This is a genomic window from Agarivorans gilvus (genome assembly GCF_001420915.1).
Taxonomy (GTDB): Bacteria; Pseudomonadota; Gammaproteobacteria; order Enterobacterales; family Celerinatantimonadaceae; genus Agarivorans; species Agarivorans gilvus.
Map to the genome: position 1 here is coordinate 10,001 of NZ_CP013021.1, position 230,686 is coordinate 240,686.

204 protein-coding genes, 5 tRNA genes and 10 pseudogenes (2 of these 219 cut by a window edge) are annotated in these 230,686 nt (G+C 45.5%); 114 read left to right on the forward strand and 105 right to left on the reverse strand.

The genetic code is table 11. The annotated features are described in order from the left end of the window. The 10 genes and pseudogenes from galU to AR383_RS00115 form a co-directional block, all read right to left on the reverse strand. A pseudogene (galU, locus tag AR383_RS00070) lies at window positions 1-848 on the reverse strand (UTP--glucose-1-phosphate uridylyltransferase GalU) (it extends 60 nt beyond the left edge of the window). A 146-nt stretch (window positions 849-994) separates the two neighbouring features. Further along, on the reverse strand, window positions 995-1,276 hold the full coding sequence (locus AR383_RS00075) for a ComEA family DNA-binding protein (protein ID WP_055731280.1): 282 nt from the start codon (window positions 1,274-1,276) through the stop codon (window positions 995-997). Window positions 1,277-1,403: 127 nt separating this feature from the next. Further along, on the reverse strand, window positions 1,404-1,703 hold the full coding sequence (locus tag AR383_RS00080; RefSeq protein WP_055731281.1) for a YciI family protein: 300 nt from the start codon (window positions 1,701-1,703) through the stop codon (window positions 1,404-1,406). Between the two features lies 1 nt (window position 1,704). Further along, window positions 1,705-2,268, reverse strand: a complete 564-nt coding sequence (locus AR383_RS00085; protein WP_055731282.1) for a septation protein A — start codon at window positions 2,266-2,268, stop codon at window positions 1,705-1,707. Between the two features lie 71 nt (window positions 2,269-2,339). Then, window positions 2,340-3,145: pseudogene (trpA, locus tag AR383_RS00090) on the reverse strand (tryptophan synthase subunit alpha). Continuing rightward, window positions 3,145-4,335 carry a tryptophan synthase subunit beta gene (trpB, locus tag AR383_RS00095; RefSeq protein WP_055731283.1) on the reverse strand — a complete coding sequence of 397 codons (1,191 nt, stop codon included), beginning with the start codon at window positions 4,333-4,335 and terminating at the stop codon, window positions 3,145-3,147. Before trpB ends, trpA begins: the two are co-directional and overlap by 1 nt. A 50-nt stretch (window positions 4,336-4,385) precedes the next feature. Continuing rightward, window positions 4,386-5,689, reverse strand: a pseudogene (gene trpCF / locus AR383_RS00100) (bifunctional indole-3-glycerol-phosphate synthase TrpC/phosphoribosylanthranilate isomerase TrpF). 74 nt (window positions 5,690-5,763) lie between these two features. Continuing rightward, window positions 5,764-6,768, reverse strand: coding sequence for an anthranilate phosphoribosyltransferase (trpD, locus tag AR383_RS00105; RefSeq protein WP_055731284.1), 1,005 nt, complete (start codon window positions 6,766-6,768; stop codon window positions 5,764-5,766). Then, a complete protein-coding gene (locus AR383_RS00110; RefSeq protein ID WP_055731285.1) occupies window positions 6,768-7,364 on the reverse strand; it encodes an aminodeoxychorismate/anthranilate synthase component II in 597 nt (198 codons plus the stop codon). Before AR383_RS00110 ends, trpD begins: the two co-directional genes overlap by 1 nt. Then, on the reverse strand, window positions 7,354-8,937 hold the full coding sequence (locus AR383_RS00115) for an anthranilate synthase component 1 (protein ID WP_055731286.1): 1,584 nt from the start codon (window positions 8,935-8,937) through the stop codon (window positions 7,354-7,356). The genes AR383_RS00110 and AR383_RS00115 overlap by 11 nt, the downstream gene beginning before the upstream one ends. 241 nt (window positions 8,938-9,178) lie before the next feature. Here AR383_RS00115 and rnm point away from each other — a divergent pair, with 241 nt between their 5' ends. From rnm to rluB, 5 genes are read left to right on the forward strand one after another with little or no spacing between them, the layout of a single operon-like run. Further along, complete coding sequence (rnm, locus tag AR383_RS00125; RefSeq protein WP_055731288.1) at window positions 9,179-10,003, forward strand: RNase RNM; 825 nt, start codon at window positions 9,179-9,181, stop codon at window positions 10,001-10,003. A 41-nt stretch (window positions 10,004-10,044) separates the two neighbouring features. After that, entirely contained in the window at window positions 10,045-10,665 is a 621-nt protein-coding gene (locus tag AR383_RS00130) for an L-threonylcarbamoyladenylate synthase (protein WP_055731289.1), read from the forward strand. Then, window positions 10,665-11,480, forward strand: a complete 816-nt coding sequence (locus AR383_RS00135; protein WP_055731290.1) for a segregation and condensation protein A — start codon at window positions 10,665-10,667, stop codon at window positions 11,478-11,480. The genes AR383_RS00130 and AR383_RS00135 overlap by 1 nt, the downstream gene beginning before the upstream one ends. Beyond that, on the forward strand, window positions 11,477-12,028 hold the full coding sequence (scpB, locus tag AR383_RS00140; protein WP_055731291.1) for an SMC-Scp complex subunit ScpB: 552 nt from the start codon (window positions 11,477-11,479) through the stop codon (window positions 12,026-12,028). Before AR383_RS00135 ends, scpB begins: the two co-directional genes overlap by 4 nt. A 26-nt stretch (window positions 12,029-12,054) precedes the next feature. After that, complete coding sequence (rluB, locus tag AR383_RS00145; RefSeq protein ID WP_055731292.1) at window positions 12,055-12,915, forward strand: 23S rRNA pseudouridine(2605) synthase RluB; 861 nt, start codon at window positions 12,055-12,057, stop codon at window positions 12,913-12,915. 58 nt (window positions 12,916-12,973) lie between these two features. Here the strand turns inward: rluB and AR383_RS00150 are convergent, their stop codons facing one another. The 3 genes from AR383_RS00150 to AR383_RS00160 all read right to left on the reverse strand — a co-directional run bounded on the left by AR383_RS00150 (window position 12,974) and on the right by AR383_RS00160 (window position 15,012). Further along, a complete protein-coding gene (locus tag AR383_RS00150; RefSeq protein WP_055731293.1) occupies window positions 12,974-13,570 on the reverse strand; it encodes a Yip1 family protein in 597 nt (198 codons plus the stop codon). Window positions 13,571-13,758: 188 nt separating this feature from the next. Then, the gene (gene lpxH, locus AR383_RS00155; RefSeq protein ID WP_055731294.1) at window positions 13,759-14,508 is read right to left on the reverse strand and encodes a UDP-2,3-diacylglucosamine diphosphatase; all 750 of its coding nucleotides are present in this window, start codon (window positions 14,506-14,508) and stop codon (window positions 13,759-13,761) included. 6 nt (window positions 14,509-14,514) lie between these two features. Then, window positions 14,515-15,012, reverse strand: a complete 498-nt coding sequence (locus AR383_RS00160; RefSeq protein WP_055734926.1) for a peptidylprolyl isomerase — start codon at window positions 15,010-15,012, stop codon at window positions 14,515-14,517. A gap of 153 nt (window positions 15,013-15,165) precedes the next feature. Here AR383_RS00160 and cysS point away from each other — a divergent pair, with 153 nt between their 5' ends. Continuing rightward, window positions 15,166-16,545: a cysteine--tRNA ligase gene (gene cysS / locus AR383_RS00165; RefSeq protein WP_055731295.1), complete on the forward strand. Its 1,380-nt coding sequence runs from the start codon at window positions 15,166-15,168 to the stop codon at window positions 16,543-16,545. Between the two features lie 3 nt (window positions 16,546-16,548). Here cysS and AR383_RS00170 read toward each other — a convergent pair whose 3' ends face one another. The 3 genes from AR383_RS00170 to AR383_RS00180 form a co-directional block, all read right to left on the reverse strand. Further along, entirely contained in the window at window positions 16,549-17,250 is a 702-nt protein-coding gene (locus tag AR383_RS00170; protein ID WP_055731296.1) for a substrate-binding periplasmic protein, read from the reverse strand. 161 nt (window positions 17,251-17,411) lie between these two features. Then, window positions 17,412-18,269, reverse strand: a complete 858-nt coding sequence (gene folD, locus AR383_RS00175) for a bifunctional methylenetetrahydrofolate dehydrogenase/methenyltetrahydrofolate cyclohydrolase FolD (RefSeq protein WP_055731297.1) — start codon at window positions 18,267-18,269, stop codon at window positions 17,412-17,414. A 173-nt stretch (window positions 18,270-18,442) separates the two neighbouring features. Next, complete coding sequence (locus tag AR383_RS00180) at window positions 18,443-20,107, reverse strand: putative transporter (RefSeq protein ID WP_055731298.1); 1,665 nt, start codon at window positions 20,105-20,107, stop codon at window positions 18,443-18,445. A 436-nt stretch (window positions 20,108-20,543) separates the two neighbouring features. Between AR383_RS00180 and AR383_RS00185 the strand changes: the two genes are divergently transcribed. The 5 genes from AR383_RS00185 to AR383_RS00205 all read left to right on the forward strand — a co-directional run bounded on the left by AR383_RS00185 (window position 20,544) and on the right by AR383_RS00205 (window position 21,100). Beyond that, window positions 20,544-20,620, forward strand: a tRNA-Pro gene (locus AR383_RS00185). Between the two features lie 45 nt (window positions 20,621-20,665). Beyond that, window positions 20,666-20,742, forward strand: a tRNA-Arg gene (locus AR383_RS00190). A 32-nt stretch (window positions 20,743-20,774) separates the two neighbouring features. Further along, a tRNA-His gene (locus AR383_RS00195) sits at window positions 20,775-20,850 on the forward strand. Window positions 20,851-20,892: 42 nt separating this feature from the next. Then, a tRNA-Leu gene (locus tag AR383_RS00200) sits at window positions 20,893-20,977 on the forward strand. A gap of 46 nt (window positions 20,978-21,023) precedes the next feature. Beyond that, window positions 21,024-21,100 (forward strand) — tRNA-Pro (locus AR383_RS00205). A gap of 160 nt (window positions 21,101-21,260) precedes the next feature. On the opposite strand, the gene AR383_RS00210 is transcribed toward AR383_RS00205, so the two are convergent. Further along, window positions 21,261-21,629: a hypothetical protein gene (locus tag AR383_RS00210; protein WP_083481439.1), complete on the reverse strand. Its 369-nt coding sequence runs from the start codon at window positions 21,627-21,629 to the stop codon at window positions 21,261-21,263. A gap of 419 nt (window positions 21,630-22,048) precedes the next feature. Here AR383_RS00210 and tig point away from each other — a divergent pair, with 419 nt between their 5' ends. From tig to clpX, 3 genes are all read left to right on the forward strand, one after another. Continuing rightward, the gene (gene tig / locus AR383_RS00215; RefSeq protein ID WP_055731299.1) at window positions 22,049-23,350 is read left to right on the forward strand and encodes a trigger factor; all 1,302 of its coding nucleotides are present in this window, start codon (window positions 22,049-22,051) and stop codon (window positions 23,348-23,350) included. 89 nt (window positions 23,351-23,439) lie between these two features. Beyond that, window positions 23,440-24,063 (forward strand): ATP-dependent Clp endopeptidase proteolytic subunit ClpP, encoded by a 624-nt coding sequence (gene clpP, locus AR383_RS00220; RefSeq protein WP_055731300.1) that lies wholly within the window; start codon window positions 23,440-23,442, stop codon window positions 24,061-24,063. A 113-nt stretch (window positions 24,064-24,176) separates the two neighbouring features. Continuing rightward, entirely contained in the window at window positions 24,177-25,457 is a 1,281-nt protein-coding gene (clpX, locus tag AR383_RS00225) for an ATP-dependent protease ATP-binding subunit ClpX (RefSeq protein ID WP_055731301.1), read from the forward strand. Between the two features lie 83 nt (window positions 25,458-25,540). Here the strand turns inward: clpX and AR383_RS00230 are convergent, their stop codons facing one another. From AR383_RS00230 to AR383_RS00255, 6 genes are read right to left on the reverse strand one after another with little or no spacing between them, the layout of a single operon-like run. After that, complete coding sequence (locus tag AR383_RS00230; protein ID WP_055731302.1) at window positions 25,541-25,909, reverse strand: Na+/H+ antiporter subunit G; 369 nt, start codon at window positions 25,907-25,909, stop codon at window positions 25,541-25,543. 9 nt (window positions 25,910-25,918) lie between these two features. Continuing rightward, window positions 25,919-26,188 (reverse strand): K+/H+ antiporter subunit F, encoded by a 270-nt coding sequence (locus AR383_RS00235; RefSeq protein ID WP_055731303.1) that lies wholly within the window; start codon window positions 26,186-26,188, stop codon window positions 25,919-25,921. Next, window positions 26,182-26,658: a Na+/H+ antiporter subunit E gene (locus AR383_RS00240; protein ID WP_157051608.1), complete on the reverse strand. Its 477-nt coding sequence runs from the start codon at window positions 26,656-26,658 to the stop codon at window positions 26,182-26,184. The genes AR383_RS00235 and AR383_RS00240 overlap by 7 nt, the downstream gene beginning before the upstream one ends. Before the next feature lie 19 nt (window positions 26,659-26,677). Continuing rightward, window positions 26,678-28,195 (reverse strand): monovalent cation/H+ antiporter subunit D, encoded by a 1,518-nt coding sequence (locus AR383_RS00245; protein ID WP_055731304.1) that lies wholly within the window; start codon window positions 28,193-28,195, stop codon window positions 26,678-26,680. Further along, window positions 28,195-28,548 (reverse strand): Na+/H+ antiporter subunit C, encoded by a 354-nt coding sequence (locus tag AR383_RS00250; RefSeq protein ID WP_055731305.1) that lies wholly within the window; start codon window positions 28,546-28,548, stop codon window positions 28,195-28,197. Before AR383_RS00250 ends, AR383_RS00245 begins: the two co-directional genes overlap by 1 nt. Then, window positions 28,548-31,343, reverse strand: coding sequence for a monovalent cation/H+ antiporter subunit A (locus AR383_RS00255; RefSeq protein WP_055731306.1), 2,796 nt, complete (start codon window positions 31,341-31,343; stop codon window positions 28,548-28,550). The genes AR383_RS00250 and AR383_RS00255 overlap by 1 nt, the downstream gene beginning before the upstream one ends. A 193-nt stretch (window positions 31,344-31,536) precedes the next feature. On the opposite strand from AR383_RS00255, the gene AR383_RS00260 reads away from it, so the two are divergent. The 7 genes from AR383_RS00260 to AR383_RS21650 all read left to right on the forward strand — a co-directional run bounded on the left by AR383_RS00260 (window position 31,537) and on the right by AR383_RS21650 (window position 39,428). Then, window positions 31,537-31,938 carry a DUF5329 family protein gene (locus AR383_RS00260; RefSeq protein ID WP_055731307.1) on the forward strand — a complete coding sequence of 134 codons (402 nt, stop codon included), beginning with the start codon at window positions 31,537-31,539 and terminating at the stop codon, window positions 31,936-31,938. A 192-nt stretch (window positions 31,939-32,130) separates the two neighbouring features. Next, entirely contained in the window at window positions 32,131-33,306 is a 1,176-nt protein-coding gene (locus tag AR383_RS00265) for a glycoside hydrolase family 5 protein (RefSeq protein WP_083481440.1), read from the forward strand. Between the two features lie 212 nt (window positions 33,307-33,518). Beyond that, window positions 33,519-34,217 (forward strand): AsmA family protein, encoded by a 699-nt coding sequence (locus AR383_RS00270; RefSeq protein WP_198150193.1) that lies wholly within the window; start codon window positions 33,519-33,521, stop codon window positions 34,215-34,217. 2 nt (window positions 34,218-34,219) lie between these two features. After that, window positions 34,220-37,528: an AsmA family protein gene (locus tag AR383_RS00275; protein ID WP_055731310.1), complete on the forward strand. Its 3,309-nt coding sequence runs from the start codon at window positions 34,220-34,222 to the stop codon at window positions 37,526-37,528. A gap of 137 nt (window positions 37,529-37,665) precedes the next feature. Beyond that, window positions 37,666-38,856: an MFS transporter gene (locus AR383_RS00280; RefSeq protein WP_055731311.1), complete on the forward strand. Its 1,191-nt coding sequence runs from the start codon at window positions 37,666-37,668 to the stop codon at window positions 38,854-38,856. Window positions 38,857-38,898: 42 nt separating this feature from the next. Further along, on the forward strand, window positions 38,899-39,225 hold the full coding sequence (locus tag AR383_RS21645; protein ID WP_198150194.1) for a hypothetical protein: 327 nt from the start codon (window positions 38,899-38,901) through the stop codon (window positions 39,223-39,225). Beyond that, window positions 39,183-39,428: a hypothetical protein gene (locus AR383_RS21650; RefSeq protein WP_198150195.1), complete on the forward strand. Its 246-nt coding sequence runs from the start codon at window positions 39,183-39,185 to the stop codon at window positions 39,426-39,428. Before AR383_RS21645 ends, AR383_RS21650 begins: the two co-directional genes overlap by 43 nt. Before the next feature lie 42 nt (window positions 39,429-39,470). On the opposite strand, the gene AR383_RS00290 is transcribed toward AR383_RS21650, so the two are convergent. Both AR383_RS00290 and AR383_RS00295 read right to left on the reverse strand, forming a co-directional pair. Next, window positions 39,471-39,824: a HopJ type III effector protein gene (locus AR383_RS00290; protein ID WP_055731312.1), complete on the reverse strand. Its 354-nt coding sequence runs from the start codon at window positions 39,822-39,824 to the stop codon at window positions 39,471-39,473. A 61-nt stretch (window positions 39,825-39,885) separates the two neighbouring features. Further along, complete coding sequence (locus tag AR383_RS00295) at window positions 39,886-40,824, reverse strand: DMT family transporter (RefSeq protein WP_083481442.1); 939 nt, start codon at window positions 40,822-40,824, stop codon at window positions 39,886-39,888. 108 nt (window positions 40,825-40,932) lie between these two features. Between AR383_RS00295 and AR383_RS00300 the strand changes: the two genes are divergently transcribed. After that, window positions 40,933-41,838: a LysR family transcriptional regulator gene (locus tag AR383_RS00300; protein ID WP_055731313.1), complete on the forward strand. Its 906-nt coding sequence runs from the start codon at window positions 40,933-40,935 to the stop codon at window positions 41,836-41,838. A gap of 543 nt (window positions 41,839-42,381) precedes the next feature. Next, window positions 42,382-43,077: an SHOCT domain-containing protein gene (locus AR383_RS00305; protein WP_055731314.1), complete on the forward strand. Its 696-nt coding sequence runs from the start codon at window positions 42,382-42,384 to the stop codon at window positions 43,075-43,077. Window positions 43,078-43,146: 69 nt separating this feature from the next. Here AR383_RS00305 and AR383_RS00310 read toward each other — a convergent pair whose 3' ends face one another. From AR383_RS00310 to AR383_RS00320, 3 genes are all read right to left on the reverse strand, one after another. Then, a complete protein-coding gene (locus AR383_RS00310; RefSeq protein WP_055731315.1) occupies window positions 43,147-43,842 on the reverse strand; it encodes a type 2 periplasmic-binding domain-containing protein in 696 nt (231 codons plus the stop codon). A gap of 256 nt (window positions 43,843-44,098) precedes the next feature. Then, window positions 44,099-44,692 carry a type 2 periplasmic-binding domain-containing protein gene (locus AR383_RS00315; protein WP_157051609.1) on the reverse strand — a complete coding sequence of 198 codons (594 nt, stop codon included), beginning with the start codon at window positions 44,690-44,692 and terminating at the stop codon, window positions 44,099-44,101. A gap of 179 nt (window positions 44,693-44,871) precedes the next feature. Then, window positions 44,872-45,369: a GNAT family N-acetyltransferase gene (locus AR383_RS00320; RefSeq protein ID WP_198150196.1), complete on the reverse strand. Its 498-nt coding sequence runs from the start codon at window positions 45,367-45,369 to the stop codon at window positions 44,872-44,874. A 129-nt stretch (window positions 45,370-45,498) separates the two neighbouring features. Here AR383_RS00320 and AR383_RS00325 point away from each other — a divergent pair, with 129 nt between their 5' ends. The 11 genes and pseudogenes from AR383_RS00325 (at window position 45,499) to AR383_RS00370 (ending at window position 52,066) form a co-directional block, all read left to right on the forward strand. Continuing rightward, window positions 45,499-45,684 carry a hypothetical protein gene (locus AR383_RS00325; RefSeq protein WP_055731318.1) on the forward strand — a complete coding sequence of 62 codons (186 nt, stop codon included), beginning with the start codon at window positions 45,499-45,501 and terminating at the stop codon, window positions 45,682-45,684. Window positions 45,685-45,722: 38 nt separating this feature from the next. Then, window positions 45,723-46,115: a hypothetical protein gene (locus AR383_RS00330; protein ID WP_055731319.1), complete on the forward strand. Its 393-nt coding sequence runs from the start codon at window positions 45,723-45,725 to the stop codon at window positions 46,113-46,115. An 87-nt stretch (window positions 46,116-46,202) separates the two neighbouring features. Next, complete coding sequence (locus AR383_RS00335) at window positions 46,203-46,646, forward strand: GNAT family N-acetyltransferase (RefSeq protein WP_055731320.1); 444 nt, start codon at window positions 46,203-46,205, stop codon at window positions 46,644-46,646. A 367-nt stretch (window positions 46,647-47,013) separates the two neighbouring features. Continuing rightward, on the forward strand, window positions 47,014-47,991 hold the full coding sequence (locus tag AR383_RS00340; RefSeq protein ID WP_055731321.1) for a sensor domain-containing diguanylate cyclase: 978 nt from the start codon (window positions 47,014-47,016) through the stop codon (window positions 47,989-47,991). An 82-nt stretch (window positions 47,992-48,073) separates the two neighbouring features. Further along, window positions 48,074-49,234 (forward strand): pepsin-like aspartic protease, encoded by a 1,161-nt coding sequence (locus AR383_RS00345; protein WP_055731322.1) that lies wholly within the window; start codon window positions 48,074-48,076, stop codon window positions 49,232-49,234. A gap of 9 nt (window positions 49,235-49,243) precedes the next feature. Beyond that, the gene (locus tag AR383_RS00350; protein ID WP_055731323.1) at window positions 49,244-50,014 is read left to right on the forward strand and encodes an avidin/streptavidin family protein; all 771 of its coding nucleotides are present in this window, start codon (window positions 49,244-49,246) and stop codon (window positions 50,012-50,014) included. Window positions 50,015-50,055: 41 nt separating this feature from the next. Then, window positions 50,056-50,307, forward strand: coding sequence for a hypothetical protein (locus AR383_RS00355; protein ID WP_157051610.1), 252 nt, complete (start codon window positions 50,056-50,058; stop codon window positions 50,305-50,307). A gap of 105 nt (window positions 50,308-50,412) precedes the next feature. After that, window positions 50,413-50,784 carry a VOC family protein gene (locus AR383_RS00360; RefSeq protein ID WP_055731325.1) on the forward strand — a complete coding sequence of 124 codons (372 nt, stop codon included), beginning with the start codon at window positions 50,413-50,415 and terminating at the stop codon, window positions 50,782-50,784. A 65-nt stretch (window positions 50,785-50,849) separates the two neighbouring features. Continuing rightward, window positions 50,850-50,984 carry a hypothetical protein gene (locus AR383_RS22420; protein ID WP_257720930.1) on the forward strand — a complete coding sequence of 45 codons (135 nt, stop codon included), beginning with the start codon at window positions 50,850-50,852 and terminating at the stop codon, window positions 50,982-50,984. 134 nt (window positions 50,985-51,118) lie between these two features. Beyond that, a pseudogene (locus AR383_RS00365) lies at window positions 51,119-51,589 on the forward strand (aspartate/glutamate racemase family protein); the annotation flags it as partial. A 24-nt stretch (window positions 51,590-51,613) separates the two neighbouring features. Beyond that, window positions 51,614-52,066 (forward strand): DUF2059 domain-containing protein, encoded by a 453-nt coding sequence (locus AR383_RS00370; protein WP_055731327.1) that lies wholly within the window; start codon window positions 51,614-51,616, stop codon window positions 52,064-52,066. 121 nt (window positions 52,067-52,187) lie between these two features. Here AR383_RS00370 and AR383_RS00375 read toward each other — a convergent pair. From AR383_RS00375 to AR383_RS00415, 9 genes and pseudogenes are all read right to left on the reverse strand, one after another. Further along, a pseudogene (locus AR383_RS00375) lies at window positions 52,188-53,398 on the reverse strand (urate hydroxylase PuuD). Next, entirely contained in the window at window positions 53,379-54,701 is a 1,323-nt protein-coding gene (gene guaD / locus AR383_RS00380; RefSeq protein ID WP_055731328.1) for a guanine deaminase, read from the reverse strand. Before guaD ends, AR383_RS00375 begins: the two are co-directional and overlap by 20 nt. 1 nt (window position 54,702) lies before the next feature. Further along, window positions 54,703-55,029 (reverse strand): hydroxyisourate hydrolase, encoded by a 327-nt coding sequence (gene uraH, locus AR383_RS00385; protein ID WP_055731329.1) that lies wholly within the window; start codon window positions 55,027-55,029, stop codon window positions 54,703-54,705. Then, window positions 55,026-55,535: a 2-oxo-4-hydroxy-4-carboxy-5-ureidoimidazoline decarboxylase gene (gene uraD / locus AR383_RS00390; protein ID WP_055731330.1), complete on the reverse strand. Its 510-nt coding sequence runs from the start codon at window positions 55,533-55,535 to the stop codon at window positions 55,026-55,028. Before uraD ends, uraH begins: the two co-directional genes overlap by 4 nt. Beyond that, window positions 55,528-56,421 (reverse strand): xanthine dehydrogenase accessory protein XdhC, encoded by an 894-nt coding sequence (xdhC, locus tag AR383_RS00395; protein ID WP_055731331.1) that lies wholly within the window; start codon window positions 56,419-56,421, stop codon window positions 55,528-55,530. Before xdhC ends, uraD begins: the two co-directional genes overlap by 8 nt. Then, window positions 56,414-58,778: pseudogene (gene xdhB / locus AR383_RS00400) on the reverse strand (xanthine dehydrogenase molybdopterin binding subunit). Before xdhB ends, xdhC begins: the two are co-directional and overlap by 8 nt. Then, window positions 58,771-60,186, reverse strand: coding sequence for a xanthine dehydrogenase small subunit (xdhA, locus tag AR383_RS00405; protein WP_055731332.1), 1,416 nt, complete (start codon window positions 60,184-60,186; stop codon window positions 58,771-58,773). Before xdhA ends, xdhB begins: the two are co-directional and overlap by 8 nt. Window positions 60,187-60,254: 68 nt before the next feature. After that, a complete protein-coding gene (locus tag AR383_RS00410) occupies window positions 60,255-61,208 on the reverse strand; it encodes an isopenicillin N synthase family dioxygenase (RefSeq protein WP_055731333.1) in 954 nt (317 codons plus the stop codon). A gap of 61 nt (window positions 61,209-61,269) precedes the next feature. After that, entirely contained in the window at window positions 61,270-62,349 is a 1,080-nt protein-coding gene (locus AR383_RS00415) for a BMP family ABC transporter substrate-binding protein (protein WP_055731334.1), read from the reverse strand. 406 nt (window positions 62,350-62,755) lie between these two features. On the opposite strand from AR383_RS00415, the gene AR383_RS00420 reads away from it, so the two are divergent. From AR383_RS00420 to AR383_RS00430, 3 genes are all read left to right on the forward strand, one after another. Further along, on the forward strand, window positions 62,756-64,156 hold the full coding sequence (locus tag AR383_RS00420; RefSeq protein WP_055731335.1) for a uracil-xanthine permease family protein: 1,401 nt from the start codon (window positions 62,756-62,758) through the stop codon (window positions 64,154-64,156). Between the two features lie 164 nt (window positions 64,157-64,320). Further along, window positions 64,321-64,824 carry a hypothetical protein gene (locus tag AR383_RS00425; RefSeq protein ID WP_055731336.1) on the forward strand — a complete coding sequence of 168 codons (504 nt, stop codon included), beginning with the start codon at window positions 64,321-64,323 and terminating at the stop codon, window positions 64,822-64,824. 104 nt (window positions 64,825-64,928) lie between these two features. Beyond that, complete coding sequence (locus AR383_RS00430; RefSeq protein WP_055731337.1) at window positions 64,929-65,279, forward strand: putative quinol monooxygenase; 351 nt, start codon at window positions 64,929-64,931, stop codon at window positions 65,277-65,279. Between the two features lie 10 nt (window positions 65,280-65,289). Here AR383_RS00430 and AR383_RS00435 read toward each other — a convergent pair whose 3' ends face one another. Then, window positions 65,290-65,778, reverse strand: a complete 489-nt coding sequence (locus AR383_RS00435; protein WP_055731338.1) for a GNAT family N-acetyltransferase — start codon at window positions 65,776-65,778, stop codon at window positions 65,290-65,292. A 158-nt stretch (window positions 65,779-65,936) separates the two neighbouring features. On the opposite strand from AR383_RS00435, the gene AR383_RS00440 reads away from it, so the two are divergent. Beyond that, window positions 65,937-66,425 carry a 2-thiouracil desulfurase family protein gene (locus AR383_RS00440; protein ID WP_055731339.1) on the forward strand — a complete coding sequence of 163 codons (489 nt, stop codon included), beginning with the start codon at window positions 65,937-65,939 and terminating at the stop codon, window positions 66,423-66,425. Window positions 66,426-66,452: 27 nt separating this feature from the next. Here AR383_RS00440 and AR383_RS00445 read toward each other — a convergent pair whose 3' ends face one another. The 5 genes from AR383_RS00445 to AR383_RS00465 all read right to left on the reverse strand — a co-directional run bounded on the left by AR383_RS00445 (window position 66,453) and on the right by AR383_RS00465 (window position 71,828). Beyond that, window positions 66,453-66,836: a 5'-nucleotidase C-terminal domain-containing protein gene (locus AR383_RS00445; protein ID WP_055731340.1), complete on the reverse strand. Its 384-nt coding sequence runs from the start codon at window positions 66,834-66,836 to the stop codon at window positions 66,453-66,455. Continuing rightward, the gene (locus tag AR383_RS00450) at window positions 66,826-68,133 is read right to left on the reverse strand and encodes a bifunctional metallophosphatase/5'-nucleotidase (RefSeq protein ID WP_055731341.1); all 1,308 of its coding nucleotides are present in this window, start codon (window positions 68,131-68,133) and stop codon (window positions 66,826-66,828) included. Before AR383_RS00450 ends, AR383_RS00445 begins: the two co-directional genes overlap by 11 nt. Window positions 68,134-68,262: 129 nt before the next feature. Next, window positions 68,263-69,192 carry an ABC transporter permease gene (locus AR383_RS00455; RefSeq protein ID WP_055731342.1) on the reverse strand — a complete coding sequence of 310 codons (930 nt, stop codon included), beginning with the start codon at window positions 69,190-69,192 and terminating at the stop codon, window positions 68,263-68,265. 1 nt (window position 69,193) lies between these two features. Then, the gene (locus tag AR383_RS00460) at window positions 69,194-70,300 is read right to left on the reverse strand and encodes an ABC transporter permease (RefSeq protein ID WP_055731343.1); all 1,107 of its coding nucleotides are present in this window, start codon (window positions 70,298-70,300) and stop codon (window positions 69,194-69,196) included. Then, window positions 70,293-71,828, reverse strand: coding sequence for an ABC transporter ATP-binding protein (locus tag AR383_RS00465; RefSeq protein WP_055731344.1), 1,536 nt, complete (start codon window positions 71,826-71,828; stop codon window positions 70,293-70,295). Before AR383_RS00465 ends, AR383_RS00460 begins: the two co-directional genes overlap by 8 nt. A gap of 278 nt (window positions 71,829-72,106) precedes the next feature. On the opposite strand from AR383_RS00465, the gene AR383_RS00470 reads away from it, so the two are divergent. The 7 genes from AR383_RS00470 (at window position 72,107) to AR383_RS00500 (ending at window position 77,636) form a co-directional block, all read left to right on the forward strand. Continuing rightward, window positions 72,107-72,742, forward strand: coding sequence for a TetR/AcrR family transcriptional regulator (locus tag AR383_RS00470; RefSeq protein WP_055731345.1), 636 nt, complete (start codon window positions 72,107-72,109; stop codon window positions 72,740-72,742). Window positions 72,743-73,199: 457 nt separating this feature from the next. Further along, complete coding sequence (locus tag AR383_RS00475; protein ID WP_055731346.1) at window positions 73,200-73,796, forward strand: DJ-1/PfpI family protein; 597 nt, start codon at window positions 73,200-73,202, stop codon at window positions 73,794-73,796. 143 nt (window positions 73,797-73,939) lie between these two features. Then, entirely contained in the window at window positions 73,940-74,479 is a 540-nt protein-coding gene (locus AR383_RS00480) for a GrpB family protein (protein WP_055731347.1), read from the forward strand. 60 nt (window positions 74,480-74,539) lie between these two features. Beyond that, on the forward strand, window positions 74,540-75,412 hold the full coding sequence (locus AR383_RS00485) for a PhzF family phenazine biosynthesis protein (RefSeq protein ID WP_055731348.1): 873 nt from the start codon (window positions 74,540-74,542) through the stop codon (window positions 75,410-75,412). 134 nt (window positions 75,413-75,546) lie between these two features. Further along, on the forward strand, window positions 75,547-76,089 hold the full coding sequence (locus AR383_RS00490; protein ID WP_055731349.1) for a GNAT family N-acetyltransferase: 543 nt from the start codon (window positions 75,547-75,549) through the stop codon (window positions 76,087-76,089). 41 nt (window positions 76,090-76,130) lie between these two features. Beyond that, window positions 76,131-77,054, forward strand: coding sequence for an arginase family protein (locus AR383_RS00495; RefSeq protein WP_055731350.1), 924 nt, complete (start codon window positions 76,131-76,133; stop codon window positions 77,052-77,054). Between the two features lie 147 nt (window positions 77,055-77,201). After that, window positions 77,202-77,636, forward strand: coding sequence for a GNAT family N-acetyltransferase (locus tag AR383_RS00500; protein WP_055731351.1), 435 nt, complete (start codon window positions 77,202-77,204; stop codon window positions 77,634-77,636). 313 nt (window positions 77,637-77,949) lie between these two features. On the opposite strand, the gene AR383_RS00505 is transcribed toward AR383_RS00500, so the two are convergent. Beyond that, a complete protein-coding gene (locus tag AR383_RS00505) occupies window positions 77,950-78,342 on the reverse strand; it encodes a hypothetical protein (RefSeq protein WP_055731352.1) in 393 nt (130 codons plus the stop codon). A gap of 318 nt (window positions 78,343-78,660) precedes the next feature. Between AR383_RS00505 and AR383_RS00510 the strand changes: the two genes are divergently transcribed. Then, on the forward strand, window positions 78,661-80,043 hold the full coding sequence (locus tag AR383_RS00510; protein ID WP_257720931.1) for an 8-oxoguanine deaminase: 1,383 nt from the start codon (window positions 78,661-78,663) through the stop codon (window positions 80,041-80,043). Between the two features lie 52 nt (window positions 80,044-80,095). Here AR383_RS00510 and AR383_RS00515 read toward each other — a convergent pair whose 3' ends face one another. After that, window positions 80,096-80,359 (reverse strand): DUF5062 family protein, encoded by a 264-nt coding sequence (locus AR383_RS00515; protein WP_055731354.1) that lies wholly within the window; start codon window positions 80,357-80,359, stop codon window positions 80,096-80,098. A gap of 250 nt (window positions 80,360-80,609) precedes the next feature. On the opposite strand from AR383_RS00515, the gene AR383_RS00520 reads away from it, so the two are divergent. After that, window positions 80,610-80,975, forward strand: a complete 366-nt coding sequence (locus AR383_RS00520; RefSeq protein WP_055731355.1) for a SpoIIAA family protein — start codon at window positions 80,610-80,612, stop codon at window positions 80,973-80,975. Between the two features lie 64 nt (window positions 80,976-81,039). After that, window positions 81,040-81,450, forward strand: a complete 411-nt coding sequence (locus AR383_RS00525; protein ID WP_188407512.1) for a hypothetical protein — start codon at window positions 81,040-81,042, stop codon at window positions 81,448-81,450. Between the two features lie 76 nt (window positions 81,451-81,526). On the opposite strand, the gene yjfF is transcribed toward AR383_RS00525, so the two are convergent. From yjfF to ytfQ, 4 genes are read right to left on the reverse strand one after another with little or no spacing between them, the layout of a single operon-like run. Beyond that, on the reverse strand, window positions 81,527-82,525 hold the full coding sequence (gene yjfF / locus AR383_RS00530) for a galactofuranose ABC transporter, permease protein YjfF (protein WP_055731356.1): 999 nt from the start codon (window positions 82,523-82,525) through the stop codon (window positions 81,527-81,529). Continuing rightward, entirely contained in the window at window positions 82,522-83,544 is a 1,023-nt protein-coding gene (ytfT, locus tag AR383_RS00535) for a galactofuranose ABC transporter, ATP-binding protein YtfT (RefSeq protein WP_055731357.1), read from the reverse strand. The genes yjfF and ytfT overlap by 4 nt, the downstream gene beginning before the upstream one ends. A 7-nt stretch (window positions 83,545-83,551) precedes the next feature. Continuing rightward, window positions 83,552-85,060: a galactofuranose ABC transporter, ATP-binding protein YtfR gene (gene ytfR, locus AR383_RS00540; RefSeq protein ID WP_055731358.1), complete on the reverse strand. Its 1,509-nt coding sequence runs from the start codon at window positions 85,058-85,060 to the stop codon at window positions 83,552-83,554. Window positions 85,061-85,117: 57 nt separating this feature from the next. Then, the gene (gene ytfQ, locus AR383_RS00545) at window positions 85,118-86,077 is read right to left on the reverse strand and encodes a galactofuranose ABC transporter, galactofuranose-binding protein YtfQ (RefSeq protein WP_055731359.1); all 960 of its coding nucleotides are present in this window, start codon (window positions 86,075-86,077) and stop codon (window positions 85,118-85,120) included. 511 nt (window positions 86,078-86,588) lie between these two features. Here ytfQ and AR383_RS00550 point away from each other — a divergent pair. Both AR383_RS00550 and AR383_RS00555 read left to right on the forward strand, forming a co-directional pair. Then, window positions 86,589-87,221 carry a LysE family translocator gene (locus tag AR383_RS00550; protein ID WP_055731360.1) on the forward strand — a complete coding sequence of 211 codons (633 nt, stop codon included), beginning with the start codon at window positions 86,589-86,591 and terminating at the stop codon, window positions 87,219-87,221. 24 nt (window positions 87,222-87,245) lie between these two features. Continuing rightward, window positions 87,246-88,421, forward strand: a complete 1,176-nt coding sequence (locus tag AR383_RS00555) for an MFS transporter (RefSeq protein ID WP_055731361.1) — start codon at window positions 87,246-87,248, stop codon at window positions 88,419-88,421. 381 nt (window positions 88,422-88,802) lie between these two features. Here the strand turns inward: AR383_RS00555 and AR383_RS00565 are convergent, their stop codons facing one another. Continuing rightward, window positions 88,803-89,387 (reverse strand): hypothetical protein, encoded by a 585-nt coding sequence (locus AR383_RS00565; protein ID WP_055731363.1) that lies wholly within the window; start codon window positions 89,385-89,387, stop codon window positions 88,803-88,805. 157 nt (window positions 89,388-89,544) lie between these two features. Between AR383_RS00565 and AR383_RS00570 the strand changes: the two genes are divergently transcribed. The 6 genes from AR383_RS00570 to AR383_RS00600 all read left to right on the forward strand — a co-directional run bounded on the left by AR383_RS00570 (window position 89,545) and on the right by AR383_RS00600 (window position 97,441). Beyond that, complete coding sequence (locus tag AR383_RS00570) at window positions 89,545-89,892, forward strand: YajD family HNH nuclease (RefSeq protein WP_373869483.1); 348 nt, start codon at window positions 89,545-89,547, stop codon at window positions 89,890-89,892. A gap of 282 nt (window positions 89,893-90,174) precedes the next feature. Next, window positions 90,175-92,259 carry an elongation factor G gene (fusA, locus tag AR383_RS00575; protein WP_055731364.1) on the forward strand — a complete coding sequence of 695 codons (2,085 nt, stop codon included), beginning with the start codon at window positions 90,175-90,177 and terminating at the stop codon, window positions 92,257-92,259. Between the two features lie 424 nt (window positions 92,260-92,683). Continuing rightward, window positions 92,684-93,792 (forward strand): IS3 family transposase gene (locus tag AR383_RS00585; RefSeq protein WP_157051611.1). Its coding sequence is split into 2 segments (ribosomal slippage): window positions 92,684-92,933 and window positions 92,933-93,792, totalling 1,110 coding nucleotides; the frame shifts between segments, so codons are not numbered across the junction. A gap of 117 nt (window positions 93,793-93,909) precedes the next feature. Continuing rightward, window positions 93,910-96,159 carry a hypothetical protein gene (locus tag AR383_RS00590; protein WP_055731367.1) on the forward strand — a complete coding sequence of 750 codons (2,250 nt, stop codon included), beginning with the start codon at window positions 93,910-93,912 and terminating at the stop codon, window positions 96,157-96,159. A gap of 7 nt (window positions 96,160-96,166) precedes the next feature. Beyond that, complete coding sequence (locus AR383_RS00595) at window positions 96,167-96,628, forward strand: hypothetical protein (RefSeq protein ID WP_055731368.1); 462 nt, start codon at window positions 96,167-96,169, stop codon at window positions 96,626-96,628. A 243-nt stretch (window positions 96,629-96,871) separates the two neighbouring features. Then, window positions 96,872-97,441, forward strand: coding sequence for a hypothetical protein (locus tag AR383_RS00600; RefSeq protein ID WP_055731369.1), 570 nt, complete (start codon window positions 96,872-96,874; stop codon window positions 97,439-97,441). A 227-nt stretch (window positions 97,442-97,668) separates the two neighbouring features. On the opposite strand, the gene AR383_RS00605 is transcribed toward AR383_RS00600, so the two are convergent. Beyond that, on the reverse strand, window positions 97,669-98,055 hold the full coding sequence (locus AR383_RS00605; RefSeq protein ID WP_055731370.1) for an RNA-binding S4 domain-containing protein: 387 nt from the start codon (window positions 98,053-98,055) through the stop codon (window positions 97,669-97,671). A gap of 405 nt (window positions 98,056-98,460) precedes the next feature. Between AR383_RS00605 and AR383_RS00610 the strand changes: the two genes are divergently transcribed. Genes AR383_RS00610 through AR383_RS00620 form a run of 3 tightly spaced genes read left to right on the forward strand, consistent with a single transcriptional unit; the run spans window position 98,461 to window position 103,048 of the window. After that, on the forward strand, window positions 98,461-100,473 hold the full coding sequence (locus tag AR383_RS00610) for a TonB-dependent receptor plug domain-containing protein (RefSeq protein ID WP_055731371.1): 2,013 nt from the start codon (window positions 98,461-98,463) through the stop codon (window positions 100,471-100,473). Further along, entirely contained in the window at window positions 100,473-101,009 is a 537-nt protein-coding gene (locus tag AR383_RS00615; RefSeq protein ID WP_055731372.1) for a YfiR family protein, read from the forward strand. The genes AR383_RS00610 and AR383_RS00615 overlap by 1 nt, the downstream gene beginning before the upstream one ends. Continuing rightward, a complete protein-coding gene (locus tag AR383_RS00620; protein ID WP_055731373.1) occupies window positions 101,006-103,048 on the forward strand; it encodes a putative bifunctional diguanylate cyclase/phosphodiesterase in 2,043 nt (680 codons plus the stop codon). The genes AR383_RS00615 and AR383_RS00620 overlap by 4 nt, the downstream gene beginning before the upstream one ends. Before the next feature lie 30 nt (window positions 103,049-103,078). Here the strand turns inward: AR383_RS00620 and AR383_RS00625 are convergent, their stop codons facing one another. From AR383_RS00625 to AR383_RS00635, 3 genes are all read right to left on the reverse strand, one after another. Continuing rightward, on the reverse strand, window positions 103,079-104,695 hold the full coding sequence (locus AR383_RS00625; protein WP_083481445.1) for a methyl-accepting chemotaxis protein: 1,617 nt from the start codon (window positions 104,693-104,695) through the stop codon (window positions 103,079-103,081). Window positions 104,696-104,877: 182 nt separating this feature from the next. Next, entirely contained in the window at window positions 104,878-106,179 is a 1,302-nt protein-coding gene (locus tag AR383_RS00630) for an inosine/guanosine kinase (protein WP_055731375.1), read from the reverse strand. A gap of 150 nt (window positions 106,180-106,329) precedes the next feature. After that, complete coding sequence (locus AR383_RS00635; RefSeq protein ID WP_055731376.1) at window positions 106,330-106,998, reverse strand: tRNA (adenine(22)-N(1))-methyltransferase; 669 nt, start codon at window positions 106,996-106,998, stop codon at window positions 106,330-106,332. 305 nt (window positions 106,999-107,303) lie between these two features. On the opposite strand from AR383_RS00635, the gene AR383_RS00640 reads away from it, so the two are divergent. From AR383_RS00640 to AR383_RS00645, 3 genes are all read left to right on the forward strand, one after another. After that, window positions 107,304-108,176: a porin gene (locus AR383_RS00640; protein ID WP_055731377.1), complete on the forward strand. Its 873-nt coding sequence runs from the start codon at window positions 107,304-107,306 to the stop codon at window positions 108,174-108,176. 41 nt (window positions 108,177-108,217) lie between these two features. Continuing rightward, window positions 108,218-108,352 (forward strand): hypothetical protein, encoded by a 135-nt coding sequence (locus AR383_RS22425; protein ID WP_257720932.1) that lies wholly within the window; start codon window positions 108,218-108,220, stop codon window positions 108,350-108,352. Between the two features lie 83 nt (window positions 108,353-108,435). Then, the gene (locus AR383_RS00645) at window positions 108,436-108,708 is read left to right on the forward strand and encodes a hypothetical protein (protein WP_055731378.1); all 273 of its coding nucleotides are present in this window, start codon (window positions 108,436-108,438) and stop codon (window positions 108,706-108,708) included. A 52-nt stretch (window positions 108,709-108,760) separates the two neighbouring features. Here AR383_RS00645 and AR383_RS00650 read toward each other — a convergent pair whose 3' ends face one another. Together AR383_RS00650 and AR383_RS00655 are read right to left on the reverse strand one after the other, a co-directional pair. Then, the gene (locus AR383_RS00650) at window positions 108,761-110,689 is read right to left on the reverse strand and encodes a sensor histidine kinase (protein WP_157051612.1); all 1,929 of its coding nucleotides are present in this window, start codon (window positions 110,687-110,689) and stop codon (window positions 108,761-108,763) included. A 15-nt stretch (window positions 110,690-110,704) separates the two neighbouring features. Then, entirely contained in the window at window positions 110,705-111,538 is an 834-nt protein-coding gene (locus AR383_RS00655) for a substrate-binding domain-containing protein (protein WP_188407252.1), read from the reverse strand. A 535-nt stretch (window positions 111,539-112,073) separates the two neighbouring features. Between AR383_RS00655 and AR383_RS00665 the strand changes: the two genes are divergently transcribed. The 4 genes from AR383_RS00665 (at window position 112,074) to AR383_RS00680 (ending at window position 115,055) form a co-directional block, all read left to right on the forward strand. After that, complete coding sequence (locus AR383_RS00665; RefSeq protein ID WP_055731382.1) at window positions 112,074-112,325, forward strand: DUF4212 domain-containing protein; 252 nt, start codon at window positions 112,074-112,076, stop codon at window positions 112,323-112,325. Continuing rightward, complete coding sequence (locus AR383_RS00670; protein WP_055731383.1) at window positions 112,326-114,062, forward strand: sodium:solute symporter family protein; 1,737 nt, start codon at window positions 112,326-112,328, stop codon at window positions 114,060-114,062. It abuts the gene before it with no gap. Window positions 114,063-114,211: 149 nt separating this feature from the next. After that, window positions 114,212-114,652: a hypothetical protein gene (locus tag AR383_RS00675; protein ID WP_055731384.1), complete on the forward strand. Its 441-nt coding sequence runs from the start codon at window positions 114,212-114,214 to the stop codon at window positions 114,650-114,652. A gap of 142 nt (window positions 114,653-114,794) precedes the next feature. After that, complete coding sequence (locus AR383_RS00680; protein ID WP_055731385.1) at window positions 114,795-115,055, forward strand: hypothetical protein; 261 nt, start codon at window positions 114,795-114,797, stop codon at window positions 115,053-115,055. 3 nt (window positions 115,056-115,058) lie between these two features. Here the strand turns inward: AR383_RS00680 and AR383_RS00685 are convergent, their stop codons facing one another. Next, on the reverse strand, window positions 115,059-115,454 hold the full coding sequence (locus tag AR383_RS00685) for a SufE family protein (protein WP_055731386.1): 396 nt from the start codon (window positions 115,452-115,454) through the stop codon (window positions 115,059-115,061). Beyond that, the gene (locus tag AR383_RS00690; protein ID WP_055731387.1) at window positions 115,447-116,658 is read right to left on the reverse strand and encodes an aminotransferase class V-fold PLP-dependent enzyme; all 1,212 of its coding nucleotides are present in this window, start codon (window positions 116,656-116,658) and stop codon (window positions 115,447-115,449) included. The genes AR383_RS00685 and AR383_RS00690 overlap by 8 nt, the downstream gene beginning before the upstream one ends. A gap of 107 nt (window positions 116,659-116,765) precedes the next feature. Here AR383_RS00690 and AR383_RS00695 point away from each other — a divergent pair, with 107 nt between their 5' ends. After that, the gene (locus AR383_RS00695) at window positions 116,766-117,920 is read left to right on the forward strand and encodes a GGDEF domain-containing protein (protein ID WP_055731388.1); all 1,155 of its coding nucleotides are present in this window, start codon (window positions 116,766-116,768) and stop codon (window positions 117,918-117,920) included. Between the two features lie 54 nt (window positions 117,921-117,974). Then, on the forward strand, window positions 117,975-119,390 hold the full coding sequence (gene nhaD, locus AR383_RS00700) for a sodium:proton antiporter NhaD (RefSeq protein WP_055731389.1): 1,416 nt from the start codon (window positions 117,975-117,977) through the stop codon (window positions 119,388-119,390). A 45-nt stretch (window positions 119,391-119,435) separates the two neighbouring features. On the opposite strand, the gene AR383_RS22750 is transcribed toward nhaD, so the two are convergent. The 4 genes and pseudogenes from AR383_RS22750 to AR383_RS00715 all read right to left on the reverse strand — a co-directional run bounded on the left by AR383_RS22750 (window position 119,436) and on the right by AR383_RS00715 (window position 124,163). Beyond that, window positions 119,436-119,735: a hypothetical protein gene (locus tag AR383_RS22750; protein ID WP_470207130.1), complete on the reverse strand. Its 300-nt coding sequence runs from the start codon at window positions 119,733-119,735 to the stop codon at window positions 119,436-119,438. After that, a pseudogene (locus AR383_RS00705) lies at window positions 119,721-121,003 on the reverse strand (SpoVR family protein); the annotation flags it as partial. The gene AR383_RS22750 and the pseudogene AR383_RS00705, both read right to left, overlap by 15 nt. Next, entirely contained in the window at window positions 120,954-122,222 is a 1,269-nt protein-coding gene (locus AR383_RS00710; protein WP_055731390.1) for a YeaH/YhbH family protein, read from the reverse strand. The pseudogene AR383_RS00705 and the gene AR383_RS00710, both read right to left, overlap by 50 nt. An 18-nt stretch (window positions 122,223-122,240) precedes the next feature. Then, on the reverse strand, window positions 122,241-124,163 hold the full coding sequence (locus tag AR383_RS00715; RefSeq protein ID WP_055731391.1) for a PrkA family serine protein kinase: 1,923 nt from the start codon (window positions 124,161-124,163) through the stop codon (window positions 122,241-122,243). A 768-nt stretch (window positions 124,164-124,931) separates the two neighbouring features. On the opposite strand from AR383_RS00715, the pseudogene AR383_RS00725 reads away from it, so the two are divergent. The 6 genes and pseudogenes from AR383_RS00725 (at window position 124,932) to AR383_RS00750 (ending at window position 132,442) form a co-directional block, all read left to right on the forward strand. Continuing rightward, window positions 124,932-126,604: pseudogene (locus AR383_RS00725) on the forward strand (sodium:solute symporter family protein). Window positions 126,605-126,770: 166 nt separating this feature from the next. Further along, the gene (locus AR383_RS00730) at window positions 126,771-128,183 is read left to right on the forward strand and encodes an esterase/lipase family protein (RefSeq protein ID WP_055731394.1); all 1,413 of its coding nucleotides are present in this window, start codon (window positions 126,771-126,773) and stop codon (window positions 128,181-128,183) included. 22 nt (window positions 128,184-128,205) lie between these two features. After that, the gene (locus tag AR383_RS00735; RefSeq protein ID WP_055731395.1) at window positions 128,206-128,586 is read left to right on the forward strand and encodes a hypothetical protein; all 381 of its coding nucleotides are present in this window, start codon (window positions 128,206-128,208) and stop codon (window positions 128,584-128,586) included. A 128-nt stretch (window positions 128,587-128,714) separates the two neighbouring features. Beyond that, window positions 128,715-129,695 (forward strand): acrylyl-CoA reductase (NADPH), encoded by a 981-nt coding sequence (gene acuI, locus AR383_RS00740; protein WP_055731396.1) that lies wholly within the window; start codon window positions 128,715-128,717, stop codon window positions 129,693-129,695. Between the two features lie 535 nt (window positions 129,696-130,230). Then, window positions 130,231-130,944 (forward strand): FadR/GntR family transcriptional regulator, encoded by a 714-nt coding sequence (locus AR383_RS00745; RefSeq protein ID WP_055731397.1) that lies wholly within the window; start codon window positions 130,231-130,233, stop codon window positions 130,942-130,944. A gap of 676 nt (window positions 130,945-131,620) precedes the next feature. Continuing rightward, entirely contained in the window at window positions 131,621-132,442 is an 822-nt protein-coding gene (locus AR383_RS00750; RefSeq protein WP_055731398.1) for a substrate-binding periplasmic protein, read from the forward strand. Between the two features lie 120 nt (window positions 132,443-132,562). Here the strand turns inward: AR383_RS00750 and AR383_RS00755 are convergent, their stop codons facing one another. Further along, window positions 132,563-134,185: a phospholipase A gene (locus tag AR383_RS00755; RefSeq protein WP_055731399.1), complete on the reverse strand. Its 1,623-nt coding sequence runs from the start codon at window positions 134,183-134,185 to the stop codon at window positions 132,563-132,565. Window positions 134,186-134,397: 212 nt separating this feature from the next. Between AR383_RS00755 and AR383_RS00760 the strand changes: the two genes are divergently transcribed. Both AR383_RS00760 and amt read left to right on the forward strand, forming a co-directional pair. Further along, window positions 134,398-135,573: a GNAT family N-acetyltransferase gene (locus AR383_RS00760; protein WP_055731400.1), complete on the forward strand. Its 1,176-nt coding sequence runs from the start codon at window positions 134,398-134,400 to the stop codon at window positions 135,571-135,573. A gap of 373 nt (window positions 135,574-135,946) precedes the next feature. Next, window positions 135,947-139,027, forward strand: coding sequence for an ammonium transporter (amt, locus tag AR383_RS00765; protein WP_055731401.1), 3,081 nt, complete (start codon window positions 135,947-135,949; stop codon window positions 139,025-139,027). Between the two features lie 46 nt (window positions 139,028-139,073). On the opposite strand, the gene AR383_RS00770 is transcribed toward amt, so the two are convergent. The 3 genes from AR383_RS00770 to leuC form a co-directional block, all read right to left on the reverse strand. Continuing rightward, window positions 139,074-140,579, reverse strand: a complete 1,506-nt coding sequence (locus AR383_RS00770; protein WP_229711072.1) for an alpha-isopropylmalate synthase regulatory domain-containing protein — start codon at window positions 140,577-140,579, stop codon at window positions 139,074-139,076. Between the two features lie 92 nt (window positions 140,580-140,671). Then, the gene (gene leuD / locus AR383_RS00775; protein WP_055731403.1) at window positions 140,672-141,289 is read right to left on the reverse strand and encodes a 3-isopropylmalate dehydratase small subunit; all 618 of its coding nucleotides are present in this window, start codon (window positions 141,287-141,289) and stop codon (window positions 140,672-140,674) included. Between the two features lie 48 nt (window positions 141,290-141,337). Then, window positions 141,338-142,741: a 3-isopropylmalate dehydratase large subunit gene (gene leuC / locus AR383_RS00780; RefSeq protein ID WP_055731404.1), complete on the reverse strand. Its 1,404-nt coding sequence runs from the start codon at window positions 142,739-142,741 to the stop codon at window positions 141,338-141,340. Between the two features lie 385 nt (window positions 142,742-143,126). Here leuC and AR383_RS00785 point away from each other — a divergent pair, with 385 nt between their 5' ends. Further along, on the forward strand, window positions 143,127-145,268 hold the full coding sequence (locus tag AR383_RS00785) for an alpha-amylase (protein WP_083481446.1): 2,142 nt from the start codon (window positions 143,127-143,129) through the stop codon (window positions 145,266-145,268). A 72-nt stretch (window positions 145,269-145,340) separates the two neighbouring features. Here the strand turns inward: AR383_RS00785 and AR383_RS00790 are convergent, their stop codons facing one another. Next, the gene (locus AR383_RS00790) at window positions 145,341-145,784 is read right to left on the reverse strand and encodes a dCMP deaminase family protein (protein WP_055731405.1); all 444 of its coding nucleotides are present in this window, start codon (window positions 145,782-145,784) and stop codon (window positions 145,341-145,343) included. Between the two features lie 174 nt (window positions 145,785-145,958). Between AR383_RS00790 and AR383_RS00795 the strand changes: the two genes are divergently transcribed. Next, window positions 145,959-146,315 (forward strand): MerR family transcriptional regulator, encoded by a 357-nt coding sequence (locus tag AR383_RS00795; RefSeq protein WP_055731406.1) that lies wholly within the window; start codon window positions 145,959-145,961, stop codon window positions 146,313-146,315. Between the two features lie 60 nt (window positions 146,316-146,375). Further along, a complete protein-coding gene (locus AR383_RS00800; protein WP_055731407.1) occupies window positions 146,376-146,750 on the forward strand; it encodes a carboxymuconolactone decarboxylase family protein in 375 nt (124 codons plus the stop codon). Window positions 146,751-146,792: 42 nt separating this feature from the next. Here the strand turns inward: AR383_RS00800 and AR383_RS00805 are convergent, their stop codons facing one another. Together AR383_RS00805 and AR383_RS00810 are read right to left on the reverse strand one after the other, a co-directional pair. After that, a complete protein-coding gene (locus AR383_RS00805; RefSeq protein ID WP_055731408.1) occupies window positions 146,793-147,425 on the reverse strand; it encodes a DUF2959 domain-containing protein in 633 nt (210 codons plus the stop codon). Beyond that, window positions 147,422-147,652, reverse strand: coding sequence for a hypothetical protein (locus tag AR383_RS00810; RefSeq protein ID WP_055734930.1), 231 nt, complete (start codon window positions 147,650-147,652; stop codon window positions 147,422-147,424). The genes AR383_RS00805 and AR383_RS00810 overlap by 4 nt, the downstream gene beginning before the upstream one ends. Window positions 147,653-147,872: 220 nt before the next feature. On the opposite strand from AR383_RS00810, the gene AR383_RS00815 reads away from it, so the two are divergent. Genes AR383_RS00815 through AR383_RS22760 form a run of 3 tightly spaced genes read left to right on the forward strand, consistent with a single transcriptional unit; the run spans window position 147,873 to window position 152,067 of the window. Further along, window positions 147,873-149,012 (forward strand): exonuclease SbcCD subunit D, encoded by a 1,140-nt coding sequence (locus AR383_RS00815; protein ID WP_055731409.1) that lies wholly within the window; start codon window positions 147,873-147,875, stop codon window positions 149,010-149,012. Continuing rightward, window positions 149,012-151,915 (forward strand): AAA family ATPase, encoded by a 2,904-nt coding sequence (locus AR383_RS22755; protein WP_055731410.1) that lies wholly within the window; start codon window positions 149,012-149,014, stop codon window positions 151,913-151,915. The genes AR383_RS00815 and AR383_RS22755 overlap by 1 nt, the downstream gene beginning before the upstream one ends. Further along, window positions 151,861-152,067 (forward strand): P-loop NTPase family protein, encoded by a 207-nt coding sequence (locus tag AR383_RS22760; RefSeq protein ID WP_157051614.1) that lies wholly within the window; start codon window positions 151,861-151,863, stop codon window positions 152,065-152,067. Before AR383_RS22755 ends, AR383_RS22760 begins: the two co-directional genes overlap by 55 nt. 61 nt (window positions 152,068-152,128) lie before the next feature. Here AR383_RS22760 and AR383_RS00825 read toward each other — a convergent pair whose 3' ends face one another. The 6 genes from AR383_RS00825 to dinG all read right to left on the reverse strand — a co-directional run bounded on the left by AR383_RS00825 (window position 152,129) and on the right by dinG (window position 157,559). Continuing rightward, entirely contained in the window at window positions 152,129-152,965 is an 837-nt protein-coding gene (locus AR383_RS00825) for a nucleoside-specific channel-forming Tsx family protein (protein WP_055731411.1), read from the reverse strand. A gap of 205 nt (window positions 152,966-153,170) precedes the next feature. Further along, window positions 153,171-153,365, reverse strand: coding sequence for a pleiotropic regulatory protein RsmS (gene rsmS / locus AR383_RS00830; RefSeq protein WP_055731412.1), 195 nt, complete (start codon window positions 153,363-153,365; stop codon window positions 153,171-153,173). 59 nt (window positions 153,366-153,424) lie between these two features. Then, a complete protein-coding gene (locus AR383_RS00835; RefSeq protein ID WP_055731413.1) occupies window positions 153,425-154,156 on the reverse strand; it encodes a YccT family protein in 732 nt (243 codons plus the stop codon). A gap of 3 nt (window positions 154,157-154,159) precedes the next feature. Continuing rightward, window positions 154,160-154,768, reverse strand: coding sequence for a primosomal replication protein PriC (priC, locus tag AR383_RS00840; RefSeq protein ID WP_055731414.1), 609 nt, complete (start codon window positions 154,766-154,768; stop codon window positions 154,160-154,162). Continuing rightward, window positions 154,756-155,535: a TSUP family transporter gene (locus AR383_RS00845; RefSeq protein WP_055734931.1), complete on the reverse strand. Its 780-nt coding sequence runs from the start codon at window positions 155,533-155,535 to the stop codon at window positions 154,756-154,758. The genes priC and AR383_RS00845 overlap by 13 nt, the downstream gene beginning before the upstream one ends. Before the next feature lie 2 nt (window positions 155,536-155,537). Beyond that, window positions 155,538-157,559 carry an ATP-dependent DNA helicase DinG gene (gene dinG, locus AR383_RS00850; protein WP_055731415.1) on the reverse strand — a complete coding sequence of 674 codons (2,022 nt, stop codon included), beginning with the start codon at window positions 157,557-157,559 and terminating at the stop codon, window positions 155,538-155,540. Between the two features lie 347 nt (window positions 157,560-157,906). Between dinG and AR383_RS00855 the strand changes: the two genes are divergently transcribed. Next, window positions 157,907-158,893: a porin gene (locus AR383_RS00855; RefSeq protein ID WP_055731416.1), complete on the forward strand. Its 987-nt coding sequence runs from the start codon at window positions 157,907-157,909 to the stop codon at window positions 158,891-158,893. 389 nt (window positions 158,894-159,282) lie between these two features. Next, complete coding sequence (locus AR383_RS00860; RefSeq protein WP_055731417.1) at window positions 159,283-160,335, forward strand: porin; 1,053 nt, start codon at window positions 159,283-159,285, stop codon at window positions 160,333-160,335. Between the two features lie 63 nt (window positions 160,336-160,398). On the opposite strand, the gene AR383_RS00865 is transcribed toward AR383_RS00860, so the two are convergent. Together AR383_RS00865 and AR383_RS00870 are read right to left on the reverse strand one after the other, a co-directional pair. After that, window positions 160,399-160,773 (reverse strand): TraR/DksA family transcriptional regulator, encoded by a 375-nt coding sequence (locus AR383_RS00865; RefSeq protein ID WP_055731418.1) that lies wholly within the window; start codon window positions 160,771-160,773, stop codon window positions 160,399-160,401. Window positions 160,774-160,928: 155 nt separating this feature from the next. After that, window positions 160,929-161,864 carry a tRNA-dihydrouridine synthase gene (locus AR383_RS00870; protein WP_055731419.1) on the reverse strand — a complete coding sequence of 312 codons (936 nt, stop codon included), beginning with the start codon at window positions 161,862-161,864 and terminating at the stop codon, window positions 160,929-160,931. A gap of 427 nt (window positions 161,865-162,291) precedes the next feature. Between AR383_RS00870 and apt the strand changes: the two genes are divergently transcribed. The 4 genes from apt (at window position 162,292) to AR383_RS00890 (ending at window position 165,979) form a co-directional block, all read left to right on the forward strand. Beyond that, complete coding sequence (gene apt, locus AR383_RS00875; RefSeq protein ID WP_055731420.1) at window positions 162,292-162,837, forward strand: adenine phosphoribosyltransferase; 546 nt, start codon at window positions 162,292-162,294, stop codon at window positions 162,835-162,837. A gap of 8 nt (window positions 162,838-162,845) precedes the next feature. Beyond that, window positions 162,846-165,080: a DNA polymerase III subunit gamma/tau gene (gene dnaX / locus AR383_RS00880; protein WP_055731421.1), complete on the forward strand. Its 2,235-nt coding sequence runs from the start codon at window positions 162,846-162,848 to the stop codon at window positions 165,078-165,080. Window positions 165,081-165,151: 71 nt separating this feature from the next. Further along, complete coding sequence (locus AR383_RS00885; protein WP_055731422.1) at window positions 165,152-165,478, forward strand: YbaB/EbfC family nucleoid-associated protein; 327 nt, start codon at window positions 165,152-165,154, stop codon at window positions 165,476-165,478. A gap of 78 nt (window positions 165,479-165,556) precedes the next feature. Beyond that, window positions 165,557-165,979 carry a DUF3010 family protein gene (locus AR383_RS00890; protein ID WP_055731423.1) on the forward strand — a complete coding sequence of 141 codons (423 nt, stop codon included), beginning with the start codon at window positions 165,557-165,559 and terminating at the stop codon, window positions 165,977-165,979. Window positions 165,980-166,047: 68 nt separating this feature from the next. On the opposite strand, the gene asnB is transcribed toward AR383_RS00890, so the two are convergent. From asnB to AR383_RS00905, 4 genes are all read right to left on the reverse strand, one after another. Next, the gene (gene asnB, locus AR383_RS00895; protein WP_055731424.1) at window positions 166,048-167,712 is read right to left on the reverse strand and encodes an asparagine synthase B; all 1,665 of its coding nucleotides are present in this window, start codon (window positions 167,710-167,712) and stop codon (window positions 166,048-166,050) included. A gap of 195 nt (window positions 167,713-167,907) precedes the next feature. Beyond that, window positions 167,908-168,501 carry an NAD(P)-binding protein gene (locus AR383_RS22555; RefSeq protein WP_335338371.1) on the reverse strand — a complete coding sequence of 198 codons (594 nt, stop codon included), beginning with the start codon at window positions 168,499-168,501 and terminating at the stop codon, window positions 167,908-167,910. Next, window positions 168,399-169,499: a cation:proton antiporter domain-containing protein gene (locus tag AR383_RS00900; protein ID WP_335338372.1), complete on the reverse strand. Its 1,101-nt coding sequence runs from the start codon at window positions 169,497-169,499 to the stop codon at window positions 168,399-168,401. Before AR383_RS00900 ends, AR383_RS22555 begins: the two co-directional genes overlap by 103 nt. A 15-nt stretch (window positions 169,500-169,514) precedes the next feature. Further along, complete coding sequence (locus tag AR383_RS00905) at window positions 169,515-170,264, reverse strand: HAD-IIA family hydrolase (RefSeq protein ID WP_055731425.1); 750 nt, start codon at window positions 170,262-170,264, stop codon at window positions 169,515-169,517. A gap of 135 nt (window positions 170,265-170,399) precedes the next feature. Here AR383_RS00905 and AR383_RS00910 point away from each other — a divergent pair, with 135 nt between their 5' ends. The 3 genes from AR383_RS00910 to lpxM all read left to right on the forward strand — a co-directional run bounded on the left by AR383_RS00910 (window position 170,400) and on the right by lpxM (window position 172,849). Then, window positions 170,400-171,416 (forward strand): adenosine deaminase, encoded by a 1,017-nt coding sequence (locus tag AR383_RS00910; RefSeq protein ID WP_198150197.1) that lies wholly within the window; start codon window positions 170,400-170,402, stop codon window positions 171,414-171,416. Window positions 171,417-171,482: 66 nt separating this feature from the next. After that, window positions 171,483-171,812, forward strand: a complete 330-nt coding sequence (locus AR383_RS00915) for an antibiotic biosynthesis monooxygenase family protein (RefSeq protein WP_055731426.1) — start codon at window positions 171,483-171,485, stop codon at window positions 171,810-171,812. Window positions 171,813-171,901: 89 nt separating this feature from the next. Then, entirely contained in the window at window positions 171,902-172,849 is a 948-nt protein-coding gene (lpxM, locus tag AR383_RS00920; protein ID WP_083481447.1) for a lauroyl-Kdo(2)-lipid IV(A) myristoyltransferase, read from the forward strand. Between the two features lie 3 nt (window positions 172,850-172,852). On the opposite strand, the gene AR383_RS00925 is transcribed toward lpxM, so the two are convergent. The 6 genes from AR383_RS00925 to AR383_RS00950 form a co-directional block, all read right to left on the reverse strand. Further along, complete coding sequence (locus tag AR383_RS00925; RefSeq protein WP_055731428.1) at window positions 172,853-173,539, reverse strand: DUF2982 domain-containing protein; 687 nt, start codon at window positions 173,537-173,539, stop codon at window positions 172,853-172,855. Window positions 173,540-173,616: 77 nt separating this feature from the next. Further along, window positions 173,617-173,922 carry a DUF1244 domain-containing protein gene (locus AR383_RS00930; RefSeq protein ID WP_055731429.1) on the reverse strand — a complete coding sequence of 102 codons (306 nt, stop codon included), beginning with the start codon at window positions 173,920-173,922 and terminating at the stop codon, window positions 173,617-173,619. A 91-nt stretch (window positions 173,923-174,013) separates the two neighbouring features. Further along, window positions 174,014-175,003, reverse strand: coding sequence for a DUF2333 family protein (locus tag AR383_RS00935; RefSeq protein ID WP_055731430.1), 990 nt, complete (start codon window positions 175,001-175,003; stop codon window positions 174,014-174,016). An 805-nt stretch (window positions 175,004-175,808) separates the two neighbouring features. Beyond that, window positions 175,809-176,354: a phosphodiesterase gene (gene yfcE / locus AR383_RS00940; protein WP_055731431.1), complete on the reverse strand. Its 546-nt coding sequence runs from the start codon at window positions 176,352-176,354 to the stop codon at window positions 175,809-175,811. A gap of 41 nt (window positions 176,355-176,395) precedes the next feature. Next, on the reverse strand, window positions 176,396-177,043 hold the full coding sequence (locus tag AR383_RS00945; RefSeq protein WP_157051615.1) for a GDSL-type esterase/lipase family protein: 648 nt from the start codon (window positions 177,041-177,043) through the stop codon (window positions 176,396-176,398). 165 nt (window positions 177,044-177,208) lie between these two features. Next, a complete protein-coding gene (locus AR383_RS00950; RefSeq protein WP_055731433.1) occupies window positions 177,209-177,550 on the reverse strand; it encodes a zinc ribbon domain-containing protein YjdM in 342 nt (113 codons plus the stop codon). 645 nt (window positions 177,551-178,195) lie between these two features. Between AR383_RS00950 and AR383_RS00955 the strand changes: the two genes are divergently transcribed. Together AR383_RS00955 and AR383_RS00960 are read left to right on the forward strand one after the other, a co-directional pair. Beyond that, a complete protein-coding gene (locus AR383_RS00955) occupies window positions 178,196-180,091 on the forward strand; it encodes a DUF294 nucleotidyltransferase-like domain-containing protein (protein WP_055731434.1) in 1,896 nt (631 codons plus the stop codon). Next, complete coding sequence (locus AR383_RS00960; RefSeq protein ID WP_055731435.1) at window positions 180,088-180,825, forward strand: 3'-5' exonuclease; 738 nt, start codon at window positions 180,088-180,090, stop codon at window positions 180,823-180,825. Before AR383_RS00955 ends, AR383_RS00960 begins: the two co-directional genes overlap by 4 nt. A gap of 20 nt (window positions 180,826-180,845) precedes the next feature. Here AR383_RS00960 and AR383_RS00965 read toward each other — a convergent pair. Then, window positions 180,846-182,416: pseudogene (locus AR383_RS00965) on the reverse strand (BCCT family transporter). A 495-nt stretch (window positions 182,417-182,911) separates the two neighbouring features. On the opposite strand from AR383_RS00965, the gene leuE reads away from it, so the two are divergent. Next, window positions 182,912-183,547 (forward strand): leucine efflux protein LeuE, encoded by a 636-nt coding sequence (leuE, locus tag AR383_RS00970; protein ID WP_055731436.1) that lies wholly within the window; start codon window positions 182,912-182,914, stop codon window positions 183,545-183,547. Between the two features lie 8 nt (window positions 183,548-183,555). Here leuE and AR383_RS00975 read toward each other — a convergent pair whose 3' ends face one another. Both AR383_RS00975 and AR383_RS00980 read right to left on the reverse strand, forming a co-directional pair. Continuing rightward, window positions 183,556-184,254, reverse strand: coding sequence for a type 2 periplasmic-binding domain-containing protein (locus AR383_RS00975; RefSeq protein WP_055731437.1), 699 nt, complete (start codon window positions 184,252-184,254; stop codon window positions 183,556-183,558). Between the two features lie 50 nt (window positions 184,255-184,304). Beyond that, on the reverse strand, window positions 184,305-185,252 hold the full coding sequence (locus tag AR383_RS00980; RefSeq protein WP_055731438.1) for a sensor domain-containing diguanylate cyclase: 948 nt from the start codon (window positions 185,250-185,252) through the stop codon (window positions 184,305-184,307). Window positions 185,253-185,622: 370 nt separating this feature from the next. Between AR383_RS00980 and AR383_RS00985 the strand changes: the two genes are divergently transcribed. Next, on the forward strand, window positions 185,623-186,498 hold the full coding sequence (locus AR383_RS00985) for a DMT family transporter (protein ID WP_055731439.1): 876 nt from the start codon (window positions 185,623-185,625) through the stop codon (window positions 186,496-186,498). 79 nt (window positions 186,499-186,577) lie between these two features. Here AR383_RS00985 and fruA read toward each other — a convergent pair whose 3' ends face one another. The 3 genes from fruA to fruB are packed head-to-tail and all read right to left on the reverse strand — an operon-like array spanning window position 186,578 to window position 190,422. Next, window positions 186,578-188,323 (reverse strand): PTS fructose transporter subunit IIBC, encoded by a 1,746-nt coding sequence (gene fruA / locus AR383_RS00990; RefSeq protein ID WP_055731440.1) that lies wholly within the window; start codon window positions 188,321-188,323, stop codon window positions 186,578-186,580. Between the two features lie 19 nt (window positions 188,324-188,342). Continuing rightward, the gene (gene pfkB / locus AR383_RS00995) at window positions 188,343-189,284 is read right to left on the reverse strand and encodes a 1-phosphofructokinase (RefSeq protein ID WP_055731441.1); all 942 of its coding nucleotides are present in this window, start codon (window positions 189,282-189,284) and stop codon (window positions 188,343-188,345) included. 1 nt (window position 189,285) lies between these two features. Then, entirely contained in the window at window positions 189,286-190,422 is a 1,137-nt protein-coding gene (fruB, locus tag AR383_RS01000) for a fused PTS fructose transporter subunit IIA/HPr protein (protein WP_055731442.1), read from the reverse strand. A 230-nt stretch (window positions 190,423-190,652) separates the two neighbouring features. On the opposite strand from fruB, the gene cra reads away from it, so the two are divergent. Beyond that, window positions 190,653-191,636 carry a catabolite repressor/activator gene (gene cra, locus AR383_RS01005; RefSeq protein WP_055731443.1) on the forward strand — a complete coding sequence of 328 codons (984 nt, stop codon included), beginning with the start codon at window positions 190,653-190,655 and terminating at the stop codon, window positions 191,634-191,636. Window positions 191,637-191,700: 64 nt separating this feature from the next. On the opposite strand, the gene AR383_RS01010 is transcribed toward cra, so the two are convergent. After that, window positions 191,701-192,837, reverse strand: coding sequence for a BamA/TamA family outer membrane protein (locus tag AR383_RS01010; protein ID WP_229711076.1), 1,137 nt, complete (start codon window positions 192,835-192,837; stop codon window positions 191,701-191,703). 651 nt (window positions 192,838-193,488) lie between these two features. Between AR383_RS01010 and AR383_RS22505 the strand changes: the two genes are divergently transcribed. Continuing rightward, a complete protein-coding gene (locus AR383_RS22505) occupies window positions 193,489-194,208 on the forward strand; it encodes a FadR/GntR family transcriptional regulator (protein WP_055731445.1) in 720 nt (239 codons plus the stop codon). An 89-nt stretch (window positions 194,209-194,297) separates the two neighbouring features. Here AR383_RS22505 and AR383_RS01020 read toward each other — a convergent pair whose 3' ends face one another. From AR383_RS01020 to imuA, 4 genes are read right to left on the reverse strand one after another with little or no spacing between them, the layout of a single operon-like run. Further along, window positions 194,298-194,915: a CDP-alcohol phosphatidyltransferase family protein gene (locus AR383_RS01020; protein WP_055731446.1), complete on the reverse strand. Its 618-nt coding sequence runs from the start codon at window positions 194,913-194,915 to the stop codon at window positions 194,298-194,300. A gap of 35 nt (window positions 194,916-194,950) precedes the next feature. After that, on the reverse strand, window positions 194,951-198,007 hold the full coding sequence (locus AR383_RS01025; RefSeq protein ID WP_083481449.1) for an error-prone DNA polymerase: 3,057 nt from the start codon (window positions 198,005-198,007) through the stop codon (window positions 194,951-194,953). After that, window positions 198,007-199,389: a DNA polymerase Y subunit UmuC family protein gene (locus AR383_RS01030; protein ID WP_055731447.1), complete on the reverse strand. Its 1,383-nt coding sequence runs from the start codon at window positions 199,387-199,389 to the stop codon at window positions 198,007-198,009. The genes AR383_RS01025 and AR383_RS01030 overlap by 1 nt, the downstream gene beginning before the upstream one ends. A 14-nt stretch (window positions 199,390-199,403) precedes the next feature. Then, window positions 199,404-200,030, reverse strand: coding sequence for a translesion DNA synthesis-associated protein ImuA (imuA, locus tag AR383_RS01035; RefSeq protein ID WP_055731448.1), 627 nt, complete (start codon window positions 200,028-200,030; stop codon window positions 199,404-199,406). A 211-nt stretch (window positions 200,031-200,241) separates the two neighbouring features. On the opposite strand from imuA, the pseudogene fbp reads away from it, so the two are divergent. Next, window positions 200,242-201,245, forward strand: a pseudogene (fbp, locus tag AR383_RS01040) (class 1 fructose-bisphosphatase). A gap of 65 nt (window positions 201,246-201,310) precedes the next feature. On the opposite strand, the gene AR383_RS01045 reads toward fbp, so the two are convergent. Continuing rightward, entirely contained in the window at window positions 201,311-202,030 is a 720-nt protein-coding gene (locus tag AR383_RS01045; protein ID WP_055731449.1) for a DUF5020 family protein, read from the reverse strand. A gap of 415 nt (window positions 202,031-202,445) precedes the next feature. On the opposite strand from AR383_RS01045, the gene AR383_RS01050 reads away from it, so the two are divergent. From AR383_RS01050 to AR383_RS01060, 3 genes are all read left to right on the forward strand, one after another. Next, entirely contained in the window at window positions 202,446-202,649 is a 204-nt protein-coding gene (locus tag AR383_RS01050) for a DUF2517 family protein (protein ID WP_055731450.1), read from the forward strand. A 75-nt stretch (window positions 202,650-202,724) separates the two neighbouring features. After that, window positions 202,725-203,477 (forward strand): Nif3-like dinuclear metal center hexameric protein, encoded by a 753-nt coding sequence (locus AR383_RS01055; protein ID WP_055731451.1) that lies wholly within the window; start codon window positions 202,725-202,727, stop codon window positions 203,475-203,477. A gap of 74 nt (window positions 203,478-203,551) precedes the next feature. Continuing rightward, a complete protein-coding gene (locus tag AR383_RS01060) occupies window positions 203,552-203,743 on the forward strand; it encodes a bacterioferritin-associated ferredoxin (protein WP_055731452.1) in 192 nt (63 codons plus the stop codon). On the opposite strand, the gene AR383_RS01065 is transcribed toward AR383_RS01060, so the two are convergent. Genes AR383_RS01065 through cdd form a run of 3 tightly spaced genes read right to left on the reverse strand, consistent with a single transcriptional unit; the run spans window position 203,740 to window position 207,122 of the window. Continuing rightward, window positions 203,740-205,089, reverse strand: a complete 1,350-nt coding sequence (locus tag AR383_RS01065; RefSeq protein ID WP_055731453.1) for a hypothetical protein — start codon at window positions 205,087-205,089, stop codon at window positions 203,740-203,742. The genes AR383_RS01060 and AR383_RS01065 overlap by 4 nt on opposite strands. Next, a complete protein-coding gene (gene purT, locus AR383_RS01070) occupies window positions 205,089-206,267 on the reverse strand; it encodes a formate-dependent phosphoribosylglycinamide formyltransferase (RefSeq protein ID WP_055731454.1) in 1,179 nt (392 codons plus the stop codon). The genes AR383_RS01065 and purT overlap by 1 nt, the downstream gene beginning before the upstream one ends. 15 nt (window positions 206,268-206,282) lie before the next feature. Further along, the gene (cdd, locus tag AR383_RS01075) at window positions 206,283-207,122 is read right to left on the reverse strand and encodes a cytidine deaminase (RefSeq protein WP_055731455.1); all 840 of its coding nucleotides are present in this window, start codon (window positions 207,120-207,122) and stop codon (window positions 206,283-206,285) included. A gap of 167 nt (window positions 207,123-207,289) precedes the next feature. On the opposite strand from cdd, the gene AR383_RS01080 reads away from it, so the two are divergent. Continuing rightward, the gene (locus tag AR383_RS01080; RefSeq protein WP_055731456.1) at window positions 207,290-209,020 is read left to right on the forward strand and encodes a glycoside hydrolase family 36 protein; all 1,731 of its coding nucleotides are present in this window, start codon (window positions 207,290-207,292) and stop codon (window positions 209,018-209,020) included. Window positions 209,021-209,045: 25 nt separating this feature from the next. Here the strand turns inward: AR383_RS01080 and AR383_RS01085 are convergent, their stop codons facing one another. Together AR383_RS01085 and sbcB are read right to left on the reverse strand one after the other, a co-directional pair. Further along, window positions 209,046-209,588: a hypothetical protein gene (locus tag AR383_RS01085; protein ID WP_055731457.1), complete on the reverse strand. Its 543-nt coding sequence runs from the start codon at window positions 209,586-209,588 to the stop codon at window positions 209,046-209,048. A 77-nt stretch (window positions 209,589-209,665) separates the two neighbouring features. After that, on the reverse strand, window positions 209,666-211,078 hold the full coding sequence (sbcB, locus tag AR383_RS01090) for an exodeoxyribonuclease I (protein ID WP_055731458.1): 1,413 nt from the start codon (window positions 211,076-211,078) through the stop codon (window positions 209,666-209,668). A 193-nt stretch (window positions 211,079-211,271) separates the two neighbouring features. Here sbcB and AR383_RS01095 point away from each other — a divergent pair, with 193 nt between their 5' ends. The 7 genes from AR383_RS01095 (at window position 211,272) to AR383_RS01125 (ending at window position 222,974) form a co-directional block, all read left to right on the forward strand. Further along, window positions 211,272-212,042 (forward strand): dienelactone hydrolase family protein, encoded by a 771-nt coding sequence (locus tag AR383_RS01095; protein ID WP_055731459.1) that lies wholly within the window; start codon window positions 211,272-211,274, stop codon window positions 212,040-212,042. 202 nt (window positions 212,043-212,244) lie between these two features. After that, window positions 212,245-213,279, forward strand: coding sequence for a dihydroorotase (gene pyrC / locus AR383_RS01100; RefSeq protein WP_055731460.1), 1,035 nt, complete (start codon window positions 212,245-212,247; stop codon window positions 213,277-213,279). 723 nt (window positions 213,280-214,002) lie between these two features. Then, window positions 214,003-216,330 (forward strand): glucose/quinate/shikimate family membrane-bound PQQ-dependent dehydrogenase, encoded by a 2,328-nt coding sequence (locus AR383_RS01105; protein ID WP_055731461.1) that lies wholly within the window; start codon window positions 214,003-214,005, stop codon window positions 216,328-216,330. Window positions 216,331-217,442: 1,112 nt separating this feature from the next. Beyond that, complete coding sequence (locus tag AR383_RS01110) at window positions 217,443-218,030, forward strand: hypothetical protein (RefSeq protein ID WP_157051616.1); 588 nt, start codon at window positions 217,443-217,445, stop codon at window positions 218,028-218,030. A gap of 299 nt (window positions 218,031-218,329) precedes the next feature. Beyond that, window positions 218,330-218,749: a CBS domain-containing protein gene (locus AR383_RS01115; protein ID WP_055731463.1), complete on the forward strand. Its 420-nt coding sequence runs from the start codon at window positions 218,330-218,332 to the stop codon at window positions 218,747-218,749. A gap of 41 nt (window positions 218,750-218,790) precedes the next feature. Beyond that, on the forward strand, window positions 218,791-222,681 hold the full coding sequence (gene hrpA / locus AR383_RS01120) for an ATP-dependent RNA helicase HrpA (protein ID WP_083481451.1): 3,891 nt from the start codon (window positions 218,791-218,793) through the stop codon (window positions 222,679-222,681). Continuing rightward, window positions 222,678-222,974: an Rdx family protein gene (locus AR383_RS01125; protein WP_055731464.1), complete on the forward strand. Its 297-nt coding sequence runs from the start codon at window positions 222,678-222,680 to the stop codon at window positions 222,972-222,974. The genes hrpA and AR383_RS01125 overlap by 4 nt, the downstream gene beginning before the upstream one ends. A gap of 53 nt (window positions 222,975-223,027) precedes the next feature. Here AR383_RS01125 and sodB read toward each other — a convergent pair whose 3' ends face one another. Next, the gene (gene sodB / locus AR383_RS01130; RefSeq protein WP_055731465.1) at window positions 223,028-223,609 is read right to left on the reverse strand and encodes a superoxide dismutase [Fe]; all 582 of its coding nucleotides are present in this window, start codon (window positions 223,607-223,609) and stop codon (window positions 223,028-223,030) included. Between the two features lie 212 nt (window positions 223,610-223,821). On the opposite strand from sodB, the gene AR383_RS01135 reads away from it, so the two are divergent. The 5 genes from AR383_RS01135 to pepN form a co-directional block, all read left to right on the forward strand. Further along, on the forward strand, window positions 223,822-224,160 hold the full coding sequence (locus AR383_RS01135; protein ID WP_055731466.1) for a Grx4 family monothiol glutaredoxin: 339 nt from the start codon (window positions 223,822-223,824) through the stop codon (window positions 224,158-224,160). 152 nt (window positions 224,161-224,312) lie between these two features. Further along, complete coding sequence (locus AR383_RS01140) at window positions 224,313-226,028, forward strand: DEAD/DEAH box helicase (RefSeq protein ID WP_055731467.1); 1,716 nt, start codon at window positions 224,313-224,315, stop codon at window positions 226,026-226,028. A gap of 91 nt (window positions 226,029-226,119) precedes the next feature. Then, the gene (gene dacB / locus AR383_RS01145) at window positions 226,120-227,499 is read left to right on the forward strand and encodes a D-alanyl-D-alanine carboxypeptidase/D-alanyl-D-alanine endopeptidase (RefSeq protein ID WP_188407259.1); all 1,380 of its coding nucleotides are present in this window, start codon (window positions 226,120-226,122) and stop codon (window positions 227,497-227,499) included. Between the two features lie 197 nt (window positions 227,500-227,696). Continuing rightward, window positions 227,697-229,076: a sodium-dependent transporter gene (locus tag AR383_RS01150; protein WP_055731469.1), complete on the forward strand. Its 1,380-nt coding sequence runs from the start codon at window positions 227,697-227,699 to the stop codon at window positions 229,074-229,076. Between the two features lie 144 nt (window positions 229,077-229,220). After that, window positions 229,221-230,686, forward strand: the 5' portion of a protein-coding gene (gene pepN, locus AR383_RS01155) for an aminopeptidase N (protein ID WP_055731470.1). The gene runs 1,159 nt beyond the window's last position; only the first 1,466 of its 2,625 coding nucleotides appear in the window; the start codon lies at window positions 229,221-229,223; its stop codon lies off the right edge, out of view.

Consider the following 230,686-nt stretch of genomic DNA (forward strand, 5'->3'; position numbering starts at 1 on the left):
TGGGTGTCGAAGTCCAAATTCAACAATGGCTTTCATGTAGCCGAACTTACTGCCGCAGTCATGACTTTTACCAACCATGTAATAGGCTTGTGTTGTTTCCTTTTGCATCAAGCTGGCGATCGCGTCGGTTAGCTGTATTTCATCGTCTGCCCCTGGTGGGGTACGTGCTAGCTCTTGCCATATTTGCGCAGACAATACATAGCGACCAACCACTGCGAGGTTGGAAGGTGCTTCTTCTACATTTGGCTTTTCAACTGTGCCTATCATATCGGCTGATTGGCCTGGTGATAGCTGGCTACCATTAATATCGACAATGCCAAACTTACTTACATCTTGCTTTGCAACTGCTTCTACCATTATCTGGCTGGCACCGCTTTGGTTAAACTTTTCCACCATATCGGCTAGGTTGTCCTTGCTCAGATCTGCACTAGCATCATCAAGAATCACATCGGGCAGTAGTACGGCGAATGGCTCATCGCCGATAAGCGGATGCGCACATAGAATGGCATGGCCAAGGCCCTTAGCTACCCCTGACGGACGTGCATGATGGTGACATCTTTAGGGCAAATCGAACGAACTTCGTTAAGTAACTGGCGTTTTACCCGTTTCTCTAGGGTTGCCTCGAGTTCAAAACTGGTATCAAAGTGGTTTTCTATAGAATTTTTACTCGAGTGGGTAACTAGAATGATTTCTTTAATGCCTGCAGCAATCGCTTCTTGTACTACATATTGAATCAAGGGCTTATCCACAATCGGGAGCATTTCTTTAGGGATGGCTTTAGTAGCCGGTAGCATTCTGGTTCCCAGCCCTGCTACGGGTAATACTGCTTTACGTACTTTGGCGCTCATTTCATTCTCTTGAAGCTAGGTCTTATTTGCTTGGCACTTTAGCACGTGAACATGACATTTTAAATTGAGAGGGTAAATATTAGTGAAGTGTAAGGGTCTGTTTTAACATCCTTTCTTAGAAAGGATGTTAAATTTTCTGTTAAAGTTTACTGCTTAGGTTCTACGAATAACTTGTCTTTATTGTCTAGGTAAATTTTTTCACCAATGCCCGGGACCAAAACGATCTGCTCAACATTTTGAAAATTGCCATGTTCGTTTCGGTATTGGACGATTGCTAGTGATTTGGATGCGCCTATACCTTTTAGGCTATCTAGTTGTTCAGCTGTCGCGGTATTTAAGTTAAGCTGTTGCCCGCTGTCTGCAGCAAACACGGGCTGGTAACTTAGCAGGGTGAATAGCACTATCAGAACATATTTAGACCATTTCATAACTCACTTTCCTTTTTTTGATGAAATACATATTAAAAGTAGGTGAGTTTCATTATTTATAAATGACTCATTTGGGTGAAATTAACTAAACAGTGAAGGAAGGGCGAAGATATCGCCCAATTTTTTATTAAGGAAAAACCTTTTTAAAAGGCTTAACGGTGACTTTGGCATACACGCCTGCAGCCACGTAAGGATCTGCATCAGCCCAGCTTTGGGCTTCTTCTAAGCTATTAAACTCCGCAATAACGGTTGAGCCTGAAAAACCTGCTTCTGCTGGGTCTTCTGCATCAATCGCAGGCATTGGCCCTGCTACTAATAAGCGGCCTTCATTAAGCAAAGCTTGAAGTCGCTCTAGGTGAGCAGGGCGTGCTTGTTTACGCTTTTCTAAGCTATCAGCCACATCCTCGGAGAAAATGACATACCACATGCTAATTGTCCTTTTTTTGTGATAATGATTGTTGTTGCTCTTTGGGTAGGTGTTTATAGAGGTATAGCACTGTCGCTACAGTAAATACCAAAGTGAGGCCCAGTAAGCCGAACACTTTAAAGTTGACCCAAAAAGCTTCAGAAAAACTAAATGCAATATAAAGGTTTAAACAACCACATAAAATAAAAAACAAGGCCCAAGCCACGTTTACTTTTGACCACACCTGATCAGGCAAGGTCATTTCTTTACCTAACATTTTCTTTATTAGTGGACTATTGAAGGCAAATTGACTCACTAAAAGTACAAGACCAAATAACCAGTTGATAACGGTGGGCTTCCATTTAATGAAATGGTCATCGCGTAAAACTAGCGTTAAGCCACCGAACACTAAAATAAGCACAAAAGAGATCAGGTGCATTTTTTCAACTCTTTTGTTCTTAATGTAAGAAATTGCCAGTAGCAGGGCGGTAGAGATGATTAATGCTAAGGTGGCAGCATAAATGTCTTGCATCTTATAAACCGCGAAAAAGATGATTAATGGGATAAACTCGAAAAATTGTTTCATAGTTCCTCAGTAGGCGCGTCAACTAAAAAAGCCGCTAATTAGGCGGCTTTTGATAGTAGCAAGATCTTCAGTTAAACGGTAGCGGCTTTCATCGAGCGAGTAAACTCTCGTAGTTCAGTTAGCATTGTCTCTGGCTGCTCTAGGTGTTGCTCAATCAACTTAACTACGGCTGAACCAGAAATAGCGCCCGCCGCACCAGCAGCGATGGTCTCTTTAACTTGTTCTGGGTTAGCTATACCAAAGCCGAGTAATGCGGGGGAGCGTTATACTGTTTAAGTTTGTCCAGTAATTTGCCCACCGGAGCACCGGCTTTGGTTTCTGTGCCGGTGACACCTGCGCGGCTTACTAGGTAGGTATAGCCCTGACCATATTCTGCGACTTTGGCCAGAGTGGCTTCATCGGCGTTTGGTGGCGCGATGAAAATGCTTTGTAGGCCATATTTGTTTGCCGCTTCTCTAAATGGAGCAGATTCATGGATAGGCACATCCGCTACCAACACCGAGTCAACGCCCGCTGCGACCAATTTCTGATAGAAGGTATCGATTCCGGTAGAGTAAATAAGGTTGGCGTACAGCAATAAACCAATCGGCACTTCTGGATGTTTATTACGGATCGTGCTGAGCATCTCTAAACAACGCGGCGGGGTAACGCCGGCGGCTAGCGCTCTAACATTTGCTCCTTGAATGGTTGGGCCATCGGCCACTGGATCTGAAAAGGGGATACCAAGTTCTAGGGCATCGGCTCCGCCTTCAATCAATGCATCTACAATCGCTAATGATTGTTCATAGTTTGGGTCACCCAGAGTAACGAAGGGAACAAAGGCGCCTTGTTTATCTGCTGCCAAGCGTTCAAATAAATTAGCATAGCGTTGAGTCATTATAGGCTTCCTTTTTGTTCGAAAATATCGGCGACGGTGAAGATGTCTTTGTCGCCACGGCCAGACAGATTCACTAGCAAAATTTGCTCTTTCTCTTTGTCTTGTTGTGCCAGCTTGAGAGCATAGGCTAAAGCATGGGCTGATTCTAAAGCCGGAATAATCCCCTCGCTTTCGGCTAATGTTTGAAAGGCGCTCAAGGCTTCCTCATCGGTTGCCGACTCATAATCAGCCCGACCAATGGAATTTAAATAGGCATGTTGCGGGCCAACTGAGGGGAAGTCTAAGCCGGCAGAAATCGAGTAAGACTCTTCAATTTGGCCGTTTTCGTCTTGCATTAATAGCGAGTGCATACCAAAGAACATGCCTTTGCGGCCATGTTTCAACGGAGCGCCGTGCTGGTCGGTATCGATCCCCTTACCTGCGGGCTCTACGCCAATTAACTGAACCCCTTCTTCATCAATGAAGTCGGCGAACATGCCAATGGCGTTAGAGCCGCCACCCACACAAGCGATGACGGCGTCGGGTAGACGACCTTCCGCTTTCAAGATTTGCTGTTTAGCCTCTTCACCAATCATTTTCTGAAATTCACGAACGATGGTGGGGAAGGGGTGAGGCCCGGCTGCGGTGCCCAATAAATAGTGAGCGGTGTCGTAGCTGGCAGCCCAGTCGCGCAAGGCTTCATTACAGGCATCTTTTAAGGTGGAGGAACCGCTATGCACTGGAATCACTTCGGCACCCATCAAGCGCATCCGGAATACGTTGGGTTTTTGTCGCTCACAATCGATGGCGCCCATGTATACACGACACTTAAGGCCTAATAAGGCACAGGCTAAGGCGGTGGCCACGCCATGTTGACCCGCACCAGTTTCGGCGATGATTTCTTTTTTGCCCATGCGTTTAGCTAGCAGAGCTTGACCTAATACTTGGTTGGTTTTATGAGCCCCGCCATGCAGTAAGTCTTCTCGTTTTAAGTAGATTTTCGTCTTGGTACCGGCGGTCAAATTACGGCACAACGTGAGAGGCGTTGGACGCCCGGCATATTCACTTAGTAGCCCATTGAACTCATCCAAGAACTCGGGATCTTGCTGGGCATCGATAAAAGCTTGCTCAAGTTGGTCGAGAGCTGGGACGAGGATCTGTGGCACAAACTGCCCGCCGAACTCTCCAAAATAGGAATTTAATTTACTCATTGTTGACTCTTATTCGTTAAAAAATGTAAGTACGAATCGTTTCGTTACGACTAGTACTGTCTAATTTGTTGAAACGCAGCTGTTATTTTGGCTGGGTCTTTTATCCCCGGTGTTTGTTCTACACCTGAGTTCAAATCTAATCCGGCTGCAGCATAAGTTAAGGCGTCTTGAATATTATCTAAGCCTATGCCGCCTGCCAGCATCGCACCTTGACTGTGCTCATCTAATAATTGCCAATCAAAGCTTTTCCCGGTACCGCCGTTTTGCCCAGCAACCTTACTGTCAAACAAAATCTTATCGGCGTTACTCGGCGCCTGTGGTAGAGAATCGCTTACGCCAAGGGCTTTCCAAACAAGGCTGGTATTTAATTTGGCTTTGAGTTGAGTGATGTAGTGCTCGTCTTCATTGCCATGCAATTGAACTGCATGTAATTGCAGTTGGTTGGCAACCTGGGCAACTTCATCTACCGAGCCATTCACAAATACCCCAACAAAGTTAAGGGGAGCCGCTTGGGTTAGTTTTTCTGCTTGGGCTAGGCTGACACAGCGCGGTGATTTTTTGGCAAAAATTAAGCCGCCGTATACCGCGCCGGCTTGATAAGCCGCTTGCACATCTTGCTCTTGAGTTAATCCACAGACTTTATTTTCGCCTAAGATGAGCTTACGGCAAGCCATGTCCACATCATCTTGGCTCATTAGTGAACTGCCCACCAAAAAGCCGTTGGCATATTGAGCTAATTCCCGTACTTGCTGGTGTTGGTAGATCCCTGACTCGGAGATAATAATCCGGTCTTCCGGGATTTGCTTGGCCAGTTCGGGGGTTCTTTCTAAACTAATAGAGAGATCGCGTAAGTTACGGTTATTAATGCCGATGACTTTAGCGTTCAGCGCAATGGCGCGTTCTAACTCTGCTTGATTGCTTACCTCGGTGAGTACGCCCATGTTGAGTTTGTGGGCCACTTCCGCTAGCAAGCGGTATTCGTTGTCATCTAATACCGATAGCATCAGCAAGATGGCATCGGCTTTGTGATAACGGGCGAGGTAAATTTGGTATTCATCGATGAAAAATCTTTACATAATACCGGTTGCTCAACTTGTTCACGCACTTGAGTCACGTAAGCAAATTCACCTTGGAAATACTTGTTATCGGTAAGCACCGAAATGGCGGCAGCATAGTTTTTATAAACACCAGCGATTAGGTCTAGATCAAACTCCGGGCGAATAAGTCCCTTTGATGGAGATGCTTTTTTACATTCAAGAATAAACTTGGCAGGTTTTCCCGACAACGCTTGATAAAAATTACGCTCGGTGGGCCCAACTTGCTCGATAAAGCTGTCTAATGGCTGGCTTTGCATCTGCTCGGCTAACCATATCTCTTTGTCGGCAACGATTTTATCTAAAATAGTGGCTTGTTTCGGTTCTACTTGGCTCACTGGCTCATCTCCGCCAATTGGTTTGCTAAGGTGAGTGCTCGACCTGATGCCATCTCTGTTAGCGCCATCTTCACTCCTTCTGCTAGCTCATCGGTTTTGCCGGCTAATTTTAGTAACAAGGCAACATTCACTGCAACCGCGGCTTGTTGAGCAGGGCTGGCCTGGCCTTGTAGCAGTTGTAAGGTGATGGCTTTATTTTCTTCGGGGGTGCCGCCCTTTATCGCATCTAGCTCTGCAAGTTCGACTCCGAAGTCGACTGGGTTTAGGCTGTATTCGATAATGCTATCACCATTGACTTCGGCCACTTGGGTTTCACCATGGATGGCTACTTCATCTAAGCCTGCGCCATGAATGACCATGGCCTTTTTCATACCAAGTTGTTGTAAGGTTTTAGCAATGGGAGCAATTAGCGCTGGGTCATACACTCCCATAATTTCCATGGTGGGGTGGGCCGGATTAATCAGCGGCCCGAGTACATTAAAAATGGTACGCGTTTTTAAGGTTTGGCGCACCGGCATGGCGTGACGGATCCCCGCATGATATTGCGGGGCGAACAAAAAGCACAGGCCTAGCTCATCTAAACAACGGCGCGCTGTTTCTGGGCTCATTTGAATATTGATACCCAATGCGGCCAGTAAATCGGAAGAGCCTGATTTACTTGAGACACTGCGGTTGCCGTGTTTGGCCACTTTCACCCCTAGGCTTGCTGCAACAAAAGCCGAGGTGGTCGATATATTGATGGTATTGTGACCATCACCGCCGGTGCCCACAATGTCGGCAAACTCATAATCTGGGCGAGGGAAGGGAGCAGCGTTGGCTAATAGGGCTTTAGCGGCACCAGCAATCTCTTGCGGTTGCTCACCTTTGATTTTTAAGGCGGTGAGTAAAGATGACAAGATAATCGGGTCTACCTCACCTTGAACTACTTGACTAAACACCAGTTGTGCTTGCTCTATGCTGAGATCTTGTCCTTGAAATAGCTGCTCTAAAATAGCCTGCATTACGCGTCCTCCTTTTGGATTGCCCATTCTAAGCTGCGGGCGAGAAGTGTGGCCCCTTCGCTGGTTAATATGGATTCAGGGTGGAATTGAAAACCCACCACTTTGTCCTGTTCATTAATAATCGCCATCGGCATAGTTTGGTAGTGAGCGTTCACAGTTAAGCCCTCTGGCATCGATGTAGCCACTAACGAGTGGTAGCGCGCCACTGGCAAGGGATTACTCAAACCTTCAAACATTAAGCGGTTATCGTGTTCAATGGCAGAGGATTTTCCGTGAACGATTTCTCCGGCTTTACCGACCACGCCGCCGTAGCTTTCGACTAGCGCTTGATGACCTAAACAAATACCAATGATGGGTACTTCACCTTTACATAAATTAATCAGTTCCAACATACAGCCTGCTTGCTGAGGGTTGCCCGGTCCTGGCGACAATACCAATACCGCTGGGTTGGGGCAGTCATCGATATGCTGTTTAATTTCTTGTGCGCTTAAATGATTGCGATAAATACGAACATCTAAACCTTGGCTACGAAATTGGTCCACTAGGTTGTAAGTGAACGAGTCAAAGTTATCGAGTAGAAAGACACTATGAGTCATGACTAACATCCTTTAAAGTTGAACCGTGAGCACGGGCGATGGCGTTTAATACCGCGGCGGCTTTATTGCGAGTTTCATCCGCCTCCGCTTGCGGCACAGAATCATACACCACCCCGGCGCCGGCTTGTACATGGGCCAGCTGATCTTTAACAAAGGCTGAGCGAATAACAATACAGGTATCCATATCGCCATTGCCCGCCAAGTAGCCTACGGCGCCGCCATAACTACCACGGCGTTTTTGTTCTACTTGACGAATTAACTCAGACGCTCGAATTTTAGGTGCGCCAACCAGTGTGCCCATATTCATGCAAGCTTGATAAGCGTGCAGAGCGTCAAGGTCATTACGTAAAGTGCCAACAACGCGAGAGACTAGGTGCATTACATGGCTGTAGCGGTCAACTTTAAGTAGGTCTGCAACATGGCGGGTGCCTGGCTCGCTGATCCGTGCTACGTCATTACGTGCCAAGTCTACTAGCATGATGTGTTCGGCAGTTTCTTTTTTATCTAAACGAAGCTCTAGCTCAAGGCGTCCATCAAGGTCTTTATTAATTGAACCATCGGAATTAAAGCCTCGTTTACGGGTGCCAGCAATGGGGTAAATTTCTACATCACGACTGGTTGCTGAGTACTTAATAGCGCTTTCGGGTGATGCGCCAAAAATCACAAAGTCGCTGTCTTTAAGGTAGAACATGTAAGGGCTGGGGTTAGTGAATTTTAGCTCTCGATAAGCGGCCAGTGTATCAGGGCAAGCAAGGGTAAAACTGCGCGACGGAACGACTTGAAAGATATCGCCTTGGCGAATGTAATCCTTCATAATTTCCACATTATTGCAGTAGTCTCTATCGCTTATATCTGCTTCAATTCTACCTTGATAGTCGTCAATCTCAGTGGGGGGCTGTTGATGGTTTTTGTGTTCGCACAGTTCAGCTAAATGGGCTAATCGCTCTGCAATCCGAGTGGCTTCTTGTTGTTCATAGACCGAGCCGATAATGTGGGTGATTTGTTCTTGATGGTCTATTAATAGTAATGTTTCGGCTAAGTAGAATTGGAAATCTGGGCAACTATTAGTGCTTTGGGCTACCTCTTGCAACTGCTCAAAGCTAGCGATGAAATCGTAGGCGAACACCCCGCCTAAAAATACCCCTTTTTCATGGTAGGCCAAGTCGCCGTAAAGCTTAACGATGATGCGCAGAGCATCAACTGGAGAAGCAGCTTTTAATCGAGAATCTTCATCTAAGTTGGCGGTGGGGAGAGGGAAGTTTAAAACGAGTTGCTTGGTACTATGGTTGGTGATTAGGCTGTGGTCGGTATGCTCTGCTATGCTGGCTATAACCGCCTCACCATTTGTCGATAACGCGTTAAATTGAACTTCGCGCCCTTGGCAGATTATCTTCACTGCGGCATCGGCTAAGATTAAGCTTTGTAAGTTTTCTTTACTGTCTATTTCACAAGACTCTAATAACAGGTTGTGTTGAGTCTCCTTACACAACTCTTGATATAAGCTTAATGGGTCATCGACATAGCTGGCATCGATGAGATCGTTTTTTAGGTGCACCCTAGGGTGGTTACTCATTGTTCGTTACTCCTAATTAAGGCCGTAGCGCAAATAAAAAAAAGCCCGCGTTTAGCGGGCTTTTTGTTGTTCTGTTTAATGATTTGGAAATACAACAACTCACACCCGCTTATTTCGGAGTGCGCCACCACCAAGTTTTGTTGGTTAGAAGAAAAGTTGTCATGTTTATTCCTAGTCATTTTGGTAAACTTAGTTAACTGTAAATGACATCACTAAGTCAAGAAAAAATTTAGGAAATTTAATGCGATTTGATTTGCATTGCCATACTACTGCTTCCGATGGCGGTTTAAGTCCCAAAGAGCTTGTTATGCGGGCAGAAAATATGCAAGTCGATGTGTTGGCCATCACCGATCACGATACCACCGCCGGTATTGAACAAGCGCAGGCCAGTGCTAAACATTTGCAAGTGATTCCAGGTACAGAAATCTCCTGTGCTTGGCATGCCTTTGATATTCACGTCGTTGGTTTAAATCTTGATATTGCCCATCAAGGCCTACAGCAACAGTTAAGTTTACAACGAGAAAAGCGCGAGCTACGCGCTCAGGAAATGGGGCGGCGCTTAGCCAAGGCGGGTATCGATGGTGTTTATCAGCAAGCTAAACAGCTGGCAGGAAGTGCGCCTATCACTCGTTCTCATTTCGCCAATGTCTTAGTTGAAAGAGGCCTTGCCACTAGTTTTAACAAAGTGTTTGATAAGTACTTAAGTCGTGGCAATATCGGCTATGTACCCAATAACTGGATGAGCATTGGCGAAGCCATAGAAACGATTCATCAGGCCAAGGGATTTGCGGTGTTGGCTCATCCTACTCATTATGATTTATCCAATAAATGGATCCGTAAGTTAGTCTCCGAATTTGCTGAGCTTGGTGGTGATGCCATTGAGGTAGCAATGCCACAAATGTCAAAAGATCAGCAACAATGGTTAGCGAGTCTTGCACAGCAACATCAGTTATGTGCTTCTCAAGGCTCTGATTTTCATCATCCTTCTACTTGGCGAGAGCTAGGCCGAGGATTACAATTACCTGACCAGTGCCAACCAATTTGGCTGCGCTGGCAAGCACTTTAGTCTGCAGGGCCTTTTAGGCGTACGCATTAGCAGGGATAGTAATGAGCCAATTTTTTTATGTACATCCAGATAATCCACAGTCGCGTTTAATGAAGCAAGCGGCCGCACTGATCAAACAAGGTGGGGTGGTTATTTACCCCACCGATTCAGGCTATGCCATTGGCTGCCATATTGGTGATAAAGCAGCCTTAGAGCGTATCTGCCGCATTCGTCAATTGGATAAAAACCACCACTTCACCCTAATGTGTCGAGACTTGTCGGAGCTGTCTGAATACGCTCGAGTGGGTAACCAAGCCTTTCGTCTGTTACGTAATAATACTCCAGGGCCGTATACCTTTATTTTTAGAGGCACCAAAGAGGTACCTCGGCGGCTGTTAAACCCTAAGCGTAAAACCATCGGCATTCGTATTCCGGATAATCGTATTGCACTAGATATGCTTGAAGCGTTGGGGGAACCCTTAATGTCATCGAGTCTTATTTTGCCGGGGAATGACTTCACCGAGTCCGACCCAGAGCAAATTCGTGATGCATTAGAGCAGCAAGTCGACTTGATTGTTAATGGCGGATTTTTAGGTGAACAGCCGACAACGGTAATCGACTTGTCGGAGGACGAACCTGAAATTCTACGTTATGGCTCTGGTGATACGAGTCCTTTTGAGTAATGTTAGATAAGGCATCGCCCTCCCAGCAGTTAACGCTTGCCAGTGTCAACGGGGAGCCCTGGTTAGAGCTACCCGAAGACTTATTTATTCCACCCGATGCCATGGAAGTGATTCTTGAGCAATTTGAAGGTCCTTTGGACCTGTTGCTTTATTTGATCCGTAAACAGAAACTCGATATTGAGCATTTACCAGTATTGGCGATTACCCAGCAATACATGGATTATATTGAGGCGATGCAGCAGTTAAAGCTGGAACTGGCAGCAGAATACTTAGTGATGGCTGCGTTGTTAACGGAGATTAAATCACGCACCTTATTGCCGGTGCCTGAGTTAGAGCAAGAAGAAACGGATCCGCGGGCAGAGCTGATTCGGCGTTTGCAAGAGTATGAACTCTATAAAGATGCCAGTGAGAAAGTCGACAGTTTACCGCGCCTCCAGCGAGATACCCATGCCGTGGTCATTGCCAAGCCCGAGGATATGCCAGTTAATGTGATATATCCTGAAGTAGCCATGGATCAATTGCTGGAGGCTTTACGCGGCATTGCCCAGCGGGTACAAAATTTTGAGCATCATGAAATCAAACGAGAAAAGTTGTCTACTCGGCAACGGATGAGCGATATTTTAGCAAAACTGCAGGCACACCGCTTTGTTGAATTTAGTCAGTTGTTTAGCTTGAGTGAGGGACGAGCGGGTTTGGTGGTAAGTTTTTTGGCTATTTTGGAGTTGATCAAAGAAGGCTACATCAAATGTGTGCAAAGTCAGCCCTTAATGGCCATTCAGGTTCTGTTGGTGGCCAATGAAGAGGCCGAATCATGAGTAAACCAAATTTAGTGAAATTAGTTGAGGCCGCTTTGTTTGTGGCTGGTCGTCCTTTAAGCGTGAAAGACTTGCAAACTACGGTACTGGCCGAGGTGGGCTTGGCTCGCACTCAAGTTAACATGATTCTGGATGAGTTGAGTCAGCGTTATCAAGATTCAGCCATTGAGCTTGCCGAAACCGCATCGGGTTACCAGTTCAGAGCTCGCCAAGAGTATGCGCCTTATTTGTCTATGTTATGGGCTGAAAAGGCGCCGAAGTTTAGCCGCGCCATGTTAGAAACGCTTACCTTGATTGCTTATCGCCAACCGATTACTCGCGGTGAAATTGAAGCGATTAGAGGGGTGGCCGTAAGCAGCCATATTATCGGTGTATTAAAAGAGCGTAATTGGATCCGCAGTGTCGGTCATAAGGAAATTCCAGGGCGTCCGACCTTGTTTGCCACTACTTCAGAGTTTTTAGATTACTTTGGTTTGAAAGATTTAAGCGATTTACCTGAATTAGACCAAACTTTACTTGAAAAACTGCCGCAAGACTTTCAGACTTAGCGCACTTTACCATCCGGATTTGTAAAATGAGTGAAAAACTTCAAAAAGTCCTAGCCCGCAGCGGTTTAGGCTCTCGTCGTGAGATGGAAGCTGTAATTGATGCAGGGAGAGTCAGTGTCGATGGAGAAAAGGCCAAATTAGGCGATCGCATCGAAGAAGGGGCTGAAGTCAGGGTTGATGGCAGGCTCATCGACATTCAAAAAGTCGAAGATAGCATATGCAGGGTACTTGCTTACCATAAAGCAGAAGGGGAAATTTGTTCTCGAAATGACCCTGAAGGACGCGAAACGGTATTTGACCGCCTACCTCGTTTACAACATGGCCGATGGATTGCGGTAGGGCGTCTTGATATTAATACTTCGGGTTTGTTACTTTTCACCACCGATGGAGAATTGGCGAACCGTTTAATGCACCCTAGCTTTGAAGTAGAGCGCGAATATGCGGTGCGGGTTTTTGGTGACGTAAATGACGAGGTGATTCGAAATCTACGCCATGGGGTAGAGCTAGAAGATGGCCGCGCTGCTTTCACTTCAGTGAAACGTCAGGGCGGAGAGGGCATCAATCAGTGGTATTCGGTTACCTTGAGTGAAGGGCGCAACCGTGAGGTGCGCCGTATGTGGGAATCACAAGGTATGCAGGTGAGTCGACTGATTCGGGTGCGTTATGGCTTACTTCCCTTGCCAAAAGGCCTACCACGCAGTGGTTGGCAAGAGTTGCCTTTGGAGCAAGTAAATTACTTACGCCAATTGGTTCAGTTAAGTAAGGAAGAGAATACCGTGATTAAAGTGGCCGACAGGGTTCGCAGTAGTCAACGTATACGAAAATCAGTGCGTAAGCATCGCTCCCGTGCGCAAAGCCAAGCGGCTAAGAGACGACGCTTGAAGTAAGTGCCAAACAACTAAAAAGCTCGCTAAGGCGAGCTTTTTAGTATTTGTAGTATGAGCCTTAATGGGAGAACACCGGCCCGGTGCCCGTCGACCATAGAATCACTGTGGCTATCAGCACGGTAACCAGCATAACTAGACCTACGGTAACGAGGCTACTGGCGAAGATAAAACCGCGTTCTTCGGGAATGTGCATAATGATGGGGACACCGGTATACAGTAGATATACGGCATAGGTTACCCCAACTAAGCCCGCTACCATCACGAACCAAGGTTCGGGATAGAGTGCTGCGAAACCTACCATGTACAGAGGAGTGGCCACGTATGCTGACAACTCTAGGGTTTGCTGGTAAGTGGTTTCGGTATTAAAGGTCTTTGCCATCCACAATGCGGCGTAGGCCAGACAAAGTACCACGGTGACCATTGCCGCATACATGGCAATAGACATAAAGATGGCGCTTTCATGGGTGAGAGAGAAACTATTATTGCCAATATGCCAGCCAATGTGCACGCTGGAAAAATAGCCACAAATAGCGGGTATTAAAGCCATTAATAATAAATGGGCCAAGCTTGAACCTAAGCCTTCATGGTGCTTATCAATGTCTTGCCACTCTTCCTTGGTGTGAGAAGCTAGTCCCCAAACATGACTGAATAACATAACCTTGCCTCGCTTTGTTAACATTAATGCAACATTCGCTATAAGTTATGCGCTAAGAGTCAGTAATCGTCAAGTGCTTAATTTTTGATGTAAATTATTTGTTTCTTCGCTTAGTCACTGATAGCTAGCCATTTTATTAAAAAATGGCTGGCATTTATTGGCTCGCTGCTGGCTATCAAAAAGTCAATTTATTGAGCTAGTTCAAGCTTCTCGAGCTGGTGGTTGGCACTTAAACTTAGCCCGTCTGGCTCGATTTTTAGTACGCTCATCTGTTGGTACCAGTCGCCCAATACTACGCGGTATTTGGTTTGGCCTTGAGCTTGCCCAAGTGAATGGATTTTGGGACGGTGAGTATGGCCGTGAATCATGTAATCAATGGGGTAATCGGCAAAACGTTGTTCAACGGCTTGTTGATTGACATCCATGATCCCTAACGATTTGCTGGTATTGGCTTGTTTGCTTTTGCTACGGATCTTATTGGCTATTCGCTGACGAACAAATAAGGGAAGCAATAGAAATAGTTTTCTTAGCCAGCGCTTTTGGGTAACCGCACGGTATTCTTGATAACCTACATCGTCGGTACATAAGGTATCGCCATGTAAGATCAGTACTTTTTTACCATAGAGCTCGACGAGTTCTTCTTCTTCTAGTAGTTGCATGCCACAACGCTTGGCATAGGCTTTACCTACCATGAAGTCACGGTTGCCGTGAATGAAATAACAGGCCACGCCGGAATCGGTGAGGATTTTTATGGCTTGTTCAACTTGCTTGGCTACCGCAGTTTTGTCGTCGTCACCAATCCAAAACTCAAATAGATCACCTAATATATAGAGCGCATCGGCCTGGCTGGCCTGTTGTTGCATGAAATCAAGAAAAGCCCGAATAATATCGGGCCTGTCTTCACTGAGGTGCAGATCAGAGATGAAGTAAGTGGGCACTAGGGTTTATTCCGTAATGCTCACAGAGTTAATCACCACTTCTTCTAAGGGTACGTCAGCATGAACATAACCAAAGTTGCCAGTGTCTACACCTTTAATTTTGTTCACTACATCCATGCCTTCAACAACTTCACCAAAGACACAGTAGCCCCAACCTTCAGTGGTTTCGGTTTTAAAGTCTAAAAATGTATTGTCGTTAACGTTAATGAAAAACTGCGCAGATGCTGAATGAGGATCCATGGTGCGCGCCATGGCTAGCGTACCGGTTTTATTCGATAAACCGTTATTGGCTTCATTTTTGATTGGCGCTTTGGTGGATTTTTCTTCCATGCCAGATTTAAAACCGCCACCTTGAATCATGAAGCCGTCAATCACGCGGTGAAAGATAGTATTGTCGTAAAAGCCTTCTTTGGCGTAAGCCAAGAAGTTTGCCGCTGTTTCTGGCGCTTCTTCAGTATTGAGTTTAACCACGATATCGCCAAAGTTTGTATGTAAAGTAAGCATTTTTTCACCCTTTTTTGCTAAGTGCATCGATTCTAAACGTTCCCATGCACACTGACTAGTCAGCAAGCTTAATTCGGCTGTTTTTCCTTTACGGCAGTGGTAGAATAGCCGACTTTAGCTCCCCCCTAGTAAATGGAACAGGAAACCAATTAGATGTTGCAGATATACAATACCTTAACCCGCAAGAAACAAGCGTTTAAGCCTTTAGTGGAAGGTAAGGTGGGAATGTATGTGTGTGGAGTCACCATTTACGATTATTGTCATATTGGTCATGCGCGAACCTTCGTGGCTTTTGATACTGTTGCTCGCTACCTGCGCTGGTCGGGCTATGAGCTGACCTTCGTGCGTAATATTACCGACGTAGACGATAAAATCATTAAGCGTGCAGCGGAAAACGGCGAAAGCTGTGAAGCGCTAACCGAGCGCTTTACTGCAGCCATGCACGCAGATTTCGATGCCTTGAATATGCTACGTCCCGATATCGAGCCGCGTGTGACTACCCATATGCCAGAAATCATTCAAATTATTGAGAAGCTGATTGCCAATGGACACGCTTATGTAGCAGATAGCGGCGATGTTTTGTTTGAAGTCAGCAGTTTTGCTGATTATGGCAAGTTAAGCCTGCAAAATTTAGAGATGCTGCAGGCGGGAGCGCGCGTTGAAGTGGAAGAAGAAAAACGTAATCCATTGGATTTCGTGTTGTGGAAAAGTGCTAAGCCCGGTGAGCCTATGTGGGACTCGCCATGGGGTAAAGGCCGTCCAGGTTGGCATATCGAGTGTTCGGCGATGAATATGAAGCACCTAGGAGAGGTGTTTGACATCCATGGCGGGGGTTCTGACTTAGCTTTCCCGCACCACGAGAACGAGATTGCTCAGTCTTGCTGTGCCCATAAAACCAATTACGTAAATTATTGGATGCACTCGGGCATGGTTCAGGTGAACAAAGAAAAAATGTCTAAATCTTTAGGTAACTTCTTTACCATTAAAGATGTGCTAGAAGTTTATGACCCTGAAACGGTGCGTTATTTCTTATTGTCGGGGCATTACCGTAGTCAGCTAAATTACTCGGAAGAAAACTTGAAACAATCGCGAGCTGCTTTGGAACGTTTATATACGGCCTTGCGTGGAGTTGAGTTGGTTCCGATTGATGAGCAACTAGCAAGCGCCTATCGAGAACCTTTCAAAGCGGCAATGGATGATGATTTTAACACGCCTGAAGCGCTACCTGTGCTGTTTGAACTGGCTAAAGAGCTTAATCGTGTCAAAGATAGTGACACTCAGCAGGCCGGACAATTGGCTAGCTTAATGTTAGAGCTGGGTGGGGTATTAGGTATTCTTGCTCAAGACGTGGAGAGTTTCCTGCAAGGTGAGCATGATAGTGAAACCGCCGAGATCGAGGCCTTAATTGCCGCTCGCAATCAAGCGCGTGCCGATAAAGACTGGGCTGCTGCCGATGTAGCTCGAGATAGATTGAGCCAAATGGGTATAGTGCTGGAAGATGGTGCTGGTGGTACCACATGGCGTAAAGCTTAGCGTTTAAGGTTCATTTGAAAGCAGCTTCGGCTGCTTTTTTTGTAGCTGATATTTTTCTAATAAGTCGAGGTATTGCTCACTCTTAGTTACTTTGTCTAAGGCAGCTCTAAAGCGTTTTAAATAAGCCGCATCGCTGCCTTGGCTGAATGCATAGCAGCCCTGCAAGTTTCCCAGTTTATAAACTATTTCAAATTGTTCCACGTTATAGCCCATTGAGTTGGCGGTATTCATAATGGCCTCAGGCTCAGAGGGAATCGCATCCACTCGTCCGCGAACTAACAATTGCAGCGCTTTATCTAATTGGTCTGTGGTGATGATACGGCTGTCTTTGATGCCCTTGCTAAGCAATAGTTGTTCACCAACGCCAGCTTTCATCGCGGCAAATTTTAGTGGGCTGTTCGGTGTTAAATGGCTGACTTGTAGCTTCCGCGAGTTTAAGGCAATTAATTGAATATTAGAGCTAGTAATTGGGCAGGCCCATTCAAATAAATGTTCTCTTCTTGGGCTACGTATGGTCAAAAATAACACCATATTAGGGCGATGTTGTAGCAGGTAATAGGCCTCGCTCCATGTTTTTACTTGAATGCTTTGAGCCGGTTCGCCCATCGTCTGCCAAACCAGTTTTAATAGCTCTACAGAAATGCCAGTGAGGTGACCATCTTCTAAGTAATTAAAAGGGCGTAGATTTTCTGTTACAAAGCTCATATTCTCTGCTCGGGGGAAGCAGGGCAAAGTGAGTAAAGCGAGCAGTAGATAACGGTGCAACATTGAGTAGCCTTGATGACGTTCTATTGTTTAAGCTAGCTTAATTTTGGCTACGTTGCAGAGAAACAGGCGAATACTAAAGACAGTATTCGCCAAATTTCTTATTGGTCGTGAAACTCTTCGCAGGCTTCTAGGGTGTTCTGAATGAGGGTAGCCACGGTCATAGGTCCAACGCCGCCGGGGACAGGGGTGATATAAGCCGCATGTTGACGAGCAACTTCATATTCAACATCGCCAGCAAGTTTACCGTTATCGAGGCGGTTAATCCCTACATCTATCACCATTGCGCCAGGTTTAATCCACTCACCAGGAATAAATTGTGGTTTGCCTACTGCCACAATCACTAAATCTGCGCGGCGTACATGGGCTTCTAAGTCTTTAGTAAAGCGGTGGCAAGTTGTAGTGGTGCAGCCTGCTAGCAATAGTTCTAAAGTCATGGGGCGTCCCACGATGTTTGAAGCGCCAACTACCACAGCTTCTAAGCCATAAGGGCTCACACCCGTTGACTCGATTAAGGTCATAATGCCCTTGGGAGTACAAGGGCGCAGTGCTGGAATTCGTTGGGCCAAACGACCGATGTTATAAGGGTGAAAACCATCAACATCTTTATCGGGCTGAATGCGTTCAATAACTTTGGTTTCGTCTATACCTTCAGGCAGCGGTAGTTGCACCAAAATGCCGTCAATCAATGGATCGGCATTGAGTTTATCAATTTCAGCCAAGAGCGTTTGTTCATCGGTATCTTCGTCTAAGTCGATAGACTTAGAAACGAACCCCACAGCCTCACAAACGCGGCGTTTACTGCCAACATAAACTTGTGATGCGGGATTATTCCCAACTAAAATCACGGCTAAACCTGGAGCACGTTTCCCTTCAGCAATTCTTTGCTTTACTCGCTCAGCGACCTGTTCTTGAACTTGCTGGGCTATTTTTTTTCCATCAATAATTTGTGCAGACATTGATTCTTCTTTAACTAGTGATTGACGAGGCTAGAGCGGGCTATTTTCGCATGATAGACGAATAAATGTCAGATTTTTTTGAAGTGAAATTCGACAATCTGGTGATGTTTGTAACTAAAGGCGGTAGTTATTGGTAAAAATGGATAGCCTGCCGCGGCAGGCTAAGGTTTGTATTACGCGGCGACCCACAGTAGTACTGCAATAATTTGTGGCGAGAGGATCCGCAAGCACATCACTAAGGGATAAACGGTGGCGTAGGCTAAGGCCGACGCACCATTGGTGGCGTGAATGGAGTTAGCAAAGGCCAGTGCTGGTGGATCGGTCATCGAGCCGGCCATTAAACCACATAGGCTTAAATAATTAACTTTGAAAATATAGCGTCCAACAATACCAATCACTAATAAAGGAATTAGAGTGATAAAGGCGCCATAAAACATCCAGCTAAGTCCGTCTCCATCAAACAAGGTTTCAATAAAATTGGCGCCAGAGTTAATGCCTACCACGGCTAAAAACAACACAATGCCTAATTCGCGTAGCGCTAAGTTGGCACTGGGGGGCATAAACCAATATAGGCGACCGATGCTACCAATTCGCGCTAAGATAATCGCCACAATTAAGGGGCCGCCAGCTAGCCCAAGTTTTAATGGGGCGGGTAGGCTTGGAATGGCTAAAGGTAAAGAGCCGAGTAGCACCCCTAAGCCGATACCAATGAAAATGGGTAACATTTGTACGTGTTGCAGCTTACTGCGCAGGTTGCCAAGGCTTTTGGCCACTTTGTCGATGTCTTCGCTTGGGCCGACGATGTTGAGAATATCACCAAATTGCAGAATGGTATCTTTGTTGGCAATAAGCTCTACCCCGGCGCGGTTTAAGCGAGAAACAACCACATCAAAGTTACGTTTTAAATCCAGCTCACTTAGCTTTTTACCTAATATGCGCTCTTCTGTAACGACTATTCGTTCACTGCGCAATTGTGTTCCTTTAGTAGAAAGAGATGCGTTAACTTCTTTACCTATAATTAAGGTAGCTTGCTCCAACTTGATTTTATTGGGGCCAACTAAGTGTAGGTAGTCGCCAAGTTGCATTTGCATATCAGGAGTGGGAACTTTCAATTCGCCGTTGCTTTTAATTCGAGAGCAGATGACTTCATCGCCAATTAATTTGCTAAGTTCAGCGAAGGCCAGTCCTTTGAGGTTGGGGTTTTCAATAATAACGTTGATATCTTGTAAGCGCTGTTTCTTCTTCCCCTTCGCGTTATCAAACTTGGTGGCTTCATCATCCACGTTAATACGAAATATAAAACGAATGATCCACATGCTTAGTAAAATACCAAGAATGCCAAAAGGGTAGGCCATCGCATAACCCAAACCTAGCACCGAGGTTTGGTCAATGCTCATACCCAGCTCTTGTAAGATTTGCTGTCCGGCTGCCAGCGAGGGCGTATTGGTTACCGCGCCACTATAAATGCCCAAAAACACATTTAGAGGAAGATCGAAAGCGTAATGCAGTACCACGGCGGTGACGCCACCAAGAAATACGATACCTACGGCCAGCAGGTTAAGTTTCAAACCACTGGCTTTCAGTGAGGCAAAAAAACCAGGACCAACTTGAATACCAATGGTGTAGACGAAGAGAATAAGCCCAAACTCTTTGATGAAGTGTAAGGCATGAGGGTCGAGGTGCCAGCCAAAGAGTTTGATGAAGTGCCCAATAAACAGGCCTCCAAACAACACGCCTCCAATACCTAAACCAACGCCGCGAATTTTGAGACCACCAAACCATAGCCCGATTACAGCTACTGCTGCTAAGGCTAATATGGATAATGCTACATCGCTCATAAGAATCCTTTCTATATTGAAAAATGAAGATAATTTAACAAACTAAAACAAGCCTACTACTTTAGTATTACTATACTTTTGATTTGGATTAACAAACACTTGGGCTTTATGAAGATGTTTGCAAACTTATGATCTACTAAACAGTTTGTTGCGTAATTATGCCTATTGGCGATTAATGAAAGAGTTTGTTTGGGGGGTAATTGCTGATTTTTGCAGCAGACCATTGTCGAAAAGTCAGCAATTTGTTTACGCTGTGAGCAATTGGAAAATATCATTAAAAAACTGTTTGACGCTGACCTGCCAAGTGGGTAGTATTCGCCTCCGTTGAAGGGCACAAGGTTGTCGTTGAACAGTGATGAATAACGTAGCTTGATAGCGTATCATCTCAGCGCAAATTTGCGCTTGACCAAGTTAGGCTTGGTAATATCAAGAGCATCGGTGATTAGCGCAGCTTGGTAGCGCATCTGGTTTGGGACCAGAGGGTCGGGAGTTCGAATCTCTCATCACCGACCAAATTTTAAGTTTAGTATTTATACTGAACTATTTGACGCTAAAGATGCGCCCTTAGCTCATCTGGATAGAGCAACGGCCTTCTAAGCCGTAGGTAGTAGGTTCGAGTCCTACAGGGTGCGCCAAATACATGCTCTATGTAGCATAAAAGTTTGTGGTGGGTATAGCTCAGTTGGTAGAGCCCCGGATTGTGATTCCGGTTGTCGTGGGTTCAAATCCCATTACTCACCCCATTATTCGACTCCATTGCCCTAGCAATGTAGCGAAAAAAGTTTGCGGAAGTGGCGGAATTGGTAGACGCGCTAGATTTAGGTTCTAGTATCGCAAGGTGTGAGAGTTCAAGTCTCTCCTTCCGCACCATTATTGGTGTAAGCGTGGGTAGCGCTTTAAAAATACCTCATAGTTTCGGTGATTAGCGCAGCTTGGTAGCGCATCTGGTTTGGGACCAGAGGGTCGGGAGTTCGAATCTCTCATCACCGACCACTATAAAAAGCCTCGTCAGTAATGACGGGGCTTTTTTTTATTTGCGTGCTTAAGCTAGTTACTGCCGCTTAGCCTGCGGTTTGCAGAGTTGATAACATTCAATAAGCTAACAGCTAACACTTACTCATTTGTTGCGCGGTGGTGTATTAACGTCAGCGGCTTAGGTGTATCTAAGATAACAAGCGTCATCGCTAACATTGCCGCTAGCATTTCTGTCATAGTTCAAATAGGTGAAGTTGATACCTTGTTCTTCTACTGCAGTGCTGTCGTCTATATTAATGCGCTTGGTAAAGTCAGCATTATCTAAATAACGCCATTTTAAGCTTAGCTCTGGGCTATCGAGATTAAACTCCTCAAAAGTACCATTTGGGTCGATGTCTACATCAATAAGTTCTTCGCGCTCAGGAATAGGGCGAGACACGTAACCGGGTATATAGAACTTTAAGGTTAATAAATCCTTGGCTGCTTTAACGCTGACACTAATTTGCTCGATGCTTTGGCTTCTCACATCGCTTGAGAGCGCTAACAAATTGGGTGCAGCAGTGACGGCCAGTAAAGCTAAAATGATGATAACAACTGCCAGCTAGACTAATGTAAAACCTTGATTTTCATCGTTCTTTATTTCAATTTCTTTATGGCCGCGGAGTATAGAATTTTGTGTTTCCGGCCTCGCTTAGATTTTATCAAGCTAGTTCTGAATGGGCTGGCTTTTGCCCTCTTTCGCGACAAAATGAAGCATCTAAGTATGCTTAACAGCAAATATTTACTCTATATCGGCGATTATCTGGTGATCAGTCTCGACCTTGGCTAAATCCATGGCTATAATGCGGCGTTTTGAAATTATGGGCCCTTAATCAAGGACAGCTGTTTGCTAAGGCAATCCGCTAATTCCCATTGTTTACGTAAGTAAATTGTCAGCAGGGTGCTGACTATAGCCGAGGTAATAAAATGCAGGTTTCAGTAGAAACAACTCAGGGCTTGGAGCGTCGTGTTACGATTTCGATTGACGCTGCACAAATCGAACAGCAAATTGATCAAGCGCTAAAGCAAGAATCACGTCGTGCCCGCATCGACGGTTTTCGCCCTGGTAAAGTGCCAGTAAGCGTGATTAAAAAGCGTTACGGCGCGGCTATTCGTCAAGATGTGACAGGCCAAGCGATGCAGCGTTCATTCTACGAAGCAATCATTCAAGAGAAATTGAACCCAGCTGGTGCTCCAGCACTTCAACCTGGTGAAACTAAAGATGGTGAGTTCAGTTTCAGCGCAACTTTTGAAGTTTTCCCTGAAGTAGAAGTAGCTGGTTTAGACGCTATTGAAGTAGAGAAAAAAGTTGCCACAGTTAGCGATAAAGATGTTGATAACATGATCGACACTTTACGTAAGCAACAAGCTACTTGGAAAGAAACCAAGGGCATGATCAAAAACGAATTCCGCGTTAACTTAGACTTCTTAGGTAAGATTGACGGTGAAGAGTTTGAAGGCGGCAAAGCAGAAGGTTTTGACCTAGCTATGGGTGCTGGTCGTATGATCCCTGGTTTTGAAGACGGTATTCTAGGTAAGAAAGCGGGTGAAGAGTTCACCATTGAAGTGAACTTCCCTGAAGACTACCACGCTGAACACCTAAAAGGTAAAGCTGCTACGTTTGATATTAAAATCAACAAAGTTGAGAAGCCTGAACTTGCTGAAGTAAACGAAGAGTTTGTAAAACTTTTCGGTATTGAGTCTGGTGAGCTAGACGCGCTTAAAGCTGAAATCCGTAAAAATATGGAGCGTGAGCTAGAGCAAACCTTAAAAGCCGGCGTTAAAGAACAAGTGCTTGCGGGTTTATTAGAGCAAAACCAAATTGATGTTCCTGCGGCCTTAGTTTCTCAAGAAATTGAGCAACTACGTAAGCAAGCAATGCAACGTTTTGGTGAAAATGCTCAAAACGCTCCTGCACTTCCTGATGAATTATTCACCGAGCAAGCAGAGCGTCGTGTACGTACTGGTCTATTACTAGGTGAGTTAATTAAAGTTAATGAACTTAAAGCTGATGATGAGAAAGTAAATGCACACATTGCTTCTTTTGCTTCAGCTTACGAAGATCCAAGTGAAGTGCTTGAGTATTACGCTAAAAACGAAGAGTTAATGAATAACGTTCGCAACGTGGTACTTGAAGAGCAAGCGATTGAGTTTGTTCTTGATAAAGCAAAAGTAACTGAAAAAGAAGTGGCTTTTGATGAAATTATGAACAAGCAAGGGGTAAACTAAGTTCTAATTTGACTTAGCTACCTTTTTCTCGCATATAATGGCTCGTATGTAACTCATACGAGCCATTTTTTTTAAGGAAGAGCGCATCAATGTCTAAAGAAGTAAATCAGTCAGCATTCGATCCCATGGCGGCTTTGGTGCCAATGGTTATTGAGCAAACCTCTAAAGGGGAGCGCTCTTATGATATCTACTCTCGCTTGTTAAAAGACCGAGTCATCTTTTTAACTGGCCAAGTTGAAGACCATATGGCAAACCTAGTGGTTGCTCAGTTGTTGTTTCTTGAGTCAGAAAATCCTGAAAAAGATATTTTCATTTATATTAATTCACCCGGTGGTTCGATTAGTGCCGGCATGGCGATTTACGACACCATGCAATTTATTAAGCCACAAATTAGCACTGTTTGTATGGGTATGGCCGCCAGCATGGGAGCCTTCTTATTAGCGGGTGGTGCTAAAGGCAAGCGTTATTGCTTACCTAATGCAAAGGTGATGATTCACCAACCTCTAGGTGGTTACCAAGGTCAGGCTTCTGATATTGAGATCCATGCAAATGAAATAATTAAAACAAAACGTCGTATGAACGAGTTGTTGGCCGAGCATACTGGACAAAGTTTTGATACTATCGCTAGAGACACTGATCGCGATAACTATATGACAGCAGAACAAGCTAAAGAATATGGTATCGTCGACGATATCTTTGCGCGTCGTGCATAACACTTTTTATGGCACGGTCTGTACGGATAGAGCATAGAGAGAATAGCATTCTGGGCAGTTTGTTTTACACTGTAAGAAGAGCTTAAGATTGCTACAAAGTTTGAGGTTAGCGAATGACAGATAAGCGCAAGGGTGATGGAGATAACAGTAAGCTGTTGTATTGCTCCTTCTGCGGTAAAAGCCAGCATGAAGTGAGAAAGCTGATTGCCGGTCCCTCCGTCTATATTTGTGACGAATGTGTGGAGTTATGTAACGACATCATTCGAGAAGAAATAAAAGAAATATCGCCAAACAAAAAAGAAGGCAATGCCTTACCGGTTCCTAAAGAAATTAGAGAACACTTAGACGATTATGTGATTGGCCAAGACCACGCTAAGAAAGTATTGGCGGTAGCGGTATACAATCACTATAAACGTTTACGTAATGGTGATGTTGCTGACGGTATTGAGTTGGGCAAGAGTAACATTCTGCTAATCGGCCCTACCGGTAGCGGTAAAACTTTACTGGCAGAAACTTTAGCTCGCCTGCTTGATGTGCCGTTTACCATGGCCGATGCTACCACCCTAACCGAAGCCGGTTATGTGGGTGAAGATGTAGAAAACATCATTCAGAAATTGCTTCAAAAATGTGATTACGACGTTGAGAAAGCGCAGCGTGGTATTGTTTACATTGATGAAATCGACAAGATTTCTCGTAAATCTGATAACCCTTCAATTACTCGAGATGTATCGGGTGAAGGTGTACAGCAGGCCTTATTGAAGCTGATTGAAGGTACCGTTGCCTCGGTTCCTCCTCAAGGTGGCCGTAAGCATCCGCAACAGGAGTTTTTGCAGGTTGATACCTCTAAAATCTTGTTCATCTGTGGTGGCGCATTTGCTGGCTTAGATAAGGTGATTGAGCAACGTGCCACAACCGGTACCGGTATCGGTTTTGGTGCCGAGGTGAAAGGTGAAGCCGATAAGAGTACTTTGAGCGAAACCTTCTCTAAAGTTGAGCCTGAAGACTTGGTTAAGTACGGTTTAATTCCAGAGTTTATTGGTCGTTTGCCGGTGGTAGCGACGCTAACTGAGCTGGATGAAGACGCACTTATTCAAATTTTGAGTGAGCCTAAAAATGCCCTTACCAAGCAGTATGGAGCCTTGTTTAAGCTTGAAGATGTTGAGTTAGAGTTCCGTGAAGATGCGCTGCGCGCTATTGCTCATAAGGCGATGGAGCGTAAAACTGGCGCCCGTGGTTTGCGCTCTATCGTAGAAGCGGTATTGCTCGATACTATGTACGAGTTACCTTCTATCGACAACATCAGTAAAGTGGTGATTGATCAAACCGTCATTCAAGGCGAAAGTGATCCTATCATGATTTACACTAGCGAAGATAAAGCGGCCAGCGCCGATTAATTAGTCGCTGGTTTAACGATAAAAAGCCAGTCTTTTGACTGGCTTTTTTGTGTCTGTTCGGCGAACAAAATTAAAACTATTGGTTATTCATCGTCTTTAGGGCTTTGATGTTGGTAGGCCCGTTGGCTTAAGACTTGGTTTTGGGTATTGTCTTTCAGTTTCACTTTATAGTGTAAGCCGGCCTTGGCTAACATGTGAGCGGCGATGGGTGCGGTAATTAGTAAAAACACCGAGATTAATAGCTCTTTTAAGGTGAGGTGACCTAAGTCGAAGCTGAAGTAAATCATCGAGGCAATTAGGATACAACCCACGCCTAAGGTACTGGCTTTGGTAGGGGCGTGCAGACGCGTAAAAAAATCAGGAAACTTAGCGAGTCCAATAGAGCCAATCAACATCACAATTGCTCCCAATACCAAAAATAGACTCACTATTAGTTCAACTAAACCGGACATTATGATTCCTTACTCAATTATATCGCCGCGTAATAGGTACTTACAAAAGGCCGCAGTGCTAACAAAACCTAACAGGGCAATCAGTAAGGCGCTTTCGTAATAGCTCTCAGAGCCCTGATACAGGCCTAATAGAATGATTAAAGCGATACTGTTGATATACATGGTATCCACCGCAATGATTCTGTCAGGCGCGCTTGGTCCAACAATTAAGCGCCAAGTGTTTAAGGCCAAAGCACAACATAACAAGGCGCTGGCAAATACAATGGCATAACTTAGCATTGAAAAATCTCCTTAAGCGGGGCTTCATAACGTTGTTTGATTTGAGTTATCAAGGCTTGTTCATCGTCCATGTGTAGAACATGAACATACAGCCATCGTTTATCATCCGATAGCTCCACACTGCAGGTACCGGGAGTAAGAGATACACTGCTGGTGAAAATGGTTAGAGGTAGTGGTTCTGTAATGTTGATAGGCACGGCAATAAAGGCCGGCTTGAGATTACGATTAGGCTGTAAAACCCGTATTGCCACATCAAAGTTCGAGATAATGATGTCGTATAACAGGCGGCTGGTGTAAAGCAGCACTTTTAGTGGGCTTTTCGCTATAGCTTCTTTTTCAGATAAGGGAGCTACAATCCAAGGAATGACTACCGCCAGTACTGCGCCTAGTAGCATTTGTCCGTGGCTGAAATCGTGTAAAATCAACCACACTATCCACAGTAATAAACTGTGGTAGGGGTAGGAAACCATTGGAAGCTTCTGGATTTTCTCATCGCTGACTTACCTCATGAAGTTGTTGCAAGCTGAGGCCTGAATTGAGTTGCTCAGCGGCAAGCTCGGCGTATTCAGTAACGGCTCCACCGAAAATGACCATAACTGGCAGCAAACTAACTAATATGGCTAGCGCCAGAAACTGCGCAGGGTGAGCTTGTAATGCGCTGCTGTTTTTCTCGCCGTTACTTCGCCAAAATAATGAGCTGCCGGCGCGAGATAATGCAACTAATGAAATTAAGCCTGATACCAAAATAGCGGGCCATACCCACAGCATGTGGCTGCTACTGTACACCGACTGCAAGATCAGTGCTTTGCCAATGAAACCCGACAAAGGTGGCATGCCAATTAAGGCAATCGCCAGCAACACAAAGATAAAGCCCAGTTTCGCCGCCTGAGGCATGGCTCTAGCACTGACAAAACGGTCTTCCGCCTTACCGCGCTGTTGCTGTATTAGGCCCGCTAGCAAGAACATGGCGGCGCAGGCGATGGTGCTATGCACTAAGTAATATATTCCTGCACTGGTGGCTTGTTGGCTATTTAAACAAATGCTAACCAATAAGGTGCCTACCGATACAATCACTAAGTTGCTACACAGCACTCGTAAGCTTTTACTGGCTAGAACGGCTATCGCGCCAATAACAATGGTGAGTATCGCAATTGGCCATAACCAAGGTAGAGCGATATTGGCCAGTTCTCCTGCTTGGTCACCAAACATTACGCCGTGTACGCGCCAAATACTGTAAATACCGACTTTAGTCATAATGGCAAACAAGGCGGCCACTGGTGTACTGGTAGTTGAGTAAGCCTTAGGTAACCAGAAATGTAGGGGCAGCATAGCGGCTTTTAAGCCAAATACGGCTAACAGTAATAAGGCTCCGGATTTAGTCAGCAGTAGCTCGTTGGCTCCTAGTTGTGGGATCTTATCCGCCATGTCAGCAAAGTTCAGTGTGCCTAAGGTGCCGTAGAGCGTGCCTAGGGCAAATAAGAACAGCGAAGAGCCAATTAAATTTAAAAATACATAATGAATATTAGCCTGAACCCGTTGTTTGCCACCGCCGTGGATCATCAACGAGTAGGAGGCGATCAGCAGCACTTCAAAAAATACAAATAAGTTGAAGGCATCGCCAGTCAAGAAGGCGCCGTTAATCCCCATCAGTTGAAACATAATCAGCGGATGGAAGAATACGCCGGTTTTGTCTTCTCCTGCACAGGCGTATAAGGTCACAGCCAGCCCCAATACCGCACTTAAACACACCATTAGCGCAGAAAAAGCATCGGCAACTAGCACTATACCAAATGGGGCAGACCAGTTTCCTAGCGCATAGACTTGTACGCCTTGCTGGCGAATGGTGAGCAGTAAACTTAAGGCGACCAGCAGTAGCAGCAGATTTGCGCTAAGCGTAACAGCCCGTTGTAGTGGCAGCGATGCGCTGAAACGGGGAAATAACAGAATGACCGCCACAAAAAACGGGATGAGTACCGGTAAAATGATTAAGTGATCGAGTAGGCCCATTAGGCTTTTTCCTCCCGAGCTAGAGGATCAACGGGCTCTTCGCCGTCGACGTGGTCATTACCTAAATCGGCTCGTCCACGCATGGCCAATATCACCGCAAATGCGGTCATCGCAAAACCAATTACAATCGCGGTAAGCACTAAAGCCTGAGGGAGGGGATCGGCGTAGTGTTCGCTGCCATTTAATACCGCTGGCGCACCAATGCTTAGCCCACCGCTAGCAAATAGAAACAAGTTAACCGCATAAGACAATAAGGTTAAACCGATAACTAGGGTAAAAGTATGACCACGCAGCATCATGAAAATGCCACAAGCGCTCATGAAGCCGACACACACGGCGTAGATTAACTCCATTATCTTTCTCCTACAGTGAGTCGTTCTTTGGTGGTGAGTTTGCCTAAATTAGCCAAAATCAGCAGGGTGGCGCCAATCACTGTTGAGTACACTCCTAAGTCAAAAATCATGGCACTAGTGAGCTCAAACTTACCTACCCAAGGGAGGTAGAAATAGTCAAACCACGAGCTTAAGAAGGGATAGCCAAAGGCCCAACTGCCAAGGCCGGTTAAGGCGGCGGTTAATAAACCAAAAGCGATGAAGTAGTGGTAACTCATGCTGACACGTTTGCTCATCCACTCTACGCCGTGAGCCAAATATTGCTGGATTAAGGCAATAGAGGTGATTAATCCGGCAATAAAACCACCTCCAGGTAGGTTGTGGCCGCGCATGAAAATATAGATAGAAACCAATAAGAACAAAGGCAATAGGCTTTGTGATACCACCGCCAACAATAGTGGGTGTTTATCTTTAGCCCAAACCCGCCCTTCGTGGTCTTTAGTGCGTATCGATAAGCGCATACGAGCAATCAGTTTGTAGATCCCCAAGGCGGCAATACCTAATACGGTAATCTCACCAAAAGTATCGAAGCCCCTAAAATCGACCAATATCACGTTCACCACGTTGGTACCACCGCCTCCGGTTTTAGCATTGGCAATAAAGTAATCGGAAATGCTATCGAGCGGGTGAGTCATCAAGGCAAAACACAAGCTGCCTATCACGCAGCCCAAGAAAGAGGCTAAGGCCAAGTCTCGTACAAAGTGGCTGGGACGGCTTTTACTGGTGGGGCTTTGCTGGGGGAAGAAGTATAAGGATAACAGCAGCAAAATAACCGTAACCACTTCTACCGATAGTTGAGTGAGTGCTAAATCTGGTGCCGAGAAATAGGCGAAGGTAATCGATACCACTAAGCCCACTAAAGACAACATTAATAAGGCAATCAGTCGTAAGTGGCTCCAAATCAATGTAGCCAAAGAGCCCGCGATTAATAAAATGGCAGCGATAATAATGGCGCCATTAACCGGCATTTCGGCGATGGGGCCTTGGCTGGATTCAAGCTCAAACAGCGGTGGGGCACTTAGCAGTAAGGCGAAGAAGCACAGCCAAAATGCATAGCGTTGCAAGGAGCCCGATTCCAAATAGTCATTGATTTTTTGAGCTGCTCGAACAAGGGCTTGAATGGCGCCTTCAAACTCTATTTTGGCGTCAACTACCGGGAATAAGGCCGCAAATCTAAACAGTGGCTTACGGTTTAGATATATAGCCAAGCCACCAGCAATCGCCAGTGCGCTCATTAACAAGGGGACGTTAAAGCCATGCCAAATCGCTAAGCTAAAGTACGGTAGCGGATGGTGTAATACCGCTAGCGATGCGCTATTTAGTAGTGGTCCAATGGTCACACTAGGGGCGATGCCGAGCAATAGACACAGTGCCACTAAAATTTCTACTGGTACCCGCATGTAGCGCGGCGGTTCGTGCGGCGTTTTGCTTAAACCTTTGGGCTCGCCGTTAAAAAATACATCGTGAATGAAACGCAGGGAGTAGGCCACCGCAAAGGCACCGCCAATAGTGGCCAACACGGGAATTAACCAAGATAGCGAACCCAAAATGCTTTGGTCTAGGGTTTCGGCAAAGAACATTTCCTTAGATAAAAAGCCGTTGAGCAGTGGCACTCCAGCCATTGATGCCGAGGCCACCATAGCTAAGGTGGCAGTAATGGGCATGTACTTCCAAAGGCCGTTTAGCTTACGCATGTCGCGCGAGCCTGATTCATGGTCAATAATGCCCGCCGCCATAAATAACGAGGCCTTGAAGATGGCGTGGTTAATGATGTGAAACACCGCGGCAATGGCGGCTAACTGGGTATTCAAACCTAGCAGCAAGACAATTAAACCAAGATGGCTAATGGTGGAGTAAGCTAGTAGGCCCTTTAAGTCATGTTTAAATAAGGCGGTATAAGCACCCAGTAGCAGGGTGAACAAGCCAGTTAGTGACACTGCCACAAACCATACTTCGCTACCCGCCAACACCGGATAAAAACGAGCCAATAAGAAAATGCCGGCTTTTACCATAGTGGCCGAGTGCAAATAAGCGCTCACTGGGGTGGGGGCCGCCATCGCATGGGGTAGCCAAAAATGGAAGGGGAATTGTGCCGACTTGGTAAAAGCACCTAACAGAAATAAAGCCAGAATGGCATAGTAATAGGGGTGTTGCTGCACCAACGTTTTACTGTCGAGCACTACATCTAACTGATAGCTGCCCACCACTTGCCCGAGTAGAATAATTCCCGCCAGTAGCGCTAAGCCGCCAGCGCCGGTAATAGTCAGTGCCATGCGCGCACCTTTGCGTGCTTCACTGCTATGGGACCAAAAACTGATCAACAAGAAGGAGCTGATGCTGGTGAGCTCCCAAAAAAACCATAACTGCAACATATTGTTAGACATAACAATGCCGAGCATGGCGGTCATAAACATGATCAGGTAACAGTAAAACCGCCCCATGTGGTCTTTTTCAGAAAGATAATAGCGAGCATATAAAATTACCAACAAGCCTATGCCCAAAATGAGCAAACTAAACAACACCGATAAGCCGTCTAGGCGAAAGGAAAGGCTTAGCCCAAGTTGTGGGATCCATTCTATGCTATCGACAAAGGCTTGCCCTTGTAGCACCGACGGCATATCCAACAAAATTAAAGCCAGTGCCAGCGCCGGAAGTAGCGCGGTGGCAAAGGCACAGGCACTGCGACTGAGTCGATTGCTTAGCAAAGGAACAATAATCCCCAACATGGGTAAAAAAGGTACCCAAAAATAGTGCATTTCAGCTCTGCTCCATCAGCTAATTATTTGGTTATTATGAAAAATCATAGCTAGTATTGGCTTGAATATCCACGCTTTAGTGAGATTAGTTAATGGGCTTATCCTTGAATAAAATAAGGGTAATTGCTGTATTGAGCTAATCCCAGATCGGTTTACACTTGTAGACTTAGCCGATATGGAAAAAGAGGAAAGCATGAGCATAAACCGTTTATTCGTTGCAGCCCTATTGGTGTGCAGCTGCTGGTTACTGATTCTGCCGTTTAGTCAAGCTACCGAATCCAATTGGCCGCAACAACAGCAGCGGATAAACTTTTTAATAAGCGCCATTGAAAATGCCCAATTGCGGTTCATTCGAAACGGCACCGAGCATAGTCCACAAGAAGCCGCTGCTCATCTCAGAATGAAATTGCGACGAGGTCAAAACAGCTGGTTTGCCCCAGCTAAAGAAAAATGGACTGCAGAGATGTTTATTGACAAATTAGCCAGTAAATCCTCGTTTAGTGGTAAGCCTTACCAAATAGAATGGCCAAACGGCGAACGTGTAGACGCTGCGGTTTGGTTGTACCAGCAATTGGCCATTTATGACCAACAGTAGCCTTAGTGCTTGTAGAGTGGCTAGTCAATCCTAGTGCGCTCACAGAATCGGTTATCGAACTTGAAATAAATTTGACCTTATTTTCATGCCTTTAGCTTTGTTGTGAGGAGCAACAAAAGCTTTTCATTTTGTCCTCAATGAGGCTAGCCGAGCTAGCACTTATCCCTTAGCCTAGCAGGCATTAATTAGCCTATGAAGAAGAATATTATGGACGTATCGAGATCATTGCTAGTGGCATGTTTATTAAGTGTGCCCAGTTTGTTGTTAGTTGCGTGTGGAGGCGGCAGTTCCACCGGCGCCCCGAGTGACGCTCAAGTTCAACTTGACGATGTTTATTACACCGACATGTATGAATGGAACGCCAGTGGTGGGCTGACTCAAACAAAACTGGGACGTGGTATTAATTTAGGTAATTATCTAGAAGCGCCTAGTGAAGGGGAATGGACCGAAGGACGGGTGATAGTTGAAGAAGATCTACATAGAATTGCTGAGGCCGGTTTTAAAACAGTACGGATCCCGATTCGTTGGACAGCACATGCCGCTGCCAATGCGCCTTATCAAATTGACGCTGATTTCATAGCGCGAGTTAAACAAGTGGTGGACTGGACTCTAGCCGAGCAGCTTAAAGTGGTGATTAATGTGCATCATTATGAAGCCATGATGAACGACGGTGAGGCTATGCAAGAGGTGCATATCAAGCGTTTAGTCGGAATATGGCAACAAATAAGTCAAGCCTTTCCGCTTAGCGAATATGGTCAAGAGCAAGTCATGTTTGAATTGCTCAACGAGCCTAATGGCAGCATTGGTTATGATGATTGGAATGATATTGTTGCTCGCTTAACTGATTTAATTTGGACTAACATGGCCGATCAGCAAAACAATGGCGACCAGCAGCGCAAAATAGTGATTGGCACCGCCAATTGGGGACACCCCGACGGTTTAACTCATTTACAGCTGCCCGCCAGCGTGAATGCTAACAATACCATTATCACTGTTCACTATTACGAACCGTTTCATTTTACTCACCAAGGGGCGAGCTGGGTGGCTGGCGCTAATGATTGGATAGGTACTCCATGGTTGGGCACGCAATCTGACCAGCAACCCCTGATTGCCTTGTTTGACAGAGTGAGCGCTTGGAACGAGCAGCCAGGGCGTGGCTTTGAAATATATATGGGGGAATTTGGTGTTTACTCCGGATACGCTGCTGCCGAGTATCAACGTGCATGGACGGCGTTTATTGCCCGCGAAGCAGAAAAACGCAATATTAGCTGGGCGTATTGGGAGTATGCTTCTGGTTTCGGTGCCTATAATGCCGAGGCTGGCGAATGGCGTCCAGCATTGATGCAGGGCTTAATTCCTCAATCATAAGCTTTATTGAGGGAAGTCCTGTTCAAAGGCTGCTTGGCACTAAACTGGGTTTATCCGGTGATTATGTTATTGCTAATCAAACCAGCTAGCATCTATTAGTCCGTCTACAATATAAATATTAAATTCAAGCTATTAGCCATACGTTAATAGCTTTTTTCTTTATATGCGCGGTGCGGGTTGTGATAACTATGAAGCCTTGGTTAAAGCGAAGTATGATTGTTCTAATGGTGGTGCTGGCGATTTTGCTGCTACCTATTATGGCTCTCATGATTGGTTTAAAGGTTGAAATAGGTGACAGCCGTGAGTTAGTCACTACTTTACTGAGCCAACAGCTGCAACGCGACGTGCGTATCACTGGGCCTATTCAACTTGAGTTATCGTTCAGCCCGGCGATTAGCGTTGAGGGGGTGGAAATAGCCAACCCACAAGGCTTTAGTGAGCCAATATTTGCCTCGATCCGCAAGGCGAGCGCACAGATTCATATACTGCCACTCATCTCTAGGCATTTAGAGGTAGAGCAGATCTTGCTCGATGGTTTCCACCTAGACTTAATCAAAACACCTGCCGCTGAAAATAACTGGCAATTGTGGGGCTCTATAGCGGCCAGTCAGCCGGCGTCTGGCGAGCCCCATAGCCAGAAGACTGAGCGCCAAACTTTGGCTTGGCAGGGGATGAACTACAGTTTTAACATCAAGCAGCAGATCCTAATTAGCGACGCCAGAATAAGCTACAGCGACCAAGCCGCAGAAGCCGTGTTGAACTGGCAGCTTGAGCAGCTCATCTTAGTTTCTCTAGACAGCGATACTCTCGCCATGAAGGCCAATGGCAGTATGTTGAACGAGCCTTATGAATTGGATTCTCGCTGGCAACTAGAGCCCTTACTGCAAGGGCACGCGGGGCTATTCAATTAGCCATGCAAGTGGCGGATGCCAAGTTAGCATTAAACGGGCAACTGGCTCCACAGCCACAAGACAACAGCTATTTAGAATTAGAGCTTGACTGGCAAAATGGTGATTCTATTACGCGCCTATTAGGAGACGATTTTGCCCATCTTGCTCCAATTAAATTGGCTACCCGCCTCGACGGTAAGCCGGGAGCGTACAGTCTTTCCCCCATACAGGCCAGTTTGGCGGGGAGTCAGTTATCGGGAAGTGTGGCGCTTAATGGGCACTCACCGGTGGCGATAAACGGTAAACTTGAGATAGACCAATTAGACTTGAGCGCTTGGTTAAAACAGGCCGACGTTGAACTCGCGCAAAGCGATAATGTGGCAAGCCAGCAGCCGCGTCGACCGGTGGCCCAAACACATACCCCTGAAGCTGAAGAGTTACCGTTGTTGCAGATTATTCGGTATTGGCTCAACCAAGCAGATGCTGATTTGTCTTTATCGATTGGTGAAGTGAGCGGCTTAGCCCAACAGGTATCGGAGCTAAGTGTGGGTTTGAAAATTGAGGGTGAACAGCTTAAAGCCCCCTTGCAAGCGGTGATCGATGACATCCGTTTTAGCGGCAATCTGAAAGCAAATATCAAAGATGAACGTTTAGTTGGCTCGGTGCGCTTAGTCGCTAAGACATCCCCTCTAGACAAGTTGGTGAGTCATATTCCTATGTTAGCGGGAAGCTCCGGCAGTATTGGCCGCTCGGTATTACGGATCAATGCCGAAGGAAGCAAACTGGCCGAGCTGATAGAGACTAGTCGTTTACACTACCGCATTGAAGATGCGCGCTTAACACTACCTAAGGGGACTCATTTAGATATTAATAATGCGACCATTGAAGCGAGTATAGCTACAGAGCTGAAGCTTAATGTTGACGGGGTGCTGCTGGATGTACCGCTAAGCGCGCAGATTTATACCAGTCCCTTGCAGGCCTTAATACAACAGCAAGCTTGGTTGGTGCGGATGCAAGTAAACTCGCCAGCGGTTCAGCTTAACCTAAATGGTGAACTGCCCAGTGGGCTTTGGCAGCAAGGCGCTAGTTTACAGCTTAGTGCCGAGTCTCCACGTATTGGTTTGTTGGCAGCATGGTTGGGCGTGAATAACAGTGCTCAGGGTGAAGCAAAGCTAAAGCTTGGCTTAAAGGCGGTAAAGGGCGGGTCTGAGCTAGATGTTAGTCAGTTACAGGTGGCCGACAGTTTGGGCAAGCTATACGTCAGTTGGGCTAACCAGCAGAGCGAGCAAGGCCTGCTGAATATTCGCTCTGATTGGCAGCGCCTCGATCTTAGCCAGTTGTTAGCTTTATTTCCTGAGCAGCAGACTAAGCCCGCCCCAAGTCAAACTGTCAATGCTACTAAGACTGACGACACCTTCGATATACATTTGCCGCTCTTGCCCCAAGGTCTAGCGATTCAAGATGCCGACTTAGCCATTGGTATCGATACTCTGGTGCTTGGCAAACATCATTTTGAACAAATAAAGCTACAGGCCATCGCCCGAGACGGCTGGCTGCAAAACGCTCCTTTTAGTGGCGAGTTTGCACAAAGTAAAATAGCGGGTAATGTCAGTTTAGACCTGCGTCGCTCGCCGCTACGAATGGACTTTTCCATTGCCAGTGATCAGCCCAAGGTTGGGCAATTACTAAAACAGTTGAATATTGCCGAGCAGGTGGATTTAAGCTTAGAACGAGCTGAACTTGATTTATCATTAAGTGGCGATAATGCTGCTCAGTTACTCGCTAGTACGCGGCTTTCTGCCAAGCTGATTGGTGGCTACTGGCATTTAGTTGATCCCAATACTCAAGCCCGCGCTAGCGTCGCCTTAAACCAAGGAAGCTTAACCGCCAGTCCTCAGCAACCCTTGCGTTTAAGCTTAACCGGACAGCTTAAACAATTGCCATTGGCGCTTGAATTAAACAGTTTGAGCCTCGCTGAATTTACTCAGCGCCCCAGCGAGTTACCCATAGATCTGCAGTTGAATATCGATAAGGTGGAATTAAGCGCTCAGGCCACGCTGCCCAGGCCCATTTCAGCAAATAATCTACGCTTAGCCATGCAGCTAAGTAGTCCTAGTTTAAATCAGCTCGATAATTTACACGGTATTCAACTGCCGCCGTTTGGTCCGATTAAACTCAGTGGAGAGCTACACATCGATCAGCAAGGCTACGCGCTGAACAAGATGGCGTTGGCTGTGGCCACCAGTGAACTGAGTGGTTCTGCCAGTTTGATTACCGCCAAGCCCAAGCCGCAGTTAGCGATTGCTTTGCGGGCTAACAATATTCAACTGGATGATTTTAAACTAGGCGACTGGCAAGGTTTAGAACAAACTATGCCGCCTAAGCCAAGCCAGGGAGAGGCGCGGAACAAGCATAAACAAGAGAGTGTTGATAACGCGGCACTTGCAGCTGAAGCGCCACAAGCGCTGTTAAGCCAGGCAGTATTAAGGCGAGTAAATGCCGATTTTGCCTTAGATGTTGCGCGGGTCAAGTCGGGTGAAGATTGGCTGGGCGAGGGGAAGCTGTACTGGCAACTCAATGAGGGGCGGCTGAATGTAGCGCCACTATGGTTGGCCTTACCTGGCGGCGAAATTAAGCTGAGTGCTCAACTTAATGCTTTAGATTCGGGTTTTTATAGTGAAATAAAAGCCGATATCGACAACTTCGATTATGGCTTACTGGCTCGACGGATTAAGCCGGGCAGTGAGATGAATGGCCACTTTAATTTGCATTTAGATGTGAATAGTCGCTTTGAACAACTGAGCCGCTGGCCTGAAAATGCTAATGGTCAGGTGGGTTTTGCGGTTTGGCCAGAGCAGTTTGAAGCGGGCATTATGGATTTTTGGGTGATAAGCCTGGCCAATGCGGTGGTACCTAAACTAGACGACGAAGAACAGTCGGTATTAAATTGCGTGGTGGCTGCGTTTGACAGTCACGATGGGCAACTGGCGCAAAGCGTTTTGTTGGCCGATACCTCTCGAATGCGAGTCTTAGGCGAAACCGAAGTTGACTTTAAGCAACAGCAGCTAAGCATGCTATTGAGGCCTAAGGCTAAACGAGCTCAGATATTTGGTTTGGCCACGCCAGTTCAGGTTTCCGGTAGTTTTGATGATTTTAAGGTGGGCATTGCGCGAGGTGGGCTGATTGGTACCACCTTACGGTTTGTCACTAGCCCAGTAGTAAGCCCGCTACGTTGGTTAATAGAAGCACCTTTAGAGGCCGATGGCAGTGAACTATGTCATCAAGCTTGGCAGCAGGCAAAGCTGCAAAGTGTAGCTAGCGAGCAGAATTAAAGCGTGTTGAATACACCTGATAGAGCTTTCATAACGAATTGCTAGCTGGCTTGCATTTATACACAGCAAAGCCGCTATGCTCCAGAGTGCTTAGCCGCTAAGGTGACAAACTAAACTATCTAAGAGAGAAACCCGCCTTGTTGCTGTTAGTGATTATCTATCTAGCTTTTATTAGCTTAGGCCTACCTGATTCTTTACTTGGCTCATCTTGGCCAGTGATGCACCGTGAACTCAATAGTGCTATTGAGTTTGCCGGCTTGGTATCGGTTGTTGTGTGCTCCGGCACGGTATTCTCTAGTCTGTTATCGACCCGTCTAACCTATCGCTGGGGTACCGGTAAAGTGGTGTTGGTGAGTGTATTGATGACAGCCATCGCACTGTATGGTTTTAGTATTACCGAGCATGTGTATCTACTAGTGCTATTTGCTATTCCTTTAGGTTTGGGAGCTGGTGCGGTTGATGCTGCCTTAAACCACTTTGTGGCGGTGAACTACCAGTCTAAACATATGAATTATCTGCATTCATTTTGGGGAGTGGGAGCGACACTCGGGCCGATGATAATGGCATGGTTTTTAAGCCAACAATTGGGTTGGCGGGCCGGTTACGCGAGTATTTCCTATCTTCAGTTTGTGCTGGTGGCGGTTTTGCTGGTAGCTTTGCCTCTTTGGCAGCAGAGCTTGCGCCTTCAAGTGGGCGCTCAAGCCAAGCCCGTTAAGCCGCTAAGTAACCGTAGTGCGCTTAAAATAGCAGGGGTGAAATGGCAGCTGCTGACTTTTTTTTGTTATTGCTCGCTAGAGCTGGGAGCTGGACTTTGGGCCGCCAGTTATCTGATTAGCGAGCACGGGCTAAGCGCTGCTAATGCCGCTTTTTGGACCGCCATGTATTACTTGGGCATTACTTTTGGACGTTTTTTCTGTGGTTTTGCGGCCTCATTTGTGGCTGAGCATCAATTAGTACGAGGTGGCTTGTTTACCCTGTTATTGGGAGTATTAATGTTAATGCTTCCCGAGTCGCCATTGCTGGCCAAATCTGGGCTAGTACTGATTGGTTTGGGCTGTGCGCCAGTTTATCCTAATACTATTCATCTCACGCCGCAGCGTTTTGGTGAACGCGCTTCTCAAGCTATTATTGGTTTATCTATGGCCTGTGCTTATGTGGGGAGCACCATCATGCCACCGCTTGTTGGTTTAGCGGCCGCAGCCAGTTCGTTTATGGTTTTGCCTTTAATATTGATAGGTTTTATCGGTTTAATGCTGATAAGCACAGAGCGTTTAATAAGATGTTCCAGCGGTACAGGGTCAGTTAAGCTAGACATTCCCACCGCATAATATTAGCGATGGCAGGTTGAGCGAACAAGCAAAGGAGCAAATATGCAGCAGCACGTGATAGGCGATACGCTGTTTAGTTCGCAGCAAATAAGCGCAGGGGTCGCGCAGGTGGCTCGGCAACTTAATCAACATTATCAAGGCCAGTCGGTGGTCGTTATTAGTGTTGTACCTGGTGGAATACTCTTTACTGCCGACTTAGTACGCCAGTTGGAATTTGATTTAGCGATGGACTATATCGCTTGCCCGCATACGCCGGGTGACCGGGACAACCAATCCCCATTGTTTACCAGCAAACCCTTAGTATTGCCAATAAGCCAGTGCTGGTGGTGGATGATGCTCTGGAATCTGGCTCAACCATGCAGCGCTTAGTTACTTATCTCAGCAAATATTCGCCAAGTTCGCTGGCCATCGCCACCTTGTTAGTAAAACCGAGCCGAGTGAATATTCCCTGCCCACAATACTATGCTTATGAGTTAGCTAATGACGATTTGTTGGTGGGTTATGGTTTGCCGTGGCAGCAGCGTTATAGAAATTTGCCCTTTATCGCGACAGTGCTGCAGGGTGAGGTTTAGTTAAATAAAAAGCCGCAGTAGCGGCTTTTGTTGAATACGGGCTTAGGCTTTTTCGCTTAATGCTGCTTGGCTAAATTGAATACCATCCCAACCGTTTTGAATAAATTGGCGAATATTTTGGTGGTCTTCAGCATAGGGCTTGGCTAAGACATCTTGATAGTACTGGCCAAAAATATGCAGCGTTTGCTGTTTATCCAACTGATTTAATTGGGCGAAGGCGAACACTTTGCATGAACCATTGTTTTCGCCAGCAGCATTTTGTTGGCTGCCGTTACTAAATGCACAAGGGCTAAAATCGTAGTTGGCGTCAATCAACGCGATACTATCTTCAAAACGAACTTGTTGTGGGTCGTTTGTCAGTACTTCAATAAAGCTTGCAATATCTGCCTGTGGCATACCTTACATCCTGTATGTTGGGGGAAAATCGGCCCCACCATAGTTCCTCCGCTGGCTTCGGTCAAGCTTTAGCGCGCGGTTGGGTTTGAATCAACCACATGGCTAGCATCACCAATAACGCCCCGGGTGCTAAGCGCCAAGAGAGTTGTTCGGTGCCCAACACAACCGTAAATATCATCACTAAGACTGGTGTTAGGTAGCTATAGGCGGCTACTTTAGTTGGTCCCAGTTTTTGAGTTCCCAGTTGCAATAAGAAAAAGGTGAATAGGGTGGTAAATAGGGCTAAGTAAAGTACTCCAATATAGGTGCTTGGTTCAACTTCTGCCCAAGTGACTTGGCCGAAACTGGGCAAAGAAACCAGTAATAAGGCTAAGGCGCCAAAGCTAATTACCCAGAACGTCATCACTTCTTGAGGCTCACCGCTATAAACCTTCTTAAGAAAGGCGTTATATAAACTCAGTAAGATACAGCCAAATAAAAAGAGCAAATCACCGGCGTTTAATTGCAGGCTTAGCAGCGCACTTAGATCGCCACGAAAGACTATCCATAAGGCGCCAATAGTGCCGCTGAGCAGGCCTAAAGAGCGTCGCCCACAGCGCGCTTGTTTAATTACGAAGAAGCTGGCAATGGCAGTCATGGCGGGCAAAGTAGTATACAAGGCGCTGGTATTAAGCGCGCTGGTGGTGCGCAGTGCTTCAAACATACACCAGAAGTAGCCGACCAAGGGCAAACTTAGCAGCGCATAGTTTAGTAGTGCTTTAGCAGGAGGTAGAGTAAGCCCATTTCTACCAAAAACATAGGGAGCAAAAAACAGTGCAGCAGCTAAAAAACGCAAAAACATCATGACGACTGGCGGCAAGTCATGAGTAATTGCCGCGCCTACCGGAAACGAACTAGCCACCAGCGTTACCATTAGTAACATTAAGGCGTGAATTGGCAGCTTACTCTCTACCTGTGAGGGGGTGGTATTAATCGATTCTAGTTTGGAAAGGTATTGCATGATTTCGTCTCAAGTTGCTTAGGTGAGCATTGTAATCGTATAGTTTGTTTCTGTTAATCAGTTATATTTGACATATACTGTTGAGATAAAGTTTACAATGGTGGGTTTATGGAAGGGTTTTCGGCAATTCCGGTATTTGTGGCGGTGGTGGAGAGCGCCAGCTTTTCGGCTGCTGCACGTGATTTGGGGATATCTAAATCTGCGGTCAGTAAACGAATTAACCTGTTAGAACAGCAGCTGGGGGTGAAGCTCCTACAACGTACAACGCGTAAGTTGAGTTTGACTGAGGCCGGTCAGCAGTATTATCAATACGCTGCTCAAGCTTATCATTCGGCTAAACAAGCCGAAGATGTAGTGGCACAATTACAAGGCGAGCCGCAAGGGCGCCTGCGGATTAATACCCCGATGTCTTTTGGGCGTTTACATATTGCACCGCTAATTGCCAAGTTTTTAGCACTCTACCCGAAGATCAGCATCGATATGGTGATGGACGATAAGCAGGTTGACCTAGTCGCAGAGGGCTTTGATGTTGCGATTCGAGCGGGCGATTTACCCGACTCGTCATTGGTCGCGCGAAAACTGGCCCCCCTGTATAACGTATTGTGCGCTTCTCCGGCCTATCTGGATAAATACGGTCGCCCTAGTGAGCTTGAGCAATTACGGCAACATAATTGCCTGCAATTTACTTATTCCCGTGACGTTAAAGAGTGGTTGTTTATTCGTGATGGCCAAAGCCAGGCTGTGGAAGTTAAAGGTAATTTTAGAGTAAATAACAGCGAGGCGATGCGCGAAGCGATGCTGCAGGGACTAGGAATTGGCCGCCTACCCACCTTCATTGCCGCACCTGATATTAAACAAGGGCGCTTAGAAGCACTATTTGAAGATTATGAGATGCCCAGTAAAAGCATTCACGCGGTATTTGCCGAGCGCCAGTTTCTACCAGCGAAGGTAAGGGTATTTATTGATTTTGCTGTGGAGCACTTTGCTCAGGAGCAACGCCACTGGGGTGCTTAGTGGCCTAAATCGCCGGGTTTGCGACCAGTTATTCAAAGAGCTCCGTTATATAGGCTTCAATTCACAGTGCCTTTGCTGAGTTGCTCTCAACACCGGTAGGTGCATATACACCAACTAATAGCCAATGTTGGCGCACTCATTAAGTAATGTCGTTTCCGACTTTGCGCCAAAGCAGAGGAATATGGGGCTGCGCTTTGGCGTTAAGATGGCCGCTTATTAAGAGTAAAGAAAATAATAAAGCCCAGCCTCCCCATGCTGCCTTCCAACCAGTAAAGATTCGATATCTTTAGAGATCTTAAAGCATAGTGGGTTGTTGCTCAGCTTCTGATAATTTAGCCCGGATGGTTAATTTGAAAGATTAAATTGATTTAAATCTGCATCTTAAACGCTGGGATCTGTTAATTATGGTGGTTGCGCAGATATTAGAAGCGGTAAATGGAACATCGGACAATTGGGTTAAGAGATAGCCTTAGCCCGTAAGGCCGGTTTCTCAAATAATGGCCTTTTATAGGTCGATGTTTGGGTAATAAATAGGGAATAATTATGATTAAACTATCTAACAGTTTTTTATTGCTAGTGTGTGTGCTGGTGGGCTTGTCGGGCTGCGCTAGTGTTGAAAGCAATCTCACCAATACTTTCGCTAAGCGTAGTGATGATTTTGGCGCTTATCCCAGCGATTATCAACGAGTGATTAGGCAAGATTTTAGTAAACTTGCGACGATACATCATCCTGAGTTTTTAGATTTTAAAATTCGCCGCCCGGTGAAGTTTTATAAAGTGTCACACTCTGGCTCAGAGGTAATATGGTATGCATGGGTAGCAGAAGTGGCAGTACCTGAGAAGGCTGTGTATAAGTTTCTCTCCGGCGATAGCACCGACTGGACGGTATATTATGTTCGCTTTAGCGGCGGTAAAATTACCGAGGTCATCCATGGTGAAGATTATGCCTACCTAAAATCCCAACAGGGTTATGAGTTAGTTGAGCAAGGTAATACCGGCTATTTCAGAGCCCTTAACCGCGGCGCAGTGGTCAATAAAACATACAACACTTTAATTTCTTTCAGAGATGACCTTCCACCATTAACAGAAGTCGAGCAAGCAAAGTTGCAAACGCCTAAAACCCAAGGCTCTCAGCAGCCGGTTTCCGAGCAGTTACGCGAGCTTCATCAGTTGTACCAGGAAGGCATTATTAGTGAGCAGGAATTTACAGCGAAGAAGAAACAGTTACTCGAACTGTAAGCCTCTTTTTTCCAAGGCTCCGCTCATCATGGCAATGATGGGGAAGCAGACAATCTTTGACCTTAATGTTTAGTTTATGGTTTGGCTGTTGGTCAGTTGACCCTTCGGTAGATTTAGCTGGTTAAAACTTTGCGCTAAAGCTCGACTTAACGCTGGAACTAACTCCGCATGTTTTTCATGTAGGTAGTGGTAAAGAGAATATTCCTTTAGCACCGCCACTTGTTTTATTTGAGGGTAGTGATGATGATCCAGTTCTCGTTGAGCAAAGTTGTTTGGCAATATCGCTAAGTCGACTCTATCACGCTGCAGCATCAGCATGGCTTGATGAGGCGTATTCACTACCTCTAGTTTGCGGTGAAAGCTAAGTGGCTGGCTCACCGTTAAAATACCGCGAACAATAGCTAGGCGATAGTTACGCAGGCTTTGCCAGTTTTTGATCACTATGCCGTGTTGCTTTGAATAGGCGACGATCTGCCCCTGTTGAATGGGAACATCGAGTTGTAAATAGTGAGGAAGCAGAACTTGAGTGGATGCGTCTCTAGCCAATACGGCGTCAAACTCTTGGTCTTGTTCAGCTTGTCTTATCGCGCGTAGCGCTGGCATTTGAGTTATGGATGTATCTAATCCTAACTGAGCATAAGCCTGCTGAACCCCTGTTACTAAGGTTGAATTCGCTTCTTGATTAATTGAAGATACGTGCATTACTGGTTTAGCAAAAAGCCAATTCGGCACGATGAGCAATAAGCATAAAACGATCGCTTTCAACGGAACTCCTATCACAGGTAGTCTAAGTAAAAGGTGTCAAAATAGCCTTCTTAGCAAAGCGACGCAGTATAGTTAATTAGCTTGTTGGCTCAAGTCTTTATTAGCGGAAAAGATTGAAAAACATCCAAGTTGCTTGTGGTGTAGCCAATTGTTGGCTCAGCTTTGAATTAAACGTTGGTGTATAAATCTTTGTTTTATCGAGTTTATTGCGGCAAGAAGGCGGATTTTAGCATTCTCTCGACTCCATCGACAGGGCTTATTCTACTTGTTCTAGCTGGGCAAAGGCCTGAGTTAGCGCCGGAACGAGCTCGCGATGTTTATTATGGATAAAGTGGTACAAGTAGGTTTGGCCTAATACTGCCACCGGTTTTACACGAGAATGACCATGATGTTCAATTTCGTAGCTACCAAAAATATCGGGGAGAATGGCTAAGTCAACACGCCCCGTTTCCAACATTCTTATGGCCTGATGAACGCTGTTTACTATTTCAAGTTTTTGGTGATCGGCTAGGGCCTGATTAATCGATAAGAAGCCGCGCACAATCGCGATACGATAGTGATTAAGGCTTTGCCAATCACTAACCGCCATATGGGGACGGGTGGCATAAGCAACGTGTAGTAAGCGCCGAAGCGGTATATCAATCTTTATATACTCAGTTAAATAGCTTTCAGCGGTGGGTTCGCGTAGCAAAACTGCATCAAATTCTTGACTATGCTTGGCTTGTTTTAACGCTCGTAGGGCCGGCATGTATTGAAGCTGGGCGGTAAAGCCAAGTTGCTTATAGGTTTGTATTATTTGTGTGATGGTAGCATGGGGAATGTCTGCTTCACGCACTGTTGCGATTTGCATTATTGGGTTGGCAAATAAGCTGCAAGGGAAGGCGAGCCATAAGCAAAAAATCCAGATCCTCAACAATATTCCTTATCAATCTGTTGTTGCGCTACGATTTAACTGTAGCTAGGAGGTTAGGCACTAAGTATAAGCCGTGGGGGTTAAGTCTCTTCTTATAAGATTTACGCCTAAACGAACTAACGTCCTCGCCAGCGTGGGTTAATTATTGCCCAACGTTCATGGTCTTTCCAACCCTTTCCGCCAATATTTAAGTAGTTTTTAGATAACCCCTCTTTTACAAATCCAGCCTTGGCCACTAATGCTATAGATGTCTTGTTGCTAGGTTGAATATTTGCCTCAAGGCGATGTAAGTTCAATTCATCAAAGGCTTCTTTTAATAATAAACGCATGCCAACTCTCATATAGCCTTGAGCTTGATGAGGCACAAAAACTTCGTAGCTAAGATAAGCTGATTGGAAAAAACCGCGAATAATGTTTGATATATTGAAGGTGCCAACAATTTCACCATGCTCAGCCAAACACAGTAAATAGCGGTTGGGCTCTTCTAAATAGGCTCTTACATTGCTCGGTGGATAGCTCCAAGGTCGAAGGAAAATTTCACTCTTTTCATAACATTCGCTTAGTTCTTCTAGATCACAACGCTCGGGTTTTCGTAGGTAAAGTTGCGGGCTCACACAGCTCATCCTTAATGTTTAAATGTTTTTTATTTAATACCAACAATTTTGATAAGGCCATAAATATCAAAGAATGCTTAGTGCTTACAACGTAAACTATGGGTTTATTTTTAGCAAAAGGAAGCGGCTATGTCCGATGAAATGAACAAATCAGAAGTAACAGTGGTGGACGTCAAAATTCCGTTTATGTCGATGGTGGTTTTAATGGTTAAATTTGCCGTGGCCTCTATTCCGGCACTACTGATTATTAGCGTTATTTTCGGCTTGGTTAGCATGATATTTGGTGGCTTTTTCCATGGTATGGGGCGATTTTAAACTTGCCATATTCGCCAATGTTGAACAGAAGGTGTTGAATGTTAAGACCCAATTTATCCCAAGGCTCAAGCCTATTGTTGGGCTTGAGCCTAATGAGTGCTGTAAGCGCAGAACTATGGGTTTGCCATAATGACTATGAGGCGCGTTGTTCTGAGCTGGGTTGCGCAGTATACCAACAGGATGATTTTACGCCTGCGTCAGTGTTATTGAGTAGTGAAGGTGAGCTAGAAATTTGCTTGTATACGGGGTGCTGGCAAGGGCAAGGCCAAGTGTTGGCGCAGGCTCCTTATTTGGTTATTCAAGGAAACAAGCTTGATTGGAATAGCCCGTTTAAAGTTGACCAACAAGATGCACTGCTAAGTCTAGAACGCTCGTCTAATATTGCTACTATGCAGGTGGCTGGTTTTCAGCTTAGCCTATTGTGTCATTAAACGATCACTTTACTGGCGCCAAGCGCTGCTTAAACTTGCTTGGCACTGGGCATAAGCCTAACTAAGTAAAAGAGCAGTGGAACAGTCATGCAGTATAAAATAGTAAAAGCTAAGACAGAGTTTGCTGATGCTATAGCCCGCTTAACCGGACAATTGTCTTACGCGGTAAGTCGTGAGGAAACCAAGCAGTGGCTGATTGAATTAGAGCAGTCGGAGCGTCATGGTGTGTTTGTCGCGCTCATCAAACAAGATCTAGCTGGCTGGTTAGTGGTAGAGCATCGTTTATCTTTAGAAGCTGGCCATCGAGCTGAGATTACGGGGCTGGTGGTGGGCTCAGACTATCGCCGTAGTGGTATTGCTCAAGGTTTAGTGGCCGCCGCGGAACAATGGGCTAAACAGCAGGGTTTAGCGCGTATGGAGGTAAAGTCTAACGCTGCCCGAGTCGAATCGCATTTGTTCTACCCGTCGGTGGGTTATCAGCTAGAGAAAACCTCGCATAGCTACGCAAAAAAACTCGGCTCGGGCACATGAGTTGGTAGTGGAATGGCGGATGTGTAGCGGTTAATGGTAGCCCTAAAGTTAAACCCTCATAGCCTTAGCAATCCCAAGTAGTCGGTGGGCTGCACGCTTGTATTACTTCTTTAGATTTCCTACATTGAGTCATTGTGACTAGCCTCGCTGGTATGCCCTAATTGTTTCTTGGTAAGATGGGTTCAGCAATTTAGCTTATGCTTAAGACATTTATACATATTTTATTGATTAATAAATATAATTTACGTTTTGTTATGCTTGAAAAAACGGTATGTTTGGATTTTGACTAGTAATAGTTACGAGCAGGAAGAATTTGATACAGGTAGAACGGAATATGAAGCCTGAATGAAGTGTAGAGACGATAATCATGGACGAAAATAGTAGCTATTACACGATATTAGATGCGCTGCCAGACCATATTTTCGTTTTCTCGGAAACCGGCATATATGTTGATGTTTTTGGGGGGGATGAAAATGCAACAGGCTTTGATTGCAAGCCATTTATTGGTAAGACGCTGCACGATATTGCCCCAGTAGATATGGCTGAGATGTTTTTGTCTTTTATTTCTCAAGCTTTAGCCGAAAATGCCACTCAAAAAGTAAAGTATAAATTTGCTGAAGAAGAGATGATTGATTTACCCGCTGACATCCCTCATCCTCAGGAAATTTGGTTTGAAGGTATCATCAAACCTCTGCCAATGTTTTATAAAAATCAGCGCACGGTACTTTGGGTGGCAAAAAATGTTACTCAACAGCATGTGCTTGAACAAAAGTTGAAAACACTCTCCGAGATTGATGAACTCACTCAAGTACCCAATCGTCGAACTATTTCTCTGTCCCTTAAAGCAGCCATTAATGAATATCATCAGTTTGAACGGCCCTTTTCTTTGATGATGTTTGATATCGACAATTTTAAAAGGGTCAACGATACCTTAGGCCATCCCATAGGCGATGAAGTCATTAAACATGTCGCTAAAATTGCTAAAAGTGAATTGCGCAGCAGTGACAGTATTGGTCGATTCGGTGGTGAGGAATTTCTTATTATTTTAAGAGATTCTGACATAGATAGCGCTTGGCGCGTGGGCGAAAAAATCCGCAGAAAAATTCAACAACAAGCCTGTTCCTTTGATAAATATGATGTTCATGTCACGGTGAGTCTAGGTATTACCACTGTACTGCCTGAGGATACCCATTCTCGTAATATTTTAAGTCGCGCAGACATGGCCATGTACTATTCGAAAGCCCACGGGCGTAATCAAACCATTCGATATAGTGCAGAAGTTGAGAGAGCTGATTCAGAAAATTCTAAATATGACTGGCTTACACCTAAACCCAATTTAAAGTAGTTTATGTAAGTTAAGTTGCTAGTTTTACAAAAGTTTTAGTGATATTTTTGGGTTTATCACTAAGTGAAACTAGGATGATAAGATGTCACGGAACGATGCGCCTGGGCTGGTTATAGAAATGAGTCGAGGTCCTTTTCAAAATAATGGAGCGACGCCTTGGTATTGCATACTGGGTGTGGGTTCACCAGCGCAACAGCTTTATTTTTGTTTTGATACCGGTAGCAACTTCAATTGGCTGACTTCTTCTTTGTGTGGCGAAGGCGAATGTCAGCACTACGCTGGGCATCAATTCCAAATAGATGCATCAAACAGCTTTGAATGGATTAGCCAAACTACACGCAAAGTATCATTTGGTCCTTGGGGCGATATGCAGGCCGCTTTAGGGTCTGATGTGCTAACTATTGATGAGGCAAACGGACTTGCTTTAAGAAGTGGCATTTTGTTGTCTAGCCGTTATGACTCGAGCGAATTTGCCGAGTTGGATTGGGACGGTGGGATAGGTCTGGGTAGTAGCCAAACCGACAGCTCGGGCTCAGCTTCACAAAACACCTCTTTGCGCTGCTACCAACAACAAGCAACAACTGGTGAAGAGTTTGACTTCTTTCTACAACTGATTCAAGCCGGTCTTGTTAGCCAAGATAAACCCTATATGTCTTTTGTTACTGAGAAAGATAGAGCCTATGTTGGTTTTGGGGTATTGGAACAGTCCTATTCCAGATCATTAGAGTACGTGTTTTTACCATGGGCATGCTATCAGCCGGAGGCAAGTTACCTGTGGACAACAGCCAATGCCAGTATCGGGCTAAAAGGGGAAGCTGCTGTTGGAAGCAAGCTATTTTTCGCTTTAGACAGTGGCTCTTCGCAATTTAAAGGTGACTATGCAGTGTTGAGTAGCCTGTTTAAGCTTACCCAGCAGAGCCATAAAACGGTGGTGATTACGCTGCACGATGAGCAGGGACAGCCCTACACCGAGCTGAGCATACCCAGCGAGCTGTATTTGTGTGAGATAGAAGCGGGCCAAGATGCCGGTGAAACACTGGCACAATTTAACGCTCTTGAGGGAGCTGAAGGTATTTTACTGGTGGGCTCGGTGTTGATGGATCATCTCTATACGGTTTATGAGTATCAGGTAGATGAGCAGCAAAATCTATCTCCCCTTGGCATATGGATATTTAATAAACCGGATGGACCTAAGATACTTTCTAATCAGCAGTCAGCACCTGCAGACATTTTTAATCGTTAAGGGGCAAAAATGAGTGATGTGATTAATGGCACTTGGAATAATAGTTATGGTTCAAGCATGCAGTTGTCGCTGGTGGATCAGCAGATATACGGCACCTACCGTTCGCATACTGGCTCAACTGGCGTGTATTTATTAGTGGGAAATTGTTCAAGCAACGCACCGACTAAAGCGGCAGGGAAGAATTTAGCTTTTTCAATTTTTTGGCGAAGTATTCAAGGTGATAAAGCCGATGATAGTTGGCATTGGGCTGGCTCAATGTGTGGCCAGTTGTTGGCTGATGGACAAATGACTTTGTCAAATACCATCGTGGTATCGGTACCTTTTGAACAATTCTCAAAAGGTAACTATGTGGATGAGCTGGTATTCACTAAGCAGAGCGAGTCGTCAGAGCTTGACATTCCAAAGCTGTTCGCAAGCACTGAGCCGAAGGCTGCTCAAGCCCAGCCCTTAGTGGGGACTTGGGCAAACCAAACGAGCCAGCTCACAATACAAGCAGTGAATATGCTAACGGGCTTGGCTAAAGCCAGTTTAAGCCAGCAGGAAAAGACGCTGCAATTGCTTGGATTTATCGACGTCTATGCTGGCTCAGCCTTGGCGCAAAGTTTTTCCTTCACCGGCATTGACCCTAAAAGCCAACAAACCATGTCAATTTGTGGTGCGCTTGAACAGCAACAAACCGAGCTGACTATTTATCAATGGATTTCGCAGTCTACCCCAGCAGATACTAGTTTTATGCAAGCAAGGATTGCTGCGCAATTGCTGGTTAAACAAGCCTCTTAACAGGTGGTTTAAGTCATACATTGAGTGGAAAGTAGTAAGCAGTGGATACATTTAGCCGTAAGGCTAGTCACGGAAAGTACCGAGTAATGGGTTATGATCAATACGATTATAGCGACTATTTTATCGATGAATTTGTTTCGCTGGAGCAGGCTATGGCCTTATTAAAAAAGCGGGTGGCGAAATCTAATGCCCTTCCTACCTCCTTCTCGGATGTGTATTTTATTTACAACGACCTAGAGCAGGCACTGTACCGCGGGACTTTTGATAAAGGTATAGAAAAGCTGTTTGAATAATGAGCCTGATGCGGCACTTAACTTATTAATTCAGTACTTAGCTTATCCAACTGGGGGAAATCAGCTGTAGTGACTCACTCGCTAAGAGCGTAAGGCAAAATATTGATGAATAATCTAAACACAGTTGAAATTAAATCCTTTGTTCCAGCTAAAGATTTCGCTTTGTCTAAGTCTTTTTATCAAAGGCTTGGTTTTGAGATGGCTTCCGAGTTTGAGGGAGTGGCTTATTTTAAATCCGGCTCCTGTGCGTTTTTGCTGCAAGACTTTTATCAGCCTCAGCATTGCAATAATTTTATGATGCACCTGTTAGTGGAAAGCGCGCAAGCGTGGTATCAGCACATCGTGGACGCCAATCTTGCTGAAGAGTTTTCCGTTCAGGTGACGGAATTAGTGGAACAACCATGGGGAATGCTTGAGTTTTGTATCACTGATCCCAGCGGGGTGTTGTGGCGAATTGCTGAGAAACTGCTGCGTTAAAAGTAGCTAAGGCTGAGTTTGCTGAGCATTATTGGCTAGGCGTGAAATGTTAAGAGGAGAGAGAATTGAAACATATAGGCATAGCTGCTGTTACGGCTGAAGGTGCTGCGCTTACCGATAAATATATCTGTTCTGCTTTAGAGCAAGTATTTGGTCGTTATACCCATCCGGAAATTACCATTCATGGCTTTTTACTTTAAGAACACATGAATTATGGCGATGATCGTTTGAAAAAGTGGGAGGAGCTATTGGTTAAACCGATCTACAAGTTGCAAGCTATTGGCGCAGACTTAGTGATTTGCCCTTCTAACAGCCCCCAGAAGTATATCAGCAGGTTTGTCAGCGCATTTCTATTCCTTGGCTTAACATTGCTGATGCCGTGGCCGCGGTTGCTGAAGCCAAGGGCTATTCTAAGATCTTGCTATTGGGCACGTCCTTTGCCTTTAATCGTTCACTTAATCCCAATGCTTTTGCGAATGTCGATGCTGAACTGTTACTTTCCAATCAGTCCGAGCAGGCCTTTGTGCACAGTACGATAGTGAATGAATTGATTTCCGGTGTTGTGACTGAGCAAGCAAAGGACACCATGAAGCTCTTGATTAACAAATATCAGCAGGCAGGAGCTAACGCGGTAATTTTGGGCTGTACCGAACTACCGTTGATCATTAATGCGCAGTTGAGCGCATTAGCGATATTAGACTCTACTACCATTTTAGGTGGTGCGGTCATTCAAGCGGCTAAATCGTCGGGCTTGTGCATTTCGTCAGCTTGGCTGCTGGCGAGTTGTTCGCGATTAAGTACGTAGTGATTTTTAAGAGAGGATGATTTTATGAAACTGTTTTTGTCAATGGCTGCCTTGGCCTCGACCTTATTTGTTCAGTCTGCGGTGATTCATGCTGAGCCAGCACGTCCAGAAAGTATTAAGGCCTTGATGCAGCTTAGTGGCTCGGGGCAAATGGGCATGCAAATGATGCAACAGCTTTTGCCAGCGTTGAAACGAATGGTGCCAGATGCGCCTGAATCGTTCTGGAGCGACGTTCTGGACGAAGTTGATGCCGACGAAATGGAAAATCGAGTCATTCCGATATATCAGAAGTATTTAAACGAGGCCGACGTGCAAGCAATAAACCGCTTTTATCAAACCGACGCGGGGCAAAAGCTAATCAGGGTACAGCCGCAAATCATGCAGGAGTCTGTAGCGCTAGGACAGCAGTGGGGGCAAGAGATAGCAAGGCAGGTATTGCTTAAGTACCAACAGCAGAGTAAGGCCAACAATCCCTAGTTAATAGCTCTCTTTTCTTAGGCGCTGCTATTAAGTACTTCACTTGTTGTTTCGCTACAAACTGGAACAAAAAAGCCGCCTTCATAGGGCGGCTTTAAGCTTTTTAGTTTCTAGCAAAGACTTACTCGGAGCTGCTCAGTAGCTGTTGCAGTTGCTGGCGCTCTGGCTCGGTCATCTGGGTTTTATTCAAGAAAGGCATATCTTGAGAAACGACGGCTCGGGCAATGATACGTTCCTGCCAGCGCTCTACATCTTGCCAAGTATCTAGCATCACCCCTGCCGGGGCGGCGGTGAAGATGTCATCATGCGGGGTTCGACTATGACAACTGCTGCAGCGCTGCTGTACTATGTCCATTACTTGCTGGTGCTGAGGACTTAGCCCAGTATCAATAGCAACTGTGGACTAACTGCAGCATTGCTATGAACCTTAGTCCAGCTTACCAGTAGGGCTAATAGCAACATACCTATAGCGCCGCTAACAATAATCACCGGCTTATGAATGCCTTGGTGTTTTAAGTTGAAGAAATGGCGGATCCAAGCACTTAAACCAATAATGGCACACAGAATAATCCAACTATGGCTGTGTTGGTAAATCATCGGATAGTGGTTACTGATCATCAAAAAGATAACCGGTAGGGTAAGGTAGTTGTTGTGTACTGAGCGGCGTTTAGCTTCTAAACCTGGCGCTGGGTCAACAGCTTCACCGGCGGCTACTTGGGCTACCATTTTTTTCTGTCCGGGAATAATTTTAAGCCAAACGTTAGACACCATAATGGTACCAATTAAAGCGCCTACGTGAATAAAGGCGCCGCGGCCACTAAACAATTGGCTAAAGCCAAAACAGAACAGCGCGCCAATAATCACCAAGCAAATGCTTAAGGCTAGCGGTTTGTTGGCTAAGGGGGAATGCATCAGTCCTTCATAAATTAACCAGCCTAGGGCGATGCCTCCTGCGCCCAAAGCAACGGCTTGCAAGGTGCTAAGCTCCATTACTTGAGGGTCAATTAAGTAGGCGTCGGCGCGTAGGTAGTAAATCCAAAATAGCAGCAGGGTGCCGCTAAGCCAGGTGCTATAGGCTTCCCATTTAAACCAATGCAGTTTTTCCGGCATGGCTTCTGGGCCTACTTTATATTTGGCTACTTCATAGAAGCCACCACCGTGCACGGCCCATAGGTCGCCCTTGATGCCTTTTTTCTTTTTCCACTCGGGAGGGGTGTCTAAGTTGTTATCTAGCCAAACGAAATAAAAACTGGCTCCGATCCAGGCTACGCCTGCAATTACATGAAACCATTTAATAAATAAGGCTAACCATTCATATATCTGTGGCCACATCGTACTGTCCTTGTTGGTAAACTTGTTGTCCGGCTATATAGGTTTTGGCGATTAAACGGTCATCGCCCAGCGTTGTTAACGCAAATAAGGTGTCACTGAGGTTTCTACTGTGCTGCACTCGCTGGCTTAGCATCGGCGTGGCATTGAGGTTCAATACCACAAAGTCGGCTTCTGTCCCTACGTTCAAATTGCCTACCTTGTCTGCCAAGCCCATGCTTTGTGCGGCGCCCTGAGTACATAAATACAGTGACTCGAAGGGGCTTAAGCTGGTTTGTTGTAATTGGCATACCTTGTAGGCGTCGGCTTGGTTGGCAAACATACTTAAGCTGGTGCCGCCGCCTACGTCGCTAGCTAGTGCCACCGATACTCCTTCGGCTAGCGCGCGTTGATAGTTGAACAGGCCACTGCCGAGGAAGAGGTTAGAGGAAGGGCAGAAGCTAATGGTGGCGCCTGCTTGGGCTAAACCGATATATTCGCGGTCGGTTAAGTGAATACCGTGGCCAAATAGGGCCCGTTCACGCACCAAACCATGTGCTTCATACACCGCTAAGTAATCGGAATGGTCGGGAAATAGCTCGTTAATCCATTGCACTTCATTGGTATTTTCCGAAAGGTGAGTTTGAATAAAGGTATCGGGATGTTCACTGGCCAGTTGCCCCGCCTTGGCTAATTGTGCCTCACTGCTGGTGGGGGCAAAGCGCGGTGTAATCGCATATAAGGCACGGCCTTGTTTGTGCCATTGCTCGATCAATTGCTTGCTGTCGCGATAGCCTTGCTCTGGCGTGTCTTGTAAAAAGTCTGGGCAGTGCCTATCCATCAATATTTTGCCGCAGATCATGCGAGCATTGTAGCGCTCGGCGGCTTCAAAGAAGCTGTTCACTGATTGTGGATGCACCGTGGCAAATACACTGGCGGTGGTGGTCCCGTGAGCGAATAACTGCTTTAGAAAAAACACCGCCTGAGCACTCGCGTAAGCGGCGTTAGCAAATTGTCGCTCGGCTGGAAAAGTATAAGTATTTAGCCAATCTAATAGTTGCTTGCCATAGCTGGCGATAATCTCCACCTGCGGGTAGTGCACGTGGCTGTCAATAAGGCCGGGAATAATCAGCCCTTGATGTTGCTCAATTGGCAGTTGAGCGGCATCAGGCTGAGCGGCAAAAAACTCGGTAGCTGCCCCTAGAAACTCAATCTTTCCCTGACTGACCACTAATACACCATCTTCCCAATATTGATAGTGCTCGCCAGGGTTAAGGGTGCTGCGAGGAAAGTGTAAAATACTGCCTCGATGCAGTTGGTGACTCATATTAACTGCCTCGGTACGTAGAATAGCTGTAGCCGCTTAGTAGCAGCGGAATATGGTAGTGGGCTTGTTCGGCCTGGCTATTAAATACCACGTCGGCTAAGGGGAAAAACACCTGTTTAAATTGGCTTTGGCAATACTCTTCCACAAGAAAGCGTAAGCAATAGCAGTCGGGCGCGAGCTCTAGTTCGTCGAAGCGGCAGCGCCCATCGGCGTTAGTCACGCCTTTGGCTAAAAGGGTAGTTTCGCCAAAACGGTATAGTTCAACAGGAATACCAGTGGCAGGTTGTCCCTGACTGGTATCTAAAACATGACAGCTAAGTGTGCTCAAAATAGATTCTCCATTCTTAAAAAGCTGATTTGCTGCTGTTGTTCAGCGGCAGTGCTTAATTCTTGTTCACGGCTTTGTCCGTAGCGTTGTTGTAGCGCTTGTAAAATCACTTCAGCGGGTTTGCCGCTTGCGCAGATGATGAAAATAAAACCATAGCGCTCTAGGTAGGCGTGGTTTAAATCTAGTAGTTGTTGCAGGGTATCTTGCTGGGCCTCGGCCACTTGGGCTTGCTCAGCTTGGCTTAAGTGTTTGGCTTGGCTGTATTTTTTTTGCAAGCTGCTCATGTCACCAATCATTGGATGGCCAGCAAAGGCTTCTAACCAGTCTGCTTCGTTAAGCTGCTTGAACGCGTCTTCGGCCACTTGTTTAAACTGCTGCATCGAGCGAATAGGGCGCTGCTTTAACATAAGCTGCTGCCAGCGCTGGCTACTACAAATATGCTGCAGTTGCTCCAGATATTGTTGTTGAGAGAGCGCGTTTAAGTTATCAAGCTTAGGATTAGTCATGGCTCTCTCCCATCTCTAGTTGTTGGCGTAGCTGGTTGCTGGCCTGCCATAGCTGTTTCTTATGCTGTTCGCTTTGCTCGGCGGTGCTGGTGGTAAGCTGTTGTAGTTTTTCCAGTAATTGTCCGCTAATCGATACCGCCACCTGCATCGGCAACTTGCCCTTAATTTGTGGTAAGCCCAGTGGGCAAACCAGTTTCTCGCTGAGCGAAGGGTCGCTAAGTTGTTCCTTAAGGCGGTATCTAAAGCGCTGGGCTTTGGTGGCCGAGCCAATCACCCCCACCATGGCTAAATCGGAGCGCTCTAGCGCAGCTAAGCTCACCGCAAAGTCGATGCCATGGTCTTGGGTAAGAATCAGCACGTGGCTGTTGGCTTTTAACTGGCTCACGCTGAGCTCGGGTTGTTGCTGATAAAGCGTGTTTACCCCTAGCTTGGCGATGGAGTCGAGCCATTCTTGGCGGTTATCTACCACCGTTACATGCAGCGGCAATTGTGACAGAATTTGACACAAGCTATGGCTAACATGGCCTGCGCCGTAAATCACCACCGAGGCTTGTTCTACTAAGAAGTATTCGAACAAGACCTGTACCGCGCCGCCACAGCATTGGGCGAGATCTGCGGCCAAGGAAAAACGCTCAATTTGGCTATGGCTCTGGCTTTTTGTTAGCTGCTGGCGAGCGTGTTTAATCACTTCAAACTCTAGCTGTCCGCCGCCTAGGGTATCAAATTGCTCTGTTTCGCTAATTACCATTTTGGCGCCATTGGCCCTCGGCACCGAGCCCACTTCGGCTAAGACGGTGGCAAGGCAGTAAGCTTGCTGTTGCTGATTAAGCTGTACGCAGGCTTCTAGCCAAGTGTTTGGCTTAATTTGCTGATTCCAATTATTCATGTTTGCTCTCCAGATATGCAAACTGGCGTTGGCAAGCCATTAGAATGCGTTCGTTAGTCGCAGGTGCATCTAACTGGGCCGGCAATTGATGTTCACTAATTGAGCTTACTGCATCATAAATGGCACACCAAGCGGCGATAGCTAACATGAAGGGGGTTCACCCACCGCTTTTGAGCGGAAAATGCTGTGCTCGGGATTGGCTTGGTCAAACAAGGTGATGTTCATTTGCTTGGGGTAGTCGCCAATGCTGGGGATTTTATAGTTAGCCGGGCTTTGGCTGAGTAAGCGTCCATCACCGTTCCATACCAATTCTTCGGTAGTTAACCACCCCAAACCCTGAATAAAAGCGCCTTCAATCTGGCCGATGTCGATGGCTGGATTTAAGCTGCTGCCCACATCGTGCAGAATGTCTACTTGGTCAAGGGTCATTTCGCCGGTAAGGGTATCTATGCTCACCTCACAGCAGGCAGCGCCTAAGGCAAAATAATAGAAGGGGCGGCCTTCGGCTTGCTCGCGGTCATACCAAATTTTCGGAGTTTTATAAAAGCCGGTGGTCGACAGTGATACTCGGCCCAAATAAGCCTGTTGGATTAATTCTGCCCAAGCGATGCTTTGCTCGCCAATCAGTACGTGGCCGTCTGCTATGCTGATTTGCTCGGCGCTTACCTGATAGTGCTCTTGGGCAAAGTCGAGTAAACGTTGTTTTAATTCTTTAGCGGCGTTGTGCGCTGCCATACCGTTTAAGTCGGTGCCTGAAGAAGCCGCGGTAGGCGAGGCGTTAGGGACTTTATCGGTACGAGAGGCTGTGACCAAGACATAATCAAAAGGGATCCCCAGTGTTTGCGCCACAATCTGTTGCACCTTAGTGTGCAGACCCTGGCCCATTTCGGTTCCACCATGGTTGAGCTGTACGCTGCCATCGGTGTAAATGTGAATTAGTGCACCTGCTTGGTTGAGGTGCTGAGCGGTGAAAGAAATACCAAATTTAACCGGACATAGAGCCAGCCCTTTTTTGATCAACTGATCTTGGCGGTTGTGCTGCTTAATTTGCTCTCGACGAGAGCGGTAATTGGCGTTTTCTTCCAGTTGTTGTAGTAGATTTTTTAAATCTTGATGTTGCTCAACTGGCATGCCGTAGTGGGTGGTGGCATGGCCTTCACGATAGAGGTTTTTATAACGTACATCAAGGGCGTCTAAGCCTTTAGCAACGGCAATGTCTTGCATTGCTTGCTCAATTAGCATGATGCCTTGTGGGCCGCCAAAACCGCGAAATGCAGTGTGCGACACCATGTCGGTTTTAAGCCGATGACCCACTACCTCTGCTTGGTTTAAGCTGTAAGCGTTGTCGGCATGGAACATGGCGCGGTCAACAATCGCATCGGAAAGATCCGGCGAGTAACCACATAGGCCATTCACTTCCATCTTAGCGCTTTCGATTAAACCTTGTTTGGTCACGCCTAGCTGATAGCGGTTATAAAAGGGATGGCGTTTACCGGTCGAGGTCATATCCACGCTGCGCGGTAGGCGCAGTTTCACTGCTTTGCCGGTGTGAATCGCCGCCATACTGGCTAAACAAGCCCACTGCGCGGCTTGGGTTTCTTTTCCGCCAAAGCCACCCCCATGCGGCGCATATCTACATCAACCCGATGCAGGGCGATGTTTAATACTTCAGCGATGAGTTTTTGTAACTCGCCGGGGTGTTGACTAGAGGTATACAGCAGTACTCCGCCATCTTCGTTGGGAACGGCGAGGCTGACTTGCCCTTCAAGGTAGAAGTGTTCTTGCCCGCCTACCTGTTGCTCGCCGCTTAATACCAACTCGCTTTGCTCTAGTTGAGCTTGGCTAATCGGCTGGCCCATTATATGGCTGGGGCGAACTAGGCTTTGTGGATCGCTAAGGTCGCCACGTTGCTGGGCGGTCAACACGATATTTTGCTCGGCTTCTACCGTGACAAGCTCTTGGTTAGCCCAAGCGGCCAATTTCCAGGCTTGGCGATGGCTGCGCGCTACCACTACCGCCAAAACTTGACCATAGAAGGAAATTTCACCTTCGCAAAGCAGTGGGTCTCCGCCGAAGATCGGGCCAATGTCGCGATGGCCGGGAATATCATCGGCGGTGAATACCGCGACTGCGTCTGGATGTTGTTTGAGCTGGTCGAGTTTTAACTCCAGTAGCCTCCCTTTAGCGATGGGACTGGTGATTACCGCCGCATGTAAGCTGCCTTCGGGGAGGTTGCGGTCATCCACAAACAGGGCTTCCCCGGCCACTTGTTTAGCTGCACTTTCGTGGGCTATAGATTGGCCAATAATCTTGCTTGGGGCGCGTTGATGAAGCTGTTGGGTCGTTAATTTACGCATGGGCGGCTAACCTTGTGGGAAGTTGCTGACAGTAGAGATAGAAGCGCTTGAGTAGGTTTTGCACTAACAATACTCGGTACTCGGCGCTGGCGCGCACATCATCGATGGGTTTCACGTATTGAGGCACCATGGCTTGCACTTGCTTCAAGCTTGCCAGGTCAAATACTTTGCCCACTAAGCCTTGCTCTAGTTCTGTTAGGCGCACAGATTTTGCAGCAACGCCACCGGCGGCAATGACACACTGACTCACCCGTTGCTGATCATCTAGCTGGATATTCAGTGCCAGTACTACGGTGGTAATGTCATCTTCGTAGCGCTTACTGACTTTGTAGATTTGGTGCTTCGCGCTTGGCGCTAAGTCTGGTAGATGTACCGCACTGATCCATTGATTTTCTTTGAGTTTAGTTTGTCGGTAACCGGTAATGTAGTCTTCAGCGGCGTGCAGCTCGATGTGTTTACCATCATCCACTTCCACTTTACCGTTCAGGCTAATCAGCAGTGGGGCGATGTCACCAATGGGTGAGGCATTACCTAGACTGCCGCCCAAGGTGGCGCGATGGCGAATGGTTAAACTACCTAAACGCGAGAATATCTCGTTGGTAGTGGGGTAGTGCTGCAGCATAAACTGGTGTACTTCATTTAAATTGAGGGCCGCACCAATGCGCCAGCCACCGTCGATGCGAGTGATTTGTTTTAGCTCGTCAACCGCGCTGAGATCGATCATTTGCTCAATTTGTTTATATTGTTGGGTGACTTCTAAGGCTAGATCTGTCGCCCCCGCTACCCAGCGAGCTTTAGGGTGAGCTGCGCGAACTTTGGCTAATTCTTCTCGGCTGCTTGGCTGCCAATAGTTTACTCCGTCTAAACCTTCACATTCGTCCATCCACTGTTTTACTTCAGCTTCTTTTTGCTGAATGTGGTCTACAGTGGGGCCTTGCTGGGCGATGTCTCTGGCCACTTCTATCAGCGGACCATAGCCGGTGCAGCGGCATAGGTTACCGGCTAAAAACTCTTCTGGGTGTTCTGGTGCTTCGCTTTGGCGAGACAGGGCATACAAAGACATCACAAAGCCAGGAGTACAGAAGCCACATTGGCTACCGTGTTTATCGACGATAGCTTGTTGAACTGGGTGTAATTGTTGGCCTTGTTTAAGGTATTCAACGGTAATCACTTGTTTGCCGTGCAGAGCGTGTAGCGGCGTAATACAGCTGTTAATTTGTTGGTAACGTAAACCCAAAAGTGGGTCGGCGCTTACCATCACTACAGTACAGGCGCCACAATCGCCGCTGGCACAGCCTTCTTTAGTGCCAACTAGGCCGCGTTGTTCGCGGAGGTAATTAAGCAGCATGGTATCGGCGGCTTGGTCGCTGATGTAGAACTGCTGGTCATTGATCATTAGTTGTAGCATTACAACTCCTGTTATTTCTCATAAAAGTTGTCCAATTGGTCAACTTTTGGTTTAAAAAAAGGTAAGTCTTAATTACCTTTATTTCGGTAAGCGTAAGTGTCAGAAAAACGTGATAAAATCCAGTCGCCGGCAGTGATTTCCGGGTAGGGGCTAGCTTCGCCCTCGGCCAAACATGAGGCTAGGGTAGACACGGGCGTATCGAAATCGGGTTCCACAAAAAACGGCATCGAAAAGCGAGTCGCTTGTTCAGTTGGGCTAGTTACGCGATGTGCAGTTGACTGATAACAGTCGTTGGTCCAACGTTGCATTAGGTCGCCGATGTTCACCACGAAGCTGTTGGCTACTGGCGGAGCATCAAACCATTCGCCGTTGCGCCCACGCACTTGCAGGCCACCAATGTGGTCTTGATAAAGCAGGGTAATGCAACCGTAGTCGGTATGCGCGCCTGCGCCATTGCTGCTTTTTTGTTGCGGCGGATAGTGAATAAAGCGCAGTACGCTGATTGGATGCGTGAAATACTGGCTGAAAAAATTTTCCGCTTCGCCCAAGGCTAAGGCCATGGCTTTAAGAATATTTAGCCCAACTTGTAGACTCAGTTGGTAATGCTGCTGCACCAACTGTACAAAACCTTCGATATTGGGGTATTGGTTAGGCCCGTATAAGTCGGGACAACGTGCAACTTGTGGATGATAAGGGCTTAAGTCTAAGGCCATATCAAAGGTTTCTTTGTAATCTTTAGGGCCGTTGGGGTCGAGCTGTTCGGCACTAACTTGGCCCCAGCCGCGATGGTTGGCTGAGTCCTGAATACTGATTTTCTGTTTTTCTGCCTCATCTAAGGCAAATAATTTTCCTGCCATTTGCTGCACTTTGGCAAATTGTTCGGCAGGGATCCCGTGGCCGGTTACGTAGAAAAAGCCCGTATCGCGGCAGGCTTCATCGATAGCCTTAATAACGGGTTGCCACTGCTGGCGGTCCTCGCTGGCTAAGGGGCTAATATCGATGATGGGAAGGGTTAAACTCATCTAGGCTCTCCAGATTGGCCCAGCCTAAGCCGGGCCATTTATTCGGTATTACTGTTCTGCTTTACTTCGGAATGGTGGCGTCGATACCTTCTACGTACCACATTACACCAGCTAGCTCTTCGTCATCTAAGGTCTTACCTTCAGGAATAACGAGATTGCCTTGGTTGTCTTTTAAAGGACCTGTGAAGGGGTGGAACTCGCCAGATTTAATTTTTGCTTCGGTTTCAGCAATAGCGGTTTTCACATCTTCAGGTAGCGCAGGATTAACCGACACGATTTGTAGAATGTCTTCAGCAAAGCCACCCCAGTAATCTTCTGACTTCCAAGTGCCGTCCATGACTTCTTGTATGGTACGAATGTAGTGAGGAGCCCATACATCACGCACCGAGAACATGTGAGCTTTAGGCGCAAAGTGGCTCATGTCTGAGGCTTGACCTATACCCATTAAACCACGTTTTTCAGCGGCAATAAGCGGCGCAGGGCTGTCGGTGTGTTGCAGAATAATATCTACGCCCTGATCCATTAAGGCATTGGCTGCGTCAGCTTCTTTGCCTGGATCGTACCAAGTGTTTACCCAAACAATTTTGATTTTTACATCAGGGTTGACGCTTTTAGCACCTAGATACACCGAGTTAATATCGCGAATTACCTCAGGGATGGGGAAAGAGGCAATATAACCAATGGTATTGGTTTTGGTGCTCATGCCTGCGGCAACACCCGAAACATAGCGGCCTTCATAAGTACGTAATACGTAGGTAGATACGTTTTTACCACGCTTGTAACCGGTAGCGTGTTCAAAATGTACTTTAGGGAAGCGTTTGGCCACCTTGATGGTGGGGTTCATAAAACCAAAAGAAGTGGTAAAGATGAGATCGTGACCCGATTTAGCTAATTGGGTAATCACCCGTTCAGCATCCGCACCTTCAGGCACGTTTTCTACGAAGGTGGTTTCTACTTTGCCTTCAAAGTATTTTTCCATTTCGATACGGCCTTGGTCGTGCTCGTAACTCCATCCATGGTCACCGATGGGGCCTACGTAAACGAAGCCAACTTTAAGCGGCTCGTCAGCAGCCTGACTAAGCGGGGCAACTAAGCAGCTGACGGCAAATGCCGCTGCGCCGATCCATTTGTTTAATTTCATGAAGAACTCCATTTCTGTTTGAGCTGTAAATACTCGTTAAGTGTTAGCAAAAAGCTGGCCACTTGGTCATGTTTAATAGAATTAACTTAAACAGGGCCGACAATACAAGTTTTGTTGTATTTATTTATCATAATTGTTGTTACGCATTATGAGCAAATGTGGTGCGCACTGGTGCAAATCTACCAGTAACTGCACCAAAGTTAAGCATTGTTCGTTTATTTTTATTGTTTGCCAAGCATAGTCAATGTTGGCGAGATGTTGATAGCTTGTTGATTTTGAGCCATTAAAGATGGCTGCTGTTAGCGAGATTAGTCAAGTTTGGATTGGAGTTGGCAAGCAATTTGCGTTGTTAGTTGACTTAGTGGTCAGATTTTAGTGCCGCGAGTTAATTAACAAGGAGTGTTACATGAGCACCGAGCAAGAAGTATCAGGAACAACGGATTTACTTTATCAACTAGATGATAGGCCGCCGGTGGCCAAAGCATTTTTCGCAGGCTTACAGCATGTATTGGCCAGTTTTGTTGGGGTAATTACGCCTACATTAATCATTGGTGGCGTGCTGGGTTTAGGTGAACACATCCCTTACTTAATCAGCATGGCCTTGATTGTGTCCGGGGTCGGCACGTTTATTCAAGCGAAAAAAATTGGTCCCGTTGGCGCAGGAATGATTTGTGTTCAGGGCACCAGTTTTGCCTTTTTAGGCTCGGTATTAGCAGCAGGATTTCTAGCCAAAAGCCAAGGAGGCGGACCAGAAGAAATATTGTCGTTGATTTTTGGGGTGTGTTTTTTAGGCGCGTTTATCGAGATTTTCTTGTCGCAAGCCTTGAGCAAGATGAAGAGAATTATCACTCCCTTGGTTACCGGGATTGTGATTACCATTATCGGTATTTCTTTGATCAAAGTGGGGATGACTGATTTAGCGGGAGGCTTTAAGGCCCCTGATTTCGGTAGCTTACAAAATCTAGCCTTGGGCTTTACCGTATTAGTGGTGATTATTGCGTTGAACCGCTCGGCTAACCCATGGTTGCGTCTATCTTCGATTGTGATTGGCTTAATAGTGGGTATGGTGATCGCCATGTTCATGGGCAAAGTCGATTTCTCGTCTGTCGGCTCTCAGCCTTTGGTGAGTATACCGGTACCCTTTAAATATGGTTTTAGTTTTGACTGGGTGGCATTTTTGCCCATTGCCTTGATTTACTTTATTACCGCGATTGAATCGGCCGGTGATATTACGGCTAACTGTTCGGTGTCGAAGCAGCCAATTAAAGGAGAGGGCTATATTAAACGGGTGAGTAATGGCGTATTGGGCGATGGGGTTAACTCGTTGTTGGCCGCCACGTTCAATACTTTTCCTAACACTACGTTTAGCCAAAATAATGGGGTAATTCAGTTAACTGGCGTGGCCAGTCGCTACATTGGCTACTACATTGCGCTGATTTTGGTGGTATTGGGTTTGTTCCCGGTACTGGGGGCTGTTTTGCAACAGATCCCTAAACCTGTTCTAGGTGGTGCCACCTTGGTGATGTTTGGTACGGTGGCGGCTGCGGGTATTAAAATTATTGCTAGCGAAGAGCTTACCCGCCGTAAGCTGTTAATTATGGCGGTGTCTTTTGGTGTGGGCTTAGGTGTTACCTTGGTGCCAGACTTGCTACAACAGGCGCCAAAGTTGGTACAAAATGTATTTGGTTCTGCGGTGACTTCGGGCGGTTTAGTGGCTATTATCTTGAGTTTGCTACTTCCAGAAGACAAAGCAATGGTGGCGGCTGAACGAGAATCTTACGCTTACTCGAAACAAACAGCCAATTAACCGCTTGTATAAGCGCTTTGGCTTTGTAACAATGGCAGGCAGGTGCAAAGGGGCGCCTGCCCGCCAAGAGGAACTCACCCTTTATCATTTCAAATTAGTTAAGCACAAATAGTGTTTCTAAATGTTGTTTTGCGGGGAACAGCTAATTATTTAGGAGCATTAGCATGTTATCTGCTATTCAAGAATTAAAAATCCGCAGCAAAATTTTACTCAAGCGCAGCCAAGCTGCCGATTCTCCCCTAGTAAGTCTCAGTAAGGGCAAAGCCCCTCAACTTAAACACGCCTTATTATATACTGCGCGCCAAGTCGGGTTTCAGGACTGGCAACACGCGCAAAGCATATTAGCCTGCTCGCAGCCGCTGAATCAGCAGCAAGACTGTGGCAAATTTTGGTATGCCAAAGCTTGTGGTAGTTTATTAAATACTTGGTGTGCCAACTACGCCGAAGCCTTAGCGCAGCAAGCTATACAGGGAGGTATTATTTTGCCTTACAAAACTCAATATGTGTTGGCGACAGCCAGTTACATTGAGGCCTTAGGCTTATCAGCCGATGAACCCTTATGGCAAAGCCTTAAATATAACTGGTGTGAAGGGGACTCCGAGAGCCGACAAAGGCTGGCATATCAGCGCTTAATCGCCATGCAAAGCAACAATCAGTTTAGCTGTTAAGTGAAACCAGTGCTAATTCGCTAGTTCACAGGTACTATGCCTGTTTGAATGACCACAACACTGAAGCTGGCGAGTAAGGCTCGCCACCATCAACAGAGGCCCATATGTCTAAAAAAATCTATTGTATCGCCATGTTCAAACCTAAGCCGGGTAAACTCAATGACTTGTTTAAAGTATTGCAAGCACTGGAGCCCAATACCTTGCGTGAAGATGGCTGTTTGCAATATCGAGTGACTCGACAGATAGAGAACCCTTTTGCACAAGGCAGCGGCTATCCCATCGCTTTTCAAGAAATTTGGGCAGATAAGGCCAGCTTTGAGGCACACTGCCAACGTAAAGAAATCACAGACTTTTTTCAAAGCCAGTGTGTCGCAGAAAGTGGCTTAGTAGAAGACTCCAATGTCTGCGTATATAGTGATGAAGCCGAAGACTTTGATGCGCCAGTGATTGGCTAAATGTAAAAGCTTAAGCAAGGCTTAGCGCTTTATACATGATGTAGCAGTCGACCATGCCCAATTGGGGATGCTGGTAACCTTTAGGAATAGTGCCAATGGTGGTGAACCCCAGCTTGTGCCACAGCCTTACCGCCGCATGATTGCTAGATACCACCGAATTAAATTGCATGGCTGTAAAGCCATGCTTTTGTGCCTCAATCTGAGAATGTTCACACATTTTCCGAGCAATGCCTTGGCCACGCGCTGCTTCGCTGACCATATAACCACAATTACAAATATGTTTACCTGGGCCCATGGCGTTGGCCTTAAGATAATAGCTGCCTAGTATTTCACCATCTTGTTCAAAGACATAGCTGAGCAGCGGTAGCTCACACCATAGCTGGTAGGCCTTCTCTAAGCTCATGTCGGGCTCAAAGGCGTAACTCTGTTGAGCGTGAATGATAGCCTTAAAACTGGGCCAAAAGGCAGCAAAATCGGCGTGGGTCATGGCTCTTATCACTCTCACTTTCCTTGTTTGTTTTAAACAAAGCCCAGTTTAACCAATTATTTACAGTAAGTGGAAACCTCATTTATGCTGTTGTTGCTGACGCTTGCTTCAATCAAGGTTTACAATCAGGCGTTTTGTTATTGCTGTGTTTATTGGGTGAGGGAGAGTAAGTGCAAAAGATTCTGGTAAGTTCATGTTTATTAGGCAATAAAGTGAGATATAACGCGGGCTGTTTATCTTTGCAACGCGCCGATCTTGATTGGTTGGAAACGCATTGTGAGCTGGTGGTGTTTTGCCCAGAACAGTCTGCCGGTTTACCCACTCCAAGAGCGCCTGCAGAGATCGTTCAAGGGCAGGGCATAGATGTACTGCAAGGCCGTGCCCAGGTATTAAATAATGATGGCAGTGATGTTACTCAGCCCTTTATTCTTGGTGCTGAAAAAACACTAACAATCTGCCAAAGCCTAGCCATTAAATATGCTTTACTTGCCGAGGGAAGCCCATCTTGCGGTAGCACTGTTATATATGATGGCAGCTTTAGCGGCAACAAGGTGAAAGGGGCTGGCGTTACTGCCGCCTTGTTAGAGCAGGCGGGCATTCAAGTATTTAACCAATATTCTATATCGCAGTTAAAAGCTGCTCTTGCGGCGAATGCTTAGGGTTTTTAGCGATGGCCTTTGGTCTTGCTAGCCCAAGCTTGCTTGTTGTTGGGCAAACAATACAAAGCTGTCGCTCATACTCATGCCTAGGTCTTGATGCTCGTAACTGTTGAGTAGGGCGTGATAGCCCTCTTTTCCTGCTAGGGTGTAGGCTGAAGAAACGCCTCGATAGTGGCGTTGTGGATCTAGCGGCTGCCAGCCCGCATCGCTATGTAATTCGATTTGAGTTACGCGTTGGCCCTGTTTTGCGTCTGGCTCATAGTGATAACGCAGCTTGTAAAAATACGGAAAGCTGCCATCGCCGGTGCCTTGTACGCCATTGTTGGTGGCATTGTTAATGGCGCCTTCGATTAATGGCGCAAGGTATTTCCCTTCAAGTTGATAACTCACAATGGCGATTTCAAAGGGCAATAAACGGCCACAGATATCGGCTTTGGTGAGAGGGCCAGCCTTGAGCGATACCCTTACCCCCCTGCGTTATGCAAGGCAAAATCGGTGGGGCGAGTGGCCGCAGCGGCTTGATAAAAGCCTTGGCATACCAAGGGGATATTTCGCTGCCTTGAGGCAGTAGTTTAGTGGGGAGCCGAGTATGCGCTAAGGGGCGAGCGACTTGGCAAATTACTTGCTGGCGCATGGCGTCTATGGCAGGACGATAATCTTGACTGATGATCTCTTGTATCTGTTGATCTTCTGCTTGATATCGCAGGCCTTCACTTTGGGCTAAATACTCGGCGATGCGCGCCTTGATTTTGCCGCTAACTAAGCTGTCATTTTGTCGAGCATGCCATTGTTTACCCAGCAGAAATTGCACGCCTCCCTCAAATTTAACTACCTTGCCGTCAGCGGTAAATTCTAAGCGAGATAAGCCTATCGATTCGGCATGTTTACCGGCATGTAAAATTAGGCAGCCTTGCTGCCATAGCTGGCCCATTGCACTTTCGGGAAGGCCTAAGTGGCGAAACTCACCACTTAAAGTATGTGAGTGGCCACCAACAATGACACTTATGCCAGGCACGGCTTTAGCTAAGGCCACATCGCCCTGATAACCCAAGTGGCTCAACACAATAATGTGTTTAATGTCTTGCTGGTGTAAATGCTCAACGGTGGCTTGGGTGCAGCTAATCGCATCGATGAATTGGCAGTCGGGATCGGGACAACCAATGTTGTGCATTTGGTCGTGGGTGATGCCGATAATCGCCAGTTTTACGCCTTCAGCTAGATCTTTTAGTAGGTAGCTAGCCCGTTGCTGCTCGGCTTGATAGGGGTAGAGGTTGTTATGGTTGGAGAGCGGTAAGGTTTTGCGCTGATCTTCCATGGATAAATCCATGTTTCCCGCCAGAACCGGAAAGCTAACCTGATCAATAAACTGAGAGATCGGCGCATTACCTAAATCAAATTCATGATTGCCAATGGTCATGGCATCGGGAGCCATTAATTCTAGCAGGCGGGCATTTGCCTTTCCTTTATATTGGCTGAAGTACAAACTGCCTTGAAAGCTGTCCCCTGCGTGCAGAAGCAGGCTTGGGCAGCCCTGTTGTTGGGCTTGTTTACGTTGTTGTTTAATTGCGCTAGCCAAGCGTGCGTAACCGCCACAATGCGCATCTATTTGATAATGTTCACCATCTAGCTGGATATGAAAGTGCAGCAAAGAGGCATCAAAATGGGAGTGGGTATCGTTGATGTGGGCGAGGTACAGCGGGTAAGTCATTGGCTCTCCAGTTGTTGAGCTGGCATGATAACGAGTTTAGTGCTTGGCTTAAATAGAAGGCCTTTATTTGGTTATTCTGACCAAGGCTAAAAAGCCCCTCAAATGAGGGGCTTTAATAGTCATGATGGTTTAGTGACGTCGCGAATCAAAGGGTTTGGCTAGGCTCATCGGCGCCGCCAATTTTTGACGAATTGGATTGGAGCTAATCAACACCATCACCACAATGGTGGCAATATAAGGCATCATCGCCAATAGGTTAGGTGAAATGGTGAAGCCAATGCCTTGCATCACCAAGTGCAGAATAGAGGCTACGCCAAACAAGTAAGCACCTACCATTAGGTAGCCCACGCGCCATGAGGCAAATACCACTAACGATAGGGCTATCCAGCCGCGTCCAGCGGTCATATTTTCCATCCACATTGGGGTGTAAGACAACGACATATACGCGCCAGCTAAACCGGCAAAGGCGCCGCCAGTTAAAATGGCTAAGTAGCGTACTTTAATCACTTTAATACCGAGGGCGTTAGCTGAGTAGGGGTTTTCTCCCACCGCGCGCAGGGTTAAACCGATGCGGGTTTTGTTAACTATCCACCAACACAGCGCTACTAGGCCAAAGCTGCCATAGACTAACAAGTCGTGATTAAACAGCAGTGGGCCAAGTAGCGGAATATCACTAAACAGTGGAATGGCAATCGCTTTGAAGCCTTCTACGGTTGAGCCCACTAAACCGGCACCGAGGAAGGCGCTAAGGCCAGTACCAAAAATGGTTAGCGCTAAACCAGTGGCCACCTGATTAGTATTAAGGTTGAGCGACAAAATGCCGAAAATACCCGCCATCATCATGCCAGCTAAAATCGCTAATAATAGCCCCACGGCTAGGCTGCCAGAGAAATACGCGCCAGCAAAACCAGCCATGGCACCCATCAACATCATGCCTTCTTGGCCTAGGTTGAGTACGCCCGATTTTTCACAGATTAATTCGCCTAACGCCACCAATAATAGCGGTGTTCCGGTTTTAATTGCTGCCACTAGAATTTGTTGTAACAGTTCCATGTCCATTTTAAGCGGCTCCTTGCTTGGTATCACTGGAAGAGGCTTGAGCAGGGTTAGCGCTTGCTTGCCAAATAATTTTGTAATGAATGAGGTAGTCACAGGCGAGTAAGAAGAACAACAATACCCCTTGGAATAGGCCGGTAATCGCGGTAGGAATACCCAAATCAATTTGCGCTAAATCACTACCCATATACAGTGTGCCCATGAAAAACGCGGCGAAGATAATGCCAAAGGGATTAAGTCGACCCAAGTAGGCCACGATGATCGCGGCGTAGCCATAACCCGGCGATACCTGAGGGATTAGCTGGCCAATTGGGCCTGTTACTTCCGACACCCCAGCTAGGCCTGCCAAAGCACCAGCGCTGAGCATCACGCTCCAAATAATAAATTTACTGGAGTAACCGGCGTAGCGCGCTGCGGGTTGGTCTGAACCAAATACCCGCAATTGAAAGCCTGGTAGCGTGCGGTACAAAATAATGCCCGAGCCGATGGCGAAGACTATCGCCAATAGTATGCTGATTGAAGCACGCCCTTCTTCCATAATGGTGGGCAGCAATACCGAGTCGGCAAATACCGCCGATTCAGGAAAACCAAACCCATCGGGGTCGATTAATGGCCCGTGTACGCCCCACAACAGCAGATATAAACCAATGTAGTTGAGCATGATGGTAGTAAGAATAATGTTAGTGTGGAATAGCTGGTGTAGTAGGGTAGGAATGCCCGCCCAGACCATGCCAGCTGCAGCACCTGCTGCTAGGGTGACGACTAACCACATATAGCCGCTTTGGTCATTGGCTTGTAAGGCCACATAACTGCCCACTAAGGCGCCAACCAATAACTGACCTTCGGCGCCAATATTCCAGATGTTGGCTTTGTAGCACAAGGCCAAACCGGTAGCACAGAGTAACAGCGGCGTGGTTTTTACCATTAGTTCGCCCAAGTTATAACTGTCGCTAAGAGGGGCGATAATAAATACTCGAAAAGCGTCGGCAGGGTTAATCTCTAGCGCTATAAACATTAAGCTGGACACTATCATGGTGAGTACAATAGCGATGAGCGGCGATAACCAAGACATCAGCTTGGATGACTCTAAACGCGCTTGGGTTTTAAACATGCTCTGGCTCCTCTTCAGTAAAGCCACCGGCGATCCACTTACCGATTTCTTCAATGTTGGTTTGCTCGGTGTGTACCGTAGCAGAGAGTTGCCCTTCATAGAGTGCAGCGATGCGATCTGAAATCATAAATAACTCGTCAATGTCTTCCGATACCACCAAAATGGCAGCGCCTTTATCGCGCAGTTCAATCAGCTGGCGGTGAATGGCACTGGCCGCACCAATATCTACCCCCCAAGTGGGGTGGGCGCAGATCAGTACTTCGGGGTTTTGGTCGACTTCACGACCAATAATAAATTTTTGCAGGTTCCCTCCTGACAAGCTTTTGGCTTGTGAGTGGGCGTTATGGCATTTCACATCGTTGAGGTGAATGATGGACTTGGCCAGTTCTACTACCTTGTGCGGCAGGATCAGCCCTTTTTTCACCAAACCTTTGCGGGCACTGGTGAGCAAGGTATTGTCGGCCAAACTCATTTCGGGCACTGCACCTTGGCCTAGGCGGTCGGTGGGAACATAACTCATACCTAATAAGCGGCGCTCGCCAGCGTTGCGTTTTGCTACTTTGTGGCCATGCATTAAAATTGCACCCGCATCGGCACGGGTATCTTCGCCACTGAGCGCTTCAAGTAGGTCTTCTTGGCCATTACCTGCGACACCGGCAATGCCTAAAATCTCGCCTTTGTGTAGGCTTAAATTCACGTTTTTCAGGCCAGTACCAAAGGGGTTGGTTGGCGGTACGCTGAGGTTTTTGGTCACCAGAACTTCGTCTGAACCAATGGTTTTATGGTAGCGCTCGGATAATACCGCTTCGCTGCCCACCATCATTCTGGCGATGGAGTCTGGGGTTTCCTTGGCGGGTACACATTCTCCACTCACTTTACCACCGCGAAGGATCACCGCGCGGTCACACAGTGCGGTGACTTCTTTTAGCTTATGGCTAATAAACAAAATACTGCAGCCTTCGCTGGCCAAAGTCCGTAATACCTTAAATAAGCCAGAGACCTCTTGAGGAGTGAGTACTGAGGTAGGCTCGTCAAGAATCAACAGTTTTACGTCTTGAATCAGGCAGCGCAGGATCTCTAAACGTTGCCGCTCACCAATACTGAGATTGTGTACATAGCGGTCTGGGTCTACTTTTAGCTCGTAATTGGCACTTAATTCGATGATTTTTGCCCGTAAACTGGCCGCATCGGTGGCAACGCCGGGGTCGAGGCTGAGTTCAATATTTTCTTGCACGGTGAGGGTTTCAAACACAGAAAAATGCTGAAATACCATACCGATACCCATGGCTCTGGCCATATTTGGAGAGCGGATCACCACTTCTTTTCCCTGCCACAGCAGGCTACCTTCGTCGGCTTGTACAACACCGTAGATCATCTTCACAAGAGTGGATTTTCCAGCGCCGTTTTCACCGAGCAGCGCTAAGATTTCGCCTTGCTTTAAGTCAAGGCTGACTTTGTCGTTGGCAATCACGCCAGGGTAGCGTTTAGTGACCTGCCATAACGACAACAAGCTCTGGTCGTGTTTCATGTTGAGTCCATTCATTTTTACGATAAAAAAACTTGGCTAGTTTACTGCATAAATCTGACCAAGTGTTCAAGTCCATGTGTAATGCATTTGTTAACAGTGCAAAGTAACTTATAGCGTCTTTTTTTGGTGCAAGATGGTGTTTATGCTGTTCCATTATGGTGCTTAATCACATCTTGGTGCAAAAATGAGTAAACACTAGTGATTCCACTATGAATCATGAATAATAACTTCAGTTATCATATCTGATACTTCAATGCCGACAAGGAGAATAAGTTAGCATGAATAAAGCGGTGGCAACACAAAGTGGGGCAATTAGAAAAAGAAATGAAAAGTTAATTTTAAAAGCGGCAACTAACGAGTTTGTGAAGCACGGCTATCAGGGTACATCTTTACAAGCGATTGCCGATCGCGCCGAACTGCCTAAAGCCAATATCTTGTATTACTTTAAATCAAAGCAGGGTTTATACCGCGCCCTGTTGGAAGATATACTGGCGCTATGGAATGACTCCTTCGCCAACACCACGCCCGAATCTGACCCTGCTATTACTATTAGTAGTTATATTCGTTCCAAAATGCGTTATAGCCGTAGCCATAAGAAAAGCTCTCGGATTTTTGCCATGGAAATCATTCAAGGCGCGCCCAACTTAAAAGAAAAGTTGAAGTTCCCATTGGTGGATTGGACTCAAAACAAATGTAGCCTGATTCAAGCCTGGATCGATCAAGGAAAAATTGCTCCGGTTGAACCGTTATCGCTATTGTTTTTAATATGGGGAACGACTCAATTTTACGCCGATTTTGATACTGAGATTAGAATGATTCATGGCCGCAGTTTATCAGCTGAAGAATTTGCCAAAGCCGAGCAAGATGTGATTAACATTGTGCTTAGAGGTTTAGGTTTGAGTTTAAACACCTAAGCAAACGGCGGTTTGTGTCGTTCCATCTTTGAGTACAATTCAAGTTCTTGAAATAGCCTAAGAACTCACGCACAAGTAGAAAAGGCAAGCCGCGGTGATAACTTGCTGTAACTGCCTTTTACCTCAAAGTTTGTTAGAGCACATGTAGCGCCTTTATCTCTGCTGTTGCGATGTGCTGGAAGGCGATTTCAGTAAGGGGAATAGCCTGAAAAGCACCGCCTTGCTTGAGAGCTGTCGCAGCGAAAAGTTAAATTGCTCAGCCTTGAATACCGTTACTACATCAACTGCAATGAGATGATTGCAACTCAACTTGCCGCTGTTGTTTTGGAGCATTGAGCCATTGAAGCTATTCTCTGGGTACTCGATGTCAGCTTGCTGGAAGACGCTGTCAGATATTCAAAAAACGCAGCTGTATACCAGACCCTTAGTTTAGGCTTTAGCAAAAATAGGAGTAAATATGGATATTGCGGTACTAACTTTTGAGGGATTTAATGAGCTAGATTCGTTTATAGCATCGGGCATTTTGAACCGAATGAAAGGTGCCGGTTGGAATGTGCAAATAACAAGTCCATCTAAGTATGTTACGTCCATGAATGGAGTTACTATTCAATCTCAACAAGCGCTAGAATTTGCTAATCATGCAAACGTTGTATTATTTGGCAGTGGTATTCATACCCGTGATATTGCCCAAGACCGAGGCATACTAGCAAGGCTGAAGCTTAATCCCGATACTCAGTTAATTGGTGGCCAGTGTTCAGGTACATTGTTGATGGCTGTATTGGGTTTGTTGCATCAAGTGCCAGCTTGTACCGATTTAACAACGAAACCTTGGGTTATTGAGTCAGGCGTTACAGTTTTAGAGCAGCCTTTTTACGCTAAAGGAAATCTTGCAACTGCGGGTGGGTGTTTGTCATCAAAGTACTTGGCTGCGTGGGTTATTAGTAAGCTATCAGGTCGGGCAGAAGCCGAATCGGCAATTCATTATGTTGCACCAGTTGGTGAAAAAGAAAGCACCGTTCAACACTGTATGTCGGTTGTAGGTGCTTACCTATAGCTTGGTCCATATAAGGTGTTTAAGAGTGAATTCTGCTGTTAGCGCTCTCAGCTCAATGTGAAATTAGTGTTACTGCTGCAATGGATTAGCTAAGGTGTTTGCCTTACTCGCAGCTTAAGCAGGCATTTGGTAAATCGACAGTTATGAGTCAAAGAATTATTGAAGTTGTTGATTATCGGCAGCAATGGCGGGAAGATTTTGTCAGAGAAAAACAGCTAATCAGCTCAGTTTTAACAACAACCAATATTAATGCGATACATCATATCGGTAGTACGTCGGTTGAAGGCTTATGTGCCAAACCCATTATCGACATTCTTTTGGAAGTGAAAAGTCTAGACGTTTTAGATGACCAATCTGAAGAGATGGTTTCTCTGGGGTATGTTGTTAAGGGCGAATTTGGTATTCAAGGCCGTCGTTATTTCCAAAAAGGCGGAATACAGCGAACTCATCAGGTTCATGCGTTCTTAGCTAACTCTCCGGAGGCTACAAGGCATCTCGCATTTCGTGACTATTTAAGGGCTTTTCCTGATGTCGCACTCAAATATGGCGAAATAAAAAGGGCGGGAGCAGCTATTTGTAACCATGACATAGATGTTTACATTGATTATAAAAATAGTTTTATACAAGAATACGAAGCTAAAGCAGTAAGGTGGCAAAGCGAGCTAACCAATCGCATCCGTTGACCCAAGTACATACCATAAATTTTTACAACTGTGTTTAGCGCTACCATGGAGTAATTGATATTGAAGGAAGTTGAAGCGTTTTGGGTTAATTCTTTCACCCAGAATGGAACCGGTGGAAATCCTGCTGGCGTGGTGCTACATGCCGACCACTTATCCAACGACGAAAGATTACAAATAGCCCAAGCTGTTGGTTATTCTGAAACTGCATTTGTATCTCGCGATGACGAGGTCGATTTTGCGCTGGCTTTCTTCACGGTAACCGGCGAAGTTGATTTTTGTGGGCACGCCACCTTAGCTGCGTTTTCAACAATGTATCAAGCGGGCATCATAACCGAAGGTTCATATCGCCAAAGAACTAAAGCAGGAATACTTGCGGTAACCATAGAGGCAAATGGTCATATAGTTATGGAGCAGAAGCTACCTGAGTATCGCGGAGCGTTTAGTTATGAGCAGATATCAGCCTTAATTGGGCTGGATTCGATAATACTTGAGTCTACTCAGTTACCGATCGAGGTCATTTCAACAGGCTTAGCAGACATGATAGTGCCTGTGCCATATGGGTATCTCGATAGCATACAAGTGAATCAAAATTTAACCAGTGACTTCTGTAAAAAGTATGATGTTGTCAGTATTCACGCTTTTGAATTGAGCGATCAAACCAGCATGCTGACAGCAAGTTGTCGTAACTTTGCTCCATTGTTTGGTATTCCTGAGGAGTCTGCGACAGGGAGTGCCAGTGGTGCCTTAGCCTGTTACTTAAGCAAACACCTAAGTCGCACACATTTGAATAACTTTACTTTTGAGCAAGGTCGGGCAATGGAATGTGTTTCAAAAATTACAGCGTCGGTTGAGTCTAGCGAGCTGGGTATAACTAAGGTGAGCGTTGGTGGTTTTGCTCATAACGTTGGTAGGCAAACCATCCATTTACAATAAGCATTTAAGAGTGATTCTCAATGCTGGGTATTTGGGTCTTCACCTTGGGTTTGTATTTGCGGTGTAATGGTTTAGGGACGGCGCCGTTCCGAGTAAGCAACCGTCATAGTGACTTTTTATACAAGGAGGCGACGGTGCAAATTTGTCAATCTAACCGTTTGATTGTGCGACGGCTGGTGCCTGAGGACGTTTTTGTATTGACCGACATTCTTAGTGACCCAGACGTGATGAAGTACTCGATTCGCGGCGTTTGCGACGAGGTCGCCACTCGTCATTTTATTGAATGGTGTTTAGCTTGTTATCAATCACATGGCGTTGGGCCATGGGCTCTTATCGATAAAAAATCTTCTGAACTGATTGGTTTCTGCGGTGTTGGCCCAGAATCGGTCGGCGGTGTTGAGGAAATCAGTCTTGGTTACCGACTGGCGAAGAATTATTGGAATAAAGGTTTTGCATCTGAGGCTGCTAAGGCCGTTATCAAGTATGTTTTCGATAATCGCTTATTTGACTCAGTGGTCGCTATTATAGAGCCAGAGCATGTCGCATCGCTGAAGGTGGCTGAGAAGGCGGGGTTTTCTTGTTTTAATGTAGTAGAGTTTCATGGGCGTCCAGTGAGACTATATCGACTGACTAAACAACAATGGAAAACAAAAAACATGCACGCAACAAGCCGGTGAGAGCTGGTGTAATGCAAAATTAAATCACTACCGGAGTACCCATGACAAGCCATTTCGACATTATCGGAGCCCCCTTCAATCAACTGGGTTTTGTGACAAGCCAAGAAAACACGGTTGATGGGTTACGACGAATGAACGAAATATCATCGGTAGGTCTTACCGATTGGATCCAAATCAGAAATGATAGATGGGGCGCTGATATTATTGACCAAGGGGATGTGGAAGTCAGCGATGAAGTTCATGATTTGATTTCCAAAGGTAACAAAGATGAAGCCTTGCGAATTTATTCTAGCCACCTCAAGGAGCAAGTATTGGGGAGTTATATGAATAATCGCGTCCCCATTATCATCGGCGGTGACCATTCGATAGCGGTAGGTACAATTCAAGCTGCGTTAAGCCATTACCAAAAAAATCGAGGTGAAAAAATTGCGATTGTTTGGGTAGATGCTCACGCTGATTGCAACAACACTCTCGACAGCAATTTGCACGGCAAGCCCTTGGCATTGTTAATGAATCAATATGCTCATAATGGCTGGTCTGTTCCTTCTGATGTCGCGTTAAAGCCTCAAGATGTGTTTTATGTGGGGCTTAGAGATTTAATGCTCTGTGAGTACGAACTTATTGAAAGACTTAATATAACCAACTTCGACATGATGTGTATCGAGCAGAAAGGCTTTAATACTGTAGTTGGCACCTTAATGGAAAGATTAGAGAACGAGTATGACGGTATTTACCTGTCATTTGATTATGATGCCTTAGATGGTTCTCTATTCCGTGCATGTGCGACGCCTAATGTTGGTGGTTTAACTGCGAGAGAATCGTTGTATTTAGTTCATTCAATTGCTTCGAGTGACAAGTTTATTGGAGCTGAGTTTGTTGAATATCTCCCCGAGCGCGACAGCAGCGGTGCATCAAAGGAGCTAATGATTAAACTTATCGATGCCGTCTGGGGCTTTAAGTCCTAGATGCGTGTAACAAATTGCTTAAGTTTTTAGCTAACGCTTAGTATGCTTGTCTTCGCCTTGGGTTTGTATTTGCGGTGTAATGGTTTAGCTTGAGTGGCGGTATTGCTCAACGCTTACCGCTGCATTAAATAATTACTGGAATGTTCAGTGCTATTAATTCGAGAAATGACCATTTCTGATTACCAAGAAGTAATCAGTCTTTGGAGGCGTTCACAAGGGATGACTCTTCGAGATGCCGATTCCAAGGAAAATATTGAAGCCTACTTGGCCCGCAATCAGGGTTTGAGCTTTGTTGCTGTTGACAGCAATGTTATTGTTGCCGCCGTGCTTGCGGGCACGGATGGGCGTAGAGGTTACTTACAACATTTAACGGTATCCTTAGGTCACCAATCAAAAGGCATTGGGCGTCAATTAGTTGAGAGTGTTGTATGTGCTTTGGACCGTTATGGAATATCGAAAACTCATCTTTTTGTGCATCACAGCAACAATAATGCTCAGCAGTTTTATCAGAAAATGGGATGGTTTCCCCGAGATGAGGTACGAATGTTTTCCTACAACTCATCGTTAAATGTGGAAGTGTAATTGGCCAAAGCCATAGTCCCCAAGATGCTGGTGGGTTGCTAACGAAAAACATCTTTTGTCTTGGTAGGCCAAGAACCCATTTCTCTACTGGTTCATTGATGTTTAGGCCGTTTAGACCTTGTTTTTTATTGCGGTGTAACTGGTTACGAAAAGTGGGCCAAGCTATAGCGTACCTACCGTATAGCTTGGCCCAAACTTAAGTTTCTTTGTCTAGCTCAATTTACTCTAAGCGCTGTCTAATTTGTTGTTCATAGGCTTGCCTATGGATCACACCAATAAGTGTTGTTTTGAGCTAGTAAGGTTGACGCAGAGCTTAGTTCGCTGCTGTAACTGGGCTAGGCTTGGCTTTTTTCGCGAATAGGCCACCCGCTACGATGCCGCAAAGCCCCACTACCATAAAAATAATGCCCTTGGTTTTAGCTTGCTCGATGGCACTGCTCACGCCTAGTTCTTGTATTAGCTCGTTACTGGCTCCGCCAAGTAGTGTTTCTGGCGCTTCAGTTTGTTGCTGTGCTTCTATAGCGTCCATGATTTGTCGGCCACCAACTAACAGCACAATGGCACCAATCACAATCAGTGCAATACCAATGATTTTTTGCGTTTTTATTCTTATCTCTTTTATTTGTGAATCGTTACCCCTACGGTAACGAGGCTGATTATAGGCTAAGGGCAATATTTTAAGTTTATATAAGAATATGTTTTTCATAACTTTAATGTAAATGAAAGGCTTGCTTATGCGGCGCGTTGTTGGGCTGAATATTTACCGTTTGGCGATGTTCGAGCCTACATCGTAAGTTTTGCTTTAAGTGTGGTTACCTGCTCATTAAGTTGACTAGCTCAACAAATTATTGGTGTTTCATTAAATTTTTATCAATTGGCGTGAATGCAGCAAATTTATCTGGCTAGGGTGGCTTAATCAAGTGTTAAATGGCTCGTTAGTTATTGAATTGTTAAGTGAAATCAGTTGAACTACAAGTTGCCACTAGGCTGAGTGGCGAATTATATGGATTTACAGGAGGTAGATTTGTCACAACTAGCTGATGAACCGCGTATTTGGATAGCCAACCCTATGGCAGTATTTAGTGGCGCGATGAGTGGGGAAGACACAGAGCGAGATTGCCGAGGTGGGGTGGTGGTGCAAGGGACACGCATTGTGGAATGTGTCGCAGGCGGCCAACAAGCGAGTCTATCAGTCGATCAAATTGTCGATGCTAGCGATGCGGTATTACTGCCGGGCTTGATTAATACCCACCACCATTTTTATCAAACCTTGACCCGTTGTGTGCCTTCGGCGATCAACCAAGAGCTATTTCCATGGTTGCAAAGTCTTTATCCGATATGGAGTGGTTTGAGTGATAAGCACATTGAGGCCGCGACCGAGTTGGCCTGCTGGGAGTTAATGCTAAGTGGTTGCTCAACGGTGGCCGATCATCATTATGTTTTTAATCAAGGTTTGAGTGAGGCCATTGATATTCAAGCCGAGGTGGTAGGACGCTTGGGGTTAAGAGCTACCTTAACTCGTGGCAGCATGAGTTTGTCACAAAAAGATGGCGGTTTGCCGCCTGATTCGGTGGTGCAAACCGAGCAGCAAATCTTAGATGACAGCCTGCGTTTAGCCCAGCGTTACCACGACGCAGCCGAGGGAAGCATGCTGCAATTGGCCTTGGCACCTTGTTCTCCATTTTCGGTAACTGAAGATTTAATGCGTGAAACGGCGATATTGGCGAAGCAACAAGGCTTGCGCTTGCATACCCATCTTGCCGAGACCATCGATGAAAATGAGTTTTGTGTGCGCAAGTTAGGCATGCGTCCGGTTGATTATTTAGAGCACTGTGATTGGATGGGGCCGCAAACTTGGCTAGCTCATGGCATTCATTTTAATTTGGAAGAGATCCAGCGCTTGGGGCAGCATCAAGTGGGCATTGCTCATTGTCCTACCTCAAATATGTTGCTGGCTTCGGGAATTTGTCCCACCCTAGACTTGGCTGCCGCGGGTTGTAAAGTCGGTTTAGCGGTAGACGGCTCAGCCTCTAACGACGGCTCGAATATGGTTCAGGAATTGCGCCACTCCTTGTTGCAGCAGCGCTTGCGTTATGGTGCCAGTAAGATTACCCATCAGCAGGTTCTGCATTGGGCTACTCAAGGTAGTGCTGAGGTACTAGGGCGTCAAGACATTGGGGTATTAGCGCCCGGTAAACAGGCTGATTTGGCCTTGTATAAGTTAGATGAGTTGCGCTTTTCTGGTAGTCATGACCCGCTAGCGGCCATCGTATTATGTGGTGCTAGCGAGGTAAGTAAGTTAATGGTGGCGGGGAAGTGGGTGATAGAAGATCCCCAGCAAACTCGTGAGCAGTTAAATGAGTTAATCAGTCGTCATCAACAATTGGCCAAGCAATTACTCGCTTAAGCCAGTATTAGATGAGCAGTAAAGCCGTTGCCATGGGCTTTACTGCATGTGTTTAGTTTTCTAAGAGTTCATGGTCTTTCGGTAATTGGTTGGCCAGCCATATCACCAGTTTATGGCGCATTTCTGGTCCGCTTTGCTTGTCTTTCGGCAGCGGGGTAATGCGCTTGTCTTCGGCTAAAAGCATGTACAAGGCTTCCACTTTGTCTTTTTCCGAAATGCCGGGAGGAAATTTGGCGAAGCCACGTTGTAGTGCGTATACCTCGCCGATCTGAATGGCTTTTTTGAGCAACTGTGCTTCATGCTTGAATTTTTTCACTAAGGGCCTCACTGCTTCGAATTTTTCTCAACATACGGTAAAGCTCGTTGTATTCATAGGGCTGAGTTCACTAAAAGCTAAAAGTAATCTGAAAAACAAAATATTAGCGCTTAACGAATAATTATTGAACGACACATGCTGAAAAATTAACCATGGCTTATTGGCGCTTAATAAAACGCGAGCTGGCGCAATAAGCTGGTTAGTTTTTGCGGCTATCTTAATTCAGGATAAACAATTTAGGAGCAAGCAAATGTTTAAAGTGACTAAGGTAGCGGAGAACCGCCTTGATATTGCGTTTGGTGGCAAGTTAGATAGCGACGAAATGAAAGCGGCTTTGGATGAATTGCAACAACAGGCCGAAGGAATAGAAGATGGCGTGATGTTATACCGGATTGAAGATTTTGCCATGCCCACTTTAAGTGCCATGGCGGTAGAATTTACTCGTTTGCCGGAGATGTTTGCAATGATTCGATGTTTTAGGAAGGCGGCGGTACTGTGTGATAAGCAATGGGTGCAAACCATTAGTGAGTTAGAGGGTAAATTGATCCCTGGTTTAAGCATTAAAGCTTTCGATATGGACCAGCAACAAGATGCAGAGCGTTGGCTGCGTAGTTAACTGTTGCCTTAGCCAGAAGCCTGCTAGGCTTGAAGCAAGTGTTGCCAAATTAATGGGGCTATATATGAAAAGGATAAACGCTGTTTGCTTAACTGCAGTGGGTTTGGGTTGCATGCTGGGGTCTGCTTGGGCCAGTGTGGCCACAATAGTCGCAGTGGAAATGACCGAGCAAGCGCCGCAGAGCTGGCAAGTTGCTGTGTCTGTACTGCATGATGATAGCGGTTGGGAGCACTATGCCGATAAGTGGCGAGTGCTTGATCCGCAGGGGCGGGTTCTGGCTGAACGGGTCTTGCTCCATCCCCATGTAGAGGAACAACCTTTTACCCGTAGTCTGGATTCGGTAGTGATTCCTGAAACCATTGGGGTGGTTTATATCGAGGTACATGATACTCAAAGCGCTTGGGCTTCGCAGCGTGTAGAGCTGGACTTATCGCAAGCTAAGCAAGCTACTGTTAAGTGGGAAATGCCCAAATAGTTGTTGCACGACTGGGCCAAAAGAAAGGCTTCCACAGAGGAAGCCTTTTTAACGCGAGTCTTTAACTCATCGTGGTTTAGCTGGGTAAGGGTTTAAATGCTGCCGAGCTGTTGAGCTCTTTGCGCCGTTCAGCCATTACCGTTAACAAGCGTTGTAAGGCGATAAAGCCGAACAGTAAGATGCCAACAATAATTTTGGTCCACCACGAACTTAAGGTGCCATCGAAGGTGATATAAGTTTGAATCAAACCTTGAATTAATACCCCAAACATCGAACCAAATACCGTACCCACTCCGCCAGAAAGCAGCGTACCGCCAATCACCACAGCAGCGATAGCATCTAACTCCACGCCTATGCCCGCCAAGGGGTAACCCGCTGAGGTATAAATGGAAAAGACGATCCCCGCGCAGGTGGCCAAGAAGGTAGATAACATATAAATACCAATGGTGGTGCGGCGAACCGGCACGCCCATTAAACCGGCTGAGTTAGCGTTGCCGCCAATGGCATACACGTTGTTACCAAAGCGGGTACGGTGGGCTAATAACATGCCCAAGGCCACAATCACTAACATGATGACCGCCATTAAACTCAGCCTACCGCCGCCCCAGATATGCCATACGGTGCGCGACAATTCCTTAAAGAAGGGATGTTGAATAGGAATGGATTGCTCGGAGAGTAAAAAGCTACTGCCGCGGAGGAAGAACATGCCCGCCAGTGTCACGATGAAGGCGGGGATCTTCAGGGTATCGATGATCCAGCCCATAAAACCACCAAACAGCATGCCCATCACCAATACAATCATTATGGCCAGTTGCGGCGCCACTCCCCAGTCGCCAATCATTTTAGCTAGGAATACCCCTGTGAAGGCAATCACCGAGCCCACCGATAGGTCAATCCCTCCAGACAGAATAACGAAGGTCATGCCCACTGCCAAAATGCCCAAAAAGGCGTTATCGGTGAGAATGTTACAAATCACACGAGTGCTAAGAAAAGCAGGGAACTCCATGGCACAAAAGATGTAACCGAGCAGGAACACCCCAATAGTAATGAATAAAGGAAAGTTACGTTTGATCATGATTTTTGCTTCCCTTTGATGAGTTTAATAACCGCAGGTGATTGCATTACCAGCACCAGCAAGACCACAATCGACTTAACAATATGGTTCCACTGAGGTTGGTAGCCAGAGAGAAGAATACCGGTGTTAATACTTTGAATAATGAAGGCGCCAACTAACGCAAGTAGTAAGTTGAAGCGGCCACCCATTAATGAGGTGCCTCCAATAACCACCGCCAAAATGGCATCCATCTCTAACCATAACCCGGCATTATTGGCGTCGGCGCCTTTGATGTCTGCGGCGACTACAATACCCGCGAGTGCCGCCATTAAACCGCTAATCGCGTAAACACTCATCACAATGGCAGGAGTATTGATTCCGGCGTTTTTCGCGGCCTTAATGTTAATGCCTACCGATTCAATAAATAGCCCAAGGGCGGTTTTCTTGGTTAAACACCAAATACAGATGGCGGCGATAATCAGCAATACAATGGGCGTAGGGAGCAATAAGAAAGAACCGCTGCCAAACCACGACAAAATATCATTATTAAAGGTTACGATTTGTCCTTGGGTTATTAGTTGGGCAATGCCGCGACCAGCCACCATTAAGATCAGTGTGGCCACAATCGGCTGGATCTTAAACACGGCCACCAATAAACCGTTCCATAAACCACAGACCACACCAGAGAGCAGGGCGCACATTAGGATGATGCCGGGCGAGTAATCTTGCGAGGCCATGCTCGCCAATACTGCGCCACTGATTGCCATCACCGCACCCACTGAAAGGTCGATGCCTCCGGTTGCAATCACTAAGGTCATACCAATGGTGAGCAGTGCTACTGGGGCACCGCGGTTAAAAATATCAATCACGCTGCCAAACAAGCGACCATCTTGAATATGAATAGAAAAGAAGTTGTCGGCAATAATCGCATTAATTAAAAATAACAGTAGTAAGGCGGCCACCTGCGGCGCGCCTTTGGGTAGAGTAAATTTGCGTTTATTAGCAAGCTTGACTGGGGTAGAGGTATTATATGCTGTCATTTGAGTCTCACATCGCTATCGCTTGCATAATGGCGGGAACAGACAGATCTTCCGTGGGAATTTCTGCCACCTGTTTTCGGTCACGTAGCACAATGACTCGGTCGGCATAGCCTACTAGTTCTTCCAACTCTGACGATATTACTAACAAGGCAAGTCCATTGGCGCACAAGGATTCAATTAAACGAATAATCTCGGCATGGGCGCCTACGTCAATACCGCGGGTGGGCTCATCTAGAATGAGAAACTTAGGTTTGGTGAGTAGCCAGCGCGCCAACAGAACTTTTTGCTGGTTACCACCAGAAAGGAACTCGATGGGTTGTTCGATATTGGGGGTTTTAATGTCCAGTTGTTTAATGAAACGCGCCGATACTTCTTCTTGCTCGGTGCGTGATAAGGGCTTAAACCAACCTCGTTGTGCTTGCAGTGCCAAAATAATATTTTCACGCACCGAGGCTGCACCAATAATACCGTCGGTTTTGCGGTCTTCGGGGCAAAAGCCAAAGCCCATCAAGGAGGCCTGACGTGCTGATTTGATTTTTACCGGCCGGCCTTTGAGTTTACAAGTTCCTCTGTCGTTAGGGTCAATGCCAAAGATTACTTTCGCGGTTTCGGTTCGACCAGAACCCAATAGACCAGCTAAGCCAACAATTTCGCCAGCGTGCACTTTTAAGTTGAAGGGTACGATACTGCCTTTTTTACCGTAGTCATTAAATTCAACTACCGCTTGGTCACTTAATTTGGTTTTACCTGCACGTTTTAGCGCATTGTCTTCTAGCTCTCGACCTAACATTAGCTTGATTAATTCGATTTGTGGTAGCTGCTTAGTCTCATGAGTTCCCACTAATTGACCATTGCGCAATACGGTGATGCGGTCGCTTACCTCGTAAACTTGGTCGAGGAAGTGAGTAATAAACACTAGACTGACGCCTTTATCTCTCAGGTCTCGCATGATGCCAAATAGCATTTTCACTTCACCACTGTCTAAACTGGCGGTGGGTTCGTCGAGGATTAATATCTTGGCTGATAAAGAAATAGCCCGCGCGATGGAGATAACCTGCTGAATAGCGACTGAAAAATTGTTGAGTGCTTGAGTAACATCTAAGTTAAGGCCGTAACTTTTAACGATGGCTTCGGCTTGTTTAGCCATGGCTTTACGGTCAACTAAACCCCATTTTTTAGGTTCGTTGCCAATGAAGAGATTGTCCATGACCGACATATTAGGTAGTAGATTTACTTCTTGGTAAACCGTACCTATGCCTAATTGTTGGGCATGGGCGGTATTTTGTGGAGAAATGAGTTCCCCTTCGAGAAAAATATCGCCGTGATCGCGTTGATATACGCCGGTTAGCGTTTTTACTAGGGTAGATTTACCTGCGCCATTCTCCCCGAGCAAAGCCATGATCTCGCCTTTTCTTAAAGAAAAATCGACATTTTGTAAGGCTTTTACACCAGGGAAGTGCTTGCTCACTCCCTTGGCGCTTAAAATAGTTTGGGTACCGTCACTGGTTGAAGACATAAAAACTCCGCCAGCCTCTCAGCGAATAAATCACACCCACTGAGAGGCTGTTATTTATTAGTAGCCTAAATCTTTTTTCATTTCTAATTGCATTGGTGCATCTTTAGGTAAATATAATTTGGATTCGGTTACTATTTTTTTCGGTGGTTGAGCACCAGTGTCTTTATACGATAACAAGGCGTCAAAGGCTGGACCGGCCATATTAGGGGTTAATTCAACAGTGGCATTGGCGTCGCCTTCCATCATCGCTTTGAATATATCTGGAACCGCATCGATGGAGACAATTAAAATATCTTTACCTGGTGCCAAGCCCGCTTCTTTAATGGCTTGAATGGCCCCAATCGCCATGTCGTCATTATGGGCAAATACCGCACAGATGTTTTTGCCGCCGTTTTCGGCCTTAATAAAGCTCTCCATGACTTCTTTACCCTTACTGCGGGTAAATTCGCCAGATTGTGTACGAACAATCTTAATGTTATCGGTGCTGCCAATGGCTTCGCCAAAACCTTCTTTACGGTCAATCGCCACACTGGCACCCACAGTACCTTGCAGCTCTACAACATTGCAGGGTTTATCTTTTACTGTATCAATTAGCCATTGTCCGGCAACTTTACCTTCTAAAACGTTGTCGGCGGTAACTGCCGTCATGTAGAGGGAGTCATCGTCTACAGTGATCCCTCTATCGAGTAAGAACACCGGAATACCGTAATCTTTGGCTTCTTCTAGTACCGGCCCCCAGCCAGTTTGTACGACAGGGGCAATGAAGATAGCGTCCACACCTTGAGCGATGAAGGAGCGTACTGCTTTAATTTGGTTTTCTTGTTTTTGTTGAGCGTCTGATATTTTTAAGTTGATACCACGTTTCTTGGCTTCTACTTTAGAAACTGCGGTTTCAGCTGCACGCCATCCAGACTCGGAACCGATTTGTGAAAAGCCAACGGTAAGTGAGCTGGCCATGACTGAAGCTGACATCACTATACTGCCTATGGCAGTCGCTAGGGTTAATTTTTTTAGCATAATCGTTCTCTATTGTTTTGTTGTGGCATTTGTAGGGTTAAATTTAAGTACAGCTAACTGTGTGTATTTAAAACACCAATAGAGAATAGGAGAGATGATTTATAGTCTTTTAGAGCTTGGTCACACCTTGAGCTTAGATAGCAAAATCATCCATTTTATTAGCAGTATTTACAATAATTTTTAACATATTGACTGCCTTTAATTCGACTTTTACTATCAAAAAAAACAGAATGCTAATGATATTAAAGTTACAAACTGGCTATTTAATTATGTTTTTCTCAGGTTTTTAATTTTTTCTCTAATAAAATAGGCACTTATTAGCGGGGGGCTGGTGCTGTTTTTATAAGAGTTATTCAGCTTGTAGCTGAAATCATTAGTTTTTGTATGTTTATTTGCTGTTTTAGTTTTAAGCCATCACTAACATCATGAATTAATAAGTAATAGAGGCCTTTGGCTGCTTCATGTTATTCTTGGTGGTCCGTATAGTAAGGCTATCAAACAAGGAAGCGTCGTGGGTTTAGGGATTAATGATTTTTGGTTGTTTGTGGTGTCAGGGATCTTATTGAACTTGGTTCCTGGGCCAGATTCTTTGTATGTTGCCTCGCGCAGTGCTAGTCAAGGTTTCAAGGCCGGGTCGGTAGCGGCTTTGGGCATTGGTTGTGGCACGTTTGTTCACATAAGCGCAGCAGCTTTTGGGCTTTCTGCTTTGTTAGCTAGCTCGGCTACGGCTTTCACTGTACTAAAAATAGTGGGCTGTGTTTACTTGGTTTATATGGGGATAAGCATGGCGCTTAGTTCCCCAACGGTGGACGCTCCAGCGCGCTTTAACGCAAGTTCTTATTCAAAGATATTTCGCCAAGGTTTTCTCACTAATAGCTTAAACCCCAAGGTGGCACTGTTTTTTTTGGCTTTTGTTCCTCAGTTTATTGACCCTGCTGAGCCTAATAAAGCCTTGGCTTTCATCGTGTTAGGCTTAGTATTTAATTTTAATGCCATCTTATGGGGTCACATTTTGGCCTGGTTAAGCGCTTCCATCGCCGCCAGAGTGCAGGCCAGCCAGCGTTTAAAGCAGTGGTTAAATCGTGGCCTCGGCGGAATGTTTGCCTTTTTTGGTTTGCGCTTAGCATTGAGCGAGCTGGCTTAATAGTAACGATATTCAAGGACGAGCATGCAAACTTCTAAGCAACAATTGCTATTAATGATGGCGTTTTTGATGCCGTTCAGTTTTTCCATTTGGATGGTATTGCTGAACAACTTTGCCATAGAGGCGGCCCAATTCAGTGGCCGTGAAATTGGCATGTTGCAAAGCTTGCGAGAAATTCCGGGCTTTCTAGCTTTTACCGCTATATATGTATTGTTGATCTTAAAAGAGCAAACCTTTGCCTTGATTAGCCTTTTAGTGCTGGCCATTGGCATTACTTTAACCGGCTTTTTTCCTAGCGTGTATGGCTTGTATTTTACGACGGTATTAATGTCGGTGGGCTTTCATTACTTTGAAACGGTGAATCAATCCTTAACCTTGCAGTGGATCCCTAAAGCCGACACTCCAGCCTTTATGGGGAAAGCTCTCGCGGTGAAAGGGGCTGCCGCGGTACTCGCCTATAGCTTATTGTGGATCCTATTGGAATATAGCCATTTCCAGTATGTAAGCTTATATGCCATGTTTGGTGGTTTGACGATTTTAGCGGTGATGTTTATTGCTTGGCGTTTTCCTCACTATCCGGCCGAGCATGAGCAGCATAAACGTTTAATTCTTCGGCAGCGTTATTGGCTGTTTTATACCTTGGTCTTTTTGAGTGGTGCGAGGCGGCAAATCTTTGTGGTATTTGCTGGCTTCTTAATGGTGGAGAAGTTTCACTATTCGGTTTCTGATATCGCACTGCTGTACCTTGTTAATCAAGTTTTGAATATTTTGTTCGCCAGAAAAATCGGTCGTTTGATTGGCCGTATCGGAGAGCGAAAAACCCTAATTATTGAGTATTGCGGCCTTATTTTGGTGTTTTCTGGTTACGCCGTGGTAAATCAAGCAGAGTGGGCGGCGGCTCTATACATTGTTGACCATTTGTTTTTTGCCATGGCGATCGCCGTGAAAAGCTATTTCCAAAAAATTGCCGATCCCGCCGATATTGCCAGCTCGGCCGGCGTTAGTTTCACCATTAACCATATTGCTGCAGTAGTATTGCCCGCTCTATTGGGCATGGTTTGGTTGTATTCAAACGATTTGGTATTTTGGATAGGGGCGGGCATTGCCGTTGCTTCGTTAGTATTTGCCTTGATGGTACCTCGCCACCCCGGCCCTCAATGTGAGACGATTCAACTGATAAAACAAAGGAAGATCGCTTAACTTGATTAAGGCTTAGCGGGATTTGAGTTTGTTAATGTTTTTACGCTAGTTGATGTTAATAAATGCGACGCAACAAACACTCTGGTGTTTAAGACTTAAAGCTAGCTTTTAGTTTTTGCTGGTGCTGCTATGTTATCTTGATTCTAATAAAGTGTTCGATTCAGGAGGCTGGGTGGTTTTGAGTAACAAAAAACCTCAAGCAGAAATGCTGCAATTAAAAACTAAGCATTACAAGGCAAAGCGTCGAGCCCAGCTTAAGGCGACGGTTTTACTGGTATGCTTGTTGTTACTCGCTCTTGTTTATGTAAATGTCTAGCCCCTGTGGTGGCAGCATGATTTTATTTAAACGCTTTTTAGCCCATTCTCACTAGTTTTCTGAGTTTATGCTGAACGGTTTGTGGTACTTATATATTGGTAGTTAGCCGCTTGGGAAAGCGGGGCTTGAGACTGAATTTGTTCACTTGCAATAAATTCACCACCGCATACAGGATGGACTAAGCCGGTGGCCAAGCTTTTGTGCTTGCTTTGCTGCCAAAATTGCTCGCCAATATGGATATTCGCTTCGATGACTTGCACATTGAAGCCGCCACAACTGATGCACTTAGCTTGATTGTTGCGCTGTCTGGCAATGTCTAATTCTGCCGCTAAGCTAAGTAAGGTCTCTACCGAGCGTCGTCGCACCCGCCTTAGTTTTCTGTTTAATAAGCGTTGCCAATAATTGGTTTTTAGGGTTTTTTCTATTGCTGAAAGCTGTTTAGCCAGCTCACTCATCTCTTGAATAATGAGTTCACTGTCGCGTAGTTGTTCAGCGGAAACAAGGCCATGGCAATGCTGGCACCAGCCGAGAGTTTTCCGTAGTGGCACTTCTACACCGTTATAAAGGAATACTAACCAACCATTGAGCTGGGAGGTGGTAATGTTGTAGTCGCAACAATTACAGCTAACTTTGGTGAGGGTTTTATTCATGGTGCAGTCCCTTGCCTTCCAGTTATTAAGCTTGGTCGATAAATGCCATTTTTGATAGTGACTGTAGAGAATAATTCAAAGCGTCTAAATTTGGCGCTTAGTGGTAGTCGAGCATGTTCGGCAAGTGCTATAGTCTGCTTGGCTTTATATATTGGAGATGATTTTGGCGAATATACCAAGTAATTATGCAAGCTTAGAGCAGGGTTATAGAGAAAAAGCTTTGAAACTCTTTCCTTGGGTTTGTGGGCGTTGTGCGCGTGAATTTCCTTATTCTAATTTGCGTGAATTGACGGTGCATCATATTGATCACGACCATACCAATAATCCGAGTGATGGGTCTAACTGGGAGTTGTTGTGCTTATATTGCCACGACCATGAACATTCAAAATATACTGAAGTGGCCCAATATGGTTCTACGGTTGAAGCGGGAAGCGATCTAAAACAAGATTTGGCGACCACCAACCCTTTTGCCAACCTTCGGTCGATGATGGAAAAGAAAGGCTAACAGCCCCTAAAAAGTAGCTGATTTTCAGCTTGCACAGCGTGGGAAGCCAACTAAGCTGTTTATTGGGCAGGGAAGTATTTTTTCTGTAGTTTACGAAAAAACTAGATTTTAGCTAATAAGCCCTTAATGACTGCGATTAAGCGACGTTTTCGTAGTTTACGAGGGCTTTTTTTGCAATAAATTTCGGATTTAATCGCTCAAATACAGTTCACCCTCTCGCCTTGTGCGACAGTAGTGGTATACTCCCCGCGAATTTGAAAAACAATTGATTAGAGTTGAACAATGGCTGATTTATCAAAATATAGAAATATTGGTATTTTTGCTCACGTTGATGCGGGTAAAACTACCACAACTGAGCGTATCCTAAAACTTACTGGTCAGATCCACAAAACCGGTGAAGTACATGACGGCGAATCTACTACCGACTTCATGGAGCAGGAAGCTGAGCGTGGTATTACTATTCAGTCTGCAGCGGTAAGCTGTTTCTGGAATGACCACCGCTTCAACGTTATTGACACTCCTGGACACGTTGACTTCACCGTTGAAGTATACCGTTCACTTAAAGTGCTTGACGGTGGTATCGGTGTATTCTGTGGTTCTGGTGGTGTTGAGCCTCAGTCTGAAACTAACTGGCGTTATGCTAACGAATCAGAAGTTGCACGTATTATCTTCGTTAACAAACTAGACCGTATGGGTGCTGATTTCTACCGCGTAGTTCAGCAAACTAAAGACGTTTTAGCTGCAAACCCATTAGTAATGGTATTACCAATTGGTATTGAAGAAGATTTCGTTGGTGTGGTTGATCTACTAACAGAAAAAGCCTACATCTGGGACGAAACTGGTCTTCCAGAAAACTACCAAGTTACCGATATCCCAGAAGACATGGTAGAAAAAGCGGCAGAATACCGTGAGATGTTGGTTGAGACTGCTGTTGAGCAAGATGAAGACCTAATGATGGCTTACATGGAAGGTGAAGAACCTACTATTGAGCAACTAAAAGCGTGTATCCGTAAAGGTACTCGTGATATGTCTTTCTTCCCAACTTACTGTGGTTCGGCGTTTAAAAACAAAGGTATTCAATTAGTATTGGATGCGGTTGTTGATTACCTACCTGATCCAACTGAAGTTGATCCTCAACCTCTTATGGATGATGAAGGCGAAGAAACTGGCCAATACGCTACCGTTTCTGCCGACGAGCCACTACGCGCTCTAGCATTTAAAATTATGGATGACCGTTTCGGTGCGCTTACCTTTGTACGTATCTACTCAGGTGTATTGAATAAGGGTGATACCATTCTTAACGCTTTCACTGGTAAAACTGAGCGTGTTGGCCGTATGGTTGAGATGCAAGCCGATGAGCGTAATGAGTTAACCACAGCGCAAGCGGGTGATATTATTGCCATCGTGGGTATGAAGAACGTGCAAACTGGTCACACTCTATGTGATCCTAAGCACCCTTGTACACTAGAGCCTATGGTATTCCCAACTCCAGTAATCTCGATTGCTGTTGCACCTAAAGATAAAGGTTCAACTGAGAAAATGGGTATCGCTATCGGTAAAATGGTGGCAGAAGATCCATCTTTCCAAGTGGAAACTGATGAAGATTCAGGCGAAACCATCCTTAAAGGTATGGGTGAGCTTCACTTAGATATTAAAGTAGACATTCTTAAGCGTACTTACGGTGTAGACCTTGTTGTTGGTCAACCTCAGGTGGCTTACCGTGAAACTATTACTCAAGAAATTGAAGATAGCTACACTCACAAGAAACAGTCTGGTGGTTCTGGTCAGTTTGGTAAGATTGACTACCGTATCCGTCCTGGTGAAGTAGGTTCTGGTTTCACTTTCACTTCATCTGTTGTGGGTGGTAACGTACCTAAAGAATTCTGGCCTGCAGTACAAAAAGGCTTTGAAGTAATGATGGAAGAAGGTCCATTGGCTGGCTTCCCACTTCTAGATATGGAAGTAGAGCTATTTGATGGTGCTTTCCACGCGGTGGATTCATCTGCAATTGCCTTCGAAATCGCAGCTAAAGGCGCTTACCGTCAGTCTGTACCAAAAGCGGGTCCACAACTTCTTGAGCCAATCATGAAAGTTGACGTGTTCTCACCTGAAGATCACGTTGGTGACGTAATTGGTGACTTGAACCGCCGTCGCGGTATGATCAAAGACCAAGAAGCTGGTGTAACTGGCGTACGCATTAAAGCTGATGTACCACTAGCTGAAATGTTTGGTTACATTGGTTCACTACGTACTATGACTTCAGGTCGTGGTCAGTTCTCTATGGAATTCTCGCACTACTCTGCATGTCCACAAAACGTGGCTGAAGCTGTAATTGCTGAAGAAAAAGAGAAACGCGCTAAGAAGTAAGCTTTACTTTTAGCCAATAGAAAAGCTGCTCATTGAGCAGCTTTTTTTATGCCTGTTTAATCGTGAGTTTTTATTGGCGCTGTATTCAGCTCGCACTAAACAGGGTTGATGGATGAGTCAGGGCACAGTCTGTCACTTTGCAATTTAAGGCGTGCAAACCAAGCAATCTTGTTTTCACAATTAGCTTAGTTTTGCACATCAAGGTCTAAAAGATTAATGCCCCATTACGAGTTTCAAGACTAAAGTAACTCAAATCAATCTTCGTGTTTTCAGCAAATTAACCTCATCTCTAGCGATAAGCTTAATGAGTATTTTAATATTTATATTGACTCTCTTGTTATTAGCCTGATAGCATTGTCCACTTCCCCTAAAATGACACAAATTTAAATGGAGTTTTCTACACTCATTAACGTAGGAGAACGCCATGAAAAAATCACGCTTTACCGAAACGCAGATCGTCAACATTCTCAAAGAAGCTGACGCGGGGATGAAGGTCGAAGATATCTGTCGTAAACACGGAATGAGTAACGCCACGTACTATAAGTGGAAATCTAAGTACGGTGGCATGGATGCTTCTGAACTCAAGCGAGTCAAAGAGTTGGAAGAGGAAAATTCGAAGCTGAAAAAGTTATTTGCCGAAGTCAGTTTGGAAAACCATGCGATGAAGGAACTCTTCGCAAAAAAGGGCTGGTGACAGCAGAAAAACGGAGCTGTGCCCAATTATTGGTCGGTGCCGGCTTGAGCATTCTGAAAGCCTGTACCTTGGCTGACATCAGCCGTTCAAGTTATTACCGGCCATTAGTCGATTGGCGTCAAAGGGATGCTGCTGTCATTGATGCGTTGAATTCTGAGCTTAAGAAGTCCCCCAGAGCGGGCTTTTGGAAGTGCTTTGGCCGACTGCGTTACAAAGGGTATCCATTCAATCATAAGCGCGTTTATCGCGTGTATTGCCAAATGGGACTCAACCTTAAACGGCGGGTTAAACGAGTATTACCGAAGCGAATTGCGCAACCATTACAGGTTGAAGCGAAAGCCAACTATCAATGGGCCTTAGATTTTATGCATGACGGACTTTATTGCGGGAAACGCTTCCGCACACTTAATGTAGTAGATGAAGGTACGCGGGAATGCCTTGCCATTGAGGTAGATAGTTCATTGCCAGCAGAGCGCGTTGTACGCGTACTTGAGCAAATTAAAGCTGAGCGTAGTCTACCGGTTCAATTACGAGTCGATAACGGGCCTGAGCTTATCTCGGCAAGGCTGACAGATTGGTGTGAACAGCACCATATTCAACTGGTTTATATCCAGCCAGGTAAGCCTCAGCAAAACGGATTTGTGGAACGTTTCAATGGCTCGTTCCGTCGAGAATTTTTGGATGCGTATTTATTTGAATCGCTAGAACAAGTCCGAGAAATGGCTTGGTTCTGGCGTTTGGATTACAACGAAGAACGAACCCATGAAAGTCTCGGTAATTTGCCACCGGCTGCTTACCGAGCAAAACTGGAAAACTCTACTTTAGAACTGTCTCATTAATGGGGAAGTGGACAGCATCACGAGTTTATTGATTCTTAAGTCAATTTTGTCCAGATAAGCGAGCAAGGAACCGCATGTTTAAGGCAGTGAAATCGATGGCGTGTTTGAGAGGCAATAATGCACCCAAACGCTAACCCTTTCGAGCAAGCTAAGTTTAACCAAACTCTGTTAGTGGATGCCTTTGGCCAGTCTTATATGTTCTTACCTAGGCGTGCAAGCCATGTACCTAATTCTGGCGAATTGATTCATCACCATATCGATACATATTGGGCGCAATCCTTATTGCAAAACCATAGCCCTATGTGGGGTTATCAGTTTGACTTAAACAAACTCTACTTTCAGGTATCTGGCGATTACATGGCCAGCCACAAAAGCGAGCAGCAGAAAATTGCTTGGCTGAGTAATGGTATTGTGAGCGGTGAGGTTAAGGTGCTTAAAGGTGCAAACTTTGCTCCACCACCGCCTTCGAATATGGAAGGCGGCATGCCTGTAGCAGCTTTGCCAGAGAGTGTTGTTACTCGCGCTAAGCCAGCTCAAATGCCCTTAGGCCAAGGTGGACAATCAACTGAAGACATTCGCGAAGCTTTAGACTTGTATTGCGCATTACCAGATGGCTCACCTGCGGCCAACTTGCCTTACAAGGCAACCTTAGCTGACGGCACAGTATTAAAAGGCATGCTCGATGCTGATGGTTTAGCGCATCTACCTAACCTTAAACCCAATAACGTTGATGTTGAGTTTGGCGAGCAACCCAATGACGCCGCCATTGCAGCTACTCGAGCCGAGATAACAGCCGTACTCAGTAGCATTATTACCGCCGAGCGAGCAGAGGGCGCCAAAATAGCCGCCGAATATGGTGAGCTAAATGCGCTTGAAAAGGGGGCATCGAGTATTGGCTCTCTGTTAACTGGGATTGTTGGTGCGCTTAGTGATACCGCTGAATTTACCTATAACCTTATAGAGCTTGGTTCTATGCAAGGGCAACTTAAGCGAGCCTTCACTGCCGCTTGGGATGCTTACAATGTTGAAGACAACGATAGTTGGGCGACCAGCTTTGCCAATAATTGGACGGCTCAGCAACATCAGGCCTACGTAAAAGCACTGGGCTTTGACCCAGCCTCTATTACCAAAGAAAACCTCAGCGAAGCCTACGAAATTGCCAGCTTTATTAGCGATGACAGTGAAACTCAAACAGCCTTACTCCAATTTGTTAAAGATTTTGCCAAAGCGCAGCACCACACCGAGCTGACAGAAATGGGCGGGGCCGCCATCTTCGACATTGTACTAAGCGCTATTTTAGTGGCCCTTAGCGGGGGAACAGCAAGCGCTGCCATAGCCGCAAACCGAGTACGCCATTTAGATAAACTTGGTGGCCTATTTAAAAAGCTTGCTAAGCAACTAAAACAAAAAGCCAGATTTAAAACTAAAGCAGGCCGTACCGGTGGAAAAGTTGAACAACAAATTGCCAAGCCTGCAGGGGCACAAGTGTCTACTGATGCGGGTAAACAAAAGCCAAGTAATGTAGCGAGCCATAAACGCAAACGTGTGAACCCTAGTTCTTTTGCTGAAGTCGAAAAACGCTTAGAGGTAGCTCGTGAAGATATCAAAAAACGAATGAATGCAGGTAGACCTGCATACAAACCCAAGTACAGCGATGACGAGTTAATGAAACTGGCGAACTCAGGGGCAACAGCTAATGATAGATTCTTGGTTAGTGTTCAGCCTAAGAATATAGCGCCTGACGCCCAGTTAGCATATCAACGTGAAAGTGGATTAGTACCAACTTGGACGACTTCTTTTGACCAGCTGGAAGCTGCTGATACAGATCCGGAGTTAATCTATAAAGTACTTGGAAACGGCTCATGGTATGACCCCCAAAAAAAATATGTAATGCATATTATTGATCGAGGCGAGAACTTAGAACGGTTTGGCGGAAATACTGTTGTACCTACATGGAACAAGATGAGTGATGTTGTCACTAAGAATGTTGAGGGGCATGATAACGACGTACTTCTAAGTACAATGAATTCGAGTTATCAAGTTGAATATGCCGCTAAAGTGAAAGATTTTAGGGATGCTGGTGGTAACGAGTTTAATCCTAAACAAATTAATGAATATGCTTCTAGTATGCCACCGAGTGAGGCGGACAAATTTTTAGCTCGGCATGAAGTTAGAACGGAATTAGGGGCAAACGCAGAGTTTACAGGGAATGGATTAACAGCAAATACAGCGAATGGAGGAGGACAATACGGTGTTGTCGAAATTTTAAGCATAGAAAAAGACTTACCCCTTTTGTCTGAGTTACAGTCTTCCAAATCAGGTAGCTCTTCAATCGTGAAAACAGTCAACCTAACTCCAATTAAGTAAGTTTATTATGAAAAATATACCAATATTAGACCCTTTACACCTTCCTCTGAACTCTAGGGTATTATTTGAGCTAGATTACCCTATGTTTGAAAATGAAACACACAAACTTATACAGTTTGAAGACTACATAGTTTATTGGTCAAAATATACAAGCCTCTTTACCAGAGAAGATAAAATATCACAAGCTGAATTTCCCTTTGAATCAATATGTTGGTTCGTTAAAACTATAGAAAATAATTACTGGGGAAATGAAGGAGATAAAAGTACAAATTCAGAAAACAGAATGTTTAGTGGTGAAGATATAGGGATTAGCTCAATGATGCACTGCTGTTTAGAAAACCTACCGGGTTATAATTTTTGGAATAAATCAAGGGTAGACCACGTATCAAATCGACCACCACAAAGTTGGCTCATTCCTCGATACATGCTTAAAGAAGGTCTTTTTGATAAACTAAAAAGCATCTCCTGAATTAAGTTAATTCTATCAGTATTACGGAAGTAAATCAGGGTGAGATCGTGAATGCTCACTTTGCGAACATTAGGCTTCTAATAGTCGATTTTCCAAATTTGTGCTGTTAGCTTGCACATTTTGTACGCGAATGTAGCGTGTTAATCGAACGCCTGTCGTTCAAAAAATGTTCACGATCTCACTCTGGGAAGTAAATGGCACAGTGCAGTTGGTAGAACTTAGCGAAATTCCAGGATTAAAATTATGAACAAACCCCCTGTATTTGATGTATCTACTTTTGTGCCAGTGCCTCGCAAGCCAGAATGGCCAGTATATCAGCCGGAAAACTTACCTCGCGCTTGGAAAAAAATTGCCGAGATTACTGATGTTAGGTTTAAAGATACGGTTCGTGATTGGCAGCTTTACTTTGATGGGGCTATGTTAATTATTCATTATTGGAATGATGGTATTAGCCCTTTTAGTGGTGAACCATATCGCTATGTAGAGCAATACGAGTTCCCCATTGGTGCAGCCGCATGGTTTGTAGAAAACCTACCGCGCTTTTTTAATGCTGGAGACCCAAGCAAGCCGCAAACCAGTGAAGGTTTTCATCATTACGGGCATTGTGGTGACGAGGAGTTAGGGATATCTAGGCTCATCCACTCTATAGGTAAAGATATTCCCGGTTACAGTTTAGATAACCTAAGCCGCTGCGGTTACCCTGATATGGATTTATGCCAAAGCTTTGAGATGAGTGATGATTTTTTGTTTAATCAAGGAATGCTAGAGCTATTCAAAGACATCGCTAAGCGCCATGCAGCAGGCACGCTTTAAAGCAGATAAAAGAGTCAGAAAACGAATGTCGGCTCTTTCTTTTTAAGAATGCCCTGTAATGTTCCTAATTAGCACTTTCCTATACTCACAATAATCCGAAGCAACATTATTAGTTCAAATAGTCTAAATCGTTTCTGTCCAATTGTGAGTTTTAGAAGCAGCGCCTTCTTCAAGCTATAGCGGTGACTTACAACTTAAGATGCTAGCCTAAGTATGAGCCAGTGGATTTAAAACTTAATCGAGCGGCGGCCGGTTTTGTTGCTATTTGCCGATGCTTGTTTAGGTGCTTTAGTTGTCGACTTGTCTTTAGACTTAGTGTTGTTGCTCTTGGACGGCTTGTTATCCACTTCGGTTGGAGGCTGGTCGCAGACTACGTAAAGGAATTGGCCGTTAAACTCGATTATGTCTCCGGCATAAACTTTTTTACGCTTACGCTGTTCTAGTTCGCCGTTTAGGCCCACATAGCCTTCGGCAATAGCGAGTTTTGCCTCTCCGCCACCGTTTACCAAATTACCTATTTTTAATACTTTATATAGCTCTATGGGTTGCTGCTGAACGATAACTTCGAGAGCTTCCACTTCTATTTCTTGCGGGGGATCTTGCTGCTGTTTCATTGCTTTGACCAACTGGGGGATAACAGCTGTGATTATGGTGAGCAAGCATAGTTAGGTCAAGTAAGATTGGTTTTGGCCAGAAACTTACAAGCACTTTAAATAAACGCCAAGCAAAGTTGCGTCTAGTTAGCGATATGTTTCAGGTGGCAGCGCTTTAGTCATTACAAAAACTAAGGGTTTGGTACATAAACTAGTTATTTTTTTCTTAGAACACGGTTTCACTTGATCTATGGGGAGGAGATAAATATCATCAATTTTTGCTGAATTAATACTCATCGCTTTATCCTGTAGCCCTCCTCTGTTTCAAATAAAGCCTTTTAGTATCAGCGTGTAAGGAAAGATAGAAGATCAGGGAGTTGTTCTTTGAAATCACCTAGCTGTACTTGTTGTTCGTTGTTGTTTTTTATGACTTTTGCGGTCGCCGCTCAGGAGTCACTTTCAAGCTTAGATTTAGAGTCGTTGATGGCTGAAGATGTGCAAGCGACTTCGGCGATGAAACGCGCTCAATCCACCTTTACCACTCCGGCTGCTTTATATGTATTGAGTAAAGAAGATATTCGTGCCTCTGGCGCTTTAACGGTGGCTGAATCGCTAAAATTGGTTCCCGGTATTGAAGTTAGGCAACTGGATAATAACCAGTGGGCCATTACAACTCGTGGAGTGGCCGGTCGGCATACCAGCAAGTTGTTGGTGATGGTGGATGGGCAAAGTGTTTATAACCCCACCTTTGCCGGCGTATATTGGGAAACCCTGGATGTGCCGCTTTATGATATTGAACGCATTGAAGTGATTCGTGGGCAGGGCGGTTTGCTGTGGGGAAGTAACGCGACCAACGGTGTGATTAACATTATCACTAAAAATAGTTTAGATAGTCGCGGTAGTTTGCTGCAGGTAGGCGGTGGCGATTTACTCGATTATGAGTTGGCGTTTCGCTATGGCGGAGACCTTGGTCAGTTAGGGGCTTATCGTGTTTATGCCTCAAGCAAACAGTTAGACCAATCTAAACACGGCATTCAGATGGAGCCGCAAGACGATGCTAAACAGCACACTGTTGGAGCCCGTTTTGATTTCGCCCCTAGTGATGATGTATCAATACTCACTCAAGCCAACTTCACTCGAACCGAGCAGGGGCAAAGTTTAAAAGCACTAGACATTAATACTAATCAAAATACTTTATTGAGCGACCAATTTGAGCGTAATGATGCCCGAGTGATGGCACGCTTAGAGCACCGTTTGTCATCCTTTTCGAACCAGATGTTACAGGCTTCATGGATGTTACAACAAGGCAAACAGTTGTTCTTGGATGAGCGTTTTCAGTCTATCGATTTAGACTACCAAATGAACTCACTCATCGGTAAGGCGCAATTGGATTGGGGCTTAAATTACCGAAACAGTTATTTGCCTTTCACTCCTAACCTGATTATGAGTAGCGACAACAACATCACTCGCTTAGAGCAATATGGCGCGTTTTTGCAGTTACAGTTTGCGCTTATCCCAGATAGCTTGAACTTGAGTATTGGTGACAAGGCCGAGCACAATAGCTTTACTGGTTGGGAGCACCAGCCGGCAGCGCGTTTAAGCTGGCAAGCCAATGACTCCCATGTATTGTGGGGGGCGGTATCGCAAGGAGTGAGGATCCCCTCGTTAGCCGAATATGATTACGATACGGCTATTAACGGCACAAGGGTGGGACATTATTTGCAAACAGGAATAGAGGCTATCGATAACTATTACATGCGAACCGTGTTAAATGGTAATCAGCAGGTTGAGCCAGAAAAGTCCGTATCCTATGAGCTGGGGTATCGCTTTAACCAAAATCCCTGGACTATTGATGTATCGTTATTTGATACCAAATCTCGTAATGTGTTTGCGGTGTACCCTAATCCCGATTCTGTAGATTTAGCGCAACTCGGCGGTTTATTGGCGATGGGGCAATACCTCGAAGTACAACAAGCTTTAGCCAATAGCGTGCTGGAGTTTGATGTGGTGTCTAACGCTGAACTGGAAGTGACTGGGGGAGAAGCCTTGTTAGCGTGGCAGTCCAATCACGATGTGAAGGCTGAGTTAGGTTATAGTCAGTTACGTTATCGTTATGACTTACAAGCTAACACTCAACCGGCGATTGGCGATGATTCAGATAGCCGCCAGTGGTTTGCTAAGTTTGACTGGCAGGTCGCTAAACGTCATGCTTTATTTGGCTTATTTCGCTCCATCAAAAGTGACGCTTATCATGCTGATGACTATGATGTGCTGGACTTGAGTTGGGCTTGGCAAGTTCATGATAGTGCGGTTTTATCATTAACTGGCAAGAATCTACTCGCTGGCAAGCATGTGGAGTATAACACTGGCTCTGAGACTTTTACCGTTGCAAACTACATAGAGCGCAGTGTTGTACTGCGTGTGATAGCGGAGTTTTAATGCTCTTCAAACGTTTGTTTAAACGTTGTTTATGCGTGCTAATACTAGTGCTGACGGGACACGCCACAGCTAACGATAAAGAGCAGGCAATTAAAGCTGGTTTCTTGTTTAACTTCGCGCGTTATAGCGAATGGTTAGCGCCAGCCACTCCGCTTGGGTATTTTAAGTTATGCAGTCCTGACTTGGAGTTTGTGGATAAGGCCGCTTGGGTATTGCACGAGCATACGGTCCATGACCTGCCTATTCGAGTCAGTTTGGTTGACTTAAATTCCTTAGACATTAATCAGTGTAATTTATTGTTTGTCTCATCTAGCTTTTATCAACAGTGGCTTGGGGTGGATAAGTCCTTGTTAAGCAATACCATGTTGGTGGGCGAGGATGAAGAGTTTATCCACCAAGGTGGGCATATTCGTTTCTTTTTGCTAGGGGGAAAAGTGCGGTTTGCCATTTCTCCTGATGCGTTAAACAAGGCCAATATCGTGATGAGTTCTAAGGTACTTAGATTGAGTCGAATTGTTAAAGAGGAGCAGCCATGAGTTCCTTTTTAGGTATGAATACCTTGAGTAAAAAACTGCTGTTTATTTTGATGAGCATGGCTATTTTTTCAACTGCAGTGGTGACCGGCGTATTAAGCGCTTATGAGTTTGTTAGTGCTAAACGCGAGCAAACGCGCGCGCTGCAAAATATAGCCGATACGCTGGCGCCTAACTTAACCGCGGCGCTGTTATTTAACGACCAAGACACCATGCAAGAGATGCTGTCGTCTTTGTTATCGCGGAAAGATGTATTAAGAGCCAGTATTACGAATACTCAAAAGCAGTTGGTGAATGTGACCAGCGAGCTTTACCAACAGCACATCCAACAGGGACCCGATAGTTTAATTGAAGTGACTAGCCTATTGATTATGGATGAGCAGGTCTATGGGGATCTCACAATCTGGGCCAACGACAGCTATATAGATAAGCGTGTGGGCTTTTATGTGCAGTTTTTGGCGGCTTTATTAGTACTTACTTTTGGCTTGAGTTTGTTTTTATCTCTGTTTTTAAAACAGGGCTTTCTGCGACCGTTAATGCATTTATCTAAGGTGGCAGAGCGAGTCAGTCGCACCAATGATTATAGTCTGCGCGCGCAGCAGTCTAGCGATGATGAAGTGGCCAATTTAACAGGTTATTTCAATGGCATGCTCGAAACTATTGAGCAGCGCGATAGCATGCTGGAGAAGCAGGTCAGTTTGCGAACTCAGGAGCTAGAAGCCGCCAACAAGAAACTACTGCAATATGCCTATACCGATGGCTTAACCGGTTTACCTAACCGCCACTTTTTTTATGAAAAGCTGCAAGGCTTGGTGGCGAGCCAGAGTCATTTTGGTCTGATATTTATTGATTTAGACGGCTTTAAAGAAGTTAACGATACCCTAGGCCATGACTACGGCGATATTTTGTTAAATCAGGCAGGGCAGCGAATCACCCGTTGTGTGCGTGATCAAGACGTGGTTGCTCGCTTGGGCGGTGATGAGTTCACTATTGTTATCGAAGGGGTGAGTGAACAACAGCGCTTAGCCACCATTGCCGATACGGTATTACAGGCGTTGACTAAACGTTTCACTATCAAACAAGAAACTGCCTATGTGAGTGGTAGTATTGGTATGGCGTTTTACCCCGCTAACGGGCAAACCGTAGATGAGCTGGTGAAACATGCCGATCAGGCCATGTATGTTTCTAAGGCGCGTGGGCGCAATTGTTATCAGTTTTTCTCTGCAGATATGCAGGAAGAAGCGCAACATAAACGCCGTTTGTTAGAAGAGCTGCGTGTGGCCTTGGCAGAGCAGCAGTTCGAGTTATATTTTCAACCGATTGTTGCATTAAATTCAGATAGTGAACCTATGCCGGTACACAAGGCCGAAGCCTTGATTCGCTGGAACCATCCCGAGCGTGGCGTTGTGTCTCCCGGAGAGTTCATTCATGTAATTGAAGAAGCAGGTTTAATCCGCGAGTTAAGCCAATGGATTATGCAGCAAACCGTGGAAACGGTATCGCAATGGTACCAGCAGGGCTGCGCTAATATTCAAATCAGCGTTAATACTTCACCTTCCCAGTTTAACGATGGCGGAAAGTGGATCGATGATTGGATCCATGCCTTAGCCTTGTACGAGATCCCCGCACACAGCATCATTATCGAAATTACCGAGAATGTGTTGATGACTACCGATGACTCAATTAAGCACCAGCTCTCGCGCTTACAACACCGAGGTATGGACGTAGCGATTGATGATTTTGGGGTGGGCTATTCATCTTTGGCTTACTTACAGCAATTGGATATTAACCTGCTGAAAATTGACCGCTCGTTTATTCAGCCCTTAAGTGAAGACCAAGATAGTGTGGCTTTAGTAAGAGCGATTGTTACCATGGCTCACCATTTGGGGCTTAAAGTGGTGGCCGAAGGAGTGGAAACGGAACAGCAGTGGCAGCAAGTATTAAATGTCGCCTGTGATTACGTACAAGGTTATATTGTATCTAAACCTATGACCAAAGACGCATTTTATCAACGCTACCTTAGCCAGTACCAACAAGCTTAAGCCGTAAGCACCGTTCCACTTTAGCGGTTGCTAGAGCTTGTAGCTATTGACCATGTTTTTAAGTTCGGTGGCTAAGGCCACCACTCGTTCACTAATGATGTTGTCTTCGCTGGCATCGCGTGCTGTGGTTTCGGCAATGCTTTGAATGTTGGTGATGTGGGCGTTAACCTCAACTACCGCTTCGTTTTGTTGCTCTGAGGCCAGTGCCATTTGTGAATTGAGCTCGGTGATTTCTTCACTCTGTTGCGCTATTTGTTGCAGAATAGACCAGAGTTCATCGATGTTATTGGATGATTGATGTACCGCTTCTCCGGCTTGTTTCATGGTGTCAATCATACGGTTTTTTTGTTGATTGAGTTGTTCGTTAATCGCTTTAATTTCGTCGGTAGATTGATGGGTGCGGGTAGCTAAAGAGCGCACCTCATCGGCTACCACGGCAAAGCCTCGACCTTGCTCACCCGTGCGAGCCGCTTCAATGGCAGCATTTAATGCCAATAGGTTGGTTTGCTCGGCGATGGCCGAAATGCTTTCCACCATTACGTTAACTTTTTCACTTCGCTCGCCTAGTTCCTGTAAGTTGCTATTGGCTTGGTCAACAATATTGACCAGCGCTTGCATGTAGTTGAGCGTTTGCTGGGCTTTGTCTGCCCCGCTTTTTACTTGCTTGTCGGCATTTTGAGTACGCTCGGTGGTAAATTGAGCATTCTTCTTCACCTCATTGGAAGAGGCTTCTATTTGCAGCATGGTGGTGGCCACTGACGCTGTGCCCGATTTTAACTGGCTTACCGAATGCTCGGTCGATGAGGCTACATCTTTTACTCGCTCGGCAGTATTGTATAAGTCGCTGCTACTTTGGGTGAGTTGGCTTAAGCTCGTTTTAAAACTGGAGATGAGTGAATTGAGTGAACGATACAGCGCCCCGATTTCATCGTTGTAGGGGTCACTAAAATCTATGCTTAGATCGGCGTTGTCGGCCGCTTGGTTGAGGTGTTTACGTAGTCGCGATAAGCGCTTGGCGACGGCGCCACGAAAAATGAGCGCTAGCATTAACATGCCAACAAAAAACACGGCAAACAACAAACTGGCTTGATTGATTAAGGCTCGGTGAATCATGGCATTGGCTTTATTCAACGAGAATGATACGTCGATGATGGCCGCCACGTCACCATTTTTACTGGTGACGTGGCAAGTTAAACAATTCACGCCATTGTGGTCATCACTCATGATAATTGGAGTAAGGACTTGTAGCGCAGCTTGATTTTGCTGTTGTTTGTAGCGATAGACGGTGTCACCGCTAAAGGCTTGTTGTTGGTCTGGGCTAAGGTTCGCGGCAGGGCTATTGGGCCTAAACATAGCCTGGATTGGCGCAGAGGGGAGTAAGTTTATATCTAATATATTGTCTTGCTTAAGCATTTTATCGTGCAACAATTTTTTATTGGCCATTGCACCAGACAACATCAGTGTATTTAAACCTTCAAAGTAGCTTTCAGACATCACTTTGATTTGCTGCTTAGCCATCTCTTCAACTAAGGTTTTTTCGTGCTGATAGGTATAAGTTAAGGTGATAGCCAGCAAGCTTAAGCCCACTATTACCATGGTGAGATAAAGCCTAGCAGCAATTGAAAAACGACCCCATAATCTGTGCATTTAGTTTAGCCCCAAAGAGTGCTTAGGTACTACTTGCAAAGCAATCTGTTCAATAATTAGTCGAAAATTCTGATACTTACACTTTTGATAATAAGTTAAGACTAACAACTAACATTTAGCAAAAATTTAGGGTCTTGGAATGGCAAAGATGAGGGGCTGATATGCCTGGCCCCTTACTGGGGCTAACGTTCCCAGTACACTTCTTCTAAACTCTCTTCTCGCTCAGGTAAACCTCGTGATAAACGCGGGCTGTGTTGAGCGAGCACTTCGTAGCTAACACGGTTAGCGTATTTGCAGATTTGGGCAAATGATGAGTAACTTAAGGCATTAAACTGGTGCTTACTCGATTGTGCCACGTTATTACGGTGAAACACATTAGCAGCCATGTCGTGTAATAGTGCCGATAGTGCGCCGTCTCCAGCGCCGTTGGTATTGGTGATTTTTTCTGGACCACCCATGAACGGCGCAATGTGTGAGTAGACTTTGAGAGGCTGCAAACAATCGATTTTTGACATTGGGCGGGAAAATTCATATTGGTTAAACTCGGCAATACTACCGGGCAACAGTGTATGCGTGGTGGCCCGTTTATATTGCTCATCGGTATAACCCGCCATGAATAAGCCGCGCGCACCAGCGGTACATAATACCAAGTCACACCACTCTAAGGCCTGTTGGCAAGCCAGCAGAACGTCTTTTTCGCCGGTTAGCGCTTCGGCTTCTTCTTCATTCATTGCCAGAACGGTAACATGCTCGCTGATGAATTGTTGCCACCATTTGGGGTCGTCTTCAATCAGAAAACGTGTGCCTAAGGTCAGTACTACTGGCACATTCGCAGCAGTGGCATCGTTAATGGCTTGCATGGCCGCGGCGGTGATGGGGTCGTTCCCCGCGCGCATTAAGTAGGCGGTAAGGGCCAAGGCTGCGCCGGTTTTTACCAATTCTTCATCGATAAAATCGGAGCTGAGTTTATCCATGTGGCCCCTAGATATGGCAAAGGTGCGTTCGCCACATTTGGTAATCAGGGTAAAACAACGACCAATCGGGCCGGCTACCGGTTGTAGATGATTGAGATCGACTCGCGAAGAGGTATTGCATAAGTAGCGATATGCGTAATCACCAACGGTAATGTTCTGACTCATTACTCCAAACATCACCGAACGACCGTCGGCCAAAGTTGAATAGTTATGTAATGTATTGCCAATGGTTCCGCCGGCAAATTCTGCGGTAATCAGTTGGCCTTGCTGAAGTTCTTGGTAGAGTCTTTGGGCTGCTTCATCGTCAATCAATAAGGAGTTACCTAGCATTAACTGGTGGCGCTCAATAAAGGCGTGGTCAACGTGAGCCTCAATATCAACTAAGGTTTGGTCGATGCCGGTGATATGGGTATGTTGAGGGCTTAACACGGGGTTAAGTTCGTTGGTAAGCGGATCGCGAGACTCAACGGGAAAGTAGTGTTTTGACTTACGTTGACCGGGAAATTTCATTAATTTATCACTTAGTTAATCAAAGGTGCTGCTTAGCTAGATGTTGGCTGTTTTACCGAGATGATTTTAGCATAGGAAAAGTAAAATGTTGCTCAAATGCTAATGTCTAGCGGCTTATCATTTTATTGTTGGCTTATGCCTTATTAAAACCTATGTAAGAGGCGTATCTTGTTGTATTTTTAAATACGCTTGCAAGGCTGGGTGAGTAATACTGCGGCTTCGCTGTTGGTAGTGTTTTATGGTCTTACCAAGATAGTGCTGATGCGCAGCTAGTTTTAAATCCCACATTTTACCGGTGCTGGTTAGTGGCTGTTTAGCATGGCGGCTGAGATGCAATACTTCGTAGTAGCGTTGTTTGTCTTCTACGATTTGCTCGCTGACTAGCCGAAGGCCTTTAGTTATTAGGAATTGCCTTAATTGAAACTGTTCATGCACTGGACAAACAATAATATCAAAGTCTAGTGGTGCATTGTGCTCAAGCAGCCCTGCAAGCAGTTTGCTGCAAAGCTCTCCTCCTACACCGGCAATAATCACCAGTTGCTGAGCACAATCTGCCAGTTTTAGTGTGGCTGCATCAGCGCAATGAACTTGCCATTGTGGTGAACTGAGGTTCTGCATAGGCGGGCTAAAGCGGGCCAATTTGTTTTCTAGCTGTTGGCAAATAGACGGAACGCTATCGACAAAATGCACGGTTTCGGCCATGCCTTTCTGCAGTAGGTGGGCACCTAAAAAGCCGTGATCGCAACAACAATCCCAAATATGAGTGTAGGGCTCGGTGATCAATTGGTTTATTGCATTTAAACGTGGGCTTAGTTTCACTTACGTCTCCGACATCGCCATTAGGCTTAAATCGCTTTTTACTGGCTGGAAAGTTATGTTGGCAGCCATTTTAGCTAAATGTTTGGCAAAGTGGCGAATTTGTCTCAATAAAATTTGCTAACTGCATTTTATTTAGCAAATAGCGTTAATTTATTCGCTGACCTTGGTTTTTTATTGAGTAAATTTTCATCTAAATTTGTTCCCTTGTCGCTTTGTTACTACGCTGAAACGTGGGAGGAAATCGCGTAGCACATTTCCTTCTACTGATTGTTAAGAGTTTATGAAAACTCAATCAAGGAGTGATTATGAAAAAGCTAGTGGCAAGTTTAGTGCTTAGCTCGGTGGCGAGCAGTGTTTCGGCGGTAACCATTTATGAGAATGGTTCATCAAGCGTCAATATTGGCGGTTATTTAGGCGTGGAGGCTTTTTATCAGGAGGGTTTTGGCAGCGGGGAAGACAATGATAGTTCCTTTGAATTACAAGACCGCGCCTCGCGGATCCGCTTTAGTTTTGAACATGCGTTAAATCCTAATTGGGTAGCGGGTGCGCAGTTGGAATGGGGCTTTAATTCAGTAGAGAAGTCCGATCCCTTATTTAATAACCGCTTGGGTAATATTTATTTTCAAAGTGACAGTGGCGGTTCAATAAGAATCGGTAAGCAATGGTCGGCCTATTATGACGTTGCAGTATGGACCGACCAATTTTGGAAGTTTGGAGGTGATGCCTCAGGCACTTATGACGGGCGCAACGGCGGCGATGAGTCGGGCATGGGGCGCGCCGATGACGCGATTACCTACCGAAATTCATTTGGCGGCTTTAATTTAGGTTTGCAATACCAATTTGAGAATGATGATTCGGCTAGAGATTACGGTTATCAAGTCAGTGGTACTTATGGCTTCGATTTCGGCCTGTCTTTGGGCTTAGCTTACGCAGAAAGTGCTTATAACAGTAATAATATTAATTATGTGGGTGATGCTAGCCAAGATACTGCTGAATCATGGTTGTTGGGTTTGGTTTATGATTCTGACGGGGTCTATGTAGCAGGGTCGTATGGTGAGTATAAAAACTTATCTAGCTTTTTTAGCGATGTTGCCGATAAGGCCACCGGCCTTGAACTGATTGCAATGTATAACATGCAGGGGGCTTATACCATGTTTATGGCGGTTATAACGACTTAGAAGATAAAACAGAAGGCAGTCAGGGAGAGCTGAGTTATGCTTTGCTTGGCTTTGGTTGGCATCCCAACCAAGTATTGGTGGCCTTGGAATATAAGTTTGGCCTCGATTATAAAGATGCCTTGGGTAATGATATGAAGCAAGACGAGATGTCGATACAGGCCCGTTACTTCTTCTAGTAGAGAGGCTTTTGTTGGGCAGCTTTTTACGTTTACCACGTTAAAAGCTGCTACAATCGGCTCTTTTTTATGAGAGATAAACGATGAAGTGGTTGGCCTTATCTTTTTTGGTGATCATAGCTTTAGTTAACTTTGGTCCGCGAGTTTATGCCGTTTTTTACTCGCAGCCCGACACCACCGTAGTATTTAAAGAAGGCTGTTTCCTAAAAGGGGAGCTAAAGATTGACCCGGTGAATTTGTCGTATTATTTAATCCTCAGTGATGGACGTGAGGTGTCGATTGCCGATGATGGCTATGCACAAATGTCTTCTAAAGAGGCTCCGATTGATAGCAGCAAATTAGCGCTTTGCTTATAAATAACTCATTCTCAGTCAAGGCCACTAGAGTAACCTGGCCTTGGTCTTGCTTCTAATGTTTGGCGTTGAGCGGTAGGGTAATCTCAAATGTGGTTCCCTGACCCAGTTGACTTTCGCAACTAATGGAGCCCTGCAACTTTTGCGAGATCATGTTGTAGACGATATGCATACCTAAGCCAGTACCTCCAGTGTGTCGTTTGGTGGTATAAAACGGTAAAAAGATGCTATTTCTGACTTCATCACTCATACCACAACCATCGTCTTGATAAATAATTTTGAGCCAGTCATCCAAGGTTTCTACCTGAATGCTGATAGTGCCTTTCTCTTTATGCTCATAGCCATGAATTAGTGAGTTCATCACTAGGTTAGAAAATACTTGCCAAAGTAGCCCCGGATAGCTTTCTAGCATGATGTTCTCATCGCAAGTCCACTTAATTACCACGTTTTGTTGTTTTAGTTTGGGGGCTAGGCTAGTAACGGTATTAGCGAGGTAATCGGCTAATGAGAAACGGCGTAACTCTTCAACATGCTGGTCACTGGCTACTTTTTTAAAGGTTTTAACTAACTCTGAGGCGCGGTTGAGGTTGTTGATGGCAATGTCTACGCCTTGCTGGCTTCTTTCTAGAAAGTTTTCTAAATCGGAGCGTTTCAGGGTTTCGTTGCTGAACTGCTCCTGAAGTGTTTGATGTAATCCTTGGGAGTAGCTGAGTGAAGTGAGGCTCACCCCTAATGGGGTATTGATTTCGTGGGCGACTCCTGCCACTAGCTTGCCTAAGGCCGCCATTTTTTCACTCTCAATGAGTTGCTCTTGGGTATGGGTGAGCTCATCGTACGCGGCGCGTAACTGCTCAGCTTGTTTGTCTCGGTGCTCGACTATGTCGACATATTTGTTGTACCAGTAAAACAAGGTGTGGATTTCTTTAAGTTGGTGCTGGTTCTCTCGGTAACTGGAGCGGCTGGGGGCTGTGTCGCGCATGGCCATGCTTAATTGTTGCAGAGGCTTAAGTACTCGCCGCCTAACATTTAGCCAAGCAAATAAAATAGACACTAATGAAAGCAGGGTAAGGGCGCCCGCAATGGTTAAGGTTTGATACATGCCCTGCAATATTTGTTGCTCGGGTACCAGAATGAGAAAGCGCCAGCCGGAGATTTTTGAAGCGTGGCCCACCAAATAAAACGCTTGGCCGTCTATATTGGTTTTGTAGGGAAGGTCATTTTGTTTGGGGAGCAGGTTGCTGGGCACGGTGTGGCCGGTCAGCTCACTGCGGTCATAAAATATCACTTGGTTATTTTGATCCAATACCAGCAGTGGCAAGTCATCGTCGCTTTCTTGTTTTAACATCTTCCGGTAAGACAGCGTAGAAAAGGCCATATACAAATAGCCGATGTGTTCTTCTTGCATGCTTTGCTCATTGAGACGGTAGACTTTTTTTATGGCGGGGATCACTTTCTTGTGTTGCGATTTACTATTGATATTGTTTTGAATTCCCGGCCAACATAGCTGGCTTTCCGAAAAGCTTGGACACTCAGTGAGCTGATGTTGAAACTCTAGCCAATCAATATCAGCCATTTCGACTTCAATGCTCAAAGAGTAGCTACGCCCCTCGTTGAGGATCAGTGAGATAGAGCTAAGCCCGTCCAAGCTAAAATAGTGGGCTAGGCTGTTCTCGATCAGTGCGTTAATTTTGATTTCATTGATGAAGGAGTTTTCGCTATCGGCAAAAACGGTATCAAGCATGTTCGAGTCAGAGGTGATATGACTGCTTACCGAAAACGCGGGTTTTTGTAAGTTAATTACCGATTGAATTTTCTCTTTGGCTATTTCACTGGCAAAACGCATGGCTTGTTCACGGATGTAGTAGTAGCTGATATATGCAGTGGAACCACCAAGTAGCATGACCGGAAATAAGCTGCCGATGAGCCAGAAGAATACCAGCCTTCCGTTTACGCTATGAAACCAGCTTGAAAAGAACCTTATCAAGTTTAATGCCTCTGATTATTGCGGCTTAGTGACTAATTCGGGAGTGACCCAACTATCGGCTTCCACCTTTTCTCCTTTAAGCAAGGCGACTGCTGTTCTCACCCCTTGCGCGCCTTGTTGGCCCGATTGTTGGTCCAGAGTTGCGGCTAGTTTACCTTGCTCGACCAGAGCTTTAGCTTCTGGGATAGCATCATAGCCGATCACTTCTATGTCATTTCTACCACGGTCCTCCAGTAACTTGCTAATGGCAATTGCCATCACATCGTTAGCACAGAAGAAAGCATCAATATTGGGGTGCTGCTGCAAGAGTTTGTCGCTTAGCTCGTAGGCTTCAACATATTGCCAATTGGCGCTTGCTTCACCCAAAATGTGTCGCTGCTGAGCGATTAATGCTTGGCGATAGCCTGCTGCTCTGGCTTCCGATACCGAGGATGATTGTGGGCCAAGGATAATATAGGCGGTTTTAATTTCTGGGTGGCCTTGTAATACGCTATTGGCCAGTGTCCGAGCCGCCTCTTGATTATGAATGCCAACAAATGGGATGGGGCTTAAGCCCACTTTTTCTGCTTGAACAGGATCGATCTTGTCGTCTAGGTTAACCAATATTACGCCTTGGTCCTGTACCTGTTTAATAGTGGGAAGCAACTGGGCGGTTTTTGAGGGGACAAAAACGATGGCGTCAAAACCTTCTTCTTTGGCGCCAAGCAAGATTTTTTTCTGTAGAGCAACGTGGGTTTCGTTGGGCGTTCCTTTGGCGACTAAGTTTACTCCAAGTTGTTCGGCTGCTTCACGTGCTCCTTGTTCCATCATTACGTAGTAGGGGTTGCTTTGTGATTTAGTCAGCAACATTATTTTCATTGGAGCGGGAGCTGCGGGAGCTGGTGTCGAGTTCACTACAATTTCGTCAGGCTCAGGCGAGCAAGCCACTAAGAACAGCACTAATAAGCTTGTTATGCAGCTAATGAGTTGTTTTATAGTCACCGTTTTTACCCCAAATTATAAATACTTATTTGATACTAGATGACTTAGTTTAATTGCTCCAGTTAGCCAAAGTTTGCCTCAGATAAAACGAAGTGACAGTTGCCTAAGGCTGGTCGAGAGCTGTCTTTATCGCTGAGAAATAGGCTAAGTGCTGCTGAATTGCTATGAATAAGCTGCCCTAGATCCCATTTTTTAGTTAATAAATCACAGCTTAGACTAAAGATTAATACCTGTTCTGTTAACGGTTTGTTAACTTTTTCTTCGATAGATTTAAAAAGCGAATATTTTTTCGATTGCTTAATGGCTGTAGTTAGAGATTGATTTCGCTCATTGAGTCTTAACAGTTTAGTTACATTTACCACATAAACTGCAATGCTCGTAGGAGCTTGCTCGGAGAAGTGACATGGAAGAACAGACTACATATTGGCAAGAAAACTTGCGTCTAATATTTACCTGTCTCGTCATATGGTTCGTGGTTTCCTTTGGCTTTGGTTTGCTGCTTGTTGAACCGCTAAATGAAATCCGTTTAGGAGGGTATAAATTAGGCTTCTGGTTTGCACAGCAGGGCTCGATTTATACCTTTGTAGCTTTGATTTTTTGGTACACCGCCAAAATGAATAAGCTCGATCAAAAATACCATGTTGAGGAGTCATAAATGGACGAGCTAAAACTCTATACATATATTGCCGTATTTGGCTCTTTTGGGCTGTATTTCGCTATTGCCTGGTGGGCTCGTGCGGCTTCTACCAGCGACTTTTATGTGGCCGGTGGTGGCGTTACCCCAGTGCAAAACGGAATGGCGATTGGTGCTGACTGGATGAGTGCTGCGTCGTTCATTTCTATGGCTGGCTTAATTGCCTTCTTAGGTTATGGCGGTTCTGTTTTTCTAATGGGCTGGACCGGCGGTTACGTATTATTAGCGATGTTACTCGCACCTTATATGCGTAAACACGGTAAATTTACGGTGCCGGAGTTTATTTCCGACCGTTATTACTCCAAAGGCGCTCGAATCGTAGCGGTATTGTGTTTAATTATTGCTTCGCTGACTTACATCATTGGTCAGATGAAAGGGGTAGGTGTAGCATTTTCTCGCTTCCTAGAAGTGGAATACGATAACGGCTTATACATTGGTATGGCTGTAGTGTGGGTTTACGCGGTACTTGGCGGCATGAAAGGGATTACCTACACCCAGATTGCACAATACTGTGTGCTTATTTTTGCTTACACCATTCCTGCTGTGTTTATTTCATTGCAATTAACCGGCAACCCGATTCCACAAATAGGTTTGGGTAGTACCTTGGCTGATGGTAGCGGCGTTTACTTGTTAGATAAGCTGGATATGGTCGTTACCGATCTCGGCTTTAAGGAGTACACCACTGATAACCTTGGTGGCACGCTGAATATGTTTGCTTACACCATGTCGTTGATGATTGGTACAGCGGGCTTACCACACGTTATTATGCGCTTCTTTACTGTACCAACCGTGAAAGCGGCTCGCTCTTCGGCTGGCTATGCCTTGGTATTTATTGCCATTCTATACACCGTAGCACCTGCAGTTGGCGCGATGGCTCGTTTCAACTTAATGAACACTATTGTTCCTGAAGCGGGTAACAACCTAGTATATGATGAGCGCCCTCAGTGGTTTAAAGATTGGGAAAATACTGGACTATTGCAGTTTGAAGATAAAAACGGTGATGGACGTATTCAGTATGTAGCCGACAAAGAAACCAACGAGATGGTGAAGGTTGACCGTGACATCATGGTATTGGCTAACCCTGCGATTGCTAACCTGCCAAATTGGGTGATTGCCCTAGTGGCTGCTGGTGGTCTCGCTGCCGCATTGTCTACTGCAGCGGGTCTGTTGTTGGCGATATCGTCCTCTATTTCTCATGACTTAATGAAAGGGGTGCTTACGCCTAATCTTTCCGATAAGAGTGAGCTCTTGGCGGGACGGATTGTAATGACCTTGGCCATTTTGGTGTCTGGTTATCTAGGCTTAAATCCACCCGGATTTGCCGCAGGTACGGTAGCGCTGGCCTTTGGTTTGGCTGCTTCGTCCATCTTCCCAGCATTGATGATGGGTATCTTTGCCAAGAAAATGAGTGGTACAGCAGCGATTTCAGGTATGTGTGCAGGTATTGGTGTGACTATGCTTTACGTATTCCAGCATAAAGGCATTATGTTTATCCCTGGTACGTCGTTCTTGGGCGATATGGGACCAAACTGGTTCTTTGGCATTTCGCCTAACGCCTTTGGTGCAGTGGGTGCCTTGGTGAACTTCGGGGTAGCTTTTGCAATGTGTAAAGTGACAGGGCCTGCTCCGCAGCACATTCAGGAAATGGTTGAGAATTTCCGTATTCCTCATGGTGCTGGTGCAGCGCATGACCATTAATCCGCAACGAAATTAAGTTACGGTTCGCAAAAGGCTCCTGATGGAGCCTTTTTTATGAAGCACTTAGAAGCAGTTAGCTCTTAACCTGCGGTATAGTGAAGTGCTTAACAGTAACAAATGTAATAAGTACTTAATTACAGGACGTAATAATGAATAGACATACCAAACTCGCTTTATTGGTGATGCCTTTTTTAGCGGTGGGCGGTTATATTGCCTCCGATATCTATCTAGAGCATGATGCACAGCAAGATAGAATTTATCAGCTGGAGACCGTGGAGCATTGCGACATTATTAATCAAAAATGCATATTGGAGTCGGGAGATTTTCAAATCAACATTAGCGATGAAGCGGGGACTACCATTGTAAATTCTACTTTCCCCTTAGATAGTGCCACCTTGTTTATTGTGAATAGTTCGAATGAAGCCACTGCTTATCCAATGGGGATGCAAGATAGCCCTTATTATTGGCAAAGTCCGACAGAGTTACGTAGTTTGATCCCTAATCAGGGAGATAGCTATAAACTGCGTATCATTGCCAATATCAAAGGTGGTAAGTATATTAGCGAGTTTTATAGCCAAACTGTGCGTTAACAAGCTAGGCTTTTTGCGCTGCGGTTGTGGCAAAAGATGTAAGTAGATCATTAAATGTTTAATTTGTTGTGATTAGTTCGATATGATCCAATACACTTAACACTACTGTTCATCTAAATAAACTGAAGTATAGGAAGTAGAAGTGAGCTCGAATCAAATATGTCCATCATGCGGTGGCCACAAACCCGCCCTGATGGCTTGTCGCGATTGCGGTTTTACTTATAGTGTGACTAGTCGACCTGCGGTAGAGCCGAAGCCTGAAGCAATGGCTAAACCGAGTAAACCTAAAACCATTCCTCGCAGTGAGTACCGCGCCGTTCGAGAGGAAGCCGGTAACAACAAACCTCAAGTGATTATCAAAACTAAAAAACGCCGTACTTACACTATTCCTAGTGAGGAATAGGCACTAGCCTAGTTGCTCTATCTCCTGCCAAATGGCGCGAATACCATTGTTTCGTGATTCACTTAAATGGTGGGCTAAACCTAGTGAGTCTAAGGTTTGCTCGAAAAGCCTTTGTGGGTGTTGTGGCTGCGCTTGATAACAGGCTAATACAATAACGATTAAGCCCTTTATGATACGAGCATTACTGTCGAGGTAGAGCTGTTGAGCATCTTGGTGAAGCCATACCTCGCTTTCACAGCCTTGCACCAGTGATTGTGGCTGTTTGTACTGTTCTGGCATCGCTTGTAATTGTTTGGCCAACAGTAAGAGTTGCCGATAACGTTCTTCCCAAGCTTGACAGTGGGCAAAGTTTTGTTCAATTTGCGCCAGATTTAATTCAATTTGCGGTGTCTTATTCATCAAATAATTCCATGATTTTATCAATGGCTTCTAAGGCTTGGTCTATATCTTGTTGGTCGTTATATAGCCCCAAGGATAAGCGAATGCTACCTTGAGGAGACAATTTATTGCCTAAAGGCATAGCGCAGTGGTGGCCGCATCGTACGGCGACGTTGTATTGATCAAACAAGGTTGCTGCGTCTTGAGGGTGAATACCGCGTAGGTTAAAAGCGATTAAGCCGGTACGCATCATCGGTTGCCCCACCAGTTCAACTGCTGGATGTTGTTGTAGTTTACGCAAGGCATAGGCGAGTAAATCCCGTTCGTGTTGTAGCCGTTGTTGACTGGGGAATTGGCTTAAAAACTCTATCGCTGCGGCTAAACCTATAGCTCCAACAATGTTGGGAGTACCGGCTTCCAAACGATAAGGTAGGCTATTCCATTGGCTTTGCTCAATCGCCACTTTACTGATCATTTCTCCGCCAAAATTGCTCGGTTCTAACAGCTCTAATGCAGACTCTGTTCCGTATAACACGCCAATTCCGGTGGGGCCGTAAAGCTTGTGTCCTGAAAAGTAATAATAGTCACAGCCAAGGCGCTGTACATCAACGCTTAAGTGGGCAACTGCTTGGGCGCCATCTACTACCACTTTGGCACCTACTTGGTGGGCTAGTCGCGAAATTTCTGGTACCGGCTGAATTGAGCCAATGGCGTTAGACACTTGAGAAACGGCGACAATTTTACATTTATCTGAGAGGTTTTCTCTAAAGTAGGCTAGGTTTAAGTCACCGTTTTCCAGAATTGGAATGGCTCGTAGTTTGGCTTTTTGTTGTTGGGCCAGCTGTTGCCAAGGAACTAAATTTGAGTGGTGTTCTAATTCACTAATCCAAATTTCGTCACCTTGATTAAGCTGCTGGGCCAAACCTCGCGCGAGTATGTTGCAGGCTTGGGTGCTGCCGCTGGTCCAAATGATGTTTTGGCTTTCTGCTCCAATGAATTGTGCAATGGACTTTCTTGCTGATTCAAAGGCATTGGTGGCTAATCTAGCAAAGCTGTGACTAGCTCGATGCACATTACCATGTCCTTGACGATAATATTTATCCATCGCTGATAGCACTGCTTCGGGCACTTGAGTTGAAGCCGCACTATCGAGATAAGCAAGTTGGTTATTCGTGGTCAGCGACGGGAAATATTGGCGATAAGGAGTATGCTTAAGAGAGGTCACAGTGATTCTAAACTCGGCAACTAAAACCCTTATTGTATCCTTAGGTTTGCACCTACACTAGTTTATATCGGCTTGTTTTTATTTTGCGACAGGGAGCATCTTAAACTATGCAATTGGCAGAAGGCTTAAGCTCTTGGAAAGCCGTCTTATTGGGCTTTTCCTCAAAGCATGAACATGTGTTTGCTCAGCACCTGTGGGTCAAGCAACGTCAACGGTTCATTTTTCTTTATGCTTGTTATTGTTTATTCATGCTGGGTTACATCATGCAGGCGCAAGTACTGCATTATTGGTGGCTGGTGGGAGCTTGGTATAATTTATTATTGGTTACGCTGTGGAGCGTATTTCATGGTGCAGCGCTAACGCTGGGGATTCAGCTGCGCTCGCCCCGTATTGCTTATGCGCTATTTGTGGCAGCTCTTGGTTTGCATGGCATGCTGTTCACGTTGTTGTTTAAGCAGAGCCCCAGTTTATTCGCCAGCGGAGCGGGCTTATTGGTATTGCTGAGTTTACCGATGGTGCTGTTGAGTGTTTATATGCCGATGTTGCTGAGTGTGGCCGTATTATTAGCCTGCAGTGTTTTCAGCCTCGGCTTGTTTAGTAATTTACAATTGGCCCTAGCACCGCAGTGGCCAAGTGTTAGCTTATTTTTAATGTTGGGTTTTTCAGTAGTTTACTTTTCGCACCGCTTGTGGCGCTTAGAGTATTTATATCAGCACTTTAACTCTCTACAAGACAGCCGGAATGAAACGGCTAAAGCCGATGTTAAGCCTCCTATTCAAGCGCCCGCTAACTTGCTTGAGATAGCGAGCTTTGAGCAATTTAAACGTTTCTCCAATCAAGAAATAGAACGTAGTTCTCGTTATCAAAATGCCTATTCGATAGTTTTGATAAAGGTCACTCATTTTTCTGCCTACCGTGATAAATTAGGAGCTGAAGAAGCTGATAAGTTATTGGTTAAATTCGCTATTTTTATACAAACTCAGCTACGAAAAATTGACTTGTTAGCACGCTATGAGAACGAACAATTGCTGATTGGTTTGCCAGAAGCGGGCCTGTATCAAGCCTTAGACACCGCAGAGCGGATCCAGCAAGCCTTGGAGCAAGAGTTCTGGAAAGCGTTTCCTAATTCATTTCATTTAGGCTCACGCTTAACGGTAGCTAGCGTTGAAAGTCCGCTATGTAGTTTGGACATGTTATTAAAAAAAGCCACTAAGGCAATGAATAAACAAGCTAATACAAAAACGCTAAGTTACGGCTCTTAGCGCTGACCCATTACCATCTAAACAAATGAGCATTTGCCTAAGGAGAGGGAAGGAATGCGTATATTGTTGTCTATGTTGTTAATGTTATTTTCTTCTGCAAGTTACGCCGCCGAAGGCATCAGTTTGGTCGATTCCTGGGTTGGCTATACCGCTCTTGTGATATTTGCTTTCGCCTATTTACTGGTAATGAGTGAAGAAGTGATTCATTTACGCAAATCCAAACCTGTATTGGTAGCGGCGGGTTTAATTTGGTTTCTCATCGCAATCTATTACCGTGGCTCTGGCCATGAGCATCTGGTTACCGAAGCTTTTCGCCATAACTTACTAGAATTTTCTGAGTTAATGCTGTTCTTGCTGGTGGCTATGACGTATATCAACGCCATGGAGGAGCGAAGGCTATTTGATGGTTTAAGGGCGTGGTTAGTCAGTAAACGCTTAAGTTATCGCCGTTTATTTTGGTTAACTGGGACTTTGGCATTTGTGATATCACCGGTAGCCGATAACTTAACCACGGCGCTGCTAATGTGTGCGGTGGTTACCAAGGTAGCTAAGGGCAACAGCCGTTTCATCAATCTGGCCTGTATTAACATAGTGATAGGAGCCAATGCCGGGGGCGCATTTAGCCCCTTTGGCGATATCACCACTTTGATGGTGTGGCAAAAGGGCTTAGTGATGTTTGGTCAGTTCTTTGATCTGTTAGCGCCTTCGTTCGTTAACTTTGTTGTGCCTGCATTAATTATGTCGATGTTTGTTTCCTCTGATGCAGTAGAAGCCGAGAATGAAACCGTGGAGTTAAAACGTGGTGCTCGGCGTATTGTTCTACTGTTTTTAATTACCATTCTTACAGCTGTGCTAGGCCATAGTTTATTTCATATGCCTCCGGTAATGGGCATGATGATGGGTTTGGGTTACTTGCAATTCTTTGGCTTTTTCTTGCGTAAAACTTTAGCGAGAAGCTTACATCGAAAAGCTGTCAATGCGATTGCTCAGCGTAATGATGCTCGCTTAAAAGCGCTAGGCAGCGTAGTGCCTTTTGATATTTTTAACCGGGTGGCGCGTGCAGAATGGGACACCTTGTTATTCTTTTACGGTGTGGTGGTGTGTGTAGGTGGCTTGGGCTTCATCGGCTATTTGGAAATGGCCTCTAATGTGATGTACCTGAATTGGGATCCTACTTACGCGAATATTGCAGTGGGTGGACTTAGCGCCATTGTGGATAATATTCCAGTAATGTTTGCGGTGCTCACCATGGAACCCAATATGTCTTTAGGGCAGTGGTTATTAGTGACCTTAACCGCTGGGGTGGGCGGTAGTATGTTGTCGATTGGCTCTGCCGCGGGAGTTGCCTTAATGGGGCAGGCTCGCGGACACTATACTTTTATTAGTCATTTACGCTGGACACCAGTTATTGCCTTGGGCTATGCCGCGTCCATTGCTTGCCATTTAATTATCAACAGCCATTTATTTTAAGTAGCGATAACAGCACATAAAATACGCCACCTAAGGTGGCTTATTTTATGTTTCGCTTACCAACTCGTTAGGACAGCGGGCTATTTCTCTTACTCCACCTTGCTCATCGACTTGCTCTAGAATTACATCGAAACCCCAAAGCCGATGTAGGTGTTTGATGACTTGGTGTTTACTTTTAGCCAACGGTATTCCTTGGTGAGGAATATAACGCAAGGTCAAGGAGCGGTCGCCGCGCAGATTAACGTTGTGAACCTGAATGTTTGGCTCTATGTTGCTCAGGTTATATTGGGCGCTTAAGGCTTCTCTGATTTGTTGATAACCACTGTCGTCATGAATGGCCTTCACTTTTAGATAGGGTTTGTCTTCATCATCATCAAGGGTAAATAGCTTGAGGTCACGAATCACTTTAGGCGACAGATACTGGCTAATAAAGCTCTCATCTTTAAAGTTTTGCATAGCAAAATGCAAAGTTTCTAGCCAATCGCTACCGGCAATATCGGGGAACCAACGACGGTCTTCTTCACTCGGGTTTTCACAAATTCTGCGAATGTCAGTCATCATGGCAAAACCCAAGGCATAAGGGTTGATTCCGCTAAAGTAAGGGCTGTTATAAGAGGGCTGCATGATCACACTGGTATGGCTATGCAGCACTTCCAGAATGAAGCGTTCGCTGACTTTGCCGTGGTCAAACAGGTGATTGCAAATGGTGTAGTGCCAGAAGGTGGCCCAGCCCTCGTTCATCACTTGGGTTTGCTTTTGTGGGTAGAAGTATTGGCTTATTTTGCGCACGATACGCACAATTTCACGCTGCCAAGTTTCCAGAAGAGGCGCATGCTTCTCAATGAAATAAAGAATATTTTCTTCGGGGGAAGCTGGAAAACGCGGGTGTTGTTGTTCCGCTGGCTCACCTTTGCTGGGAATGGTGCGCCATAATTCATTGATTTGGCTTTGTAAGTATTCCGCGCGAGCTTCCTGGCGAAGTTTTTCTTCTTCAAGAGAAATTGGGCTGGGGCGTTTGTAGCGGTCAACACCATAGTTCATTAATGCGTGGCAAGAGTCGAGTAAGTCTTCTACGGCTTGCTCACCATAGCGGGCTTCGCACTTGCTAATGTAATTTTTGGCGAAGACTAAGTAATCAATGATTGAACTGGCGTCAGTCCAGGCTTTGAATAAATAGTTGTTTTTAAAAAGCTGTTATGACCAAAGCAGGCATGGGCGATCACCAGCGCTTGCATGGGCATGGTATTTTCTTCCATTAAATAGGCAATACAGGGATCGGAGTTAATCACGATTTCGTAGGCCAAGCCCATTTGACCACGCTTGTAAGTTTGCTCGGTTTGAATAAACTTTTTACCGTAAGACCAGTGGTGATAGCCAATGGGCATACCTACGCTGGAGTAGGCGTCCATCATTTGTTCAGCAGTAATTACCTCAATTTGATTAGGGTAGGTATCGAGTTTGTAGTGCTGGGCCACCTTTTCTATTTCTTGATGGTAGAGCTCCAGCATTTCAAAGGTCCAGTCTGGACCATCGGGCAATAGGTCTTTTTTGCTCATTTGGCCCTCACACAGTTGCTTTTTTGAAGAGATCTCTAAAGGTTGGCAATATCTCATCGGGCGTGGTGATGTGCCGTATGGAGAAATTAGAGAATATTTCAGTGAGTTGTTCGTATTCGTGCCACAAGCTTTGATGGGCTCGATTGGTAATTTCGATGTAAGCGTAGTGGCGAGTCAGTGGCAATATTTTCTTTTCTAAAATTTGTCGGCACTTAGGTGAGTCATCAGCCCAGTTGTCACCGTCAGAGGCTTGGGCAGCGTAGATATTCCATTGATTTTTGGGGTAGCGTTGCTCAATTATCTCGTCCATTAAATGCAGCGCACTAGAGACAATGGTGCCGCCGGTTTCTTGCGAGTAAAAAAACTCGTGTTCGTCGACTTCTTTGGCTTGGGTATGGTGGCGAATAAATACCACGTCAATTTTTTCGTAGTTACGGGTCAAAAACAGATAGAGCAATAAGTAGAAACGTTTGGCCATGTCTTTGGTGGCCTGATCCATAGAGCCTGAGACATCCATTAGGCAAAACATTACCGCCTGACTACTGGGGACGGGATGTTTAGCGAAGTTATTAAACTTAAGGTCGAAAGTATCAATAAAGGGAATGCTGGCGAGCTTTTGTTTTAACTCGGCAATGTCTTTTTTCAGTGCCTCTATGTCATTGTGAGGCACATGGGGATCAGATTGCTGTTCTAGCAATTGTTGCTCTAAAGCTCGTAATTTACGGCGTTTTTCTCCGCCCATTGCCATGCGCCTAGCTAGTGAGTTTTGCAATGAGCGAACCACATTGATGTTGGCGGGAACGCCGTCGTTGGTGAAACCTGCACGCGCGGTTTTGTATTCGACAATGCTGTCTACGTCAGTTTCTTGCAGATTAGGCAGTTCTAAATCATCAAATAAAATATCCAAATATTCATCTTTGGAAATATTAAACTGAAAATCTTCGGTGCCTTCTCCTTGGTCACTGGCATCACCATCGCCGCTGCCCGAGCCCTCACCTTGAGGCGGGCGTTCTATTTTGTCGCCAGTGCCAAATTGGTCATTGCCGGGTAGGGTACGCTGGCGGTGGCCGCCCTCTCCCTGGTGGAAGAAGGGCTCGGTGATGTCTTTATGAGGAATACTGATGCTTTCGCTGTTTTCAAGATCTTGAATACTGCGTTGATTCACCGCATCGTTAACTGCGCGCTTTATTTGGCTTTTATAACGGCGAATAAAGCGCTGGCGGTTCACCGCGCTTTTATTTTTGCCGTTTAAACGTCGATCGATAAAATGAGCCATAGGCGCCCTCCATCAAATCTATGAAGATTTACGAACGCGTAAATACCATTCAGATAACAAACGTACCTGTTTGCGGGTATAGCCTTTTTCCATCATTCGGGCGACAAAATCATCGTGTTTCTTCTGATCGTCCACCGAAGTTTTGGCATTAAAGGAAATAACCGGTAACAGATCTTCGGTATTAGAGAACATTTTCTTCTCAATGACTGTACGCAGTTTTTCGTAACTGGTCCAGTTGGGATTTTTACCATCGTTACTGGCTCGGGCACGTAATACAAAGTTAACGATTTCATTTCGGAAATCTTTGGGATTACTGATGCCTGCCGGTTTCTCAATTTTTTCTAGCTCAGCATTGAGAGCGGCTCGGTCAAATAGCTGGCCTGTATCGGGGTCACGATATTCTTGGTCTTGGATCCAGAAGTCAGCATAGATGACATAACGATCAAAGATATTTTGCCCATATTCAGAGTAAGACTCTAAGTATGCGGTTTGGATTTCTTTGCCAATGAAGTCCACATATTTAGGGATTAAATAACCCTTGAGGTGTTCGAGGTAACGGTCGGCCACTTCTTGGCTATATTGCTCACGCTCGATTTGTTGCTCTAGTACATAAAACAAATGCACCGGATTAGCCGCCACTTCACTGGTATCAAAGTTAAATACGCGGGATAAGATTTTAAAGGCAAAGCGAGTGGATAAGCCCTCCATTCCCTCGTTTACACCCGCGAAATCGCGGTACTCTTGATAAGACTTGGCTTTAGGATCGGTATCTTTCAGCGTTTCGCCATCGTAGACCCGCATTTTTGAATAGAGGCTGGAGTTTTCGGGATCTTTTAGTCGTGATAAGACTGAAAATTGCGCCAGTAATTCCAGCGTACTGGGGGCGCACTTAGCGGTGCTAAGTTCACTGTTATCCAGCAGTTTTTGGTAGATTTTAATTTCTTCACTCACCCGTAAACAGTAAGGCACTTTAACGATATACACCCGGTCTAAAAAGGCCTCATTGTTTTTATTATTCTTGAAGCTTTGCCACTCTGATTCATTGGAGTGAGCCAGAATAATGCCTTCAAAGGGGATCGCCGAAAGCCCCTCGGTGCCATTAAAGTTACCTTCTTGAGTGGCGGTGAGTAATGGGTGCAGCACCTTGATAGGCGCTTTAAACATTTCGACAAACTCCATCAAGCCTTGGTTGGCTCGGCATAGCGCTCCAGAGTAGCTGTAGGCGTCTGGGTCATTTTGCGCAAAATGCTCTAGCTGGCGAATATCCACCTTACCGACCAAAGACGAAATATCTTGGTTGTTTTCATCACCCGGCTCGGTTTTGGCAATGGCTATTTGGTTCAAAATAGAGGGGTAGCATTTTACTACTTTGAATTTGCTGATGTCGCCACCGTATTCTTTGAGTCGTTTGGCTGCCCAAGGAGACATAATGGTTTTGAGATGGCGTTTGTTAATGCCGTATTCTTGCTGAAGAATATTGCCATCTTCGTTGGGGTCAAATAAACAGAAGGGGTGGTCGTTTACCGGTGAACCTTTTAAGCGATAAATTGGCACTTGCTGCATTAGCGCTTTTAGCTTCTCCGCCAAAGATGATTTGCCACCGCCCACAGGACCCAACAAGTACAAAATCTGTTTGCGTTCTTCTAGGCCTTGAGAGGCATGTTTTAAGTAGGAGACAATTTGTTCAATGCTGTCTTCCATACCGTAAAATTCTTTGAAGGCGGGATAGCGGGCAATAACGCGATTAGAGAACAGCCGGCTAAGCCGTGGATCTTTAGACGTATCCACCATTTCTGGCTCGCCGATAGCAAGCAGTAAACGCTCAGCAGCACTGGCATAGGTACTGGGCTGCTCTTTACAAAGAGTGAGAAATTGGTCGAGCGACAGCTCCTCTTCCTGAGCTTGCTCATAACGCTGTTGATAATGGTCAAAAATACTCATGGCCTAGGCCTCCTAAAACAAGCTATCTGTTAGATAAAGATAGAATTTGGAAACAAAAGATTTCATGAAGCGTTAAAATAAGTTTATACCAAAGTAAAAATAAATTAATAAAAAATAAGCAATTTTTTAGCAAGCTTGAGTCAGCTTAGGTGGCTGTGTTAGGGGGTGTTGTTAAGCCTTTTGTTGTTTTTTATGAGCCTTTCTCATCGCTTAAATTCAGCGTCTAGCCTAGCCATGAGGGCGAGTCATCCCCCTAAGTCCTAATAAAACCACTGTTTCTTCAGCTTGTTAGTTTGTCCACATAAAGTTAACAATATGTAAAATAATTGATTGATATTCTGTTGCGTCGTGCTAACTTAGAATTGTAGCTTGAACCTTCTAGCTTTGGTCGGCAAGCACTACATCGAGGGGAGTAGTGCTGAAGGTTTCTAATAAGCACGTTTCCATTAGCTCTTGCTTTGCAAGAGCTTTTTTTTTGGTGTTATTGCTGAAGCCTGAGTTTGTTAGGGGTTTTTAAGGGCCAGTTTAGACTAAAGGATAACTTAGCCTTTAGTTGATGTTTTGTCCTTAAAAAACAGTGCATTATAAATAGTTGTTGAGTATTGCAAGCTGCTGGTTCAATCGGTTGGTGGGTTCTATACCAAAGTCTAAGTTTAAATGACTTAATAAGCTTCTAAGTTGTTGTGTAACATTTTGTTAACTTTGTTCCGGTTTCGTTTGCTGTGTGGCTGGACTGAAGTATTAGCCAAGGGTGTATGACAACAACACATGGATATTCAAACCTGGGCATTTGTTTTTATCGCGTCGAGCTTTACTCTCTATCTGATTATCGCGGTTTGGGCGAAGGCTCATACCACGGCTGACTTCTACATAGCTAGCGGGCGGATCCACCCCTTAACCAATGGCATGGCAGGGGCGGCTAATTGGATGTCTGCGGCCTCGTTTATTTCTTTAGCTGGCATGATTTCTTTGATGGGCTACGACAGTAGCGTCTACCTCATGGGCTGGACCGGTGGCTTTGTATTGTTGGCTTTGTTATTGGCACCTTACTTAAAACAGTTGGGGGAATATACCGTAGCCGGCTTTTTTGCGCGCCGTTTTGGGGCTAGTGCGCGTATCGTCGCGGTGGTCTTTACGGTGTTTATCTCGTTTGTTTATGTGGCCGGGCAGATGCGGGGCGTTGGCTTAGTATTTGCCCGATTCTTGGATGTGGATATCTCCTTAGGTGTACTGTTAGGCATGATTATCGTATTTGTTTATGCCGTATGGGGGGGATGAAAGGCATTACTTACACTCAAGTTGCCCAGTATTGTGTGCTGATTTTTGCTTTCTTGTTACCGGCTTTTTTTACGTCTTTTAGTCTTACTGGCCACTGGTTGCCGCAGCTAGGCTTGGGCGCTAGCTTAAATGATTCTAATGTTTACTTGCTGGATAAACTGGATGCGCTGTCGGTTGAGCTGGGTTTTTCTAGGTTCACCGAAAGTCATCAAGTGATATTGGATAGAATCTCCATCGCCGCCGCCTTGATGATGGGAACAGCTGGCTTGCCCCATGTTATTACCCGCTTTTTTACCGTAGCTCGGGTGAAAGATGCGCGCATCTCTATTGCCTATGCCTTGGTCTTTATAGCGCTATTATACAGTGTTGCCCCAGCGGTGGGCGCGTTTGCCAAGGTTAATATTATTCAATCAATTAATGGCAGCGAGCTGCTCGGTGTGGCCATGGAGCATCAACCCACATGGCTAGAAAATTGGCAACAATTGAGCTTAGTTAGTTGGTTCGATAATAATGGTGACCAGCGCTTGTTTTACTCGGGAGATCTACGCAATGAAGTGTTTATTAATCAAGATATTGTGATGTTAGCTTCTCCTGAATTGGCCGATTTACCCAATTGGGTAGTGGCCTTGCTGGCTGCTGGTGGATTAGCGGCGGCACTATCAACGGCGGCGGGTTTGGTGCTGGTGATTAGCAGCACGCTTGCGCATGACCTAATCAAGCAAACCTACGCCAAAAACTTAAGCGAACGGCAGGAATTAAAGATCGCTCGCATTTCAGTGGTGCTGGTGATTGTTGCCGCAGGGTATCTAGGAGTGCGACCGCCAGCTTTAGTGACCGAGGTGGTAGCGATAGCCTTTGGTTTGGCGGCCAGTACCTTATTCCCCGCGCTTATTTTTGGCATCTTTGTGCGCCGAATTGCTTGGCCAGCGGTATTGGCTGGCATGCTGGTGGGATTTGGTTTCAGCCTTTTCTATATTGTTTTTTTCAAGTTTCTAGCGGTTCAATATAACCATGTCGATTATTGGTTATTCGGCATCTCTCCAGAGGGTATCGGCAGTCTGGGCATGCTGCTTAACTTTAGCACTGCCTGGTTGCTTCAATATAAATGTAAACCGGCACCGTTATCGGCTCAGACCATGGTGTTGCGCTTACGTCGACCTTAAGAGCATATTTACAGCGAAGCTTGTTTGCTTATCGCCAGTCTTTCCCACTTCAACTAGTCTTAAAAGATGGGCTTAATGTTTGTTTTAATTTTAACCAAGTTGTTCGAATTGTGGCTGGTTTGAGGTTGTTGCAGCCATGGCAAGCTAATATCAGGGATGTGACCGCATGAGACTCATATTTGTGCATGGCTGGAGCGTTACTCATACATCTACCTACGGTGATTTACCGCAATCTTTAGCCACTGCGGGCAAGGCTGTGGGCTTAGCTATCGATATCAAACACATCTATTTGGGTAAATACATCAGCTTTCATGATGAAGTGTCTATGGATGATATTGCGCGCGCACTACAACGAGCCTTAGAAGATTTACCCGATAATCGGCCAAGCATTCAGCCCTTTTCTTGTATTACCCATTCTACTGGTGGGCCAGTGGTTCGTTATTGGCTGGATAAGTATCATTCTGAAAATGGCGCTCAGCCGCTGCCTTTAAAACACTTATTGATGCTAGCTCCTGCCAATCATGGCTCGAGTTTAGCGGCACTTGGCAAGCAGCGAGTAGGTAGAATTAAGGCGTGGTTTTCAGGAGTAGAGCCGGGGCAGAGAGTACTTGATTGGTTAAGCTTGGGCAGTGAGGGGCAGTGGCGCTTGAATCAACGCAGCCTAAACTATAACTATTTGGCTAAAGGCTGTTATCCCTTTGTGTTTATTGGTCAGGCCATCGACAGCAAGTTTTATGACTTTCTCAATAGCTATTTGGTTGAAGCGGGGTCCGACGGTGTGGTTCGGGTGGCGGGAGCGAATATGAACTACCGTTTTTTGGCGATACAGCAATCACCGCAGCTTATTGCCAAAGTGAAGCCCAAATGTTATCAACTTCGCCCCTGCGATAGTCAAGTGGTGCGAGTCGCTCAAACGGTTCCTTTGGCGGTATTCAGTCAATTTAGCCATTCTGGACGTAAAATGGGCATTATGGCCAATAAGGCGGGTACAGTTGAACATCAGCTCTTGGTAGAGCAGTTGTTAGCCTGTTTAAAGGTAGACAGCGCTAACGCTTACCAACAGCGGGCCGCCGAGATGCAACTGTTTACTAAGCAGCAACAGACCATGGCTCCGGCAGAAAAAAAACAAGCAATGGCGAGGTACTGCATGTTGGTGATTAGAGTGTGCGATCAGCATGGTGAAGTCATAGAGCATCATGACTATGATATTTTGCTACTGGCCGGAAAGGCTTATAAACCTAACCAATTGCCCAAGGGCTTTTTAGTCGACAAGCAAATGAATACTCAGTCACACTGTTTGGTTTACTATCTTGATGCTGATAAAATGTCACAAATTAAAGATGGCTGTTTTGGTATTCAGGTATTGGCTCGGCCAAATAAAGGATTTAGTTTTTACCACAATGCCCAGTTTCGCTCTGAAGGCTTAGCCATTGAGCAAGTGTTTGCTGCTAACCAAACCAGCTATTTAGATATTAGGCTGCATCGAGAAGTCGATGAAAATGTGTTTCGTTTTGTTGCGGCCGATAAGCCTAGAGCCAGCTTTAAAGGCATTAAACCCTCGGGCAATGAGCTTGATTAAGCGTTAGCAAAGGTGAATTTCGTTGAAAAACACAATTAAACAATTAACGGTGAAGATGCCAGCTGGGCATTTGCTTAGTGTGTTTTTATTGTGGCTAAGTTTTAGCCCCAACTCTCAAGCCAGCTGTGCAGAGCAAGCGTTTCAATGTTGGCGTTATAGTGGAGAGCAGGAGCAGAGCCTTAGCTGCAATATGAAGGTTTGCGCTACTGCCAACAGCATGGATATTTATTGGTCTTTAGCCGACGGCACCGCTATTCATGAATATGGTGAGCAGCAGCAAACGCAGATTTTGCTCAATCAGCAGCCGGCATTTGCGTTGCCGCAGACAATTTTGCAGGATGAGCTGCACTGTATTAGCTCGGATTTGCGAGTCATTTATTGTGTGTCAGACTTATCGCTGTAGCATTTAAGCTTGTTTCTAAACGGCTTTTGACGAAGATTATTTACAATTAGTGGTAATTTACTTAATCGCTTGTCTAAGACGCGCTACACTCTAAATCACTAAATTCAATCACTATTTGGAGTTGAGCCATGTTTAAGGCACTGGTACTCGAGCAAGTCGAAAAACAAACTAAGGCAAGCATTCAGCAACTAGAAGACAGCGCGCTTCCCGAGGCTGATGTGGTGGTTAAAGTTGACTACTCTTCGCTTAATTACAAGGATGGCTTGGCGATTACAGGTAAGGGCAAAATTGTGCGCCAGTTTCCTATGGTGCCTGGTATTGACCTCGCCGGACAGGTAGAAAGCTCACACGATCCCCGTTTTGCCAGCGGTGATAAAGTGGTTCTCACTGGGTGGGGCGTAGGCGAAGGACATTGGGGCGGAATGGCAGAAAAAGCCAGCCTAAAAGCCGATTGGTTGGTTCCTCTGCCCGAAGGTTTATCGGCCCAACAAGCGATGATCATCGGTACTGCGGGTTTTACCGCTATGTTATGTGTGCAGGCATTGGTGGATGCTGGCATTACTCCTGAATCTGGTGAGATCCTTGTTACCGGTGCCAGTGGCGGGGTGGGTTCGGTAGCGGTGTGTTTGCTGGCTCAATTAGGTTATAAGGTCGCCGCAGTTACTGGGCGTGTAGAGCAAAACAGCCAATTACTCACCGACTTAGGCGCCAGCCGCGTGATTGACCGCGCTGAATTTGCCGAGGCGGCTCGCCCTCTAGAGAAGCAGTTGTGGGCGGGTGCTGTAGATACTGTGGGCAGCAATATGTTGGCCAAAGTATTAGCGCAAATCGACTATAACGGGGCTGTTGCTGCTTGTGGTTTAGCGGGGGGCTTTGATTTACCCACCACAGTGATGCCATTTATTTTGCGGAATGTGAGTTTGTTAGGCATTGATTCAGTTAATTGCCCAAGTGCTAAACGCGTAAAAGCCTGGCAACGTTTAGCTGAGTTATTACCCGATAGCTATTATCAGCAAGCTTGCAGCGAAGTCAGTTTGGAGCAAGTGCCAGAATATGCTGAAGCGATTACCAATGGCCAAGTCACCGGTCGAGTGGTGATAAAGCTATAAGCTGCTCTTTATTTGCTTGAAAAGCCGGCTTTAAAGCCGGTTTTTTATTGCCTCTGATTTGAGTTGTGGGTTTTTCTCATCTTTATGTGAGCGGGTTTAGGGGAGATAGCTGTGGCTTTCCCGAAAGAAGGCTGGCTAATAAGGGGGGCGAATATTGTATTATTTTTACCGAAATTAAGAAGCATTATTTGGCCTTAAATAGGTCTGTTTCTAAGTGATAAATTGTGGAGCCTGGCTAGCTTTAGAACATTGTAAGGATAGATTAAGTGTCTGTTTGGATATTTAAAAAAATGAAATTTTATTGTTAAGTTATTGCTGCAATTAGAAAACATAGCTTAAGGAGCGGCCTTGCCTTACGTTTTATTCGCAGTGGCAATGAAATTATCGCGAGCAAGTAAACATATATCTTGTTTGGGGCTAGGTGCAATTGAGCATTTGCAGTAATATTAGTCATACTTAATGGGTTTTACTGTTTTATTAGCCATGGTTATTGCTCAATGGTTATGGCTAATACAATATTTTTCAGGATTCATTTATGTCTAATGGTTTCACGCCTATAAAAGGGGCTGCTCGTAGCCTGCATTTACAGGTTGCTAGAGAGATTGCTCGGCGAATTTTATCGGGAAGCTTAGCTCAGGGCAGTATTATTCCGGGCGAACTGGAGTTATGTCAGCAATTTGGGGTTAGCCGAACCGCCTTAAGGGAAGCAATTAAATTGCTCAACTCCAAGGGCTTGCTTGAGTCTCGGCCCAAGATTGGTACGCGAGTGCGAGATCGCGAATATTGGAATTTTTTAGATCCTCAATTGCTTGATTGGATGTTGGGCTTAGAAAATACCGAGTTTGCTTACCGTGAGTTTTTAGCGCTACGACGTGCTATAGAGCCAGAAGCGGCAGCCTTAGCTGCGCGTAATGCTACAGCCGAATTGCGCATGCGCTTATCGGAAGTATTTCAGGCGATGATGGCTTCAGTATCCAGTGATGGAGACTTAAGCGCTTGGGCTGACTTAGATATGGAATTTCACCGTCTCGTGTTTTTATCCACCGAGAATCGTTTTTATATTCCTTTTGCCAACGTACTGCGGGTGATGTTTGTCAGCTTTATCGACCGCGCCTCACAGCAAAGCGGCCCGCTTATTGAAGAACATAAAGCAATTTATGATGCCATTATGGCTGGCAATGCCGAGAAGGCGCGCCAAGCTAACTTGCTTCTGTTAGACAAATATAACCAAGGCATGCAGCCGAGTTAGCCTTGCAGCGACGGTCAATGTGTCACAATTAAGATGAAAGCCGCTTATCAATAGCGGCTTTTTTCTTGGCATTCTTGTTATTTGAAGCATTAAATTTACCGGCCAAACCTTGGCTTGGGAAACGCTTCTTCTATTTATCTCTTGGCTAATTGTGGTTATTTAGCAATCGTTATAAACGAGGACTAGACTGGGCTGAATAAGGCTAATCGCAAGCCTGAATAATGCGCTTTTATAAAAGAAATCACTTGAAATGGCAGTGATAGCAAATGTTAGCTCCAATGCTTATTTTATAAAGTCTTCAGCAAGGGAAAGAGCGGGAAGTGAGCTACACTAATGGGGACTATCTATATTTGCGCTTTCTTTGTAGAGCTTAAGAGTGAAGAGCCAGCAATTAAGCAAGTATGGTCTTGGTATTGTCATTTAGTTTTTTTTAAGCGCTGGTGAAGTCATGATAACAATGTCGAGGGCCAAGCATAGAACTTACTCCTCTTCGCTCTCAAATTGGTGGTTGACCACTGAAAGGATGTCTATTGTCGTGCTGTGTGGCGGTGTTAATCCACAATTCGGGTTTCCTAGGAAATTCCCCAATTTGGATGCGCCAGACCTTGGTTGAGGAGACAGCACATCCCTATGTTTTGGTAGTGCATTTGGGTCGTCGCTAGCATTTTCAATAAACATGGATGTACAAATAATGGTGAGATTTATTTTCATTTTATTGCTTTTAAGCTTGCCGGTATCTGCGGCTGAAAGTGCGAGAAAGAAAATCACGCTGGTTTATGAAGTAAAACCTAATCCGCCATTTTATTTAGGTGAAGGCAGTGATATCGATTGGAGAAAGCCTGGAATCACTTTAGAAGTCTTAAAGTTACTCGAAGGTAAATTAAACATAGAGATAGAGTTTAAACGCAGACCTTGGCTTAGGGGGCTTAAGGAAGTAGAAGCCAATGTTGCCGATGGGATTTTTCACGCTAGCTTCAAGCCTGCTCGTTTGCAAATCGGTCGTTATCCCATGAAAAATGACCAGCTGGATGTGAGTAGGAAAATCATGTCGCAGTCATATGCGCTGTATAAACATAAAGACTCACCTCTACAATGGGATGGTCAAGCATTAACAAACCTTAATGGAGATATTGGAGCGGTAAGAGGGTACGCTGTTATTGGAACGATAGAAGGACTTGGGGTGTCGGTGTATGAAGTGAGTTCGCAAATGAATGGGCTAATGATGCTCAAAGCGGGAAGGATTGCTGCTTTTGCGGATATAGCAACGATGACTGATTTTCAAATAAAGTCACATCGTGAGGAGTTTAAAGACATCATCAAAATATCCCCTCCTTTTGCCACAAAAGACTATTTCTTGATGCTTTCTCATCAATTCGTGCATGACAACCCTGCACTTTCTGAAGCGATATGGGATGCGATTAGAGAGCTTCGGGATTCACCGCAATATAAGCTTATTGTTGAAAAATACTATTCAACCTGTAGCTCTGCATGCAGATAAATTAAACCCAAAATAGATGATTAACTAATAAAACAACAGTCAAGACAGCTGCAATAGAGCGTTAGTGACATTGTTATTTCATTTGTTAGCGGCCATCGCGTTGAGTAAGGCCGCTAGCCCTCACTGATTAACCGCAATGCCAATACCAATGCTTTGGTTGGACTTGTTGTAATCGATTAACGACTCTCCGTAGCCATTAAAGTACTTCATGTAGAGGGCAATTTCAGGGGTGAGTCGATAAGCCCAGCGTAAATCGAATGCCCCTTTATTGTCCCGCTTAAGGTTATTTCTGGCTAATACGCTTAAGCGGTGGTCGGGATTAAGCTGCCAGTTAGCGCTTAACTCGCCATAACCATAGTAGTCTTCGATGTTGGGGTTATCATCGTCGTTGGCATCTTCGTTAAGCCGATACCAAGGTTTAAGCGCCACTTCAACAGGTCCTGCGTTAAAGCCAAATTCGGCATACAGGCGATTCCAAGAGCGCGAGCGTAGTTCTGATTGGCCATTGGACTCATGTACAAAACCTACACGTAGCCATTGTAAAATGGGTGCAAGTTCTGGAGCGCTAGTGGCGTTCCATTGATAGAAAAACTCTGGCTCGTAATTGGTTTCTCTAATCGCATCGCTAGAGCGTTGGTAAGCTTGCCAAAAGGTTTGCTGAGAATAGGCAAAGTTGAGGTTGTCGCTGTCGGTAAACAAATGGAAGGGTAGGGTAAGACGAAAGCTAATTTGAAATTCCACTTCTGAGCTTTCGGGTTGTTTGCCGCGTAATCCGTTGGCTAGATCAGGTTTGGCTGGGTTGGCATTGTATTTAAAAGCTAATAGGTAGTTATCCCTAAACATGCTTAGCCCGCCGTAGGTCCACTTGCTGCTGTTTGACATCATTTCTCGGCTATCACCAATTCGGTTTAGCGCAAGCCCAAGGCCAAAGCTTTGGTTATGGATGTTGTAGTCGAGCATGGACTCGCCATAGCCGTTAAAGTATTTGGCGTAGAGCGATAATGCCGGGCTGAAACAATAAGAAAAACGTAAATCTACAGCGCCCTTGTTGTCGGCTTTTAGGTTGTTTCTCAGCATCGCTGAGACCCTATGGTTACATTGGCTGTCACCAAATAGGTAGCTAAGATTAAGCTCGCCATAACCGTAGTAGTCTACAAAGTCGCCACCGTTATTGACCTCTGGGCCAAATGGTAGCCAAGGCTTAAAGCTGATTAACCAATCGTTGTAGGAGGTATCCAATTGTAAGTAAATACGCTCCCAACGGCGGTCAAATTCGTCGGTTGAACCATTGGCTTGATGACTAAGGCCAATACTGGCGGCACGTAATAACCAGCGATCTTGGGCGAGGCTAAATTGCTTTGGTCGCCAAGTATAAATTATTTCTGGTTCGTAGCTGGTATCACGAAAGGGAGCGGAAAAAGGCTTATTGTAAACCTGCCAAAAGCTTTGTTGGGTATAAGCAAGGCTAAAGTAGTCTCTTTTACTCAGTAGGTTCTCAGCCACAATAAGTTTGCCACTAAACTGGAATTCAGCTTCTAGCTTGTCGATGGCCTGTTCCGAATTTTGTACTTTTCTCGCCAGGCGAGGAGAGTAGTCACTTAAACTGGCTGGATCGGGGTTATATTTGGCGAACAGGATGTAGGTATCACGGTAAGTGACTAGTCGTGGGCCTTGCTCGGCTTCCGCATAGAGCGAGCCAAGAATTAAACACCCGGCAAGTAATCCAAATAACTGTTTTTGCATAACATCCCTGTATATTCAGAGGGCCAGCTGCTCAGTGAATTCCAGTGAGCATCCTTATTTATAGAGCATGGTAGCGGGGAAAGCGTGAAGAAGCGAGCTTGCATAGCGAAAGAATAAGCTGAGTTTGCAGAGCATGGCTTGTTACATTGCTACTGCTCTAGGCTGGTTTAAGTGTTTCTACTTGGCAATATGTTAATTGTTTGTTGTAATTGATGTTTATTAACTTTGAGTATATAGGTGATATGGCCACTTCTTCAGCTAGCCCAGTTGGCACAAGCGCTTATCAACTACATTCGAGTTTACCTGAAGTGGCTTACCAAGCCAGCTCACCTTTTTGTCACCCCATTTTTTTACGGGCTTTAGAACAACAAGCTTGTGTTGGCCATAATAGTGGTTGGCAAGCTTGCCATATTGAATTGACTCAAGCTCAAATACTGTTGCCCAGTTACATTAAGACCCATAGTTATGGCGAATATGTGTTTGACTGGGCGTGGGCCGATGCATTTCATCGTTACGGATTTCACTACTATCCCAAGTTGGTAACGATGCAGCCGTTTACTCCAGTGAGTGGAGACAAACATTTTGGCCCGCCGCTAACTGCTGCCACTTTGGCATTATGCGTGGATAGCGTAAAACAGATTTGTCAGCAACAACAACTAAGCTCTTGGCATTGTAATTTTGTTAGCGAGTCCTTGGCCGAGCAAATGGCGCAGCAAGGCATGCTTATACGTCATGGTGTGCAGTTTCAGTGGTTTAACCGTGGCTACCGTGACTTTCAAGAGTATCTAGCCCGCTTTACCTCACGCAAACGCAAGATGGTCAACAAAGAGCGGCGTGTGGCACAATCAGCGGTAGAGGCTATTCACTGGCGTTATGGTAATGAGTTGAGTGACTCACAGTTACAGGCGTTTTATCAGTGTTATCAATCCAGTTACCTTAAGCGTGGCCATAAACCTTATTTGTCATTGAGCTTTTTTAAACAGCTTTGTGAACAAATGGGGAGTTCGATGTTGTTTGTTCAAGCAGAGCAAGCGCAACAAGTGGTAGCCAGTGCCTTGTTCTTTTTTGATCAATCCACCTTATATGGACGTTATTGGGGCTGCATTCAAGAGCTTGAAATGTTGCATTTTGAGTTGTGTTTTTATCAGGGAATCGAGTTCGCTTTAGCTAAAGGCCTAACTGAGTTTAATCCTGGCACCCAGGGGGAGCATAAGTTATTGCGAGGTTTTGAGCCCATCACCACTTATTCGGCCCATTATGTGGCCGATCCCGCCTTTGCTAGTGCCATTGCGCAGTTCTGCGAGGAAGAGCGAGCTCACATGGACAGCTACCAGCAGCAGTGTCGGTCGTTGTTACCCTTTAAACATCATACTGTCCTTGGCGCTTAGCGCTGAGTTTTTATCTTTACCTTGGTGTAGTCTCAGCCGATACCTCAGTGCCGTGAGACGCTACGACTTAGCTGGTGCTTGATGAATAAAGTGCTGGGTTGGATTTTATGCCTTAGCGCTAGGTTTTATTCAGTTTTAATCCAAAGCTCCTTTCTTTACAGCCAGTTAGCAGCAGTTTGTGAAGAATAATCTTGCTATGTATAGGCTCACTATGGTACTCATTGTTTAATAATTACACTTATTTAGTGGTTAACTAAGCAGATCTAGCGAATTTTGCTGGTAGGGTTAATAACTAAAGGCTCAAAGGATGAGCGGGTAAGAGTACTTGAGTAGTGGACTTATAGGCCGCTGCGGTGAAGCTAAAGGAAGGCGAATGGAATATTCTTGGCTGTTAATCACAGCTTTCTTAGTATTTATCATGCAGGCAGGTTTCTTATGCCTCGAAACCGGTAAAATCCGCAGTAAAAACAGTATCAACGTTGCCGCAAAAAACATCTCTGACTTTATTATTGCTGTTCTTGTTTATTGGGCCTTTGGTTTTGCGCTGATGTTTGGCGAGAGTCAAAACGGTCTCTGGGGAGGTAGCGAGTTCTTCTTTGGCGACCAGCAAAGCCCTTATCAAATTAGCTTCTTTTTGTTTCAAACCATGTTCTGTGGCACGGCTGCCACCTTGTTATCTGGCGCTGTGGCCGAGCGTATGTCCTTTGTTGGCTATTTGACTATCTCCTTGGTGTTAAGTGCCGTGATTTATCCGGTGGTTGGCCACTGGGCGTGGTCATCGGTGTATATTGAAGGTAATGCCGGGTGGTTACAGGAATATGGTTTTGTTGATTTTGCGGGGTCTACCATCGTCCATTCGGTGGGCGGCTATGTAGCCTTAGCCGCTATTGTGATTATTGGTCCGCGCATTGGCCGTTTTGATAACCAGCAAGCCATGCCTGTTGGGAATAACTTACCCATGTCTGTATTAGGCACCTTGTTGTTATGGTTGGGGTGGTTTGGTTTTAACGGTGGCAGTACCTTGGTGCTCAATGAACATGTACCTAAAATTATTCTCAATACCTGTTTAGCCGCTGTTGCTGGTGGCTTGGTTAGTTCGTTATGCCATTATCGTGCACGGCGTTTTTTTGATGTGGGCTACATTCTAAATGGGGTGATCGCCGGTTTAGTGTCTATTACCGCGGGTTGCCATGTTATGTCGACTCAGGCCGCATTGGTGGTGGGCTTAGTGGCCGGATTAGTGCTCTATTGGGGAACGCTGTGGCTTGAGAAACTAAAAATAGATGATGCGCTGGGGGTGGTGCCGGCACACTTATTTGCTGGCATATGGGGGACTTTTGCAGTGGCTGTGTTTGGCGACTTGTCGCTTATTGGCACTGGTTTAAGTCGCGCGGAGCAAGTCTACGCTCAGCTGTTGGGAATAGTCAGCATTGGTGTATACAGCTTAAGCCTTTCGTTTATTTTGTTGTGGCTGATTAATCGCTTCATTCCGCTGCGGGTCAGTCGAGAAGATGAGTTACAAGGCATGAATGTGTCTGAACACCATGCCTCAACCGAGCTAATTGACTTGCTTGACTCTATGGCTAGCCAACAGCGAAGAGGACAGTTTTCAGATCCCGTGCCAGTGGAGCCGTTTACGGAAGTGGGGCAAATTGCCAGCCAATACAATCAAGTGATTGATCGGGTGAACAGCGAAATTTCCAAAAGGGATGATGCTATAGAGAGTTTTCGTGCCAGTGAAAAACGTAAGAGCGCGATTCTAGATTCCTCCATGGACAGCATTATTAGCATTGATTTAGAGGGGCGGATTATCGAGTTTAATCCCGCCGCCGAGCGCACTTTTGGTTACCTTAAAGAACAGGTGATTAATAAAAGTTTTATTACGCTGTTTGTATTACCCAAAGATCAGCAAGAAGTGGCTAGCAGCTTAGCTTTTAAGTTCTCTAGCTCTCAGGGCTTGCTTCGCCACCGCCGCAATTCTATTACCCTGACGCGTCATTCGGCCCATGAGTTTCCTGCGGAAATTACCATTACCGGCGCTTCTTTTGGTAGCAGTATGGATAACGAGTTTACCTTGCATATTCGCGATGTGACTCGGCAATTAAAATTGCGTGATAAGTTGCGTCAGCTGGCCTACAGCGATCCCTTAACTGGGTTATATAACCGTACCTACTTGATGGAAGCCTTAAATAAAATCGCCTTGCGTAAGCATGAAGGGCGTAGTCAAGTATTGCTGTTTTTCATGGACTTAGATCGCTTTAAAAAAATTAACGATACCCTCGGCCATAAGGCAGGAGACGAATTACTGTGTGAGGTAGCTAAGCGCTTAGTGGATGTGACCCGCGCCAGCGACATTATCGCTCGCTGGGGGGGCGATGAGTTTGTGATTTTGTTTACCGACTCAGTGACTATCGATTTAGCGCATAAAAAGGCCAATGCTATTTTGTCGATTATGCGCCAGCCTTTAGAGCTAGATGGACGGGTAATTAATATTCCTACCAGTATTGGTGTGGCTTTCGCCGATGTGGCCGAAATTAAAGCTGAGCAGCTAATTCAGCATGCCGATATTGCCATGTATTACGCCAAGCAACGTGGCCGGGATAACTACCAATTGTTTGAAGCTGAAATGGCCCATAAGGCGGCGCGCAGCTTTGATTATGAACAAGAGATGCAAAAGGGCCTTAATGAGCATCAGCAGTTTTCCATTGTTTACCAGCCCAAGGTCAACGCCGAGCGCAAGCTTTTAGGCTTAGAAGCATTGATGCGCTGGAATCACCCCCAAGAGGGCAATATTTCGCCCAGCGAGTTTATTCCCTTGGCTGAAGAGTCAGATTTGATTATTCAGCTGGGTGAGCTAGCCATTGCTCAGGTTTGCCAGCAGCTCTTTGTGTGGAAAAAGCTGGCTTACCCCAAAATAGTGGTATCGGTGAATATTTCCGGTAAGCATTTGGTTTCAGGCCGCTTAGAGCCGTTTGTGAGTAAGATGTTGCAACAATATCAGCTAGACGGTGAACAGTTGGAGTTTGAAATTACCGAGGGGGTATTACTCACCGATATTGAACGTTGTATTGAGGTGATGTCGGGCTTAAAGCAACTGAATATTCAAATATCGGTGGATGATTTCGGCACCGGCTATTCTTCCTTAAATTACTTGAAACGCCTGCCCATTGATGTGCTTAAAATTGATCGCTCGTTTGTGGAAGAGTGTGCCAGCACCGTCGAAGATGGACAAATATGTTCAACCATTATTAACCTTGCCAATAACCTCGAGTTGGTGACGGTAGCAGAAGGCGTGGAAACGCGCGAGCAGTTAGATTTTCTGCAGCATCATGGTTGCTACATTTACCAAGGCTTTTATTTCTATCGCCCTATGTCGGCGGATGCGATTACTCAGTTATTGTTAAAACAGGAGCACTTATCGATAGCCGAAATGGCCTTAGATGGCAGTGTGTAGCTTTAGCGGAAAGAAAAAAGGCGAGCATCAGCTCGCCTTTGTTGTTTTATGCTTGACGTTGGTGCAAGCGAACATTAAGCATTCTGAGTACTGCTTGAATACCGGCAAATACTTGGTTCGAGTTAATCCCACGGGTGTGGAATTGCTTCTTGTCATCGGCCCATTGAATAATACATTCGGTTAGGGCGTTTGCTTTACCACCGGGCGGGATCCGCACTTCGTAGTCAAGTAACTCTGGCATGCTCAGCTTAGCTTTACGCAGTGGCATTTCTAGCGCCTTCATGAAGGCATCAAAACCGCCGTTTCCGTGCCCCGAGCTCTTATACACTTCATCACCAATGCGTAGGCGGATGTTGGCCGAAGATTCTAAATCCAAGCCACTGGTAATGGAGCAATTAAGCAGCTCAATATGCGCAAAGTCGTTGCTTTCCATGATGTCGGCAATGATGAAGGGCAAGTCTGCTGGCGTAATCGTGGCCTTTTGGTCACCTAGCTGGACAATTTTATTCAACAGTTTTTGCTGATTCTCGGGCGATAGCTCGATTTCCATAGCTTCAAGGTTTTTATTAATTGAAGCCTTGCCCGCCATTTTTCCTAAGGCGTAGCTACGTTCACGACCAAAGCGCTCAGGGCTGAGCTCGGTCATGTATAAGTCACCCTTTTGGTCTCCGTCGGCATGAATGCCGGCAGTTTGGGTGAATACATCGGCGCCTACAATCGGGGTATTGGCGGCTAAACGTTTTCCAGAAAAGCTTTCAACCAACTTGGCAATATTGTGAATTTCAGTCTCATCAATATTGAGTTTAAAGCCGAGTTTGTCTTTCAGTACTACCGATACCTCGGCTAATGAGGCATTACCGGCGCGCTCGCCTAAGCAGTTCATGGTGCAATGAATCGAATCAACGCCGGCTTCGGCTGCCGCCATGGCATTGGCCGTGGCTAAACCGTAATCGTTGTGCGGGTGAAAGTTAAATTTCACTCCAGGAAAGCGCTCAATCATGTCGCTTAGGCTAGCATGTACTTCTTTGGGAGCCATAACGCCTAGAGTATCGGGCAACATGAAATGGTTAATACCTTGGTTTTGCAAAGCATCAACCAATTGGTAAACATAATCTGGGCTATTGGCATAGCCATTTGACCAGTCTTCTAGGTAGACATTTACGCTTAAACCTTGGCTATGGGCATAGCTGATGGTTTGGCGAATGTCTTCGATATGCTGTTCTAGAGTTTTGCCTAGTTGGTTGGTGCAATGGTTAAGGCTGCCTTTGGTGAGTAGGTTAATCACCTTAGCGCCGGATTCTACTATCCAATCGACGCTTTTGTTTTTGTCGACAAAGCCTAAAATTTCAATTTTTTCTAAGTATCCAGCGCCTTTGGCCCACTCAGTGAGTTGCTGGACTGCGGCTTTTTCGCCATCGGATACCCGCGCAGAAGCGACTTCAATTCGGTCAACTTTGAGCGATTGAAGTAGGGCTTTACCTATGCTGACTTTTTCTTGGGGGAAGTAGGACACACCTTGAGTTTGCTCGCCGTCACGAAGGGTTGTGTCCATGAGCTGTATTGAGCGTTGTTGCTCCATAAACTACGTCTCGCAGTGAAGAGATTGGCTTGAAAGGCGCAGCAGGCGCTGCGCCAGACGTACAACTACGCGCTTGGCCAAAGCCAAGGTAGCTGTTGTTTGTGTTTTTCTTCAAATTCGGCAATTTTATCTTCGAATTTCAAAGTCCAACCGATGTCATCAAGGCCTTTCAACAAAGTCTCTTTACGGAAGGGGTCAACATCAAACGCAATTTCTTTACCTGCAGGAGTTTGAATCAGCTGGTTTTCTAAATCGATAGTGATTTCAATACCCGGTGCTGCTTCTACTTCATCCATTAATGCTTTTAAGGTAGCGGCATCAACAACGATCGGTAAAATGCCGTTCTTAAAGCAGTTGCTAAAGAAAATATCGGCGTAGCTGGTTGAGATGATGGTATTGAAACCGTAATCGGCGATCGACCAAGGGGCGTGCTCACGTGAGCTACCACAACCAAAGTTATCACCGGCAATCAGAATTTTTGCGCCTTTAAACTCGGGGCGATTTAATTCAAATTCTGGGTTTTCAGTACCATCTTCTAGGTAGCGCCAATCGTGGAAAAGGTGAACACCAAAGCCAGTACGTTCCACTTTTTTTAGAAACTGTTTAGCAATGATTTGGTCGGTATCAACGTTGCTGCGATTCATTACTGCGGCAACAGAGCTGTGTTTTTCATAAGGTTGCATATTTAACTCCAAAAATTTCACTCACATCGATAACTCAATGTGTTTACATTATTTCCAATTACGTAAATCGACGAACTTACCTTCTACGGCTGCTGCTGCGGCCATGGCTGGTGATACAAGGTGGGTACGACCCCCTTTACCTTGTCGTCCTTCGAAGTTTCGGTTTGAAGTTGATGCACAACGTTGTTCAGGTTGAAGGTAGTCACCATTCATCGCCAAACACATTGAACAACCTGGTTCACGCCATTCCCAGCCCGCTTCAATCAGCACTTTGTCAATGCCTTCTTTTTCAGCTTGCTCTTTTACTGGGTAAGAGCCCGGTACGGCAATGGCTTGAACACCCGGTGCCACTTTTTTGCCTTTAGATACTGCGGCAATGGCGCGGAAATCTTCAATGCGGCCATTGGTACATGAACCCACAAATACCACATCAACAGCGACGTCGGTCATCTTCTTACCCGCTTCTAGGCCCATGTAGTTTAGAGCGCTTTTAGCGGCTAAAGATTTAATAGAGTCTTCGATTTGGGCAGGATCTGGAATAGGCTGATCCACCGCTAGAACTTGTTCAGGAGAGGTTCCCCAAGTGACTTGCGGGGCAATGTCTGCGGCGTCGAGTTCTACTACTGCGTCGTACTGGGCACCTTCGTCAGTGGTCAGAGACTTCCAGTATTCTACTGCTTGATCCCAGTACTCACCTTTAGGTGCAAATTCTTTGTCTTTTAAGAAATCAAAGGTTTTTTGGTCAGGCGCGATAAGGCCAGCACGAGCACCACCTTCAATGGCCATGTTACATACGGTCATACGGCCTTCCATGCTTAGTGCTTCGATAGCACTACCAGCAAACTCAATAACATAACCAGTACCGCCTGCGGTACCAATTTTACCAATAATGGCCAGTACAATGTCTTTTGCGGTGGCGTATTCAGATAGCTCGCCATCGACTTTAACCAGCATGGTTTTTGATTTTTTCTGTTGGATGGTCTGAGTGGCCATAATGTGCTCAACCTCAGAAGTACCAATACCAAAGGCCAATGCACCAAATGCGCCGTGGGTTGCAGTGTGGCTGTCACCACAACATACCACCATACCGGGGTGAACAAAGCCGTGCTCAGGAACAACAATATGGATAACACCATTGTTGGCGTTGTTCATGTCATAAAGATTAATGCCGTTGTCAGCACAGTTTCGCGCCATGACTTCAATCTGTTTTTTACCAATTGGGTCGGGGAGAGTCGCACGGTCGCTGACTTTGGTTGGAACACAGTGGTCCATTGTGGCCAGAATGCTGTGTGGGTTACGAACTGAACGTTTAGCCATGCGTAAACCTTCAAAGGCTTGCGGGCTAGTTACTTCGTGCATGAGGTGACGGTCAACAAAAAGGATAGATGCGCTACCTTTTGGTTCGTGGACAACATGCGCGTCCCAGATCTTTTCGTACATTGTTTTTTTCATGGCTTCCTTTACACCCTGTCTGTTGCTCTCACTCGCGCTTTTTTAGTTTATTTGTCAAGCTTAAAGCGGCTGTTTTTAACGTAAAAACTGTTTCTTTTATCGGTTTGCAGATTATGTTTATTGCAGCCCGAAATAGGCTCAAATAAGCATAATTAAGACCCGACATCATAAAACAACATCTTAGGTGCAGCAAGGGGCACGCGCTAATCAGTGGCGATCTTGCGGTGAAGCGAGGCTTTTACCAAATGAAAGCGCTGTCAGTCATAAAATTCATAAATAATCATGCTTTGTTAGTGAAAACTTAACTAGCTTTTGTTTTCATCACTCCAAATAGTTGAACAAGGTGTTTACTCGAAGCCTGCGAGTGAAATGCCATGGAGGTTGAATGAAAGCTTTTAAACTGGGTTTGCTGAGCGCGGCATTGGTAATGGCGGGCGGCTCGGCTAATTTGTCAGCGGCAATGATCAAAACACCCTTGTACATGAACTACGCCGACAGCGGCGTGAATGTGGACCAGCGTTTAAAATTTGCCGGAAAGAGTCGTTATAAAGTGACTCTACCGCTGGAAAAGAAAATCTACCAAGTGCAAATCTCTGACGAAGGTCAGCAGTGTGGCTTGCGCTTTGGCCCAGCCGATAACAGCAAGCTGCGTTTCTCTAAGCCTCAAGCATTAGACAAGTGTGCAAATGATAAGTTTTTTGAGTTAAACATTCGTTTCGCGGGTAACTATGAACTGATCCTCGATAACAGCGATGCCGATAAGCCAACTCTTCAAGTGTCTCGTAAAGCCGAGGCTTCCACCTTTAAACGTAAGCCTCCAGCGGTAGATTGTATTGCCTGGGACGGCAAGCCGGTGACCGTGGATGTCAGTTCTAGCTTCAGTGATGGCCAAGTGGTAAAAGACTTCTACTCTGGGCAAACCCAAAAAGTTAGCAACGGTAAAGTCACCATGCAGCCTGATCCGGCCAGCGGTGGGGTGTTACTGCTTGAGGCCGCAGACGCTAAAGACAGCGCATTTTCTTGGGATAATGCCAGTGTTTATTTCATCATGACCGATCGCTTTAATAACGGCGATACCAGCAACGACTTTCCCTTTAATCGTAAGGCCGATGGCAAACAAGAAACCGGCACCTTCCAGGGTGGTGACTTCAGCGGGATTACTGCCAAGCTAGACTACATTAAAGATCTTGGCATGAATGCCATTTGGGTAACCCCGATTGTTGAGCAGATTCATGGCTTTATTGGTGGCGGTGAAAAAGGTAGCTTCCCCTTCTACGGCTACCATGGTTACTGGGCTTTAGACTTTACCAAGATTGATCCTAACTTAGGTTCTGAAGAAGACTTCGGCCGTTTTGTCGACGAAGCACACAAACGCGGTATTCGGGTACTGGTTGACGTAGTAATGAACCATGTGGGTTACCCCACTATGGACGATATGCAAACCTTTGGCATTAATGCGATGGCGCCGGGCGCTCCTGTTCCAGAAAAATGGACTGACTGGCAGCCGGATATGGCCAAAGGACAAAACTGGCACCGCTACAACAATTTTATTCGCTGGAGCTCAAGTGAGTGGGCAGAGAAGTGGTGGGGACCCGATTGGGTTCGTAGCGGCATGGCCGGCTTTACCGCACCGGGTGGCGATGACATCACCATGAACTTAGCGGGCTTGCCAGACTTGCTTACCGAGAGCACTAAACACGTGGGTTTACCGCCTATTCTTAAAAACAAGAAAGACACCAAAGCGGTAGAGCGCGAGGGTTATACCGTGCTGGATTATTTGGTGGAGTGGCATACCAATTGGGTGCGTGACTACGGCGTAGACGGCTTCCGCGCCGATACCGTAAAACACGTTGAGCCTAAGGTATGGGCAAAACTAAAAGACGCGGCCACCGAGGCCTTGGCCGAGTGGAAGAGCAACAACCCCGACAAAGCACTTGATGACAAACCGTTTTGGATGGTGGGTGAAGTGTGGCATCACGGTGCTTACCGCGACTTCTACTACGATAACGGCATGGACAGCTTAATTAATTTTGAATATGCCGGCGATAGTGCAGCGCTGCGTGGGTCTCAGTGTTTGGCGCAAAACGAAAAAATGTATGCGACCTACGCCAAAGACATCAATAGTGACCCAAGCTTTAACTTGCTTACCTATATTAGTTCGCATGATACCAAGCTATTCTACTCAAATTATGAGGATATTCCGTTACAAGCCGGCGCGGGTACTGCCTTGTTGATGATGCCAGGTGGCGTGCAATTGTATTACGGTGATGAAAGTGCCAGACCGCGTGGTCCGCAAACTGATGCCTTTGACTCGCCTACGCGTTCATTCATGAACTGGCAGCAAATTGAAAAAGATGCCGAGCGTCAAGCGCTGCTACAGCATTGGCAAAAAGTGGGACAGTTCCGCGATCGTCACGTAGCGATTGGTGCGGGTGAACACCATAAGATTAGCGACCAACCTTATGCCTTTAGCCGAACTAAGGGTGATGACAAAGTGGTGGTGGTATTTGCCGGTGTGGCACAATAAGCCTTAAGGCGAAACAACAAGCGACTCGTTGGAGTCGCTTTTTTTTGCTTAAAATCGGTGTTTAGTTGGAGCTTATTGGTCGCTGTTTACCGCGACCCAATCAACGCTAACCCCAGCCTGATTAAACATCTCTTCACTGACTTTAATTTTATCCTGCCAGCGTGAAAGAAAGTCTGCCGATTGCTCGGGGCAATGCACGGTGGTGATGCCAGTTTGAATAATCTTGGCCGCACAGTTAGGGCAGGGAAAGTGGGTCACCCAAATCTCACAAGCCGATAAGTCGCGCTTTGCAAAAAGGATGGCATTTTCTTCAGCGTGCAGGGTTTTCAACAATTTCATTTCTCGATTGTCGGTTTCGGCGCTGTCTGAGATGCCATGTGGATAACCATTAAAACCTAGCGAAACAATGCGGTTGCTTTCGGTGATAACTGCGCCCACTTGAGTTGAGGGATCTTTACTCCACGAGGCGACTAGTTCAGCCATTTGTACGAAGCGTTTCGCCCATTTAGATGCCATGTTTACTCTCTCCTTTTTATGCGCGCTTATTGTGCGGAAGATCAATCAGGCTTGCAAGATGCAATGTGCTGAGAACGCTACAAATGGTGATGCTAGCCACCAGACTTAGGCTAGCTGATTGCAAGACTAAGTTATGTTAGCTTGTGAGAGATTAATTAAGGAGTGCCAATAGCTATGAATATGCAACGCTTCTCTGAACTCAGCGGATTATCCCCACATACGCTTCGTTACTATGAAAAAATCGGTTTATTAAAACACATTCAGCGAAATTGTAGTGGCCATCGAGTATATAGCAGCAAAGATTTAACTTGGGTTGAGTTTATTGTGCGTTTGAAAGAGACCGCCATGCCGCTAGCCGATATTTTGCAATATGCCCGTTTGCGTGAACAGGGCAGTACTAGTTTAGCTGCCCGTCAAGCCTTGTTAGAAGCGCACCAGCAACAGCTTAAGCAACACATCGAGCAACAACGTACCCATCTACAGGCGCTGCAGCACAAGATTAGCTTATATCAGCAGCAAAAAGTGACTTGACTTAGAGTAAACTCGAAGTTGTAGCCTAAGCATGTGACTTAACTCAAGGAGCAAGCAGTAATGGCACAATCACGTTTTGAACTAGGCTTACAACAACTCAATAAAATAGATGGACAGGCGGGTCAGCAGGTTATCGACAGCTTACAAGATATCTCGCCGGATTTAGCGCGTATGGTGATTGAGTTCCCCTTTGCCGATGTCTATCCCCGACCCGGTTTAGACTTAAAGGTGAGAGAATTAATTACTGTAGCCGCACTCACTGCAATGGCTAATTGTCAGCCGCAACTAAAGGTTCACCTACATGCGGCTTTAAATGTGGGGTGTTCGGAACAAGAAATAAAAGAAGTGATTATACAGATGGCGGTTTACGCGGGTTTTCCTGCAGCACTTAACGCCATGTTTGCGTTTAAGGAAGTGTTACAAACGCAAGATTAATCAAAGATTGGCCGCTTCAGTGTGATGGAAGCGGCCAAGCTACTAATTCATGCTGGCGATAAACTTATCAGACTCGGCAATGGCGCGGCTCATTTGTTTGATCAGTTCGGCTACGTCTTGTTCTAAGCTGGAAAACTCTTTACCCACAGCACCAATAGCTCGAGCATTGAGGTTGTGTTTTAGATAAAGTTGATTATCGTTGAGTCGGCTTAATACAGGCTGCATTTGTGACTCGGCTTGGCGCATGGCGGCTAGCATTTTGGCATAACGCTGACGAGTCGTATCGAGCTGCCGTCTACTTTCAGCTTTTAAACTGGCCGATTGGTATTGGTCTAACTCTTCCCGCCATTCGGCAAACAGAGCCTGGGCAACGCTATCGACTTCTTCAATGCGCTCAGTCACTTCTTCTGAGGCAGCTTTGGCATCAAGGTATTGCTCGTTGGTTTCGTCATAAACGGCTTCTAAGTCGCCTCCATCAAATTTGGTGAGGCTTTTGAGTTGCTCTAGAGCAGAGCTAAATTGTTGCTGCGCTTCTTGTTGGCTTTGCTGAGTATCTTCGATACGGTCGACTAAAATTTCTCGCTTGTGATAGCCGACTTTTTCCATCGCTGAGTAATAGGTTGATTCACAGCCCACTAGGCTAAAAATCACTAATAAAGCACCAATTAATCTCATCGTATTCCTCCTGGAGTATAACGCGCCGCGTCTACAATAGACCAAATATGAACGATCACCGCAATCACCGGTGGAATAATTAACCACCAAAGCGCATAACCTGCCGCCGTGATAAGAAAAAACAGCGCAGCAGATAAGATCCGCCCTTGTACTAATTGGCCTAGCCCTGGAATGAAAAAACTACAAATTGCCGCCAGTACGTTACCTGTAGAGCCTTGCTCAGACATCTGTTTAGCCTCGTTGTTGAACATTATTTTTGCCTTATGTTGCCAGACTCCGACGCGCTAAGCGAGCACAATACATGGCTTTTTGTGGCTTGAACTTAAAGCATCTGTATGTTGTTTAATCTGCTCTTATGTTTAATTGCTATCGCTGGCTGGCTTGGTGATAATAGGCTGTTTCGAATAAAAATCGCTTCTATTCTCGGTGCTTACTTACGGATATTGAATGAAATTTCTCCATACTTCAGATTGGCACATTGGCCGCCAACTGCATAATCACTCTTTGCTTGAAGATCAGCGCGTGGTGCTGGGCCAAATTGTCGATTTAGCAGAGCGACATCAGGTGGATGCGCTGGTGGTGGCTGGAGATGTATTTGACCGTTCGGTTCCGCCCAGCCAAGCGATTGAGTTACTGGATGAGATCCTCGCTCGCTTGGTAAAGGACTTAGCCATTCCGGTGATTATGATTGCCGGTAACCATGATGGCGCTCAGCGCTTGGCCTTTGCTTCCAAGCACATGCAGCAAAGCGGGCTATATATAGTGGGGCCTTTAAGCAATCCGCCGCAGGCCATACGCATTAAATCTAAGCAGGGTGATGATGCGGTGTTTTACCCGCTACCCTACGCAGAGCCAGCCTTAGTGAGAGAACTATATGGTCTTGAACTAACTAGCCACCAACAGGCCATGCAAGTCTTGCTCGATAAGGTGGCTGAAGATGATAGCCAAGGTTTAAGTAAGGTGGTGGTGGCTCATTGCTTTTTGGATGGTGGTGATGAGTCTGATTCGGAGCGCCCCCTTAGCATTGGTGGCGCAGATAAAATCTCTCCTCGTTTGTTTAGTGAGTTTAGTTACACTGCGCTTGGCCATTTACATGGGCCGCAATATAAGGGGCAACCACATATTCGCTACTCGGGGTCGCCCTTAAAATATTCATTTAGCGAGCAACACCAAGCTAAGTCAGTGAGTTTAGTCACGATAACGCAGGGCAAGGCCGAGTTTGAATTATTGCCCTTAAGGCCGCTGCGAGACGTACGGGTCATAGAGGGCTATTTAGATGAACTATTGCAAGCTGAGTTAGATGAGCAAGCGCGACAAGACTACTTGATGGTGAGACTGCTGGATAAATCCGCAATACTCGATGCTATGGGCAAGCTGCGCGAAGTTTACCCTAATGTTCTGCATTTAGAGCGCACCGGGCTGATGGCCAATAAGCAACAATTAGAGTTAAATCGCCAGCATATGAGCCGCGATGAATTTGATATGTTCAGCGATTTTTTCTCGCAGGTGAGTGGTGAAGACTTGTCCGATGAACAGCGAGAAGTACTGCTACAAACCATTTCTCAATTACACGAGAGAGTATACTAATGCGTCCCTTGCGTTTAAGTTTGTCGGCCTTTGGGCCTTTTGCCGAACAAGAGCTCATTGATTTTAGCTTGCTAGGGCGTAACCCCTTATTTTTGCTAAATGGCCCCACTGGTGCGGGTAAAACCACCTTATTAGATGCGATATGTTTCGCCCTCTATGGCAAAACAACTGGTGATGAGCGTGAAGGGGCGCAAATGCGCTGTGATTTAGCCGAGCCCTCGCGTTTAACCGAAGTGAGCTTTGAGTTTGAGTTGGGGCAGCAACGTTACCGTATTCGTCGTGTACCAGAACAAGCTCGCTTAAAAAAATCCGGAGACGGATATACTCAGCAGAAGCCAGAAGCGCAGTTAGTTGAGATTGACTCCAACGGTGAAGAAAGCATTTTGGTGGCTTCTAAGGTATCTGAAGCAAGCAGTGAAATTGAGCGTTTAACCGGCTTAGATGCCGACCAATTTCGTCAAGTAATGGTCTTACCGCAAGGTAAATTTCGCCAACTGTTAATGGCCGACTCTAAAGAGCGAGAGAAGATCTTTAGTCAACTGTTTCAAACCCATATCTATCGACGCATTGAAGACAGTTTGAAAGTCCAGGCAGACGAAATTAAAGCTGCGGTACTGGAGCAAAAAAATATTCGCACTGGCATTCTACACAGTGCCAACTTACAAGAAGGGCAAGCGCTAGAGGATGAACTCGCAGATTTGGCACCCGCGGTAAGCCAAGCCTTAAGGGCTAAACAGCAGGCTGAGCAAGCCTATCAACAGGCGAGTCAGGCCTTAGATTCGGCTAAAGTTGTGCAGGCCGATTTCACCGAGCTCAGTAAACTCAAGCAACAACTGAGCGAGTTGGATAAACAGCAAAAGCAAGTTGAGCTACAACAGCAGCAGTTACAAGCAGCCAAAGCCGCGCAGACTTTGAAGCCGCGAGATGATCTTAAAATTCAACGCTTTGATGAAGCCAAACAAGCCAGCATTTTGCAAACTCAGTGCGAGTCTGATTTACATCAAGCGCGTCAAAACTTAGCAAGCCTCGAACAGCAATACGCCTTGTTACCTGAAAAAGAACAACAAGTTAATGGCGTTCGCCAGCAATTAAGCCTGTTACAGAGTTATAAGCCCTTACTTGAGAAAGTGGCTCAGTTAAGAGAGCAGGTTAGTGCCGCACAGCAAAAGTTAAACGCGCAGAGCGAGCAAGGGCAACAGCTTAAACAACAGATGCAGGCGCTGCAGCAACAAAAAACGCAATTGAATCAGCAACAAATTCAATTAGCTGAACAAGCAGAAACCCAAGCCGATAAGCAGAAAAAACTCAGTGAGCTGGAGCAAGTATTAGGTTTGGCGCAAGAACTGGCGGCCTTAAAGCAACAACAGGAACAAGATCAACAAGCCTTGATTGCATCGGCTGAGCAGGGCAAACAGTTAGCGGAGCGCTATCAAGCCACGCAGTTGCAGGCTAATCAAATGCAGTTGGCTTGGCATCAGGGTCAAGCGGCGCTGATGGCGCAGCGCTTAAATGTTGGAGAGGCCTGCCCGGTATGTGGCAGTGTTAATCATCCCCAGCTGGCGCATAGCTCTCAAGCGATACCGAGCGAGCAAGAGCTAGAGCAGGCGCGAAACGCAGAGCAAGCCGCGCGCGATAAGTTGGGCCAAGCACGCCAAGACTACAAGGTGCTTAAGGATAAACAACAAGAGCGCAGCCAACAGCAACAGCTGCTAGTGTCGCGATTAGCTGAGCAGGCAAGTTTGTCGCCCAGCCAGCTCAGTGAGCAGTTAGAGCAAGCAAAATTGGCGCTGCAGCAGGCCCAGCAAGCACAGCAGCAAGTTAAACAAGTTCAACAGCAGCTTGACGCGCTCGCTCAGCAAGAACAGGATGCTTTGCAAAGCATAGAGAAAGCCAGAGAGCTCTACCAAAGCCAGCGTAGCCAACTAGATCTATTACAAGGACAGTTCGAGCAAGCCAAGCAGCAGTTACCACCGCAATATGGCGAATTGGCTTTATTGCAGCAGGAGATCGACTTGCAAGCGAGCCAGCTTGAGCACTTAGAAAAAACCATTAAGCAAACTCAGCAAGATTACGCTCTGTGTCGAGAGCAAGTTAGTGCCAAGCAATCGGCCTTTGATGCGGCTAAACAGAGCTTAAAACTTGCCCAACAAGCCCTAAGCCAAGCGCAAGCGTCGTTTAAACAGCAGTTAGATGACTCCTGTTTTGCTAGTGAAATTGCTTACAATGAAGCGCTTATGGATGAAGTTGATATGAATGAGCTGCAGCGCCATATAGATGACTATGCCACTCGAGTGACTAAGTTGAAGGTGCAAGCAGAGCAAGTAGAGCTGAAATTAAAAGGCAAAGAAGAGCCAGACTTAGCCGTTTTAGAACAAGCCTTAGAGCAAACGAAAGGCGAGCGAGAGCGCGCCGAGCTGCAGTGGAATAGCGCCAATAATCGTTTAAGCAATCTGCAAAATATTCAGCAGAAATTGCAACAGGCAGAATTGTTCGATCAACGTTTGCAACAGCAATACCAAGTTATTGGTACCTTAGCCGATGTGGCTAATGGCAGAACCGGTAACAAAATCAGCCTGCAGCGTTTTGTATTGAGCGTACTGCTTGATGATGTGTTATTGCAAGCCAGCGAACGTTTACAGATGATGAGTAAAGGTCGCTATCAGTTGCTGCGTAAAGAGCAGCGCGCTAAAGGTAACAAGGCATCGGGCTTAGAGCTGGAGGTAGAGGACAGTTACACTTCCAAGGTTCGCTCGGTTGCTACCTTAAGCGGCGGTGAAAGCTTTATGGCGGCCTTAGCGATGGCCTTAGGTTTGTCTGATGTGGTTCAAGCTTATGCTGGGGGATTAAGTTGGATACGCTGTTTATTGATGAAGGATTTGGTAGCCTCGATCAAGAGTCTTTAGACCTAGCCATTCGAACACTAATAGATTTACAAAGCGCAGGTCGCATGGTCGGGGTTATTTCACACGTATCAGAAATGAAAGAGCAAATCGCTAGCCGGATTGATGTGATAAAACAGGCGGATGGCAGTCATATTAAGGTGGTAGTACCGTAAACACTAGGGAAATAGAGATGAAACAGCACCTGCCGCGATGGGCAGGTGCGTAATAAGACAATTAAATCTTATAAGTAATTGAGAAGTAATGGCCAAAGCCGGTGGTTTCTAAAGGCGAACCACCTGGGTAGGCGGCAAAACCATCACGCATGCCGTAAGTATCATAGAAGGATTTCAAGCCATAACCCGCGGCAAAACGGTCTGAGTGCCAATAAATACCATGATAGGTTTGTCCGCCCGAGGTAGTGCGGTTAGCTTGACTGGAGTAGCCATTGGCAGCAAACATGTGATCCCAGTAGCCTTGGTAAGAAATGAAGCTACCGTTGTCGAAGAAGTAGACGGGCTTGAACCAGTTGGCAGAAAATTGAAAACCATTAAATGAACCTTCATCTTCGTTGCCAAAGTTTTTCACGCTGTAGCGGGAGTAGAGGTTCATGCCTACTTTACCAAACCAAGGTAGCGCAACATCGGCACCCAAACCAATGAAGTGTTCTTGTTGTTGTTGGCCAAAGTTATTGAGGTTGGCAATGTAGAGTTCTTGCACCGGACCAAAAGACAGGTCTTTACCTGTTACGGCATCGAGTGAAAGACGAGGTGCAAACTTCATGAACATGCCGCCAGTTTCATGTTTAGAGCTGCTTTCACTATTGGTAATGTCGAACACATCCACATAACCGTAGAAGTCAAAATAGCCTGAGCGTCCGCCGAACTCAAATTCCAAATAGGTATCTTTATAACCTTGGTCGATGTCATGTGGTTTTTGATCGATGGTATGCATTAAGTTTAATTGCATCCAGTGAAAATCATTTGCGTGTACATCGTCGCCAATTTCCGCTGCATGGCTGGTTAATGATGTTGCTGCAATGAGTGCCGCGCCCGCTAGAGCAAGTTTGTTCATTGGTAGTTCCTCGTTCACTTAACAGTGAATTGCCGTGGTGTGCATGGTAAGTTTCGCGGGCATTCTATAGTGCGGAACATGAAAAGTTCAGCTTTTACTTTATATCACCTGAGTGGTTTTTAAGCTAAAAAGCAATATTAACCAAATTTGTTGCTTGTTGATGGTTTTGTTGTTTGCTTATGTGAATTTTAGTGGCTTTAAGTTTTTATTTTTGTGGTTTTTGTGGGTTTTTATCTTGCTGGGTTTGGGCGGTAGCCTGTTGGGCTAATTTATTCTCGTAGTCGTCTGTCACTATTGCTAGTGCTTGTAAGGCCAGCTTTGGCTCAATCTGGTTCTCTTCGAGTAATTGGATGAGGTCTACGGCGAGTTGAATGTGTTTAGGGGCGGTTTCAAGAGACATGGTTTTCTCGTCAGGGAAGTGCTAGCACCCGCATGAGCTAAGCATACGGGTGTTTAAGATTATTGTTGTTGGATGGCCCAGATTTGGAATTGTTTACGTGTTTCTTTGTCTGCACGTTGATACCAAAATTGGAGCATTTGCAATTCGGTACTATCGTCGGCATTAATCACTACTGTTTCGGCCGCTGGGGTGACGGCGCTTGCTGTACCGGCTACCGCAACCGTGCTCGCCGCTAGCGCTGCATTAGCATTGCTGGCTGGGGCTTTGTTTGTAGCTGGTGCCACAGTGCTAGCTTGCGGCTGAACCGCCGGAGCTTTAGCCACTTGTTGCGCTTCTATTTCGGCAATTTCGTTTAGGTAGTTTCTTGAAAGTTGCATACCTGGTTGGAAAGGCAGAACATAAACACTTGCTTCAACACTGGTTCCATTTTTGTCTACCAAAGTAAACTTTGGATCTTTGGCATAGCGTTGAGCTTGTTTAATACTGCGTGGTTTTTTTGCCTCTAGGACAATATCTTGACCATTTTTAACATTTAAATTAATGACTACAGGCTCTGATTTTATAATTTCTGAATTGTTATTTGAGCCAACTGTATCGATATAACGCACTACAAGCTGATGCTCGCCTGCGCTTAGGTCGGTTTCATTTTTATTTAGAGAAAGCATTCCCATTGATTGTTTATCAAGGTACATAATCTCGTAAAACACCGGTGTAGAGAAGCTGCTTGCAAAAGCTTGCAAGCTGCTTAGGCAAGCAAATGTTAAAAATAAAGCCTTACCAAAGAATCGCATGTATTACTCCTTAAAGCGTGATTCTATCTGACGAAGTTTTTGTTCTAGTTTCCATGTTGTTTTTTGACACTCACCTAAACGTTTCTTTAAGCTGAGGATCTCTGCGCTTAGTCTAGCAGTATCTGTCTTGTTATTACTACGATTAAGTACTTGGTTTTTTTCTACTAGTTTTAGTTCTAGCTGTTGCTCAAAATGTTTTTGTTGGGCCAGCTTTTGCTGAAGTTCTGAGCGGTCTCCGGCTTTCATTACTTGGTCTAATCGACGCTGCCAGTTTTGAATGCGTTGTTGCTGGGGCTGATTTTGCTGTTGTTGCTGTCGGCTAAGTTGGGAAATCTTGGCTTGCAGCATGGCGAATTTGCCCACAAAGCGGTCACAATAAAGCTTCAATAAATCCATATCTTTGGTTTTATGGCTTAATAGGTCGATGTGCTTTAAATCTTGTTCAAGCTCGTTTACGTAGTCGACAAATAAATCGCTTCGACAGCTAAAGCGTTCATCTAGCACTGCGGTTTTAGCGTAGGCGCTTCTCTCACCCTGTAAATCACGGTGTTCAGCCTGCAGCTTAAGTTGTTGCAGCTTGGCCGATAAGTTGGCGAGCTCTAGCTGAACCATGCTTGCCACGCGAGTTTGGCTGCAATCACCATTACCACGGTAATGAATACTGGACGAATAAATTTAGCACCGAAGCGGATCGCCGAATGCGCACCAATAACCGCACCTACCATGATACTCACGCCCATGGTTAAGCCTATCGCCCAGTTCACATGACCCAAATAAACAAAGGTAATAAAGGAAACAAAGTTGCTGGTGAAATTCATTGCCTTAGCTAAGCCCGATGAGAGCAAGATGTTCATCTTATATAAGGCCATTGACGATACCGTCCAAAATGCCCCGGTACCGGGCCCAGCTACGCCATCATAAAACCCTAAGCCAAGACCTTGGCTTAGCATCTGTTTGGTAAGCTTAGGGCTTGCTTGTGGTAGCACTGCGTGGCCGTCGGCTTGTTTGCGATTAACAATGGTGTAAACCGCCGTCGCCATAATCACTAGTGGTAATAGTTTCTCTAACCACTCGGTACTAATAATGTCGACGATGACGGTGCCAAACAATGCACCAATGGCGGTGGCCACAAAACTCCAAAACCAAAATACCGGATTAAATAGCTGCTTGCGATAAAAGGTCCATGCCGCTGTGCTAGAGCCGAAGCTGGCTGCCAGCTTATTCGTGCCTAAAGCAATATGTGGTGGTAAGCCAATACTTAATAAGGCGGGTATGGTGAGCAAGCCTCCTCCGCCTGCAATAGCATCAATGAAACCGGCAGTAAAACCGATGCCGACGATGAGGATTAAAATTGAAGGGTCCAAACCCAGTTCCAACAACATTAATGGTCACTTCTTTTAAAGGGAGGTAATGCAGCCAAAAGCTGACTGCCGTAACGGCGTGTGGTGAGCCGACTATCAAGCAGCACGATTCTACCTGAATCACTTTCTTTTCTCATTAGTCTTCCACAGCTCTGTACTAGTTTTCTGCTGGCACTGGGCAAAGTGAGTAGCATAAAGGGGTTTTGATTGCGGCTTTCCAATAATTCAGCATGGCTGGCCATCACCGGTTCTGTAGGAACAGCGAAGGGCAATCTCGCAATCAGCAAGTCGGTAAGTAAGTCGCCGGGTAGGTCGATGCCTTCGCTAAAGCCCATAGTAGCCAGAATCGTGCTGGTTTCACCTTTTGCTCGGCAAGCTCGGTGTTTTGCCAGTAATTGTTGGTTACTCAATTGGCCTTGTACCCAAAGGTTCTTGAGCTGGCATTGCTCGAGCATGTCAGCCACCTTGTCGACCAAGCGATAGGAATTACATAAAACTAAAATCCCACCTTGATGAGTTTGAGCCTTAAGAATGTAGTCCACTACATCGTTGGTAAACTCTGGGTGGTCGGGCTCGGCAATGCTCTTGGGTACCGTTAATGAAACCTTGTTATAGTCAAAAGGTGAGGGCAACTTGATTAATTGCTGGCTGGACAAATTCGCTAGGCCAATTTGATTGAGGTAATAACTAAACTGTCCCAAGGCGCTTAAGGTGGCAGAAACCGCGATAACCGCAAAGGCGTTCTGCCATAGGAGGTGTTGTAATATGCCGCCAATTTCGATGGGTGAACTACACAAGTGAATGTCTTTGTCACTTTTATGAAACCAATAAGCATAGACTTTTTGGTTGGACTCATTGGCATAACTATACAGCGTATCTAACCAAGATTCAGCCAAACTTTGCAGCATGCTCAGTTTGCTGAGGAGCGCTTCGGCTTGGGCTGATTTCATTTGACCGTTGCTCGCCGCCTCTTGAATCAGGCCTGCATAAGTTTGTAGGCTATTGGCGAGCTTGTTGGCTTCTTTATAGTAGTTACTGGCCAGATTGATGATGGCCTGAGGGATTTGCCCTAAGGGAAAGCGCCAATACTGTTGCTCAAAATGGTGCTGCTGGCTTATAGCAATATCATGTAGTTTGTTGAAGCAACGCGCCAATTCAACGCAGGCCTCTCTCAATTTTAGGCTACTAGCGGCAGTACTAGTGCTACTTAATAAGGTGGCGATGTCTTTATCTAGCTGCTTGATATTGTCTAGTTCTTTTAAGGCTTGTTTTAAGCTTAACTCTTGGGCGCTGGCGTCACGTGCTATTTCAGGAAACTGATGCGCTTCATCTAAGACATATATGCAATCTTCGGCAGCTGGCAGAATATGGCCGCTACCGGCTTTGAGATCGGCCAGTAATAGACTGTGGTTGGCTACAATCACGTCTGCTTGTTTGAGACCTTTTCTTGCCTTGTGAAAAGGGCAGCTGCGATGGCGGGCTGACTGAACAGAACAGCTTAAGCCATCTACAACTATATGCTGCCAGACTTGCCAAGGAATTTGGCTTGGCCAATGATCCCTATCGCCGTCCCACTTACCCTGCTGTAGAGCTATCGCCATACGCTGAACTAGCTGTTGTTGTTTGGCGTTAAGCGCTAACGGGGCAGAGCTTGCTGCGGCTAGCTTGTGAGCACAACAGTAGCGCTGACGTCCTTTGGCTAAGCAAAATGAAAACTCGCCGTGAGCGGCTCGATGTACTAAAGGTAAATCACTTTCTATTAACTGTTGTTGTAAGGCGACGGTGGCGGTGGATACCACTAGCTTTTTATTACGGGCTTTGGCTAAGGGAATGGCGGCAAGTAAATAGGCCAACGATTTTCCGGTGCCGGTTCCTGCTTCGGCTAATAAAATACGTTGCTGGCGGTTAATGTCTCCAGCAATAGTTTTGGCAATGTGGGCAATTAAAGTACTTTGTGCAGCTCTGCGAATAAAATTAGGGTTTTGCTCCTGAAGTGTCTTGTACCACTGGCGAATTATCTTTTTGTTTTTTTCCGTTAACATAATTTCCTCTGTAATGTTAACCACTTAGCTTGGCGCATTATCGTATTGTTGGCGCTTAACTAAGTTGCAGAGCAACATAAAACGCTATCTTGAAGACAAAAAAAACGCTTAAATGCTATTAGCTATAGATCACGTTTTTTTTATTAAAGCCTTCGTTTATCGTGCGTACCACTAGTTTATCTTCTTTAAAAGCGCGTATATACAGGGTTTTACATGATTTTATAAAAGTTCAATTTTTTATTGCAAAAAATTTCCAGCTTGCTAATGTATTGAACGTACAGTGAGAAATCACTGTTACACAGGGAATTTAAGGAACAAGTGTTTAATTGCTAAGAAGGCACAGGAAAATGAAAAAAACAATTCTAGCGGTAGCAATACCAGCCCTATTCGCAGCTTCTGCACAAGCTGCTAATGTTTACGACGCTGATGGCGTTTCTGCTGACGTATACGGTCGTATGCAATTCCAAATTATGGATGACGGTACTGACACTGATGGTGTTGGTTCTGCTCGTATGGGCTTCAACGTAAGCTCTGTAATTGCTCCTGGTGTGTCAGCTATCGCTAAAGGTGAGTGGCAAATCGCTGCTGAAAACAACGATGATACTCAATTCAAAGCTCGTCACATTTATGCTGGTTTTGACTTCGATGATGCTGGTACAGTAACTTTCGGTCAATCTGATACTGCTTTCTACTACGCTGTAGCACCAACTGATATCTTCAATGGTGGTGTTGGTTACGAAGCGTTTGACTTGATTGAAGATGGTCGTCAAGAAGGCCAAATCATGTACGCTGGTGAGTTTGGTGGTTTCGTTCTTTACGGTTCTTACCAATTCCAAGACGAAAACTACAGCATTACTCTAGGTAGCCCTAACTCTGATGCGCTTCCTACTCCAACTGGTGAAGGTCTTGATGCATCTTACGCTGCAACTCTAGGTTACAACTTTGACTTCGGCTTGGGCATCTATGGTGGTTACCACGTAGAGCAGTTCGCAGTTGGTGAAGATAAGAAAAACTACGCTCTTTCTGCTTCTTACTCTTGGGAAGATCTATACTTAGCCGCGGTTTACGTTAAAACTAAGCTAGGTGGATCTGAACTTGAAGGTTACGACCTTGTAGTGTCTTACGATTTCGCTGATGCTGCTACTGTATATTCTGGCTATGCTGCACAAGAAGCACAAGGCGATATCAGTAACATGGGTGATACTGCTGACGCATTCAAAATTGGTCTTCAATACGCTTTCAACAGCAACATGAAAGCATGGGCTGAATACAAAGTTGACGGTCTAGAAGGCGCTGACGACTACTGGGAAATGGCTATTCAATACAACTTCTAAAAGTTGATTGATGCTCACGTATAAGTTTACGTGAATGAGTTTAAAGCTCGCTACGGCGAGCTTTTTTGTGTCTAGCGTTTAGTGCTTTTATAGCTTCTCTTCAATATAGAGGCTGAGTAGTAAGTTTCTATCCCTTATCTGATGATATTTAGTGTTTAGTTGCTTTCAGTGACTCAGTAGTGCTTATTGCTTTGTATCGAATAGCTCCAAAAAAGATGAAAAATTTGCAATTCAATCTAATTTTTTTATAAAAAATTATAAAAGTTCCAATTTTACAGATAAAAACGTTGATTATGTTGTGGTTTTAAGCAAACATGCGTCCGTGATATGGACTTCACTGCTCAGGGATACCGCTCCACGGATGTATGGGTGGGTCATGGAAGAGATGAATGATTAATCTTGATATAGGCAGTGGAACTTTGAAAAAAACAATATTAGCAATTGCAATCCCCGCATTATTCGCAACTGGTACAACACAAGCATTAGAAATCTACAATGATGGTGAAAATGCCTTTTCTGTAGGCGGCCGTATTCACTTAATGGTAGAGTCAGCCAATAACGACGGCGAGCGTGACCTTCGCTCAGAAGATAACTCTTCGCGTATCAACCTAAACTTTTCTCGTGTATTAAGTGAAGACTTAGTCGCTCGTGCTACTCTTGAGTACGGTTTAGTTAACTCAAATGGTAATAGTGACTCTCCTTTCTTTAACCGATTAGGTTTTGTAGCTTTTGATCACGCAGATTACGGTTCATTCTCTTACGGAAAGCAATGGTCTACTTATTACACTGTTACCGGTGTCACCGACGTATTTTGGGCCTATGGCGGCAGCGCGATGGGCGTCTATGATAATGGTGATAAAGTAGGCACAGCTCGGGCTAACGATGCTTTGCAATACAACGGTAGCTTCAATAATGTAAATATCAGCGCACAATATCAATTTGCTGATGAAGACGAAGGGCGCGATTATAGCTATTCTGGTGCTTTATCATACGATTTTGATTTCGGCTTAAATATTGGTGCTACTTATCACCAAATGAAGCGCACTGAAGACGAAAAATTGGCTGTTGAAAATGATGGTGATGCTAAGTTAACAGCATTGGCTGCTAGCTATGTTCAAGGTCCAATTTACACTGCAGTTACCTATGGTGAATTCAAAAACCAAGTTCAGTTTGATGGTGCAACAGGTGTTTCTGATAAAGCCATTGGCCATGAAGGTATTTTTGCTTACACCTTAGATATGGGTCTACAGCTTTATACTGGTTGGAACTACCAAGAAGACAAGACTTCAGAAGCCGATCTTAAAACTGCGCTAGTAGGTGCGATGTACGATTGGAACGACATCATCATGTACACCGAATATCAAGATAAAACGACTAAATCTATCGCTGGTGCGAAAACAGATGATAACCGCTTAGCTGTTGGTATTCGTTACAATTTCTAAGCCCCTAAATAAGCTTAGTGAGTAAAAAGGCCACTCGATTGAGTGGCCTTTTATATTGTTGGCTTAAAGTGCAAAGCTATCACTGCGTTTGGAGAGTCTATGCTTGTCACTACAACGTTGACAGCGCTGAGTGCTAGGGTCGTTGTTTAAGCGCTCGAGTTCGATATTTTCCTCGCAATCACTGCATAAGCCGTATAAACCTAGGTCGATTTGGCACAGTGCTGCGCTAACGCGTTGCATTTGTTTTAACTGAGCTTTTAACTCTCCGATCTCCAGTTTAACGAGCTCATCGATGACTTGCTCATTATTCAATAACTGCAGCTTTTCTGCGGCTAGCTTTAAGCTTGCGTTATTTGAAGCAGTTAAAAATGAGATTATTTCAAACTTTAACTGCTCAAATTGCTGCGTAAGACGCAGCTGATAATCTCTTATTTCCACATTTTAGCCCAATTAAAAAATGAGATATGAGTATAAACAGGAGCTCGAGGTGGGAGATATGATGTGAATCAAAGCTAAACTCTAAATAGTTAGGCGCTTAACTTTATTGAGTATTTGTTGATCTAATACAGTGTATTCAAACTGCTGTTTGTTTTTTACAACGAATATTGTCGAATGACTTGGACAATTGACGGAGTATCTTTGAATACACGAATTTGGCGAAATAATTGATCCGCCTCGGGATAAAACGCCGACAAATAGCGTAGCCATTGTTTTACTCGGCTTTGGTAATATTTGGCTTTTTCGCTGGTGATTTCATGTTCAGAATAACGGATCAACAGTTCAACCACTTGTAACCAGGTTAAGGGCGCTTGCCGACCACGGACCACTTGCGCTAAGTTAGGAATGGTTAAGGCGCCGCGGCCAATCATTACATCATCGCAGCCGCTGGCTTGCTGACACTGCAAATAGCTTGCTCTGTCCCAAACTTCACCGTTGGCGATAATAGGAATACTGAAACGCTGTTTCACTTGGTTAATGTAGTGCCAGTGGGCGGGGGCTTTATAGCCATCTAACTTGGTTCTGGCATGGATAGTAAGCTCATCGGCACCGGCTTCTTGTACTGCTTGAACTATCGAAAAACAATCGTCTTTGTTTTCCCAACCCAAACGTATTTTAGCTGAAACCGTGTGCTTTTCAGGCACAGCCTCACGCACAGCTTTAACAACATCAAAGATCGATTGGGGGGCTTTTAACATTGATGCGCCGCCACAACTTCCGGTCACCGAATTGCTAGGGCAGCCAAAATTAAGGTCAAGCCCATGCGAACCCAGTTCAATGGCGCGAAGTGCATTTTCTGCCATGGGTTGTGGGTGCTGGCCCAGTAGTTGTACTCGCACTGGCGTGTGGCCGTCGATAAAACCCTGCTGAAGGAGCTCAGGACAATACTTATAAAACACTTTATCTGGCAGACAGACGGTGGTGACGCGGATGAATTCGGTAACACACCAGTCGTAGCCTCCACAACTGGATAACAGTTGGCGCATTGAAGCATCGGCAACGCCCTCCATCGGTGCTAAAACAACACGCATGTCTTACCTTCATCTACTCAAAAAGGTCGCTATTCTAACGGTTTGTTCCGCTGGTCGCTAGCGGATTGTAGTGAATAGCCGAAGAGAGAGTCACTTTTTAATAACCTTGTTTTGTGTGGGTGTTTTTTGCTTAGGCTCTAGCGTATAATTGATCTAGATCAATATTGAATGAATTTACTATTAGGACCTTTTTTCCATGGAACAAGATTTTAAAGAAAGCTATAACGCATTGTATTTCCTTGGTTTTATCGTTGCGTTACTGTTGCCAACCCTACCTATGAGCCTGTCTCTATTGCAAATATTCTCTTAATATTGCCCTTCCTTTCTCATTGACAGTGGTTTGCTTTAGCGCTGCAAATTGAGATAATTAAGGATTACAAATAGCGCCCATGATCATTGGGCGTTTTTTTTGCACAATGGAAGCAATATGAGCAGTTTAAATCTCGATTATATAAGAAACGCCATTAAAACCATTCCTAACTACCCTAAGGAAGGTATTATGTTTAGGGATGTCACCAGCTTAATTGAGGATCCTAAAGCTTTTGCCTTGGTGATTAATGAGTGGCAGCAACGTTTTGAAAACCTAGGTATCACCAAAGTTGTGGGAACCGAAGCTCGGGGCTTTATTTTTGGTGCTCCCTTGGCCGTGGCCTTAGGCGTGGGTTTTGTTCCAGTACGTAAGCCTGGCAAGTTGCCACGAGAGGTCATTAGCGAAACTTATGAGCTGGAATATGGTATGGATACCTTGGAAATTCATACCGATGCAATTCAAGCCGGAGATAAGGTATTACTTGTTGATGATTTAATTGCCACTGGCGGCACTGCCGAGGCTTCAGTTAAGTTAATTCGCCAACTTGGAGGAGAGATTAACTATGCGGCTTTTGTCATTAATTTGGTAGACTTACCGGGTGCGAAAAAATTGACCACCTTGGGTGTGGAATCAACCTGCTTGGTTGAGTTTGAAGGCGAATAGGACACTGAATGAATTATCAAGCCCTGGCAAGAAAATGGCGACCTAGAACTTTTCAACAAGTCGTTGCTCAACAGCATGTTTTGGCAGGTTTGATAAATTCTCTCGACCAACAGCGCCTGCATCATGCTTATTTGTTTAGTGGTACACGTGGTGTCGGTAAAACCACGATTGCGCGTTTATTTGCTAAAAGCCTTAACTGTGAGCAAGGTGTTTCCTCGCAGCCGTGTGGTCAATGTTCTAATTGCTTAGAGCTAGATCAGGGTAACTTTGTTGATTTGCTAGAAATTGACGCCGCTTCTCGTACCAAGGTAGAAGATACTCGCGAATTGCTGGATAACGTGCAATACAGCCCTGCCAAGGGGCGCTACAAAGTTTATTTGATTGATGAAGTTCACATGTTGTCGCGCCACAGTTTTAACGCCTTGTTAAAAACCCTGGAAGAGCCGCCAGAGCATGTCAAATTCCTATTGGCGACCACCGATCCGCAGAAGCTGCCGATAACAGTGTTATCCCGTTGCTTACAGTTTCAATTAAAAGCCCTAAGCGAAGAGCAAATTAGTCAGCAATTAGCGCGCATATTAGATGCCGAGCAGCGTTCTTATCAAAAGCCCGCTCTGCAAGCTTTAGCCCATGCTGCTGATGGCAGTATGCGAGATGCCTTAAGTCTAACCGATCAAGCTCTTGCTCTTTCTACTGGTGAATTGGAATATCAGTCAGTCCTTAATATGCTGGGTGTATTGGATCCGCACCAACTCAGACAACTGCTTTGTCACGTGGTCGCAGGGCAAAGTGAGTCGGCATTTAATAAAATATCTGAACTTGCTAGCATGGCTCCCGATTACGAGCATTTGCACCAGCAACTGGCCGAGATTATCCATCAAGTAGCGATGGCTCAAGTATTACCCGCTAGCCAGCACCAAGAAACCATTCAAATGTTGGCAGAGCAGGTGGATGCGCAATTAATTCAATTGCTCTATCAAATAGCCATCACCGGTAAACGCGATTTGGCTTACGCGCCAAGCCCTCGGGGCGGTTTTGAGATGACCATCTTACGAATGTTGGCATTTAAGCCCGCTGAGTTTGTTGACAAGGCCAGCGAGCCAGAGCTTGAGGTATCGCTTGATCAAGCGGAACAGCTTGATGCTAGCTTAGTGAAAGAGCAGCAAGAAATCATAGAGCAGGCCAGTCAACAGGGCTATCGCTTAGCGGCTGCCAAGTCGCCAGAAAGTGATACCGTCGAAAGTTCAGACGCTAGCCAAACCGAAGCTCCTCGACAGTTACAGCGAGCGCAAAACTTGAACCAGCTAAAGGATCAATTGCGAGCCAATAGCACTAAGTCAAGTAGCCAGCAATCACCAAGCGATGCCCCATCACCAAGCCCTTCGCAACAAGCAAGCGCGGTAACGGCAGATAGCGAAAACGCTTTGGCCAGTACTCAGTCAGCCGCGCAGCCAAGTGCTTTTGATGATGATTATTATGCGCAGTTCTCACAGATGGATGAGTCCTTCGAGCAAGAACCCAATTACGCGGCCGATTATGCTGAACAAACCAGTAACAAGGCTCACAACGACACTGTAGAACCCAGTGCTACAGCCAGCGCTAGCGATAGCCAACAACATCAACCAGTAAAACAAGACAGCACGGCGTCGTTATTACAGTTACGCAGTCAGTTGAGACGGCGAGGGCAGGGCACAAAAAAGTCTGATGAGGCGAAAGCCTCAGTCGCTCAGGCTCGCCCAGTAACCAAAGCTCTTACAACTGTCGCCACGCCTGAGCAGGCTTTAATTGACAATCAAGTTGAAACTTTAGTTGTCGAACGACCAGCAGAGCCCGAAACTGCAACATTTATTGCTAACAGCGAAGATAATGATCAAGCTTGGGCTGAGATGGTCGAGTTTATGGATTTAGGTCCTATTGCTAAACAAATTGCACGAAACTCGCTCTATAAGCTGACAGCAAATACCGTTCAATTATTGTTAAAAAGTGATTTTTCTCATTTGCCTAAGCCCAGCTCGATCGAGGAGTTGAAGCAGCAGCTCAGTAGCTGTTTACAAACGCAGATTGAGTTAGAGATCTTGTTTGGTGAAAATGCTAACGGGAATACTCCGGCAGAATTAGCTGAATTGTTACATCAAAAAAAATTAGCCGCGGCCATTGAAAGCTTACAGGCTGATCCTAACATTCAGATATTACAGCAACGTTTTTCTGCTGAGTTAGATCACGACAGCGTTAAATACCACTGAACAACTTGATTTTCGGCATTAATCTCGATGTAATGTCGCAGTTATAACTAATTAAAGAGAAGAGTGTAGTTATGTTTAAAGGCGGAATGGGCAACCTAATGAAGCAAGCGCAGCAAATGCAAGATCGCATGCAGCGCGTTCAAGAAGAAATCGCCAAAATGGAAGTGACCGGTGAATCTGGCGCAGGCTTGGTAAAAGTCGTAATGTTAGGAAACCATAATGTACGTCGTGTTGAGTTAGATGATAGTTTGATGGAAGACGACAAAGACATGATTGAAGATCTACTGGCGGCAGCAGTTAATGATGCAGTGCGTCGAGTAGAAGAAAACAGCAAAGAAAAAATGGCTGAAGTCACCGGCGGCATGCAAATGCCTCCTGGCATGAAAATGCCATTCTAATCGTATTTTAAGCTGATTACTGAGGCCGCTATGCGGCCTTTTTTGTGCAAGTTTACGCCAATATAAATGGGTATAGTGATGAAAGTATGTGGTGTTGAGATAAAGAGTAATGAAGTGATAGTGTGTCTTTTAAATTTGGAAGATGGACTATTTCAAATACCTGATTGCCGAGTGCGTCGCTTAAGCCTAAGCAATATTAATAGTACCCAGCATCTACGCGAGTTTCAGTTTGCTTTTGCCAAACTGATGAGCGACTACAAAGTAGAAAAAGTCGCGATTAAGCAGCGGCCGATGAAAGGTAAGTTTGCCGGTGGAGCGGTGGGCTTTAAACTGGAAGCGGCGATAGAGTTGATTGGTGATCTAAACATTGAGTTGATTTCGGCTACTCAAGCCAAGCAAGTATTGAAAGAGCAGCCGCTACCGGTGGAGTTTTCTGCTACAGGTTTAAAAGCCTTTCAGGAGCCCGCTTTTGTTACCGCTTATGTAGCCTGCATGGCTTAATTCAGCTTAGTCTGAGGCATAAAAAAACCGATGCATTCGCATCGGTTTTTTTTAATTAAGCTTGGCTGTTAGTAAGCTTCTTTGTGTACTGACTGTACTGCACGGCCTGAAGGATCTGCGTTGTTAGCAAAGCTTGCATCCCAAGCAATCGCCTCAGGGGTTGAACAAGCCACAGACTTACCATGAGGCACACATTCTGCAGCTGAATCTTGTGGGAAGTGCTCTTCAAACATACTGCGATAGAAGTAGGCTTCTTTAGTATCAGGGGTATTAATTGGGAAGCGGAAGGCCGCATTTTCCAATTCTTGGTCTGATACTTCCAATTCAACCAATTCTTTAAGGCTGTCGATCCACGAGTAACCCACACCATCAGAGAACTGCTCTTTCTGACGCCATGCCACTTCTGCAGGAAGGTAACCTTCAAAGGCTTCACGAACAATGTGCTTCTCAATCTTGTCACCAGCACACATTTTGGCTTCCGGGTTGATACGCATCGCCACATCCATGAACTCTTTATCAAGGAAAGGTACGCGACCTTCGATGCCCCAAGCGGCTAGTGACTTGTTGGCACGGTTACAGTCAAACATGTGTAGTTTTTCAAGTTTACGAAGAGTTTCTTCGTGGAATTCTTTAGCATTGGGGGCTTTATGGAAGTACAAGTAGCCACCAAAAATTTCGTCAGCGCCTTCGCCAGACAATACCATTTTAATGCCCATGGCTTTAATTTTTCGAGCCATTAGGTACATAGGGGTAGAAGCACGAATAGTGGTCACATCGTAGGTTTCTAGGTGGTAGATAACGTCTTTAAGCGCATCAATACCTTCTTGAACCGTGAAGTGAATTTCGTGGTGCACCGTACCTAGGTGATCGGCTACTTTTTGCGCCGCTGCTAAATCAGGAGAACCCACTAAGCCCACTGCAAACGAGTGAAGTTGTGGCCACCATGCACCAGAGTTGTCGTTATCTTCAACTCGCTTATCGGCATACATTTTGGTGATTGCCGAAATAACTGAAGAATCCAGGCCGCCTGACAGCAATACACCATAAGGTACGTCACACATAAGCTGGCGTTTCACGGCGGCTTCTAGCGCAGTTTTCAGTTCTTCTACACTGGCTTCGTTGTTCTCTACATTGCTGTAGTCCATCCAGTCGCGTTTGTAGTACTTAACTGGCTCACCTTGTTTACTGTATAAGTAGTGGCCAGGAGGGAACTCAGCAACGGTTTTACAAATCGGCGTTAGGGCTTTCATTTCTGAAGCCACGTAGAAGTTACCATGTTCGTCGTAACCGGTGTACAGCGGAATAATACCGATGTGGTCGCGGCCAATTAAGTAGGCATCTTCTTCTGAATCATAAAGGCAGAAACCAAAAATACCATTGAGATCGTCTAAAAACTCGATGCCTTTTTCTTTGTATAGCGCGAGAATAATTTCACAGTCTGACTCGGTTTGGAATTGGAAATCTACCTTAAGCTGTTTCTTCAGATCTTTGTGGTTATAGATTTCGCCGTTCACCGCCAAGGCGTGGGTTTTCTCGGGATTGTAAAGAGGTTGTGCGCCGGTATTAACGTCAACAATGGATAGACGCTCATGCACTAAAATGGCATTTTTTGAAGTGTAAATACCTGACCAGTCGGGGCCACGGTGGCGTAAACGCTTAGACATCTCTAGTGCTTGCTTACGTAATACACTGAGATCAGATTTAATATCTAGAACTCCAAATATGGAACACATACTCTTCCCTTAAACTTCTTTGTGTTTGCTCTCGTATAGATGACAAGGTGCATATATACAATTTATTGCCTTCAATTTGCCAATATCAGAAATTATTGCAAGCCTTGATTGATATTTTTTACCAAAAAAAGCCAGAAAACTAATAATATTTAACAAACTGGCTATTTTTGTAAGTCTATTTACAAGATTTAGGGCTTATTCTGCAGTTTTTTTGTTAGCAATCAGTTGTGAGTGAACATGCTCCGCAAAACCCGCACCGGCTTCGTTGTACAAGTTGAATACCTCGTCTGCGCCAAGGCGTTTCAGCTTTTCTGCTTCGTCGGCAAATTGGGCAATGGCTGCAATTTTGGCGTTAAACTCTCCGCTCTTAAGTTGCTTTAACGCGTACTGATTACCGTGGTGATGGGGCATGGCTAACAATACTAACTTTAAGTCTTTGGAAGGAGCCAGTTTTTCCCAAAAATCGGAGTCGGTGGCATCACCTTGAATAACTGCGCGGCCGCTTTCAATTTGGTGCTGAATTTTGTCTAGGTCGGTATCTATGCCCAGTACCAAATCGGGGTAATATTGCTGCAGCATATCGTAGGCTCCTTCACCAATGCGGCCCATACCGAGTATAACAACTTGCATTTGGCCTAGTTCAATGGGCTGATCTTCTAAGTGCAGTTTCTTACGTTGTAAGCGCTTTAGTTGCGGGCGTAAGGACTGATATAAAATGTCGGCGTTTTTATGGATGGGGCCGATACCAAAAAGCTTAAGCTTACTGCTACCGCTAATATGGCCATCCATTCGCTTCCTATCCAGCCTTGATGCACTGCCACTGCGGTAATAATCAAGCCAAACTCACTGTAGTTGGCTAAGCTGAGAGCGCCTAAGAAAGCGGTGCGCGAACGTAGCCGAAAGGTCAGTAAATACAACAAGTAAAAGGCCGATTTGAGCACCAACACAAGCACTAAAAATAGCGCTATATAAATCGATTCAAGACTCAGTTCGCTAGATAAACCAATGGATAAGAAAAAGGCGACTAGGAAGAGTTCTTTGAAACTGAACAGGGCTTTAGCCATGCCGCTAGCAGCTGGGTGGCCTGCGAGCAACATGCCTACAATTAATGCACCTAGATCGGCTTTTAAGCCCACCATACTAAACAGGTGGGCGCCTACCACAAAGGTGAGGAAGAAGCCCATTACCAATTGTAGTTCGCCGTGGCCAACCCGATTTAATAAACGGTAGAGGAACGGTCGTAGCGGTAACAGTAATAACAATAGCGGTGCATAAATGGTAGGTAGTTTACCAGTAGTGCTGGCCAGAAAGACCACCGCGAAGATGTCTTGCATGATCAGAATACCGATGGCAACACGGCCATACAGGGCATTCATTTCACTCTTATCTTCCAGCGCCTTTACCGCAAACACGGTACTGGAAAAACACAGCGCAAAGGCGATGACTAATATGCCGTTACTTGAAAGCTCACTAATGCTGCTAATGCCAAGCCACTTAACTGCCGACAGTGCGCCAACAAATAACACCATATTAGTGATCATGTGAGCACTGGCGGTGCCCCAGACTTCTCGTTTGAACAGGGTGCGAATATCTAACTTCAAGCCCACGGTAAATAGCAGCAAGGTCACACCAAGATCGGCTGCAGTAGAAATTAAATCATTCTGTTCAAAGCCAATTTCACGTAGTGCAAAGCCTGCCGCTAAAAAGCCGATTAAGGGGGGCAAATGCGCTAAATGAGCGAGTAAACCGGCTAAAAAAGTAACTGTGATGAGTATCGAAATATCCATTAAGACTCGTTCTAATTATATTATGTCGATAGCGGCTACATTAGGATAAACATAGTTTGGCCTAAAGGGTACCATTTCAATATCTTGTTCTTTGCTTACGCCTGAAAGTACCAATATGGTTTCTAAGCCCGCTTGAAAGCCTGCCAGAATGTCGGTACGTAAGTTGTCACCAATAATTAAGGTTTGTTCTGCATGGGCACCCATTTTGTTTAGTGCTGCGCGCATAATCCAAGCACTGGGTTTGCCTACTACAAAGGGTTTACGCCCAGTAATTCGCTCGATTGGGGCGCATAAAGCACCACAGGCCGGACTCATATTGGGTCCATGAGTGTCGGGGTTGGTGGCAATAAACTGGGCGCCTTCGGCGACGAACCTAGCCGCGTGCTGAATCATATTCCAGTTGTAATTCTTGGTTTCGCCAACAATCACAAAGTCGGGGTTAATATCGGTGATGGTAAAGCCTGCACTATACAGTTCGTGAATTAATGCACCTTCGCCTATCACATAGGCTTTATTACCCGATTGGCGTTTTAAAAAGTCAGCGGTGGCCATTGCAGAAGTATAGAAACAGCTTTCTGGAATGCTAACACCCGCAGTCTGAAAGCGGTTTTGTAAGTCTTGCGGTGTTTGCGCTGGGTAATTGGTTAAAATCACCAGTTTGGTGTCGTTAGCCAGCAAGCGTTCGATGAAGGCTTTAGCGCCATCAATCAGTTGATTGTCGTGTAATAAGACCCCATCAATGTCGCAAATAACGGCTTTACTCATTGTTTTTCCTTAACAACTTTATTTTTACAGCATCAGGGTAACGTAGTGGGGCCAGAAAGCGCTAGAGAAAAAGTAACTTTCTGGCAACAAATAGATTATATTCGTTATTATCCAAGCAGTTAAAAGGAAGGTCTGATGCTTAATATTAAACAATTTGTGAAAAATATCCCCAAGGTGGAATTGCACCTACATATCGAAGGCAGCCTTGAGCCTGAATTAATGTTTAGTTTAGCAGAACGCAATGCTATCAGCTTACCTTATTCATCTGTAGAACAGCTAAAACAAGCCTATCAATTCAATAATTTACAAGAGTTTCTTGATTTGTACTATCAAGGTGCTGAAGTGTTGCAGACCGAGCAAGATTTTTTTGATTTAGCTTGGGCTTACTATCAAACCTGCCAGCGCGACAATGTATTACATACGGAAATCTTTTTTGACCCACAAACCCATACCGAGCGAGGCATAGATATCGGTACGGTGATTAAGGGTTTGATGCGCGCTAAACAGCAGGCTTATCAGCAATTAGGGGTAAGTAGTGAGTATATCTTGTGTTTCCTACGTCATTTATCTGAAGAGTCGGCTATTCAAACGCTGAAGGCGGCTAAACCGTATTTATCCGATATTGTTGGGGTAGGCTTAGATTCTAGTGAGCAGGGGCACCCACCAGAGAAATTTCAGCGGGTATTTGCCATGGCTAAGCAACTGGGACTCGAGCGCGTTGCCCATGCGGGAGAAGAAGGCCCCGCTGCCAATGTGAAAAATGCTTGGCAGCTTTTAGATGTGAGTCGCATCGACCATGGAGTACGTTGTTTGGAAGATGAGGAGCTCGTTGCACAATTAGCCGAGGCCCAAATACCACTAACCGTATGTCCTTTTAGCAACGTGAAGTTAAAAGTGGTGTCTAACTTAAGTGAGCACCCATTGCCTGACATGTTAAGTAAAGGGCTGGCTGTAACCATTAACTCTGATGACCCGGCTTACTTTGGCGGTTATTTATTGGCAAACCTAGAAGCTTGCGCCGAGACCTTTGCTTGGACGGCCCAACAAATTGCCGATTTATGCCTAACCGCGGTACAAGCCAGCTATGCTAGTGAAACGCGAAAAAGAGAGTTAAGTCAACTAATTGACAACTACTTAGCGGAGTTTAACTAGGCTAACTTGTGTTTTTTACGGTGCTCGCCATAGTTAGTACAGAGGTGAATGACTAGGAGAAAAACCATGTTTGTTGTACTGTTTCGTTGGAAACTCAATGAAGAGCATCTGCAATCTTTTAAAGAGGGCTGGTCTGAAATTATTCACTATAACATCGACAAATGTGCAGCCTTAGGTTCGCGTCTACACAAGGCTTCTGATGGTACGTGGATTTCTTATTCGCAATGGCCCAGTAAAGAACATTGGCTGCGCTCTAAAGAAAGTGAACCGATGGTGGCTGAGGCTAGGCAAAAAATGCGTAAAGCGATTTTATGGCAAGATGAGCCATTGTTAATGGCGCCGCAGTTAGATCATTTTGTGTCGACTAGCTTAGAGGCCGGAAGTTCGATTATATAAACTTGCCCGTCCAGTTTACTTGCTTTAGCGCTTAAGCTCAGTAAACTGGCGCGCAGTTTAATAAATTCTAAAGGCTGTATTGGTAGGCTATGTCTAAGTTTGCGTCTCAAGCATTTTCAATCTCTTTTTCAAAAGCGTGGTTGGCCCCTAAGTATTGGGGAACATGGTTGCTCGGCGGCCTACTTATTTTATTGGCTTTTGTTCCGGTAAAGTTACGTGATCGCATAGCGGTGGCCGTGGCCAATCGCTTATTTAAGCTTAAGGCTTTAAAGAAGCGGCGCGCCATTGCTGATACCAACCTCGCTTTGTTTTTCCCCGAGATGAGCGCCGAACAGCGTGAGCGCTTAATGCTGAAAAATGTGCAAATATTTGTGCAGTTAATTTTTGGCGCCGGTGAGATGACTGTTCGTTCCACAAACTATTTGCAAAATAGAATGGTCATCGATGGGGAAGAGCATATTCATAGGCTTGAGGCTAACAATGAGCGCTTTATCGTATTGTTGCCGCATACCTACCCGGTGGACTTTATTGGCGCTTATTTCTGTATTCATGGCCATGACATGTGCACCATGTTCAAAAAAACTGGCGATCCCATTGTTGATTGGGCAATGGCCAAGCAACGCACTCGATTGGGCGGAGTGATTTTTGAGCGAGATGCGGGTATTAAAACTCTGATTAAGGCGGTTCGTGCTGGTTATAGTTGTATCTATTTGCCCGATGAAGATTTTGGACCAGAGGCTAGCTTAATGACGCCTTTATTTGCGGCGAAAAAAGCGACTCTGCCAGTGTTGGGTAAAATGGCTCAACTGTGTGATGTCAAAGTCGTGCCTGCTTATGCTGGCTATGATAGTGAGTTACATAAGGTGAAATTATATATCCACCCGCCTATGCAAGACTTCCCCAGTCAGGATGTGGCTCAAGATACCTTACGCATGAATCAGGAAGTGGAAAAGCTGATCCTTCGTTCACCTGAGCAATATATGTGGTCGTTGAAGCTATTGCGCACCGTTGAAGGTAGCGATCAGCCTCGTTACTAAGTTTTAGTTTTGTTCCACTAGAGCTTGGTTTTTATAGCGGCGCACTAAGGCCACAAAATCATTAGCCTCGCGGTCGAGAATGGTTTGGTCAATCAGCAAATCATAGCCGGTGAGTTCGCGGAGTTTTTTCATTCGATTGGCAAACATACCACTTAAGCCGGTGTAGATTTTACCAGTGCTGGATTTGTAATAATCATCTTCAATTAAGTGCTCACTGACTTGGCTGTCTTGGCAATGGCTGCAGCTTCGTTTTAAAGAGGCTAGCAGTGCCGCTCGCTGCTCGGTAAGTAAGTGGGCACAGAGCCGCGGTGATAAGCTGTCTAACACAAAGTCAGGTTGGTTTAACCTTAGCCCAACGTAATTCATTTCTTGCCAATTTAGGCCATCGTGTAAACGCGGCACATCTATTCTTTGCAGCTCTGCCCATGGAAGGCACCAGCCCCCATAACGGTGGTGAAACTGTAGATGGTCATAACACAGTATCACCGAGTAAACTGGCTGCATCCATTTTTCTACGCCAACGCGGATCCCTAAATAAGCGAGAAAGAGTAAGACCGAGGCCAGCAGGGAGACCAACATCGCCGGTACGTATAAGGTACTAATGCCAGCCAATACCAGTATTGAGCCTAACGCCACTAAGCTTTTGGCGTTGTTGCTGGCTTTGCTTCTTATCCATATTGACTTAGGCATGGCGTTTACCTCATTGGTGGCTGTTAGTTATCTATACGGACCGACTGAGTAAAACGTTTATTCCGGTAAACGGTGTCTTAGTTATTGAGTTTGGCTTTGGCCGCCTGTTTAGCATTGAATATGGCCATTTGCTCATCGCTAGCAGGTAGTTGATGATGGGCTTTCCATTCGCTGTAAGGCATGCCATAGACTTTTTCTTGTGCCTGTTCATAAGTCATTGATTCGCCATTTTCTTCGGCTGCGGCCATCATCCACTTTGCTAGGCAGTTGCGGCAAAAGTCAGCTAAATTCATTAATTCGATATTCTGCACTTCTTTGTGCTGATCCAAATGGGCCAGTAATCGTCTAAATGTGGCGGCTTCTATCGCTTGTTGTTTGTCCATGTTTACATCCTTTGTCGGTAGTTTTAGGCTTAATAAAGAGCAAAAAGCAGCGTTATAACGCTGCTTTAGCCTAGTGTGAGTTACGGCGGGATTAACCCTTGGTGAGCAAGTTATTTAAGTTAATGATAGCGGCATTTGCCCGTGATACATAGTTGGCCATCACCAATGAATGGTTGGCCACTAAACCAAAGCCAGTACCATTTAATACCATTGGGCTCCAGACCGTTTCTTGAGTGGCTTCAAGTTCTCGAACGATTTGGCGCACTGCAACAGTGGCATTTTTCTTTTCTAATACCCCTTTAAAATCAATTTCAATGGCTTGGAAGAAATGCAGCAAAGCCCAAGCTTCTCCCCGAGCTTCATAAAATACGTCGTCAATTTCCCACCAAGAGGTTTTTACTAAGCTCTGAGAAGGAGAAAAGGTGGATTGGGCCGCGCCTTCTTCACCGGCCAAGTTGGTATTTAATCGGGTTCTACCCACCGATGCCGAGAGCTTTTGTGACATGCTGCCAAGGCGAGATTGCACCTCGTTTAACCAGTTTACTAGGTTGTCGGCACGGGCATAAAACTGCGCATTAGGATCGGTAGGGTTCGCCAGTTCAGAGCGGTAAATTTTAAGCGCATCGATGGCGTCTTGATACTCGCGCTCGGCACTGGGTAACTGCCAACTGGTATTATCAATATTAAATTTAGGCTGGGCTATTTTTAACTGTGGATGCTCTACCGATTGTGATTGCGAACGACTAAAGTCTTTACGCATGATTAAGGATAAGTCTCTCACTTGGTTAAGTGCGCCAAGCTCCCAGCTGGGCATGTTGTCCATAAATACACTAGGAGGCATTTTGTCGTTACTTAAATAGCCTCCTGGTTTGTTTAACAGCGTCTCTGCCACTAACATCAGTGCGCTAGTGGTAGCGTAACCGGTAACAATTTGTTCGTCATTGGCGGCGGCTTGTTCCGTCATATAGTTTTTTATATCGACGCGGTCTGGCTCACTGCTCCAGATAACGGCAATTACGTAGTTAATAATGAATAAAATAAAGAAAATTATCGCTAGTTTGCGACCTGTTAACTGGAACATTAGCTAACCCTCAACAGTATGAATGTTCTCAGCATAGCCAAGTGATGAATTTAATCAACAGCTTATCAAGAAACTTAAGCGAATCATTAGCGTCTTGGCGGTGAGTTTATAGTAATGCATGGCTGCTGTAATAAATCGCGAGAAGTAAGTTGAGTTAACAAGTATAAGATTTGATATCAATACTGATTTCGACACAATAAACTAAGTATTTGTTTATATGTGGAGGTAAATTTTTATTGGGCTACGTAAGCAGTGTGCTTGAGAAATATCATGTTGTTTTGGGTGGTTGTAGTAGCCCTTGGTATTTGCGTCGCTAAGCTGACAACGGCAGCCGAACTTTAGACCTTGGGCCGCTATTTTTCTCGATTATCGGCATGCTGACGAAGCTATGCTAGGCATCAGTGTGGCGGTAAATCATTATGCTAAGCACTATGCTCGTTGGGGATGTTATCTCGCTTATGCTAAGTCGCAGCAGCAACAATTAGAGCGACCTTATGCCGAATAGGTATTGCGTGAATTAAGCCTGTTAGGATTGGGCTTAAGCTATAGCATAAGCAATGATCTTAGTGTGTATTGGGGCGCTAGCATGCTTGATGAATCGACAGACAATAGCGATGGTCTCCACCGAAAGTGAAGCGCAGTGGCATCATTCTCGCGATAGAAAGTGGGGCCGACTTAGGCTTGCGTTGGGCTTTTAGTCGCCACTGGGCCTTATCGCTTGGTTATATTAGCAGCGTTGACGGCGGTATATTCAGCTTTGCTTATCGCGCTTAATAAACTTGCTGAACAAACCCTAAAGCTTAGGTTAATCGAGCTGACAGCTGAGCAAGATTCCCGGCTGTTCTAGACGGCATACTTGGAGTTGTTGCTCGGTGATTAAGCCATAGCTGGCAGGCCAGTCTTGACGCGGCATAGATACCGAGCCGGGGTTTAATTGAAAATGCGAGCCTTGACGCTCGGCTTGAGGAATATGGCTATGGCCACTCACTAAAATGTCGCCTTCGGCTAGCGGCGGTAGCTGGCTTGGACCATAGTTGTGGCCATGACACAAAAAGGCCTTTCGTTTGCCAATTAATAGCTGGTTATACTCGCCTAACAAGGGAAACTGACACAGCGCTTGATCCACTTCGCTATCACAATTTCCTCTTACTGCAATAATTTGTTCCGCCATTTGGTTTAAGGCTTCAGCCACTTTCAGTGGCGCGTAGTGCTGTGGCACTGGGTTGCGCGGTCCATGGTTTAGTACGTCTCCTAAGCAAATGAAGTGTGAAGCACCACTTCGCTCGAAGGCGGCTAAGGTGAGTTGTAAGGCTTGGTAGTCACCGTGAATATCAGAGCAAATAAAAAGCATGAGATAATCCTATTACTAGTCGAGTTCAGCTAAGCACTAGGCTACAGAGTTTGTTGTGTTGAGAATAGGTCACATTCATCGAGTAATTTTTGGGCAAGGGCTTTTGCCAAGGCACGATGTTGTGTTTCATTTAAATGTACGCCATCTTCCAATCTTGCTGTTACATGTTTCGCTACATCAAGATACTCACAGTTTAGCTCTACGGCTAAGCGTTGGTAGTAGCCACTCAAGTCTTGCGAATGATGTTCTGCGCCTCGAAACAATTCGGCAAAGCTGCCGCTCTGGTTAATGGCTAGCGGTGCAAGTATCAGTATCTTGGGTTGCTTAAGTTGCTGCTGTGCGCAATGCTCCGTTAATTCCTTCAGCATTTTTTCTAAATTGGCGGCGACTTGCTTGGCGCTTAAGCCAAAAGCTGGGAATAAATCGTTGGTCCCTAACATGATGATAAGCCAGTCTGGGCGTTGTTGGCGTAATTCGGCCAGCAAATCGTCAATGCCACTGCGAAAGCCAAACTCTATAGCATTTAGATAGGTGGTACGTCCGGGTAAGCCATTTTCTACAACTTGCGCTTGTTTGCCGATTAATTTGGCTAACACGCCAGGCCAGCGTTGATCTTGAGTAAAACGCTTCCCGCTATTGGCTTGGTAGCCCCAAGTATTTGAGTCGCCAAAGCAGAGTATTTTAGTCATTTGATTTATCCAGTTATACCGTGAAGCGGCTACAGCAAGCGAGTCGCTACTGTAGCCAGCAAAGTCAAACAGCACTTTGATCTAGTTTGATTTTGGGCTTTTTAGCAACCGAGCGGGCATAAAAAAACCTGCATAAGCAGGTTTTACCTTGAAGGCTTTGATCGATTAGCTTTGTTTTTTTACAAATTTCGATTTAAGCATCATGCTGCCGTGACCATCTACTCTACAGTCGATGTCGTGATCGCCGTCGACAAAACGTTTAATCACGGCTTTCGTTCCTACTTTCAATACAAGAGAAGAGCCTTTCACCTTTAAATCCTTGATTAAGGTCACTTTGTCTTCTTCAGCTAGTAAGTTGCCAACAGCATCTTTTAATACCAACGCATCAGGGTCTACAACTTCTTCATTAGGATTCCACTCATGAGCACATTCCGGGCAAATAAGTAATGAACCGTCTTCGTAAACATAGGCCGAATTGCATTTAGGGCATGGAGGAATATTGCTCATGGTAAGTTCTCTTTTATCTTCATTTAGCTGACTTAGCTAGCGTTGTTGTGGCTAAGTCAAAGTGGTGTTGGGCAATTAATACCCAGCATTTGTGCGGGCATTATATGAAAAATTGCTTCACTCAGCTAGCCGTATGCTTGGTTTAGCTGCTTCATTGGTGGTTTGAGCCCCGAACAAGCTCATAGTGCGAGGGAGCTAAAATAAATAGCTAGCCACTTGGCTCAACAGAGATTAATAAATGAATGAAGTGTAATAAGCCAGGTCAAATGGTATTTCATTATAAATAATATGTTTGTTATTTATTATTGTTGATTTAAATAACATTATGGATTTCCTGCTTGTTTTCACTTGATTTATTTAGCTGGGCGATTGATCTATCTATTTTCATGTTGCTTGACAGTAAGCCTGGTGACAATGAATACGGTGAGTCACCTAAAGCGGTTTTCGCTTAATCACCCAGCTGCCATGGCAAAGCCTGACAGGGTTTTAGCCATGTTGCTCTGTTTATTTTTATTTGGCACTGCGATTAACAAAATGTGTTGTCAGTGGCGCCAATCATCAAAAATAGGCTTGCTAGCCGCGAATAATTCGATAATTCTGCTATCTCGGGTTAGACTCAGTTTAAACCCTAACACCTGAGTTGATATGCAAGCCGAACAAATTGAAATTGCAGGATTTCTTAGTCAATATCCCCCGTTCTCTCACTTACCCCAAGACACTATCAATAATCTGGCTCAAACAGTTGAAGTGGCCTACTACCGCGAAGGCGACCAAATTTTACGCTTTGGCGACCCCATCCACGATTTATTTGTTATTCGCACCGGTGTGGTTGAGGTATACCGTCGCAATGGTGAATTGTATAACCGCTTAACGGAAGGCGAAGTGTTTGGACAGATGGGGCTTCTGGTAAAAAATCAGGTGCGCTTTCCGGCTACTGCGGTGCAAGACTGCCTTATTTACTGCATTCCCGAACAGTATTTTGAACAGTTGTATACCGAGTTTGAGGAGTTTGCGGACTTTGTTGCCATTGAAGATAGTGCACGCATGCGCAACGCGGTTGCAGAGCAGGCTAACCCTAATGATATGACCACCTCAAAGGTCAAGAATCTGCTTCACTCTGAAGCGGTGATAGCGAATCGTAATATTAGCATTCGGCATGCAGCAGAGCTGATGGATGAGAATAACGTGTCGTATTTGTTGTTAGAAGACCCTGAGCTGCAGCTGGACGAAGACAGTGATGATGGCCGAATCGTTGGCATTATTACCGACAGCGATTTTCGTTCGCGGGTATTGGCCGTAGGCTTGGATTATCAAACCGAAGTGGGCGAGGTAATGACCACTGGTTTAAGTGCACTCGACCACAATGCTTATGTGTATGAAGCGATGTTAATGATGTTGCGTAACAATACTCAGCATCTTCCTATCGTACGAAAGCAGCGTCCTATTGGGGTGGTGTCTATCGCCGATATTTTACATTACGAGTCACAGAGTAGTTTGTTATTGGTACAGTCGATTTTTCGTGCCCAGAATCGCGAAGAGTTAGCCCAGTTAGTACCCCAAGTTCAAGATTGTTTCGTTCGAATGGTGAATGAAGACGCTAACTCTCATATGATTGGCTCCGCCATGTCGGTAATTGGCCGAAGCTTTAAACAGCGTTTGTTAGAATTAGCAGAAGAGCTATTGGGTGAGCCGCCAGTGCCTTATTGCTTTGTGGCTTTGGGCTCAATGGCTCGAGATGAGCAATTAATTGTGACTGACCAAGATAATGCGCTTATTTTAGATGATGCTTACCAGAGCGACTTGCACCAAGGTTATTTTGAGCAATTAGCCGAATTTGTCTGTGATGGTTTGAATGAATGCGGTTACGCACATTGTAGCGGTGGCATTATGGCCAGTAATCCAGAATGGCGAATGACCTTGGCTCAATGGGAAGAGTGTTTTAGTAATTGGATCGACAACCCAGATCCTAAAGCCTTGCTTAACTGCAGTATTTTCTTTGATTTAGACGGCGTATGGGGAAGGGTAGATTGGGCCGAGCAACTTAAAAGTTTCATCGCGCGGCGCGCCCGCCGTAATAATCGCTTCTTGGCTTCAATTGCTCGTAATGCGCTTAACCGTACTCCACCACTGGGCTTCTTTAAAGACTTTGTGATGGAAAAAGATGGCAAGCATAATAACTCGATAAATCTCAAGCGTCGTGGTAGTGCGCCTTTAGGCGATGTAATTCGAGTACATGCTTTAGCTATTGGTTCACGCGCGCAAAACTCATTTGAGCGCTTAGATGAGGTGATAGAAGCAGGTATTTTGCCTAAAGGTAGAGGACAAGACTTACGTGATTCATTAGAATTTATTTCAATGGTACGGATCCGCCATCAGGCCATCGATATAGAGTCGGGGAACGAACCCGATAACAATATTGAGCCCGAAACGCTTTCAGATTTTGAACGTCGCCACCTTAAAGATGCCTTTCAAATACTCAGCAATGCGCAAAACTTCTTAAAATACCGTTATCACTCAAACCGTTCTGGAGAGTCCTTATGAAGCTGAGGAAGCTCCCGGCTTTTTTCCCTTTTAGTCAACCGGGGAAGGATTGGCAGACTGAATACCAGCGCTGCGCCGAACAAGCCAACGATGCCAAGCTAAAGCATTTTTATCAGCAAGGCATGATTGGCGGGCATACTCCTTTGAGTGAAGTGCCTTTTGTTGCGCTGGATTTAGAAACCACCGGCCTTGATGCTCAACGTGACGATATTGTTAGCATTGGCTTGATACCCTTTGATATGCGCAGAATTTATTGCCAACAAGCAAAGCATTGGTTGGTGCGGCCTTTACCGCCACTAAATAGTGAATCGGTGATTATTCATGGCATCACCCATAGTGATATTGCTGATGCGCCCAATCTCAATCAAATGATAGAACCTTTACTAGAGGCGCTAGCGGGGAAAGTGGTGGTGGTGCATTACAAGACGATTGAGCGAAACTTCTTAGCGGAGGCTTTTAAGAAACGGTTGCATGAGGAATTTCGTTTTCCTTTAGTTGATACCATGGAAGTAGAAGCCAATATTCATCGTCAACTAAGCCGCAGTTGGTGGCAAAATTTGCTGGGGAAAAAGAGTTTTTCACTGCGCTTGGCCGCTAGTCGGCAGCGTTATGGTTTGCCTCATTACCAGAGTCATCATGCTTTGGTTGATGCTCAAGCAACAGCAGAATTGTTTATGGCTCAGGTGAGACACCACTTGAGTGTCGATGTAGCGATAGATACCCTGTGGCGCTAGGCCACAGGGTCGCTTGGAGTTTAGAACTTCTCAGTACTAAAGCCTTTAATTAGGCTGACACACATTAACAACAACACAATAGTGAATGGTAGGCCGGTTGAAATCGCACCGGCTTGCAGCGCTTCAATGGCTTCTGTTCCACCTATCCACAGCAGTGCTGCAGCAATGGCGCCTTCTGCGCTAGCCCAGAATACACGTTGAGGGATCGGCGCATCAATTTTACCGCCAGCGGTAATGCTGTCGATAACCAAAGATCCTGAATCCGACGAAGTAATAAAGAACACCAATACCAAGATAATTGCGATTACCGATAAGATTTGGCTGCCTGGTAGGCTTTCAAACATTTGGAACATGGCCAAAGAAACATCGGTTAAGCCTTCGTTAGCCAAACTACCTACGTTGTTGATCACCTGATCTAAGGCTATACCACCGTATACACCCATCCACACAATGGTGACGAGAGTAGGCACGATTAAGACAGCGGTTAAGAACTCGCGAACTGTGCGGCCACGAGATACTCGAGCGATGAACATACCTACAAATGGTGACCAAGAAATCCACCATGCCCAGTAGAATACAGTCCAACCTTGGAACCAAGCTTCATCGGGACGGCCATGTGGGTTACTCAGTGGAATAAAGTTTTCAGCGTAGGCCATCAGCGTTTGAGGAATGGTATGAATAATGATTGATAGGCCATCAAACATAACAAACAACAACAATACCAAAGCGATGATCATGTTAAGGTTACTTAGCACTTTAACGCCGCCATCGATACCACGAATAACCGAGATTATGGCGAGCAGGGTAACAAAGATTATCACACCTATCTGCATACCTATGCCGCCGCTTAAGCCGAATACGTGGTGAATACCACTAGCGGCCTGTTGTGCCCCTAAACCTAAGGATGTTGCTAAACCAAATAAGGTGGCAAGCACCGCTAGAATATCGATGATGTGTCCAGGCCAACCCCAAGCGCGGTCACCTAGTAAGGGGTAGAAAATCGAGCGAATCGACAATGGCAGCCCTTTGTTAAAGGCGAAAAATGCCATAGACAGTGCAACAACACCATAAATTGCCCAAGGGTGCAGCCCCCAGTGATACATGGTGGCGCCTAGCGCTAATTGTGCTGCCTGTTCGGTCATTGGCTCAACACCCAAGGGGTTTTATACCAAGCGGTCATGTAGGCAACTGGCTCAGCCACACTCCAGAACATTAGGCCAATCCCCATGCCCGCAGCGAATAACATCGCAAGCCAAGAGAGTCGTGAATGCTCAGGCTTAGCATTGGCTCCACCTAAACGGATCCGTCCAAACGGCGACACGATGATCCCTAGGCAGAATATAACGAAAATGTTACCTGACCACATAAACAGCCAATCGAAGCTTCCAATCAGTTGCCATTTAAAACCGTCTAAAACACTTTTGGCACTGGCCGCGTCACTAACCAATACACCAACTAGGAACAGCAAGATAAGTCCGGCACTAATGCCAAACACGGGGTTATGAACATCAAACCCCCATCGTTGGACATTATCCTGTCCAACGGTATAGTCAGTATTGTTAATACTGTACTTGTCATGTTTATCTGACATGTTATCTCCTAAATAACATAATACGACTTTTAAGGTCGCTAAGGCTTTGTTGCTTCGGGAAACAGCTTTTTCGCTGTTGTGTTGACGTGATCAATGCATTTTGCATATCTACAAGGGTCGATAGCATGTCGCCAATCCAATAGAGAGAAAGCTATTACCTGAATGGGTGTGAATTACTTAGTGATCTAAACATTCGCCATCAAACTTGTCAAACCGTAAGCGCCTGTTTTGTCGCCAAATACGCGATGGTAAATAAGAGGATATTTTAGATTTGTACGATAAATAGCCACTATGAGTTTGGGGCCAAGCCAGCCACCATGCGGATTGCTTCGTGATCTAAGTAATGTGTTGTAGAAAATATCAGCGGGTTTAACTGGTTTTTTGTTTAATCTAAAATTTTATCATTCCCTGACTTTAGTTTTAGTTTTCTCATAAAAGATATTGAGTTATTTTAGCTACTTTAGGATGTAAGCTGGCTAAGCAAGGACAGTGTAGATGTTTGAAAGCTATGGTGTGGTTAATATTTGGACTTACGTAGCCGGTTTAATTGTGATTATTTTGGCACCTGGCCCTAATTCTCTCTATGTATTAAAAACTGGTGCTAGCCAAGGTATTGCGGCGGGTTATCGGGCCGCTTCTGGGGTATTGATAGGGGATGCCATTTTAATTTTGTTGGCTTATCTGGGCGTGGCTTCTTTGATTCAAACGTCTCCCTTGTTATTTACCGTTATTCGATATCTAGGTGCTGGGTACTTGTTGTATTTAGGGCTGGGATTAATTTGGGCTCATTGGGGGCGTACGTCACAGCCTAGCGAGTATATTAAGCCGAAAACAGAAAAGGTATTTCGTAAGTCATTGAGTTTAAGTTTGACTAATCCAAAAGCTATTTTGTTTTACGTATCGTTTTTCATTCAGTTTATCGATAACAGCTATCACAGCACTTGGATTTCTTATTCAATTCTTGCGTCAATTTTGGAGTTTTGTAGTTTTACTTACCTCAGCATACTGATCCTCTTGGGGAGCTCTTTAACCCACTATTTTAAGCAAAACAAAACACTGGCTAAGTTGGGGAACGGGGCGCTGGGCTTGTTCTTTATGGGTTTCGCTGCCCGTTTAGCTAGCCTTCACTAGTGGCAAAGCTAGGGGGCGGCTGATGAAAAGATGGCTTGTATTTGGCTGCTATAAGAACACTCAGGGTTAAGCCAGAGACGACTTTCAAACTCGTAAATAGTTTGTTCTGACGCTTCTAAGAAACGCCCACCTAGAACGCCTTGCTGTTGGTAATACTGGTAGCTGTATTCATCTGCTAGCGCGTAATCTACGCGCATCTTAGCTGCCATTTTGAGTGCCTGAGCCAGTGAGTTTACATAAATAGGTCTTATGCCTGATTGCAGCAGTTCTTGGGTCACAATGGTTCCTTCCATACTGCGTATCAGGGCCACTTCCCGCCCTTTTAATTCACTGAATGTTTGCCATTGGAAAGGGGCTTTTTGTTTCACTCGGTACAAATGGAAAGTTAAGCGCTCAAGGCTTGTTGCCACTGAGGGGTAATTTTCGAAACCCAAGGGTGGGGCAAAGCTGGCGCACCAATCACCTTCTTGTAAGGTTCTTTGCACTCGAACCAGTGGCATGAATATCGGCTTGGGAAGTAGCGCATAAGGGGCCGTTTTAGCGGTAAGTTCAGCCATCAAGAGACCACCGTCAGGATGTTCTTCGGTGGTAAAGGGGGGATATTCAATGGCTAATACCGGAAACTGCTCATTTTCTTGCGCTACGGCTTCATGGATTAAAGCCCAGTAGCATATCAATATAGAAATGAGCCAGAATTTGTTTTTCAAAATACCATTTACCTATCAATTTCAATTATGTTTAGCAGTGCCGAAGTGGCTTATATTTTAGGAAATTGCCCTTGGTGATTGGGCGAAAAAATCGACACTAAGTTTCGCCCCAAATGTTTACTGGTATACATAGCATGATCGGCACGTTGAATGACTTGCTCAGGCGTTTTATCTTCAATTTTGAATGTCGATAAGCCTATGCTGATAGTGACCTTAATCGGCTGCTGCTGCCAAATACAGGGTTGGGTTGCTACGCGCTGGCAGAGTCGGCTAGCTAATTGGTAGGCTTGGTCCAAGTTGGCATCGTGCAATATTATAGCGAATTCTTCTCCGCCAAGTCGCCCTAGGGAATCAACCTGACGAATGGTTTGTTGGCACAGCTCTGTCACATGTTTAATCACCGCATCGCCGGCTTGGTGGCCAAGGCTATCATTGACTGACTTAAAGCGATCTATATCTAACATTAACAAACTGACATCTTGAGTATCCCGCAGAAATTGTTGACGTTTGTTATAAAGCGCATTCATAAAGGCACGGCGATTAAGTACCCCTGTTAGTTCATCGGTTTCAGATAGGGCTTTTAGCTGTTTCTCTAAGTAGTGGCGCTGGGTAATATTTCGGGCGGTCCAAAGCACGGTTTTTTGGTCATGGTAGCGCTCAGCCAAGGGCTTTATTATGCCTTCAAACCATAGCTCTTTGGGCGGTTCAATGTCGTCAGGAAACCGAATCATAGTGTCGTTATTAAAGTGGTAGTTCACTATGACCGTTTTATTTTTTTTAATGGCTTGCTGAATATAGGAGAGAAATAGTTCGGCGGATTTCAAAGGCATTACATCATGTAGGTATTGTCCCACATAGGCTTTGCAGTCAAATTGGGTGTGGTTGTCTTGCCCACCAAAAACCTCTAAATATTGACCTTGTTCAGAGAAAACAAAGACGTGCTCGGGCAGTGCGTCGAGTAAGAGATAGTAATGTGATGCCAGCGTGTACTCATCCATGATGTTGCATTCGCAAAATTAGAGAGTGATCTAATTTTAACACTTAGTTGAGTATTTGCTGTTTCGATATATAGCTATCTCTTTGTAATTCCTCATTGTGTGTAGTAGCGCACTTAAATTAGTTAAGCTTTAGCGCTTGCTCACCGTAGCTAAGAGCTTTCGCTGAATAACAGGGTGTTTGATTGTAAAACTAGGGCATTCACCTTAGTCAATTTTAGATAGCAATATGAATACCAGTGTGCTTGAAAAGAGAAGGGCGAGGTGGGGCGCGTAGCGATAATGGGTTGCGCAGCTTCCGCTATAGACGTTAGGCTGAGTAGCAGCCGTATATCGGCTCGGAATCAGAGCATAATATTATAAAGAGTTAGTAATGAATAAAGCGCTCATTAGTGCCTATTTAACCATTCTCATGTGGGCTTCTTTGGCGACACTGATGTTGAGTGTTAGCCATTTACCATCACTGTTGTTAGTGGGCTTGGTCTTGCTGGTGGCCTCATTACCAGGCCTTGGTTATTGGCGGCAGTGGCGGTTTCCAATAAAAGTTTGGGTCAGTGCGGTGGTGGGTATGTTTGGTTACCACTATTTGTTGTTTGATGCTTTTACTCGGGCACCGGCAATGAGTGTCAATATGATCCAGTATTTATGGCCCTTATTTATCGTATTAGGTGCTCCGTTATTTGGTTCAGCACGGCTTAATTTCGGGCATATTGTGGGCGCCGCGCTTGGCTTTGCCGGCGTGTTACTCACTATGACGCAAGGTGAGTTGGCGTTTGGTTTTTCCGAGCAGGCCGCTTTGGGGTATGCGCAAGCTTTTGTTGCCGCTTTACTCTGGGCTTTTTACACTTTGTCTAACCGTCGCTACCAGCAAATGCCTTTGTCGGCGGTGGCTGGCTTTTGCCTAGTTTCCGGAGCGTTAGCTTTAGTGGCCTATTTTGTTAGCGCTACTGAAAGCGTGGTCCAGTGGCAGTATGCTGACATGGGTTCTATTTTGCTGTTGGGTTTAGGGCCAATGGGCTTGAGTTTTTATACTTGGGATTACGCCATTCGCCACGGCGACCCGCGACAAATTGGCGCGCTAACGTATTTAACACCCTTACTATCGGTTGCGATGCTGGCCTTGGTATATAGTGATGTAGAGTTAAAGCTAGTGCACTTACTGTCGTTGATACTGGTGATTGGTGGGGCGTCGTTAGGGCAAGTGGTGGAGCGTCGCCGTTTAAAACCAAAGATATTGGCCAATTCATGAATTGTAATTAGCTATTTGTGCTGCGCTAAAAGTAAAAGCCAACTGCAAGGGCAGTTGGCTTTTTATCATTATGTTTTGTTTAAGCTTTAGCAGCTAAAGCGGTATCTGATTTTTTCACTAAGGCGTAGCCAAAACCAGTGATGGCGGTACCAGCAGCAATCGCTACAAGGTATAACAGTACTGGTGAAATCGCGTTAGGAATGAATAGTACGAACAGGCCACCGTGAGGAGCCAGTAATTTAGCACCAAATAACATCGATAGGGCACCCGTTACGGCTCCACCTAGCATACAGCTTGGGATCACGCGCATTGGATCTTTAGCGGCAAAAGGAATGGCCCCTTCAGAGATAAAGCATAGGCCAAGTACAAACGAGGCTTTACCTGCTTCACGTTCGCTTTCAATAAACTTGTTGCGAGCTAAGAACGTTGCCAGGCCCATGCCTAGAGCGGGCACCATACCGGCAGCCATTACCGCAGCCATAGGTGCATAAGTTTGAGTGCTCAATAAGCCAACACCGAAGGTGTAAGCCGCTTTGTTTACCGGCCCACCAAGGTCGAAACACATCATGCAGCCCAAGATAATGCCCAGTAATACTGCATTGGCAGAGCCCATGTTGTTAAGGAATTCGGTGAGTCCAGTCATGGCCGCTGAAACAGGGCTTCCTACCACATAAATCATGATCAAGCCTACCGCTAGTGTTCCGAGGAAGGGCACGATCAAAATGGGTTTTAGGGCTTCCATGGAAGCGGGAAGTTTAATGTTATCCAATAACCATTTGGCCAAATAACCGGCGATAAAACCAGCAAGAATACCACCTAAGAAGCCGGCGCCAGTTGAGCTGGCTAGCATACCACCAACGAGACCAGGCGCTAAACCAGGGCGGTCAGCGATTGAGTAAGCGATGTAACCGGCCAGTACCGGGATCATGAGTGCAAAGGCCGAACCACCACCAATGGTCATTAGCGCTGCGGCTAAAGTACCTTCTTCTTTAAAGGCTTCAATACCAAAGATGAAAGACAGCGCGATACATAAACCACCTGCCACAACAATCGGTAGCATGTGTGATACACCTGTCATTAAGTGTTTGTAAGCACCGGTTTTTTCAGCTTTTTCCGTGCTAGGAGCAGAGCTGCTTTCGCTGCCTTGATAAACCGTAGCTTGGCTCAGTGCCGCAGCGTAGCAATCTTTGGTTTTCTTCAAGGCAAAACCGGTAGAGGTTTTATACAGCTTTTTACCTTTGAAGCGAGCTAAGTCGACTTCGATATCGGCAGCAATAATCACTAAGTCTGCTTCGGCGATTTCGGCCTCGCTTAATTGATTTTTCGCACCCACCGAACCGCGAGTTTCAATTTTAACTTGGTAACCTAGCGCTTTACCGCCTTCTTCTAAGGCTTCTGCAGCCATAAAGGTGTGAGCAACACCAGTTGGGCAGGCGGTAATGCCTACGACCTTCAATGCTGCTTCGCTGCTTGGGGCTGCTGCGGCAGTATATTCTGGGGCTGTAAATGTTGCGGCTTTTAACTGCGCTTCATTTAGAAAGCCTTTAGGGTTGGCGATAACTTCGCTAGGCAGACCAAGGTATACTGGTTTTCCGTTAAATCGACCAAGATCTAGTTGAGCGTGACAATCAGGCTCTGCAACCACAACCACAAAGTCGGCTTTATCGATATCAGCTTGACTGACGGGGCTCATATCTTTAATTGATGAGTGGCATTCAATGCTGCTAGTCCAAGCCAATTCTTTGCTAGCTTGTTCCAGCAGGCCAGCTGTAATTATGCTGTTAGCCACACCGCTTGGGCAGGCCGTTACCATTACCGTATTCATAAACATATCCTTGGTCTAATTAATGTTGTGTTATTGTGGTTTGCTGCAATACCCGCTCGAGTTCTTCGGCAGCTGGTAAGCCCACATTGGCTTGCGCAACGGCTAATGCTGACATGGCTGTTGCAAAGTTAAGTTGCTCGGTGGCATTAAATTGTTGGAGTAGACCCCAACAAAAACTGGCGACGAAGGTATCACCGGCGCCAACGGTGCTCACTACCTTCATTTTGGGTGGTTGAGCTTGTAACCATTGTTGCTGGTGTAACCATAATGAACCTTGTTCTCCGCGAGACAGAACAATGTGCTGTATATCTTGTTTAGCTAAGTCTTCGCAGGCTTGCTTAATCGCCTCTACACTGCTGAATTGTTGTTGGAACAATTCTTCTAGCTCATCTTGATTAGGCTTAATCATGCTGGGTTGAGCTTTTATGGCGGCAGCTAAAGCGGCGCCGGAGGTATCTACTAACACAGTGCAACCTTGAGCCTTAGCTAAGCGGATCCAGTCGGCTAATTGTTCGGGACTGACTCCCTTGGCTAAGCTACCGGCGAATACCACATAGCTATGGTGCTGGCAAAGTTCGAGCAATTTTTGTTCAAAACTGGCGATGTCCGCGGCATCTACGCTAAAACCAGGAAAATTTAAATCGCTCACTTCACCGTTAGCTTCAACAATTTTTACATTGGTGCGGGTGGTACCTGCAACTCGAATAAACTCATCATTAATGCCTTGGCTTTCAAATAGGTGCTCAAAAGCAGACGCATTTTCTAGGCCTAAAAAGCCGCTTACCGTTACCTTTGCACCAAGCTCTGCGAGTACTTTGGCTACGTTAACGCCTTTACCGGCAGGGTGAAGGTTGGCTTCAGTGATGCTGTTTACCTTGCCAATCTTTAGTTGTTCCAGTTGCCCAGTTAAGTCTAGAGCCGGATTTAAAGTTATGCTCAATACAGATGTGTTGTGGCTCATTTTAGCTTTCTCCTAAGCCAGCGGCGATAGCTGCGCCTAAAGCTTGTAGAGCTTGAGGAGCATCTTCACCTTCTGCAACAAATTGCAATTTGTCTTTGTACTTCACGCCTAGGGTCATTACCTTCATTAAACTCTTAGCATTGACAGTAGTGGGAGTCTCACTGTCTAGGTTGGTCACTTTGATGTTGGCTTTAAATTTTTTGGCCTCAGCCACCAATAAAGCACCGGGGCGAGCATGTAAACCGTGGGGGTTAACAATTTCAAATACCGCGGCATTGTCATCATCTTCTGCTACTACTACGGCTTCTTTTTGGCTAAAGCACGCGACTAACTCTTGTGGAGAAAATTGCGACAATTTAGTGAGCTGATCTTGATAAAGCTGTTGGCTAAGTACTTCTAAAATACCGCTATAGCAAGGGTTGGCTGCGCTCACCATCACTAATGACTTAACGGTTTTATCTTCGTATTCAAAAGCCTCGGCAACTTTAACTACGCACAAACCACTGCGCTGGGCACCCTCGGCTACACAGTTTAGCCATACGCCATTCGCTAGGTAAGTTGGCTCTTTTTCTAAAGCTGCGCTAAGGCCCTGCTTATTAATTAAATTTTTGTTTTGCAAAGTACCTGCAGCAACTGCGTTGAGTTGTAGCATGCTGTTCACTGGGAAGTTTTCTAGTACTAATGAACTGTCGAAATCGATTTCTAGTTGGGTGTGACCATTGATGAGGTTGGTGATAGTTGCGGCATCTTTAGCCTCTTTTATTAGCTCTTCTGCGCCATCCATTGAAAGCACCTTGGTGAGTTGCTTAAGGATCTGCAAGTGCTCAGATGATTTAGCGGCAATGCCAATTGCTAGATAAACGGTATTGCCATCGCCCCAGTTTACACCTTGAGGGTAGTGGTGAACCGCTACACCTGTTTGTTTTACTTGGTCACGGGTTTCGGTGGTGCCATGAGGAATCGCGATACCGCTTCCTAAGTAAGTAGAGTTGGTCGCTTCTCTAGCTAACATACCATTAACATAGCTGTTAGAAATTAGCCCTTTTTGTTCTAAAGATGAGGCTAACAGCTTAATCGCGGCTTGTTTGTCTTCAGCTGTTTGGTCAAGCGAAATGTCTTTGGGTTCTAGCGTTAACATGAGAAGCGCTCCTTTAAATTGCACTTTGTTTGCTGAATTTGCTTGGCTGAACCGATTCAGCATTTGGTTTATAAAAAAAGTTTGAATGCCAAAAATGAAGCAACCCAAACTATTAATGACATACTGAATCGATTCAGCTAGTATTGCAATTATTCTTCACTAATTTGTAAACAAAAAGTGACTTTGATCACGAGAGATCGTTTTAAAGCATGTTTTAACAGGACGACATTATGAAGCTGGACGAAATTGCCTTACTGGCTGGTGTCTCTAAAACGACGGCAAGTTACGTTATTAATGGTAAAGCCGAAAAGTATCGAATTAGCCAAAAAACCCAGCAACGGGTGCTGGCGGTCGTTCAGCAACATGATTACCAACCTAATCATGCTGCTAGCGCCTTGCGAGGAGGGGCTAGTAAAACCTTCGGTCTAGTGGTTCCCGATATTGAGAACAGCAGTTATGCAAAACTGGCCAAGTTGTTGGAGCGGGATGCTCGCAAGCAAGGCTATCATTTAATCATTTGTAGCAGTGATGATGATGCAGAAAACGAGCAGGCCGTTGTAAGTAGCCTGATTAGCCGGCGGATTGATGTGCTGATTGTAGCCAGTTGCTTAAGCGCCTCGGATGAATACTATTTAGAGGTGCAAAATAAGGGCATTCCGGTAGTGGCGGTAGACCGATTGTTTAATGCTGAGCATTTTGCCAGTGTTATTAGTGATGATCTCGAGGGGGCATTTCAGCTCACTCAGTCCTTGATTGATTTAGGATGCAAACGAATCGCGCTAGTCGCTGCCGCCCAAGACTTAGTGGTGTCAAAAGAGCGGGAACAAGGCTTCCATCAAGCGATAGCTGCCGCTGCCGAGCCGATTGAAACCGAAGTGGAATACGGTGAACGGTTTAGTCGGGAAGAATCCGCAGCGATTGTACGAAATTGGGTTAAACAACAATGCCTGCCAGAGGCGATTGTGGCAACGTCTTACACCTTGTTTGAAGGTATTATGGACGTGTTGGTGGAGCAACCTGAGTTAGCCAGTCGTGTGAAATTAGCCACCTTTGGTGATCACGCTCTATTGAACATGCTGACCATTAAGGTTCAATCATTACCGCAGCAGCTAGAATTAGTGGCGGATGCCACCTTGAAGTTAGCTTTTGCGGCGGCCAACGGTAAAGCACCGAAGGGGGCGCGTAGCATCCCTCGTAAACTCCTTACCCGTTAAGTCGTCTAACGCTGCTTTTATTGCAAGGCATTGCCGCACTTGGTGAGCGGCAATGCCTAGTGTTTTAGAAGCCAGAGCCCATACTAATGTAAAAGGCTTTGTCATCCTTACTGGCGGCCAAATCTACCCCCATATGAATGCCGTAGCGGCGAGCAAGTTGATAGCGGAAACCTACACCATAAGCATCAACGGTTTGGCTCGAGTCTTTTAAAGACTCTTGCTGCCGATAACCTAGACCATAGAAGCCAGAAACTGTCCAGCGCGGTGTAATAAAGTAATTTACTTGAGTTTGTGCTGCCGCGATTTGGTCACCTTGGTAACGGAATGAGGGGACACCTCGTAGCTCAATGAAAGGCCGAGCCGTGGGCGGCAGGCTATACTCGTTAGTGCTGAAATCTTGGTAGTTGCCAGCAAATGCAATGGTCCACTGTTCGGTAATGGGAACGAATATTTGTCCATCCAATCGCAGAATTTGGTAGTTGTAGTCACCACCTAAGGCTTTGTTATAAACCATGTATTCTGCGCTGGCTTGGTAGCCGTTTTTAGGGAAAAATAAATTGTCTCTGGTGTCGTATTCAGCCTGTAAGCCCAAACCCGAGTTATTCATGGTTTCGCCTATCGTAGAGCGTAATATAGCGTCAACAATTGGGTTATCAGAAGACAATGAGGTATGCGACCAAATTTGCTTTAGTCCCAAGAATAGGGGCGTTTTGGCAATCCGAAACTGTACGTGTTGAAATATTGCTCCCCCTTCGGTTTCGGTGCCAAAGCTAATTGTTCGGTCACTGGGCAGTAGGCCGCCTAAATCACTGTAAATATCGATGTTAAAACGACCGCCGCCAGCACCACCAATGTAACGAATAGAGTCTTTTAACCAAGAATGGCGGTGGCCAGCAAAGGCTAGCCAAGTGCCGTTTTGGGTAGCGGCTACACCTGCCGCGGTGACACCAGCAGGCATTAGTTGTGCGCCGCCATCAAATGATGCTAGCGCTTTTTGTTTACGGGCTTCTTTTTCTTCTGCAGATTCATGTAAAAATACTCCTACTATGCCGCCACCATAGCCTACGGCGGGCTCGGTGATAATCATCGGCACGGGTAAGAAGCCATAGGCATTTTCAGCTAGGTAGCTACCAATGTCGAACTGCTTGTCGATGGGGTCTAAAAAAGAAATGGCATGGCAGGGAAGAGTCAAGATACTCAAAAAAGCAATACCCATCCTTGGTGTAAAACGGTTGTCCATAGTCATTACTCTAAATACTAAATTATGGAAATAGTAGCGCGTCCCACAGGCTAATGCTCGTTTGGCCTGCGAATAATTAACGGTTTTTATTTTTGAGCCTGAAACTCGTCAAATGGTTTATCGACGGTTGCCTAGGCGAGAATCATCGTAAGTTTGGGATGATAAGGAATACTACTTAAGCTCTAATTGACTTACTACATAATATGCCGATTCTGCTATAGTGGCTGTTGGCTTATTTAAGTTTTACATTTGTATTAATGTTATACATTTGATTTCGGCCTCATTTATTTCCTTGATGCAATCAATTTGATCCTTGCGCCTTTTCACCACTTTATTGGCTTTTTTGAGAAGGGGGAGTCGAAAACCCCTCTATTTTGTCATACTTATAGAGTTAATTATTTGTCCGTGGCTGTCGCAGATTAGCGACAGTTTTTTCTTCTTTAAATTCTAGGTGTACGGAAAAAAGTACAGCAAATTCAAAATGCTATAGGCCTTTTCCTAGCAGAGAAATTTAAATCTGGTAACGTGTCTGCTTCATGCTTATGCAGAATTAAATAAGTACATATTAGTGTTATAAGTGCTTCCCAACATAGGAAAGTATTAAGGAACCCTATGGCTAACGAATTTGCAATGATAGAAGGTGCTTCGCGTAGCTTACATCTCCAAGTCGCAAGAGAAATTGCGAAACGAATTTTATCTGGTGCATTACCACAAAATAGTATTATTCCTTCAGAGATGGAATTATGTGAGCAATTTGGAGTAAGTAGAACTGCGCTGCGCGAGGCGATTAAACACCTCAGTTCTAAAGGCTTATTAGAATCACGGCCGAAAATCGGAACCCGCGTTAAAAGCCGTGAACATTGGAATATGTTGGATTCGCAGTTACTCAGCTGGATGGCGGGTTTGGGCGATGTGAATAAAACATTAAATGAGTTTTTGGCCTTGCGCCGAGCCATTGAACCCGAAGCGGCGGCTTTGGCAGCGAAATACGCCAGCGCTGAACAGCGGATGAAATTGTCAGAATTCTACCAGCAGATGCTATCTCTAATGAATAGTGATGCGCCAAGCGAGTGGTTTGCTGCCGATTTACAGTTTCATCGCTTGATTTATTTGGCGACGGGAAACAATTTTTATATTCCTTTTGCCAATGTATTACAGGTGATGTACCAAGGTTTTGCTGGTCACTTTTCTCAAGATGATGACGAGTCGATGAAGCTACATACGGCTATATATCAGGCTATTATGGCGGGTGATGAGGCCAAAGCGCGGCAAAGTTGCTTGGCTTTACTCAAATTAACAACGCAGCGTATTCCTGAACTTGAATTAGCCTAAGCTCTATATCTGTATCGCTAACTCTGCTGCAGTACAGGGAGGTATAGAGAAGAGTGAGTTGATTCAATAATGGTATGTAGCAGCCGTATTTAGTTTTTTTCTGTTGTAAAGGTGGCCTTTGCCGCGAGGATCCTCGTGATGGTGGTAAGGCCGCACAGCGCAGCAAAAATCAAGGCGATAAGCTGGAAATTCTCAGGAAACAAGCAGAATAATATGAAACAGCCAATGGTTTCAGTGCCCTCGGTGAGTCCACCCAAGTAATACAAGGATTTATGCGGATAAATGGTACTTTCAATCTGGCGCTTAGCCGCCATAATGGCAAAACTTAAAAAACTGGAACCGGTGCCCATGAAGCTGAAAATGAGGATGCTAGCGGCGAGGGCGTTTTCGGCCGGATCCGCCAGCGCAAAGCCTACCACTACGGCTGAATAAAAAATGAAGTCACAGACGATATCCAAATAACCACCAAAATCACTGCAACCTTGCCTTCTGGCCAAGGCACCATCTAAACCATCAAACAAACGATTTAATAAAATAAATACTAAGGCTAGTTGATATTGTTGCAAGGCCAATAAGGGAACGGCAGTTAAACCTAGTAAAAAACCACTGAGGGTAATTTGGTTTGCGCTTAAACCTAATTTGTCGAGCAGCGTGGCGCTAAGGGCTAAAGGGGCCTTAATTATTTTAATCGCATAAGGGTCTAACATGCTGTTCCTATCATGCTTGGTTGAATAATAATGGTCTAGCGAAAATCGCGAGAGCGTATCGATAAATCGGCCAGTAAGTGCGAACAGTCTTCTAATCTGCCAGCGATAATATGGATCACTTCATCACTTCGTTCTAGCCGACCATAAACCTTTAACAGCCGAGAAGAAACAAGCACTTGCCGCTGTGCTTTGGCACTTGCCGACCAGACTACCACATTGCTATTGCCGGTTTCATCTTCTAAGGTGACGAAGGTTACATCGGCAGCAGAGCCGGGGCGTTGTCGCCCTACCACCAAACCCGCCACCTTAACCAATTGACCGTGTTGGCAGTCAGTTAATTGCGCCCGAGTGTAACAATTTTTCAATGCCTGATGAGAGCGCAATAACGCTAAGGGGTGACGGCGTAAACTGACTTGAGTGCTGAGGTAATCTTGTTGAATATCGGCAAATTCGCTGGGAGGACTAAGGTGGACGAAGGCTTCTTCAGGCATAGCAAAGAGAGGTAGCGGCGCTTCACTGCCGCTCATTTGCCAGCGGCTTTGGTGGCGGTGTCCGGCTAAACTGGCAAAAGCATCGGCGCTGGCTAAGAGTTCTAAACTGGTTTTATCTAATGAAGAGGTAATTTCAAACAGTTGGTTAAATCCTTGTTGGGGACGTTTGGCCAGTAAGGTGCTCAAACGTTGCCGATGTAATCCCTTCACCTGTTTTAGGCCGAGTCGAATCGCTCCTTTGGCATCTTGGCTATAGTCTAAGCTATGTTCCCAGTGGCTATGGTTAATGTCTATGGGGAGGATTTTAACCCCATGCGCTTGAGCGTCTTGCAATAGTTGGCTAGGGCTATAGAACCCCATTGGCTGACTGTTCAATAAGGCGCAGCAAAAGGCTGCTGGTTCATGGCATTTTAACCAAGCCGAAATATAAACCAGTAAAGCAAAACTGGCAGAGTGCGACTCGGGAAAACCGTATTCACCAAAGCCTTGGATTTGTGAGAACAAGCGTTCGGCAAAGTCTTTAGAATAGCCGCGCTGGCACATGCCATTGATTAGTTTCTCGCGAAAATAAACCAGCTTACCGTTACGTTTCCAGCTGGCCATGGCGCGCCGAAGCTGGTCTGCCTCTCCACCACTAAAGTCGGCGGCTACCATGGCAATTTTAATCACCTGCTCTTGAAAAATAGGCACGCCTAGGGTGCGAGCTAGTACCTCTTGTACTTCCGCGCTGGGATAGTCGATGGTTTCTTCGCCGTTACGGCGGCGTAAATAGGGATGAACCATATCGCCTTGGATCGGTCCCGGCCGAACAATGGCTACCTCGATGACTAAGTCGTAATAGTTGCGCGGCTTTAAGCGCGGTAGCATGCTCATTTGAGCGCGTGATTCGACTTGAAACACGCCCACACTATCGCCCCGGCAGAGCATGTCGTAAGTGCGGCTATCGTCTTGTGGAATGTCACTTAAACTGAATGACCGTTGCTCTCGTTGACTTAAGCTATCTAGGCAACGGCGCACTGCACTGAGCATTCCTAAGGCAAGCACATCCACTTTCATTAGATGCAGGGCTTCGAGATCGTCTTTATCCCATTGAATAATCGTGCGCTCCGCCATGGCGGCATTTTCTATGGGCACCAGATCGCAGAGTTGCTCCTGAGCAATGACAAAGCCGCCAACGTGCTGCGATAAATGTCGAGGAAAACCTCTTAGTTGTTCTACTAGCTGGGCAAAGTTATGCGCGTGGTGCTCTGGCAATAAGCCTGCTTGTAGAATTTTAGTGGTGGTTGAGCTTGTTTTATCTCGCCAATCTATATGTTGGTTTAACTGATAAAGAATCGGCTCGGGAATGGCCAGAGCTTTACCGATTTCGTTAATTGCACTGCGGGTGCGATAGGTGACAATAGTGGCTGCCAGGGCGGCCCGTTCACGACCGTATTTCTGGTAAATATATTGGATTACCTCTTCTCGGCGTTGGTGCTCAAAGTCCACGTCGATGTCGGGCGGCTCGTTACGCTCTTTAGAAATAAAACGCTCAAATAGCAGCTCGACTTGGCTGGGATTCACTTCGGTAATATAGAGGCAATAGCAAACGATGGAATTCGCCGCCGAGCCTCGCCCCTGACATAAAATGTTTTTTCGCCGAGCAAATGCCACGATGTCATAAATGGTTAAAAAGTAGTGTTCGTAGTTAAGTTGGTTAATCAGGCTTAATTCGTGCTCTATTTGCTGACGTAACTTGCTACTGAGTGATGAAGGAAAACGCTGTTCGGCTCCTCGTTCAACCAGTAGGCGTAAATACTGTGGCGCGGTATAAGCGGCCGGGACATTATCTTGCGGATACTGATAACTAATTTGTTTAAGGCTGAATTGACACTGTGCGGCCAATAGGCAGCTGCGCTGTAGCTCTTCATGTAAATAACGCTGCTGTAGTTGAGGCCATGGCAGTAGCCGACGTTCGGCATTACTGCTGAGTTTAAACCCGGCTTGTTGAACGTTGCTGTGCTGGCGAATGGCATCTAATACGTCAGCCAATTTTTTTCGTTGAGCTAAATGCATTCGGGGATTGAGCGTTGCTACACAGTCAATCTCAAAATCCTTCGCTAACTGGCGATAGGCCTGCATAACTTCAGTTGGCTGTGTCAGATCGTTATGTAGCAATAAATACAGTGGACTGAGCTGTTGGCTAAGTTGCGCCAAATGTTCGGGGCGCAGGCTTGCATTGGCCTTCACCAAAACAAGGCATTGATCTAAATTTTGCTTAAATTGGTTTAAGCTCAGTTGGTAACGGCCTTTAGAGCTGTGTCTTCTCGCTTCGGTTATCAGTCGGCATAGCTGTTGATAGCCGCTGAGGTTTTTGGCCAGCACCACCACTTGGCATTGTTCTTCGGTAGTAAATTGGCTGCCAATAATCAGTTTAATGGCGAGTGCTTCGGCGGCTTGGTGAGCCCGTACCACACCACTGAGTGAGCACTCATCGGTGATGGCAATGGCCTGATAGCCATAGCGCTGGGCCTGTTGTACTAATTCTTCTGGGTGAGACGCACCATATAAAAAACTAAAGTTGCTTTGAGCGTTAAGCTCGGCAAAGCCGATGTTACTCATTAGCTAAACCAACCATGCAGAAACCACTGTTGATTTTCTTGGCATACCCACGCCAGCCCCTGATCAGGGCTTTGCGCCATATAATAATCGCGATTGATACTATGGCCGTCCCACCATCCGCTGGCAATGCGTTCGGCTTGAGAGAGCAGGGTATAGCGTCGAATATCAATCGGCTTTAGTTGTGGAAGTAACCAGCAGGGGCGAGCAAACGGCAAGGGGTAATCTTGTGGAGTGTGCTGAGCCAGTGAGCTATAGCGGCTCGCATATTCGGGGCGATAATCGGCGTGGCAATTGAGTCGGTGCACCACATCTTCACCTAAGCGGGTATGCAGTTGATCAAACAGTAGTTGATCGCCTTTGCTCGGCGGTGCTTTAAACAGGCTATTGACGTCCTGCCCTAAGGGATAAAGCGCATGACAGTGTAGGCTAAATTCTTGTACCGCAGCAGGGAGCTTTACAGCCTCTAGTTTTAAAGCCAGTAGAGCTAGCCAGTCTTGGCTGGTTTGTAATAAACGGGCACTTTTAATCGGCAAACTTTGTTGAGGCTTGCCTCGAAAGGCAAAGTCCAGCCGCAGTAAGTTGCTAGATAGCTGGCGTTGGCGCAACCAGTGCTGAAAATCTTGGCAAGCTTGCTTTAGTGCAAACATCAGACCTTGCACACTGTGGGTATCGGCCTGTAGAGGAAAGCGCCGAGAATAAACATGTGCGGCTTTAATAAAGTCTAGAGGCGTAGCCTGCTGGCCGAGAGCTTGGTCTAGTAAAGATAAACAGTGTTCACCTAAGCGTTTACGCAGCTCTGGGCGAGGTAAAGCGCATAGTTGTTTTATGGTGTATAAGCCCATGGCCTGTAGGCTGGCCACTTGCTGGCTGGGTAAATCACTTAAACTGAGATTTAACTCCGCCAGCGGAGTGCTGACTGAGTCGGCTGGATTGAGCTGTGGTGCACGAGCGAGCCAACGTGCCGCTAATGGTGTATTGGCGTAGGCGAAGCGCATACTTAGCTGCTGCTGTTGATAATGTTGAGTGAGTTGCTCTAGATGGAGCGAGGGTTTGGGGTAAATGCCGTCCATTCCTGCGCCACTAATGAATAAGCCAAAATCAGGATGGCTTGCCACTTGTGGTGAATAGGTGAGGGCCTGTTGTGCTAGTTGTGCAAAGTAATGGCTGCATTGGGACTGCTGTTGCTGAAAAACTTGCAGCTGGGGTGCGAGTTGATAGGCGGTGTTAAGTGAACAGCCTAGGTAGATCCCGAGCTGCTTGGCAGCTAGATTGGCCTGAGTTATTTGCTTGTTGTGGTGAATTGCTAAGGCTTCTTGGCTACCTCGCTCGCGCATCAACAAGTCTAGCGCGAGCTGAGGAAACTCAAAATAAATCCAATACATGATGACTCATAATGTTAATTTAGTCGCGTTAGCTCTTGGTTGTACAGTGGCGCGGCTCCGCGACGTTTTAGTAGGTGATAGTTAATTTGCTGGCTACGCTGGCTGACATTAACGGCTAGGCGAACGCTGGCACTAGAGCTTTGTTGCTGTTGCTGTTGTGGCCTGAACAAATAGCTGTGGCAATTACCTTGCTCAGCGGCCAGTTGTAAACGGCGACTGGCTGTCAAATCTAAATGATCTAACCAGCCTAAAACTGCGCTACAAGAGCCACTCTTTAGGGCTTGCTCAATGGTCCAAAGAATATCTTGGCACTGTTTGGCTCGCACAATGATGAGCTTACTGATATCTACTCCATGTTGCTGTAAGGCAGGAGCATTCGGCATGAAGGGAGGCGCAACCCAAATAATCCACCGTTCCTGTTGGCTTAGCTTTGCCAAAGCGGGAAGCAATAGTTGTAGTTCTCCTACACCATGCTTTTCATACAGTACTTCAGTGAGTCCACTGTGGGGCCAGCCGTGATGGGGTAATTGTTGGTCTAGTTGCTTATAGCCACTTGACTGAACATCAATATTCGCTTGTTGCCATTGGCTGCCTTGCCATACTTTGTTGCTTTGTAGCAGTTGTTCAATAGGTTGTGCCATTGTTTGCTCCATGCTCAATTAACTATCTTTGTACTGTTTGTTTATACAGTGTATGGATATACAGTAGTTATTTTTTGTACATTTGGCAAATGTTTTTTGCTGATTTAGGGCTAATTTTGAGTGAGCTGGTAATTTTTCGTAAATACTTGCAAAATAACATTGAGGCCTGAAAAGGTTTTCAAGGAAACGTGCAGCTAAATAAGGGATTACAATGATTACTCTTGGTGAATACATAATAGAAAAACAACACCAGTTTCCCAATGCTACAGGGGAGCTTACTCAGCTATTAGGTGCAATACGCTTGGCTGCGAAAGTGGTGAATCGTGAGATCAACAAGGCTGGACTGGTTGATATTATTGGTGCAACGGGCGTAGAGAACGTACAAGGAGAAGTGCAACAAAAGCTGGATTTGTACGCGAATGAAAAATTTAAAGCCGCTTTAGAAGCCCGGGGAGAGGTGTGCGGTGTTGCTTCAGAGGAAGAGGACGAATTTGTCAGTTTTGACAGTGCCCGCTCCGATAGCAAATATGTGGTTTTGATGGATCCCCTCGATGGTTCGTCAAATATTGATGTGAACGTGTCTGTTGGTACCATTTTTTCTATTTATCGGCGGGTCAGCCCCTGCGGCACTCCGGTAGTATTAGAAGACTTTCTCCAACCCGGCCATTGTCAGGTGGCGGCAGGCTATGTGATATATGGTTCGTCAACCATGTTGGTGTATACCACCGGACACGGGGTTCATGGTTTCACCTGTGACCCTTCTTTGGGGGTGTTTTACTTGTCCCATGAAAATATGCGCATTCCGAGTGATGGGGTGATCTATTCAATTAACGAAGGTAACTATCTTAAATTTCCCACCGGGGTGAAGAAATATTTGAAGTACTGCCAGGAGATCGATCCTGCGAGTAAGCGTCCTTATACCTCTCGTTATATTGGCTCCTTAGTGTCGGATTTCCATCGAAATTTATTGAAGGGGGGATTTACATTTATCCTTCTACCGCTTCGGCGCCCAAAGGTAAGTTGCGTTTATTATATGAATGTAATCCTATGGCTTTTTTAATTGAGCAGGCTGGGGGCAAGGCCAGTGATGGTTTCAATCGAATTATGGATATTGTACCCACTGAGTTACACCAGCGAGTGCCGTTCTTTTGTGGTAGCCAAAACATGGTGGAAACAGTGGAAGCGATGATGCGAGAGTATTCAGCCGATGAGTAGCCGCGAGAGCACTTGAGTTGCTAGTGAGAATTGCGCCCCTTTAAAGGGGCGCAAGTGTGTAGGGCTTAGAAGTGCCATTTTACTAGTAAGGATGCGACACGTTCATCAATGTCGGTACCGTATTTGTTATTCCAGTGCGCGTATTCTACACCGAGGTAAAGTGGCGAGCTGGTGTCAAAGTTCTTACCGAGGTTCCATTTGATTTGTGGAGTAAAGTTCATTTCAGATTTGTTGGTATCACTGGCTGACGACCAGTCAAGGAAGCCATCAATTAAGAAATCTTGACTGCCAATGCTGAACGGCGCGCCCCAAGTAACAGTAAGCTGGTCATCATCGTCGGCTACGTCGTTGTTTGCATGGTAGAAGTTAAGATTGAAGTATTGGAAACCAGGGACATCTAGACCAAAACCGATACCGTAAAGATAGTTAGTAAAGCCGTCACCCATTTCCATGGTGGTGGCAATTAATACATCTTTAAGGGGACCAACAGAAAGGTCTTTACCCGCTAGTTTGCCAAAGCTTAAACGCGGAGAAAGCTCGCCGTAAAAACCTGCATCACCTTTACTAGGCATAGTGCGGTCTACGAAGAAGAAGTTGTCGCCCCAGCTATGCCCACTGGCATGCTCAACGGTAAGCACTTGCATGTCACCGTTTGGCGTGAATTCATATTCTGTACCGTAAAGATAACTTAAGCTGAAAGTGCTCCAGTTCATTTCTGCGCTGGCTTGGCCAGCAAAACATAGGCCTGATAAGGCCAGCGTTGCCACTGCAATTTTTTGTTTCATGGGTATTCCCTTACTTTTATTTGTTTTTAAATCTGACCATGCGGTCAGTTAGCTAACATAGGCAATTTTTTAGCCAAAATTTATAAATTAGCTATATTGATTTATGTGTGTTTATTTTATTCTTTAATATCAAAGGTTTATTTTATTATTTAGAGTGTGGGGAAATCTTTAGACTTGATTACTTAGTCAGCTTAATTGCACTAAGTTAGGGTGTTAGTTAGTGTTTTGCCCTATTTTTAGGCTTAGTGTGGTGAACAAAGCGGGGCTTAGTTTTTACAGAGAATGTTGATTAATTGTTGCTAATTTACAAACATTTAATTTATCGCTTGCTTATTTGGTGATTTTTTAGCTATTTTTGTAGTTATATTACCAATTGTTGGTTAAGCTTTAGTGGTCTAACCAGTTGGAGTTTGATATGAGTCAGCAATTTTCTGCCAGTGTTCTTTTATTTCGCCGTACTGCACTATTTTTAGTGGGCTTGGTGGCCTTTCCTTGGGTGGCTATAGCTGGCCTTAGAGCGCCATTCTATAGTGCTTTACATCGTCAGTGGATTAAACGCAATAACCGTCCTAGTTGGATGCAGCAATCTGAAAGCGCTAAACAATTTATTTTGTTTTAACTTGCTTTGGCTGTGGGGCTTGTGTCCTAGCGCATGGGCTACTTACAATATGCGAAATACTTGTGAGTAAGCCTTATGAAAAATACCCGATTAGAAAACATATTAAATCAACATTTAGAGAGCGTTAAGTTTAAAGATTACTGCCCAAATGGCCTGCAGGTAGAAGGGCGTTCCGAAGTTAAGCGTATTGTGACAGGTGTTACCGCTTGCCAAGCCTTAATTGATGAGGCCATTGCCTTAAAAGCGGATGCCATTTTAGTGCATCATGGCTTTTTCTGGAAAAATGAAGCGCCAGTGGTCACTGGTATGAAGCGCCGTCGCTTGCAAGCTTTGTTGAACCACGACATTAACCTTTATGCTTACCACCTACCTTTAGATGTGCATCCAGTGCTTGGTAATAATGCTCAGTTGGCTAAACGTTTGGGGATTCAACTTAAACGCGGTTTAGAAGCTTGGGATCCGCGCAGTGTGGCCATGGTGGGACGTTTAGCCGAACCAATGAGTGGCGCCGCATTTGCTGAACGTATTGAGCAAGTACTACAACGCCAGCCCTTACATATTTGCAATCAGCAAATGATTCAAAAAGTAGGGATCTGCACCGGTGGAGGGCAATCTTATTTAGGTTTGGCAGCAGAGCAGGGCCTAGATGCCTTTATTAGCGGTGAAATATCTGAAAACACCGTGCATACCGCCAGAGAAATGGGAATTGATTATTTCGCCGCCGGACACCACGCTACTGAGCGTTACGGTGTGAAAGCCTTGGGTGAGTGGTTAAGCCAAGAGTACGATTTAGAGACTCATTTCATCGACATCGATAATCCGGTTTAATTTTAAAAAAAAGATATTGCGAATGATAATAGTTCGCAATATAATCTCGGTAGTTTTCATTGTGGGGTAAAATGATGTTTGTATGTATCTGCCACGGCATTACCGATAAGCAAATTAAACAGGCGGTGCATCAGGGCTGCGAAACTCTGGCTGATTTGAAGAAACAGCATGGGGTAGCTTCTGAATGTGGGAAATGTGCCAAAATGGCCAAAGCCATCATTAATAAAGAATTGGCTCTTACCGCTAGTTATTATCAAGTGGCTTAGACAGGCTCTTCATCATCGCGATGCACCAATAAGTCGAAGCCCTTATCTCGCCAATCGCTAATCAAATCAAGTTGCCCACCTAATATAGCTAAGCCGACTTGTTGTCGCTGGCAAGCATCTTTAAGCTGCTGCCAAAATAATTGATTATCACTGTTTTGGTTAAGCAATACCCACATATCCAGAGTAATCACTAAAACATCCAGTAAGTCGAGCACCTGATAAGCATTGTTTAACTGTGCCATTAACTCCGGCTGCCAAGCCAGTTTTACTTTTTGCTGTTTAACTCTTATTAGCGTAGATAGCTCTCTAGTGGGAAGGTCAGGACTAAATACCAATAACAATTTATGCCGGTATGAGGCCGTAACCCGCTCATCGATATGCTCGATTAAGCCTTCTACATCGTGATGGCGCCAATATACGGCGTAGTGCTGTTTAGCTTGTTTTACACTATAGGTGGAGTTTGCTGGCCAATCCCAAATACCCACTAAGCGGTTATCCTCGGTGGAGTTGATTAGATATTGATAGTGCTGACTATTCAGTGCGAGTTGATTTAATCGGTGGCGGTAACGGCGAAAAAATTGTCGGCTTAAGAACAATAGTTGTGCTTGAAATTCCGCTTCAGTCGTTGAGGCGAGTAGGTTTAAGCCGTAGTGTTTCGCAAACAATAAGATGCTGTTTTTAAGTCTCGAGTGTGCTGAAAATAGAAATATCACTCCCGGTCGATGAATCGCCATGGTCAGTGCTTCTAGCGTTTCAACCAGCTGAGGGTCATCATCGTCAATCTCAAATATAATCAATTGCGCAGCACTAAGAGAGCGAGTGGAAGATGGATGCCAGGGGTGACTGTGCTTGAAGTTTAGCTGCTGTAACACCGCTGCAATGTTCTTATTGGGCTTAGGGCTATATCGGTAAACTGTTTTGCTATTCGTCCAATCTTGATACTGCTGTTTGATGGTGTCACACCAGAAATTGAATTGTTCAAGTAGCTCATTTGGGCTGGCACAGTAGGCAAAATCCGGCAAATCAAAGGCCATGTTGGGCAGTTTCCCAACTAAGAATACTGAGATTTGTGATTGTTCTTCTAACACATCAGCCAATAGCCCCAGTTGTTCAGAGCTTAACTGGTGGCTGTTAATAATCAGCGCATCAAACTCGTTACTGTGCTGCAGCTGGAGTTGCAATTCGTCGAAATCTTTTATGTAAATATGCTCGATGGAGTGACGAATTGCTTGGCTAGGGTATTGAAACCACAATACCCTTAATAGTTTTGATGAGGCAGGGGCAGCGTTTGGCGCCAATAATAGTGCCAACTCTTCATCGTTTAGAGAGAATGCCCCTGAGTCCATTAGGAGTATTTTACCTGTACTTTTTCAGCAATCTGCTTGGCGTTATGAATAGCTTGCTGAATGCTGTCACTGCGGTTAAGTGCCACTCCTAAGCGGCGCTGGCCATCAATTTCAGGTTTACCAAATAGACGTAGTTGGCTGTTAGCATGATCTAGGGCTTCCGCCAAACCATCAAAACCTAAGTTAGAGGATGTCCCATTGCCCATAATCACTGCCGAGGCACTGGCGCCAAACTGGTGAATTTGTTTAATGGGCAGGCCTAAAATAGCCTTCGCATGCAGCGCGAACTCTGAAAGGTCTTGAGAAATCAGGGTAACCATGCCGGTATCATGCGGGCGAGGTGAAACTTCGCTAAAGTAAACCTCGTCGCCTTTAATAAACAGCTCTACACCAAACAAGCCGTAGCCACCCAGCTCTTTAACGATTTTGCGTGCAATGTCTTGCGAGCGTGCCAATGCCACTTCAGACATGGCTTGAGGCTGCCAAGACTCGCGGTAGTCCCCATCTTCTTGACGATGGCCAATCGGGTCACAGAAGTGTATGCCATCAACTGCGCTAACGGTTAACAGGGTGATTTCATAATCAAAATCGACAAAGCCTTCTACAATGATCCGTCCCGCACCGGTGCGACCACCTTGTTGCGAATAATCCCATGCTGCTTGTAGCTGTTCTACATTTTTTAAGGTGGATTGGCCTTTACCTGAAGAACTCATTACCGGTTTTAATACGCAAGGGAAGCCCACTTTTTCAACCGCTTGTTGGCATTCTTCAAGGGTGTCAGCAAATTGGTAAGCTGAGGTAGATAAACCTAGAGTTTCTGCGGCTAAGCGGCGAATACCTTCACGGTTCATAGTGAGTTGGGTAGCGCGAGCGGTGGGGGTTACCGCAAAACCTTGCTGTTCTAATTCAAGCAAGGTTTGAGTCGCAATCGCCTCAATCTCAGGCACGATGTGCTGTGGTTGCTCTTTTAAGACTAAGTCCTTTAAGGCCTCGCCATCAAGCATATCAATAACATAACTGCGGTGGGCAATGTGCATGGCCGGGGCGTTGGGGTAACGGTCAACCGCTATCACTTCTACCCCGTAACGTTGTAATTCAATGGCGACTTCTTTGCCAAGTTCACCGGCTCCAAGTAACAACACTTTAGTGGCAGAAGTGCTGAGCGCAGTTCCTAACATGTAAATACTCCTAGATTAAGGGTAGTCATAGTGGACCATGGTTTTATTAGAATGGTGTGCAAAATTTTCCAATTCTTGCTTAAAGCTGAATTGATTGTCTTTATGTTCCCATAATTCGAAGCGTTCAACTTTGTCCAAGCTTAAGTGGTTTAATTTTAACTGCGATAATAAAGTGAGAAGCGGTGAGATAGAAGGGTTAAATGCAACGTTTTCGATATAGCAGCTCCAAGCGAGGCGTTGCTCACCCTGATAAGCGAACATGGCGCTTTGTACTTGGGTATAAGGTGCATAGCTAGCCTTGGCAAAATCGACGGCTTGTTCGGCCTTGGTGATATTCAATTTGGCTAGCGGTGACTGTACGCCTAAATCATCAGGCCCAAAGGACTGTGGCAGCAGTTGGCTAAACTGGTAATTTTGCTGATTAAAGTGAACTTTTAGTTGGCTAGCCACGGCAAGCTCGTTAATGAATTGGCGACAATAACCGCAAGGGGCGGCATTAATCACTAAGTCGGTTAGGGCCGAGGCCTGATGGCTCAGTGCGTTAAAAATAGCGCTTTGTTCGGCGTGCAAACTACCACTTAAGGGCCCGTAGGCTAATTCATAGTTAGCACCTAAAAACAGTTGCCCTTGTTGGTCAATCGCGATGGCTCCCACATGAAAATTGGATTTTGGAGCAAAAGAAAAACTCGCGGCCAAAGGCAGCATCCGCTCGGCTAATTCTATTGGGCTACAATCTAAATGCTGGCAGAGCGCTTGGCTTTGTTGGGCATTTAGCCTATTGGGGATGGTGTCGCTACCAAGAAGCAAAGTGAGGGCTTCTAATAATGCAGGGTCTTGTTGGGCTGTTTGTGACATATCAATCGTTCCCTTTAATGTGTCAATCGTTGTGCCAATTGATGAATATTGGCTTACCACTTCGATTATAATCACCCTGCTAGGCCATTACCTGTGATATCTGGAAGTCTTAGTTATTTGTGGCCATCCCGTGTTTGATTCTAACTAAAGGTGTTGATAATAGTTATATGCTTGATTCTGTTTTGAAAATGGTTCGTCAGTGGCACCTATCACCCAGTCGAAATGAGTTGCTGTACACCCCTCAGTGGGATGGCAATGAGTGTGTGGTGAGAGTCGATAACTTATCTAGTCACAACATTCGCTTGGGGCAAGTGGATTTGTTGGCAGGTATGCTGCCTCAGCAGGCCAAATTTCATGCCGAAGGTTTTCAGATGTTAGCCCAAAGTTATGGTCAAGCAGAGCATATAAAGGCCATTGGCCGTTGCCCCGATGCTGGAGAATATCGCTTAAGCGATGATCACGACCATTTTACTGCCTATAATCAATTGCTGCTTGAAACGAATGGCCGTTACATCTTGTTGGGCTTTAGCTCCTGTTTGCGTTTTAGTGGCTATTTTAAAATTTATCCCGATGGTCGTTTAGTGATAGGTATCGATGCCGATACCTTGGTGCTGACTGGGCGCAGCTTCATTGAGAGTGAACATCTGTTTGTCAGCGAAGGTGCCGACCGGGAAGCGGTATTGGCCGAATTTGCTAGCGCTATTAACCGTCATCATCCACGGCTAACTTGGCCAACTAAGCCCAACGGTTGGTGCTCGTGGTATCACTACTATGCCGATATCAGCGCCGCCGATATTGCAGAAAATTTGCAGCAATTAGTGGGGCCTTATGAGTATTTAGAGCATCTGCTTATTGACGATGGTTACCAAGAGTTTATGGGCGATTGGTTGCATCCTTCCGAGCGCTTTCCGGGCGGAGTTGAGCATTTATGCAAGCAAATTAGAGAACAGGGTAAAGAACCCGCTATTTGGGTCGCGCCTTTTATTGCTCAGGCTGAGTCACGCTTATTCCAGCAACACCCTGAGTGGTTTGTTAAAGACCAAGATGGCCAGCCTTTGGCCGCTGAAAAAGTCACCTATGGAGGGTGGCGCTGTACCCCTTGGTATGTGTTAGATACCACTCAGCCTGAGGCCAACGCCTATTTATATAAAGTATTTCGCCATATGTATCAGCGGTGGGGAGTGCGTTATTTTAAACTTGATGCGATTTATTGGGGCACCTTGGCCAAGGGCTACCGAGCGCAGAGCGATAAAACGCGAATTGAAGCGTATCGTATGGGTATGCAAACCATTCATCAGGCCTGTGACGGTAAGGCATATATACTCGGTTGTAATGCCCCGATGTGGCCTTCCTTGGGTTTAGTACATGGTATGCGAGTAGCCGATGACGTTGAACGAAACATCGACCGTTTTAAGCAAATCGCTAAAGAGACCTTCTTCCGTAATTGGCAAGATCAGCGTTTATGGCAAAACGACCCTGATTGCGTGACGCTAAATAATCTCGCTCAGCAGCAAACTCATCAAGCGGCGTATAATTGGCATCGAGTGAGTTTGCTTGCCAGTAGTGGTCTGGTATTTTCTGGTGACCGTTTGCTCGAACTCAAGCCAGGCCAGCAACAGGTTTTGCAGAAACTGCAGCAGAATCAACCTGAGGCCGCACGTTTTGAGCGCAGTGATTTAGGCCATGCTAAGCAATATCAAAATGGTCAGTTGGTCCGCCAATACTGGTTTAACTGGGATGCGCAGCAAAGCCTGTCGTTGTTGGTGGATCTGGACTTAAGCCAGTGGCAAGTATTGTGGTGTGATGAGCAATTTGTTTGTCAGCCTAAAAACCTGCAAGTGCAGCTAAGATTGGCGGTAAATAGCGCGGTAGTATTTGAACTAAAAAGTGAGTTTTAAGATATACGGCGATTAAACGCTGGGCTTAGTATTTAAATTCTAAGCCTATTGAAAACTTACTGTCCCCGTAGCCTGGAATGTCATGACTAGACAAAATCGTTTTCATCGACATCTTATCATTGAGTGGAGCAACAAAACCTAGGCCAACGGCGATGTCTGATTTATTAGTTAAGTAAGATAACTGACGTTGCCCCAAATTATGGTATACCGAATTTTCGCTCAGCTGTTTATAAACCGAATATTTAGGGTCGTAAATGTGGCTGAATAGTTCAAGTCGAAAATCGTTAAATGGTGTTTGTATTACCGGTACGGCGACCATGTCGTAGAGTTGAGAATTAGAAAAGTAGCTGTTGGTTAAGGTGGGTGAGAAGTCGGTATCTTGATAGGCTTTTTCGAAAACATCACCCAGTAGGGCGAATTGCTCGGCGCTGAGGCGTAGTAAAGAAGAAGGTCTTAGCTGTTCGACACGGTCTTCTGCAACACAAGGTTGCATAACCACGGCGATTAACCCTAAAGCTAAATAAGCCGCGCGAATAAAAATACTCGCTGTTGTGTGTCGAATTTTCATGACCTAATTAACTTCCTAATTAAACGGTCGAAATTATAACTACATTAGCAAAATAAAATTATGATTTGGTCACGCTTTTAAAGATTTTCAATGTAGTTATAGACATTTTTCAACAAATTTACCTTATGGGTATCATTTTGATGCTGATTCATTAAGGCTTCTAGCTCAGGAAAAACCTGGGCTATTTGCTGGCTAAGGCTAGTTTGTCGATGCGCCTGCCATTGTTGTAACTCCGCTTCAGTTAAATATTCAGGGTAGTTACGGGCTTTGTAGGGCAGGATCAGTCGATTAAGTCGAGGATCCTCAAATTGAAACTGCTGTTTGCTGATAAGTGCCGGGTCACTAGCGCGTAACATCTCCATTTGTTGTTTGTCGGCGTGACCAATGAAGCCGCGGTAAAGCGCGCAAGCTGGGTCGTCATCTTGCTCAAATTCACGTTCAATGCTGAACACTTGTAGAAGTTTTTGGCTTAGTTCGGCTTTGTTCTGGACTAACAAGTTTAAGCTTTGGCGGCATTGTGCGCGATCTAAACCGAGCTGTTCTGCTCGCTCTGGGCTGAGGGTGCTGGCAGGCGCCAGAACTGGACATTTATTGGTATGAACTAATTTTACCGGCACCGGTTTTTCATCACTAGCCAGTTCGCTATGGGCAGTGTAAAGCCGTTGATGTATTTGTTCGGCGTTTAGTTCCAGTAGCACCTGAGCATCTTTGTTAAGGTCTACCACTACCATGGCGTTTTTATTTACCGGATGCCAGCACAGCGGCAGGATCCACGATGCGCAGCCTTGGGCAGCACCAAACATGCCGGAAATATGCACTAAGGGCTTGTTATTAAGCAGGTCAAATTGTTCGGCTACGGCTTTCTTATTACGCAAGTTAAGTAGGTAGTTAAACAGCTTAGGTTGTTTATCTTTAATTAGTTTGGCCAGTTCGATGGTGGCATACACATCGGATACCGCATCATGGGCATTGGCATGGCTGAGGCCATTGGCCGCACTGAGTAACTCCAAGCGAAAGCTGACTAGGCCATCGTCGTTGGTTGGCCATTCTATACCTTCTGGGCGCAGCGCGTAGCACGCTCTCACCATGTCAATTAAATCCCAGCGAGAATTGCCGTTTTTCCATTCCCGTTCATAAGGGTCGAGAAAATTTCTAAATAAGGTATAGCGGGTGACTTCATCATCAAAGCGAAGGCTATTGTAACCGACCCCACAGGTGCCCGGTTGACTAAACTCTTGGTTAATTCGAGCAATAAAGTCACTTTCTATTACGCCTTTTTGCATAGCCATTTGCGGAGTAATCCCTGTTACTAGGCAGGCCTGAGGGTGGGGCACATAGTCATTGGGAGGCTGACAAAATAGCTCGATTGGTTTGCCAATGGGGTTTAAATCCCAATCGGTTCTAATGGCAGCAAACTGGCAAGGGCGGTCTTTGGCCGGATGAACGCCAAAGGTCTCGTAGTCGTGAAATAAAAAAGTGTTGTCGTTCATTCGCCTGAATATTTAACTGAAATGATGATACAAGCTAACCATATCATAGTTTTATCTAGATACCGTGGCTTCTGTGCCTAAGCCTTGAGTTTGTCATGGTTTACAGCCTCCTTTGGATATTTTTCATTCGAAACAAACTATTCCACTACACTGAACGTTAAGCATAACTCACACCCATAAAAAAGGACGGTATATGAAAACTCTGTGTTTACTTAGTGGTATGGCGCTGTGCTTAAATGTGAATGCGGCCATAGTGAGCAAAACCGTTAGTCATACAATGGCTGATAAGCAGTTTGAATCCACCTTGGTGTACGATGATAGCCAGCAGCAGTTGCCAGCGGTATTAATGGTGCCCAACTGGATGGGACCGACTTCAGGTTCTTTAGATAAAGCGAAAAAAATCGCGGCCATGGGCTACGCAGTAATGATGGCCGATGTGTATGGCACCGATGTGCGCCCGGCTAACGCTGACGAGGCGGGTAAAGCTGCCGGAGTCCTAAGAAGTGATCGTGCCTTATTAAGGGGAAGAACCAAAGCGGCCTTAGCCGCGATGAAAGCGAATCTGCCGCCAAATGCCGACCCAAGTAAAGTTGCGGCAATTGGTTTTTGCTTTGGTGGTGGTGCGGTATTGGAATTGGCCCGCGGCGGTGAGCCTTTAGCCGCGGTGGTGTCTTTTCATGGCAATTTAGATACGCCAAATCCTGCCGATGCTAACAACATTCAGGCGCCTATTTTAGTGCTGCATGGTGCAATTGACCCTTACGTACCACCAGAGCAAGTGGCGGCCTTTGAAAAAGAAATGAACGAGGCGAAAGTAGACTGGCAACTGATTGCTTATGGCGGCGCGGTGCACTCGTTTACCAATCCACAGGCCAATACGGTAGGTAAGGCGGACTATCACCCTAAAGCAGCGGCGCGTTCATTTCGCGCTATGGATAGCTTGTTCAAAGAAGTGTTTAATTAATCCCGATTACCTAGGCGTGGGGGTAGACTTGTGCCTAGGTTTCGTTTTCCCTTCCTCGTTACTCGCCAAAGCAAATCGTGTGTTGCTGGCAGTTAGTTTATTAGCTTAAGTTGGGCAGCTTCGATTAGCGCGACTAAACAAGACTTGATTAGCAAGTTCGGGTAGACTTCCGTGCATCGTAATATCGACTCAGGGGATAGTTGTGACTCAAACGCTTACCATTACCAGACCGGATGATTGGCACCTTCATTTACGTGACGGCGCAATGCTTAATGTTGCCGCCAACGCCAGTGCTAGGTATTTCTCACGCGCCATCATCATGCCGAATTTAACGCCGCCGGTAACCCAAACTCAGGATGCCCAGGCTTATTATCAACGGATCAAACAATGTTTACCTGAAGGTAACGCGTTCGAGCCCTTAATGACCCTGTATTTAACCGATGCAACAACACCCGCTACTATTGCCGAGGCGGCGGCCAGCGGCATCGTAAAAGCGTGCAAGTTGTATCCGGCTAACGCTACCACTAACTCGGCCCATGGTGTGACCGATGTTAAAGCTTTACGCCCGGTATTTGAGGCGATGGCGGAACACGGTTTATTGTTATTGGTACACGGCGAGGTGACGCACTCCCACATCGATATTTTTGACCGTGAAGCCGCGTTTATCGATGCACACATGAAAAGCCTGGTAGCAGACTTACCCCAGCTGAAAATTGTGTTTGAACATATCACTACTGCCGAAGCCGCCGAGTTTGTGATGAATGCGCCAGATAATATTGCCGCGACCATTACACCGCAGCATCTAATGTATAACCGTAACCACTTGTTAGCCGGAGGGCTGCGACCTCACAACTACTGCTTGCCAGTATTAAAGCGCCAAAGCCATCAGCAAGCCTTGCAAGAGGCGGTGGCGACCGGTACTAAGAAAATCTTCTTAGGTACCGATTCCGCGCCACATTTGCAAGGTGCCAAAGAAAGTGCCTGTGGGTGTGCCGGCTGTTATAGTGCGCCGGCGGCGATTGAGCTTTATGCCGAAATTTTTGAGCACTTGGGCATTTTGGATAAGCTGGAAGCCTTTGCCAGTTTCAATGGCCCAGACTTCTATGGTTTACCGCGCAATCAAAGTACCATTACTTTAAGCCGAGAAGCTTGGCAGGTGCCTGAGTCGGTACTAGTGGGCGAGCAAACGCTAGTGCCGTTCTATGCCGGTGAAACGTTGAGTTGGCAGGTTAAATAGACAAAAAAAAGCCCTTTGTTTTATAACAAAGGGCTTGCGTGAATTGTGTAAAAATACACAGCAATAGGTAACTAAACGCGTGATTGAGCTAGCGACTCAATCGTAAACAAGCTTAGTGTTAATCAATTTTTCAGGCTATTCCCCAAATGGGTGATATTTTCATTTCTTCCATAAAAATTCATTTGTTTAGTCGAACTTTCCATCCTGAGTCGCAGCTTTACCCTTTTTAGAGAGCTTTATGTTGGGCATTTGGCCCCTGTATTTAGCGGTATAGGCGACATATTTCATCGTAGTTACATTTTTTCTACGCTGAGCGTCAATACGGCTGGCTTTCGCTGTTGCCACTCTACTAGCCAATTTACTCAGTTTTTATGCCTGTTTATTCTTTGCTGCGCTACGTTCGTTTACTTTGTTTGGGACTGTTGAGGATGATTTCGCATTGATGGAGTCTTCATCTGTTTTTTAAAGCAAAGCTGTCTTTCATTTTATTTGTAAAATGTACATGGTATTCGGTTTGACGAGTATTTTTTATAGGGAAGTGGAGCATTATACATTTATTCAATGACGTAATTTTACTAGCGTTTCATTTTATAAAAACATAATAGTTTGATTTATATAAACTTTTATTTTCAAACAATGCTTAATTTGCCTCTTGTTTCATTTTTTGCATGTAACTTGCTTTGGTTGAGAAACTAAAAATCAAAAAATGGATAGGAGATATCAATGAAGATATTTGCCACCTTGGCGGCCATTGTCGGGTTAGCACTCTCGATTGGAGGAGCATATCTTATTTCACTTAGCGGCAGTTGGTATTACTTAATTGCTGGTCTACTTCTTCTTACTAGTAGTTATTTTGGATTGAGAAACCGAGCAATTACCCACATTTTATATAGTGCACTTCTCGTTTTGACGGCGGTTTGGTCTTTTTATGAGTCTGGTTACTACTGGTGGGCGCTGGCGCCTCGACTTGGATTATTCTTAATTATCGCAACACCATTACTGTTTGCATTTTCAACCCCAAAGCGTTCTAGAATGCTAAGTTCTGGGGTGTGGGCACTTGTTACTGTTCTTCTATTAGGTAGTTTACTCAACCATCCAACTGCCAAACAGGGAGATTTGCCTGATAAGATAGTTAATTCCTCTGCTAACTTAGGTAACTCTCCAGAGACTGATTGGTATGCCTATGGCCGCTCAAATATGGGGCAGCGATTTTCACCATTGGATAATATTACGCCTCAAAACATCAAACAGCTGGAACAGGCCTGGGTTTATGAGACGGGAGATAAGAAAGGTCCGCAGGATGTAGGTGAAACAACGTACGAAGCGACACCTCTTAAAGTTGGAAATACCTTATACCTATGTACGCCGCACAACTGGGTAGTTGCATTAGACGCCGATACCGGTAAAAAACAATGGGTATACGATGCGAAGGTGCCAACTGAAATGCAGCGTCAACATCAAACCTGTCGAGGTGTATCTTACCAGCCACCTCGCTCTGGAGGTGTTCGCTCGGCTAAAGTGCAAAGTTCGCCATCTGAGGAACTCGATCCTGTTCGTTGTGATGCAAAAATTTTTTTACCAACATCTGACGCGAGATTGATTGCGCTTGACCCTGCTACTGGTGCTCGCTGTGAGGAATTCGCTAAAGACGGCGTATTGGATCTAACGCGTAATATGCCATTTAAGCAAGCAGGTTATTACTATTCGACATCACCGCCGTTAGTCTCAAATGGGGTCGTTGTTGTTGGTGGTTCAGTCAACGACAACTATGATGTGAATTCGCCCTCTGGTGTGATACGCGCTTATGACGTTGATACTGGTGAGCTGAAATGGAACTGGGATGCAGCTAAGCCTGATCAAACAAAACCAATATCTCAGGGTGAAACATACACCGAAAGCTCACCGAATAGTTGGTCTGTTGCCAGTGCCGATGAAAAGCTCGGGTTATTGTATCTGCCAATGGGTAACCGAACACCCGATCAGTTAGGTATGTACCGTACACCCGAAGAAGAAAAATATTCAACTTCAGTAGTGGCATTGCATATTGATACGGGCAAGGTAGCCTGGGTACAGCAGTTTATTCATCATGATCTCTGGGATATGGATACACCCGCTCAACCTGTGCTGTTTGACATGCAAACATCAACAGGAAAACAACCGGCGTTAGTCGTACCGACCAAGCAGGGGGACGTTTATGTCCTAAATCGTGAGACCGGAAAGCCTATTGTACCTATTAAAGAGGTTCCTGCTCCTCAAGGTACTATTAAGGGTGACTACGCTTCTCCAACCCAACCTAGTTCAGAATTAAACTTCAAACCTAAAAAGTTAACGGGTGCAGATATGTGGGGAGCGACACCAATTGACCAAATGATTTGTCGTATCCAGTTTCATTCACTGCGTTATGAAGGTCAATACACGCCACCTTCAACCCAAGGAACATTAGTCTATCCGGGGAACTTTGGTGTCTTTAACTGGGGGAGTGTTGCGGTTGACCCAGAAAAGCAAGTGATGTTTGGTATGCCGCTATATCTTGCATTTGTATCTAAGCTAGTGCCAAACGATGGTTCAGATAAAGGCCCTGTGAATACGGGTGAACACGGGTTAAATTCAAATGCTGGTGGTCCTTATTCTGTGTCGCTTAAACCGTTTCTTTCTCCATTGGGAGTACCATGTCAACAACCGCCATGGGGTTACGTTGCAGGCGTTGATTTGAATACCGGTGAAAAGGCTTGGCAACATAAAAACGGAACAATTCGTGATATGACACCCCTGCCACTCAAAATTAAGTTGGGTATGCCTGGAATTGGCGGGCCAGTGATTACCCGTGGTGGTGTTGTATTCATGGCAGCTTCGCTAGACGATTATATTCGAGGTTATGATCTAACTTCCGGCAAGCAGATATGGGAAGCTCGATTGCCAGCAGGTGGTCAGGCGACACCTATGACTTACCTCAATAGTAAAGGTGAGCAGATGGTAGTGCAGGTAGCCGGAGGGCACGGCTCTATTAATACCACGATCGGTGATTATGTGGTGGCTTATAAACTTAAGTAGATGAAAAGTTCGGGCTATCTGCCCGAACTTTTTGATTTAAGTCTGAATAATTTAGGGATGATTTCGCCTAGACGGCGACGTCATTAAGCTTCAACGAGCAAAGCTTAGCTAAGCAAAAAGAAAGCTCGCCCTGCATTATCTTCGCCCTGTGTTCAAGCTTACAAAGCCATGCTTTGTATAAAGCCAAGCTTTCACCTAATTTCCAAGCGCGCCTGCGCAACTCGCTGCGCTCAAACAGTGCTCGGCTTTTCCGCTTGTCAACGGCGTTGCTCGGCGATAATGAAGGGATGAAGTGCAATTTTGACTATCGAGGGTGTAAACCGGATTCTCCCAAACAGGGGGCGCTTATTTGGTTGCTAGGGTTATTAGTCTTGTTTTTATCACTCATTTTTGTGTTGAGCTTTAGTTTTTTAAAGCAAAGCTTTCGCCTACGGCGATATACTTTTCTTTGCTGGCCAAAGAAAAGTATACAAAAGAAAGGCCACCCAGCATCTTCTTAGATCCTCCGTTGCGCACTCACAAGGGCGTTGAAGTAACTCGCTGCGCTCAAACAGACTTCAACTTTATTCCCTTGTTTATTTGCGCTACTCGGCGAAGATGATGAGGTATAAGGTGCAATCTTGGCTATCGAGGGTGTAAACCGGATTCTTCCAAACAGGGGGCGCTTATTTTGTTACTAGGGTTATTAGTCTTGTTTTTATCACTCATTTTTGTGTTGAGCTTTAGTTTTTTAAAGCAAAGCTTTCGCCTACGGCGATATACTTTTCTTTGCTGGCCAAAGAAAAGTATACAAAAGAAAGGCCACCCAGCATCTTCTTCGATCCTCCGTTGCGCACTCACAAGGGCGTTGAAGTAAACACTACGCTCGAACAGACTTCAACTTTACTCCCTTGTTCATTTGCGCTACTCGGCGAAGATGATGGGATTATAAAGCTCAACTCTGACTATCAAAGCGAGTAAGCTTGATCTGGATTTGATTTCTTTTAAGTCTGCTTACTGTATGATTATTCGGGTTTTTATATTTGCTGGTGCGGTGATACATAGCCGCTTTCTACCTTGTAAGGTAGGCAAAGCTGCAAGATCGCAGTAAAAATGTTATGTTTAAGGCGAACATGGAACCATATAAGAAGTTTGTAGAAGACAATTTTAGATTTTTGCTGGCAGCATTTGCGAATGTAATCGCACTCATCGCTTCTATTTGGTGGGTGATAGACAGCAATTTTAATTCCACAGGTAGTATTGAGATTGAGCCTATCGTAACTACGATGGCGTTGATCGTCACTTTGTTGAGTTTGAACTTTGTAAATAATAAGCTCAGCAAGCCTTTGCTAAAAGTACATATGACAATGGTTATGTGTCAGCACCCTCTAAAAGGGTGGATTCACGGGATTAGCGTTACAGTTGAAAACCACTCAATAATCAAAGCTTTTATCAAGAATTTTCAAGTCCAGCTTCTAGAAGAAAAAAAAGTAATGCAATTTATGTATGAGGGGTTTACGGGTGAAATATTGCCCAAGGTGATTTTGGAACCTGGCCAAGCCTTCTCATTCAATATTTCTAAAGAGAATATATCAGGGGTACTAGAAAACCCAGAGGCCTACGGCGATTTCGTGGTAACAACTGATGTTGGGCATCAATTCCGAGTCCCAGCTAAAGTGTTCCGTAAGCATTTCGCCACGTTGCAGAAGTGCAAAGCATAACAAGGCTAAGCACAATTAAAAGACGCATTGCACTGGACGGTTTACACTACGTTTCGGCCACCTGTGTTGGTAGAGTCAATTTTTCCCTCTTAACACGTTTCTTTCAAAAAACCAGCTTCGAAGTGGCTATAAAACGCTAAGCTCGGTGCCAATTGGTGACGTGCATCGCAATACATTTACGCTAGGGCTTTCTTAACTTAGACGAAGCACTCATCCTCGCTCCCTTAAGCCTTGCATGACTGGAGGAATTTAGCCTCTGCAACTAAGCTAAGCGTAGGCACACAAATGGAGTGCAAACTATGTCAGAGAATTTGAAAGTGCGCGATTACATGCTAACCCGCCCAGTTTGTTTTACTGCAAAACAAGCCATTGCCGAAGTGGTGCGTAGCTTACTTGAGCACAAGCAATTAGGGGCTCCGGTGGTTGATGAGCATAAACATGTGATTGGTTGGATTTCCGAGCAAGACTGTTTAAAAAGCTTATTGGAAGCGACTTATCATTGCGAAACCGTGTCCCTGGTTGAAGATTTAATGCGCAAAGATGTGCTAAGTGTTGGCCCCGAGACCAGTATTTTCGAGCTGGCGCAAAGTATGCTGCTGCAGAAACCCAAAATGTATCCCGTGATTGAACAAGGTAAATTATTGGGCTTAATTACCCGCGAAGAGGTACTGGCGGGGATCAGCAAACATTTGAATAGTTGCTATAAGAGCGTCAGTTAGACTTGTTTTCTCAGTGATTGTTGTTAGCATTTGCGCCTCGTATGCAACCTTACGAGGCTTTATTCTTGCAGTCGGCTTTATCTACCCTTAAACAACAAATATCTCTTGCTCTTGCTAAAGACCGTTATCGTTTACAAAACCAATTGGCTAAGTTTAACGATCAACAGTTAAGTGAAGAACATCCTCCTTTTGCTAAGTTTATGCAGGCTTTGCAGCGCTCTGTGGAAAAAGCAGAGCAGCGGCGTAGTTCCATTCCTAAGATTGACTACCCACCTCAATTACCGGTTGCGGAACAAAAGCAGACGATTTATGAGGCGCTAAGAGATAACCAAGTGGTGATCATTGCCGGTGAAACAGGCTCGGGTAAAACCACGCAAATTCCTAAAATTTGTTTGGAGCTGGGTTTAGGTAGTCGCGGCTTTATTGGTCATACTCAGCCCCGGCGTCTGGCTGCGCGCAGTGTGGCGGCGCGGATTGCCGAAGAGCTTAATACCCCCGTGGGCGAGCTGGTGGGTTATAAGATCCGTTTTAATGATCAGATAAAAAATGACAGCTTAATTAAGCTGATGACCGACGGCATGCTGTTGGCCGAGCTACAGCAAGACCGCTTTTTATCGCAATATGAAGTGCTAATTATCGATGAAGCCCACGAACGCAGCCTCAATATTGACTTCATTTTAGGGGTACTCAAACAGCTACTGCCTAAGCGTCCTGATTTAAAAGTGGTGATAACCTCGGCCACCATCGATCCGCAGCGCTTTTCTAAGCACTTTAATGATGCGCCGGTAATAGAAGTATCGGGCCGTACTTATCCGGTAGAAACCCGCTATCGGCCTCTAAATGATGGTGAACAAACTAAAGATGTTTTAGAGGGGTTAGCCGATGCGGTGGAAGAACTGTATCGCGAAAAGCCCGGCGATATTCTGGTGTTTATGAATGGCGAGCGGGAAATTCGTGATGCCGCAGACTTTTTGCAAAAACGCCAATATCGAGATACTGAAGTATTACCACTGTACTCACGGCTATCGAATGCCGAGCAAAATAGAATCTTTGCCTCGCATCGCGGGCGACGCATTGTATTAGCCACTAACGTCGCCGAAACCAGTCTTACCGTGCCTGGTATTCGTTATGTGATTGACCCAGGCACGGCGCGAATTAGCCGTTATAGCTACCGTTCTAAGGTACAACGCTTACCGATTGAGGCGATTTCCCAAGCCAGTGCCAATCAACGTAAGGGGCGCTGTGGCCGGGTGGCCGAAGGTATTTGTATTCGCCTATACAGTGAAGAGGATTTTGAGGGGCGTGCCGAGTTCACCGACCCGGAAATTTTACGCACCAATTTGGCCTCGGTGATTTTACAAATGTTGGGCTTAAAGCTGGGCAAGTTGGAAGCTTTCCCCTTTATTGATATGCCCGATCAGCGAAATATCAAAGACGGCTTAAATCTCTTAGAAGAGATAGGCGCGCTGGAACAACGCCATGGCAAACCTAGCCTCAGTGCTCGCGGTAGGGAAGTGATTAAATTTCCCATCGACCCGCGTTTAGCACGCATGATGGTGGCGGCCAAGCAATTTAACTGCGTGCAAGAGATGATGGTGATTTGTGCAGCCTTGTCGATTCAGGATCCACGAGAGCGGCCTAACGACTGTAAGCAAGCGGCCGATCAAAAGCATGCGCGTTTTGTTGATAAAGATTCCGATTTTTCGAGTTATTTGCTGTTGTGGCGTTACTTACAAGAGCAGCAACAAGCGCTATCGGGTAACCAGTTTAGAAAGCTCTGCAAGCAAGAGTTTCTTGCCTATATGCGGATCCGCGAATGGCAAGATTTGGTGTACCAGTTATCTACAGTGGTTAAGGAACTAGATTACCCGGTAAATCAAAGCGAAGCCGATTACGATGCTATTCATCAGGCGATTACCGCCGGTTTGTTAAGTCATTTGGGCTTTAAAGATAAGGAACGGGAGTTTCTTGGGGCGCGTAATGCACGCTTTGTGGTATTCCCCGGCTCTAGCCAAGCTAAAAAGCCGCCTAAGTGGGTAGTGGCCGCAGAGCTGGTAGAAACCTCGCGCCTATTTGCTCGCGGCGTGGCTAAAATCCAGCCCGCATGGCTGGAGCAGCAAGCCGAGCACTTAATTAAAAAGTCTTATAGTGAGCCGCATTGGTCAACTAAGCAGCAGGCGGTAATGGCCTACGAAAGTGTACGCCTATATGGCGTAGCTTTGGTGAATAAACGCTTGGTGAATTACGGAAAAATTGACCCGATGGTAGCGCGAGAAGTGTTTATTCGTTCGGCCTTGGTGGAAGGGCAATGGCAGGCTAAACATCAGTTTCTTAAGATTAACCAGCAATTACTCGATGATGCTGAAGCCTTAGAGCAAAAGCAGCGTCGCCGTGACGTGCGGGTGGATGACCAAGTCTTGTTTGATTTTTACGCCGAGCGTTTGCCTCAGGACATTGTTTCTGCCAGCCACTTTAATCGCTGGTGGAAAAAGGCCAGTGAAAAGCAGGCTGATTTACTCACCTTTGATAAGCAAATGTTGTATCAGCATGATGCGGCTCATATTACCGAAAAGCAGTATCCAGAGCGTTGGCAGTTTGAGCAGGTCTCGGTGGCGCTAAGCTACGTATTTGAGCCCGGGCAAGTGGATGATGGCGTCAGCGCCCATATTCCGCTGGCTTTATTGAACCAGCTGGATTTTAGTCGCTTTGAGTGGCAAATTCCGGCGTTTCGTGAAGAGTTGATCAGTGCGCTGATTAAATCCTTACCGAAGACGCTAAGGCGTAACTTTGTACCGGTGCCCAACTATGTGCAGGCCTTCCTACAAGCGATTCCCGCCGCAGAGGGCGATTTAATGGAAGTGCTGACCAAGCAGCTGCTACGCATGAGCGGAGTGAGAATTCCCGAAGATGCCTGGAACATGGAGGCGGTGCCGGAACACTTAAGAGTGAACTTTAAGGTGATTGATGAAGCTGGCAAGCTAGTGGCACAAGGGCGAAGCTATCAAAGTTTGCAGCAAAAACTGCAACACCAAGTAGAGCAGAGCATTGCCGAAATGGCCCCTAGCGCCTTTGCTGAGCAAACTAAGCTTAGTGATTGGAGCTTTGGTGAGTTGCCTGAGGTGATAGAAGAGCAGCGTCAGGGCTATCAGCTTACCGCTTATCCGGCCTTGGTGGATGAAGGTAAGTCGGTCTCGCTAAAGTTATTCGATAAAGAGGAAGAAGCGCAGTGGAGTCAAACCCGCGGTTTGAGTAAGTTGCTACAACTGAATATTCCATCGCCGCTAAGTTACTTGCAGCAGCATTTGCCGAATAAGGCGAAACTGGGTTTGTACTTCAATCCCTTTGGTCGAGTGGATGTGTTGTTAGATGACTGCTGTCTGGCGGTGATTGATAAGTACTCTGCGCAGCAGCGGATTGATAATGAAACAGACTTTAAGGCGCTGTGTGACACGGTGCGTGCAGAACTAGCCGAGGAAACGCTGGCAGCGGTAGTGCAGGTGGAACAAATTCTTAGTTTGCACTATCAAATCTCTAAGCAGTTAAAAGGCAAAGTGGGCTTTGATAGAGTGATGGCGCATGCCGACATCAAGGCGCAGCTAGGCCAATTGGTGCACAAAGGTTTTGTGCGCAAGGTAGGGCTGGCGCGTTTGGGCGATGTGCAGCGTTATTTAAAGGCGATTGAACGTCGTTTAGAGAAGCTAGCGATAGATCCACATAAAGATCGCCTCGCCCTGCAGCAAGTCGAAACGGCTGCAGAGCGCAGCGGGCAACTAAACTTAGCGAGTTATAGCCAAGAAGGTGAAGACTTGCGTTGGATGATAGAAGAGTTGCGGGTATCGTTATTTGCTCAGCAACTGGGCACTAAGTATCCCATCTCTTTGAAGCGGGTACTCAATCACATCAGTGAACTAAAAAAAGGAAGTAAAGGGTGAGTGAAGCAACAGCGAATCAAGGGCCAAAAGTCGAGATTTATTACTGCAGCCTATGCGGTTGGTTATTAAGAGCCTCTTGGCTTAGCCAAGAGTTGTTAACTACCTTTTCGCAAGAGCTTGGCGAGGTGGCCTTAAAGCCGGCGAGTAAGGGGCGCTTTCAAATCTATGTGGATGGCCAGTTAGTATGGTGCAGGAAACAAGACAATGGTTTTCCTGAGGCGAAAATACTTAAGCAACGGGTGCGGGATATTATTGCGCCGGATATGGCCTTAGGGCACAGCGACAGCAAGTAAAGAAGATAAAAAAGGGCGCATAGAGCGCCCTTATTGCTTACTAAATATCGCGATTAAGCGAAGTTTTTAGCAACGAAGTCCCAGTTTACTAGTGACCAGTAAGCGTTTAGGTAATCAGGACGCACGTTACGGTAGTCGATGTAGTAAGCGTGTTCCCAAAGGTCGCAAGTTAATAGTGGAGTTACACCTTCATCAGTTAGCGGAGTCGCTGCGTTGCTGGTGTTTACGATAGCTAGGCTGCCGTCGGCGTTTTTCACCAACCAAGTCCAGCTTGAACCGAAGTTGTTTACTGCACTGTCAGTGAATTTAGCTTTGAATTCGTCGAATGAACCGAAGCTTGCATCAATGGCTGCCGCTAGTTCACCGCTTGGTTGGCCGCCAGCATTAGGGGCTAAACAGTTCCAGTAGAAGGTGTGGTTCCAAACTTGAGCTGCGTTGTTGAAGATGCCGCCAGTAGAAGATTTGATGATTTCTTCTAGGCTTTTATCTGCAAGCTCGGTACCTTCAATTAAACCGTTTAGTTTAACTACATAAGTATTGTGGTGCTTGCCGTAGTGGTAAGACAAAGTCTCTGCTGAGATGTGTGGCTCTAGGGCGTCTTGAGCGTATGGTAATTCAGGTAGTGTAAATGCCATGTGTTTCTCTCCTTGTAATAATTGGCTGTAACAGCGCAATCTTTTATATAGTAAAAACTTTACTAACTAGTCTAGCACTAGTGTTGAGTAGGGAAAAGCAAAATCAGCAAAAAAAATTGATCTAGCGCAAAGTGGTGAAATTGCTCAGCAATGTTGCTAGGATATATTCAACACCAAGAATAGTCTTAGTCCAGATATTAGAGAAGTTCAAAATGGAAACGATTGATAAAATCAAACAGCAAATTGCTGAAAACCCAATCCTTATCTATATGAAGGGATCGCCTAAGTTCCCTAGTTGTGGTTTTTCGGCACAAACCGTTGAAGCGCTAATGCAATGTGGCGAGCGTTTTGCCTATGTAGATATACTACAAAACCCAGATATTCGTGCCGAGTTGCCTAATTACGCAGATTGGCCAACCTTCCCACAATTGTGGGTAGAAGGTGAATTGATTGGTGGTTGTGACATCGTGATGGAAATGTTCCGTAGTGGTGAACTACAGCCGCTTATCAAAGAAACCGCCGCCAAACACCCAGCCCCCGAGGCTGAGTAAGCAATTATTTGAACAAAGCCGCTCAATTAGAGCGGCTTTTTATTGTTGCCTATCAAGTTGTTCAATGTTTTTCCATAAAAAGGTAAAATCAAAGAGACTTTTTGTGATCAAAAGCGTATAGTGCGCATCCTTTAAATAATTGTGGGCCAAATATGACAGAATCCAGCAGTTCAAGTTTTGAGCAATTTGCTTTACCTGAAACGATTTTAAAAGCGATTTCCGAGATTGGATTTGAGACACCGTCTCCGATTCAGGAAAAGACCATTCCATTGCTGCTGGAAGGACACGACGTACTTGGCTTGGCACAAACTGGCACCGGTAAAACGGCGGCTTTTTCTCTTCCTTTAATAGCTAAACTTGATCCTCAGCTAAACGTTCCACAAATGTTGGTATTAGCACCAACCCGTGAACTGGCTAATCAGGTAGCCGATGCCATTAAAGATTTCAGCCGTAATATCCCTGGCTTACGGGTATTGGCTATTTATGGTGGTGCGGATTACGGCCAACAGATTAAAGAGCTTCGTCGTGGACCACAGATCATTGTGGGTACCCCAGGACGAACCATCGATCACCTCGAGCGTGGTAAGTTAAAACTTGACCAACTAAAAGCCTTGGTACTAGATGAAGCCGACGAAATGCTACGCATGGGCTTTATTGATGATGTAGAGCGCATCATGCGTGATATTCCTAAAGAGCGTCAAACCGCTTTGTTCTCGGCCACCATGCCGCCAGCAATTAAGAATATCACCAAGAATTACATGTCTGAGCCTAAAGAAGTCAAAATTGCGGCCAAGACACAAACCGTTTCCAACATTGACCAGTTTTACTGGCAAGTGGGCGGCTTAAATAAAATTGAAGCCTTAGCGCGAATTTTAGAAGTGAACAATGATGGGGCGGCGATTATCTTTGCTCGTACTAAAACTTCTACTACCGATATTGCAGAGCGTCTTGAAGCTAAAGGCTTCAGCGTTGCAGCGCTAAACGGTGATATGAACCAAAGCATGCGTGAGCGCACCATTGCCCGCTTGAAGGCGGCTAAATTAGATATCGTAGTGGCTACCGATGTGGCTGCACGTGGTCTTGATGTAGAACGCATTGGTTTAGTGGTTAACTTCGATATTCCTTACGATGCAGAAGCTTATGTTCACCGTATTGGCCGTACCGGCCGTGCTGGACGTAGTGGTAAAGCGGTCATGTTTGTGGGTTTCCGCGAACAACGTTTATTGCGCAACATTGAACGCGTTACGCGCCAAAAAATTGAGCCAATGCAGCTTCCTACTCGTGAAGAAATCGAGAAGAAACGTATTTCAAGCTTCCAAGATAAACTTGCTGCAGCGGTGGCTAACGTTCAGCTAGAAGATTATCAAGCGATTGCTTCTGAGCTAGCCAGCAACCTAGGTATGAGCGAACTTGAACTCGCTACCGCCTTGTTGTTCCAAGCGCAAACGGCTCGTCCATTTAAATTACCTGCTGACCCAGAGGTACGTTCGGCTCGCTTTAATAACGAACGTGGTTCACGTCGTGGTGAACGCAGCGAGCGTGGCGAGCGAAATCACCGTGGTCAACGTGGTGCTGAGAAAGGTGGTCGCGGCGAAGGTGGTGCTAAGCGTAAACGCCGTACTGCCGATGTGGAAATGAATACTTACCGTGTTGATGCGGGCCGCGAGCACGGTGTTCAAACTAAACACATTGTTGGTGCCATTGCCAATGAAGCCAACATCAGCAGCGACTACATTGGTAGTGTGAAGTTGTTCGATAGCTACTCAACGGTAGAATTACCTAGCGGTATGCCAGAGAAAACTTTCAATCATTTGAAACGCAGTTTCGTTCGCCAACGTGCGATGCGTTTGGAATTGATTGCTCGCTAAGCTTTAGTCAATGCGATATAAAATAGAAAAGGTGAACCATGGTTCACCTTTTTTATATACTGATGTTTTGCTTCTGTGGGTTAGGGTGTTTATGCGGTGGTTTTGGCGTGCTGTTGTTTTATTGTTGTTGAGTCTTGCTAGCACGGTAAAGGCGGACGGGCTAAGCGAGCGCGGTACTATAGTTAGCTACATCGGCCCATCTGGTAGTTATAACTCTTCTTTATTACTCACGCCTGCCAGCACGATGAAGGTGCTAACTGCCACTGCGGCCATTAAAAGCCTAGGTGCTGATTTTCGTTTCCAAACCGTACTCAGTGTTAAGCGTGGCTCAAAGGGTTTGCATTTGCGGCTGCAGATGAATGGCGATCCAAGCTTTAGCTCAGAAGACTTAAGCGCATTGCTTGCTGCATTAAGACACGATATGAAACAAACTACGGTTCGCTCTATAGAAGTGATTGATAGTGCCTTTACTGGTCACAGCCGTAGCCGTGGACAAGTATGGAATGATATTGGGGTGTGTTTCGCAGCGCCAGTGACGGCCCTGAGCATCGATGGCAATTGTGTATATGGCAATCTTAAACCCGGCCGAGTAGGGCAACTGAGTAGCTTGCATGTGAGTGATAGCCAGTTGCTGGCGATCGATAATCAAATCGTCACCGTGGCAGCAGACACCGCCGATTGTCAGCAAAACTTGCTGGTGGGGGAGCATAATCGTTATCGCTTAACTGGCTGTATGCCTGCTAACGCCAGCATGATGCCGCTGCGCTTTTCGATCAATGATGAACGCGCTTATTTTGCCTTAAAGCTAAAACGTAGTTTACGTGCTCAAGGTTTTAAACTTAATGCTGAACCGCAGTTTACATCAGGCCTTGAAGCTTATTCTCAGTCTTATATTCACCGCTCTGCTGCCTTAATCGAGCTGTTAACTACCATGTTGGTGGAGTCGGATAACCTGTATGCCGACAGTATTTTCAAAACCCTCGCTATTGCGGCGCAGCGCCCTGCCAACTATGAGGTAGCCAGCGAAGTGTTAATTGGGCAGCTTGAGCAACTCGGCATTGATGTAACACGCTTGCAAATTCGCGATGGTTCAGGGCTTTCTCGAGAAAACCTAGTCAGTGCCAAGGCGCTATATCAGGTGCTACAACTATGGCAGCAAGATCCGCAACTACAGCCCTTAATCAGCCGTTTAGCCATTGCAGGTCAAAGCGGAACGCTACGTTATCGTCATAGCCTCACCAAGACTCCTTTAAAAGGACATATTCACGCAAAAAGTGGTTATGTTAACGGAGTGGTCAATTTAGTGGGTTATATCGAAAAAGATGGCCAGTATAGCCCCTTCGTATTGTTAACTAATGGCGTAGTATTAACGGCTGAAGAACAGCTAGCGCTGCGCAAACGGCAAATCATTCATCCGGTGTTGAGCTTTGAACGAGATTGGCTCGAGCAACAGTGGCAGCTAATAAAATAGTAAAAAATTCATAAATTCAGAATGCTTATTCAGTGCATTTGCTCGGTTAATGACTGGTTTGTTTATTGTATATAGCGACGTAAAGCAAAAAAATAGTATAAAAATTGGTTTTGGCTGTGATTCCCCTTCTTTTTGTGCTTGAATTAGCGCCCTAAAAAAATGGACGTTAATAACAAACACAACATCAAGAGAAAATCATGAGTAACAACACCTCGGTGAACAGTCGCTGGTCGAGCAACTTCGCCTATATACTAGCTGCTACTGGTGCCGCTGTCGGACTGGGTAACATTTGGAAATTCCCCTACATTATGGGTGAGAATGGCGGCGGTGCTTTCGTTCTTGTCTACCTACTTTGTATTTTGTTTATCGGTATTCCGGTCATGATGGCCGAAGTGTACATTGGTAAACAAGGTCGCTCGACTCCAGCCAATGCGGTAGCTAAAGTGGCTCAGCAAAATGGTCGCTCGAAAAACTGGGCCTTTATTGGTGCCATGGGCGTTCTAGCTGGATTTTTAGTGTTGAGCTTCTACATCGTGATTGCCGGTTGGGCAGTGGCGTATGTATTTAAATCTGTTGCTGGTGATGTTACTGCAGCTGGCGGTGACGCGCAGCAAATTGGAGAATTGTTCTCAGCCTTAACTTCAGATCCTAAGCAACTGTTGGCATGGTCGACATTAGTGATTGTGGGTACTGTGGTAGTATTGGCAAATGGGGTAACTAAAGGGCTAGAGCGGGTTGTTCGCTGGTTAATGCCTGCGCTGTTTGTATTGTTAGTGGTGATCATGCTTTATGCTGCGGTAACCGGTGACTTTGCCGCCGCTGTCAGCTTCATGTTCAGCCCAGACTTTTCTAAACTCACCATTAATGGTGTATTAATGGCCTTAGGTCATGCCTTCTTCACCTTGAGTTTATCTTCTGGGATCATGATGATTTACGGTGCCTACTTACCTGAAGGTACCTCTATCGCTCGTACTTCTATTTACATCGCCATTGCCGATACCGTGGTGGCCTTAATGGCAGGCTTGGCCATTTACCCAATCGTGTTTGCAAATGGTATTGAACCTAGTGCCGGTCCAGGCCTGTTGTTTGTTTCACTACCGATTGCCTTTGGCACTATGCCTTTAGGCGGCATTGTTTCTACGATGTTCTTTACCATGGTGGTGGTAGCAGCTTTCACTTCGGCCTTAGCCTTATTAGAGTCTAGCGCTGCTTATTTGGTTGAGCGTCGCGGCTTGCGTCGTAATGTTGCTGCGATAGTCGCCGGTAGCGGAGTATGGTTACTCAGCCTTGGCACCATTGGCTCCTTTGCCGGATGGGACTTTGCTCAAATTAACGCTGGCGCGATGGGGCATAATTTCTTTGAGATTTTGGATTACCTTACAGCCAATATCTTACTGCCCTTAGGTGGTTTATTTATTACCATCTTTGTGGGCTGGGTGATTCAAGCAGATAGCTTGAAACATCATATGGGGCTAGATAGTAAAACCTTCCAAATGTTTTCTAAGAGCGTGAAATTTATTTCTCCTATCGCTATCGCGGTGGTGTTTTTAAACGCCATCGGTTGGTTGTCGATATAATTTTTCAGCGTTTAATAAAAAGTCGGCTTAAGCCGACTTTTTTGTTTGTTGAGCACGGCGAAAGCGTTAGCTGAGCTAAACATTATCTTTTACAATGAACCCATTACATTCGGTATTTTATCTTTTTCTGATTAAGGACGTTTCATGGCCGATTCTTCAGCTCAACCCATCGCCAAATATCGCTCAGACTACCAAGCCCCCAGTTACACCATAGAAAATGTTGCACTAGACTTTGATTTAGAGCCCACCGCCACTACCGTGCGCGCTGTTTCTACCGTGCAACGCTTAGACCCGCAGGTGGGCGATTTAGTGCTTGATGGCGAAAAACTTGAGTTGCTCAGTTTGAAGGTGAATCAGCAAGAGCACCAACATTATCAGTTGAGCGAAGGCCAGCTGAGCATTAGTGATTTACCAGAACGTTTTGAATTAGAAATTGTTACGCAGATTAATCCGCAAGCCAACAAGGCCTTTGAAGGTTTATATCAATCGGGAGCTGCTTTTTGTACTCAGTGTGAAGCCGAAGGTTTCCGTCGTATTACTTATTTCCTCGATCGCCCCGACGTATTAGCAACCTACAGCACCAAGATAACCGCCGATAAAGCCGCCTATCCTTATTTGCTGTCTAACGGTAACAAAGTAGCCCAAGGGGAGCTAGACAACGGTAAACATTGGGTGAGTTGGCAAGACCCTTTCCCAAAACCAAGTTATCTTTTTGCTTTGGTCGCGGGCGATTTTGACCTATTACAAGACAGCTTTACCAGCCGCTCTGGACGCGAAATTGCGTTAGAGCTGTTTGTTGATAAAGGCAACTTGGAGCGTAGTGAACACGCCATGGCCTCATTAAAGGCCGCCATGAAGTGGGACGAGCAGCGCTTTAATCTAGAATATGACTTAGATATTTACATGATTGTGGCGGTAGATTTCTTCAACATGGGCGCCATGGAAAATAAAGGCCTTAACATCTTTAACTCTAAATACGTATTAGCCAATAAGCAAAGTGCCACCGACAGTGATTTCTTAGGCATTGAAGCGGTGATTGGCCATGAGTATTTCCACAACTGGACCGGCAACCGAATTACCTGTAGAGACTGGTTCCAACTGTCGTTAAAAGAAGGCCTAACGGTTTTCCGCGATCAGGAATTTAGCTCAGATCTAGGCTCGCGGGCGGTCAATCGCATTAAAAACGTGCGTTTATTGCGTAGTCACCAGTTTGCTGAAGACGCAGGGCCGATGGCGCATCCCATTCGCCCCGATAAAGTGATTGAAATGAATAACTTCTATACCTTAACGGTATATGAAAAAGGCGCCGAAGTGATCCGCATGCTGCACACCTTATTGGGTGAACAAGCCTTCCAAGCGGGCATGCAAACCTACGTAGAGCGTCACGATGGTCAGGCCGCGACTTGCGATGATTTCGTTAACGCCATGCAAGACGCTAGCGGTAAAGACTTAAGCCTGTTCAAGCGCTGGTACAGTCAGTCGGGCACACCCGTAGTGTCGGTACAAACTCAATTTGATGCAGCCAAGCAACAGTTTAGCCTGACACTGTCACAAAGCACGCCTGCGACAGCGGATCAACCAGAGAAACTACCACTGCACATTCCTGTGTC

What these genes read in the sequence shown, in the direction of transcription:
- AR383_RS00075 (WP_055731280.1), bottom strand. Translation starts at nt 1,276, where the DNA reads ATGAAATGGTCTAAATATGTTCTGATAGTGCTATTCACCCTGCTAAGT.
- AR383_RS00080 (WP_055731281.1), bottom strand. Translation starts at nt 1,703, where the DNA reads ATGTGGTATGTCATTTTCTCCGAGGATGTGGCTGATAGCTTAGAAAAG.
- AR383_RS00085 (WP_055731282.1), bottom strand. Translation starts at nt 2,268, where the DNA reads ATGAAACAATTTTTCGAGTTTATCCCATTAATCATCTTTTTCGCGGTT.
- trpB (WP_055731283.1), bottom strand. Translation starts at nt 4,335, where the DNA reads ATGAGTAAATTAAATTCCTATTTTGGAGAGTTCGGCGGGCAGTTTGTG.
- trpD (WP_055731284.1), bottom strand. Translation starts at nt 6,768, where the DNA reads ATGCAGGCTATTTTAGAGCAGCTATTTCAAGGACAAGATCTCAGCATA.
- AR383_RS00110 (WP_055731285.1), bottom strand. Translation starts at nt 7,364, where the DNA reads ATGACTCATAGTGTCTTTCTACTCGATAACTTTGACTCGTTCACTTAC.
- AR383_RS00115 (WP_055731286.1), bottom strand. Translation starts at nt 8,937, where the DNA reads ATGAGTAACCACCCTAGGGTGCACCTAAAAAACGATCTCATCGATGCC.
- rnm (WP_055731288.1), top strand. Translation starts at nt 9,179, where the DNA reads ATGCGATTTGATTTGCATTGCCATACTACTGCTTCCGATGGCGGTTTA.
- AR383_RS00130 (WP_055731289.1), top strand. Translation starts at nt 10,045, where the DNA reads ATGAGCCAATTTTTTTATGTACATCCAGATAATCCACAGTCGCGTTTA.
- AR383_RS00135 (WP_055731290.1), top strand. Translation starts at nt 10,665, where the DNA reads ATGTTAGATAAGGCATCGCCCTCCCAGCAGTTAACGCTTGCCAGTGTC.
- scpB (WP_055731291.1), top strand. Translation starts at nt 11,477, where the DNA reads ATGAGTAAACCAAATTTAGTGAAATTAGTTGAGGCCGCTTTGTTTGTG.
- rluB (WP_055731292.1), top strand. Translation starts at nt 12,055, where the DNA reads ATGAGTGAAAAACTTCAAAAAGTCCTAGCCCGCAGCGGTTTAGGCTCT.
- AR383_RS00150 (WP_055731293.1), bottom strand. Translation starts at nt 13,570, where the DNA reads ATGTTATTCAGTCATGTTTGGGGACTAGCTTCTCACACCAAGGAAGAG.
- AR383_RS00160 (WP_055734926.1), bottom strand. Translation starts at nt 15,012, where the DNA reads ATGCTTACTTTACATACAAACTTTGGCGATATCGTGGTTAAACTCAAT.
- cysS (WP_055731295.1), top strand. Translation starts at nt 15,166, where the DNA reads ATGTTGCAGATATACAATACCTTAACCCGCAAGAAACAAGCGTTTAAG.
- AR383_RS00170 (WP_055731296.1), bottom strand. Translation starts at nt 17,250, where the DNA reads ATGAGCTTTGTAACAGAAAATCTACGCCCTTTTAATTACTTAGAAGAT.
- folD (WP_055731297.1), bottom strand. Translation starts at nt 18,269, where the DNA reads ATGTCTGCACAAATTATTGATGGAAAAAAAATAGCCCAGCAAGTTCAA.
- AR383_RS00180 (WP_055731298.1), bottom strand. Translation starts at nt 20,107, where the DNA reads ATGAGCGATGTAGCATTATCCATATTAGCCTTAGCAGCAGTAGCTGTA.
- tig (WP_055731299.1), top strand. Translation starts at nt 22,049, where the DNA reads ATGCAGGTTTCAGTAGAAACAACTCAGGGCTTGGAGCGTCGTGTTACG.
- clpP (WP_055731300.1), top strand. Translation starts at nt 23,440, where the DNA reads ATGTCTAAAGAAGTAAATCAGTCAGCATTCGATCCCATGGCGGCTTTG.
- clpX (WP_055731301.1), top strand. Translation starts at nt 24,177, where the DNA reads ATGACAGATAAGCGCAAGGGTGATGGAGATAACAGTAAGCTGTTGTAT.
- AR383_RS00230 (WP_055731302.1), bottom strand. Translation starts at nt 25,909, where the DNA reads ATGTCCGGTTTAGTTGAACTAATAGTGAGTCTATTTTTGGTATTGGGA.
- AR383_RS00235 (WP_055731303.1), bottom strand. Translation starts at nt 26,188, where the DNA reads ATGCTAAGTTATGCCATTGTATTTGCCAGCGCCTTGTTATGTTGTGCT.
- AR383_RS00240 (WP_157051608.1), bottom strand. Translation starts at nt 26,658, where the DNA reads ATGGTTTCCTACCCCTACCACAGTTTATTACTGTGGATAGTGTGGTTG.
- AR383_RS00245 (WP_055731304.1), bottom strand. Translation starts at nt 28,195, where the DNA reads ATGGGCCTACTCGATCACTTAATCATTTTACCGGTACTCATCCCGTTT.
- AR383_RS00250 (WP_055731305.1), bottom strand. Translation starts at nt 28,548, where the DNA reads ATGGAGTTAATCTACGCCGTGTGTGTCGGCTTCATGAGCGCTTGTGGC.
- AR383_RS00255 (WP_055731306.1), bottom strand. Translation starts at nt 31,343, where the DNA reads ATGCACTATTTTTGGGTACCTTTTTTACCCATGTTGGGGATTATTGTT.
- AR383_RS00260 (WP_055731307.1), top strand. Translation starts at nt 31,537, where the DNA reads ATGAGCATAAACCGTTTATTCGTTGCAGCCCTATTGGTGTGCAGCTGC.
- AR383_RS00265 (WP_083481440.1), top strand. Translation starts at nt 32,131, where the DNA reads ATGAAGAAGAATATTATGGACGTATCGAGATCATTGCTAGTGGCATGT.
- AR383_RS00270 (WP_198150193.1), top strand. Translation starts at nt 33,519, where the DNA reads ATGATTGTTCTAATGGTGGTGCTGGCGATTTTGCTGCTACCTATTATG.
- AR383_RS00275 (WP_055731310.1), top strand. Translation starts at nt 34,220, where the DNA reads ATGCAAGTGGCGGATGCCAAGTTAGCATTAAACGGGCAACTGGCTCCA.
- AR383_RS21645 (WP_198150194.1), top strand. Translation starts at nt 38,899, where the DNA reads ATGCAGCAGCACGTGATAGGCGATACGCTGTTTAGTTCGCAGCAAATA.
- AR383_RS00290 (WP_055731312.1), bottom strand. Translation starts at nt 39,824, where the DNA reads ATGCCACAGGCAGATATTGCAAGCTTTATTGAAGTACTGACAAACGAC.
- AR383_RS00295 (WP_083481442.1), bottom strand. Translation starts at nt 40,824, where the DNA reads ATGCAATACCTTTCCAAACTAGAATCGATTAATACCACCCCCTCACAG.
- AR383_RS00300 (WP_055731313.1), top strand. Translation starts at nt 40,933, where the DNA reads ATGGAAGGGTTTTCGGCAATTCCGGTATTTGTGGCGGTGGTGGAGAGC.
- AR383_RS00305 (WP_055731314.1), top strand. Translation starts at nt 42,382, where the DNA reads ATGATTAAACTATCTAACAGTTTTTTATTGCTAGTGTGTGTGCTGGTG.
- AR383_RS00315 (WP_157051609.1), bottom strand. Translation starts at nt 44,692, where the DNA reads ATGCAAATCGCAACAGTGCGTGAAGCAGACATTCCCCATGCTACCATC.
- AR383_RS00325 (WP_055731318.1), top strand. Translation starts at nt 45,499, where the DNA reads ATGTCCGATGAAATGAACAAATCAGAAGTAACAGTGGTGGACGTCAAA.
- AR383_RS00330 (WP_055731319.1), top strand. Translation starts at nt 45,723, where the DNA reads ATGTTAAGACCCAATTTATCCCAAGGCTCAAGCCTATTGTTGGGCTTG.
- AR383_RS00335 (WP_055731320.1), top strand. Translation starts at nt 46,203, where the DNA reads ATGCAGTATAAAATAGTAAAAGCTAAGACAGAGTTTGCTGATGCTATA.
- AR383_RS00340 (WP_055731321.1), top strand. Translation starts at nt 47,014, where the DNA reads ATGGACGAAAATAGTAGCTATTACACGATATTAGATGCGCTGCCAGAC.
- AR383_RS00345 (WP_055731322.1), top strand. Translation starts at nt 48,074, where the DNA reads ATGTCACGGAACGATGCGCCTGGGCTGGTTATAGAAATGAGTCGAGGT.
- AR383_RS00350 (WP_055731323.1), top strand. Translation starts at nt 49,244, where the DNA reads ATGAGTGATGTGATTAATGGCACTTGGAATAATAGTTATGGTTCAAGC.
- AR383_RS00360 (WP_055731325.1), top strand. Translation starts at nt 50,413, where the DNA reads ATGAATAATCTAAACACAGTTGAAATTAAATCCTTTGTTCCAGCTAAA.
- AR383_RS00370 (WP_055731327.1), top strand. Translation starts at nt 51,614, where the DNA reads ATGAAACTGTTTTTGTCAATGGCTGCCTTGGCCTCGACCTTATTTGTT.
- guaD (WP_055731328.1), bottom strand. Translation starts at nt 54,701, where the DNA reads ATGAGTCACCAACTGCATCGAGGCAGTATTTTACACTTTCCTCGCAGC.
- uraD (WP_055731330.1), bottom strand. Translation starts at nt 55,535, where the DNA reads ATGACTAATCCTAAGCTTGATAACTTAAACGCGCTCTCTCAACAACAA.
- xdhC (WP_055731331.1), bottom strand. Translation starts at nt 56,421, where the DNA reads ATGAATAATTGGAATCAGCAAATTAAGCCAAACACTTGGCTAGAAGCC.
- xdhA (WP_055731332.1), bottom strand. Translation starts at nt 60,186, where the DNA reads ATGCTACAACTAATGATCAATGACCAGCAGTTCTACATCAGCGACCAA.
- AR383_RS00410 (WP_055731333.1), bottom strand. Translation starts at nt 61,208, where the DNA reads ATGAGTTTAACCCTTCCCATCATCGATATTAGCCCCTTAGCCAGCGAG.
- AR383_RS00415 (WP_055731334.1), bottom strand. Translation starts at nt 62,349, where the DNA reads ATGAAATTAAACAAATGGATCGGCGCAGCGGCATTTGCCGTCAGCTGC.
- AR383_RS00420 (WP_055731335.1), top strand. Translation starts at nt 62,756, where the DNA reads ATGAGCACCGAGCAAGAAGTATCAGGAACAACGGATTTACTTTATCAA.
- AR383_RS00425 (WP_055731336.1), top strand. Translation starts at nt 64,321, where the DNA reads ATGTTATCTGCTATTCAAGAATTAAAAATCCGCAGCAAAATTTTACTC.
- AR383_RS00430 (WP_055731337.1), top strand. Translation starts at nt 64,929, where the DNA reads ATGTCTAAAAAAATCTATTGTATCGCCATGTTCAAACCTAAGCCGGGT.
- AR383_RS00450 (WP_055731341.1), bottom strand. Translation starts at nt 68,133, where the DNA reads ATGACTTACCCGCTGTACCTCGCCCACATCAACGATACCCACTCCCAT.
- AR383_RS00455 (WP_055731342.1), bottom strand. Translation starts at nt 69,192, where the DNA reads ATGGACATGGAACTGTTACAACAAATTCTAGTGGCAGCAATTAAAACC.
- AR383_RS00460 (WP_055731343.1), bottom strand. Translation starts at nt 70,300, where the DNA reads ATGTTTAAAACCCAAGCGCGTTTAGAGTCATCCAAGCTGATGTCTTGG.
- AR383_RS00465 (WP_055731344.1), bottom strand. Translation starts at nt 71,828, where the DNA reads ATGAAACACGACCAGAGCTTGTTGTCGTTATGGCAGGTCACTAAACGC.
- AR383_RS00470 (WP_055731345.1), top strand. Translation starts at nt 72,107, where the DNA reads ATGAATAAAGCGGTGGCAACACAAAGTGGGGCAATTAGAAAAAGAAAT.
- AR383_RS00475 (WP_055731346.1), top strand. Translation starts at nt 73,200, where the DNA reads ATGGATATTGCGGTACTAACTTTTGAGGGATTTAATGAGCTAGATTCG.
- AR383_RS00480 (WP_055731347.1), top strand. Translation starts at nt 73,940, where the DNA reads ATGAGTCAAAGAATTATTGAAGTTGTTGATTATCGGCAGCAATGGCGG.
- AR383_RS00495 (WP_055731350.1), top strand. Translation starts at nt 76,131, where the DNA reads ATGACAAGCCATTTCGACATTATCGGAGCCCCCTTCAATCAACTGGGT.
- AR383_RS00505 (WP_055731352.1), bottom strand. Translation starts at nt 78,342, where the DNA reads ATGAAAAACATATTCTTATATAAACTTAAAATATTGCCCTTAGCCTAT.
- AR383_RS00520 (WP_055731355.1), top strand. Translation starts at nt 80,610, where the DNA reads ATGTTTAAAGTGACTAAGGTAGCGGAGAACCGCCTTGATATTGCGTTT.
- AR383_RS00525 (WP_188407512.1), top strand. Translation starts at nt 81,040, where the DNA reads ATGAAAAGGATAAACGCTGTTTGCTTAACTGCAGTGGGTTTGGGTTGC.
- yjfF (WP_055731356.1), bottom strand. Translation starts at nt 82,525, where the DNA reads ATGATCAAACGTAACTTTCCTTTATTCATTACTATTGGGGTGTTCCTG.
- ytfT (WP_055731357.1), bottom strand. Translation starts at nt 83,544, where the DNA reads ATGACAGCATATAATACCTCTACCCCAGTCAAGCTTGCTAATAAACGC.
- ytfR (WP_055731358.1), bottom strand. Translation starts at nt 85,060, where the DNA reads ATGTCTTCAACCAGTGACGGTACCCAAACTATTTTAAGCGCCAAGGGA.
- ytfQ (WP_055731359.1), bottom strand. Translation starts at nt 86,077, where the DNA reads ATGCTAAAAAAATTAACCCTAGCGACTGCCATAGGCAGTATAGTGATG.
- AR383_RS00555 (WP_055731361.1), top strand. Translation starts at nt 87,246, where the DNA reads ATGCAAACTTCTAAGCAACAATTGCTATTAATGATGGCGTTTTTGATG.
- AR383_RS00565 (WP_055731363.1), bottom strand. Translation starts at nt 89,387, where the DNA reads ATGAATAAAACCCTCACCAAAGTTAGCTGTAATTGTTGCGACTACAAC.
- AR383_RS00570 (WP_373869483.1), top strand. Translation starts at nt 89,545, where the DNA reads ATGATTTTGGCGAATATACCAAGTAATTATGCAAGCTTAGAGCAGGGT.
- fusA (WP_055731364.1), top strand. Translation starts at nt 90,175, where the DNA reads ATGGCTGATTTATCAAAATATAGAAATATTGGTATTTTTGCTCACGTT.
- AR383_RS00590 (WP_055731367.1), top strand. Translation starts at nt 93,910, where the DNA reads ATGCACCCAAACGCTAACCCTTTCGAGCAAGCTAAGTTTAACCAAACT.
- AR383_RS00595 (WP_055731368.1), top strand. Translation starts at nt 96,167, where the DNA reads ATGAAAAATATACCAATATTAGACCCTTTACACCTTCCTCTGAACTCT.
- AR383_RS00600 (WP_055731369.1), top strand. Translation starts at nt 96,872, where the DNA reads ATGAACAAACCCCCTGTATTTGATGTATCTACTTTTGTGCCAGTGCCT.
- AR383_RS00605 (WP_055731370.1), bottom strand. Translation starts at nt 98,055, where the DNA reads ATGAAACAGCAGCAAGATCCCCCGCAAGAAATAGAAGTGGAAGCTCTC.
- AR383_RS00610 (WP_055731371.1), top strand. Translation starts at nt 98,461, where the DNA reads ATGACTTTTGCGGTCGCCGCTCAGGAGTCACTTTCAAGCTTAGATTTA.
- AR383_RS00615 (WP_055731372.1), top strand. Translation starts at nt 100,473, where the DNA reads ATGCTCTTCAAACGTTTGTTTAAACGTTGTTTATGCGTGCTAATACTA.
- AR383_RS00620 (WP_055731373.1), top strand. Translation starts at nt 101,006, where the DNA reads ATGAGTTCCTTTTTAGGTATGAATACCTTGAGTAAAAAACTGCTGTTT.
- AR383_RS00625 (WP_083481445.1), bottom strand. Translation starts at nt 104,695, where the DNA reads ATGCACAGATTATGGGGTCGTTTTTCAATTGCTGCTAGGCTTTATCTC.
- AR383_RS00630 (WP_055731375.1), bottom strand. Translation starts at nt 106,179, where the DNA reads ATGAAATTTCCCGGTCAACGTAAGTCAAAACACTACTTTCCCGTTGAG.
- AR383_RS00640 (WP_055731377.1), top strand. Translation starts at nt 107,304, where the DNA reads ATGAAAAAGCTAGTGGCAAGTTTAGTGCTTAGCTCGGTGGCGAGCAGT.
- AR383_RS00645 (WP_055731378.1), top strand. Translation starts at nt 108,436, where the DNA reads ATGAAGTGGTTGGCCTTATCTTTTTTGGTGATCATAGCTTTAGTTAAC.
- AR383_RS00655 (WP_188407252.1), bottom strand. Translation starts at nt 111,538, where the DNA reads ATGTTGCTGACTAAATCACAAAGCAACCCCTACTACGTAATGATGGAA.
- AR383_RS00665 (WP_055731382.1), top strand. Translation starts at nt 112,074, where the DNA reads ATGGAAGAACAGACTACATATTGGCAAGAAAACTTGCGTCTAATATTT.
- AR383_RS00670 (WP_055731383.1), top strand. Translation starts at nt 112,326, where the DNA reads ATGGACGAGCTAAAACTCTATACATATATTGCCGTATTTGGCTCTTTT.
- AR383_RS00675 (WP_055731384.1), top strand. Translation starts at nt 114,212, where the DNA reads ATGAATAGACATACCAAACTCGCTTTATTGGTGATGCCTTTTTTAGCG.
- AR383_RS00685 (WP_055731386.1), bottom strand. Translation starts at nt 115,454, where the DNA reads ATGAATAAGACACCGCAAATTGAATTAAATCTGGCGCAAATTGAACAA.
- AR383_RS00695 (WP_055731388.1), top strand. Translation starts at nt 116,766, where the DNA reads ATGCAATTGGCAGAAGGCTTAAGCTCTTGGAAAGCCGTCTTATTGGGC.
- nhaD (WP_055731389.1), top strand. Translation starts at nt 117,975, where the DNA reads ATGCGTATATTGTTGTCTATGTTGTTAATGTTATTTTCTTCTGCAAGT.
- AR383_RS00710 (WP_055731390.1), bottom strand. Translation starts at nt 122,222, where the DNA reads ATGGCTCATTTTATCGATCGACGTTTAAACGGCAAAAATAAAAGCGCG.
- AR383_RS00715 (WP_055731391.1), bottom strand. Translation starts at nt 124,163, where the DNA reads ATGAGTATTTTTGACCATTATCAACAGCGTTATGAGCAAGCTCAGGAA.
- AR383_RS00730 (WP_055731394.1), top strand. Translation starts at nt 126,771, where the DNA reads ATGAGACTCATATTTGTGCATGGCTGGAGCGTTACTCATACATCTACC.
- acuI (WP_055731396.1), top strand. Translation starts at nt 128,715, where the DNA reads ATGTTTAAGGCACTGGTACTCGAGCAAGTCGAAAAACAAACTAAGGCA.
- AR383_RS00745 (WP_055731397.1), top strand. Translation starts at nt 130,231, where the DNA reads ATGTCTAATGGTTTCACGCCTATAAAAGGGGCTGCTCGTAGCCTGCAT.
- AR383_RS00750 (WP_055731398.1), top strand. Translation starts at nt 131,621, where the DNA reads ATGGATGTACAAATAATGGTGAGATTTATTTTCATTTTATTGCTTTTA.
- AR383_RS00755 (WP_055731399.1), bottom strand. Translation starts at nt 134,185, where the DNA reads ATGCAAAAACAGTTATTTGGATTACTTGCCGGGTGTTTAATTCTTGGC.
- AR383_RS00760 (WP_055731400.1), top strand. Translation starts at nt 134,398, where the DNA reads ATGTTTATTAACTTTGAGTATATAGGTGATATGGCCACTTCTTCAGCT.
- amt (WP_055731401.1), top strand. Translation starts at nt 135,947, where the DNA reads ATGGAATATTCTTGGCTGTTAATCACAGCTTTCTTAGTATTTATCATG.
- AR383_RS00770 (WP_229711072.1), bottom strand. Translation starts at nt 140,579, where the DNA reads ATGGACACAACCCTTCGTGACGGCGAGCAAACTCAAGGTGTGTCCTAC.
- leuD (WP_055731403.1), bottom strand. Translation starts at nt 141,289, where the DNA reads ATGCAACCTTATGAAAAACACAGCTCTGTTGCCGCAGTAATGAATCGC.
- leuC (WP_055731404.1), bottom strand. Translation starts at nt 142,741, where the DNA reads ATGAAAAAAACAATGTACGAAAAGATCTGGGACGCGCATGTTGTCCAC.
- AR383_RS00785 (WP_083481446.1), top strand. Translation starts at nt 143,127, where the DNA reads ATGAAAGCTTTTAAACTGGGTTTGCTGAGCGCGGCATTGGTAATGGCG.
- AR383_RS00790 (WP_055731405.1), bottom strand. Translation starts at nt 145,784, where the DNA reads ATGGCATCTAAATGGGCGAAACGCTTCGTACAAATGGCTGAACTAGTC.
- AR383_RS00795 (WP_055731406.1), top strand. Translation starts at nt 145,959, where the DNA reads ATGAATATGCAACGCTTCTCTGAACTCAGCGGATTATCCCCACATACG.
- AR383_RS00800 (WP_055731407.1), top strand. Translation starts at nt 146,376, where the DNA reads ATGGCACAATCACGTTTTGAACTAGGCTTACAACAACTCAATAAAATA.
- AR383_RS00805 (WP_055731408.1), bottom strand. Translation starts at nt 147,425, where the DNA reads ATGAGATTAATTGGTGCTTTATTAGTGATTTTTAGCCTAGTGGGCTGT.
- AR383_RS00810 (WP_055734930.1), bottom strand. Translation starts at nt 147,652, where the DNA reads ATGTCTGAGCAAGGCTCTACAGGTAACGTACTGGCGGCAATTTGTAGT.
- AR383_RS00815 (WP_055731409.1), top strand. Translation starts at nt 147,873, where the DNA reads ATGAAATTTCTCCATACTTCAGATTGGCACATTGGCCGCCAACTGCAT.
- AR383_RS22755 (WP_055731410.1), top strand. Translation starts at nt 149,012, where the DNA reads ATGCGTCCCTTGCGTTTAAGTTTGTCGGCCTTTGGGCCTTTTGCCGAA.
- AR383_RS00825 (WP_055731411.1), bottom strand. Translation starts at nt 152,965, where the DNA reads ATGAACAAACTTGCTCTAGCGGGCGCGGCACTCATTGCAGCAACATCA.
- rsmS (WP_055731412.1), bottom strand. Translation starts at nt 153,365, where the DNA reads ATGTCTCTTGAAACCGCCCCTAAACACATTCAACTCGCCGTAGACCTC.
- AR383_RS00835 (WP_055731413.1), bottom strand. Translation starts at nt 154,156, where the DNA reads ATGCGATTCTTTGGTAAGGCTTTATTTTTAACATTTGCTTGCCTAAGC.
- priC (WP_055731414.1), bottom strand. Translation starts at nt 154,768, where the DNA reads ATGGTTCAGCTAGAGCTCGCCAACTTATCGGCCAAGCTGCAACAACTT.
- dinG (WP_055731415.1), bottom strand. Translation starts at nt 157,559, where the DNA reads ATGTTAACGGAAAAAAACAAAAAGATAATTCGCCAGTGGTACAAGACA.
- AR383_RS00855 (WP_055731416.1), top strand. Translation starts at nt 157,907, where the DNA reads ATGAAAAAAACAATTCTAGCGGTAGCAATACCAGCCCTATTCGCAGCT.
- AR383_RS00860 (WP_055731417.1), top strand. Translation starts at nt 159,283, where the DNA reads ATGATTAATCTTGATATAGGCAGTGGAACTTTGAAAAAAACAATATTA.
- AR383_RS00870 (WP_055731419.1), bottom strand. Translation starts at nt 161,864, where the DNA reads ATGCGTGTTGTTTTAGCACCGATGGAGGGCGTTGCCGATGCTTCAATG.
- apt (WP_055731420.1), top strand. Translation starts at nt 162,292, where the DNA reads ATGAGCAGTTTAAATCTCGATTATATAAGAAACGCCATTAAAACCATT.
- dnaX (WP_055731421.1), top strand. Translation starts at nt 162,846, where the DNA reads ATGAATTATCAAGCCCTGGCAAGAAAATGGCGACCTAGAACTTTTCAA.
- AR383_RS00885 (WP_055731422.1), top strand. Translation starts at nt 165,152, where the DNA reads ATGTTTAAAGGCGGAATGGGCAACCTAATGAAGCAAGCGCAGCAAATG.
- AR383_RS00890 (WP_055731423.1), top strand. Translation starts at nt 165,557, where the DNA reads ATGAAAGTATGTGGTGTTGAGATAAAGAGTAATGAAGTGATAGTGTGT.
- asnB (WP_055731424.1), bottom strand. Translation starts at nt 167,712, where the DNA reads ATGTGTTCCATATTTGGAGTTCTAGATATTAAATCTGATCTCAGTGTA.
- AR383_RS22555 (WP_335338371.1), bottom strand. Translation starts at nt 168,501, where the DNA reads ATGGATGGCCATATTAGCGGTAGCAGTAAGCTTAAGCTTTTTGGTATC.
- AR383_RS00900 (WP_335338372.1), bottom strand. Translation starts at nt 169,499, where the DNA reads ATGGATATTTCGATACTCATCACAGTTACTTTTTTAGCCGGTTTACTC.
- AR383_RS00905 (WP_055731425.1), bottom strand. Translation starts at nt 170,264, where the DNA reads ATGAGTAAAGCCGTTATTTGCGACATTGATGGGGTCTTATTACACGAC.
- AR383_RS00910 (WP_198150197.1), top strand. Translation starts at nt 170,400, where the DNA reads ATGCTTAATATTAAACAATTTGTGAAAAATATCCCCAAGGTGGAATTG.
- AR383_RS00915 (WP_055731426.1), top strand. Translation starts at nt 171,483, where the DNA reads ATGTTTGTTGTACTGTTTCGTTGGAAACTCAATGAAGAGCATCTGCAA.
- lpxM (WP_083481447.1), top strand. Translation starts at nt 171,902, where the DNA reads ATGTCTAAGTTTGCGTCTCAAGCATTTTCAATCTCTTTTTCAAAAGCG.
- AR383_RS00925 (WP_055731428.1), bottom strand. Translation starts at nt 173,539, where the DNA reads ATGCCTAAGTCAATATGGATAAGAAGCAAAGCCAGCAACAACGCCAAA.
- AR383_RS00930 (WP_055731429.1), bottom strand. Translation starts at nt 173,922, where the DNA reads ATGGACAAACAACAAGCGATAGAAGCCGCCACATTTAGACGATTACTG.
- AR383_RS00935 (WP_055731430.1), bottom strand. Translation starts at nt 175,003, where the DNA reads ATGTTCCAGTTAACAGGTCGCAAACTAGCGATAATTTTCTTTATTTTA.
- yfcE (WP_055731431.1), bottom strand. Translation starts at nt 176,354, where the DNA reads ATGCTTTTTATTTGCTCTGATATTCACGGTGACTACCAAGCCTTACAA.
- AR383_RS00945 (WP_157051615.1), bottom strand. Translation starts at nt 177,043, where the DNA reads ATGACTAAAATACTCTGCTTTGGCGACTCAAATACTTGGGGCTACCAA.
- AR383_RS00950 (WP_055731433.1), bottom strand. Translation starts at nt 177,550, where the DNA reads ATGAGCAATATTCCTCCATGCCCTAAATGCAATTCGGCCTATGTTTAC.
- AR383_RS00955 (WP_055731434.1), top strand. Translation starts at nt 178,196, where the DNA reads ATGCAAGCCGAACAAATTGAAATTGCAGGATTTCTTAGTCAATATCCC.
- AR383_RS00960 (WP_055731435.1), top strand. Translation starts at nt 180,088, where the DNA reads ATGAAGCTGAGGAAGCTCCCGGCTTTTTTCCCTTTTAGTCAACCGGGG.
- leuE (WP_055731436.1), top strand. Translation starts at nt 182,912, where the DNA reads ATGTTTGAAAGCTATGGTGTGGTTAATATTTGGACTTACGTAGCCGGT.
- AR383_RS00980 (WP_055731438.1), bottom strand. Translation starts at nt 185,252, where the DNA reads ATGGATGAGTACACGCTGGCATCACATTACTATCTCTTACTCGACGCA.
- AR383_RS00985 (WP_055731439.1), top strand. Translation starts at nt 185,623, where the DNA reads ATGAATAAAGCGCTCATTAGTGCCTATTTAACCATTCTCATGTGGGCT.
- fruA (WP_055731440.1), bottom strand. Translation starts at nt 188,323, where the DNA reads ATGAATACGGTAATGGTAACGGCCTGCCCAAGCGGTGTGGCTAACAGC.
- pfkB (WP_055731441.1), bottom strand. Translation starts at nt 189,284, where the DNA reads ATGAGCCACAACACATCTGTATTGAGCATAACTTTAAATCCGGCTCTA.
- fruB (WP_055731442.1), bottom strand. Translation starts at nt 190,422, where the DNA reads ATGTTAACGCTAGAACCCAAAGACATTTCGCTTGACCAAACAGCTGAA.
- cra (WP_055731443.1), top strand. Translation starts at nt 190,653, where the DNA reads ATGAAGCTGGACGAAATTGCCTTACTGGCTGGTGTCTCTAAAACGACG.
- AR383_RS22505 (WP_055731445.1), top strand. Translation starts at nt 193,489, where the DNA reads ATGGCTAACGAATTTGCAATGATAGAAGGTGCTTCGCGTAGCTTACAT.
- AR383_RS01020 (WP_055731446.1), bottom strand. Translation starts at nt 194,915, where the DNA reads ATGTTAGACCCTTATGCGATTAAAATAATTAAGGCCCCTTTAGCCCTT.
- AR383_RS01025 (WP_083481449.1), bottom strand. Translation starts at nt 198,007, where the DNA reads ATGAGTAACATCGGCTTTGCCGAGCTTAACGCTCAAAGCAACTTTAGT.
- AR383_RS01030 (WP_055731447.1), bottom strand. Translation starts at nt 199,389, where the DNA reads ATGTATTGGATTTATTTTGAGTTTCCTCAGCTCGCGCTAGACTTGTTG.
- imuA (WP_055731448.1), bottom strand. Translation starts at nt 200,030, where the DNA reads ATGGCACAACCTATTGAACAACTGCTACAAAGCAACAAAGTATGGCAA.
- AR383_RS01045 (WP_055731449.1), bottom strand. Translation starts at nt 202,030, where the DNA reads ATGAAACAAAAAATTGCAGTGGCAACGCTGGCCTTATCAGGCCTATGT.
- AR383_RS01050 (WP_055731450.1), top strand. Translation starts at nt 202,446, where the DNA reads ATGAGTCAGCAATTTTCTGCCAGTGTTCTTTTATTTCGCCGTACTGCA.
- AR383_RS01055 (WP_055731451.1), top strand. Translation starts at nt 202,725, where the DNA reads ATGAAAAATACCCGATTAGAAAACATATTAAATCAACATTTAGAGAGC.
- AR383_RS01060 (WP_055731452.1), top strand. Translation starts at nt 203,552, where the DNA reads ATGTTTGTATGTATCTGCCACGGCATTACCGATAAGCAAATTAAACAG.
- AR383_RS01065 (WP_055731453.1), bottom strand. Translation starts at nt 205,089, where the DNA reads ATGGACTCAGGGGCATTCTCTCTAAACGATGAAGAGTTGGCACTATTA.
- purT (WP_055731454.1), bottom strand. Translation starts at nt 206,267, where the DNA reads ATGTTAGGAACTGCGCTCAGCACTTCTGCCACTAAAGTGTTGTTACTT.
- cdd (WP_055731455.1), bottom strand. Translation starts at nt 207,122, where the DNA reads ATGTCACAAACAGCCCAACAAGACCCTGCATTATTAGAAGCCCTCACT.
- AR383_RS01080 (WP_055731456.1), top strand. Translation starts at nt 207,290, where the DNA reads ATGCTTGATTCTGTTTTGAAAATGGTTCGTCAGTGGCACCTATCACCC.
- AR383_RS01085 (WP_055731457.1), bottom strand. Translation starts at nt 209,588, where the DNA reads ATGAAAATTCGACACACAACAGCGAGTATTTTTATTCGCGCGGCTTAT.
- sbcB (WP_055731458.1), bottom strand. Translation starts at nt 211,078, where the DNA reads ATGAACGACAACACTTTTTTATTTCACGACTACGAGACCTTTGGCGTT.
- AR383_RS01095 (WP_055731459.1), top strand. Translation starts at nt 211,272, where the DNA reads ATGAAAACTCTGTGTTTACTTAGTGGTATGGCGCTGTGCTTAAATGTG.
- AR383_RS01105 (WP_055731461.1), top strand. Translation starts at nt 214,003, where the DNA reads ATGAAGATATTTGCCACCTTGGCGGCCATTGTCGGGTTAGCACTCTCG.
- AR383_RS01110 (WP_157051616.1), top strand. Translation starts at nt 217,443, where the DNA reads ATGGAACCATATAAGAAGTTTGTAGAAGACAATTTTAGATTTTTGCTG.
- AR383_RS01115 (WP_055731463.1), top strand. Translation starts at nt 218,330, where the DNA reads ATGTCAGAGAATTTGAAAGTGCGCGATTACATGCTAACCCGCCCAGTT.
- hrpA (WP_083481451.1), top strand. Translation starts at nt 218,791, where the DNA reads ATGCAACCTTACGAGGCTTTATTCTTGCAGTCGGCTTTATCTACCCTT.
- sodB (WP_055731465.1), bottom strand. Translation starts at nt 223,609, where the DNA reads ATGGCATTTACACTACCTGAATTACCATACGCTCAAGACGCCCTAGAG.
- AR383_RS01135 (WP_055731466.1), top strand. Translation starts at nt 223,822, where the DNA reads ATGGAAACGATTGATAAAATCAAACAGCAAATTGCTGAAAACCCAATC.
- AR383_RS01140 (WP_055731467.1), top strand. Translation starts at nt 224,313, where the DNA reads ATGACAGAATCCAGCAGTTCAAGTTTTGAGCAATTTGCTTTACCTGAA.
- dacB (WP_188407259.1), top strand. Translation starts at nt 226,120, where the DNA reads ATGCGGTGGTTTTGGCGTGCTGTTGTTTTATTGTTGTTGAGTCTTGCT.
- AR383_RS01150 (WP_055731469.1), top strand. Translation starts at nt 227,697, where the DNA reads ATGAGTAACAACACCTCGGTGAACAGTCGCTGGTCGAGCAACTTCGCC.